Origin of the sequence: Candidatus Pelagibacter sp. (assembly GCF_052049975.1) — a bacterium.
GTDB lineage: Bacteria > Pseudomonadota > Alphaproteobacteria > Pelagibacterales > Pelagibacteraceae > Pelagibacter.
On record NZ_JBNGYZ010000002.1, the window covers coordinates 1 to 224,471 of the forward strand.

261 protein-coding genes, 10 tRNA genes and 1 riboswitch (1 of these 272 running past the window's edge) are annotated in these 224,471 nt (G+C 28.3%); of the genes, 162 read left to right on the forward strand and 109 right to left on the reverse strand.

What is annotated here, in order from left to right; genetic code table 11:
- Nucleotides 1-209 precede the first annotated feature (209 nt).
- Nucleotides 210-1,484 (reverse strand): isocitrate lyase, encoded by a 1,275-nt coding sequence (gene aceA / locus ACTT9U_RS03605; RefSeq protein WP_440931828.1) that lies wholly within the window; start codon nucleotides 1,482-1,484, stop codon nucleotides 210-212.
- Between the two features lie 68 nt (nucleotides 1,485-1,552).
- Nucleotides 1,553-1,714 (reverse strand): hypothetical protein, encoded by a 162-nt coding sequence (locus ACTT9U_RS03610; protein WP_440931829.1) that lies wholly within the window; start codon nucleotides 1,712-1,714, stop codon nucleotides 1,553-1,555.
- 113 nt (nucleotides 1,715-1,827) lie between these two features.
- On the opposite strand from ACTT9U_RS03610, the gene ACTT9U_RS03615 reads away from it, so the two are divergent.
- The 8 genes from ACTT9U_RS03615 to ACTT9U_RS03650 all read left to right on the forward strand — a co-directional run bounded on the left by ACTT9U_RS03615 (nucleotide 1,828) and on the right by ACTT9U_RS03650 (nucleotide 8,353).
- Nucleotides 1,828-3,258: a helix-turn-helix domain-containing protein gene (locus ACTT9U_RS03615; RefSeq protein WP_440931830.1), complete on the forward strand. Its 1,431-nt coding sequence runs from the start codon at nucleotides 1,828-1,830 to the stop codon at nucleotides 3,256-3,258.
- Nucleotides 3,259-3,420: 162 nt separating this feature from the next.
- On the forward strand, nucleotides 3,421-4,392 hold the full coding sequence (locus tag ACTT9U_RS03620) for a DUF3179 domain-containing protein (RefSeq protein ID WP_440931831.1): 972 nt from the start codon (nucleotides 3,421-3,423) through the stop codon (nucleotides 4,390-4,392).
- 47 nt (nucleotides 4,393-4,439) lie between these two features.
- Nucleotides 4,440-4,688 (forward strand): GNAT family N-acetyltransferase, encoded by a 249-nt coding sequence (locus ACTT9U_RS03625; protein ID WP_440931832.1) that lies wholly within the window; start codon nucleotides 4,440-4,442, stop codon nucleotides 4,686-4,688.
- Between the two features lie 54 nt (nucleotides 4,689-4,742).
- A complete protein-coding gene (locus ACTT9U_RS03630; protein WP_440931833.1) occupies nucleotides 4,743-5,090 on the forward strand; it encodes a heavy-metal-associated domain-containing protein in 348 nt (115 codons plus the stop codon).
- On the forward strand, nucleotides 5,091-5,321 hold the full coding sequence (locus tag ACTT9U_RS03635) for a DUF6552 family protein (RefSeq protein ID WP_440909338.1): 231 nt from the start codon (nucleotides 5,091-5,093) through the stop codon (nucleotides 5,319-5,321).
- Between the two features lie 4 nt (nucleotides 5,322-5,325).
- Complete coding sequence (locus tag ACTT9U_RS03640; protein WP_440931834.1) at nucleotides 5,326-6,783, forward strand: deoxyribodipyrimidine photo-lyase/cryptochrome family protein; 1,458 nt, start codon at nucleotides 5,326-5,328, stop codon at nucleotides 6,781-6,783.
- Entirely contained in the window at nucleotides 6,783-7,175 is a 393-nt protein-coding gene (locus ACTT9U_RS03645; RefSeq protein ID WP_440931835.1) for a DUF4149 domain-containing protein, read from the forward strand. The genes ACTT9U_RS03640 and ACTT9U_RS03645 overlap by 1 nt, the downstream gene beginning before the upstream one ends.
- 38 nt (nucleotides 7,176-7,213) lie before the next feature.
- Nucleotides 7,214-8,353 (forward strand): glycine cleavage T C-terminal barrel domain-containing protein, encoded by a 1,140-nt coding sequence (locus ACTT9U_RS03650; RefSeq protein ID WP_440931836.1) that lies wholly within the window; start codon nucleotides 7,214-7,216, stop codon nucleotides 8,351-8,353.
- 4 nt (nucleotides 8,354-8,357) lie between these two features.
- On the opposite strand, the gene ACTT9U_RS03655 is transcribed toward ACTT9U_RS03650, so the two are convergent.
- A complete protein-coding gene (locus tag ACTT9U_RS03655) occupies nucleotides 8,358-8,732 on the reverse strand; it encodes a phosphate-starvation-inducible protein PsiE (protein ID WP_440931837.1) in 375 nt (124 codons plus the stop codon).
- Complete coding sequence (locus ACTT9U_RS03660; protein WP_440931838.1) at nucleotides 8,729-9,190, reverse strand: UbiA family prenyltransferase; 462 nt, start codon at nucleotides 9,188-9,190, stop codon at nucleotides 8,729-8,731. The genes ACTT9U_RS03655 and ACTT9U_RS03660 overlap by 4 nt, the downstream gene beginning before the upstream one ends.
- Before the next feature lie 72 nt (nucleotides 9,191-9,262).
- Here ACTT9U_RS03660 and ACTT9U_RS03665 point away from each other — a divergent pair, with 72 nt between their 5' ends.
- The gene (locus ACTT9U_RS03665) at nucleotides 9,263-9,679 is read left to right on the forward strand and encodes a carbonic anhydrase (protein ID WP_440931839.1); all 417 of its coding nucleotides are present in this window, start codon (nucleotides 9,263-9,265) and stop codon (nucleotides 9,677-9,679) included.
- Here ACTT9U_RS03665 and ACTT9U_RS03670 read toward each other — a convergent pair whose 3' ends face one another.
- Together ACTT9U_RS03670 and ACTT9U_RS03675 are read right to left on the reverse strand one after the other, a co-directional pair.
- Complete coding sequence (locus tag ACTT9U_RS03670; protein ID WP_440931840.1) at nucleotides 9,680-12,217, reverse strand: ABC transporter permease; 2,538 nt, start codon at nucleotides 12,215-12,217, stop codon at nucleotides 9,680-9,682.
- Entirely contained in the window at nucleotides 12,201-12,866 is a 666-nt protein-coding gene (locus tag ACTT9U_RS03675) for an ABC transporter ATP-binding protein (protein WP_440931841.1), read from the reverse strand. The genes ACTT9U_RS03670 and ACTT9U_RS03675 overlap by 17 nt, the downstream gene beginning before the upstream one ends.
- Here ACTT9U_RS03675 and ACTT9U_RS03680 point away from each other — a divergent pair.
- Nucleotides 12,865-13,476: an arylesterase gene (locus ACTT9U_RS03680; RefSeq protein WP_440931842.1), complete on the forward strand. Its 612-nt coding sequence runs from the start codon at nucleotides 12,865-12,867 to the stop codon at nucleotides 13,474-13,476. The genes ACTT9U_RS03675 and ACTT9U_RS03680 overlap by 2 nt on opposite strands.
- Before the next feature lie 2 nt (nucleotides 13,477-13,478).
- A complete protein-coding gene (locus ACTT9U_RS03685) occupies nucleotides 13,479-14,168 on the forward strand; it encodes an ion transporter (protein WP_440931843.1) in 690 nt (229 codons plus the stop codon).
- Between the two features lie 44 nt (nucleotides 14,169-14,212).
- Here ACTT9U_RS03685 and ACTT9U_RS03690 read toward each other — a convergent pair whose 3' ends face one another.
- Nucleotides 14,213-15,271, reverse strand: coding sequence for a homocysteine S-methyltransferase family protein (locus ACTT9U_RS03690; RefSeq protein WP_440931844.1), 1,059 nt, complete (start codon nucleotides 15,269-15,271; stop codon nucleotides 14,213-14,215).
- A gap of 166 nt (nucleotides 15,272-15,437) precedes the next feature.
- Between ACTT9U_RS03690 and ACTT9U_RS03695 the strand changes: the two genes are divergently transcribed.
- The 8 genes from ACTT9U_RS03695 (at nucleotide 15,438) to ACTT9U_RS03730 (ending at nucleotide 19,731) form a co-directional block, all read left to right on the forward strand.
- The gene (locus ACTT9U_RS03695) at nucleotides 15,438-15,578 is read left to right on the forward strand and encodes a hypothetical protein (protein ID WP_440931845.1); all 141 of its coding nucleotides are present in this window, start codon (nucleotides 15,438-15,440) and stop codon (nucleotides 15,576-15,578) included.
- 16 nt (nucleotides 15,579-15,594) lie between these two features.
- On the forward strand, nucleotides 15,595-15,804 hold the full coding sequence (locus ACTT9U_RS03700) for a PfkB family carbohydrate kinase (RefSeq protein ID WP_440932459.1): 210 nt from the start codon (nucleotides 15,595-15,597) through the stop codon (nucleotides 15,802-15,804).
- A 15-nt stretch (nucleotides 15,805-15,819) separates the two neighbouring features.
- Nucleotides 15,820-16,278: a hypothetical protein gene (locus ACTT9U_RS03705; protein ID WP_440931846.1), complete on the forward strand. Its 459-nt coding sequence runs from the start codon at nucleotides 15,820-15,822 to the stop codon at nucleotides 16,276-16,278.
- A 2-nt stretch (nucleotides 16,279-16,280) separates the two neighbouring features.
- Nucleotides 16,281-17,018, forward strand: coding sequence for a type IV pilin protein (locus ACTT9U_RS03710; RefSeq protein ID WP_440931847.1), 738 nt, complete (start codon nucleotides 16,281-16,283; stop codon nucleotides 17,016-17,018).
- A gap of 2 nt (nucleotides 17,019-17,020) precedes the next feature.
- Nucleotides 17,021-17,335 carry a divalent-cation tolerance protein CutA gene (gene cutA, locus ACTT9U_RS03715; protein WP_440931848.1) on the forward strand — a complete coding sequence of 105 codons (315 nt, stop codon included), beginning with the start codon at nucleotides 17,021-17,023 and terminating at the stop codon, nucleotides 17,333-17,335.
- A gap of 39 nt (nucleotides 17,336-17,374) precedes the next feature.
- Nucleotides 17,375-17,995, forward strand: coding sequence for an SOS response-associated peptidase (locus ACTT9U_RS03720; protein ID WP_440931849.1), 621 nt, complete (start codon nucleotides 17,375-17,377; stop codon nucleotides 17,993-17,995).
- A gap of 61 nt (nucleotides 17,996-18,056) precedes the next feature.
- Nucleotides 18,057-18,281, forward strand: coding sequence for a hypothetical protein (locus tag ACTT9U_RS03725; RefSeq protein ID WP_440931850.1), 225 nt, complete (start codon nucleotides 18,057-18,059; stop codon nucleotides 18,279-18,281).
- Entirely contained in the window at nucleotides 18,259-19,731 is a 1,473-nt protein-coding gene (locus tag ACTT9U_RS03730) for a hypothetical protein (protein ID WP_440931851.1), read from the forward strand. The genes ACTT9U_RS03725 and ACTT9U_RS03730 overlap by 23 nt, the downstream gene beginning before the upstream one ends.
- 4 nt (nucleotides 19,732-19,735) lie before the next feature.
- On the opposite strand, the gene ACTT9U_RS03735 is transcribed toward ACTT9U_RS03730, so the two are convergent.
- On the reverse strand, nucleotides 19,736-20,734 hold the full coding sequence (locus tag ACTT9U_RS03735) for a hypothetical protein (protein ID WP_440931852.1): 999 nt from the start codon (nucleotides 20,732-20,734) through the stop codon (nucleotides 19,736-19,738).
- A gap of 191 nt (nucleotides 20,735-20,925) precedes the next feature.
- On the opposite strand from ACTT9U_RS03735, the gene ACTT9U_RS03740 reads away from it, so the two are divergent.
- Nucleotides 20,926-22,536, forward strand: coding sequence for a hypothetical protein (locus tag ACTT9U_RS03740; protein WP_440931853.1), 1,611 nt, complete (start codon nucleotides 20,926-20,928; stop codon nucleotides 22,534-22,536).
- Nucleotide 22,537: 1 nt separating this feature from the next.
- On the opposite strand, the gene ACTT9U_RS03745 is transcribed toward ACTT9U_RS03740, so the two are convergent.
- Entirely contained in the window at nucleotides 22,538-23,947 is a 1,410-nt protein-coding gene (locus tag ACTT9U_RS03745; RefSeq protein WP_440931854.1) for a DEAD/DEAH box helicase, read from the reverse strand.
- Nucleotides 23,948-24,083: 136 nt separating this feature from the next.
- On the opposite strand from ACTT9U_RS03745, the gene ACTT9U_RS03750 reads away from it, so the two are divergent.
- From ACTT9U_RS03750 to ACTT9U_RS03760, 3 genes are all read left to right on the forward strand, one after another.
- Nucleotides 24,084-24,533 (forward strand): YtoQ family protein, encoded by a 450-nt coding sequence (locus tag ACTT9U_RS03750; RefSeq protein ID WP_440931855.1) that lies wholly within the window; start codon nucleotides 24,084-24,086, stop codon nucleotides 24,531-24,533.
- Nucleotides 24,534-24,538: 5 nt separating this feature from the next.
- Entirely contained in the window at nucleotides 24,539-25,147 is a 609-nt protein-coding gene (locus tag ACTT9U_RS03755; RefSeq protein ID WP_440931856.1) for a hypothetical protein, read from the forward strand.
- A gap of 123 nt (nucleotides 25,148-25,270) precedes the next feature.
- Nucleotides 25,271-25,432, forward strand: coding sequence for a hypothetical protein (locus ACTT9U_RS03760; RefSeq protein WP_440931857.1), 162 nt, complete (start codon nucleotides 25,271-25,273; stop codon nucleotides 25,430-25,432).
- A 111-nt stretch (nucleotides 25,433-25,543) separates the two neighbouring features.
- On the opposite strand, the gene ACTT9U_RS03765 is transcribed toward ACTT9U_RS03760, so the two are convergent.
- Together ACTT9U_RS03765 and ACTT9U_RS03770 are read right to left on the reverse strand one after the other, a co-directional pair.
- Entirely contained in the window at nucleotides 25,544-25,861 is a 318-nt protein-coding gene (locus ACTT9U_RS03765; protein WP_440931858.1) for a hypothetical protein, read from the reverse strand.
- Between the two features lie 9 nt (nucleotides 25,862-25,870).
- The gene (locus tag ACTT9U_RS03770) at nucleotides 25,871-26,935 is read right to left on the reverse strand and encodes a putative zinc-binding metallopeptidase (RefSeq protein ID WP_440931859.1); all 1,065 of its coding nucleotides are present in this window, start codon (nucleotides 26,933-26,935) and stop codon (nucleotides 25,871-25,873) included.
- Between the two features lie 173 nt (nucleotides 26,936-27,108).
- Between ACTT9U_RS03770 and ACTT9U_RS03775 the strand changes: the two genes are divergently transcribed.
- The 4 genes from ACTT9U_RS03775 to ACTT9U_RS03790 all read left to right on the forward strand — a co-directional run bounded on the left by ACTT9U_RS03775 (nucleotide 27,109) and on the right by ACTT9U_RS03790 (nucleotide 31,629).
- The gene (locus ACTT9U_RS03775; protein WP_440931860.1) at nucleotides 27,109-27,267 is read left to right on the forward strand and encodes a hypothetical protein; all 159 of its coding nucleotides are present in this window, start codon (nucleotides 27,109-27,111) and stop codon (nucleotides 27,265-27,267) included.
- A gap of 77 nt (nucleotides 27,268-27,344) precedes the next feature.
- Nucleotides 27,345-29,651 (forward strand): efflux RND transporter permease subunit, encoded by a 2,307-nt coding sequence (locus ACTT9U_RS03780; protein ID WP_440931861.1) that lies wholly within the window; start codon nucleotides 27,345-27,347, stop codon nucleotides 29,649-29,651.
- Nucleotides 29,648-30,451, forward strand: a complete 804-nt coding sequence (locus tag ACTT9U_RS03785; RefSeq protein WP_440931862.1) for an outer membrane lipoprotein-sorting protein — start codon at nucleotides 29,648-29,650, stop codon at nucleotides 30,449-30,451. Before ACTT9U_RS03780 ends, ACTT9U_RS03785 begins: the two co-directional genes overlap by 4 nt.
- Nucleotides 30,448-31,629: a hypothetical protein gene (locus ACTT9U_RS03790; protein WP_440931863.1), complete on the forward strand. Its 1,182-nt coding sequence runs from the start codon at nucleotides 30,448-30,450 to the stop codon at nucleotides 31,627-31,629. Before ACTT9U_RS03785 ends, ACTT9U_RS03790 begins: the two co-directional genes overlap by 4 nt.
- Before the next feature lie 76 nt (nucleotides 31,630-31,705).
- Here ACTT9U_RS03790 and ACTT9U_RS03795 read toward each other — a convergent pair whose 3' ends face one another.
- Complete coding sequence (locus ACTT9U_RS03795) at nucleotides 31,706-32,113, reverse strand: hypothetical protein (RefSeq protein ID WP_440931864.1); 408 nt, start codon at nucleotides 32,111-32,113, stop codon at nucleotides 31,706-31,708.
- A gap of 64 nt (nucleotides 32,114-32,177) precedes the next feature.
- Here ACTT9U_RS03795 and ACTT9U_RS03800 point away from each other — a divergent pair, with 64 nt between their 5' ends.
- Nucleotides 32,178-32,558, forward strand: a complete 381-nt coding sequence (locus ACTT9U_RS03800) for a cupin domain-containing protein (protein ID WP_440931865.1) — start codon at nucleotides 32,178-32,180, stop codon at nucleotides 32,556-32,558.
- Here the strand turns inward: ACTT9U_RS03800 and ACTT9U_RS03805 are convergent, their stop codons facing one another.
- Nucleotides 32,559-33,044, reverse strand: coding sequence for a YajQ family cyclic di-GMP-binding protein (locus ACTT9U_RS03805; RefSeq protein WP_440931866.1), 486 nt, complete (start codon nucleotides 33,042-33,044; stop codon nucleotides 32,559-32,561).
- A 79-nt stretch (nucleotides 33,045-33,123) separates the two neighbouring features.
- Between ACTT9U_RS03805 and ACTT9U_RS03810 the strand changes: the two genes are divergently transcribed.
- The 5 genes from ACTT9U_RS03810 to ACTT9U_RS03830 all read left to right on the forward strand — a co-directional run bounded on the left by ACTT9U_RS03810 (nucleotide 33,124) and on the right by ACTT9U_RS03830 (nucleotide 36,942).
- Complete coding sequence (locus ACTT9U_RS03810) at nucleotides 33,124-33,270, forward strand: hypothetical protein (protein WP_440931867.1); 147 nt, start codon at nucleotides 33,124-33,126, stop codon at nucleotides 33,268-33,270.
- A gap of 38 nt (nucleotides 33,271-33,308) precedes the next feature.
- A complete protein-coding gene (locus ACTT9U_RS03815; protein ID WP_440931868.1) occupies nucleotides 33,309-33,950 on the forward strand; it encodes an alternative oxidase in 642 nt (213 codons plus the stop codon).
- 3 nt (nucleotides 33,951-33,953) lie between these two features.
- Nucleotides 33,954-35,069, forward strand: a complete 1,116-nt coding sequence (gene rseP / locus ACTT9U_RS03820) for an RIP metalloprotease RseP (RefSeq protein WP_440931869.1) — start codon at nucleotides 33,954-33,956, stop codon at nucleotides 35,067-35,069.
- 158 nt (nucleotides 35,070-35,227) lie between these two features.
- Nucleotides 35,228-35,503, forward strand: coding sequence for an HU family DNA-binding protein (locus tag ACTT9U_RS03825; protein ID WP_440931870.1), 276 nt, complete (start codon nucleotides 35,228-35,230; stop codon nucleotides 35,501-35,503).
- Between the two features lie 137 nt (nucleotides 35,504-35,640).
- On the forward strand, nucleotides 35,641-36,942 hold the full coding sequence (locus ACTT9U_RS03830) for an ammonium transporter (protein WP_440931871.1): 1,302 nt from the start codon (nucleotides 35,641-35,643) through the stop codon (nucleotides 36,940-36,942).
- 117 nt (nucleotides 36,943-37,059) lie between these two features.
- Here the strand turns inward: ACTT9U_RS03830 and bcp are convergent, their stop codons facing one another.
- Together bcp and ACTT9U_RS03840 are read right to left on the reverse strand one after the other, a co-directional pair.
- Nucleotides 37,060-37,524 carry a thioredoxin-dependent thiol peroxidase gene (gene bcp, locus ACTT9U_RS03835; protein WP_440931872.1) on the reverse strand — a complete coding sequence of 155 codons (465 nt, stop codon included), beginning with the start codon at nucleotides 37,522-37,524 and terminating at the stop codon, nucleotides 37,060-37,062.
- Nucleotides 37,521-38,492 (reverse strand): glycosyltransferase family 2 protein, encoded by a 972-nt coding sequence (locus tag ACTT9U_RS03840; protein ID WP_440931873.1) that lies wholly within the window; start codon nucleotides 38,490-38,492, stop codon nucleotides 37,521-37,523. The genes bcp and ACTT9U_RS03840 overlap by 4 nt, the downstream gene beginning before the upstream one ends.
- 40 nt (nucleotides 38,493-38,532) lie before the next feature.
- Between ACTT9U_RS03840 and ACTT9U_RS03845 the strand changes: the two genes are divergently transcribed.
- Nucleotides 38,533-38,916 carry a rhodanese-like domain-containing protein gene (locus ACTT9U_RS03845; protein ID WP_440931874.1) on the forward strand — a complete coding sequence of 128 codons (384 nt, stop codon included), beginning with the start codon at nucleotides 38,533-38,535 and terminating at the stop codon, nucleotides 38,914-38,916.
- Here ACTT9U_RS03845 and ACTT9U_RS03850 read toward each other — a convergent pair.
- A complete protein-coding gene (locus ACTT9U_RS03850) occupies nucleotides 38,913-39,491 on the reverse strand; it encodes a 2-hydroxychromene-2-carboxylate isomerase (protein WP_440931875.1) in 579 nt (192 codons plus the stop codon). The genes ACTT9U_RS03845 and ACTT9U_RS03850 overlap by 4 nt on opposite strands.
- Nucleotides 39,484-39,957: an ABA4-like family protein gene (locus ACTT9U_RS03855; RefSeq protein WP_440931876.1), complete on the reverse strand. Its 474-nt coding sequence runs from the start codon at nucleotides 39,955-39,957 to the stop codon at nucleotides 39,484-39,486. Before ACTT9U_RS03855 ends, ACTT9U_RS03850 begins: the two co-directional genes overlap by 8 nt.
- A gap of 28 nt (nucleotides 39,958-39,985) precedes the next feature.
- Between ACTT9U_RS03855 and ACTT9U_RS03860 the strand changes: the two genes are divergently transcribed.
- Nucleotides 39,986-40,549 (forward strand): regulatory protein RecX, encoded by a 564-nt coding sequence (locus ACTT9U_RS03860; protein WP_440931877.1) that lies wholly within the window; start codon nucleotides 39,986-39,988, stop codon nucleotides 40,547-40,549.
- Here the strand turns inward: ACTT9U_RS03860 and ACTT9U_RS03865 are convergent.
- The 3 genes from ACTT9U_RS03865 to ACTT9U_RS03875 are packed head-to-tail and all read right to left on the reverse strand — an operon-like array spanning nucleotide 40,541 to nucleotide 41,620.
- Nucleotides 40,541-40,684, reverse strand: coding sequence for a hypothetical protein (locus tag ACTT9U_RS03865; protein ID WP_440931878.1), 144 nt, complete (start codon nucleotides 40,682-40,684; stop codon nucleotides 40,541-40,543). The two genes, ACTT9U_RS03860 and ACTT9U_RS03865, sit on opposite strands and share 9 nt — an antisense overlap.
- Entirely contained in the window at nucleotides 40,677-41,453 is a 777-nt protein-coding gene (locus ACTT9U_RS03870; protein WP_440931879.1) for a 3'(2'),5'-bisphosphate nucleotidase CysQ family protein, read from the reverse strand. Before ACTT9U_RS03870 ends, ACTT9U_RS03865 begins: the two co-directional genes overlap by 8 nt.
- A complete protein-coding gene (locus ACTT9U_RS03875; RefSeq protein WP_440931880.1) occupies nucleotides 41,450-41,620 on the reverse strand; it encodes a DUF3553 domain-containing protein in 171 nt (56 codons plus the stop codon). Before ACTT9U_RS03875 ends, ACTT9U_RS03870 begins: the two co-directional genes overlap by 4 nt.
- 43 nt (nucleotides 41,621-41,663) lie before the next feature.
- Between ACTT9U_RS03875 and mnmA the strand changes: the two genes are divergently transcribed.
- Nucleotides 41,664-42,779 (forward strand): tRNA 2-thiouridine(34) synthase MnmA, encoded by a 1,116-nt coding sequence (mnmA, locus tag ACTT9U_RS03880; protein WP_440931881.1) that lies wholly within the window; start codon nucleotides 41,664-41,666, stop codon nucleotides 42,777-42,779.
- Here mnmA and ACTT9U_RS03885 read toward each other — a convergent pair.
- Nucleotides 42,769-43,482 (reverse strand): hypothetical protein, encoded by a 714-nt coding sequence (locus tag ACTT9U_RS03885; protein WP_440931882.1) that lies wholly within the window; start codon nucleotides 43,480-43,482, stop codon nucleotides 42,769-42,771. The two genes, mnmA and ACTT9U_RS03885, sit on opposite strands and share 11 nt — an antisense overlap.
- Nucleotides 43,483-43,650: 168 nt before the next feature.
- Here ACTT9U_RS03885 and ACTT9U_RS03890 point away from each other — a divergent pair, with 168 nt between their 5' ends.
- The 11 genes from ACTT9U_RS03890 (at nucleotide 43,651) to ACTT9U_RS03940 (ending at nucleotide 53,812) form a co-directional block, all read left to right on the forward strand.
- The gene (locus ACTT9U_RS03890; protein WP_440909376.1) at nucleotides 43,651-44,826 is read left to right on the forward strand and encodes a trans-sulfuration enzyme family protein; all 1,176 of its coding nucleotides are present in this window, start codon (nucleotides 43,651-43,653) and stop codon (nucleotides 44,824-44,826) included.
- Entirely contained in the window at nucleotides 44,826-46,043 is a 1,218-nt protein-coding gene (locus tag ACTT9U_RS03895) for an MFS transporter (protein ID WP_440931883.1), read from the forward strand. The genes ACTT9U_RS03890 and ACTT9U_RS03895 overlap by 1 nt, the downstream gene beginning before the upstream one ends.
- 1 nt (nucleotide 46,044) lies before the next feature.
- A complete protein-coding gene (locus ACTT9U_RS03900; RefSeq protein ID WP_440931884.1) occupies nucleotides 46,045-47,196 on the forward strand; it encodes a chorismate-binding protein in 1,152 nt (383 codons plus the stop codon).
- Nucleotides 47,193-47,750, forward strand: coding sequence for an aminodeoxychorismate/anthranilate synthase component II (locus tag ACTT9U_RS03905; protein ID WP_440931885.1), 558 nt, complete (start codon nucleotides 47,193-47,195; stop codon nucleotides 47,748-47,750). The genes ACTT9U_RS03900 and ACTT9U_RS03905 overlap by 4 nt, the downstream gene beginning before the upstream one ends.
- Nucleotides 47,713-48,480 carry an aminotransferase class IV gene (locus ACTT9U_RS03910; protein WP_440931886.1) on the forward strand — a complete coding sequence of 256 codons (768 nt, stop codon included), beginning with the start codon at nucleotides 47,713-47,715 and terminating at the stop codon, nucleotides 48,478-48,480. Before ACTT9U_RS03905 ends, ACTT9U_RS03910 begins: the two co-directional genes overlap by 38 nt.
- Nucleotides 48,480-48,881, forward strand: a complete 402-nt coding sequence (locus tag ACTT9U_RS03915) for an HIT family protein (RefSeq protein WP_440931887.1) — start codon at nucleotides 48,480-48,482, stop codon at nucleotides 48,879-48,881. Before ACTT9U_RS03910 ends, ACTT9U_RS03915 begins: the two co-directional genes overlap by 1 nt.
- Nucleotides 48,882-48,975: 94 nt before the next feature.
- On the forward strand, nucleotides 48,976-49,767 hold the full coding sequence (locus ACTT9U_RS03920; RefSeq protein WP_440931888.1) for an adenylyl-sulfate reductase: 792 nt from the start codon (nucleotides 48,976-48,978) through the stop codon (nucleotides 49,765-49,767).
- A 29-nt stretch (nucleotides 49,768-49,796) separates the two neighbouring features.
- Nucleotides 49,797-50,267, forward strand: a complete 471-nt coding sequence (aprB, locus tag ACTT9U_RS03925; protein WP_440931889.1) for an adenylyl-sulfate reductase subunit beta — start codon at nucleotides 49,797-49,799, stop codon at nucleotides 50,265-50,267.
- Complete coding sequence (gene aprA, locus ACTT9U_RS03930; protein WP_440931890.1) at nucleotides 50,267-52,126, forward strand: adenylyl-sulfate reductase subunit alpha; 1,860 nt, start codon at nucleotides 50,267-50,269, stop codon at nucleotides 52,124-52,126. Before aprB ends, aprA begins: the two co-directional genes overlap by 1 nt.
- A 23-nt stretch (nucleotides 52,127-52,149) precedes the next feature.
- Entirely contained in the window at nucleotides 52,150-52,503 is a 354-nt protein-coding gene (locus ACTT9U_RS03935) for a hypothetical protein (protein ID WP_440931891.1), read from the forward strand.
- Between the two features lie 223 nt (nucleotides 52,504-52,726).
- Nucleotides 52,727-53,812 carry a sulfite exporter TauE/SafE family protein gene (locus ACTT9U_RS03940; protein WP_440931892.1) on the forward strand — a complete coding sequence of 362 codons (1,086 nt, stop codon included), beginning with the start codon at nucleotides 52,727-52,729 and terminating at the stop codon, nucleotides 53,810-53,812.
- On the opposite strand, the gene ACTT9U_RS03945 is transcribed toward ACTT9U_RS03940, so the two are convergent.
- The 3 genes from ACTT9U_RS03945 to ACTT9U_RS03955 are packed head-to-tail and all read right to left on the reverse strand — an operon-like array spanning nucleotide 53,802 to nucleotide 56,350.
- Entirely contained in the window at nucleotides 53,802-54,878 is a 1,077-nt protein-coding gene (locus ACTT9U_RS03945; RefSeq protein WP_440931893.1) for a YeiH family protein, read from the reverse strand. The genes ACTT9U_RS03940 and ACTT9U_RS03945 overlap by 11 nt on opposite strands.
- A 16-nt stretch (nucleotides 54,879-54,894) precedes the next feature.
- Nucleotides 54,895-56,061 carry a UxaA family hydrolase gene (locus ACTT9U_RS03950; protein ID WP_440931894.1) on the reverse strand — a complete coding sequence of 389 codons (1,167 nt, stop codon included), beginning with the start codon at nucleotides 56,059-56,061 and terminating at the stop codon, nucleotides 54,895-54,897.
- Between the two features lie 4 nt (nucleotides 56,062-56,065).
- The gene (locus tag ACTT9U_RS03955) at nucleotides 56,066-56,350 is read right to left on the reverse strand and encodes a UxaA family hydrolase (protein WP_440931895.1); all 285 of its coding nucleotides are present in this window, start codon (nucleotides 56,348-56,350) and stop codon (nucleotides 56,066-56,068) included.
- Nucleotides 56,351-56,465: 115 nt separating this feature from the next.
- On the opposite strand from ACTT9U_RS03955, the gene xsc reads away from it, so the two are divergent.
- Both xsc and ACTT9U_RS03965 read left to right on the forward strand, forming a co-directional pair.
- Complete coding sequence (gene xsc / locus ACTT9U_RS03960) at nucleotides 56,466-58,250, forward strand: sulfoacetaldehyde acetyltransferase (RefSeq protein WP_440931896.1); 1,785 nt, start codon at nucleotides 56,466-56,468, stop codon at nucleotides 58,248-58,250.
- Between the two features lie 38 nt (nucleotides 58,251-58,288).
- A complete protein-coding gene (locus ACTT9U_RS03965) occupies nucleotides 58,289-59,593 on the forward strand; it encodes an NAD(P)/FAD-dependent oxidoreductase (RefSeq protein ID WP_440931897.1) in 1,305 nt (434 codons plus the stop codon).
- On the opposite strand, the gene ACTT9U_RS03970 is transcribed toward ACTT9U_RS03965, so the two are convergent.
- From ACTT9U_RS03970 to sfsA, 8 genes are read right to left on the reverse strand one after another with little or no spacing between them, the layout of a single operon-like run.
- Nucleotides 59,590-60,363 (reverse strand): fumarylacetoacetate hydrolase, encoded by a 774-nt coding sequence (locus ACTT9U_RS03970; RefSeq protein WP_440931898.1) that lies wholly within the window; start codon nucleotides 60,361-60,363, stop codon nucleotides 59,590-59,592. The genes ACTT9U_RS03965 and ACTT9U_RS03970 overlap by 4 nt on opposite strands.
- A 9-nt stretch (nucleotides 60,364-60,372) precedes the next feature.
- Nucleotides 60,373-61,161 (reverse strand): peptidoglycan DD-metalloendopeptidase family protein, encoded by a 789-nt coding sequence (locus ACTT9U_RS03975; protein ID WP_440931899.1) that lies wholly within the window; start codon nucleotides 61,159-61,161, stop codon nucleotides 60,373-60,375.
- The gene (purQ, locus tag ACTT9U_RS03980) at nucleotides 61,158-61,841 is read right to left on the reverse strand and encodes a phosphoribosylformylglycinamidine synthase subunit PurQ (protein WP_440931900.1); all 684 of its coding nucleotides are present in this window, start codon (nucleotides 61,839-61,841) and stop codon (nucleotides 61,158-61,160) included. Before purQ ends, ACTT9U_RS03975 begins: the two co-directional genes overlap by 4 nt.
- Before the next feature lie 8 nt (nucleotides 61,842-61,849).
- Entirely contained in the window at nucleotides 61,850-62,083 is a 234-nt protein-coding gene (purS, locus tag ACTT9U_RS03985) for a phosphoribosylformylglycinamidine synthase subunit PurS (RefSeq protein WP_440931901.1), read from the reverse strand.
- A complete protein-coding gene (gene purC, locus ACTT9U_RS03990) occupies nucleotides 62,080-62,865 on the reverse strand; it encodes a phosphoribosylaminoimidazolesuccinocarboxamide synthase (protein ID WP_440931902.1) in 786 nt (261 codons plus the stop codon). The genes purS and purC overlap by 4 nt, the downstream gene beginning before the upstream one ends.
- On the reverse strand, nucleotides 62,865-64,157 hold the full coding sequence (gene purB, locus ACTT9U_RS03995) for an adenylosuccinate lyase (RefSeq protein WP_440931903.1): 1,293 nt from the start codon (nucleotides 64,155-64,157) through the stop codon (nucleotides 62,865-62,867). The genes purC and purB overlap by 1 nt, the downstream gene beginning before the upstream one ends.
- Complete coding sequence (gene map, locus ACTT9U_RS04000) at nucleotides 64,157-64,927, reverse strand: type I methionyl aminopeptidase (RefSeq protein ID WP_440931904.1); 771 nt, start codon at nucleotides 64,925-64,927, stop codon at nucleotides 64,157-64,159. Before map ends, purB begins: the two co-directional genes overlap by 1 nt.
- Nucleotides 64,920-65,618 (reverse strand): DNA/RNA nuclease SfsA, encoded by a 699-nt coding sequence (gene sfsA / locus ACTT9U_RS04005; protein ID WP_440931905.1) that lies wholly within the window; start codon nucleotides 65,616-65,618, stop codon nucleotides 64,920-64,922. Before sfsA ends, map begins: the two co-directional genes overlap by 8 nt.
- Before the next feature lie 22 nt (nucleotides 65,619-65,640).
- Between sfsA and ACTT9U_RS04010 the strand changes: the two genes are divergently transcribed.
- Nucleotides 65,641-66,390, forward strand: coding sequence for a competence/damage-inducible protein A (locus ACTT9U_RS04010; protein ID WP_440931906.1), 750 nt, complete (start codon nucleotides 65,641-65,643; stop codon nucleotides 66,388-66,390).
- A gap of 11 nt (nucleotides 66,391-66,401) precedes the next feature.
- Here the strand turns inward: ACTT9U_RS04010 and ACTT9U_RS04015 are convergent, their stop codons facing one another.
- On the reverse strand, nucleotides 66,402-67,307 hold the full coding sequence (locus tag ACTT9U_RS04015) for an NAD-dependent epimerase/dehydratase family protein (RefSeq protein WP_440931907.1): 906 nt from the start codon (nucleotides 67,305-67,307) through the stop codon (nucleotides 66,402-66,404).
- Between the two features lie 75 nt (nucleotides 67,308-67,382).
- On the opposite strand from ACTT9U_RS04015, the gene ACTT9U_RS04020 reads away from it, so the two are divergent.
- A complete protein-coding gene (locus tag ACTT9U_RS04020; protein ID WP_440931908.1) occupies nucleotides 67,383-68,594 on the forward strand; it encodes a class I SAM-dependent methyltransferase in 1,212 nt (403 codons plus the stop codon).
- Here the strand turns inward: ACTT9U_RS04020 and ACTT9U_RS04025 are convergent.
- Both ACTT9U_RS04025 and ACTT9U_RS04030 read right to left on the reverse strand, forming a co-directional pair.
- Complete coding sequence (locus tag ACTT9U_RS04025; RefSeq protein ID WP_440931909.1) at nucleotides 68,587-69,300, reverse strand: glycosyltransferase; 714 nt, start codon at nucleotides 69,298-69,300, stop codon at nucleotides 68,587-68,589. The two genes, ACTT9U_RS04020 and ACTT9U_RS04025, sit on opposite strands and share 8 nt — an antisense overlap.
- Nucleotides 69,300-70,061, reverse strand: a complete 762-nt coding sequence (locus ACTT9U_RS04030; protein WP_440931910.1) for an FkbM family methyltransferase — start codon at nucleotides 70,059-70,061, stop codon at nucleotides 69,300-69,302. Before ACTT9U_RS04030 ends, ACTT9U_RS04025 begins: the two co-directional genes overlap by 1 nt.
- Nucleotides 70,062-70,092: 31 nt before the next feature.
- Here ACTT9U_RS04030 and ACTT9U_RS04035 point away from each other — a divergent pair, with 31 nt between their 5' ends.
- The 7 genes from ACTT9U_RS04035 to ACTT9U_RS04065 all read left to right on the forward strand — a co-directional run bounded on the left by ACTT9U_RS04035 (nucleotide 70,093) and on the right by ACTT9U_RS04065 (nucleotide 78,612).
- On the forward strand, nucleotides 70,093-71,325 hold the full coding sequence (locus ACTT9U_RS04035; protein WP_440931911.1) for a hypothetical protein: 1,233 nt from the start codon (nucleotides 70,093-70,095) through the stop codon (nucleotides 71,323-71,325).
- A gap of 41 nt (nucleotides 71,326-71,366) precedes the next feature.
- Entirely contained in the window at nucleotides 71,367-71,774 is a 408-nt protein-coding gene (locus tag ACTT9U_RS04040) for a gamma-glutamylcyclotransferase family protein (protein ID WP_440931912.1), read from the forward strand.
- Nucleotides 71,762-71,847 (forward strand) — tRNA-Leu (locus ACTT9U_RS04045). The genes ACTT9U_RS04040 and ACTT9U_RS04045 overlap by 13 nt, the downstream gene beginning before the upstream one ends.
- A gap of 6 nt (nucleotides 71,848-71,853) precedes the next feature.
- Nucleotides 71,854-72,624 carry an NAD kinase gene (locus ACTT9U_RS04050; RefSeq protein WP_440931913.1) on the forward strand — a complete coding sequence of 257 codons (771 nt, stop codon included), beginning with the start codon at nucleotides 71,854-71,856 and terminating at the stop codon, nucleotides 72,622-72,624.
- A gap of 166 nt (nucleotides 72,625-72,790) precedes the next feature.
- Nucleotides 72,791-75,796, forward strand: a complete 3,006-nt coding sequence (locus tag ACTT9U_RS04055) for a type I restriction endonuclease (protein ID WP_440931914.1) — start codon at nucleotides 72,791-72,793, stop codon at nucleotides 75,794-75,796.
- Between the two features lie 9 nt (nucleotides 75,797-75,805).
- Nucleotides 75,806-77,419: an HsdM family class I SAM-dependent methyltransferase gene (locus ACTT9U_RS04060; RefSeq protein ID WP_440931915.1), complete on the forward strand. Its 1,614-nt coding sequence runs from the start codon at nucleotides 75,806-75,808 to the stop codon at nucleotides 77,417-77,419.
- Nucleotides 77,416-78,612: a restriction endonuclease subunit S gene (locus tag ACTT9U_RS04065; RefSeq protein ID WP_440931916.1), complete on the forward strand. Its 1,197-nt coding sequence runs from the start codon at nucleotides 77,416-77,418 to the stop codon at nucleotides 78,610-78,612. Before ACTT9U_RS04060 ends, ACTT9U_RS04065 begins: the two co-directional genes overlap by 4 nt.
- A gap of 124 nt (nucleotides 78,613-78,736) precedes the next feature.
- Here the strand turns inward: ACTT9U_RS04065 and ACTT9U_RS04070 are convergent.
- Together ACTT9U_RS04070 and rlmB are read right to left on the reverse strand one after the other, a co-directional pair.
- Nucleotides 78,737-78,812: transfer RNA gene (locus tag ACTT9U_RS04070), tRNA-Thr, on the reverse strand.
- Nucleotides 78,813-78,840: 28 nt separating this feature from the next.
- On the reverse strand, nucleotides 78,841-79,587 hold the full coding sequence (gene rlmB / locus ACTT9U_RS04075) for a 23S rRNA (guanosine(2251)-2'-O)-methyltransferase RlmB (RefSeq protein WP_440931917.1): 747 nt from the start codon (nucleotides 79,585-79,587) through the stop codon (nucleotides 78,841-78,843).
- Nucleotides 79,588-79,722: 135 nt separating this feature from the next.
- Between rlmB and ACTT9U_RS04080 the strand changes: the two genes are divergently transcribed.
- The 42 genes from ACTT9U_RS04080 (at nucleotide 79,723) to ACTT9U_RS04285 (ending at nucleotide 109,369) form a co-directional block, all read left to right on the forward strand.
- Nucleotides 79,723-79,808: transfer RNA gene (locus ACTT9U_RS04080), tRNA-Tyr, on the forward strand.
- A gap of 43 nt (nucleotides 79,809-79,851) precedes the next feature.
- Nucleotides 79,852-79,925: transfer RNA gene (locus ACTT9U_RS04085), tRNA-Gly, on the forward strand.
- Between the two features lie 43 nt (nucleotides 79,926-79,968).
- A complete protein-coding gene (tuf, locus tag ACTT9U_RS04090) occupies nucleotides 79,969-81,159 on the forward strand; it encodes an elongation factor Tu (RefSeq protein ID WP_440931918.1) in 1,191 nt (396 codons plus the stop codon).
- Nucleotides 81,160-81,170: 11 nt separating this feature from the next.
- A tRNA-Trp gene (locus ACTT9U_RS04095) sits at nucleotides 81,171-81,246 on the forward strand.
- Between the two features lie 16 nt (nucleotides 81,247-81,262).
- Complete coding sequence (secE, locus tag ACTT9U_RS04100; RefSeq protein ID WP_041487654.1) at nucleotides 81,263-81,454, forward strand: preprotein translocase subunit SecE; 192 nt, start codon at nucleotides 81,263-81,265, stop codon at nucleotides 81,452-81,454.
- On the forward strand, nucleotides 81,454-81,984 hold the full coding sequence (gene nusG, locus ACTT9U_RS04105) for a transcription termination/antitermination protein NusG (protein ID WP_440929992.1): 531 nt from the start codon (nucleotides 81,454-81,456) through the stop codon (nucleotides 81,982-81,984). The genes secE and nusG overlap by 1 nt, the downstream gene beginning before the upstream one ends.
- Nucleotides 81,984-82,409 carry a 50S ribosomal protein L11 gene (rplK, locus tag ACTT9U_RS04110; RefSeq protein ID WP_440931919.1) on the forward strand — a complete coding sequence of 142 codons (426 nt, stop codon included), beginning with the start codon at nucleotides 81,984-81,986 and terminating at the stop codon, nucleotides 82,407-82,409. The genes nusG and rplK overlap by 1 nt, the downstream gene beginning before the upstream one ends.
- Nucleotides 82,409-83,098: a 50S ribosomal protein L1 gene (rplA, locus tag ACTT9U_RS04115; RefSeq protein ID WP_440931920.1), complete on the forward strand. Its 690-nt coding sequence runs from the start codon at nucleotides 82,409-82,411 to the stop codon at nucleotides 83,096-83,098. The genes rplK and rplA overlap by 1 nt, the downstream gene beginning before the upstream one ends.
- A gap of 7 nt (nucleotides 83,099-83,105) precedes the next feature.
- Entirely contained in the window at nucleotides 83,106-83,612 is a 507-nt protein-coding gene (gene rplJ / locus ACTT9U_RS04120; RefSeq protein WP_440932460.1) for a 50S ribosomal protein L10, read from the forward strand.
- A gap of 15 nt (nucleotides 83,613-83,627) precedes the next feature.
- Complete coding sequence (gene rplL, locus ACTT9U_RS04125; RefSeq protein ID WP_440931921.1) at nucleotides 83,628-83,993, forward strand: 50S ribosomal protein L7/L12; 366 nt, start codon at nucleotides 83,628-83,630, stop codon at nucleotides 83,991-83,993.
- 56 nt (nucleotides 83,994-84,049) lie between these two features.
- Entirely contained in the window at nucleotides 84,050-88,138 is a 4,089-nt protein-coding gene (gene rpoB, locus ACTT9U_RS04130) for a DNA-directed RNA polymerase subunit beta (protein WP_440931922.1), read from the forward strand.
- Nucleotides 88,139-92,311: a DNA-directed RNA polymerase subunit beta' gene (rpoC, locus tag ACTT9U_RS04135; RefSeq protein WP_440931923.1), complete on the forward strand. Its 4,173-nt coding sequence runs from the start codon at nucleotides 88,139-88,141 to the stop codon at nucleotides 92,309-92,311. It abuts the gene before it with no gap.
- A gap of 159 nt (nucleotides 92,312-92,470) precedes the next feature.
- Nucleotides 92,471-92,842 carry a 30S ribosomal protein S12 gene (rpsL, locus tag ACTT9U_RS04140; protein WP_440931924.1) on the forward strand — a complete coding sequence of 124 codons (372 nt, stop codon included), beginning with the start codon at nucleotides 92,471-92,473 and terminating at the stop codon, nucleotides 92,840-92,842.
- Between the two features lie 3 nt (nucleotides 92,843-92,845).
- Nucleotides 92,846-93,316 (forward strand): 30S ribosomal protein S7, encoded by a 471-nt coding sequence (rpsG, locus tag ACTT9U_RS04145; RefSeq protein WP_014953362.1) that lies wholly within the window; start codon nucleotides 92,846-92,848, stop codon nucleotides 93,314-93,316.
- A 4-nt stretch (nucleotides 93,317-93,320) separates the two neighbouring features.
- Nucleotides 93,321-95,399, forward strand: coding sequence for an elongation factor G (gene fusA, locus ACTT9U_RS04150; RefSeq protein ID WP_440931925.1), 2,079 nt, complete (start codon nucleotides 93,321-93,323; stop codon nucleotides 95,397-95,399).
- 1 nt (nucleotide 95,400) lies between these two features.
- Nucleotides 95,401-95,709: a 30S ribosomal protein S10 gene (rpsJ, locus tag ACTT9U_RS04155; RefSeq protein ID WP_440931926.1), complete on the forward strand. Its 309-nt coding sequence runs from the start codon at nucleotides 95,401-95,403 to the stop codon at nucleotides 95,707-95,709.
- The gene (gene rplC / locus ACTT9U_RS04160) at nucleotides 95,709-96,419 is read left to right on the forward strand and encodes a 50S ribosomal protein L3 (protein ID WP_440931927.1); all 711 of its coding nucleotides are present in this window, start codon (nucleotides 95,709-95,711) and stop codon (nucleotides 96,417-96,419) included. Before rpsJ ends, rplC begins: the two co-directional genes overlap by 1 nt.
- Entirely contained in the window at nucleotides 96,419-97,042 is a 624-nt protein-coding gene (gene rplD / locus ACTT9U_RS04165; protein ID WP_440930001.1) for a 50S ribosomal protein L4, read from the forward strand. Before rplC ends, rplD begins: the two co-directional genes overlap by 1 nt.
- Nucleotides 97,042-97,335: a 50S ribosomal protein L23 gene (rplW, locus tag ACTT9U_RS04170; protein WP_440931928.1), complete on the forward strand. Its 294-nt coding sequence runs from the start codon at nucleotides 97,042-97,044 to the stop codon at nucleotides 97,333-97,335. The genes rplD and rplW overlap by 1 nt, the downstream gene beginning before the upstream one ends.
- A 1-nt stretch (nucleotide 97,336) precedes the next feature.
- A complete protein-coding gene (gene rplB / locus ACTT9U_RS04175; protein ID WP_440931929.1) occupies nucleotides 97,337-98,170 on the forward strand; it encodes a 50S ribosomal protein L2 in 834 nt (277 codons plus the stop codon).
- A 6-nt stretch (nucleotides 98,171-98,176) separates the two neighbouring features.
- A complete protein-coding gene (rpsS, locus tag ACTT9U_RS04180; RefSeq protein ID WP_440909628.1) occupies nucleotides 98,177-98,470 on the forward strand; it encodes a 30S ribosomal protein S19 in 294 nt (97 codons plus the stop codon).
- 2 nt (nucleotides 98,471-98,472) lie between these two features.
- Entirely contained in the window at nucleotides 98,473-98,871 is a 399-nt protein-coding gene (gene rplV, locus ACTT9U_RS04185) for a 50S ribosomal protein L22 (protein ID WP_440931930.1), read from the forward strand.
- The gene (gene rpsC / locus ACTT9U_RS04190; RefSeq protein ID WP_440931931.1) at nucleotides 98,855-99,535 is read left to right on the forward strand and encodes a 30S ribosomal protein S3; all 681 of its coding nucleotides are present in this window, start codon (nucleotides 98,855-98,857) and stop codon (nucleotides 99,533-99,535) included. The genes rplV and rpsC overlap by 17 nt, the downstream gene beginning before the upstream one ends.
- Nucleotides 99,535-99,945: a 50S ribosomal protein L16 gene (gene rplP / locus ACTT9U_RS04195; RefSeq protein ID WP_440931932.1), complete on the forward strand. Its 411-nt coding sequence runs from the start codon at nucleotides 99,535-99,537 to the stop codon at nucleotides 99,943-99,945. Before rpsC ends, rplP begins: the two co-directional genes overlap by 1 nt.
- Nucleotides 99,946-100,137, forward strand: coding sequence for a 50S ribosomal protein L29 (rpmC, locus tag ACTT9U_RS04200; RefSeq protein ID WP_440931933.1), 192 nt, complete (start codon nucleotides 99,946-99,948; stop codon nucleotides 100,135-100,137). It abuts the gene before it with no gap.
- Entirely contained in the window at nucleotides 100,130-100,366 is a 237-nt protein-coding gene (gene rpsQ, locus ACTT9U_RS04205) for a 30S ribosomal protein S17 (protein ID WP_440931934.1), read from the forward strand. The genes rpmC and rpsQ overlap by 8 nt, the downstream gene beginning before the upstream one ends.
- The gene (gene rplN, locus ACTT9U_RS04210; protein ID WP_440931935.1) at nucleotides 100,366-100,734 is read left to right on the forward strand and encodes a 50S ribosomal protein L14; all 369 of its coding nucleotides are present in this window, start codon (nucleotides 100,366-100,368) and stop codon (nucleotides 100,732-100,734) included. The genes rpsQ and rplN overlap by 1 nt, the downstream gene beginning before the upstream one ends.
- Complete coding sequence (gene rplX / locus ACTT9U_RS04215) at nucleotides 100,735-100,983, forward strand: 50S ribosomal protein L24 (protein WP_440931936.1); 249 nt, start codon at nucleotides 100,735-100,737, stop codon at nucleotides 100,981-100,983.
- A gap of 2 nt (nucleotides 100,984-100,985) precedes the next feature.
- On the forward strand, nucleotides 100,986-101,540 hold the full coding sequence (gene rplE, locus ACTT9U_RS04220; RefSeq protein WP_440931937.1) for a 50S ribosomal protein L5: 555 nt from the start codon (nucleotides 100,986-100,988) through the stop codon (nucleotides 101,538-101,540).
- 1 nt (nucleotide 101,541) lies between these two features.
- Nucleotides 101,542-101,847 carry a 30S ribosomal protein S14 gene (gene rpsN, locus ACTT9U_RS04225; RefSeq protein WP_440909620.1) on the forward strand — a complete coding sequence of 102 codons (306 nt, stop codon included), beginning with the start codon at nucleotides 101,542-101,544 and terminating at the stop codon, nucleotides 101,845-101,847.
- Between the two features lie 10 nt (nucleotides 101,848-101,857).
- Entirely contained in the window at nucleotides 101,858-102,253 is a 396-nt protein-coding gene (rpsH, locus tag ACTT9U_RS04230; RefSeq protein ID WP_440931938.1) for a 30S ribosomal protein S8, read from the forward strand.
- Nucleotides 102,253-102,792, forward strand: coding sequence for a 50S ribosomal protein L6 (gene rplF, locus ACTT9U_RS04235; protein ID WP_440931939.1), 540 nt, complete (start codon nucleotides 102,253-102,255; stop codon nucleotides 102,790-102,792). Before rpsH ends, rplF begins: the two co-directional genes overlap by 1 nt.
- Nucleotides 102,792-103,148: a 50S ribosomal protein L18 gene (rplR, locus tag ACTT9U_RS04240; protein WP_440931940.1), complete on the forward strand. Its 357-nt coding sequence runs from the start codon at nucleotides 102,792-102,794 to the stop codon at nucleotides 103,146-103,148. Before rplF ends, rplR begins: the two co-directional genes overlap by 1 nt.
- Nucleotides 103,149-103,150: 2 nt before the next feature.
- Nucleotides 103,151-103,666, forward strand: a complete 516-nt coding sequence (rpsE, locus tag ACTT9U_RS04245; RefSeq protein ID WP_014953343.1) for a 30S ribosomal protein S5 — start codon at nucleotides 103,151-103,153, stop codon at nucleotides 103,664-103,666.
- Entirely contained in the window at nucleotides 103,666-104,118 is a 453-nt protein-coding gene (rplO, locus tag ACTT9U_RS04250) for a 50S ribosomal protein L15 (protein WP_440931941.1), read from the forward strand. The genes rpsE and rplO overlap by 1 nt, the downstream gene beginning before the upstream one ends.
- A gap of 10 nt (nucleotides 104,119-104,128) precedes the next feature.
- Nucleotides 104,129-105,412, forward strand: coding sequence for a preprotein translocase subunit SecY (secY, locus tag ACTT9U_RS04255; protein ID WP_440931942.1), 1,284 nt, complete (start codon nucleotides 104,129-104,131; stop codon nucleotides 105,410-105,412).
- Between the two features lie 9 nt (nucleotides 105,413-105,421).
- Nucleotides 105,422-106,063 carry an adenylate kinase gene (locus ACTT9U_RS04260; protein WP_440931943.1) on the forward strand — a complete coding sequence of 214 codons (642 nt, stop codon included), beginning with the start codon at nucleotides 105,422-105,424 and terminating at the stop codon, nucleotides 106,061-106,063.
- Between the two features lie 54 nt (nucleotides 106,064-106,117).
- On the forward strand, nucleotides 106,118-106,501 hold the full coding sequence (gene rpsM, locus ACTT9U_RS04265) for a 30S ribosomal protein S13 (RefSeq protein ID WP_440931944.1): 384 nt from the start codon (nucleotides 106,118-106,120) through the stop codon (nucleotides 106,499-106,501).
- A 2-nt stretch (nucleotides 106,502-106,503) separates the two neighbouring features.
- Nucleotides 106,504-106,953: a 30S ribosomal protein S11 gene (gene rpsK / locus ACTT9U_RS04270; RefSeq protein WP_440931945.1), complete on the forward strand. Its 450-nt coding sequence runs from the start codon at nucleotides 106,504-106,506 to the stop codon at nucleotides 106,951-106,953.
- 2 nt (nucleotides 106,954-106,955) lie between these two features.
- Complete coding sequence (locus ACTT9U_RS04275; protein WP_440931946.1) at nucleotides 106,956-107,984, forward strand: DNA-directed RNA polymerase subunit alpha; 1,029 nt, start codon at nucleotides 106,956-106,958, stop codon at nucleotides 107,982-107,984.
- A gap of 2 nt (nucleotides 107,985-107,986) precedes the next feature.
- A complete protein-coding gene (gene rplQ / locus ACTT9U_RS04280) occupies nucleotides 107,987-108,430 on the forward strand; it encodes a 50S ribosomal protein L17 (protein ID WP_440931947.1) in 444 nt (147 codons plus the stop codon).
- Nucleotides 108,431-108,451: 21 nt separating this feature from the next.
- Nucleotides 108,452-109,369 carry an RluA family pseudouridine synthase gene (locus tag ACTT9U_RS04285; protein WP_440931948.1) on the forward strand — a complete coding sequence of 306 codons (918 nt, stop codon included), beginning with the start codon at nucleotides 108,452-108,454 and terminating at the stop codon, nucleotides 109,367-109,369.
- Here the strand turns inward: ACTT9U_RS04285 and lipB are convergent.
- Entirely contained in the window at nucleotides 109,338-109,967 is a 630-nt protein-coding gene (lipB, locus tag ACTT9U_RS04290) for a lipoyl(octanoyl) transferase LipB (protein ID WP_440931949.1), read from the reverse strand. The genes ACTT9U_RS04285 and lipB overlap by 32 nt on opposite strands.
- A gap of 61 nt (nucleotides 109,968-110,028) precedes the next feature.
- Here lipB and mgtE point away from each other — a divergent pair, with 61 nt between their 5' ends.
- On the forward strand, nucleotides 110,029-111,402 hold the full coding sequence (gene mgtE, locus ACTT9U_RS04295) for a magnesium transporter (protein ID WP_440931950.1): 1,374 nt from the start codon (nucleotides 110,029-110,031) through the stop codon (nucleotides 111,400-111,402).
- A gap of 2 nt (nucleotides 111,403-111,404) precedes the next feature.
- Here mgtE and panC read toward each other — a convergent pair whose 3' ends face one another.
- Nucleotides 111,405-112,217: a pantoate--beta-alanine ligase gene (gene panC / locus ACTT9U_RS04300; protein ID WP_440931951.1), complete on the reverse strand. Its 813-nt coding sequence runs from the start codon at nucleotides 112,215-112,217 to the stop codon at nucleotides 111,405-111,407.
- Between the two features lie 34 nt (nucleotides 112,218-112,251).
- On the opposite strand from panC, the gene ACTT9U_RS04305 reads away from it, so the two are divergent.
- Together ACTT9U_RS04305 and ACTT9U_RS04310 are read left to right on the forward strand one after the other, a co-directional pair.
- Nucleotides 112,252-113,067 carry a sugar phosphate nucleotidyltransferase gene (locus ACTT9U_RS04305; RefSeq protein ID WP_440931952.1) on the forward strand — a complete coding sequence of 272 codons (816 nt, stop codon included), beginning with the start codon at nucleotides 112,252-112,254 and terminating at the stop codon, nucleotides 113,065-113,067.
- A complete protein-coding gene (locus ACTT9U_RS04310; protein WP_440931953.1) occupies nucleotides 113,064-114,362 on the forward strand; it encodes a UDP-glucose dehydrogenase family protein in 1,299 nt (432 codons plus the stop codon). The genes ACTT9U_RS04305 and ACTT9U_RS04310 overlap by 4 nt, the downstream gene beginning before the upstream one ends.
- Here ACTT9U_RS04310 and ACTT9U_RS04315 read toward each other — a convergent pair.
- From ACTT9U_RS04315 to ruvX, 6 genes are read right to left on the reverse strand one after another with little or no spacing between them, the layout of a single operon-like run.
- Nucleotides 114,359-114,820 carry a RidA family protein gene (locus ACTT9U_RS04315; RefSeq protein ID WP_440931954.1) on the reverse strand — a complete coding sequence of 154 codons (462 nt, stop codon included), beginning with the start codon at nucleotides 114,818-114,820 and terminating at the stop codon, nucleotides 114,359-114,361. The genes ACTT9U_RS04310 and ACTT9U_RS04315 overlap by 4 nt on opposite strands.
- Nucleotides 114,817-117,393 carry a type I DNA topoisomerase gene (gene topA, locus ACTT9U_RS04320; RefSeq protein ID WP_440931955.1) on the reverse strand — a complete coding sequence of 859 codons (2,577 nt, stop codon included), beginning with the start codon at nucleotides 117,391-117,393 and terminating at the stop codon, nucleotides 114,817-114,819. The genes ACTT9U_RS04315 and topA overlap by 4 nt, the downstream gene beginning before the upstream one ends.
- Nucleotides 117,394-117,430: 37 nt before the next feature.
- Nucleotides 117,431-118,009 (reverse strand): glycerol-3-phosphate 1-O-acyltransferase PlsY, encoded by a 579-nt coding sequence (gene plsY, locus ACTT9U_RS04325; RefSeq protein ID WP_440931956.1) that lies wholly within the window; start codon nucleotides 118,007-118,009, stop codon nucleotides 117,431-117,433.
- A 3-nt stretch (nucleotides 118,010-118,012) separates the two neighbouring features.
- On the reverse strand, nucleotides 118,013-119,299 hold the full coding sequence (gene pyrC / locus ACTT9U_RS04330; protein ID WP_440931957.1) for a dihydroorotase: 1,287 nt from the start codon (nucleotides 119,297-119,299) through the stop codon (nucleotides 118,013-118,015).
- Entirely contained in the window at nucleotides 119,300-120,241 is a 942-nt protein-coding gene (locus tag ACTT9U_RS04335; RefSeq protein WP_440931958.1) for an aspartate carbamoyltransferase catalytic subunit, read from the reverse strand.
- Nucleotides 120,242-120,283: 42 nt separating this feature from the next.
- On the reverse strand, nucleotides 120,284-120,739 hold the full coding sequence (gene ruvX / locus ACTT9U_RS04340; RefSeq protein WP_440931959.1) for a Holliday junction resolvase RuvX: 456 nt from the start codon (nucleotides 120,737-120,739) through the stop codon (nucleotides 120,284-120,286).
- 50 nt (nucleotides 120,740-120,789) lie between these two features.
- Between ruvX and gatC the strand changes: the two genes are divergently transcribed.
- The 7 genes from gatC to ACTT9U_RS04375 are packed head-to-tail and all read left to right on the forward strand — an operon-like array spanning nucleotide 120,790 to nucleotide 127,429.
- The gene (gene gatC / locus ACTT9U_RS04345) at nucleotides 120,790-121,077 is read left to right on the forward strand and encodes an Asp-tRNA(Asn)/Glu-tRNA(Gln) amidotransferase subunit GatC (RefSeq protein ID WP_440931960.1); all 288 of its coding nucleotides are present in this window, start codon (nucleotides 120,790-120,792) and stop codon (nucleotides 121,075-121,077) included.
- Nucleotides 121,077-122,534, forward strand: a complete 1,458-nt coding sequence (gene gatA, locus ACTT9U_RS04350; RefSeq protein WP_440931961.1) for an Asp-tRNA(Asn)/Glu-tRNA(Gln) amidotransferase subunit GatA — start codon at nucleotides 121,077-121,079, stop codon at nucleotides 122,532-122,534. Before gatC ends, gatA begins: the two co-directional genes overlap by 1 nt.
- Nucleotides 122,531-124,006 carry an Asp-tRNA(Asn)/Glu-tRNA(Gln) amidotransferase subunit GatB gene (gatB, locus tag ACTT9U_RS04355; RefSeq protein WP_440931962.1) on the forward strand — a complete coding sequence of 492 codons (1,476 nt, stop codon included), beginning with the start codon at nucleotides 122,531-122,533 and terminating at the stop codon, nucleotides 124,004-124,006. Before gatA ends, gatB begins: the two co-directional genes overlap by 4 nt.
- 4 nt (nucleotides 124,007-124,010) lie before the next feature.
- The gene (locus tag ACTT9U_RS04360) at nucleotides 124,011-124,661 is read left to right on the forward strand and encodes an O-methyltransferase (RefSeq protein ID WP_440931963.1); all 651 of its coding nucleotides are present in this window, start codon (nucleotides 124,011-124,013) and stop codon (nucleotides 124,659-124,661) included.
- Nucleotides 124,661-125,569 (forward strand): oxygen-dependent tRNA uridine(34) hydroxylase TrhO, encoded by a 909-nt coding sequence (gene trhO, locus ACTT9U_RS04365; RefSeq protein ID WP_440931964.1) that lies wholly within the window; start codon nucleotides 124,661-124,663, stop codon nucleotides 125,567-125,569. Before ACTT9U_RS04360 ends, trhO begins: the two co-directional genes overlap by 1 nt.
- An 8-nt stretch (nucleotides 125,570-125,577) precedes the next feature.
- On the forward strand, nucleotides 125,578-126,948 hold the full coding sequence (locus ACTT9U_RS04370; RefSeq protein ID WP_440931965.1) for an MATE family efflux transporter: 1,371 nt from the start codon (nucleotides 125,578-125,580) through the stop codon (nucleotides 126,946-126,948).
- Nucleotides 126,911-127,429, forward strand: coding sequence for a thermonuclease family protein (locus ACTT9U_RS04375; protein WP_440931966.1), 519 nt, complete (start codon nucleotides 126,911-126,913; stop codon nucleotides 127,427-127,429). Before ACTT9U_RS04370 ends, ACTT9U_RS04375 begins: the two co-directional genes overlap by 38 nt.
- On the opposite strand, the gene ACTT9U_RS04380 is transcribed toward ACTT9U_RS04375, so the two are convergent.
- From ACTT9U_RS04380 to ACTT9U_RS04405, 6 genes are read right to left on the reverse strand one after another with little or no spacing between them, the layout of a single operon-like run.
- Entirely contained in the window at nucleotides 127,426-128,157 is a 732-nt protein-coding gene (locus tag ACTT9U_RS04380) for an amino acid ABC transporter permease (protein ID WP_440931967.1), read from the reverse strand. The genes ACTT9U_RS04375 and ACTT9U_RS04380 overlap by 4 nt on opposite strands.
- A gap of 40 nt (nucleotides 128,158-128,197) precedes the next feature.
- Nucleotides 128,198-128,965, reverse strand: coding sequence for a transporter substrate-binding domain-containing protein (locus tag ACTT9U_RS04385; RefSeq protein ID WP_440931968.1), 768 nt, complete (start codon nucleotides 128,963-128,965; stop codon nucleotides 128,198-128,200).
- 58 nt (nucleotides 128,966-129,023) lie between these two features.
- The gene (locus ACTT9U_RS04390; RefSeq protein WP_440931969.1) at nucleotides 129,024-129,587 is read right to left on the reverse strand and encodes a sarcosine oxidase subunit gamma; all 564 of its coding nucleotides are present in this window, start codon (nucleotides 129,585-129,587) and stop codon (nucleotides 129,024-129,026) included.
- Nucleotides 129,580-132,585, reverse strand: a complete 3,006-nt coding sequence (locus ACTT9U_RS04395) for a sarcosine oxidase subunit alpha family protein (protein WP_440931970.1) — start codon at nucleotides 132,583-132,585, stop codon at nucleotides 129,580-129,582. The genes ACTT9U_RS04390 and ACTT9U_RS04395 overlap by 8 nt, the downstream gene beginning before the upstream one ends.
- 9 nt (nucleotides 132,586-132,594) lie before the next feature.
- The gene (locus ACTT9U_RS04400; protein WP_440931971.1) at nucleotides 132,595-132,870 is read right to left on the reverse strand and encodes a sarcosine oxidase subunit delta; all 276 of its coding nucleotides are present in this window, start codon (nucleotides 132,868-132,870) and stop codon (nucleotides 132,595-132,597) included.
- The gene (locus ACTT9U_RS04405) at nucleotides 132,870-134,123 is read right to left on the reverse strand and encodes a sarcosine oxidase subunit beta family protein (protein WP_440931972.1); all 1,254 of its coding nucleotides are present in this window, start codon (nucleotides 134,121-134,123) and stop codon (nucleotides 132,870-132,872) included. The genes ACTT9U_RS04400 and ACTT9U_RS04405 overlap by 1 nt, the downstream gene beginning before the upstream one ends.
- A gap of 68 nt (nucleotides 134,124-134,191) precedes the next feature.
- Between ACTT9U_RS04405 and ACTT9U_RS04410 the strand changes: the two genes are divergently transcribed.
- Nucleotides 134,192-134,283 (forward strand) — tRNA-Ser (locus ACTT9U_RS04410).
- Here the strand turns inward: ACTT9U_RS04410 and ACTT9U_RS04415 are convergent.
- Complete coding sequence (locus ACTT9U_RS04415) at nucleotides 134,284-136,536, reverse strand: lytic transglycosylase domain-containing protein (RefSeq protein ID WP_440931973.1); 2,253 nt, start codon at nucleotides 136,534-136,536, stop codon at nucleotides 134,284-134,286.
- A gap of 42 nt (nucleotides 136,537-136,578) precedes the next feature.
- On the opposite strand from ACTT9U_RS04415, the gene dapA reads away from it, so the two are divergent.
- From dapA to recO, 10 genes are read left to right on the forward strand one after another with little or no spacing between them, the layout of a single operon-like run.
- Nucleotides 136,579-137,463 carry a 4-hydroxy-tetrahydrodipicolinate synthase gene (gene dapA / locus ACTT9U_RS04420; protein WP_440931974.1) on the forward strand — a complete coding sequence of 295 codons (885 nt, stop codon included), beginning with the start codon at nucleotides 136,579-136,581 and terminating at the stop codon, nucleotides 137,461-137,463.
- The gene (gene smpB / locus ACTT9U_RS04425; RefSeq protein ID WP_440931975.1) at nucleotides 137,463-137,933 is read left to right on the forward strand and encodes an SsrA-binding protein SmpB; all 471 of its coding nucleotides are present in this window, start codon (nucleotides 137,463-137,465) and stop codon (nucleotides 137,931-137,933) included. The genes dapA and smpB overlap by 1 nt, the downstream gene beginning before the upstream one ends.
- The gene (folK, locus tag ACTT9U_RS04430; protein WP_440931976.1) at nucleotides 137,899-138,411 is read left to right on the forward strand and encodes a 2-amino-4-hydroxy-6-hydroxymethyldihydropteridine diphosphokinase; all 513 of its coding nucleotides are present in this window, start codon (nucleotides 137,899-137,901) and stop codon (nucleotides 138,409-138,411) included. Before smpB ends, folK begins: the two co-directional genes overlap by 35 nt.
- 20 nt (nucleotides 138,412-138,431) lie before the next feature.
- Nucleotides 138,432-140,177 carry a bifunctional (p)ppGpp synthetase/guanosine-3',5'-bis(diphosphate) 3'-pyrophosphohydrolase gene (locus ACTT9U_RS04435; RefSeq protein WP_440931977.1) on the forward strand — a complete coding sequence of 582 codons (1,746 nt, stop codon included), beginning with the start codon at nucleotides 138,432-138,434 and terminating at the stop codon, nucleotides 140,175-140,177.
- Entirely contained in the window at nucleotides 140,134-140,721 is a 588-nt protein-coding gene (gene pyrE, locus ACTT9U_RS04440) for an orotate phosphoribosyltransferase (protein ID WP_440931978.1), read from the forward strand. The genes ACTT9U_RS04435 and pyrE overlap by 44 nt, the downstream gene beginning before the upstream one ends.
- Nucleotides 140,718-141,437: a pyridoxine 5'-phosphate synthase gene (locus tag ACTT9U_RS04445; RefSeq protein WP_440931979.1), complete on the forward strand. Its 720-nt coding sequence runs from the start codon at nucleotides 140,718-140,720 to the stop codon at nucleotides 141,435-141,437. The genes pyrE and ACTT9U_RS04445 overlap by 4 nt, the downstream gene beginning before the upstream one ends.
- A gap of 3 nt (nucleotides 141,438-141,440) precedes the next feature.
- Entirely contained in the window at nucleotides 141,441-141,827 is a 387-nt protein-coding gene (gene acpS / locus ACTT9U_RS04450; RefSeq protein ID WP_440931980.1) for a holo-ACP synthase, read from the forward strand.
- On the forward strand, nucleotides 141,824-142,561 hold the full coding sequence (gene lepB, locus ACTT9U_RS04455; RefSeq protein ID WP_440931981.1) for a signal peptidase I: 738 nt from the start codon (nucleotides 141,824-141,826) through the stop codon (nucleotides 142,559-142,561). Before acpS ends, lepB begins: the two co-directional genes overlap by 4 nt.
- Entirely contained in the window at nucleotides 142,561-143,226 is a 666-nt protein-coding gene (rnc, locus tag ACTT9U_RS04460) for a ribonuclease III (protein ID WP_440931982.1), read from the forward strand. The genes lepB and rnc overlap by 1 nt, the downstream gene beginning before the upstream one ends.
- On the forward strand, nucleotides 143,223-143,900 hold the full coding sequence (gene recO / locus ACTT9U_RS04465) for a DNA repair protein RecO (RefSeq protein WP_440931983.1): 678 nt from the start codon (nucleotides 143,223-143,225) through the stop codon (nucleotides 143,898-143,900). The genes rnc and recO overlap by 4 nt, the downstream gene beginning before the upstream one ends.
- Here recO and hemB read toward each other — a convergent pair whose 3' ends face one another.
- A complete protein-coding gene (gene hemB / locus ACTT9U_RS04470; RefSeq protein WP_440931984.1) occupies nucleotides 143,901-144,890 on the reverse strand; it encodes a porphobilinogen synthase in 990 nt (329 codons plus the stop codon).
- A gap of 68 nt (nucleotides 144,891-144,958) precedes the next feature.
- On the opposite strand from hemB, the gene ACTT9U_RS04475 reads away from it, so the two are divergent.
- The 11 genes from ACTT9U_RS04475 (at nucleotide 144,959) to ACTT9U_RS04525 (ending at nucleotide 154,446) form a co-directional block, all read left to right on the forward strand.
- Entirely contained in the window at nucleotides 144,959-145,549 is a 591-nt protein-coding gene (locus ACTT9U_RS04475; protein ID WP_440931985.1) for an aspartyl/asparaginyl beta-hydroxylase domain-containing protein, read from the forward strand.
- 1 nt (nucleotide 145,550) lies between these two features.
- Nucleotides 145,551-145,976, forward strand: coding sequence for a ribose 5-phosphate isomerase B (gene rpiB / locus ACTT9U_RS04480; protein WP_440931986.1), 426 nt, complete (start codon nucleotides 145,551-145,553; stop codon nucleotides 145,974-145,976).
- Nucleotides 145,977-145,988: 12 nt separating this feature from the next.
- Nucleotides 145,989-147,302 carry a serine hydroxymethyltransferase gene (gene glyA / locus ACTT9U_RS04485; protein WP_440931987.1) on the forward strand — a complete coding sequence of 438 codons (1,314 nt, stop codon included), beginning with the start codon at nucleotides 145,989-145,991 and terminating at the stop codon, nucleotides 147,300-147,302.
- A complete protein-coding gene (gene nrdR, locus ACTT9U_RS04490; RefSeq protein ID WP_440931988.1) occupies nucleotides 147,299-147,757 on the forward strand; it encodes a transcriptional regulator NrdR in 459 nt (152 codons plus the stop codon). The genes glyA and nrdR overlap by 4 nt, the downstream gene beginning before the upstream one ends.
- Nucleotides 147,738-148,844, forward strand: a complete 1,107-nt coding sequence (gene ribD, locus ACTT9U_RS04495) for a bifunctional diaminohydroxyphosphoribosylaminopyrimidine deaminase/5-amino-6-(5-phosphoribosylamino)uracil reductase RibD (protein WP_440931989.1) — start codon at nucleotides 147,738-147,740, stop codon at nucleotides 148,842-148,844. Before nrdR ends, ribD begins: the two co-directional genes overlap by 20 nt.
- 2 nt (nucleotides 148,845-148,846) lie before the next feature.
- Nucleotides 148,847-149,440 carry a riboflavin synthase gene (locus ACTT9U_RS04500; protein ID WP_440931990.1) on the forward strand — a complete coding sequence of 198 codons (594 nt, stop codon included), beginning with the start codon at nucleotides 148,847-148,849 and terminating at the stop codon, nucleotides 149,438-149,440.
- Nucleotides 149,427-150,530: a 3,4-dihydroxy-2-butanone-4-phosphate synthase gene (gene ribB, locus ACTT9U_RS04505; protein WP_440931991.1), complete on the forward strand. Its 1,104-nt coding sequence runs from the start codon at nucleotides 149,427-149,429 to the stop codon at nucleotides 150,528-150,530. The genes ACTT9U_RS04500 and ribB overlap by 14 nt, the downstream gene beginning before the upstream one ends.
- The gene (gene ribH, locus ACTT9U_RS04510) at nucleotides 150,527-150,913 is read left to right on the forward strand and encodes a 6,7-dimethyl-8-ribityllumazine synthase (protein ID WP_440931992.1); all 387 of its coding nucleotides are present in this window, start codon (nucleotides 150,527-150,529) and stop codon (nucleotides 150,911-150,913) included. The genes ribB and ribH overlap by 4 nt, the downstream gene beginning before the upstream one ends.
- On the forward strand, nucleotides 150,910-151,320 hold the full coding sequence (locus ACTT9U_RS04515; RefSeq protein ID WP_440931993.1) for a transcription antitermination factor NusB: 411 nt from the start codon (nucleotides 150,910-150,912) through the stop codon (nucleotides 151,318-151,320). The genes ribH and ACTT9U_RS04515 overlap by 4 nt, the downstream gene beginning before the upstream one ends.
- On the forward strand, nucleotides 151,307-152,266 hold the full coding sequence (thiL, locus tag ACTT9U_RS04520; protein ID WP_440931994.1) for a thiamine-phosphate kinase: 960 nt from the start codon (nucleotides 151,307-151,309) through the stop codon (nucleotides 152,264-152,266). The genes ACTT9U_RS04515 and thiL overlap by 14 nt, the downstream gene beginning before the upstream one ends.
- A gap of 74 nt (nucleotides 152,267-152,340) precedes the next feature.
- A complete protein-coding gene (locus tag ACTT9U_RS04525) occupies nucleotides 152,341-154,446 on the forward strand; it encodes a sodium-translocating pyrophosphatase (protein WP_440931995.1) in 2,106 nt (701 codons plus the stop codon).
- 24 nt (nucleotides 154,447-154,470) lie between these two features.
- Here the strand turns inward: ACTT9U_RS04525 and bamE are convergent, their stop codons facing one another.
- Nucleotides 154,471-154,944 carry an outer membrane protein assembly factor BamE domain-containing protein gene (bamE, locus tag ACTT9U_RS04530; RefSeq protein WP_440931996.1) on the reverse strand — a complete coding sequence of 158 codons (474 nt, stop codon included), beginning with the start codon at nucleotides 154,942-154,944 and terminating at the stop codon, nucleotides 154,471-154,473.
- On the opposite strand from bamE, the gene ACTT9U_RS04535 reads away from it, so the two are divergent.
- Genes ACTT9U_RS04535 through ACTT9U_RS04560 form a run of 6 tightly spaced genes read left to right on the forward strand, consistent with a single transcriptional unit; the run spans nucleotide 154,943 to nucleotide 157,462 of the window.
- On the forward strand, nucleotides 154,943-155,398 hold the full coding sequence (locus ACTT9U_RS04535; RefSeq protein ID WP_440931997.1) for a ubiquinol-cytochrome C chaperone family protein: 456 nt from the start codon (nucleotides 154,943-154,945) through the stop codon (nucleotides 155,396-155,398). The genes bamE and ACTT9U_RS04535 overlap by 2 nt on opposite strands.
- A gap of 13 nt (nucleotides 155,399-155,411) precedes the next feature.
- Nucleotides 155,412-155,594, forward strand: coding sequence for a 50S ribosomal protein L32 (gene rpmF, locus ACTT9U_RS04540; RefSeq protein WP_440931998.1), 183 nt, complete (start codon nucleotides 155,412-155,414; stop codon nucleotides 155,592-155,594).
- 11 nt (nucleotides 155,595-155,605) lie between these two features.
- Complete coding sequence (gene plsX, locus ACTT9U_RS04545) at nucleotides 155,606-156,610, forward strand: phosphate acyltransferase PlsX (RefSeq protein ID WP_440931999.1); 1,005 nt, start codon at nucleotides 155,606-155,608, stop codon at nucleotides 156,608-156,610.
- A 1-nt stretch (nucleotide 156,611) separates the two neighbouring features.
- Nucleotides 156,612-156,911: an integration host factor subunit alpha gene (locus ACTT9U_RS04550; protein ID WP_440932000.1), complete on the forward strand. Its 300-nt coding sequence runs from the start codon at nucleotides 156,612-156,614 to the stop codon at nucleotides 156,909-156,911.
- Nucleotides 156,898-157,269 carry a MerR family transcriptional regulator gene (locus ACTT9U_RS04555; RefSeq protein ID WP_440932001.1) on the forward strand — a complete coding sequence of 124 codons (372 nt, stop codon included), beginning with the start codon at nucleotides 156,898-156,900 and terminating at the stop codon, nucleotides 157,267-157,269. Before ACTT9U_RS04550 ends, ACTT9U_RS04555 begins: the two co-directional genes overlap by 14 nt.
- A 1-nt stretch (nucleotide 157,270) precedes the next feature.
- Nucleotides 157,271-157,462: a 50S ribosomal protein L33 gene (locus tag ACTT9U_RS04560; RefSeq protein ID WP_440909554.1), complete on the forward strand. Its 192-nt coding sequence runs from the start codon at nucleotides 157,271-157,273 to the stop codon at nucleotides 157,460-157,462.
- On the opposite strand, the gene ACTT9U_RS04565 is transcribed toward ACTT9U_RS04560, so the two are convergent.
- Nucleotides 157,463-157,753, reverse strand: coding sequence for a chorismate mutase (locus ACTT9U_RS04565; RefSeq protein ID WP_440932002.1), 291 nt, complete (start codon nucleotides 157,751-157,753; stop codon nucleotides 157,463-157,465). It lies immediately after the preceding gene.
- Between the two features lie 42 nt (nucleotides 157,754-157,795).
- On the opposite strand from ACTT9U_RS04565, the gene ACTT9U_RS04570 reads away from it, so the two are divergent.
- A complete protein-coding gene (locus ACTT9U_RS04570) occupies nucleotides 157,796-158,806 on the forward strand; it encodes a COX15/CtaA family protein (RefSeq protein WP_440932003.1) in 1,011 nt (336 codons plus the stop codon).
- On the opposite strand, the gene ACTT9U_RS04575 is transcribed toward ACTT9U_RS04570, so the two are convergent.
- The gene (locus ACTT9U_RS04575; RefSeq protein WP_440932004.1) at nucleotides 158,799-160,127 is read right to left on the reverse strand and encodes an O-acetylhomoserine aminocarboxypropyltransferase/cysteine synthase family protein; all 1,329 of its coding nucleotides are present in this window, start codon (nucleotides 160,125-160,127) and stop codon (nucleotides 158,799-158,801) included. The two genes, ACTT9U_RS04570 and ACTT9U_RS04575, sit on opposite strands and share 8 nt — an antisense overlap.
- 2 nt (nucleotides 160,128-160,129) lie before the next feature.
- A riboswitch (SAM riboswitch) is annotated at nucleotides 160,130-160,196 on the reverse strand.
- Nucleotides 160,197-160,331: 135 nt separating this feature from the next.
- On the opposite strand from ACTT9U_RS04575, the gene rplM reads away from it, so the two are divergent.
- The 7 genes from rplM to ACTT9U_RS04610 are packed head-to-tail and all read left to right on the forward strand — an operon-like array spanning nucleotide 160,332 to nucleotide 165,519.
- Nucleotides 160,332-160,790, forward strand: coding sequence for a 50S ribosomal protein L13 (rplM, locus tag ACTT9U_RS04580; RefSeq protein ID WP_440932005.1), 459 nt, complete (start codon nucleotides 160,332-160,334; stop codon nucleotides 160,788-160,790).
- A 1-nt stretch (nucleotide 160,791) separates the two neighbouring features.
- The gene (rpsI, locus tag ACTT9U_RS04585; protein WP_440932006.1) at nucleotides 160,792-161,229 is read left to right on the forward strand and encodes a 30S ribosomal protein S9; all 438 of its coding nucleotides are present in this window, start codon (nucleotides 160,792-160,794) and stop codon (nucleotides 161,227-161,229) included.
- Nucleotides 161,230-161,254: 25 nt separating this feature from the next.
- Entirely contained in the window at nucleotides 161,255-162,280 is a 1,026-nt protein-coding gene (gene argC, locus ACTT9U_RS04590) for an N-acetyl-gamma-glutamyl-phosphate reductase (protein WP_440932007.1), read from the forward strand.
- Complete coding sequence (locus tag ACTT9U_RS04595; protein WP_440932008.1) at nucleotides 162,277-162,450, forward strand: hypothetical protein; 174 nt, start codon at nucleotides 162,277-162,279, stop codon at nucleotides 162,448-162,450. Before argC ends, ACTT9U_RS04595 begins: the two co-directional genes overlap by 4 nt.
- Before the next feature lie 2 nt (nucleotides 162,451-162,452).
- Entirely contained in the window at nucleotides 162,453-163,745 is a 1,293-nt protein-coding gene (locus tag ACTT9U_RS04600; RefSeq protein ID WP_440932009.1) for a homoserine dehydrogenase, read from the forward strand.
- Nucleotides 163,745-164,647: an AEC family transporter gene (locus ACTT9U_RS04605; protein WP_440932010.1), complete on the forward strand. Its 903-nt coding sequence runs from the start codon at nucleotides 163,745-163,747 to the stop codon at nucleotides 164,645-164,647. Before ACTT9U_RS04600 ends, ACTT9U_RS04605 begins: the two co-directional genes overlap by 1 nt.
- A gap of 17 nt (nucleotides 164,648-164,664) precedes the next feature.
- Entirely contained in the window at nucleotides 164,665-165,519 is an 855-nt protein-coding gene (locus ACTT9U_RS04610; RefSeq protein ID WP_440932011.1) for a DMT family transporter, read from the forward strand.
- A gap of 478 nt (nucleotides 165,520-165,997) precedes the next feature.
- On the opposite strand, the gene ACTT9U_RS04615 is transcribed toward ACTT9U_RS04610, so the two are convergent.
- From ACTT9U_RS04615 to ACTT9U_RS04625, 3 genes are read right to left on the reverse strand one after another with little or no spacing between them, the layout of a single operon-like run.
- Nucleotides 165,998-166,273, reverse strand: a complete 276-nt coding sequence (locus ACTT9U_RS04615) for a methylated-DNA--[protein]-cysteine S-methyltransferase (protein ID WP_440932012.1) — start codon at nucleotides 166,271-166,273, stop codon at nucleotides 165,998-166,000.
- Nucleotides 166,254-166,691: an N-acetyltransferase family protein gene (locus tag ACTT9U_RS04620; RefSeq protein ID WP_440932013.1), complete on the reverse strand. Its 438-nt coding sequence runs from the start codon at nucleotides 166,689-166,691 to the stop codon at nucleotides 166,254-166,256. The genes ACTT9U_RS04615 and ACTT9U_RS04620 overlap by 20 nt, the downstream gene beginning before the upstream one ends.
- A gap of 40 nt (nucleotides 166,692-166,731) precedes the next feature.
- Nucleotides 166,732-166,932, reverse strand: coding sequence for a DUF6356 family protein (locus ACTT9U_RS04625; RefSeq protein WP_440932014.1), 201 nt, complete (start codon nucleotides 166,930-166,932; stop codon nucleotides 166,732-166,734).
- Between the two features lie 79 nt (nucleotides 166,933-167,011).
- On the opposite strand from ACTT9U_RS04625, the gene ACTT9U_RS04630 reads away from it, so the two are divergent.
- On the forward strand, nucleotides 167,012-167,968 hold the full coding sequence (locus ACTT9U_RS04630) for a site-specific integrase (RefSeq protein WP_440932015.1): 957 nt from the start codon (nucleotides 167,012-167,014) through the stop codon (nucleotides 167,966-167,968).
- Here the strand turns inward: ACTT9U_RS04630 and ACTT9U_RS04635 are convergent.
- Both ACTT9U_RS04635 and ACTT9U_RS04640 read right to left on the reverse strand, forming a co-directional pair.
- Nucleotides 167,965-168,879: an alpha-1,2-fucosyltransferase gene (locus ACTT9U_RS04635; protein WP_440932016.1), complete on the reverse strand. Its 915-nt coding sequence runs from the start codon at nucleotides 168,877-168,879 to the stop codon at nucleotides 167,965-167,967. The two genes, ACTT9U_RS04630 and ACTT9U_RS04635, sit on opposite strands and share 4 nt — an antisense overlap.
- Nucleotides 168,864-169,739, reverse strand: a complete 876-nt coding sequence (locus tag ACTT9U_RS04640; RefSeq protein WP_440932017.1) for a glycosyltransferase family 2 protein — start codon at nucleotides 169,737-169,739, stop codon at nucleotides 168,864-168,866. The genes ACTT9U_RS04635 and ACTT9U_RS04640 overlap by 16 nt, the downstream gene beginning before the upstream one ends.
- Before the next feature lie 47 nt (nucleotides 169,740-169,786).
- Between ACTT9U_RS04640 and ACTT9U_RS04645 the strand changes: the two genes are divergently transcribed.
- Complete coding sequence (locus tag ACTT9U_RS04645) at nucleotides 169,787-170,770, forward strand: Gfo/Idh/MocA family protein (protein ID WP_440932018.1); 984 nt, start codon at nucleotides 169,787-169,789, stop codon at nucleotides 170,768-170,770.
- Here the strand turns inward: ACTT9U_RS04645 and ACTT9U_RS04650 are convergent.
- The 10 genes from ACTT9U_RS04650 to ACTT9U_RS04695 form a co-directional block, all read right to left on the reverse strand.
- Nucleotides 170,756-171,853, reverse strand: a complete 1,098-nt coding sequence (locus ACTT9U_RS04650; RefSeq protein WP_440932019.1) for a DegT/DnrJ/EryC1/StrS family aminotransferase — start codon at nucleotides 171,851-171,853, stop codon at nucleotides 170,756-170,758. The genes ACTT9U_RS04645 and ACTT9U_RS04650 overlap by 15 nt on opposite strands.
- Nucleotides 171,840-173,921 carry a glycosyltransferase gene (locus ACTT9U_RS04655; protein WP_440932020.1) on the reverse strand — a complete coding sequence of 694 codons (2,082 nt, stop codon included), beginning with the start codon at nucleotides 173,919-173,921 and terminating at the stop codon, nucleotides 171,840-171,842. The genes ACTT9U_RS04650 and ACTT9U_RS04655 overlap by 14 nt, the downstream gene beginning before the upstream one ends.
- Nucleotides 173,918-174,502: a hypothetical protein gene (locus ACTT9U_RS04660; RefSeq protein ID WP_440932021.1), complete on the reverse strand. Its 585-nt coding sequence runs from the start codon at nucleotides 174,500-174,502 to the stop codon at nucleotides 173,918-173,920. Before ACTT9U_RS04660 ends, ACTT9U_RS04655 begins: the two co-directional genes overlap by 4 nt.
- Complete coding sequence (locus tag ACTT9U_RS04665) at nucleotides 174,489-174,755, reverse strand: GIY-YIG nuclease family protein (RefSeq protein ID WP_440932022.1); 267 nt, start codon at nucleotides 174,753-174,755, stop codon at nucleotides 174,489-174,491. The genes ACTT9U_RS04660 and ACTT9U_RS04665 overlap by 14 nt, the downstream gene beginning before the upstream one ends.
- A 4-nt stretch (nucleotides 174,756-174,759) precedes the next feature.
- A tRNA-Glu gene (locus ACTT9U_RS04670) sits at nucleotides 174,760-174,834 on the reverse strand.
- 45 nt (nucleotides 174,835-174,879) lie between these two features.
- Nucleotides 174,880-176,562, reverse strand: coding sequence for a single-stranded-DNA-specific exonuclease RecJ (locus ACTT9U_RS04675; protein ID WP_440932023.1), 1,683 nt, complete (start codon nucleotides 176,560-176,562; stop codon nucleotides 174,880-174,882).
- Nucleotides 176,559-177,503, reverse strand: a complete 945-nt coding sequence (gene glpX / locus ACTT9U_RS04680; protein ID WP_440932024.1) for a class II fructose-bisphosphatase — start codon at nucleotides 177,501-177,503, stop codon at nucleotides 176,559-176,561. The genes ACTT9U_RS04675 and glpX overlap by 4 nt, the downstream gene beginning before the upstream one ends.
- Nucleotides 177,503-178,492, reverse strand: a complete 990-nt coding sequence (locus ACTT9U_RS04685; protein ID WP_440932025.1) for a putative transporter — start codon at nucleotides 178,490-178,492, stop codon at nucleotides 177,503-177,505. Before ACTT9U_RS04685 ends, glpX begins: the two co-directional genes overlap by 1 nt.
- Nucleotides 178,493-178,495: 3 nt before the next feature.
- A complete protein-coding gene (locus ACTT9U_RS04690) occupies nucleotides 178,496-178,777 on the reverse strand; it encodes an ETC complex I subunit (RefSeq protein ID WP_440932026.1) in 282 nt (93 codons plus the stop codon).
- 8 nt (nucleotides 178,778-178,785) lie between these two features.
- Nucleotides 178,786-178,862 (reverse strand) — tRNA-Pro (locus tag ACTT9U_RS04695).
- 92 nt (nucleotides 178,863-178,954) lie between these two features.
- Here ACTT9U_RS04695 and ACTT9U_RS04700 point away from each other — a divergent pair.
- The 3 genes from ACTT9U_RS04700 to ACTT9U_RS04710 are packed head-to-tail and all read left to right on the forward strand — an operon-like array spanning nucleotide 178,955 to nucleotide 181,104.
- The gene (locus ACTT9U_RS04700; RefSeq protein WP_440932027.1) at nucleotides 178,955-179,377 is read left to right on the forward strand and encodes a zinc-ribbon domain-containing protein; all 423 of its coding nucleotides are present in this window, start codon (nucleotides 178,955-178,957) and stop codon (nucleotides 179,375-179,377) included.
- Nucleotides 179,378-179,380: 3 nt separating this feature from the next.
- Nucleotides 179,381-180,556 carry a Na+/H+ antiporter NhaA gene (gene nhaA, locus ACTT9U_RS04705; protein WP_440932028.1) on the forward strand — a complete coding sequence of 392 codons (1,176 nt, stop codon included), beginning with the start codon at nucleotides 179,381-179,383 and terminating at the stop codon, nucleotides 180,554-180,556.
- Complete coding sequence (locus ACTT9U_RS04710; protein ID WP_440932029.1) at nucleotides 180,553-181,104, forward strand: glutathione peroxidase; 552 nt, start codon at nucleotides 180,553-180,555, stop codon at nucleotides 181,102-181,104. Before nhaA ends, ACTT9U_RS04710 begins: the two co-directional genes overlap by 4 nt.
- Here the strand turns inward: ACTT9U_RS04710 and ACTT9U_RS04715 are convergent.
- Genes ACTT9U_RS04715 through rarD form a run of 9 tightly spaced genes read right to left on the reverse strand, consistent with a single transcriptional unit; the run spans nucleotide 181,099 to nucleotide 189,446 of the window.
- Nucleotides 181,099-181,869, reverse strand: a complete 771-nt coding sequence (locus ACTT9U_RS04715; protein ID WP_440932030.1) for an MBL fold metallo-hydrolase — start codon at nucleotides 181,867-181,869, stop codon at nucleotides 181,099-181,101. The genes ACTT9U_RS04710 and ACTT9U_RS04715 overlap by 6 nt on opposite strands.
- Nucleotides 181,866-182,630 carry a TatD family hydrolase gene (locus ACTT9U_RS04720; RefSeq protein WP_440932031.1) on the reverse strand — a complete coding sequence of 255 codons (765 nt, stop codon included), beginning with the start codon at nucleotides 182,628-182,630 and terminating at the stop codon, nucleotides 181,866-181,868. The genes ACTT9U_RS04715 and ACTT9U_RS04720 overlap by 4 nt, the downstream gene beginning before the upstream one ends.
- Nucleotides 182,623-184,164 carry a methionine--tRNA ligase gene (gene metG / locus ACTT9U_RS04725; RefSeq protein ID WP_440932032.1) on the reverse strand — a complete coding sequence of 514 codons (1,542 nt, stop codon included), beginning with the start codon at nucleotides 184,162-184,164 and terminating at the stop codon, nucleotides 182,623-182,625. The genes ACTT9U_RS04720 and metG overlap by 8 nt, the downstream gene beginning before the upstream one ends.
- Nucleotides 184,164-185,081 (reverse strand): AAA family ATPase, encoded by a 918-nt coding sequence (locus ACTT9U_RS04730; RefSeq protein WP_440932033.1) that lies wholly within the window; start codon nucleotides 185,079-185,081, stop codon nucleotides 184,164-184,166. Before ACTT9U_RS04730 ends, metG begins: the two co-directional genes overlap by 1 nt.
- Complete coding sequence (tmk, locus tag ACTT9U_RS04735) at nucleotides 185,078-185,692, reverse strand: dTMP kinase (RefSeq protein WP_440932034.1); 615 nt, start codon at nucleotides 185,690-185,692, stop codon at nucleotides 185,078-185,080. The genes ACTT9U_RS04730 and tmk overlap by 4 nt, the downstream gene beginning before the upstream one ends.
- A complete protein-coding gene (locus ACTT9U_RS04740) occupies nucleotides 185,685-186,836 on the reverse strand; it encodes a D-alanyl-D-alanine carboxypeptidase family protein (protein WP_440932035.1) in 1,152 nt (383 codons plus the stop codon). The genes tmk and ACTT9U_RS04740 overlap by 8 nt, the downstream gene beginning before the upstream one ends.
- Nucleotides 186,829-187,590 (reverse strand): hypothetical protein, encoded by a 762-nt coding sequence (locus ACTT9U_RS04745; RefSeq protein ID WP_440932036.1) that lies wholly within the window; start codon nucleotides 187,588-187,590, stop codon nucleotides 186,829-186,831. Before ACTT9U_RS04745 ends, ACTT9U_RS04740 begins: the two co-directional genes overlap by 8 nt.
- Entirely contained in the window at nucleotides 187,580-188,581 is a 1,002-nt protein-coding gene (locus tag ACTT9U_RS04750; protein ID WP_440932037.1) for a lytic murein transglycosylase, read from the reverse strand. Before ACTT9U_RS04750 ends, ACTT9U_RS04745 begins: the two co-directional genes overlap by 11 nt.
- Nucleotides 188,568-189,446, reverse strand: coding sequence for an EamA family transporter RarD (rarD, locus tag ACTT9U_RS04755; RefSeq protein WP_440932038.1), 879 nt, complete (start codon nucleotides 189,444-189,446; stop codon nucleotides 188,568-188,570). The genes ACTT9U_RS04750 and rarD overlap by 14 nt, the downstream gene beginning before the upstream one ends.
- A gap of 84 nt (nucleotides 189,447-189,530) precedes the next feature.
- Between rarD and ACTT9U_RS04760 the strand changes: the two genes are divergently transcribed.
- Nucleotides 189,531-189,620: transfer RNA gene (locus tag ACTT9U_RS04760), tRNA-Ser, on the forward strand.
- A gap of 1 nt (nucleotide 189,621) precedes the next feature.
- Here the strand turns inward: ACTT9U_RS04760 and ACTT9U_RS04765 are convergent.
- The gene (locus tag ACTT9U_RS04765; RefSeq protein ID WP_440932039.1) at nucleotides 189,622-189,885 is read right to left on the reverse strand and encodes a succinate dehydrogenase assembly factor 2; all 264 of its coding nucleotides are present in this window, start codon (nucleotides 189,883-189,885) and stop codon (nucleotides 189,622-189,624) included.
- Between the two features lie 24 nt (nucleotides 189,886-189,909).
- Here ACTT9U_RS04765 and recG point away from each other — a divergent pair, with 24 nt between their 5' ends.
- Nucleotides 189,910-191,958, forward strand: coding sequence for an ATP-dependent DNA helicase RecG (gene recG / locus ACTT9U_RS04770; protein WP_440932040.1), 2,049 nt, complete (start codon nucleotides 189,910-189,912; stop codon nucleotides 191,956-191,958).
- On the opposite strand, the gene ACTT9U_RS04775 is transcribed toward recG, so the two are convergent.
- Nucleotides 191,955-192,566 (reverse strand): DUF502 domain-containing protein, encoded by a 612-nt coding sequence (locus tag ACTT9U_RS04775; protein ID WP_440932041.1) that lies wholly within the window; start codon nucleotides 192,564-192,566, stop codon nucleotides 191,955-191,957. The genes recG and ACTT9U_RS04775 overlap by 4 nt on opposite strands.
- A 112-nt stretch (nucleotides 192,567-192,678) precedes the next feature.
- Between ACTT9U_RS04775 and ACTT9U_RS04780 the strand changes: the two genes are divergently transcribed.
- The gene (locus ACTT9U_RS04780; protein ID WP_440932042.1) at nucleotides 192,679-193,503 is read left to right on the forward strand and encodes a M48 family metallopeptidase; all 825 of its coding nucleotides are present in this window, start codon (nucleotides 192,679-192,681) and stop codon (nucleotides 193,501-193,503) included.
- Nucleotides 193,504-193,507: 4 nt separating this feature from the next.
- Here the strand turns inward: ACTT9U_RS04780 and ACTT9U_RS04785 are convergent.
- The 6 genes from ACTT9U_RS04785 to ssb form a co-directional block, all read right to left on the reverse strand.
- Nucleotides 193,508-193,583, reverse strand: a tRNA-Lys gene (locus tag ACTT9U_RS04785).
- 80 nt (nucleotides 193,584-193,663) lie between these two features.
- Nucleotides 193,664-194,776: a tRNA guanosine(34) transglycosylase Tgt gene (tgt, locus tag ACTT9U_RS04790; protein ID WP_440932043.1), complete on the reverse strand. Its 1,113-nt coding sequence runs from the start codon at nucleotides 194,774-194,776 to the stop codon at nucleotides 193,664-193,666.
- Between the two features lie 14 nt (nucleotides 194,777-194,790).
- Nucleotides 194,791-195,351: a peptidylprolyl isomerase gene (locus ACTT9U_RS04795; RefSeq protein ID WP_440932044.1), complete on the reverse strand. Its 561-nt coding sequence runs from the start codon at nucleotides 195,349-195,351 to the stop codon at nucleotides 194,791-194,793.
- The gene (gene coaD, locus ACTT9U_RS04800; protein WP_440932045.1) at nucleotides 195,348-195,839 is read right to left on the reverse strand and encodes a pantetheine-phosphate adenylyltransferase; all 492 of its coding nucleotides are present in this window, start codon (nucleotides 195,837-195,839) and stop codon (nucleotides 195,348-195,350) included. Before coaD ends, ACTT9U_RS04795 begins: the two co-directional genes overlap by 4 nt.
- Nucleotides 195,839-198,418 carry a DNA gyrase subunit A gene (gyrA, locus tag ACTT9U_RS04805; protein WP_440932046.1) on the reverse strand — a complete coding sequence of 860 codons (2,580 nt, stop codon included), beginning with the start codon at nucleotides 198,416-198,418 and terminating at the stop codon, nucleotides 195,839-195,841. Before gyrA ends, coaD begins: the two co-directional genes overlap by 1 nt.
- A 7-nt stretch (nucleotides 198,419-198,425) precedes the next feature.
- Nucleotides 198,426-198,884, reverse strand: a complete 459-nt coding sequence (gene ssb / locus ACTT9U_RS04810; RefSeq protein ID WP_440932047.1) for a single-stranded DNA-binding protein — start codon at nucleotides 198,882-198,884, stop codon at nucleotides 198,426-198,428.
- A 90-nt stretch (nucleotides 198,885-198,974) separates the two neighbouring features.
- On the opposite strand from ssb, the gene uvrA reads away from it, so the two are divergent.
- Together uvrA and ACTT9U_RS04820 are read left to right on the forward strand one after the other, a co-directional pair.
- Nucleotides 198,975-201,830, forward strand: coding sequence for an excinuclease ABC subunit UvrA (uvrA, locus tag ACTT9U_RS04815; RefSeq protein WP_440932048.1), 2,856 nt, complete (start codon nucleotides 198,975-198,977; stop codon nucleotides 201,828-201,830).
- Nucleotides 201,831-201,875: 45 nt separating this feature from the next.
- Nucleotides 201,876-202,478 carry a urate hydroxylase PuuD gene (locus ACTT9U_RS04820; RefSeq protein WP_440932049.1) on the forward strand — a complete coding sequence of 201 codons (603 nt, stop codon included), beginning with the start codon at nucleotides 201,876-201,878 and terminating at the stop codon, nucleotides 202,476-202,478.
- Between the two features lies 1 nt (nucleotide 202,479).
- Here ACTT9U_RS04820 and secF read toward each other — a convergent pair whose 3' ends face one another.
- From secF to ACTT9U_RS04885, 13 genes are read right to left on the reverse strand one after another with little or no spacing between them, the layout of a single operon-like run.
- Nucleotides 202,480-203,364 (reverse strand): protein translocase subunit SecF, encoded by an 885-nt coding sequence (secF, locus tag ACTT9U_RS04825; RefSeq protein WP_440932050.1) that lies wholly within the window; start codon nucleotides 203,362-203,364, stop codon nucleotides 202,480-202,482.
- Complete coding sequence (gene secD / locus ACTT9U_RS04830) at nucleotides 203,361-204,917, reverse strand: protein translocase subunit SecD (protein WP_440932051.1); 1,557 nt, start codon at nucleotides 204,915-204,917, stop codon at nucleotides 203,361-203,363. Before secD ends, secF begins: the two co-directional genes overlap by 4 nt.
- Nucleotides 204,918-204,932: 15 nt before the next feature.
- Nucleotides 204,933-205,220, reverse strand: coding sequence for a preprotein translocase subunit YajC (gene yajC / locus ACTT9U_RS04835; RefSeq protein ID WP_014953230.1), 288 nt, complete (start codon nucleotides 205,218-205,220; stop codon nucleotides 204,933-204,935).
- Nucleotides 205,221-205,274: 54 nt separating this feature from the next.
- Nucleotides 205,275-206,534 carry a serine--tRNA ligase gene (gene serS / locus ACTT9U_RS04840; protein WP_440932052.1) on the reverse strand — a complete coding sequence of 420 codons (1,260 nt, stop codon included), beginning with the start codon at nucleotides 206,532-206,534 and terminating at the stop codon, nucleotides 205,275-205,277.
- On the reverse strand, nucleotides 206,527-207,303 hold the full coding sequence (gene tatC, locus ACTT9U_RS04845) for a twin-arginine translocase subunit TatC (protein WP_014953228.1): 777 nt from the start codon (nucleotides 207,301-207,303) through the stop codon (nucleotides 206,527-206,529). The genes serS and tatC overlap by 8 nt, the downstream gene beginning before the upstream one ends.
- Nucleotides 207,296-207,517, reverse strand: coding sequence for a Sec-independent protein translocase protein TatB (tatB, locus tag ACTT9U_RS04850; protein ID WP_440932053.1), 222 nt, complete (start codon nucleotides 207,515-207,517; stop codon nucleotides 207,296-207,298). The genes tatC and tatB overlap by 8 nt, the downstream gene beginning before the upstream one ends.
- 5 nt (nucleotides 207,518-207,522) lie before the next feature.
- A complete protein-coding gene (gene tatA, locus ACTT9U_RS04855; protein WP_440932054.1) occupies nucleotides 207,523-207,735 on the reverse strand; it encodes a twin-arginine translocase TatA/TatE family subunit in 213 nt (70 codons plus the stop codon).
- A 38-nt stretch (nucleotides 207,736-207,773) separates the two neighbouring features.
- Nucleotides 207,774-208,478, reverse strand: coding sequence for an SMC-Scp complex subunit ScpB (gene scpB / locus ACTT9U_RS04860; RefSeq protein WP_440932055.1), 705 nt, complete (start codon nucleotides 208,476-208,478; stop codon nucleotides 207,774-207,776).
- Nucleotides 208,475-209,215 (reverse strand): segregation and condensation protein A, encoded by a 741-nt coding sequence (locus ACTT9U_RS04865; protein ID WP_440932056.1) that lies wholly within the window; start codon nucleotides 209,213-209,215, stop codon nucleotides 208,475-208,477. Before ACTT9U_RS04865 ends, scpB begins: the two co-directional genes overlap by 4 nt.
- A gap of 9 nt (nucleotides 209,216-209,224) precedes the next feature.
- Nucleotides 209,225-210,178 (reverse strand): glycoside hydrolase family 3 N-terminal domain-containing protein, encoded by a 954-nt coding sequence (locus tag ACTT9U_RS04870; protein ID WP_440932057.1) that lies wholly within the window; start codon nucleotides 210,176-210,178, stop codon nucleotides 209,225-209,227.
- Nucleotides 210,162-210,425 (reverse strand): hypothetical protein, encoded by a 264-nt coding sequence (locus tag ACTT9U_RS04875; RefSeq protein WP_440932058.1) that lies wholly within the window; start codon nucleotides 210,423-210,425, stop codon nucleotides 210,162-210,164. Before ACTT9U_RS04875 ends, ACTT9U_RS04870 begins: the two co-directional genes overlap by 17 nt.
- Nucleotides 210,425-212,158 (reverse strand): arginine--tRNA ligase, encoded by a 1,734-nt coding sequence (gene argS / locus ACTT9U_RS04880; RefSeq protein WP_440932059.1) that lies wholly within the window; start codon nucleotides 212,156-212,158, stop codon nucleotides 210,425-210,427. The genes ACTT9U_RS04875 and argS overlap by 1 nt, the downstream gene beginning before the upstream one ends.
- Nucleotides 212,155-213,273, reverse strand: coding sequence for a deoxyguanosinetriphosphate triphosphohydrolase (locus ACTT9U_RS04885; RefSeq protein WP_440932060.1), 1,119 nt, complete (start codon nucleotides 213,271-213,273; stop codon nucleotides 212,155-212,157). The genes argS and ACTT9U_RS04885 overlap by 4 nt, the downstream gene beginning before the upstream one ends.
- Nucleotides 213,274-213,323: 50 nt before the next feature.
- On the opposite strand from ACTT9U_RS04885, the gene ACTT9U_RS04890 reads away from it, so the two are divergent.
- On the forward strand, nucleotides 213,324-213,641 hold the full coding sequence (locus ACTT9U_RS04890) for a HesB/IscA family protein (protein ID WP_440932061.1): 318 nt from the start codon (nucleotides 213,324-213,326) through the stop codon (nucleotides 213,639-213,641).
- Entirely contained in the window at nucleotides 213,641-214,417 is a 777-nt protein-coding gene (gene xth, locus ACTT9U_RS04895) for an exodeoxyribonuclease III (protein WP_440932062.1), read from the forward strand. The genes ACTT9U_RS04890 and xth overlap by 1 nt, the downstream gene beginning before the upstream one ends.
- On the opposite strand, the gene ACTT9U_RS04900 is transcribed toward xth, so the two are convergent.
- Both ACTT9U_RS04900 and znuA read right to left on the reverse strand, forming a co-directional pair.
- The gene (locus ACTT9U_RS04900) at nucleotides 214,409-215,407 is read right to left on the reverse strand and encodes an Ldh family oxidoreductase (RefSeq protein WP_440932063.1); all 999 of its coding nucleotides are present in this window, start codon (nucleotides 215,405-215,407) and stop codon (nucleotides 214,409-214,411) included. The two genes, xth and ACTT9U_RS04900, sit on opposite strands and share 9 nt — an antisense overlap.
- Nucleotides 215,408-215,449: 42 nt before the next feature.
- Nucleotides 215,450-216,451, reverse strand: a complete 1,002-nt coding sequence (znuA, locus tag ACTT9U_RS04905) for a zinc ABC transporter substrate-binding protein ZnuA (protein ID WP_440932064.1) — start codon at nucleotides 216,449-216,451, stop codon at nucleotides 215,450-215,452.
- A gap of 70 nt (nucleotides 216,452-216,521) precedes the next feature.
- Between znuA and ACTT9U_RS04910 the strand changes: the two genes are divergently transcribed.
- The 4 genes from ACTT9U_RS04910 to ACTT9U_RS04925 are packed head-to-tail and all read left to right on the forward strand — an operon-like array spanning nucleotide 216,522 to nucleotide 218,754.
- Nucleotides 216,522-217,265 (forward strand): ATP-binding cassette domain-containing protein, encoded by a 744-nt coding sequence (locus tag ACTT9U_RS04910; RefSeq protein WP_440932065.1) that lies wholly within the window; start codon nucleotides 216,522-216,524, stop codon nucleotides 217,263-217,265.
- A gap of 1 nt (nucleotide 217,266) precedes the next feature.
- The gene (locus ACTT9U_RS04915) at nucleotides 217,267-218,070 is read left to right on the forward strand and encodes a metal ABC transporter permease (protein ID WP_440932066.1); all 804 of its coding nucleotides are present in this window, start codon (nucleotides 217,267-217,269) and stop codon (nucleotides 218,068-218,070) included.
- Nucleotides 218,071-218,076: 6 nt separating this feature from the next.
- Nucleotides 218,077-218,484: a Fur family transcriptional regulator gene (locus tag ACTT9U_RS04920; RefSeq protein WP_440930680.1), complete on the forward strand. Its 408-nt coding sequence runs from the start codon at nucleotides 218,077-218,079 to the stop codon at nucleotides 218,482-218,484.
- A 48-nt stretch (nucleotides 218,485-218,532) separates the two neighbouring features.
- On the forward strand, nucleotides 218,533-218,754 hold the full coding sequence (locus tag ACTT9U_RS04925) for a DUF6552 family protein (protein ID WP_440932067.1): 222 nt from the start codon (nucleotides 218,533-218,535) through the stop codon (nucleotides 218,752-218,754).
- Nucleotides 218,755-218,760: 6 nt separating this feature from the next.
- Here the strand turns inward: ACTT9U_RS04925 and phoB are convergent, their stop codons facing one another.
- The 6 genes from phoB to ACTT9U_RS04955 form a co-directional block, all read right to left on the reverse strand.
- Complete coding sequence (gene phoB / locus ACTT9U_RS04930; protein WP_440932068.1) at nucleotides 218,761-219,441, reverse strand: phosphate regulon transcriptional regulator PhoB; 681 nt, start codon at nucleotides 219,439-219,441, stop codon at nucleotides 218,761-218,763.
- Nucleotide 219,442: 1 nt separating this feature from the next.
- Complete coding sequence (gene phoU / locus ACTT9U_RS04935) at nucleotides 219,443-220,135, reverse strand: phosphate signaling complex protein PhoU (RefSeq protein ID WP_014953210.1); 693 nt, start codon at nucleotides 220,133-220,135, stop codon at nucleotides 219,443-219,445.
- Nucleotides 220,136-220,138: 3 nt separating this feature from the next.
- Nucleotides 220,139-220,900 carry a phosphate ABC transporter ATP-binding protein PstB gene (pstB, locus tag ACTT9U_RS04940; RefSeq protein ID WP_440909487.1) on the reverse strand — a complete coding sequence of 254 codons (762 nt, stop codon included), beginning with the start codon at nucleotides 220,898-220,900 and terminating at the stop codon, nucleotides 220,139-220,141.
- The gene (gene pstA, locus ACTT9U_RS04945; protein WP_440932069.1) at nucleotides 220,901-222,163 is read right to left on the reverse strand and encodes a phosphate ABC transporter permease PstA; all 1,263 of its coding nucleotides are present in this window, start codon (nucleotides 222,161-222,163) and stop codon (nucleotides 220,901-220,903) included. It abuts the gene before it with no gap.
- The gene (gene pstC / locus ACTT9U_RS04950) at nucleotides 222,156-223,559 is read right to left on the reverse strand and encodes a phosphate ABC transporter permease subunit PstC (RefSeq protein WP_440932070.1); all 1,404 of its coding nucleotides are present in this window, start codon (nucleotides 223,557-223,559) and stop codon (nucleotides 222,156-222,158) included. The genes pstA and pstC overlap by 8 nt, the downstream gene beginning before the upstream one ends.
- Before the next feature lie 111 nt (nucleotides 223,560-223,670).
- Nucleotides 223,671-224,471, reverse strand: partial view of a substrate-binding domain-containing protein gene (locus tag ACTT9U_RS04955; RefSeq protein WP_440932071.1) — the 3' portion only. The gene runs 219 nt beyond the window's last position; the window shows 801 of its 1,020 coding nt (coding positions 220-1,020); its start codon lies beyond the right edge, outside the window; its stop codon occupies nucleotides 223,671-223,673.

Here is a 224,471-nt window from a genome sequence, read left to right on the forward strand (position 1 = left end):
ATAGGATATATACAGTAAGATTTAAAAAATCTAATATCTAATAGAATAATTTTTATTAAAATTATTAAATATAAATTTATTTCCTCTTTTTTTTCATAACATTTTAAAATCAATTTCAAATTAATAATTTTGATTATACTATAAAAAAAGGCCCACAATTAAAAATTGTGAGCCTTTAAAAACTAAGAAAGGGGAAAGAATTATAGTTTTTAAAACTGTTCTTCTTCAGTAGAGCCAGACATAGCTGTTGTAGAGCTTTGTCCACTACTGATTGTGTTTGATACAGCATCAAAATAAGATGTACCAACTTCTCTTTGATGTTTTACACTAGTATAACCATCTTTTTCTCTAGCAAATTCTTGTTGCTGTATTCTAGAATAAGCAGTCATACCTTCAGTCTTATATTTTTCTGCTAGTTCAAATATTGCAATATTTTGCGTATGAAATCCTGCAAGAGTAATAAATTGGAATTTGTATCCCATTTTACCAATTTCTTGTTGGAATGTAGCAATCTCTGCATCAGATAAATGTTTTTTCCAATTAAATGATGGAGAACAATTGTATGCTAATAATTTTCCAGGATATTTTGCATGAATTGCATCTGCAAACTTTTTAGCTTCCTCAAGATTAGGTGTTGCTGTTTCACACCAAATTAGATCTGCATAAGGCGCATAAGCTAGCCCTCTTGATATAGCTTGATCGATACCATGTTTTACATAATAAAAACCTTCTGGAGATCTTTCTCCTGTTAAGAAAGGTTTATCATTTTCATCATGATCATTTGTGATTAGTTTTGCAGCATTTGCATCTGTTCTTGCTAATATAATTAATGGTACATCAGCAATATCAGCAGCTAATCTTGCAGCTTTTAAGTTCTTAACCATTGTTCCTGTTGGAACCAACACTTTACCACCCATGTGACCACATTTCTTTTCACTAGCTAATTGATCCTCAAAGTGAACACCAGCAGCACCAGCTTTAATAAATTTTTTAGCAAGTTCGAACACATTTAATGGTCCACCAAATCCAGCTTCACCATCAGCAATTATTGGAAGCATGTAATCTACTTGGTTTTCTTTTTTCATGTCACCGTCTTGAATTTCCATGTGTTGAATTTGATCTGCTCTAATTAGAGCATTGTTCATAGACTCAACTAATTTTGGAGCACTATCATATGGATATAATGACTGGTCAGGATACATTTCTCCAGCACTGTTAGCATCTGCAGCTACCTGCCATCCACTTAAGTAAATAGCTTTTAACCCTGCTTTTGCATGTTGAACTGCATGATTTCCAGATAACGATCCTAGAGTATTAACATATGGCTCAGAATTTAATAAATTCCATAACTTTTGAGATTGGTGTTTACACATTGAGTATTCAATTTTGATTGAACCTCTTAATCTCTCAACCTCCTCAGGTGAATAATCTCTTTGTATACCGGCAAATCTTTTTAGATCATATGATACATTTTCTGCACTCATTAGGGCTATCCTATCTGTTAGTTGTTAAAAAAATTGTTTTTGAAAATTACTTTAAGGGGAGGTTACGATTACTTAGCTTCTTGGTCTTTGCTAGTAAGGTCGTTAATTCCACTTGAACCCCAATCGCAATGATCATCTCTCATGTAGATACCTTTGTTTTGGTGATGAGTATGCTCTTCAGCTTTAACGATTTGGTTCGAATTTTCGTTGTTATTTAATTTTGTGCTCATACTGAAGCTTTTAATTTACAAAATTTACAAATTAAAGATAAATCGACAAAAAGCCTTGTAAATAAACTAAATATTTTGTAAAATTAAATTTACAAAATTTACAAATAGTAAAAATGAGTCAATTTGATTTAAAAATAGGGCCAAAAATCAAGTCTTTTAGAAGACAAATGGGATTACAAGCTAACAAATTAGCTGAGGATTTAGATATTTCTCCTAGTTATTTAAATTTGATTGAAAGTGGAAAAAGAAAAATTGATGGGGATTTACTATTAAAAGTTTGTGAGATTCTAAATATCCAATTATCTGATCTTACATCTAAAGCAGATGTTAATTTACAAAACACAGTTTCAGAAATTTTAGATGATAGTTTGTTTGAAGATTTAGATATTTTAGGACCAGAAGTAAAAGATTTAGTAAGTACAAATCCAAAAATTGGAAAAGCAATAGTAAGACTTGGTGATATTTTAAAAAAGAAAGACCATGAACTAATAAATAAAATTGAAAAGATATCTGGAAAAATTGTAGATAATAGAAAAAACTCTTTTCCAGGTGAAGTTATTTCAGATTTTATTCAAGAAAATAAAAATTATTTTCCAAAACTAGAAGAATTTGCAAATAAAGTTTTTAATAAAGTACAAAAAAATAATAGAACTAGATATATTGCATTATGTGATTATTTAAAAAAAGAATATTCAATAACAGTTAAAGATATCATTCCAACAGAAGACAAGCCCTTTTCAAAAATTTATTTAAAAAATAAAAAAGAATTATTACTAAGTGATTATAGTTCATTAGAAACTAAAAAATTACATGCAGCAGCTCAAATAGCACAAGAGGGCGCTAGTAAAGAAATTGATGAATATTTATCTAAATTTAAATTTCCAAGTGAAGAATCTAAAAGATTAACAAAAGTAGCATTATTAAATTACTGCGGTGCCGCAATTTTAATGCCTTACAAATTGTTTCATGCAGAATGTAAAAAGTTAAAATATGATTTAGAGTTATTACAAAATACTTTTGCAACATCATTTGAACAAGTAGCGCATAGAGTAACTTGCCTGCAAGATCCAAAGTTACCAGGAATTCCATTTCATATGTTAAGAGTTGATATGGCAGGAAATATTTCTAAGAGATTTTCATTGTCAGGAATTGAAATTCCAAGATATGGTGGAGCTTGTCCAAGATGGAATGTTTATTCAGCTTTTACAAGACCAGGTGTTATTCAGGCAGCTGTAAGTAAAATGACTAATGGAGAAAAATATGTTTGTATTGCAAGAACAGTAGAAAAGGGTGTTGGAAGATTTGGTCAGGCAAGAAGTATTTTATCAATAGGATTAGGGTGTGATGCTAAATATGCAAAAGATTTTGTTTATACTGAAAATGCAAATGTAAATGATAAGTCAACAGAAATTCCAATAGGAGTATCTTGTAGAACTTGTGATAGATTAGATTGTTCGCAAAGAGCATTTCCACCTTTACATAAAAAATTTGATGTTGATATTAATACAAGAGGTGTATCAATATACGTAAACGATAATGATTAAATTTATAATTCCAGCTGTAATAGTTTTTCTTATTGTTTTGTTTTGGGAAAAGATAAATGAATTTATCTATAAAAAATTTAACATTAAAATTAATTATATTGTCATTACTATTTTCCTTATAATTATTGGCATTATTTCAACCTTGTTATATTACTAGGATAAATGCAAAAATTTATCCTGGTTATTTTAATATTATTTCATTCAAACTATCTTTTTGCATTTGATTTAAAAAGAGCAAAAGCTGAATTTCCAAAAAATGATTTTCAAAATAAAACTATTTTTTTAGACGAAATAATTTCAGGAGGACCACCAAGAGATGGAATACCTCCAATTGATAATCCTAAATTTAAAAAGATGGATATTAGTATGGGTTTAAATGAACCAGTAATTTATTTAGAGATAAATAATGAGGCAAAAATTTATCCAATTAGAGTTTTAACTTGGCATGAAATAGTAAATGATGAAGTTGGCAGGGTACCAGTTTCTGTCACATATTGTCCTTTATGTAACGCTTCAATAGTGTTTGATCGCAGGTTTGAAGATCAAATTTTAGATTTTGGTACATCTGGTAGATTAAGAAAATCAGACTTAATAATGTATGACAGACAAACTGAAACCTGGTGGCAACAATTCAACGGTGAAGGAATTGTAGGTGAATTAGCGGGTAAAAAATTAGAAAAAATACCAGCTTTAATTGTCTCTTTTGAGGAAGCTTTAAATATTATTAAAAATAAAGGATATGAGATTAAGATATTAAAAGGTAACGCAGCTAGAAGATATGGGGACAATCCATATGTAGGTTATGATAAATCGGGGTTTCCATTTCTTTATAGTGGTGGCTTACCTAAAGACATAAATCCAATGGATTATGTAATTGTTGTTGAAGATATTGCTTATTCATTATCACTAATTCAAAGAGAAAAGATTATTAAACAAAATGGGATTATTATTACTTGGTCAGAAGGTCTAAATTCAGCACTTGAAGAAGGTAAAATTAAAGAAGGCAGAGACTTAGGTTTTGTCAGAGTTCAAAAAGAGGTCGATGGAATATTACAAGATATTGTTTACGATTATACTTTCGCGTTTGTTTATCATGCTTTTCATGATGGAAAAAAAGTAATTCAAAATAGATAAGACCTTTTGTCTCTTTAAATAACAACATTTCTTACCATATATTTGCCATGCTAAACTTAAACTATGATATAATTGAAACAGATGGTGTTATTACCTTTAAGAATCAAAACACTACTTTAGGTTTTATTAGATATGACAATAGTGGTGAGGTTGAATATATATTTGTAAATCCTATTTTTAGAAAAAAAGGTTTAGCAAAAAAGTTACTTAAAATAACTAAGCAAAAACTGGGTAAAACTCTAATACCCCAAGAACCTATAAGTCCTCTTGGAAGAAAATTATTTCATTTAAATTAATTTATTTAAATTTTTTTTGAATGCCCTATAAGATCCAAGAATTAAGGAGTATTTATGAAATCATTATTAAAGATAGTATTATTATTTGTGACGTTTATTTCTATTCAAACCATTGCAAAAGCTGAACAAGCGTTAGTTGGTGTAGTTAATGGTATGGTTTGTATGGAATGTCAGAAAAAAGTTGAAGCTGCTTTAACTGAAAAAGCTGGAACCAAAGCAACTGTCGATGTTTCTTGGCCAGAAAATGTTGCTGTTGTAAGTTTTGAAGGTACAACTAACTTAACTGAAGTTGATTTTAAAAATGTTGTTGAGGGTGTCGGATTTTCAACAGGTAAAATTGTAAAAGTTGACGAACAAGTTAGAACAGCTGCAGACGGCGTTATTACACTTAAGAAGTTTTAATTGTTAAAGAATATTAAAACTGTAGATATCGTAAAATGGATTGCTACAGTTATTCAACTAATTGGATACGGTCTTACAGGTTTAGGTCTTTATCCAATTAATGTTGGGTTCTTTGTTGTAGGAATTTTTCTTTGGTTTGCTGTGGGAGTTATGTGGAAAGATAAAGCAATTATGGTTGTTCACATAGGCGCACTAGCATCAATTGTTAGCGGGTATTTATTTAGCAATTAATCCAATGAGAAAAATTTTCTGGTTCAGAAATGATTTAAGAGTAAATGATAATCAAGCTTTTCAAGAAGCTTGTTCTAATGGCGATGTTTTACCAATATTCATATTTGATAAAGATTATTATCTTTTAGATACTTCAAGCTCATTTCATTTAAAATTTATTAAAGATTCATTAGGAGAATTGAATAAAACTTTTAAAGAAAAGTTTAATAGTAAAATAAATATTTACTATGGAGAAACTTTAGAAATTTTAAAACACTTAACTGATAAATTTAAGATCAATGAAATTTATTCTAATATCATATTCAAAAATAAATACATAAATGATTTAGATAAAAAATGTTTAGAATTTTTTAATAGTAAAAATATTAACTGGAATTATATAAATCAATTTGGTGTTCAATTAAATCATCGGCAAAGATATCAATGGGCCAATAATTGGAATTCATTTATCAGTTCTAAAATTATTGAAAAAGAAATCAAATGTAATTTTTTATCAGATGATAATGGTATTGAATACTCATCAGTTAAAACGAATGAAATAAATACTGATTTTATTCAAAAAGGTGGAAGATCTAATGCTATAGATTTATTAACAACATTTCTTAATTCCAGATCAGAAAATTATCAAAAAGAAATGTCATCTCCAATTACAGGTGAAATTTCATGCTCAAGATTAAGCCCTCATATCACTTATGGAACATTATCATTAAGAGAAATTTATCAAAAAACATTTGAAAAATTAAAAGAGGATCTTTCTTACAAAGGCAAAAAATCTTTAGTAGCATTTAAAAGTAGACTTGCTTGGCACTGTCATTTTATACAAAAATTATATGATGAACCTGAATTAGAATATAAAAATCTTAATTCTGCTTATGACGGTTTAAGAGAAAATGATTTTAATGAAAATTTTTATAAAGCTTGGAAAGCTGGATATACAGGTTATCCATTTATTGATGCATGCATGAGATATCTTAATAAAACAGGCTGGATAAATTTTAGAATGAGAGCAATGCTAGTATCATTTGCTTCATATCAGTTATGGTTAGATTGGAAAAAAACGTCAAAACATATGGCAAAAGTATTTACCGATTATGAACCAGGCATTCATTATTCACAATTCCAAATGCAATCAGGAACAACTGGCATAAATTCAATAAGAATTTACAATCCCATTAAGCAATCAATTGATCAAGATCCAACAGGAGAATTTATTAAGAAATGGGTTCCAGAATTAAAAGAAGTACAAGGTAAACTAATTCATGAACCATGGAAGCTTACATATATAGATCAAAAAAGTATTAATCTAGAATTAGGAAAAGACTATCCAGTGCCAATTGTGGATAATAAAGTCAACACAAAAATTGCAAAAGATAAAATTTGGAATGTTAAAAAATCAAGAGATGCTAAAATTATTGCTGATCAAATATTAATTAAACATGCAAGTCTTTCAAGCAGGAGATAATGGAACAGATTAGTATTTACTTATCAGTTGGAATACTTGGGATAATGTTATTTTTTTCATTTGTTATTGCTCCTATAATTTTTAAATCTTTAGATGAGAAAAATGCCAGAGTTTTTATAAGAAATATCTTTCCATATTATTATTCAGTAAATTTAGGGTTATGTTTAATTGCTATCATTAATTATATTTATCTAGGATTAATTGATTTAGAATTTTATCTCATATCTATTATTGGAATACTTTTTGCCATTTCAAATTTTATCTTAATGCCTTTGATCAATAAATTTAGAGATACTAATCAAGATAATAAATTCAAGTATTCACATGCACTAAGCGTTATTATTAACTTAATCCAGATAGTGATTTTGATATTTCTATTAATTAGAAATTAATTTCTTTTAATTTTCTATTCAATCTTCTACAAGTTCTAATGATAAAAAAAGAATTTGGTTTTGGAACACAAATTAGAAAATCTCCATATTTTGATGCAACCGTTAGATGGGGAGCAAAAGATTTTTCAGTATATAATCACATGTATATCCCAAGGAATTTTGGCAGTCCTGAAGAAAACTTTTGGAACTTAATTAATGATGCAATTTTATGTGATGTGGCTGTTGAAAGACAAGTAGAAATAACAGGACCAGATGCGTATAAATTTATTCAATTACTCACGCCAAGAGATCTTACAAAATTATCTGTTGGGCAATGCAAATATGTTTTAATTACTAATCATGAAGGTGGAATTTTAAACGACCCTGTACTTTTAAGATTAGCAGAAAATCATTTTTGGTTATCTTTAGGAGATAGCGATATTTTATTATGGGCTCAAGGCGTTGCTATTAATTCAGGATTGGATGTTAAAATCTCTGAACCTGATGTTTCACCTTTACAACTTCAAGGACCAAACTCAGGCAAAATAATGCAAACGTTATTTGGTGATAGTATAAATGATTTAAAATATTATTGGTTAAGAGAATATGATTTAGATGGAATACCTTTGATTGTATCAAGAACTGGCTGGTCAAGTGAGCTAGGTTATGAAATTTATTTACGAGATGGCTCTAAAGGAGATGATTTATGGGAAAAAATTATGGGAGCTGGAAAAAATTATAATTTAAAACCAGGCCACACATCATCAATTAGAAGAATAGAAGGTGCAATGCTTTCTTATCATGCTGATGCAGATATTTATACTAACCCATTTGAGGTTGGATTAGATCGATTAGTAAGTTTTGATACGGACGTTAATTATATTGGAAAAGATGCTTTAAAAAAAATAAAACAAGACGGAATAAAAAGAAAACAAGCTGGGATTATAATTGAATGTGAACCTTTAAAAGGACCTAACACTACTTTTTGGAAAATATTAAAAGATAATAAACAGATTGGTAAAGTTACCTCAGCTGTTTATTCACCAAGATTAAAAAAGAACATTGCATTAGCTATGGTTAATATAGATTATTCAGAAATTGGTACAGAACTAGATGTAAAAATTGGAGATAAGAATTTTAAATCTACTATAGTTGAAAAACCTTTTTATGACCCCAAAAAGAAAATAGCTTTAAGCTAAGTAATTACTTTTTTTTATTTAATCCAAGTTTTGAACTGTGTCTAAATCTCATTACAACGATCGCAATAGCTATTAATAATATTGCTCCTGCTTCATACATTAATGATGAAGGATCCATTTCCTTTCCTTGAAGAATAATAAATCTAGATAGAGCTGTTATTGCAATTAATAAAGGTAAAGTAATACTTATTGATTGTTGTTCCCAGAAAACTCTCACCATTGCTAAAACTTCTAAATAAAGAAACATCAATAATAAATCTGCAAGAGTAATATCTCTTAATTGATACATACTTGAAATTTCAAGAAATACTGCAATTACAGTACTGATTAAAATAACAACTAATAATCCAAGTTGTAAATTTTTAATTAAATCTTTCATTTATCTTTTTTCTTTTGAGTAAACGGCAACCATTTTTCTGCTGCTGTTTTATCAGGACCATCATATTTAATCGTATATGAATTAGTGTTGTTTAAAACTTCAATTCCTTTTGAAAATACAAATATAAAGACAATTACAAAAACAATGATCATTATTTTAAATGGATCGTAATTTTTTGCCTTGAACACACTGGTTGATTGAGCTTCGGCACGATGAAACTGTTTGAACGTCATATAAACTGCAAAAATTAAACCTATGTGTGCAATAAATAATCCTGCCCATCCAAAAGCAAATGTTGTGTATGAAAAAATATAAAGGCTAAAAACTGTTGTCCAAATAAAACTTAAAACTAATAATATTTGTAATCTTACCGATCTTGGTAAAGATCTTAGATCATTTTTGCTATCATCAAATAAGATGTTAGCACTATCAACCATCCAGTTTTTTAATTTTTCCATAATATGATTCTAGTCATTAATTATTAAATTAATATTAAATAAATTAATTAAATATGTATAAATTACTTACATATGAGTAAAAAATTTAAAGCGATGGTGTTATCTTGTATGGATCCAAGATTCCAGCCATTAGTTTTTAATTATTTAAATAAAAAAGGTTTGAAAGGAAAATATAGTGCCTTCACTATTGCAGGTGCTGCAGTAGGGGTTACTCATAGCAAATTCAAAAAATGGCATGCAACTTTTATTGAAAATTTAGCAACATCTATTGAGCTTCATAAAATTGAAAAATTGATTGTGATTAATCATAGAGATTGTGGGGCTGCTAAAATTGCTAATGGCAAAAAAGAGTTTTCTTTAACAAATGAAAATCACATTCACAAAACTTCTTTTCAATCATTAAAAAAAATTTTAAAGAAAAAATTTCCAAAATTAAAAGTTGATTTTAATTTGATGGGCTTAGATAAAAAAGTTCAAAAGTTTAAATAACTATTGATTTCTTATCATTGGATAAACTTTAGGACTTAAATATTTTAGGTTTGTAAGAAGAATTAATAATAATGTTACTGATCCAATTGAAAAACCAAGATAAATCAAAACTTTAAAATCAAATTGCCAAACAAGTTCAAATATTTTTTCCATTATAAATTTTGAGCCTATGACTGCAAAGAATATAGCTATTAATATTACTGACTTAAATATAATTAAAAATTCAATTAATGATGAAAGTACAACTTCTTTTTTTGAAAAACCTAAAATCTTAAATACTAAGTTTTGATACTCTTTTACTTTTCCTTGTACCATGATTGCACTTGAGATCACTATAAGCCCAATTACAATTGTTACAGCAGAAATCAATGTTACAGCAATAAATACCTTATTTAATACTGCAGTTACTTTATTTAGGTAATCTGCAATTTTAATCATTGACAAGCTAGGCAAAACCTCAAGCATGTTTGTTTCATCAAATTTATTTACATCATTAAATTTGGCTGTTGCTAAATACTCATGCGGGATATTGTTTGCAAATTGAGGATTGAATAACATTGCAAAATTAATACTTAGATCTCTATAATCTACCGCTCTAAAATTAACTACTGTTCCATCAATTTCTCTTCCATAAATATTTAAAGTAAAGACATCTCCTAGTTTTACATTGAAATCTTTTGCAACTTTTGCATCTAAAGATATCTGAAGTTCATCTGGTTTTGATAAATCCCACCATTCACCAGCAGTTAAAGGATTATCTTCTGGAATATCATCTTTCCATGACGATCTTCTCTCACTTTCAATTACCCAATGGCTATCATTATCTGGAGTAATATAAGTACTTGGATTTATGCCATTTATTTTTGAAATTCCCGAGGAAACCATTGGTACAATTTCAATATTGGCAGTTGGATCCATATTTAAAATACCATTTTCAAATTTCTCTTTTTCGCCTTTTTGAATACCAACAAAGAAATAATCAGGTGCAATATCAGGAATAGATTTAGCTATTTCTCTTTTAAAGTTTGTTCCAACTAAAGCTAAAGTTAATAACAAAGTCACCCCTAATCCAAGAGACATGATTGTAATAGGTGTAATACTTTTTGAATGAGTAATATTTTTAATTGATACTTTTAATGAAATATTTGATTTTCCTTTAAGTTTTTTCAAAAAGAAAATGATTAATTTAGATAATAAAAAGAAAACTATTAGGCAGACAAAAAATGCTCCAAAATATCCTAGGCTATAAGAAGGTCTTTCTGAACCAATCGTAAAAATTAATACCAAGATAGATAATAATACAAAACTTAAAGCAACAGACTTTTTTGAATAATAAAATTGCAAATTTTGAAATACATTTCTAAACAGATTTGATGCTTTTACTTGATCAATTGAACTTATGGTTGGGATAGAAAATATAATTAGCACTAATAATCCAACTAAAAATATTTTTATAAAATTGATAATAGATAAAATAGGTTTTACATTTAATCCTAAACCTTCTGATAAATAATGATCAACAATGGGTACTATAAAAAAACTAAATCCATAAGCAAAAACAGTTATTACAAACAATAAAATAAGTAATTGAAGATAATATAAAGTTTTAATATTTGATGAGTAAAAACCAACTGCTTTTCTAACAGCAATGGACATGTTGTTTTGATTTATAAATGAAAGAAGAGTATTAGCTATTCCAATACCTGCAATTAGCATCGCACTTATTGAAACTAAAGATAAGAACTGAGAAAAATTATTAATAATTCTCTTTAATCCACTTGCAGAATTTTCTGGATAACGAAGTTTTACTTTTTCATCATCTTTAAAGATTGTCTCAATCCTTTTCTCAAGTTGATCGATATTATCTTCTTCATTAAATTTAACTTTATATTCATAGTTTAAAAAGCTTCCGATACCATTAAGTTTTAAAATTTCTAAAGTTTGCTTTCCTGCTAGTGCCCAATCACCAAATGCAACAAAGCCACTTACATCAGGAACTGATTTTACAATTCCAATAATTGTGAATAATTGATCTTGTACTTTTATTTTTTCATTAATTTTAAGATTTAAATTTTTTGATAAACTTTCATTAATTAAAATTGTATTTGGTTCATTTTGCATTCTTTCATAAGCACCAACAGGTTCATATAAAACTTCACCATATAAAGGATATTTTTCATCAACTGTTTTTATTCTCGTAAATAAAGATTTATTTTTTTCTCTATCAATTGTTGAGATCATTGTAGAAAACTCAATCATTTGAGAAATAGTTGCAAAATCTTTAACTTTATTAACTAATTCAAGATTTCCTTGATTACGATTATAATCAATTTCAATATCTCCACCTAATAAAGATTTAGCATTATCATTTAATTCTTTTTTTAAACTGTCTTCAATTGTAAAAATTGCACTTAGAATAAATAAACTAATAAAAAGTGTAACAATTATGCTAGAAATTTTTTTATAATTTCTGCTTAAATCTTTTAAAGCATATTTAAAAATTAGATTATATTCAGATGAATTATTTGATTTTTCCATCTTTAATTTTGATTTTTCTTTTTGCTTTATTAGCAAGTTTAGGGTCATGTGTTACCATGATTAAAGAAGAGCCTTCTTCCTTAACGTATTTGAATAAAATATCTGAAATCATTAATGAGTTTTCAGTATCTAAGTTACCCGTTGGTTCATCTGCTAAAATTAATTCTGGTTTCATTGCAATTGCTCTTGCAATCGCTACTCTTTGTTGTTCTCCACCAGATAATTGGCTAGGTAGATTGTTAAACCTATGACTTAAACCAAATCTATCTAATAATTTTTTTGCTTCTTTTTCAGGATTATTAAATTTATTTAACTCTAACGTTAAAGCTACATTTTCTACAGCTGTATAATTAGGGATTAAATAAAATGACTGAAAAATAATACCAATATGTTTTTTTCTAATTTCGGATACTTCATCTTCATCTAATTTAGTAATGTCTTGATCTTGAAAGAAAATTTTACCTGAGGTTGCTTTTTCAAGGCCACCAATAAGCATAATTAAACTTGTTTTTCCAGATCCACTTTCACCAACTATTGAAATTGTCTCTTTTTTCTTAGTTGTAAGATCAATATTTTTAAGCACATTAATGCTATCTTTACCTGTTTGGTATTTGAGATTTACTTTTTTTAATTTAAGAAGTGTGCTCATGAAAAAATTTTTTATTTATAATTTACTGATACTTTCTTTACTGACCTTTAAGGTATCTGCAATAGAAAAAGTTATTTTATTTGGCGATAGTTTAATGGCAGGATACGGTTTACCTAAAGAACACCATTTATCATTAGTTTTAGAAAATAATTTGAAACAACAAGGCTTTGAAGTTGAAATTATTAATGGCAGTGTATCTGGTAGCACATCTTCCGGAGGTTTGAATAGAGCAGAGTGGAGTTTATCAGAACCTGGAATTGATCTTATGATTTTAGGACTTGGTGCAAATGATATGCTTAGAGGTATTCAACCTAACGAAACTAAACAAAATCTTGATCAAATCATTAAAATCGCAAAAGATAAAAATATAAAAGTTATTTTAGTAGGAATGATTGCCCCAACAACTCACGGTGAAACTTACAAAAATAATTTTGATGCAATCTATCCAAATTTAGCAAAAAAATATAATTTACCTTTAATTCCATTTTTACTTGAGGGGATTGCTTTAAATCCAAAATTAAATCAACAAGATGGCATTCATCCTAATAAAGATGGTACAATGGTAATGAGTAAAACTTTGCAAAAAAGTATTATCAATAATATTAAATAATTATGAATGGGGCTTTATATAAAATAAAAGAAAGCAGAATTTTTCAATTTGTTGTAATTTCAATTATAATTTTAAATGCAATAACAATTGGAGTTAATACTTACGATTTAAGTGATTTAACAAAAAAATTAATAAACTATCTTGATTATTCAATTACTGTTTTCTTTGTTATAGAAATTGTTATTCGTTTTATTGGAGAGCCTAATAAAAAAGATTTTTTTAAAAGTGGATGGAATATATTTGATTCAACAATTGTAATTATATCTTTAATTCCAATTCCTAATAATTCTAGCTTTTTACTTTTAAGATTACTTAGAGTTTTTAGAGTTTTAAGGATTATTTCGGTTATACCAGAACTTAAAAAGATAATTGAGGCTTTACTTAACTCGGTAAAAAGAGTGTTTTATGTATCTCTTCTTCTATTCATCATTCTTTATATATATGCAACTATTGGATCAATTTTATTTAGCGAAGATATCCCAGAGCGTTGGAGTGATCTAGGGGTTTCAATGATTACTTTGTTTCAAGTTTTAACTCTATCAAGTTGGGAACAAGTAATGCTACCTTTACAAGATATATATTGGTGGGCTTGGATTTATTTCTTTAGCTTTATTATTATATGTGGAATTACAATGTTAAACTTGTTGATAGCTGTCTTAGTAGATGTTGTGATAAATCAAAAGAAACTATAGTTGCTAAGCGTAACTAATAAAAGCTACGCTTAACATCAAATATTTTAAGCTTTGTTCCCGTAATCAGTCATGTGTTTAGGAATTCTCTTGTTTTTTCCATACATGAAATGATTTTCCATATTCTCTCTATATTTACTTGCAGGAACTTTTAATCCAACTGCTTCAGCCGTTTCTCTAATCAACATTGGATTAGCACCACAACAAACACCAAGATAATTTATCTTCATATCATAAGCATCTTTTGCAAACTGACCCATTTCATATCTATTACAGAACATTGGATCTAGTGCAGTTGGAAATGTTCTCCCATGTGGAGAAGGACATTTACAGTTATCATAATCTGGAAGATTAAAGAAAGTAGGGTGGGCATCACTTGTTCTATAAGGAATTGGAAGTGCTCCTACATGACACTTAACTGCTGCTCTTATTTCTTTTAAGTACGGCATCATTGTTTCTGGTCCTCTAAAACAATTTAAACCAACTACATCTGCACCACGTTGCTCTAATTCTTTACAAGTATCAACAACTGACATGCCGTCTCTCATTTTATTTTCACCCATTGGAGAAATAGTAAGTACTGTTGGAAGACCTGACTTTTTCATTATCTCTAAAGCTTTGAAAGCTTCTTCTGCATAATAAAAAGTTTCACCAATTAACATATCAGCGCCTTCATCAACTGCCCAACCAATCATTTCAGAAAACATTTTCTCAACTTCTAGCTGAGCTTGTTTGTCATCCTCTTTCCAAATGTTTGAATTAGAAATGTTTCCAGCCATTAAATTTGGAGCCATTCCTTCAGGTGTATCCATTGCAACTTTTTTTGCAATTTTTAATGCTGATCTATTTAATGGCTCAAGTAACTCTTCTTTACCGATCACTCTCATTTTTTCTCTGTGACCATTGTAAGTAAATGCTTCCACCACATCAGAACCAGCGTGTTGAAATTCTCTATGAAGATTTTCAAGAACATGTGGATGATCCAAAGATACCATCGGTACAAATTCTCCAGAGGCCATATAACCTCTTCTTTCAATCTCAAATAAAAAACCTTCAGCACAAATAACAGGTCCTTTGTTTAAACGATCTACTAATTTATTAGACATATACATTTATCCTTTCTTATAACTTCAGCGGCAATTTTTGAGATGTCGCTTTAGCGTATTTTTTTAAGCGCCAGCAATTTGTTTTAAATCAGCGCTACAAGATTCTTATCAAATTCACCAATATTTTAAAAGTTTTTTTTAGTTACTCTTTAATTTAATATTAATTATGAGCTCAATTTCAGTCCTTGGTATTTTTGTTGCAGATCTGGTTTTTTTTGGAAAAGATATACCTTCTAAAGGTCAAAAAATATTAGGAAATGATTATAAAATTGGACTAGGAGGAAAAGGGTGCTTATTTTGCAAATAATGAGCAAAACTTTTTTATAAAGTCACATAATTTAAAAGAAAAAGTAATTGATACAACAGGTGCAGGTGATGTTTTTAACGGTGCTTTAGCTTATTCCTTAGCAAATGATACCAATATTAAAGATGCAATAATATTTGCAAATAAAGTTGCAGGTATATCAACAACAAGATTAGGTGCTGCTAATTCTGTTCCAACTTTAAATGAATTTGATAATTATCAAATATAAGTGATAATAAAATTAATGAAAAAATTTTTACTTATATTTTTTATAATATTTTCAACAAAATCATTAGCAAACAATACCGATATTGCTTTTGATGTTGATATTGTAATGGACTGTAAATTTGAAAAAGTAATAATTAATAATTCTGAATATAATTATAAAACACTGCTACCTGATCAAATTAAAAGAAAAGATTTAAAAAATTTAAGATTTACATCAAAAAAACCTGATACTTTAAAAGTAAGAAAATTATCAAAATTTTTAAATAAAGCTGATCTTGATTTAAAAATTGTGAACAAAGACATCATTTTAATTAGAGCATTTGATGCAAAAACTAATTATTCAGAGAGCGCAGTATTCACTAACAAAACAGGGGAATTTATTCATGAGATAACCAGAAATATTGATGCAGAAGAAAAAGAGAAAGAAAAAGATATTGCTTTTTACAAATGCACTATTAATAATGAAAATATCTAATCATGAAAAAATTTCAAAAAGGATTTTCACTTGTTGAGCTATTAGTTGTAGTAGCAATTATTGGTGTGCTCGCAGGTGTAGGTATTGTAGGTTACGAGTCTTATGTCGATAGTAGTAGAAAAAAAGTTGCAGAGCAAAATTGGACTACTGTTGTAAAAGCAATCGAGTTTGAACAAATTGTAGCTGAAAATGATTTAGGTTCAGCGATACCAGAAAAAGATAAAGATGGTAATTGGATTGATGAGGATGGAAATACCACCTCAAATAAGAGTGATGCGAGAGAAATTATAGCAGAAACACCATGCTTAACTTTTTTACATTCAATTAAAGAACACTTTAAAGATTTTAGAAATCCTTATTTAAAAGGTGATCTTGCCTTAACAAAAAAAGCAATTACTGTTGATACGCAAGGACAATCAAGTCACAAAGCAGGACAAATTCATTTAACTTGTTATAAAAATAATGGTGGTTTTGGTCAAGGAGCTGGTTGCCCAATTCCTAAAGCTAGATTTCATGCAATAGTATATTTTAAAGATAAAGGAAGATGGCATTATGGTGATGGTAGTTGCAATGGTGCTGCAAACAATGATGAGTGTGTAAAATTAAAAACTTTTGGTGGAGATTATTTTGCATCAGGAGATGGCGGAGCCTCTGCAGCACAAACTGATTGTGGTTGGGATAGCACAGACCACGGACCTTGGACAGTAACTAACAACATCAATGCTGACGCTAACTACTAGTCTTGAAAATTTATTTTATCTATTCAACTTTTAATAATTTAAAAAGTGCAAAGTCATTAGCATCTAAATTAGTTAAAAATAAACTCGCAGCTTGCACAAATATTATTCCAACAATTTATTCAACCTATGTTTGGAAAAATAAAACCTATACAGATAAAGAATGTTCAATGATTATAAAAACTACAAAATCAAAAGTAAAAAAAACTATAAACTTTATAAAAGCCAATCACTCTTATGAATGTCCAGCAATTAGCGCATTTCCAATCTCTGATACTCATAAAGAATTTCAAAAATGGGTTATAGATCAAACAAAATAAACAGTTTAAATTTTACATATAAATACTTACATTAAACTTATGTGTGGAAGATATGTTGTCACTAATCCAGTAGCTAAAACTGAAAAGTTAGTAAAATCTGCAATTCAGGTTGAAAATAATGAAAATTATAATGCTCATCCATATCAGAAACTTCCAGTAATTAAGAAATATAAAAATGGTAATACTTTAGAAAATTTAAAATGGGGAATTGTTCCAAGTTGGGCTAAACAAAAAGATTTTAAAGCTTTAACAAATGCAAGAGTAGAGACAATAGATGAAAAAGTTTCATTTAAAAAATTAATTCAACTTCATAGATGTGTTGCTGTTGCAGATGGGTTCTATGAATGGAAAAGGGAAGAGAAAGAAAAAACTCCTTATTATTTTATGCGAAATGATAAAAAAACCATTTTCTTAGCTGGGATTTATGAAAATGATGAGTTTTGTTTAATTACAGAAGAAGCAAAACCAAATGTCCAAGAAGTTCATCATAGACAGCCTGTTATTTTAAATGAGACAGATATAAATAGATATTTGAATTTAGAATTAACAGGATCTTCTTTTCTAAAAGAATGTAACAAGCCTGATTTAGAATTTTATCAAATTTCAAAAGATGTAAATAAGCCTACTAATAATAGCGTTTCATTAATTCAGAAAATTTAGAAATTGACTATAAAAGCTTGCTAAAAATAATAAATATTATAATTATCCAAAAATTAATCTGATGAAAAAATATTCATTATATTCTCTATTATTATTCTTCTTATCCATCAATCAAGCTCAGGCTTATATTGATCCAGTAACAGTTTCTTTTTTAGTAAAAGGAATTGTAAGTGCGATTGCAGCCTGCGTTGTATTTATTAAAGGTATAAGAGAAAAAATCTTATCTATATTTGGTTTTTCAAAAAAAAAGAATGATAAATTAAATGTTGATAAAAAAGATAAGTAAGAACTATCTCACTGCAAAGCTTTTACAAGGTTTGGCTTTAGCCTTATTTGCGAATTCAATAATTATACCTCACCTAACATCTGTTAATTATCATCCTTTATCATTTGAAGTATTATTTTTTTTTTCATCTATTTTTGTATTTTTTTTTATAATTGGATTTTTTTCTTATTGGAGTTTATTTATTATCTTTACATTTTTGCTTACTTATTGGTCTCTAGATAGTCTTTTTATTGAAAAGAAGTTTTTAAGAGAAATATTAATTTTGTGTTTATTAGTCTTTTTAAAATTTTGGACCTTAGATAGAAAACTTTTACCTAAGATTACAATTGTTTTTTCAATAGTTTTTATTTCTTTGTCTTCATTTAGTTTTGAAAACCGTATTTTGTTAGATGAAAAGATACAAAGTAAATATAATAATCCATTAATAAAACCAAAATTTTCATATCTTCATATCATTTTAGATGAACACGCATCTCTTCAGTTAACACCAGATCAGTACAATGATGAAATTTTCAATAAAACCTTTGAAAAAGATTATGTTTCAAATAATTTTAAAATCTATAACAAAACATTTACATATTACCCTAGAACTAAATCAACTTTAGGTTCACTTTTTACATTGTATCATAAAGAGGATAAGACAATTACAAAATATAATTTTTATTATCCTAATAATCGTTTCTCAGTAAGCATCATTCAAAATCTTTATTCACATAAATTAAAAAATAATGGATTTAAGATATCTTATATTCAATCTAATGGTGTTGAAATTTGTGATAAACATACAGCACATAAATGTGAAACATATTCCAGAGGTTCAAATATGAATTTATTTGAAAAATATGATTTAACTTACAAAGAAAGAATTGAAATAGCTTTGTTAAATCTTCACCAATACTACTATCATAAAGGAAAAGTAGTGATTTTATATAAAAAGATAATTGATATAATTAAACCAGACAAACCAGGTTATTATGGTTTTTATTCTAGACCATTAGCAAATTTGTATATTTTAGATGAGATTCATAATAGAATAAAAAACATTAAAGAGGGAGAGGCTTTGATTGCCCATATTTTATTACCTCATTATCCTTATGTTTTAGATAAAGACTGTAATTTAAAAAAGACTGATGATTGGACTTATCCTTTAAGGCACAAGATGAACAACAAATCATCTGCGTACCAAGGTCATTATGATCAATTACAATGCACTCACAAAAAAATGAAATCTATTTTGAAGGAGGCGGGTAAAAATGATAATTTAATTGTTGTTATTCACGGTGATCATGGGGCACGATTATTTAGAAACACAAAATATTCAAATAAAGATGATAATTTAGGCACAATAGTTGCAATAAAAGATAAATTTACAAATCCAATGTCTGTAAATGAGGATGTTGAATTACAAACAATATTTGTGAATTTCATAAAAAAAAACTTCATCAAATAATCAATCACTTCGATAATTCAATTAAATGCTCAGCAGCTTTTTGTGAGGAATCTCCCACATTAGAAATATAAGTATTTTCGAATTCTGTGACTTTATTTACATCAACGCTGTTTGTTGAGATTAAATTATTACATATAACTGGAAGGCTATCTAATTCTTTTATGTCTATAATTTTACCAAATTCTTTTTTAAAAACTTCGTTAATGCTTTCTATTTTAATTTCTTCGAAGTTTTTATTGTGAATTCTATCCATATAATTCAAATAAATTATCGGTCTTTTTAGTATTAAATGAAATTCTAATACAATTGCAGAATTATCTGTGATTACTATAGATGATTTTTCCATAGACTCCACATTGGAAATCTTCTGATCAAGTTCAAAATTTGGATTTTCAATAAATTTTGACCTAATTTCATCAATAATTTTTTTTTGTCTTTTAAAATGTTCTGGATGCGGCCTAAGTATTACACTGAAATTATTTGATAAAAGAAGATCAATAATCTTTATTGAATAGTCAGCAAATAAATTTTTTTCATTATGATTCCACGATGGTGCGAATAATATTTTTTTATTTTCTAGTTTTTCATGATGAATAGTTTTTTTTAAATAATCATAAAAAAAATTACCATTATTAATCATTAATTTTTTCTTTAAATCATATTTCTGTTCCATGTATTCCAATTCTTTTTTTTGATAATCACCATTTGTTAAAATAATATCAAAATTTTCAAATGAGGAATGCGTATAAACCTTATGAACGCTAGTAACAGAATGAAAAAAATAAACATACTTTTCACAATTTTCAGACAAGTCAAAGTTATTTCCAAGATCTGGCAGAGTTGTTATAAGAAACTTACATTCTAAAATTTTGAAAAAAACTCTTAAAATTAATTTATTCTCAATTAAATAACTTTTAAATTTTGATTTATAAAAGTCGAAATCTTTTTTATCAGATGTAACTAATATGACAGAATTTTTTTGGTATGTTTCCAAATTATTCATAAGCTCAATGTAATGAAATTTGTAAAAATTTGATTCTGAGAAAAATACAAACTTCTTATTTTCTTTTGAGAGATTATTAAAACTTATTAAATTTATTAATGAATTAAAGAAACTCATGAGGATTATTATATAATTTTTAAAAATTATTTTATAGTTTTAAGATTAATCATTATACTGAATAAGTAAAATATATGAATAAGTTATTAAAATTTTTTGATGCAACTTTAATTGATTTAGGTCGTCAATTTAAATGGACTTACTTGCCACCATTAATGGTTTACATGGCAGCTGGTATTTCAGGTTTGACAGGTATTGTTGGAACTTTTTTTGTAAAAGATTATTTAAATTTATCTGCAGCTTTTCTTGCTGGACTTGGTTTTTGGGCCGGTATTCCTTGGGCTCTTAAAATGCCACTAGGTCATTTAGTTGATCTTATCTGGAAGAAAAAAAACTATATGGTTTACTTTGGAGCATCATTGATCGCTCTTAGTTTACTGATTATGTATGGACTAATTATTCATACAGAATACATGTCCACATATCTAAAAGTTGAAACTTGGTTTGTAATCAGTGTGATACTTGCTCCAGTTGGCTATGTTGTTCAAGATGTTGTAGCAGATGCAATGACTGTTGAGGCAGTTCCATTATCTGATGAAGAAGGAAATGATTATTCAAAAGATCAAATAAAAGTAATGCATACAACGATGCAAACACTTGGAAGATTTGCGATAATTGGTGGAACAGTTTTGGTTGCTTTTATAAATGTAATTATATTTAGAAATGTAGAAAACTTAGAACTTGATCAAAAAATAGATTTATATGGATCTGTTTATATTTACGCTTTAATTATTCCAATTGTCTCTATTTTAGGAGTTGTTTTAGCAAACTACTTGAGAACTAAAAAAATTAAAGAGCTAAGCTCAAAAGGATTAGAATTTAAAGAGGAGAGAGGAGAAGAAAAAACAAAAGTTAACTGGTGGATCTTAGGTGGAAGTTTAATTTTTGTTATTTTTACTTTATCTATTGGATCTTTTAAAGTTCCTCTTGCTCAAGAAATTGTTTTCATTGGTTCTGTAATCATCATCTTGTTCTTGATGTTTAAACTTATCAAAGAGCTACCAGAGGAATTAAGACTAACAATTGTTGGAACAGCAGTTATCATTTTTGTATTTAGAGCAATGCCAGGACCAGGTCCTGGTCTTACCTGGTTTGAAATTGATGTTTTAAAATTTAATGAGCAATTTTTTTCAGTATTATCATTACTTGCATCAATATTAACATTAGCTGGGATTGTTTTATTAAGACCGTTTATGGCTAATAATTCAATTGCAAAAATTATAGTTGTTTTAAGTATTGCAGGTGCAATTTTATTTTTACCAAGTGTTGGAATGTATTATGGATTTCATAATTGGACAGCTTCATTAACGGGAGGTGTTGTTGATGCTAAATTTATCGCAATTATTAATACTGCTCTAGAGTCTCCTCTTGGTCAAATATCAATGATCCCATTACTAGCTTGGATTGCAAAAAATGCACCGGCTCATTTAAAAGCAACATTCTTTGCGGTATTTGCCTCTTTTACAAACCTTGCTTTATCAGCAAGTGCATTGGGAACTAAATATTTAAATGAAATCTTTACGGTAACAAGGGAAGTAAAAGATAAAGTAACAGGTGAAATTCAAACAACAGCCGATTATTCTGAGCTTGGAATTTTGTTAATTATTGTAACTTTATTAACTTTAATACTGCCCATCTTGTTCGTATTTATAATTAATAACAGTAAATACAAAACTACAGAGTAATTTATCTCTTTTTTTTATTTCTCTTACTTTTGAAAATAAAGTTTTTAGGTCTTTTTCTATTTTTAAATTTCTTTTTAAAATTAGATTTTTTATTATGTTCTTGATTATCTTTTGATTTAAACCCTTCACCTTTTTTATCTTGATTTTCTTTAGATCTAAATTTTCTACCTTTTTGACTGAAATCTTCTCTTGATTTAAATTTTTTATTTTTATAATCACGATTATCTTTAGAATTAAATTTCTTCTTACTTTTATTCTTTTTAAATTTTCCTTTAAATTTTTTATGCTTTTTATTTGATTGGTTTTTAACTTGTTCTTTTAGTTTAAAATCAGGGTCAATTAATTTTTGAATAGATCTCCACATGTTATAATCATGATTAGTCAAAAAAGTCATAGCAGATCCTTCTTTTCCAGCTCTTCCAGTTCTTCCAATTCTATGAATATAATCCTCAGGAACTTGAGGAAGATCATAATTTATTACATGCTGAATTAATGGAATATCCAAACCACGTGCTGCAACATCTGTTGCAACTAAAATTCTATTTTTACCAGACCTAAATCCTCTTATTACTCGATCTCTTTTACTCTGTCTTAAATTTCCATGAATGGCATCTGCAGAATGACCATCGTATTTTAATCTTTTAACAATTTTATCAGCTCCATGTTTTGTTTTAACAAAAACTAATATTGAACCTGATCTTTCAACTAATTGATTTATTAATTCATGATATTTTTTATCTGGAGTTATTTGAAAAGTTTCTTGCTTAATTTTCTCAATTGGAGTTGAAACTGAACCAATAGATATTCTCTCTGGATTTTTTAAATATTTTTCTGAAATTTTTAATATGTCATTTGGTAAAGTTGCAGAAAATAATAATGTTTGATGACTTTTTGGAATGTGTTTTAAAATTAATTCTATTTGAGGAGTAAAACCCATATCCAACATTCGATCTGTTTCATCTAAAACAAGGTATGTGACTTTATAAAGTTTTAATGATTTTCTCTCAATATGATCATTAATTCTTCCAGGTGTTCCAACAATTATTCTTGTTCTTTTTGTAAGTTGTCTTAGTTGCTTTTGCATACTCTCACCACCAATTAAGAGAGCTGAATTGATATTGATTTCCTTACTATTTAATTTTGTAACTGTTTGCATAACTTGAGATGCAAGTTCTCTTGTCGGACAAATAATTAGAGCCATTGCATTTTTATCTTTGATTAATTTATTAATCATAGGGACAGTAAATGCTAAAGTTTTACCAGTTCCAGTTTGAGCAGTTCCTAAAATATCTTTTCCAGTTAAACTTATTGGTATTGATTGGCTTTGAATGGGTGTAGGCGTTTTAAAATCTGCAAATTTAAGTGAGCTCTTTAACTGGTTTTCTAATGGGAGTTCGTTGAAATTGTTCATATATTATTAGTTGAAACAGGTGCTTATACTGTTTGAAAACAATAGCAATTAATCTTTTTAAAAGATCAAATTATCTTTAATTATATCAATATAACTAAGTTTTGTTATAACGCTCACTGAAATTTAAGGAGAAACAATGTTAAAAGTATATTTAGCCGGTGAAATTCATACAAACTGGAGAGAAGAAATAATTGATCATTGCAAGAAACAAAATTTAAAGATTGAGTTTACCTCACCTGTAACTGATCACCCTTCTTCAGATGATTGTGGTGTTGAAATACTAGGACCAGAAGAAAATAACTTTTGGAAAGATAGAAAAGGGGCCAACATTAATTCTATTAGAACCAAGAAATCTATTAATGATTGTGATGTGATCATTGTTAAATTTGGTGAAAAATATAAGCAATGGAATGCTGCATTTGATGCAGGTTACGCTGCTGCTTTAAATAAATCTATAATTGTAATTCAAAATGAAGACCATCAACACGCTTTAAAAGAAGTTGATGCTGCTGCAGCTGCAGTTTGCTCAAATCAAGAACAAGCAGTACGTATTCTTAAATATGTTTTAGAAGGCTCTTTAAAATAAAAATAATGAAATTGATAAGATTATTTTTTTTACTTACTTTTATAAGTACATCTAATTTATACGCAGAAATTTATAAACTAAATTGTAAGTACACAAAATTACTTGGAAGCAATAAAAGCGTTAAAACTTCTGTTTGGTATATAAATAATGAAAAAAAGATGATTGCTCTTGCTAAAATAAATAACACTAACGTCAAATACACTTCTAATAAATGGGATGATAAAAGTTTTGGTGTTAAAGATGACGAAGTATTTATCAATCGTTCTCAAATGAAAATCAAAAATAATATTTATGGAGTAGGTGTAGCCACCAATAAAGATACCAAAGAAATTATTTTAATGGCACTTAGTGAAGAAGGTTTAGATAAAGATCCAGTTTGGATTAAAGTACAAAAAGATACCGAAGAGTTAATTCAAAGAAGCAAAGAAAAAAAAGTGAGCGAAGCAGAATACAATAAGCAAATTAAAAAGATCTATGAATTAAATGATCAAGTAGTTGCAAAATGGTCAATAGAACAAACATGCTCAAAACCAATTAATGCAAAAACTAAAAAAAAAGATCCTCTTGATAAAGTTAAAGACAAGTTAAAAGAAACTTTAGATAAAATTAATTAACATAAAATGACTGAATTACTTGATCTAATTTTAAATGGATATTTAAGAATATTTGTTGGATTAGTAATAATTGGCTTAGTAGGATTTTCTTTATATTTTTCTTTAAAAAATAAATAATCTCTTATGGATAAAGTTATTCCAGTTTTATATATGATTGGAGTATTAATATTAGTGCTTCCAGCTTTTCTGCAATCTAATTCTAAATCAAAAATATTTTTTAAAAATTTATCAATTTGGACAATTATAGTTTTGATTATTCTATCAATAGCTTATTTTGTTAAGTGAGATTAAAATATAAATGAAATTAAGATAAACATTCCAATTAATTTCAAAGTCATACTTGTTACACCACCTTGAACTAACCAAACAGAAAATTTAATCCAAAAATTCTTCATATTAAAACATCGTTTTTTCTACTACATTACAGTTATAACTTCCATATGAACCTGAAATTCTATCTAGTGTATCAGGCTTGAAGTTACGTGGTTCACTAATTTCTTTTATTGTTTCACTTTTCCAAAATGTGATGAATTCTTTTTTCCATTCAACAACTTCTCTCTTAACACCATCAAGAATAAGTATTTCTTTTTCATCATTAATTATGAAGCTAGTTCTTAATTTAGTAGTGCTTTCACAAGATAAATAAATATCATCCGCATAAGTGTTAATGATACAAATAAAAAATATTATTAAAGATAGCTTGAAGATTTTCATATAATAAGCTTATCTTATATTGTTCCAAAAACTATTATTTATTGAATTGGAAATTCCATTAAGCCTAGATCTCATTAACTCATATTTTTTTTTAACAGTTTCATCTTTTTTTATTACAGCCTGAACATCTTTGTGTCTTCCAATCATAAATGCAAACATTTCAGCTTTATCCTCAGCTATAGAATTTCTCGCATATCTTGAGATGAAACCCTTAACAGAGTTATTGAGATAAAAACCTTTCCCTTCACCACTTAGACTTCTATCATATTGATTTGGTGAAAATTTTGACCATTTTGTATCTAGCATAAGTAACGAAAGTTCAGAATCTATTAAGTGATAAAATTCATGATGGAATGTTTTTTTAAGATGTTCTTTCTTAGAAGGGCTAGTGGCTAATTGCATTAGATTTAAATAAAAAACCCCTGTAGATTGATCAATATGACTTTGAGCGAAACCCAAAACATTAACATTTTTACCCCCAGAAATATTCTCACATATCATTACATATTTTAAACCTGACTCTTTAAGAAATCTTGTTGGATAAATTCTTATTTCATTAGAAATATAGTTTATAGCTTCATTATAATGAAATGAAGATATTGCTTTTTCACAAGTTAAACCATTGGCACTAGTTTTATAATTTTCATTTGCGACTAAAATATCTATACCACTAACTGATGATACTTTTTTTGATTTTATTTTTTTTCCAATTACATCTAAGTGTTGTTTAGAATTTATGAATTTTGCATAACGATTATATTTTTTGTTAATTGATAGATTTCTAAATCTCACTAAACAATCAACACCGCCACTTTTTTTGCAAATTGATAAAGCTTTTTGATCTATTTTTTTTTGTGAATCGTTTCCATATTGAATAAAAAACTTACCTTTTAAAGACTCAACGATAGATCCCTTGTAGTTCGAATTATTTTGTTTGCCTGACTTAATTTTCGATATGTATGATTTTATTTGTTGAATTCTATACTCAAAATATTTTTCATAATGATTACTACCCGCATAAGTATTGATTGTAGAGACAAAAAGTATTATCAGAGTTATCTTTATTACTTTCATTAATTTATTAAGTTTATAACAGATGAAGCCAATAGATTATATAGGACTATATCTCATAGTAATTGCAGCCTCTTGCATTGCAGTTAATTGGTTATTTAGGATATATTTCTGATTTGAAGTACTTAAATTGTGCAATCATATAAGATGTGATATAATTTAACTAAATCAAAACAATGCGTATAACAGAAACAATTGAACCATCATATTTTATAATAGCAGCAATTGGTTTTATAGTTTTAAGTTTTATTCAATACAAAAAATATGGGAAAACTTTAGAAACCAAATTTCTTTCTGGTATGGCTGCATTTTATGTAATTTGTTTTTTGTTTTGAATTTTTATTAATTTTTCAAATGAGATAAAACTTGAGTTGTTTCATATTTATGTAATATACGTGATATAGCTTAACATATGAACTTTTTCCCAGCCCTTGCAGATTTTGTTCTTAAGAGAAGAATAGTAATTGTTATTTTTGGTTTCTTAGTTGCATTAGGACTTATGGCGGGAGCACCTAATCTTAATTTCGATACTGACGCTAGAGTTTTTTTTGATAAAAATAATCCAGATCGGATTGCTTTAGACAAATTTGAAGCAGCCTATTCAAAAGATGATAACTTAATTTTTATAATATCTCCAAAAGATAAAAATATTTTTACTGCTGAAACATTAAAAGCAATTGGTCAATTAACAGAAGAAGCTTGGGTTCTTCCATATGTAAGAACTGTAAACTCTTTAACTAATTACCAAAATAGCTATGCTGAAGAAGACAGTCTTGTTGTAGAAGATTTAATCACTGACATAGATAATATTTCTCCTGAAGATGTTGCAAAAGCACAAGAGGTAGCAAACTCTCGGATTGAACTTAAAAATACTTTTATTAATAACGATAACTCTATTTCACAAGTAAATGTATTATTCCGACTTCCTGGAAAGAATGCGATTGTAGAAGTACCATTTGTTATGAGTGAGGCCGAAAAGTTAAAAGAAAAATTTGAGGCAAATAACCCCAACATCAAAGTTAGGTTAGCTGGTTTTGTGCCATTAAACAATCAATACAGCGAGTCAGGACAAGACGACTCAGTTACTCTTACACCTTTGATGGTTGTGGTCATATTAATCTCTGTTGCAATAATTTTGAGGAGTGTTTTTGGAGTTGGTTTAATATTTATTATCATCATTCTTTGTGCCGGATCCTCATTGGGTGCACTAGGTTGGTCTGGAACTAATATCAATAATGCTACTGTTGTTGCTCCACTTATGGTGATGATTTTAACTGTGGCTAGCACAGTTCATATCTTATCTTCAGTTCGTCAGACAATGACTATTACTCCAGATCGAAATGAATGGGTAAGGACAGCAATTATTGATCATGGTCCCGCAATTACTGTTGCTTGTCTTACAACAGCCGTAGGATTTCTTTCTCTCAATTTTTCTATCTCTCCTCCTTTTAGACAGCTTGGAAATATTGTCTTTGTTGGTGTGATTGCAGCTCTTTTTTATACATTAACAATGCTTCCCGCACTAATCAGTTTGTTACCTATGAAAAAAATAAGTTCACAAGCGTTTATGGATAAAGGAATGTCTGGATTGGCAGAGTTTGTAATAAAATGGAAAAATTTTCTTTTGATTTCAACTGCTTTAGTTGTGGTGGTTCTAGTTTATGGAATTACTAAAATTTCATTAGAAGATGATTTTTTAAGATATTTCGATAAGAAATATGAATTAAGACAATCAATTGATTATTATGAGGAAAATTTTGGAGGTCTTAATGCACTTGAATATTCTATTAATTCAGGAGTTGAAAACGGTATAAATGATCCTGAATACTTACAAAAGGTTGATGATCTTGTTAATTTTATTCGGAACCAACCTAAAGTTACAAGTGTAAGATCTTATACAGATGTCGTAAAACGATTGAACCAAAACTTTAATAACGACAATCAATCATTTTATAAAATTCCAACTACTGAACTTGAAGCAGCTCAATATCTTTTTCTTTATGAATTGTCACTTGGTTACGGGCTAGATTTAACTGATCAAATCAATGTTAATAAATCTGCTCTTCGTATAACAGCAAATGTTGCTAATACCACAACTAAAGAATTTTTAAATTTAGATAAACAAATTCAAGAATGGTTCAAAGATAATGCACCTGAATTAATGACAAAATCAACTGGACCTTCTCAAGTCTTTTCACAAATTTCTTCAAGAGATGTACCAGCAATGCTGAAAGGAACAGGTTTTGCTCTTATTGGTATTTCATTTATCATTTTAATTGTAATTCGAAATATTAAATATGGACTAATGAGTTTAATTCCTAACTTGTTACCTGCTGCAATGGCGTTTGGGTTGTGGGGATATTATACAGGGAGTGTAACTTTAGCTGTCTCTATAGTAGTTGCAATGACACTAGGTATAGTTGTTGATGACTCAGTTCATTTTATGTTGAAGTATGCTAAGGCTAGAAAAAAAGGTAAGTCACCTGAAGATAGTGTTCGAGAAGCATTCCAAAAAGTGGGGATGGCACTAACTACTACAACAATTGGTTTATTTTTAGGTTTTTGTGTTTTAGCTCAATCCGGATTTACAGTAAATAAAGATATGGCCCAGCTTACTGCAATCACAGTTGTTTTTGCTTTAGTTGTAGATTATTTACTTTTACCACCAATATTAATTTTGATTGATAATTTTAAACAAAAAAGGAAAGCATCAATATGAAATACTTAATATCAATTATTATAACCTTAACCATTTGGAGCACATCGTTATCAGCTCAAACCAATGAAGAAAAAGGTTTAGAGATTATTAAAAAAAGTATTGCCTTAGACAATGGTTTTATAGATAGCACTGTAGAGGGACAGATGGTTTTAAAAGATAAGTCTGGAAATGAAAGTGTAAGAAAATTTAAAAACCTAATTTTTGAAGAACTAGATGATGCACTTGGAGATAAAAGTATTATAGTTTTTACAGAGCCAAGAGATGTAAAAGGTACATCGCTTTTGACTCATGCCAAAATAGAGCCTCAAGATGATGATCAATGGTTATATCTTCCAGCTCTTAAAAGGGTAAAAAGAATTTCTTCTTCTAATCGTACTGGTAAATTTGTTTCTTCAGAGTTTTCTTATGAGGATTTATCAACTGATGAACCAGAAGATTATACTTTTAAATGGATTGAAGATGGACCATGCTTAACTGAAACTTCTCTCACATGTCATTTAATTGAAGCAACTCCTAAAAACAAAAAATCAGGTTATTCTAAAAGAGTAATTTATGTTGATACTGATGAATTTTTATATCAATCAGTTAAGTTTTATAATCGAAGAGGTGATTTAGAAAAAGAACTACATTTCAAAGGTTATCAAAAATATTTAGATAAATTTTGGAGAGCAGACTTATTAGAAATGACTAATCTTCAAACAGGAAAATCGACAGTGATTGCTTGGGAAAATTATCAATTTCAAACTAATTTATCTTTAAATGATTTTAAACCTGAGAAATTAGCCAAAATGGCTAGATGATTTTTAGATTTTTAATCATTTTATTTACATTTATTAATACTAGCTCCTTAGCAGAAACATATACTGAGCAGTACGGAGAAGTAGAAGTAAGTTCATCTGTGTTTTTTGATGATGTAGAAAGTGATGATCGAAAAAATACTCTGAATTCATCATCATTCAAGTACAACTTCTTATTTGAAAACAATAATTTATCTGGAAAATTAAAAATTAATTCAGCAATATCAGATCCTGAAGTAGCTCAAAAGATTGATTTAAATGAAGCTTATTTAGAATACGCTAACAATGATTTGAGTTATTTAGTTGGAAATAACATATTATTTTGGGGCAAGAATGAATTTTACAACCCCGTAGATATTATTAATTCAAAAGATTTTTCTAATGGTTTGGCTGAAGGTGAAAAAAAAGGTCAAACTATGATAAATGTTAAAAGATACTTCGAGACGAGTGAATTAAATTTTTTTATATTACCAGTAATAACTAATACATACCCAACTTCTAAAATAAGACCTCAATTAGCACTCGATATTGATACCACTAACACTTATGCTGATGGAGCAAGTAAAGATAACATTGGAAAGGCATTACGTTGGTCAGGATATATTGATGAATATGATTATGGACTTTCATTTTATGAGGGAAATACAAAAGACCCAGCGTTAGTTTTAAATTCAGGTAAATTTGTTCCAAAATATTCTGAAATCACACAATTGGGTTTAGATCTTCAGGCCACAAAAGAGAATACTTTGTATAAGAGTGAAGTGGTTTATCGAGAAAATCAATATGATAATAATGGTAATATAGAGGATTATACAAATTTGATCCTTGGTATTGAGCATAGCAATTATGGAATATTAGAAAAGAGTTGGGATTTATCTAATATAGTTGAATATTCTTACGATACTCGTAGCACAAAATCTCACCACGGCTATCAAAACGATCTATTCTTAGGTGCTAGACTTGTACTTAATGATATTGAAGACACTCAATATTTTGTCTCTATTCAAAATGATTTAGATAAAAATTCACGTGCTTTAACATTTAACTATGAAAGTAGATTTTTTTCATCTCTTAGAGCTGGGATTGATATTTACCACCCTTTAAATCTTGAAAATGATATTCATCAATCTTCTTTTAAGGATGAGGGTAATATTAGATTTTACACTAGTTATTCTTTTTAGATTTTTATTGATTTTTCAAATAAGTAATGAATTATAGGTAAACCGCGGACATATTGTTTACAAATCAACTGGTCTATTAATTGTTTGGTGTTAATAAGATTCTTATGTCTTTAATTATCTGCCTCATTCTTTGATCATAGTCCACAGAAGGGCCTGACATATGCTCTCCTCTTTGAGTGTAGAATAATATGGCTCTTAAATATCTAAGTGAATCTTTGAATTTACCTTCATTGAAATATTGATCATAAAAATTACTTTCATTTGAATTAAATTCTTTTTCTATTTTGTTGTCTTCATATGCATTAAAAGTTAAGGCAAAGTGATTTATTTTTTCAATTAAGCAGTCTTTCGGATCAGGGACATCATTAATTGTTACTTCATCATGCTTTAGTTTAAATGTTGGAAAATCAATTAACTTAAATTCAGTTATATGAGTATCTGTACTCACATATTCATGCCATTCTTTTCTTCTTTGTTTTTTCATAAATTATAAAATTATAGATAGTATTTATTGGTTTTCTTTAAAAATAAATATAATCTTTTGTCATATGATATTTGTTAAAAATATGAATTCTGTGTCTGATCAAGATTGGACTACAAACGAAAAATACCCAGGTGTTAGATGGAAGTTTTTAATTGATGAAGATTATAATGGTAGCAAAGGTTTATCGTGTGGTTTTGCTGAAATAGAACCAGGTGGAAATTTAACATTGCATCATCATGCACCTGATGAAATTTATGTTGTTACAAATGGAAGTGGCACATTAAATAAATCTGGAAATTTAGAAGAAATTAAAAAAGGTGATGTTGTATATATTGCTGGTAATGCAAAACATGCGTTACAAAATAATAGTAAAGAAGTTTTAGGTTTTTATTGGGTGTTTCCAACAAACAGGTTTAAAGATGTAGAATATATATCAGATGAGTGATCAATCCCTAAAGTTTATAAAATCTATTGGTAAACCAATATCAATTGATTTTATAGCTCCCATTGCTTCTTGAAGGTCATCTTTCTTTTTTCCATCTACTCTTAATTCATCACCTTGAATTTTGATTTGGATCTTTAGCTTAAGTTTTTTAACATCTGCAATAATTTTTTTTGCATTTTCTTGGCTGATACCTTCTTTTAATTCACTTACTTGTCTAATAGAGCCACCTGAGGCACCTTCAGAACTTTTAATTTCTATAACTCTTGGGTCGACTTTTCTTCTTACAAGATGCGTTTGTAATAATTCGTTAACTTGCTTTAATTTTAATTCATCGGGCGCAACTGTTGTAATGTTTTTATCTTTTCTCTCAATTGTAATTGTTAGACCTTTAAAATCATAACGGTTACCAATTTCTCTCAAACAATTTGCAAGAGCATTATCAAATTCTTGGTAATTAATTTTACTGATAACATCAAATGAAGGCATACTTTTATAATATATGAAATAAGTCCATATTAAACACAAATGTTAATGGATTTATTTTTTAATATGTTAAAGTTTTATTATGGAAAAAGCTAAAGAGATTTTTGACTCAATATATGCACAAGCTATTCCATTAGGTATTAAAATCAAGTATATTGCTATTGAGGTTTGGATAGGATTAAAGTTTTTTGCGATTGAATTTGTAAATACATTAAAAAGCATGTTTTAACACATTGTTAATCTTAGAAAAATAACTAAATCAAATATATGGTAAATTTAGAAATTCATCATAAACCAGAAAATATTAGTGATAGGGTGGCGTTAGCTTTTACAAAATTACTTAGATTTGTTGCAGATACTTTCTTTAAAAAAAAGTATGGTCATAGAGCAGTCGTATTAGAAACTGTCGCAGCAGTGCCCGGAATGGTTGGTGGAATGTTAATACATCTTAAATCTTTAAGAAGAATTAAAGAGGATAAAGGTTGGATCAAAACTCTTTTAGATGAAGCTGAAAATGAGAGAATGCATTTGATGACTTTCATTAATATTGCTCAACCAACATTATTTGAGAGATTTCTTATAATGTTTGCTCAATTTATCTTTATAATATTTTATTTGATGGTTTATATAATTTCCCCAAGAACAGCTCATAGAATAGTTGGGTATTTTGAGGAAGAAGCTGTGATTAGTTATACTCAGTATTTAGAGGAAGTGGAAAGTGGTAAAATTGAAAATGTTAAAGCTCCAAAAATAGCAATTGATTATTGGAACTTACCATTAAATTCTACTCTAAAGGATGTTATTAAAGTTGTAAGAGATGATGAAGCAGGTCATAGAGATTTAAATCATAGTTATGCTAATATATTAAACAAAAAAGAGGACCCTAACGAGGAACAGTTACAAAATTAACATATGCTTTTAAGTTATATAATACCTTTTTTAATTTTAATTTTAGTAGTGGTTTTTATTCATGAATATGGTCATTATTATTTTGCCAAAAAATATGGTGTAGGGGTCACAGACTTTTCAATTGGATTTGGTAAAGAATTATTTGGCTGGAATGACAAATCAGGAACTAGATGGAAAGTTTGCGCTATTCCTTTAGGAGGTTATGTAAAATTTTTTGGTGATAGAAATGTTTATTCTCAAGCAGATCATCAAGAAATTCTTGATAAATATAACGAAGAAGAAAGACAAAAATTATTTATACTAAAACCTTTATACCAAAGAGCTTTAATTGTTTTTGGCGGTCCACTTGCTAATTTTTTATTAGCAATAGTAATATTTTTTTCAATTTATACATTTGTTGGTAAAGACTTTACTCCAGCAGTTATTAATGAAGTTCAAAAAGATAGTCCTGCAATGGTTGGAGGGTTAAAAGAAAAAGATATTATTTTAGAGATTGATGGAAATGAAGTTAAAAGTTTAATGGATGTTTCTAAATATATCACAATGTCTACAAGTGACTTTATCGATTTTAAAGTAAAGAGAAATTACGAAGAATTAATCCTTAAGATTAAACCCAATATGGTTGAAGGTGAGGATAATCTTGGAAATAAAATTAATAAGAGAATGGTTGGAATAAAACTTGGTGCCTATAATGATAAAATTAACCATGTAAAATTAGGTCCAGCCCAAGCAATTTATCATGCAGCTCATGAAGTTTATTACGTAAGTATTTCTTCACTAAAATACTTAGGTGGAATGGTAATGGGTAAAGCTGATACATCTCAATTGGGTGGACCAATTAGAATTGCAAAAATCTCTGGCCAAGTAGCAACTTTTGGAGTGATAGCCTTCATTAGTATGATGGCTTATATTTCAATAAGTCTTGGTTTAATTAATTTATTTCCAATACCAATGTTAGATGGTGGTCATTTAATGTTTTATACTTTTGAAGCTTTATTAGGACGTCCACTAAGTCAAAAAACACAAGAAGGTTTTTTTCGAATCGGATTATTTTTGTTGTTATCTTTAATGTTTTTTACAACCTTCAATGATCTAAAAGACCTTGGTTTATTTGGTTAATTAAATTAAACAAAAAGTAAAAAAACCTAATAAAATCAATACTTATTTAAGATTTAACAAGATATGGTATGTAACTTGTTAACAGCTACTAAAAAAAGCCTTGATTTATCAACACTTTTAACAATGATAGTAAATAACCTAATAAAACCGGAGCTAAAATGAATAAAAAACAACTAGTAGCAAAGCTTTCAAGCTCGCTTAATTTAAGTAAAGCAGATGCTGAGAGAACTTTTGATACAATTACCGACACTATTTTGGACGCTTTAAAAAATGACGATAGCGTTAAAATTGCTGGATTTGGTACTTATAAAGTGGCTAAAAGAAAAGCTAGAGTTGGAAGAAATCCAAGAACTGGTGAGCAAATCCAAATTGCTGCATCACAAAAGGTTAAATTCTTACCTGCTAAATCTTTAAAAGAAGCTTTTAATAGATAATCTTTATTTAACAGCCTTAATGCTTAATTGTGTTAAGGCTGTTTCTATATGCAAAAACTGCATATCCCTTTTTCTGTATAAACGTTAGTTAAAAAAATTAATCAAAATATAAATCACCTCTAAACAAGGGAGGTCTTATGACTAAATTAATAAAAAAAATAAGCGCGCCGCTTATAAGTTTAATTTTGTTATTAAACATGAGTAGTGCAGGAATGGCAGAAACATCAGTATCTGCTGAAGTAGGGTTTATATTTAATACCTTACTATTTTTAATTTGTGGTTTCCTGGTCATGTTTATGGCAGCAGGTTTTGCAATGTTAGAATCTGGAATGGTAACTTCAAAAAGTGTTTCGGTGATTTGTGCAAAAAACATCGGACTATTTTCAATCGCTGGAATAATGTTCTGGTTATTTGGATATAACCTAGCTTATGGTATACCAGAAGGTGGTTACATTGGAAAATTTATACCATGGTCTGATTCTAGTGCTATCGGCACCGGTTATTCAGATGGATCAGATTGGTATTTCCAAATGGTTTTCTGTGCAACTACAGTTTCTATAGTATCAGGAGCAATGGCAGAAAGAATTAAACTATGGCCATTCTTTTTATTTGCAGCAATTTTATCTGGAATTTTATATCCAATCGTAATGGGTTGGCAGTGGGGTGGAGGCTGGTTAGCTGAACTTGGCTTCTCTGACTTTGCTGGTTCAACACTTGTACACTCAACTGGTGGTGCAGCTGCCTTAGCAGGTGCAATAATTATAGGACCAAGACTTGGTAGGTTTACTAAATCTGGTGAAGCAACACCTATTAAACCATTTGCAGCTTCGTCTATTCCTTTAGTAACACTAGGTGTATTTGTACTATGGTTAGGTTGGTTTGGTTTCAATGGTGGTTCACAATTAGCCATGGGAACAGCTGACGATGCAATCGCAGTATCAACTATCTTTATCAATACATTCTTAGCAGGAGCTGGCGGTGTACTTGCAGCAGCAGTTGTAACTAGATTGTTTATTGGTAAAACAGATGTAATCCAAATGTTAAATGGATGTATTGGTGGTTTGGTTGCAATTACAGCAGAGCCATTAGCACCATCACCATTTGCAGCAATTCTAATTGGTGCAGTAGGAGGTATAATTGTTGTTTACGGAACTAAGTTTTTACTACAATTAAAAATAGATGATGTAGTAGGTGCCGTACCAGCTCACTTGTTTGCAGGTATCTGGGGAACATTAATTGTTCCAGCTACAAACGCTGATGCATCATTCAGTGCACAATTAATTGGTGTTGCAGCTGTGAATGTATTCATATTCATCGTGGCATACATAATTTGGTCAATCATGAAAGCAACAGTTGGCTTAAGATTAAGTAAGGAAGGTGAATTAAAAGGTACAGACGTAACTGAAACAGGTGTAATCGCTTACGCAATACGTGACTAATTACATGTAATAAAGGAGCTCTTCGGCTCTCTAGATCTACTCATCGAAGAGCTCCTTTTAAAAAAATTAACTTCTCTCTCTTTTAGTTAATAATAAGGAGGCCCTTCGGGGCCTTTTTTAATTTAATGATTTTAAAGTTTCCAAAACTTCTTTTGCGTGATCCTTAACTTTAACGTTGTCCCAAACTTTAATAACTTTTCCTTTTTTATCTATTAAAATAGTTGAGCGAATAATTCCCATAAACTCTCTTCCCATAAATTTTTTCTTACCCCATACTTTATATTTTTTTAAAACTTTTATTTCTTCATCAGATAAAAGATCGAACTTAATTTTGAATTTTTCTCTGAATTTGTCATGACTTTTAATAGTATCTTTTGAGATACCAAAAATTTCACAATTTAGTTTCTTAAATTTGGGTAATAGTTTATTAAAATCATTTGTTTCAATTGTGCATCCAGGAGTGTCATCTTTAGGATAAAAGTAAATAACAACGTATTTTCCTAATAAATCTTTTAATTTTTGATTTTCACCATTAGTTGATGGCAATGTAAAATCAGGTGCTTTTGTCTTTTCTTTTATCATTCGACTTTGTTTTCATCCCATAATTTTTTGTAATCAATAAAAGGAGAAAGACCATAACTTGAATTAACATTTGTTAAATGCAGTGACAGACTTTTTAATGGTGAAATACAAATTTCTTGATTGTAAATTTCATTTAAATGTTTTTCAAAAGGATCATGTCTAGTTTCACATGTTTTTTTAAAGTTATCCCAATATTTATCAAATAATTTTTTTGACGTTAGAAAAGTACATAAAGTTTTATCTAATGTTCTCCAATGTCTTTTATTGCCTACTAGAATATTAGTTTTTTTATTATCCATATAAAGATAGGGATAATCTGAAGGACACATAAAAATATCCTTATTTAATTGAGAAGCTATTCTTTCATAAGATGCTATCATTTCTTCCAACATTGGTTCAAAATGAAGATAATCGTCCTCCACAAAATATATTAAATCTTCACCTTGTTCTTTTCCTAATTCAAAGCTTTGGTACAAACTTGCTAGATTTCCAATTGTCTCTTCATTAGTTTGAGGTCTTATTTTATTTTTATAATCTTCTCTATTAAGGTTTATAATTTCTGCACGATTATCTATTAATTTTTCAAGTTTATTTAAATTTTCTTTTTTTGAATTATCATCCACTACCAAAAGATTTATTTTAATATTTGGATATTTTGAATAACAATAATTTATTGACCTGATTAGAGAATTTAGAGACCTTAAAGAATATTCAATTTTAGGTTTTTCAAATAATCTTTTTTTATTTTGATCCCAAATTTCAATCTCAGTATTAGTTCTAAAAATAATTAATATTGATTTTATACTTCTTGTGATTTTTACCTCTCCTAAAGGAAGCACAATAGATTTTTCATTTATTGCGGATAAATCTTCATTTAATTCTTTATTAAGCGTAGGTGAGTAAAAATTATTTTGGTCAATTATTTCATAACCCATTAATTTACAGAGCTTTATGAATAATTTTTTCATAGCTTTTTTTTAATTATTATATAGATATGTCTACAATATTATGACCATTAAATCATCCACAACACTTGTTACAGAGGCTTTAGATCAAATAAAAACTATTTCAATTGATGAAGCATTTGAAAAAACATCAAATAATGAATGTAATCTAATTGATATTAGAGACATTAGAGAGTTAGATAAAGAAGGAAGAGTTGAAAACTCAAGTCATATTCCAAGAGGTATGTTGGAGTTTTGGTTAGATCCTGAGAGTGTGTACTTTAAAGATGGAAAACTTGATATGAATAAAGAAATGGTTTTATTTTGTGCAGGTGGATTAAGATCAGCTTTGGCAGCTAAAACTTTGCAAGATATGGGATTTGAAAAAGTTTCACATATTGATGGAGGATTTGCGGCCCTTAAACAGAGTAAATTTAAAATCGTCTAGTTATTTAATTCATCTAAAGCGTAATCCAATCTATCTTGTCCCCAGAAAAGTTTTTTATTGATAACAAAAGTTGGAGCTCCAAAAATATCTTTGTTAAAAGCATCACTAGTTAATTCTTTGAGCTCATCTTTAATTTTTTGATCATTTATACTTTTTTCAAATAAATCACTTTTAATTTCGCACAAATCTAAAATTATTTTTAAATTTTCTAGTTTTGATATGTCTACATTATTTTTCCAATAAGCATTAAAACATGCATCTATATAGTGATCTTTTTTTTTATCTTCAATTACAAGGAAACCTCTCATTAAATATAAAGAATTGATTGGAAATTTTTCATTCCATATAAATGGTATTTCATTTTTTTCCGCAATCATCATACAGTCATTCTTCATATTTTTCATTTTTCTCTCATTAAAAGCTGGTGCAGTTATTCCACCTAAATTATGAAGGCCACCAAGTAGTATTGGTTTATAAATAAAATTATTTCTTTGATTAAGTTTGATAATTTTTTTATGCGCTAAATAAGAATAGGGACTTATAAAATCAAAAAAAAATTCAATTTTTTTAGTCATATAGACTAATTCTCTTTGCGTAAAATAACCTTATGAACCAATAGATAAACAGTCCTAATGGTCCAATTAAATATGTAATAATAAGTGGAACACCTAGGAGAAATTTATTGACACCAAATTTTTGAGAATCTTTGAGTATCCATCCACCTACAAATAAATTAATTGCAACAAAATGTATCCAGAACATCATTAAAAAAGTTGTATCTGAAAATAATTCAGATAATTCAGCAATACCTAAGTACAACGTAAAATTTTTATCGAAATCATAAACATCAATATAAGATTGATAGAGCATAAATATATACGCTCCACCCAAAAGAATTATTGGAAAAATTGAAGTTACAAAATATTTACACAAAAGTGATTGTGGAAAAAATATTAACATTATCCAAAAAGGTAACACACCACAATTGATCCACAAATATAGCATTTCAATTGTAAAAAAATTATAAATTTGCTCGATCATTTAAAATTATATTATATTAAATCTATCAATGATTCCTATAAGAAATAGAAAAAAAACTCTTAAAGTAACTGTAGAGGAGATGCGTAATTTTGCATTTGCATATGTTGAAAAATATGCACCATCAAAACAACAACTAAAAACATATCTTTTAAAGAAATATCTAAAAGCTTCCTCTCAAGAAGTTAAAAAACAAGATGTTAGTAAATTAATTGAAATTGTTTTGTCAGATCTTGAAAAAAGTAAATTTATTAATGATAAATTTTATTCAGAAAGTAAGGCGAGAAGCATGATTAATAGAGGTAGTTCAATTAATAAAATTAGAAGTTATTTGATGGGCAAAGGTATTAATGAAGATTATATAAATAATACAGTCGAACAAATTAATGAAGAAAATTCAGACCAAGATTTTTTTTCTGCAATTAAAATTTGTAAAAAAAAAAGAATTGGACCAGCAAGGGTAGAAGATAATAGACCATTATTTTATAAAAAAGACATTTCTTTATTAGCAAGAAATGGTTTTGATTTTGAAACATCAAAAAAAGTTATGGATATGACAAAAGAAGAATATAAAAAAATTATTAATTTACTTTGATTTTTTCTTTTTTTCTTCTTCAACTAAGAAATCAATTTTTCTTTTGATATAGTTTCTTACAAAGACAAAAACTAGCAATCCAAATATAGATACAGAAACAATTATTCTTAAAATTATTTTTAATTGATCATCCATTGTTAATATTTTTACTTTTAACAATTATACTAGTATTTTTAAAATCTTTCTTACCATATGTAATTTCATTATTTGAAAAGTCAGTAATTGATCCACCGGAATGAATTATTAAAGCATGACCAGCTGCTATATCCCATTCACAAGCTCTAGGCTCAGCTACATATAAATCAAATTCACCAGCCGCTACTACACAAAATTTTAATGAACTTTTCATTTTCTGATGGGTAGATACATTGAATTTATTATGAATATCTAATATTTCAGGTTTTAGATCATTAGAATAACTAACAGCCCTGATCGTATCATCTGATTTTATTTTTGTAGTTAAAGAGATTTCTTTTTTATCAATTAATTCATAAGAGTGTGAATTTGCATAAGCATAAAACATTCGTTTTTTTGCTGGAGCATTTATTATTCCAATTAGTGGTTTATTATTAATTATTAAACTTGCATTTAAAGTGAATTCATCTTTATTATTTAGATAATCTCTTGTTCCATCAATTGGATCAATTAACCAAAAATCTTTTAAACTCTGGTTTTCCTTATTTTCAGAATTTTCTTCAGATACTACAGGAATATTTGGTGTAGTTTCTTTAATCCTTTTTGTTAAAACTTCATTTACCTCAATATCACCATTAGTAACAGGTGTGTTGTCAGATTTAATTTCTTTTTTAAGTCCTTTTTCTCTAATCAATAATGCAAGTTCACCTGCATAATGAAAAGTATCAATTAATGACATTGTAATTTTTTTTGATTCTTCAATATTCACTTTTTAAATTTTTCTATTTTAATTTCTTTTGCATTGATTACTTTTTTTCCTGCGTTTTCAAAATTAATTGTAACTTTAAAATCAATAATTGATTGAACTTGGCCTATACCCCAGTCTTTTTTATTGGGATTTATTACCCTATCTCCTGGCTCATAATCTAAAATCATTTGATTTACTTATAGTCAATATGTAAATAAATAACATTAAATTATGACTAAATTAAACTCATTAGGTTTTAATAAAAAACCAGAGGATACCCTTGTGGTTGTTGCAATGTCTGGAGGAGTAGATTCTTCAACAGTTGCAGCAATGATGAAAAATGAAGGGTATAAAGTAATAGGTATTACTTTAAAATTATATAATGACACACAACAAACTACCCAATCTAAACAATGCTGTGCCGGTCAAGATATAATGGATGCAAAGAGAGTTGCTGAAAAATTAAAAATAGAGCATAGAATTTTATACTATCAAAATAAATTTAAAGAGGGCGTAATAGATAATTTTGTAGAAAGTTATCTTAATGGAGAAACCCCAATACCATGTGTTCAGTGTAACCAAACAGTAAAATTTACAGACTTATTTGAAGAAGCTAAAAAACTTAACGCAGATGCGCTGATAACAGGTCATTATGTAAAAAGTATTACAGATAATGGGGTAAACCATATGTATAGAGGAAAAGATAGCAATAGAGATCAAAGTTATTTTTTGTTTAGCACCACAAGAGAACAACTTGACTACCTAAGATTTCCACTCGGTGGTTTGTTAAAAGATGAAACAAGAAAAATTGCTAAAGATCTAGATTTAAATGTAGCAGACAAACCAGATAGTCAGGATATTTGTTTTGTACCCAATGGAGATTATGCATCAGTAATTCAAAAGTTTAAACCTAATTCATTTAAAAAAGGAAATATTAAGAATCTCAAAGGAGAGGTGATTGGTGTTCATGATGGAATTATTAATTATACAATAGGTCAGCGTAAGGGAATAAAAATTGCTGATAAAGATCCATTATATGTAATAAAAATTGATGCTGATCAAAATGAAATTATAGTTGGCACAAAAGAAAACTTAATTAAAAAAGAAATCCATCTAAAAGAAATAAACTTATTAACCAATGACACCAAAGATTTTGAAAAAGAAATATTTGTAAAGGTTAGATCAACTGGAAAATTGCTTAAGGCAAAAGTTGATATCAATTATGATAAAGCTAAAGTAAATTTATTAGAAGATGAATATGGTATTGCCCCAGGTCAAGCCTGTGTATTTTATGCTAAAGATAATTTTGGAGATAAGATTTTAGGCGGAGGCTGGATTAAGAACTAGCTTTCTTCCACATTAAAAAAGTAAGCAAATAAAAACTAATTACGCCAATAAAATAATCCCATTCAAGTGCATGTTTGAAAAACTTTAAATTAAATCCCATAAAATCATTTCCTGGTAAACTAATGATAGGAACACTTATCACAGCAACAACAACTAAAATAGAAACAAGAACAATCTTTAATTTTAAAATCGTTGGATTTATATAATTTTTCAATTTATCTTTAAAAGAGTAAAGTATGATAACTAGATAAGCTTGAGCCACTATCTCAAAAATAATAAACATTAGCATGATCACTCTTCTAAATAGCTTGTACAAATCATGATCAAATTTCACACCTAAAAATATTGAATGTAAGGTTAATGCAATTGCAGAAGCTACTCCAAAATTGACTATTTTTTTTAAATGTTTGTGACCATTGTTAAGCTGAAGAATAATATCCTTATTGTAAAACCAATATTTAATTAGAAGAAAAGACGTTAAAAACATTGCTGGTTTAAATACGAGATATGTTGGAAAAACTCTCGCGGTTCTACTAATTGATGTCCCGCCATCAAAATAGGGGAATGTCCAATGAATTATATCTTCTTGATTTGGAAATAATCCATGAAATTGTGTAATTAATATCAAACAGGTATTAACGGCTACAAAAGGAACGATGAAGATCCAAATACTTAAGGATCTCACTTTATTTATCTCAAACATTTATAAGATTATTTTTTCTTATTTTTCTTTCTAGCTCTTCTTTTTTTTGAGCCCATTTTTCTACGGCCTCTATGTTTTTTTGGGTAACCCATTTTTTCCTTTTATTTATAATTTAATTGAAATTATTCGCGGGATATAGCATTGTCATCCAAACTTATCAATTTTTTTATGAGCAATACTTTTAAGACATTTTTAAAGCATACAGCTAAAGATTTTCATAATCAGTCAGTGAACCCACCGATTGTTAGAGCATCTACTATTATATTCAAATCAATGCAAGATATTAGAAAAACTCAATCTAAAGCTGCCAAAGATCCGACAGGTGGATATTTTGATTATGGAAGACAAGGAACATCCACAACGCATATTTTGCAAAAAATTCTATCTAAGTTAGAGGAAAGTTATCACGTATTCCTAACTCCAACAGGATTTGGAGCAGTTTTTTTATCAATTTTTAGTGTGACAAGACCAGGTGATGAAATTTTAGTTGCTGATCCAGTTTACAGTCCAACAAGATTATTAACTCAAGATTATCTTAAAGAATTTAATATCAAAGCAACATTTTATAATCCAAGTGATTTAAAAACTTTAGAAAAAAATATAACTAAAAAAACAAAACTAATTTTTGTTGAAAATCCTGGAAGTAATTCTTTTGATTTTCAAGATCTTGGTAAAATTGTTTCAATAGCAAAGAAAAATAAAATATTAACAGCAATAGATAACACATGGGGAACACCATATTTTTTAAAACCTATAAAGCTTGGTTTTGATATGGCAATTGTTTCTGCAACTAAATATTATTCTGGTCACTCAGATGTAATGGGTGGTTCCTTAGCTGTTAATAAAAAAGTGTTTAAACAAGTCCAACGAACAGACAAAATCACTGGTATGAGAATGAGTCCTGATGATGCTTATTTAATCACAAGAGGACTTAGAACTTTAGACGTAAGATTGGATAGACATAGAGAGAATGCAAAAAAAGTTTCAGAATTCCTCTCTAAATTTAAGAATATTAAATTGTTGTATCCGTATAAAAAAGACTCAGTAAACTTTAGAATGTGGAAAAAATATTATTCAGGCGCATCTGGTCTAATGGGACTAAAAGTTAAAGCCAAAAATAAATCCTCGGTAGTAAAATTTGTAAACTCACTAAAACTTTTTGGTTATGGGTATAGTTGGGGTGGCTTTGAGAGTTTAGCCTTACATCAAGATATAAGAGAACAAGGAAAACGAAATTATCTCAAACTAGACAGTAATGAGCACCTCGTTAGACTTCATATTGGCCTAGAAGACCCTAATGACTTGATTGCAGATTTAAAACAAGCTCTCAAGCATTTAAGATAATGCAGAGTAAATTTTTCCAATCAAAAACTGCTTTAATAACTTTAATAGCTGCTTGCGCTGTAGTTTTTATTTCACTTGGAGTTAGACAGACTTTTGGTTTATTTTTTATGGATTTCAAAAGAGATCTTGGAATATCCATTACAAATTCTGGTTTGGCTGTTGGAATTCAAATGTTAATGTGGGGTTTGACAGGGCCAATATTTGGTGCGATTGCTGATAAATATGGTGGTCATAAAGCAATTAGTTTAGCTTTTATATTTTATATTTTAGGAATTTATTTTTTATACAATGGCCCTAATACAGGTTTGTTCTTTCAATTAGATTTAGGATTGATGGTTGGAATAGGTTTAGGTGGAACAGCGATTAGTATTCCAATGGCAATAGTTGGAAAACATTTTCCTTTATCAAATAGAACTATTGCAATGAGTTTTGTAACAGCTGTTGGTTCTTTAGGTTATTTTGCTTCACCTTTATATACAAACTATTCCTTAAACGCTAATGGATGGGAATACACCTTGAGTGTTTTTATGTTTTTTTTAATTTTTGGATTGTTGGTATCTTATTTTGTAAGGTCACCATCTCTAAATGAGTCACCTGAGAAAAAAAATGATCAAACAGTTACTGAAGCTTTAAAAGAAGCGTTTGGTACTAAGAGTTATATTTTATTAGTTTCAGGATTTTTCGTTTGTGGTTTTCATATAACTTTAGTTGGAACTCATGTTCCAAAATATGTTATTGATAGAGGGTTGGAAGATTGGACAGCTGCAGCAATTTTATCTTTAATTGGTTTATTTAATATTTTTGGTTCATTACTAAGTGGATACTTATCCACAAAAATGAGTAAAAAAATTATTCTAAGTGCAATTTACTTCCTCAGAGGAATTTCAATAATTTTCTTTATATTTTTACCACCTAGCAACCTAAATGCGTTTATTTTTGGAGCTAGCTTTGGATTTTTATGGCTTTCAACTGTCCCAGCCACTAGTGGAATTGTTGCTCACATTTTTGGCACAAGATACTTAGGTTTACTATACGGATTAGTTTTCTTAAGCCATCAAATTGGATCATTCTTTGGTGCTTATTTAGGTGGATTATTTTATGATACTTATGGTTCATATGATTATGCGTGGTATTTAGCAATTGCACTCTCTGTTTTTGCTGCAATAATTCACTTACCAATTAAAGAACAAGCAGTTTTAAGATTAAGAACAGAATAAATTGAAAATACTTGAAAATCTCATAAAATCAGAAGAACCATTTATACTTTATAAGACCAATATAGGTTTTCAATTATATACTCAATTTTCAAAAAAAATTATTTTAAACGAAAAAAATATTAAAGGTTTTTTAAATAGTATAAAAAAAAAGAAATCAAATATTAAAGAAACAGACTTATTTGTAGGTTTTTTTGGTTATGAGATATTAAACAACTTAATTGGCATAAAACTTCCAAAACAAAAAAGCATCAATTTCCCTAAAGGAATTTTTTATAAACCTGAAAAAGTACAAAATTTAAAAGATATTAATTATACAAATGAAAAGAAACAAAAAACATATACAAAATTCAAAATAAATTTATCATTAAATAATTACACGAAAATATTTGAAAAATTTAAGAAGAAAATTAAAAGTGGTGATACATATCAAATTAAAATCTGCACAAAGTATAAAAATAAATCAATTATTGATCCAATAGATTTATTTTCTAAATTATGCAAAACTAATCTAGCACCTGAATCTTTTTTTATAAAAGATAAGGATTATTCTATAATAAGTTGTTCTCCTGAAAACTTAATAGACAGAAAAGGAGATTTTATTTCAACAAAACCTATAGCCGGAACACTTAAAAAGAACAAAAAATTGAATAAATCAAAAGCTCTCAAATATTTTAGAAAAAATATTAAGGAAACTAAAGAACATAACATGATTGTTGATATGGAAAGAAATGATTTATCAAGAGTTTGTGTGCCAGGAACAGTCAAAATCAAAAAAGAAAAAAAAATTGAAGAATATAAAGATCTATTTCACTACGTAACTTTAATTGCTGGTAGATTAAAAAAGAATATAAGAATTATTGATATAATTAAATCAATGATGCCAGGAGGATCTGTAATTGGTTGTCCAAAAATTAGCACCTTAAATTTATTAAACAATCAAGAGAGAGAGAATAGAAATATTTATACAGGCAGTTTTGGTTTTATAAAGTTTAATGGAGATATGAGATTTAATATAATAATTAGATCATTATTATATTATAAGAATACATCAGAAATTTCAGTTGCATCTGGTGTTGTTGTAGATAGCAAAGCTAAAAATGAATTTAATGAAAACTTTATTAAAGCTAAAGCTCTATTAGATTTATTCAAATGATTTATATAATTGATCATAAAGATTCTTTTACATTCAACGTTGTTCATCAATTTTCTTTATTTGATAAAGTAGAATGTGATGACTACTCAGAAATTAGAGAAGATAAGTTAAACAAAGCTTCAACTATTATATTTTCTCCAGGCCCAGGTTCTCCAAAAGATTATAAAACTACTTCAAAAATTTACAAAAGATTTAAAAATAAAAAGAAAATTATTGGAATTTGCTTGGGTTTTCAGCAGATACTTCATTGCGAAGGTGGAAAAATTATTGAACAAAATAAAATATATCACGGTTATCAATCAAAAATTAAAGTTGTATCTAGAAATTCTTTATTTATGAAAAATACTAATTTTGTAGTAGGCAGGTATCATTCATTAAAATTAAAAGAACCTTTTAATGCAAAAAATTTTGACATCACAATGAGATGTGTTAATTCAAATGTTGCGATGGCAATTGAAAATAACAAAGAAAAAATCTATGGTTTTCAATTTCATCCAGAATCTTTTTTAACAATAAATGGTAACTTACTTATTAAAAAAATCTTATCGGCTTAAAGATTATAAAGAAGTTGAATTTAATGATCTTTGGGGTGACCATGGTGTTTTCACAACAATGTGGTTATTCGACAAACCACAAAAAATTTTATTTTTTGATCAACATATTAATAATTTAATAAAATCTACAAAAGTCTTTAAAGTTTATAAAGCAGATCTAAAATTAAATATTTTAAAAATTTTAAAGAAAATAATAAATCCTAAAATCAAATATAATCATTTGTTAAGAGTAGCAATTAACAAAAAGATATTATCTATATCGATAAGAAAAAGAATAAAACCAAAATTAGATTTTACCTTAAATCTAGTAAATCTTAAAAGGGTTAAACCTGAATATAAAAATTTAAAATATAAACAAATTTTAAAACATCTTTCAAAATTAGATAATTCAAAAAATGATATAGGTCTATGTGTAAACAATAAGATTTTTGAAACTGGAACTTCAAATTTAGTTTTTATAAAGAATGAAAAAATATTTTTTCCAAAAAATAATTATTATAAAGGAATAACATTTAAATTTTTTAAAGATAAATTTAAAAAATTTCATTTCACAGATATTAAAATTAATACATTATCTGAATTCGATGAAATATTATTAATAGGCTCTGGAAAAGGCGTTGCATCAGTAAAAAAAATTAAGAATTATGCTTGGTCAAGAAAAAGTATGAATTATTACAAATTATTTTCATCTAAGTATTCAAAAGCAATTCAACAATGTAAAAAATATTAATGATTAGAGATCCAAATAATCCTTGCTTATTTTGTAATGCAAAAGAGAGTGGTATTGCTGCAGAAAATGAATTTGCATATGCAAGTTATGACTCTTTTCCAGTTTCAGATTTTCATTGCCTTATTATTCCAAAGAGACATGTGAAAGATTATTTTGAAATGAATGATGAGGAACTGTTGGCTTGTAACGATTTAATTATAAAAATTAAAAATGAAATTTTAACTAAAGATAAAACGGTTAAAGCATTTAATATTGGATCTAATGCTGGAAAAATTTCTGGTCAATCAATTATGCATTGCCATATCCATCTGATTCCAAGAAGAGAGGGAGATGTTGAAAATCCCCAAGGAGGAGTAAGATCGGTTATTCCCAAAAAACAGCACTATAAAAGAGAAAATTAGGCTATTGATAAAGACAAATTGACCAATTCTTACATATTGAAGTAATTATTAAACTATCCTAGAAAAGTGAAAATTAACTCAAAATTTATAAATTATGTTACAAAATAATCCTTTCTTAAATTTAGCTGAAGTTGTTTCACCTTATGCTATGCAATCATTCATTATTGCAATGGTAGTTTTGATAGCTGTTGGAACTATAATTCAAATGATACATCATAAAAACGTTACTTATTTTTTAAACAATGCAAAAAAAGCAAAATTATCTGCTACGAAAGAATTAAGTGCAGGAGAGAAAGCAGCAATTATTGCAAAAACTACAGTTGTAGATATCGGTACAACATCAGAATTAGGAATGGGCAAAAGACGACTAGCACATGTATTAGGTATGTACGGAACGATCTTGTTTTGGATTTCATCTGCTGTGCTAGTGTTTGGTTACTCTGGTGAAGGTTCTTCGACTACTATTTGGTCAACTTTATGGCATGTTGGAGCAATACTTACTTGCTTAGGTGGATTTTGGTTTTGGTTTTTTTTAAGAGTAGATGTATCTGCGGAAGCTTTTCCTTGGTATCGAATTATTAAAGCGGATCTATTTGTATTAGCTCTTTTAGCTTGTTCAACATTTGGTTTAGCATGGTCATATTTTCAATATTCAAGTCAAATGGGTTTGAGCTACTTATTTTTAGCATTATTTGTAGTTGCTAACATTGTGTTATTCGGTGGAGTTTATTGGTCTAAATTTGCCCACATGTTTTATAAACCTGGAGCAGCTATTCAAAAAAATCTAGCTGAAGCAGATGGATCTAGAGACAATCTACCTCCACCAGCTGATGCGCCTGAGCAATTTGGTTTAGGAATTAAAAGAGAAGAACCAAAACATTATTAACAATGAAATTAAAAAAGGAGAAAAAATAAATGTCAACTTTTGTATACATGACTAGATGTGATGGCTGTGGTCATTGCGTAGATATATGTCCATCAGATATCATGCATATCGATGAGAATATAAGAAGAGCAAAAAATATTGAACCAAACTTTTGTTGGGAATGTTATTCATGTGTTAAAGCATGTCCTAACCATGCAATTGATGTAAGAGGTTATGCTGATTTTGCTCCAATGGGTCATAGTGTTAGGGTAAGAAGAGAAGAAGAAAAAGGCACTATCTCTTGGAAAATAAAATTTAGAAATGGTACAGAAAAAAACTTTGTATCTCCAATTACAACAAAACCTTGGGGTAAGTTTATTCCAAAACTTGCTGATGGTGACAAACCAAATCAAGGAGAAATAAATTCACAAAGACTTTATAGAGAACCTGAAGGATTAAATACTGGTGGAGAGCTACCTGCAGTTCCAAAAGAGTCTTTTAAAAAAGGAGTTTATTACTAATGGCTAAACATAAAACTCATTACGAAGAATGTGATATTTTAGTTGTCGGTGGTGGTATGGCCGGAACAGGTGCAACTTTTGAAGCAAGACACTGGGGAAGAGATATGAAAATTGTTTGCGTTGAAAAAGCAAACATTGATAGAAGTGGAGCTGTTGCCCAAGGTCTTTACGCAATAAATTGCTATATGGGAATGCAATGGGGTGAAAACCAACCTGAAGATCATGTTAGATACGCAAGAAATGATTTAATGGGAATGGTTAGAGAAGATTTAGGTTATGACATGGCTCGTCACGTAGACTCAACAGTTCACATGTTTGACGAATGGGGTTTACCTATGATGAAGAATGAAAAGACAGGTAGATACTTAAGAGAAGGTAAATGGCAGATAATGATCCACGGTGAAAGTTACAAACCAATTGTAGCTGAAGCTGCAAAAAAGTCTGCAGATAAAATATATAACAGAATAATGATCACTCATCTATTAATGGACGAGTCACAGGAAAATAGAATTGGTGGAGCAGTTGGCTTTAACATGAGAACAGGTGATTTTCATGTATTCAGAGCTAAAGCTGTGATTGTTGCAGCAGGTGGTGCTTCACATATCTTTAAACCAAGAGCTGTTGGTGAAGGAATGGGTAGAACTTGGTATGCACCTTGGAGTAACGGTTCTGCGTATGCATTACCAATCGCAGCTGGTGCAAAAATGACTCAAATGGAAAATAGAATTGTTCTATGTAGATTTAAAGATGGTTATGGTCCAGTTGGTGCTTATTTCTTACATCTAAAAACATATACACAAAATGCAAATGGTGAAAATTATGAGAAGAAGTGGTATGATCAAACTAAAGAATTAGTTGGAGAGTATATTGATCATCACCCAACACCTACTTGTTTGAGAAATCATGCATTCATTCAAGAAGTTGCAGCTGGTGGTGGACCAATCCACATGGTAACAAAAGAAGCTTTCCAAGACCCACATTTAGAAACTGTTGGATGGGAAAACTTCTTAGGGATGACAGTTGGTCAAGCGGTTGTATGGGCTTCACAAAATATTGATCCAAAATATACTAATCCAGAATTAACAACATCTGAACCATATGTAATGGGATCACATGCAACATGTTCTGGAGCATGGGTAAGTGGACCTGAAGATTTATCGCCACCTGAATATTTCTGGGGATATAACAGAATGTTAACTATTGATGGTTTATTTGGAGCAGGTGATACTGTTGGAGGAAGTGCACATAAATTCTCATCAGGATCATTTACTGAAGGAAGATTAGCAGCAAAAGCAGCAGTAAAATACATTGAAGATAAGAAAGCTGATGGTATCAAGGTTTCTGACAAACAATGTGAAGATTTTAAAACAGCTGTTTATAAACCATTAGATAATTACACAATTGGTAGAAATGAAATTACAGGAGGAACTGTTTCTCCAAGTTATATTTCTCCAATTCAAGGTTTACAAAGACTACAGAAGATCATGGATGAATATGTTGGAGGAATTACTTCTAATTACATGACTAATGGAAATATGCTAAAAAGAGGCCTTGAATTACTAGATTGGCTTCAAGAAGATCTAGAAAATGTGGGTGCCGAAGATTATCACCAGTTAATGAGAGCATGGGAGCTTAAGCATAGAGCTTTAACTTCTCAGTGTGTAACAGAACACACTTTATTTAGAGAAGAAACTCGTTGGCCAGGTTACTATTACAGAGGTGATCACATGAAACTAGATGATGAAAACTGGCATTGCTTAACAGTTTCAAGAAGAGATCCAAAAACTGGGAAGTTTACAATGGAAAAAGTACCTGTTTATCACATTGTAGATGAAAAAGAGGAAAAGAAAGCTTCTTAAATAAATAAATTAAAGGAAATAAGTTGAAGGATTTACTCAATAAATCTGATGAAGAAGTCTTCATTATTGCAAAGCCTTTTTGGGAAAATCTAGTAAAATCTTCAAATCTCAAAGATTATGGTGGTTTTACAAGAGATTTTTCTACTCAAATGCTGTTTGGAGCAAATGAGGTAGAACTTGGAAAGCAATGGGCTAATAATAAGGTAATAACCAACCTTCATGAGACTTACGATCCTTTTGGAACTCTTAGAAGAGGGGATCATATTACAGTACTGATAAAACAAACTAATAAAGAGCTTCCGGGTGAGTTTTTAGGAAGATTAGTTTTAGGCGTTGAGGATGATGAAGTTAAAATCTTTGGCGCTACCATATATTAAGAAATATTTAGTCTATCAAAAAAATAAATTGACAAATTCCTTGCTAATGTTATTGAGCGAGAAATGAATTTCCTTTACTTAAAAATATCAAATAAAATTAAGCTTTTAAAACTGAGCATAGTAAAACTTGGAATAGTTATTAGTTTAACTGCTTATTGGAGTGTTATTTTAGTTGGAACTTTCCTTGCTTTTAATTAAGTAAAATATTAAATAATTAACATCTATGGAAGTTTATTTACCAATAGCGGAAGTTAATATTAATGCTTTTGAAATACTTCTTCTCAGTGCAATTGTAGGTGTTCTATCCGGTTTGTTCGGAGTTGGTGGCGGTTTTTTAATGACACCTTTTTTAATTTTTTTAGGTGTACCTCCAGCCTATGCAGTTGCAAATGAAGCAAATAATATTTTAGCCACTTCTGTGTCAGGCTCAACAACACATTATTTAAAAAATACATTAGATTATAAGATGGGTTTAATGATAGTTGCTGGCGGAGCTATTGGTACCTTGCTAGGAATTTATACTTTTTCATACTTTCAAGATATGGGAAAAATTGATGTAGTCATTGCTCTAGCTTATATGTACATTTTAGCAATAATTGGTTCTTTAATGCTAGTAGAGAGCTTAGGTGAAATTGATAAACAGAGAAGAAATGTTGTAGTTAAAAAAAAATTACATGTTCACTATTGGATACACGGTCTTCCATTTAGATTAAGGTTTCCAAAATCAAAATTATACGAAAGTGCTTTTACGCCAATCATAATTGGTTTGTTTGTAGGATTTATTGCAGCAATTATGGGCATTGGAGGTGCATTTATTTTAGTTCCAGCAATGATTTATATTATTGGTATGCCAACAAAATTAGTCCCTGGAACCTCTTTATTTGTAACAATTTTTGTAAGCGTAATTGTTACTTTCTTACATGCTTTCAACTATGGTTCAATCGATTTACTTTTAGTTCTTATGCTAGTTACAGGTTCAATTATTGGTGTTCAAGTAGGTCAAAAACTTGGAGAAAAAATTAATAGTAGTGGATTAAGAGCTTTATTGGCAATTTTATTATTATTAGTTGGTATAGCAATGGCTTATGATACTTTTTTTACTGAGAAGGTTGAAACAGAAATTGTAAAAGTTTTAGATAATGATTTAAATTTCTTTTCAGTTTTTATTCAAAAATTTTCACAAGAGATGCCATTGTTTTATAGTTTGTTCACAATTATGTTTGCTATATTTTTAGGTGTAGCAGCAGCATTTATTAGAAGATTTTTTTCCAACCTAAGAAAAAAATTAGCTGTTCCTGCTAATAAGTAAATATTTCTGTAAATATTTCTATACAAAAAATACTTACAATACCAACAGTTGTCATACCAATTAAACCTACTACAAAAGGTTTATAGCCCATTGATTTTATATCCCTAAAATTTGTAGATAATCCAATTGCGGCCATTGCCATTGTAAGAAATACTTTTGAGAAGGCTTTTATTAATGAAATAGTATCAGTCCAAACTTTATTATTGCTTTCTATAAAATAATAATCACCTAAATTTCTAACTATTATCATTCCTATAAATCCTAAAACAAAGTATGGGAAAATACTTACTAATGAATAATTTTTCTTAACAACATTTCCTCTGTTATATAGGAACGCAAATAGAGGTATCATAATTACTAAAAATGTATTTCTTATTAATTTGGTAACAGTTGCTATATTCAACGTCTCTGGACTGTTAAATTGTTGTTCGTAAATCAGCCCTGCTGCTGCTACTTGAGATGTTTCATGGATTGAAGTACCTAGAAACAGACCTACTAATAAAGGCTGAGCATCAAAGTAAAAGTTTGCAAAATAAGGATATACAAGCATTGAAAATATCCCAAACAAAGTCATGTTAGCAATAGCATATGAAACCTCACTTTTATTTGCCTTAATTACAGGAGCTGTTGCCATTATTGCAGTTGTACCACACACTGTAGAACCAATAGAAATTAAGTAAGCCATCCTAGTCGGTATCTTTAATTTTTTAATAACTAGTTTGATCACTGCTAAAACACTTATAATGCATATGATTATTAATGGTATCGCTATTGTTCCAAATTTTAAGAATTCAAAAGGTTTCAATTGTATTCCTAAACAGATAATTCCAAGTTTTAAAATATTTTTCTGAGTAAAGTCGAGACCTATCAAAAACATTTTTCTGATTTTGAAAATGTTTCCGAGTATCATTCCAATAATGATAGCAAACATAGCTGTAGATATTGGGCTTTTTTCATAACCTAATAACTCAATACCAATTACATTATTTATTCCCTGAGAAAGAGAGTACAAAATAAAAGCAAGTATAATACCTGGTATTACTACCAACTTTTTTTTTACAGACATTATATTTTATTGATAACTACGCACTTCTATAAAGCTTTGTCATAACAAATTCCCTATGACCTAAAGCTTCAGCACAAGTTAATCTTCCATTTGCAACTCTAAGAGTTGTTTCTATTAATTTATCTCCTGCTTCTGACATATTCATTTCCCTTGATAGGATTTTTGAAACGTCACAATCAATATGTTCACCCATACTTTTTACAGTCAATGGATTAGCTGTTAATTTTACAACAGGTTCGATTGGATTACCTACAATGTTACCTTGTCCAGTTGGAAATAAATGAATGTTAAATCCTGCTGCAGCTTGAAGTGTTACACATTCTGCTGCGGCTGAAGATGTATCCATAAAATATAAGCCTTTACCTTTTTTTGGTTCTTCTGCTGGTTCTAAAACATCAACAAATTTTCTTGAACCGATTTTTTGGAAATTCCCAAAAGCTTTTTCCTCAATTGTAGTTAAACCACCGGCGATGTTTCCAGCAGTAGGTTGACTTTCAGAAAGATCATCTGTTGCCTCTTTTAAAATGAAATCGTTGTATGCACTCCAAGTTTTCATAAACTTATCTGAAGCCTCTTTTGTTGCACCTCTAGTTGCACAAACTTTTTCTGCCCCAGTTAGCTCAGAAGTTTCACCAAAACATAAATGAACTCCTAAAGGCTCTAGCTTATCCATTAAATTACCAACCGTAGGATTTGCTGCTAACCCAGATGTAGTATCAGACTCACCACATTTAACCGAAATCCATAAATCGCTTATAGGACATTCTTCTCTTTGTTTTTCAGAAGCCCACATAACAAACTCTTGAGCTTTTTTTGAGGCTTTCATTACAGTTCCAATGTCACCAGTTCTTTCAATATGAAATCCCTCAACTGGTTTTCCAGTTTTTGCAATTCCATCAACAATTTTTTTTGTCCATTTAGGTTCAATACCAATTACAATAACTGCAGCAACATTTGGATTACTTCCTGTTCCTATCATTGTCCTAAAATGTAATTCTAAATCAGCGCCAAATTGTAATCTTCCGTAAGAGTGGGGTAATGCAATTGTTCCTTTAATATTGTTTGCTACAGCTTCTGCACATGCATTAGAAATATCATCTACAGGTAAAATTATAACGTGATTTCTTGTTCCGGCTCTACCGTTCTCTCTTTTATAACCTAAAAAACTCTTTGGAATTTCCATATTTCTACCACTTCTTTGTTTTTACATTGTGAACATGCACGTGCTCACCTTTTTTGATTGATTTAACGACTTTACCAATATCATGACCGTATTTAAGTATCGTGTCACCTTCATTTAGATCATTCATTGCAATTTTGTGCCCTAAGGGTATTTCGTCTACTGATTGTATATTTACTGTACTGTCATTTTCCATTATCCAGCAAGAACAATCTTGTTTTGGAGTTATTTTTTCAATAACAACTACTCCTACGTTGTCTTTTTCGTCGTGAATTATGATGTCTGTGGCCATATATGTTGTGTCGAATTGTTTGTTTGAATTTTAGAAAATCTTATATATTAATCGCTGAAATTAACAAACAGTTTTTAAAATAGAGACTAAATATATAGAGAGGTTACACTAAATTATGACTAAAATGACAACTGAAGAAGCTTTTGTAAAAGTTTTACAAATGCATGGCATTGAGCATGCTTTTGGTATTATTGGATCAGCGTTCATGCCAATTTCAGATATATTTCCTGATGCAGGCATAACATTTTGGGACGTTGCTCATGAAACTAATGGCGGATTAATTGCAGATGGTTACACAAGAGCTACAGGAAAAATGTCAATGGTCATTGCGCAAAATGGTCCGGGAATTACCGGCTTAGTAACCCCGATAAAAACTGCATACTGGAATCACACACCTCTTTTATTAGTTACACCTCAAGCTGCTAACAAAACTATGGGTCAAGGTGGTTTCCAAGAAGTTGAACAAATGAATTTATTCAAAGATATGGTTTGTTATCAAGAGGAAGTAAGAGACCCTTCTAGAATGGCAGAAGTTTTAAACAGAGTAATTGAAAAAGCTATTAGAGGATCTGCTCCTGCACAAATAAATGTTCCAAGAGATTATTGGACACAAGTTATTGATATTGATCTTCCACCAATTGTGAGATTAGAAAGACAAGGTGGTGGGTCTGAAGCCATAGATAAAGCTGCTAACTTATTATCAAATGCAAAGTTCCCAGTTATACTTTCTGGTGCTGGCGTTGTAATTGGAGGAGCAATCGAAGCTACTAAAAATTTAGCTGAAAAATTAGATGCGCCTGTTTGTTCTGGTTATCAACATAATGATAGTTTTCCAGGAAGCCATCCATTAGCAGTTGGTCCTTTAGGATATAATGGTTCTAAAGCTGCTATGGAATTAATTTCAAAAGCTGATGTTGTATTAGCTTTAGGTACAAGACTAAATCCTTTTTCAACTTTACCGGGTTATGGAATTGATTATTGGCCGAAGAATGCAAATATCATTCAAGTAGATATCAATCCAGATAGAATTGGTTTAACAAAAAAAGTAACTGTTGGTATTAGTGGTGATGCAAAATTAGTTGCAGAACAAATTTTAGCTAAACTTTCGTCAAGCGCTGGTGACACTGATAGACAAACAAGAAAAGATTTAATTCATCAAACAAAATCTGCATGGTTACAAAAACTATCAAGTTTAGATCATGAAGAAGATGATGAAGGTACAGTTTGGAACAAAGATGCAAGAGAAAGAGATGCTGATAGAATGTCACCAAGACAAGCTTGGAGAGCTATTCAAGCAGGTATGCCTGATGATGTTATTATTTCAAGTGATATTGGAAATAACTGTGCAATCGGTAATGCATATCCAACTTTTGAAAAGGGAAGAAAATATTTAGCACCAGGATTATTTGGTCCATGTGGTTATGGCTTTCCATCAATTTTAGGAGCAAAAATTGGATGTCCAGATACACCAGTAATAGGTTTTGCTGGAGATGGTGCATTTGGTATTAGTATGAATGAAATGAGTTCGTGCGCTAGAGAAGAATGGCCAGCTATTACTATGGTTATTTTTAGAAACTATCAATGGGGCGCTGAAAAAAGAAATACTACATTATGGTATGATAATAACTTTATTGGAACTGAACTTGATCCGGAATTAAGTTATGCAAAAGTAGCTGATGCTTGTGGTCTTAAAGGTGTAACTGTAAGAACAATGGAAGAGACTACTAACGCGATTAAACAATCATGCGAAGATCAGAAAAAGGGAATAACTACTTTTATTGAAGTAATCTTAAACCAAGAGTTAGGTGAACCATTTAGAAGAGATGCGATGAAGAAACCAGTCAAAGTTGCTGGTATCAACAAAGCTGATATGAAGAAACAACCTTCGTTAAATTCTTAAATCTTTCAAAAATTAATCAATTATCGTAAAGTCACTTCATGGAAGTGACTAACGATAATGGTTGTAGCTGGATTAACGATCTTAATCCTAGACAAAATATAAAATCTTTAAGTAATAATTTATCAAGCAATTGGCTTATCATAGGAGCTGGTTTCACAGGTTTATCGGCTGCAAGAAAATTAGGGGACTTATTTCCAAAGGAAAAAATTATTATTGTTGATGCCCAATTAGCAGGAGATGGAGCAAGTGGAAGAAACTCAGGTTATTTAGTTGATACAACTTTAAATGACGGATTTACATCAAATAAGGAGTTAGAAAGCTATAAAAAAAAAGCAGATATTTATGATTTAGGAATTAAAGCTGTTAAAAATTTCATTAAAGAATATCAAGTTGATTGTGATTGGAATGAGTGTGGAAAATTTTTTGCCTCTTCAAAAAAAGAAGACATTAAAATATTAAATAATTTTTCAAATACTCTAGAAAAACTAGGATATGAACATGGTATCTTCAACAACGATGAATTAACTAGTAGATTAGGGACAAAATTTTACAATGTAGGTTTGCATACCAAAGGTGGTATATTATTACATCCTGGAAAACTTGTAAGAGCAATGGTTGATACATTACCTAAAAATGTTGAGTTATACGAAAACTCTTCATTATTAGAATGGTCTAAAGAAAAAGATTTTATAAATTGTAGATTTCAAAATAGCTTAATGAAGACAAAAAAAATAATTTTTGCGACTAATGGTTTTCTTAGATCACTAGGTATTAAAAAAAACTATAATTTTCCAATTACTCTTACAGCAAGTATGACAAGACCATTAACTGATAATGAATATGAAAGTATAGGAAAACCAAAAGAGTGGGGCGTTCTTCCTGTTAGACCTATGGGAGCTACAATTAGAATGACAAAAGATAGAAGAATTTTAATCCGAAACACAGCAGAGCTACATAACCCAATGAGAATGTCTCAGTCAATTTTAAATCAAAGATCTTTAAAACAAAAGCTTGGGATTAAAAAAAGATTTCCCCAACTTCCCGATGATATTATTCAATCTTCTTGGTCTGGTATAGTTTCTAGAACAAGAAATAGTTCTCAAATATTTGAAAAAATAGATAACAATATATTTGTTGGTGGTTGTTATAATGGGTCTGGTATAGGAGTTGGAACATTGTTTGGAGAACAAATCGCACTCAAAGCAATTGGAGAAAATACAAAAGAAATTCAAACTATTGAATTGAGACATAAACCAACATGGTTGCCACCTGAACCCTTTTTAAGTCTAGGAGTAAGAGCTAGATTATTATATGAAAGATTGAGAGCAAATACTGAAGTCTAATTTATAATTGCTTTTACTGAACCTAGTTTTTCTATTTTACCTTGGTATAAACCCTTACCTAAAATTGGCACAACACCAACTGTTGATCCTGTAAATACATAAAAATCTTTTTCTAAATTTATTTTATCTTTTCTTAATTTGTTTAAAACAAATCTTAGAGAGTTTATTGGGTTTATGTAAACTGTATTTGTATTTCCATTAATAGATTGATTTATTTTTTTGTTTTGAATATTTGTTTTTAAGTTCCCTATATTTATTTTCTTATATTTCTGTTTTTTTCCAATTAAAAATTTTACATTAGCTCCAAAATCACTACACAAATCACCAAATCCACTCACGCCTTTTTTATTTTGTCTATATCCAATTACTTCAATACAGGGCGCCATATGAGAAATATATTTCGAAATGTTTTTTGTTGTAATTTTGTTTTTAGATTTAAAAAATTCTTTTTTTATTAAGTAGCAAACTTCTAGTTCAATACCTAAAGTAGATTTGTTAATTTTAATCTTTTTTCCTGATTTATCAAAATTTCTTTTAAAAATTGAAGCATAAAATGGCTCTTTCTCTTTAAACTTTTTCATTAATGGAAATCCAGTACCAGCAGCTTTAAACCCAACTATTGGATCTTTAATTTTACTCTCACAAAGTTTTCTAAATTTTTCAGCATCTTTTAATTTTTTTGTGAATTTTAAAGGTAATGGAGAAATAATTTTATTTTTCAAAAAAGCATTTACTAATTTATCTGAAGTTTTTTCTATTAATGTTTTCATGAGAAATTTTTAATTTATTATAGACATTGGATCAAGCCTTGTTTGAAACCAATTTATTCTAAAATCTAAATGAGGCCCTGTAGATCTACCAGTGGAACCTACTGTTCCAATTATCTCTCCTTGATTAATTTTATCACCAACATTTACATTAATCGTTTCTAGATGAGAATAAATTGAAGAAATACCATGTCCGTGATCCATAATAATTGTACCACCAGTATAATACAAATCAGGTTCAGCCATTGTTACAATTCCTGTAGCAGAAGATTTTATTTTTGTTCCTTTCTTCGCAGCTATATCTATCCCATAATGAGGCCATTTAGGTTTTCCATTAAGTATTCTTTGACTACCATATACTCCACTAATTATCCCTTCTACTGGCATAATAAATCTATCTTTAAAAAATGTTAGATTTGAATTTATTGCTCTTGCTTCTCCAATTTTATTATTTTCTTTTTTTATTCTTTTATAAACTGACTCGGGAGGTGTTACTTTATTTTCTGGAAGGCCATCAATTCGTTGAATATTATACTTCCTTTTAAATACTTTTTTTATAACTTTTTCCTTTTTACCATCTTTAATTTTTGTAATAATAATATCATTCTTTCTGTCTCTATCTAATCCAAAAACAAAAAAACCATTTTCTGAAACTTTGACTTCTTTTTTTCCAATAAGTATTCGAGCATTATTTTCAGTTTTTCCTACAATGAAATGTCCTTGAATAAATTTACCTGTAAACTCAATAGAAGACGCAGGAGAAATAAAAATAATGAATAAAAAAAATAATAATTTATTCATTTAATATTGTTTATTAGATTTTTAAAAAAAAGTGAACCATCTTCACCTGATAAACTTTTATTAATCATACGTTCTGGGTGAGGCATCATCCCTAGAACATTTTTTTCTTTATTAAATATTCCAGCAATATTTTTAATTGAGCCGTTGGGATTATTTTGTTCATCGACTATGCCATCTTTATTACAATAGTAGGCAGCAACTTGATTATTATCCTCAATTTCTTTTAATTGGTCTTTGCTACAAAAATAATTCCCTTCATTATGTGCAATATGTAGTTCAAGTACATCTTTATTTAGATATTTAAAATATGAACTATCTTTGTCGTTAACTTTAACAAATACATTTTTGCAAATGAATTCTAAGTATTTATTTCTAAGTAAAACACCCGGGAGCAAACCTGATTCAACTAAAATTTGAAATCCATTACAAATTCCCATAACTAAACCACCTGATTTTGCAAAATCTATTACAGATTTCATTATTTTTGATTTTGATGCCATACTTCCACATCTTAAGTAATCTCCGTAAGAAAATCCGCCAGGAAGTACTACTAAATCAGTTTTTGGTATTTCATTATCATTGTGCCATATCATTTTATTTTTAAAACCAAATTCATTTAGCGCAACATGCATATCTCTATCACAATTTGAACCTGGAAAAGTTATAACTACTGATTTCATTATTTATTTTAAAGAATTTTATAATTTTCTATGACAAGGTTTGCTAAAAGTTTTTTACACATTTCCTCCACCTTAGCTTTAGCTTTATTTTCATCTTGTTCATTGATATTAATCTCAAAATACTTTCCTTGTCTAACTTCATCAATATTATCAAATCCCATACCAGTTAAAGTTTGATTTATCACCTTACCTTGAGGATCTAATACATCTTGTTTTAGAGTGATAATTACTGAGATTTTCATTTACTTTTTTTCTTAACACTTGAAAGTTTTGTTACATTTACTGCCGAAACATTAGATTGTTCATGCAAGATACCTAATCTTCTTGCAACTTCTGTATAAGCAGGAATTAAATCACCTAGATCTTTTCTAAATCTATCTTTATCCATTTTTTTATCAGTAACACTGTCCCATAATCTACACGTATCTGGACTTATCTCGTCAGCAAGTATAACCTCATTTTTACCGTTTAATTTAATTCTCCCAAATTCTAATTTAAAATCTATCAATTTAATTCCAACACCTCTGAACATGCCAACCATAAAGTCATTAATACGAAAAACCATTTTTTTAATTTTTTCTATTTCTTTTTTAGTTGCCCATTCAAAAACTAAAATATGTTCCTCTGAAACTAGAGGATCACCTAATTTATCATCCTTTAAACAGTATTCTATTAAAGGCTCTTTAAGAACTGTTCCATCTTCAATATCTAATCTCTTTGTAATTGAACCTGTTGCAACATTTCTTAACACAAATTCAATTGGTATAATTTCAACATGTTTTATAATTTGTTCTCTCATATTTAATCTTTTTACTAAATGATTTTTAATTCCAATTTGTTTAAGATTTGCAAGTATATGTTCTGATATTCTATTGTTTAGAACTCCTTTACCTTCAATAAGAGATTTTTTTTGATTATTAAAAGCTGTTGCATCATCTTTAAAATATTGAATTACTAAATTTTTGTCAGATGTAGCGTAAATTATTTTCGCTTTTCCTTCGTAAAGTTTTTTACCTTTTTTCATTATTTAAATACTCTTCTAAATATTAAATTCACATTTTTGAAATGTTTTGCATAACTAAATATAGTCTTTAATTTCTTTTCAGAAATTTTAGACATTATGAGTTCATCTTGTTTAATTACATCAATTAAATTTAGATTTTCACTAAAACATTTTTTTGCATAATTTTGCACAATTCTATAAGATTTTTCTCTACTTAAGCCTGATTTAGTTAATTCTAACATTACCTCTTGAGAAAAAATTAACCCTTTAGTTAAATTTAAGTTTTCAAGCATTTTTTTTGGATAAACAATCATATTTTCTAAAAGATTAGCAAGTCTTATTAATGCAAAATCCAAAGTAACATTTGCATCAGGACCTATATTTCTTTCAACACTTGAATGCGAAATATCTCTTTCATGCCATAGCGCAATATTTTCAAGAGCAGGGATCACAGCGCTCCTCACCATTCTCGCAAGTCCAGTTAAGTTTTCACTTAAAATTGGATTTTTTTTATGAGGCATTGCAGATGATCCTTTTTGTTTTTTTGAGAAATATTCTTGCAATTCATAAACCTCTGTTCTTTGTAAATGTCTTATCTCGATTGCAACTCTCTCAATTGAACCTGCAATAATTCCTAATACTGAAAAATAATAAGCATGCCTATCTCTTGGTATTACTTGTGTAGAAATGGGCTCTACTTTCATATTTAATTTTTTAGCAACATGCTTTTCAACACTTGGATTTATATTTGCAAATGTTCCAACTGCACCTGAAATTGCACATGTTGACACTTCTTCAATTGCGTTTTTTAATCTAGCTTTGTTCCTTTTGAATTCTTCATAAAAAGACGCAAGTTTTAAACCAAACGTAACTGGTTCGGCATGAATTCCATGACTTCTTCCCATACAAGGTGTGAACTTATATTTCTTAGCTTGTTTTTTTAAAACACCTAGAATTTTATCAAGATCTTGAAGTAAAATTTTTCCTGATTGAACTAGTTGAATATTAAAACTTGTATCTAATACATCCGATGATGTCATGCCCTGGTGCAGGTATCTTGCTTTAATGCCAGCTTTTTCAGTAATTGAAGTTAAAAAAGCGATCACATCATGTTTAACATCAGCCTCTATTTGATGAATTCTTTTTACATTTATTTTTGCTTTCTTTTTTACAACAGAGGCAACTCCTCTTGGAATATGACCTAATTTTTCCATTGCTTCAGCTGCCGCAACTTCTACATCTAACCAAATTTTATATTTATTCTCTTCTGACCAAATATCAGTGAGTTCATTTCTAGAATATCTTTTTATCATTATTTATATGGAGGCTTCATATAACCTTTAGCAGATTCTGTGAAAATTTCATATCCATTTTCAGAAATACCCACAGTATGCTCAAATTGTGCTGATAAAGATTTATCTTTTGTTACTGCTGTCCATCCATCATTCAACATTTTAGTTTGAAATTTGCCTGCATTAATCATTGGTTCAATTGTGAAAGTCATACCTGGTCTAAGCTCCATTCCAGAATTTTTACTTCCATAATGTAAAACGTTTGGAGCCTCATGAAAAATAGTACTAATTCCATGACCACAAAAATCTCTGACAACAGAATAACCTTTTTCTTCCACATAAGATTGAATTGTATAACCAATGTCTCCTAATTTTAATCCTGGTTTTAATATCTTAATTGCGTTCATCATTGAATTATAAGTTGCATCAATTAGATTATTTACTTTAACTGAAGTTTCACCAACACAAAACATTCTACTAGTATCACCGTAATGATGATCAACAATAGCAGTCACATCTATATTTATTGCATCTCCATCTTTCAAAATTCTATCTCCAGGTATACCATGACAAACGACATGATTTAAAGAAGTGCATAATGATTTTTTAAAACCTCTATAAAATTGTGGAGCGGAATATCCACCATTGTCTCTTATAAATTCATATCCAAGTTTATCTATTTGATCAGTTGTAATTCCTTCTTTGATATTATCTGTTAACATATCAAGAGTTTGAGCCGCAAGTTTTCCAGCAACCCTCATTTTCTCAAATTTTTCTGAATAACTACTCATTAATAATTTTTAATTTTTTTTCTATAAAAATTTCTTTCGAACTTATCTTACATCTATAAGCTAAAAAAATAACTCCAGCTTTTTTTGCTTTTAAATAATTATTGTAATATTCACTATCAATATCTTTAGCTATTTTAAAGTTTTCCATATTTTGAATTTGAACTAAAAACAATAAGTAAGTTTTATAACCATTTTTTGTGGCATCAATAAGAGTTAACAGATGTTTTGAGCCTCTAGAAGTTACGGCATCAGGAAATTCAGATGTTTTTTTATCTCTAAATAAAGTGACATTTTTAACCTCTAAAAAAAACTTTGTTTTTTTCTTCTCTAAATAAAAATCAAATCTCGTTTCTTTATTAAAAAATACTTCGCTTTTGATTTGATCAAGATTTTGAAGTTCTTTAATTAGATTATTTTCTAAAGCATGCCTAGCAATTTTGTTTGCCATATGCGTATTAACACCAACAAGATTTTTATTTGCTCTAATTATTTCTAAGCCATACTTAAGTTTTCTTTTTGGATCATCATGCTTAAGTAAGTGAACTTCATTACCTTTATCAAGTAAACCCTTCATTGAACCAGTGTTAGGACAATGAGCTGTTACTTTGACACCTTCAATATTAACGTCTGTAAAAAAACGTTTGTATCTTTTGATTAATTTGCCTTTTATTAAAGGCTTGGTAAATTTCATATATAGACTATACATTCTTAAAATGACCAAAGAAACTAAAGTTAATGCCGCTATATTAATAATTGGTAATGAAATTCTTTCAGGAAGAACTCAAGATACAAATACAAGCACACTTGCTACTTGGTTAAATTCTATTGGTGTCAAAGTTGGAGAGGTGAGAGTAATTCCTGATGTAGAGGAAACAATAATTTCAACTCTTAATCATTTAAGAAATGTTTATAATTATGTTTTCACTACTGGTGGCATTGGACCTACTCATGATGATATTACGGCAGAGTCAGTCTCAAAAGCTTTTGGATTAAGATATGAAGTTCATCAAGAAGCTTATAAAATTTTAGAGGCATATTACAAACCAGGAGAATTTAACAAAGGTAGACAAAAGATGGTATGGATGCCTTCAAATGCAAATTTGATTTTAAACCCAACCAGTGGAGCACCAGGTTTTAATGTTGAGAATGTTTATTGTCTTCCAGGAGTTCCTTCAATTTTAAAATCAATGCTAGGTGGATTGAAAAATGATATTGTTGGAGGAGATCCTATAATTAGTAAAACTATAAGTTTACGAACAGTTGAAAGTGAAATAGCAGACTCATTGACTAAAGTTCAAAATGATAACAAAGATGTTGAGATAGGAAGCTATCCTTTTTTTCAAGCTGGAAAACTTGGTGTTTCAATTGTTTTAAGATCTGAAGACCAAAATAAAATTAATAAGTGTGAATTAAAAATCCTTAAATTTGTCAATGAAAAAAATATTGGCATTGTTGAGAGATAAAAAAAACTAATTTATAAAGTTTTATATAATTCTTCTGCTGCAATAAAAATATTTTTATTTGGTCTCCATCTTAAAACTTTTTTTGCAAATGAATTATTACCGATTAAACATTTTTGTTTTTCAATATTATTTATTTTAACTTTAGTTTTTAATCTATATTTTTTGATTAAAAAATTTATTATCTGATTTAATGATGTTGATTTATTAGAGCTCAAAATTATGTTATCAATATTTTTTTTAGATGATATTAATTTAATTATCGCACGACATATGTCCTCTGCATGAGAAAAATCAGCATAGATATTTTGTTTTATAATTTTTCTTAAAAAATTAAAATTATTTTCTTTTAATGCAATTATAATTCTTGGTATTATGAATTTTCTATTTCTAAATTTTGAATCGTGGTTAAATAAAATCAAGTTTGTATAATTTAACTTTTTTTCTACCTTTTTATTTAACATATAATTATGACTGTCAATTCTAAACTTAGTATAATCTGTATCTCCGATAAATTTTGAATATTCATTAACTTTTCTTTTTTTATCTCTAAAAATTTGAGATGAATTAAAAAATATAAATTTTGAGTTTAAGTTTACTTTAAATGTTTCATCAAATATATTTTTTGTTATTAAAAAATTTTCTTTATAAAATTTGTGATAACTTTTTTCATTAAATGCCGGATTATTAGAGGCCATATGCAAAACTATATCAGGTTTATTTTTTTTAAAAATAGTTCTTAAATTTTTTTTTACCTTTAGATTTTCTTTAATAATAATATATTTTTTGTTAGTATTTTTATGAATTTGTTTTGAAAATATAAAGATTTTGTATTTTTTTGAATCTAATAAATTTGTTAAAATTTTTCCATCTTGACCAAAACCCCCAGTAATAAAAATATTTTTTTTTTGCTTTTTCACATTTAAAGTATTTATAATTAATCCTATTATTATATAATTAAATTTAAAATTAACTTAATTTAAAATAATTTAAACTTGAAAATAAAATCCTGCAGATCTTGTGATAATAATAATTTAATTAAATTATATTCATTAGGTAGACAATCTCTAACTGGCATATTCCCACCAAGTAAAAAAACAAAAATTACAAAAGGTGATTTAAGCATGGTTATTTGTAGTAAATGTAAATTATTACAATTAGAAAATAATTTTAATCCATTTGAAATGTATGGTGATAATTACGGTTATATGTCGTCTTTAAATAAATCAATGATTTCACACTTAAATATCAAATCCATTAATTTAAAAAAAAGATATAAGTTTAAATCAAAAGATGCCATCTTAGACATAGGTAGCAATGATGGTACGTTTTTATCTTTTTTTAGTAAAAAATATAAATTGTATGGTTGTGACCCTACAATTAAAAAATTTAAAAATTATTATAGAAAAGATATTAATAAGATAGAAAATTTTTTTTCAGCTGATTTATTTAAAAATATTAAATTTTCTTTAATAACCTCAATTTCAATGTTTTATGATTTGCCAAGACCATTAGAATTTGCAAAACAAATTTACAGTATTCTAAAAAAAAATGGGGTTTGGCATATAGAGCTAAGTTATATGCCGATGATGATCAAAAACACATCTTACGACACGATTTGTCATGAACATCTTGAGTACTATTCCCTAAGATCATTAAAGTTTTTATTAGATAAAGCAAAATTAAAAATAATAAATTTATCATTTAACCAAATAAATGGTGGAAGCATTGAATTAGATATAGCAAAAAAAGACTCAACGTATAATGAGTGTAAAGATTTAATTAATTGGGTTTTAAAAAGTGAGAAATTAGGTCAATACAATGAAGTTAGCAGGCAAAAAAGATTTTTTAAAGAGTGTGAAAATCACAAGATATTATTAAAACAACTTTTAAAAACTTTTAAAAAACAAAAAAAAAAGGTAATTGGATATGGAGCATCAACTAAAGGCAATGTTTTGCTTCAATATTGTGGTATAAATGAAAAAATAATAAAAATAATAGCTGAAGTAAATAAATTTAAATTCGGAAAATACACACCTGGTTCAAAAATAAAAATTGTTTCTGAAAAAAAAGCTAAACTAAATAATCCAGATTATTTATTAGTGCTTCCTTGGCATTTCAAAGATCACATAATTAAAAGGGAAGATAAATTTTTAAAAGATGGTGGAAAATTAATTTTTCCTTTACCAGATATCGAGATTATTTAATCTTAAAAAATAAGTTTTTAAAAAAATAAATTGACAAATAGTATAGAGAGCTCACTATATCTCTTAGTTTCATTTTAGAAGACCCAATCTTTCTATATGGCAGATCAACGGGTATTTCATGTATCTTATATTTCTTTTTGTGAAGTATGAAAATACTTTCCCAAAAAAAAGAATATCCATTATCTTTAGCTGCCAATATATCTTTTTTTTTTACAATATTTAAATTATAGCATCTAAATGCACCAGAGGTATCATAACGAATATTTAATAGATAATTAATTAAATGATATCTAATTTTAGTTAAAAGTCTTCTTGAGATAGGCCAATCGATAATTGAATTTTTTGATAAAAATCTATTTGTTATTACAATTGAGTTGTATTTATTTAATTTTATTAATTGAGGAATATATTTGGGATTGTGAGTACCATCAGCGTCCATAGTAATTAATATTTTATATTTTTTTTTATAAGCAAAATTAATACCAACTTTATGAGCAGAACCAACTCCAAGTTTTTTTTTTCTAAAAATAAATTTTATATTTTGATTTTTTTTACTTAATTCAATGATTTTTTTTCTAGTTCCATCTTTAGAATTATCATCAATAAATAACAGATCAAACTTAATATCTAATTTTAATAAGTTTGAAAATAAAATATCTATATTTTTATTTTCATTTAGAGTTGGAATTACAACTATTTTTTTCATTAATTTTTCTCTGGAATAAAAAATAAATCCAATGCGTTTTGATTCTTATGAGGTATCAATTTTAAATTTTGATTATAGTACCTATTGTAATTGTATTTTTTTAAAATTTTATTTATTTCATTTAAGGAGGTGTTATTTTCAATAATAAGCATGGGTTTATCTTTCTTTATTTGACTCATCAAACTTTTTACAATTTGAAGTTCTAATCCATTAATATCAATTTTTATTAGATCAATTTTTTCCTTAATCAATCTGAATTTTTTTAAACTGATAGATGTTTTTTTTATTTTTATTTCTTTATAATTATTAAAATCCAATTTCATTTGATCAATTAACTCTTTTTTTCGATAAAATGCATAAGTTAAAAGTGGCATCTCTCTCCCAAAAATTTTTAAAAAAGGATAATAGATAGTTTCTTTAATTTCTTTATCACTAATTCCAAATTCTTTTATTATGATATTTCTATTTTTTTTTTTTAATTTTTTTAATTTTTTAATAAATATTTTTTGAGGCTCATAACAGAAAATTTTTTTAACTTTTAAATTTTTTAAAAAAAAATTCGTCGCTATGCCATCACTTGCACCAATATCAATTATGTTAATTGCTTTTTGATGGTAATATCTTTTTAAAATATTAAAGTCTTCTTCAAAAATATTAAAATAAATAACAATATTTCTTACAAAATAATAAAGAATTACATTCCTTCTTATAAATTTTTCAAAAATACTTAATAGTCCTTTTTGAGTTTTACTTTGTTGCATTTTTATCATAACAAATTATAGAATATTTTTAATGAATTTAACTAAAACTACAATCATGAATACAATACTTTTTGTGATATTGTACATTTCATTAATTGTTGGATTTATTTTAGACGAAGATTCGGCTGGAGGAGCAATTCAGGATTATAACTTCCATTTAGGTGTTAGAGATTTTTTCTTAGAAGATACAATTTATGGGCTTAAAAATTATTTACAAACAGAGGCCGTACATTCACCAATATTTATTATTTTTTTGAAATATTTGTTATTTCTTGGTGAGGATTTTGGAAGATTAATTTATTTACATCTGTGTTTATCTATAGTTCCTATCTTTTTTTTATGTTTAAAAAAAAAATACAAAACAAATACTTATTTTTTATTAACATTAAGTATTTTTTTTCTTTTATCACCATATTTTAGATCTTCCTCAATTTGGCCGGGTGATGAAAATTTAGCTTTAATTTTTTTTTTATGTTCAATTTATTTTTATAATTTATTTTTTCAGAAAAAAAATTTTGATGAAAAAATTTTATTTATTTTTTTAAACACTTTTTTTCTTGCCTTAGCTTCTTACTTTAGACCTGTTTATTCATTATTTTCATTATTTTATTTTTACCAACTTATTTTAAAAGAATTTAATTTAAGATTTTTTATTTTTTATATGTTAATAAATATACTTCTTTCTTTTCCAGCTTTTTATTATGTTTTTTTTATGAAAATCACTTTTTTTTTTGATTCAGTTGGAAGTTTTAATTTCATAAATTCATTCTCACTTACATATACAGTGCTTTTATTTTACTTGATACCTTTTCTAATTTTCTTAGAAAAAAATTTATTTTCTTGCAAATTTGATCTTAATTTTTTCATCATCTCAGTTATTTTAACATTCATAGTGATTTTTTTATTTGATTATAAAACTTCTACTGGAGGAGGTATACTTTATATGTTTCAAAAAATTTTTTTCTCTGGGAATATTTTTTACGGTATTATATTTTTTATTTCATTTAATTTAGTTAATAAATTTTTAGAAATCAAAAAAATTGATAATTTAATTTTAATTATAATCTTATTGTTCTTTGAATTAGATAATCATTTCTATATGGAAACATTTGACCCACTTTTTCTTATTTGTCTGTTCCTTTTATTTAATACAAAACTTATAAAAAATTACATAAAATTAATTGATCTTAAGAGAATAGTATCTTTATATACTTATCTAATAATGTTTTTTTGCACAAAAGTATTAGTTTTATATTTATTATAATTTTGATATTTATTTATAAAATTATATTCAATTAAGTATCTATGTTATATTTTGCTTATGGTAGCAATCTTCATCATTTTCAAATGAAAAGAAGGTGCAAAGACAGTGTATTTTTAAAAAAAATTAATTTAAAAGATTTTCGTTTAACTTTCAGAAGCAAATATAGAGCAGCAGATATTGAACCAAAAAAAAAATCAATAGTACCAGGTGGTTTATTTGAAATATCTAAAAGTGATGAAAAAAAACTAGATGTATATGAAGATTTTCCAATACTTTATAAAAAACATTATTTTTATTATTATGGAAAAAAAATAATGACTTATACAATGGTGAAAAAAACTCCATTTAGATATCCAACAGAAAGATATTTAAATATTGTTAAACGTGGATATAAAGATTGCAATCTTGATAAAAAATATTTAAAAAAAGCCTTAATGCCCTCGTGGTGAAATTGGTAGACACAAAGGACTTAAAATCCTTGCCGCTTGCGGAGTGCCAGTTCGAGTCTGGCCGAGGGCACCACTTAAAATGAGCAAACAATTAATAATTTCTGATAAAAATAAGAAATCATCAATTTTAAAAAAATCAGTCTTAAATTTAATTAATAGAAACAACTTTTATAAAAAAAATTTTGTAATTGTTATTGGTGGTGACGGTTTTATGTTACAGACTTTAAAAAAGAATAAAAACTCAAATAAACAATTTTATGGAGTTAATTCAGGAAATTACGGTTTCTTGATGAATAAATTTTCAGCAAAAAATTTTATAAGAAACATTACAAATCCTAAACTTATTGTAATTTCTCCATTAGAAATGACTGTAAAAAACAAATCAAATCAAATTAAAAAACATTTAGCTATTAATGAGGTTTCTATTTTAAGACAAAGTAGGCAGGCAGCATATATTTCAATAAAAAATGAATCAAAAATAATAATGCAAAAATTAGTTTCAGATGGAGTATTGGTATCAACACCAGCAGGAAGTACAGCTTATAATCTTTCAGTTCATGGCCCAATACTAAGTTTAAATTCAAGAAAACTTTCCATTTCTCCAATCAGCCCATTTATACCCAGAAGATGGAAGGGAAAAGTTGTTAGTGATAAAACAAAAATAATAATAAAAAATTTAAATCCATCTAAAAGACCAATAAGTTCTGTCGCTGATAATATTGAAGTCAGAAATGCAAAAATAATATCAATTAAAACAAGCTCAAATATTAAGTTTAATTTGCTTTATAATCAAAATAGAAGTTTAGAAAAAAAAATAAAAATTGAACAGCTGAAAAGAGAAATTTCTTAAGTGGTGCCCCCGCACGGATTCGAACCGCGGACCTATTGATTACAAATCATTTGAGCTATCACTTTTTCCTTTCATTAACGTTGATATTAGTAACTTCTGGAATCCCCGTCAAGCAAGTAAAATAAATTCACTACAAATTCACTACACTTGTTGATACATTTTATTAATGAAATTTAACGAAGATAGCAGAGTAAAAATACCTTCTTTAATACATTTAACTAGATTAGGTTATAAATATCTTTCACTTAAAGACAGTGTTTGGGATTTATCATCTAATATTTTTGAAGATATATTTGTAAAAGCTATTAGTAAAATTAATAAAGAAAAAGATGAATTAAAAATCAAAAATTTATTAGATGAATTAAAAATTTCCTTATCTAATGATGATTTAGGACAATCTTTTTTTGAAAGAATAATAAATAACCAAGGTTTAAAAGTTATTGATTTTGAAAACATTGAAAACAATTGTTTTAATGTTGTAACTGAGCTTACTTATCAAAAAGACGATGACGTATTTAGACCTGATATTACAATATTAATTAATGGTTTGCCTCTAGTTTTTATTGAAGTCAAAAAGCCAAACAATAAAGAAGGTATGTATTCCGAAAAAAACAGAATTAATAAAAGATTTACCAATAAAAATTTTAAGCAATTTGCCAATATTACTCAATTCATTATTTTTTCAAATAACATGAGTTATGATCAAGATGGACAAAATATTTTTCAAGGAGCATTTTATTCATCATCTTCATACGGAAATCTAAATTTTAATTATTTTAGAGAAGAAGAGGATTTTGATTTAAGCTCTTTGTTAAGATCTTTAGATGATAATGATGAAAATATTATCTTAAAAGACACTAATTTAGTAAGTATTAAAAATTCTAGAGAATTTATATCAAATAAAGATCCTCAAACACCTACTAACTCAATATTGACTTCACTACTTCAGAAGGAAAGAATTTTATTTATATTAAAATATGGAATAGCATATGTTAAAAATTTAAAAGGCATAGAAAAGCACATTATAAGATATCCACAATTGTTTGCCACCAAAGCAATACAAAAAAATATACAAGAAAAAAAAAATAAAGGAATTATCTGGCATACACAAGGAAGTGGCAAAACTGCACTTGCCTATTATTCTCTAAAATACTTAAAAGATTATTTTAATAAAGATAACAAAATCGTTAAGTTTTACTTCATAGTAGATAGAATTGATCTATTAGATCAGGCAAATAAAGAATTTAAGAAAAGAGGATTATCAGTTCATATAATTAATTCAAGGGATGAATTTGCTCAAAATATTAAATCAAATAAAGCAGTGCATAATGATCGAGGAGATGATGAGATTATACTTGTAAATATTCAAAAATTTGAAAATCAGGATGATGTTGTTAATATAAATGATTATAATTTATCCATTCAAAGAATATATTTTCTTGATGAAGTTCATCGAAGCTATAAACCTAAGGGAAGTTTTTTAACAAATCTTCATTTATCTGATCTAAATTCAATAAAGATCGGTTTAACAGGTACACCATTGTTAGGAAAAGACACAAATTCGCGAAATATATTTGGAAACTATATTCATAAATATTTTTATAATTCATCTATTAAAGATGGCTTTACATTAAGATTAATAAGAGAAGAGATAGAAAATCAATATCTTGAAAAGTTACAAACTACATTGGAGGAAATCAAAATTCTAAAAGGTAATTTACCTAGCGAAGATTTATTTTCAAAAAGGCAATTTGTTGAACCTATGTTAGATTACATAGTTCAGGATTATTTAAAATCAAAAGTGGTATTCGATGATAACTCAATAGGTGCTATGGTCGTTTGTGACTCATATAAGCAGGCTGAGATGATGAGTGATGTTTTTAAAAATAAATATATTGATTTATCAAATGACAAAATTGGAAAATCTTACTTAGTATTACATGACATTGGCACCAAAAAAGAGAGAGAAACTGCCATAGAAGATTTCAAAGATGGAAAAATAAATTTTTTATTTGTGTATAATATGCTTTTAACAGGCTTCGACTCCCCAAGGCTTAAAAAAATCTATTTTGGAAGAAAGATTAAATCTCACAATCTCTTGCAAGCATTAACTAGGGTTAACCGACCTTATAGGAATTTTAAATTTGGATATGTTGTAGATTTTGCAGGTATACATGAAGAATTTAAAAAAACAAATCAGGCATATTTTGAAGAATTACAATTAGAAGTGGGTGACGAACTTAAGGGTTATGAAAACCTTTTCAAAAGTGACACAGAAATAAATGAAGAAATTGAAAATATTAATCAAAATTTATTTAAATATGACTTGGAAAATCTTGAAAATTTTTCAACGCAAATATCCTCAATTTTGGATAAAAAGGAACTTAACATTATTTTGAAAACTTTAAATTCTGCAAGAGATCTTTACAATATTATAAAGCTATCAAGTAAATCTCACTTATTAGAAAAAATAAATTTTAAGAATATAAATTTAATGTTGAGAGAAACAGCTAATAGAATCTCTTTGATTAATGAAAAAGAAAAATTTGAAAATGAGGTTGATACTAGTGGTTTACTAAATCTTGCGCTAGAAGATATGATTTTTAGCTTTCAAAAAATTAAAGAGGAAGAACTTTTAATGTCAGATCAGTTAAAAGAAGCTAGAAAAAAAACCATAACCAATCTTAAAAATAATTTTGATACTAAAGATTTAAAATTTATCTCTCTTAGAGAAGAGCTTGAAAGACTTTTTCTTAAGAAAAATTTATCTGAAATTTCTCAAACAAATATGGAGGAAATAATTAGAAAATTTGATTTGATCTATGATCAATCAAAAGAGCTAAATAGAAAAAATGAACTTTTAAGAGCTAAATATGATCATGATCAAAAATATGCTCGAATTCACAAAAGGCTTATGGAAAAAAACCCACTCACTGACAATGAAAGTAAATTGTACAACGCTTTAAAGTCACTTAAAACAAGGACTGATGATGAACTATTAAATAATTCTGGAATCTTAAATAATGAAGTATATGTAAAAAAAATGATATCAAGGTTAGTGATTGATGAATTTAACAACAAAAATAATTTTGGTTTAGATTTATCAAAGACAGAAATAATAAAAAATTTAGTTTCTTCAGAGTATTTAAACGAATTTAGAGATAAATTGTAATATCATAATATGTCAATTAAATTTGAAAGTGAAACAAAAAAACTTATAGATGAATTAAAGAATGTCTGTAACAATGCTGGCCTAGGTAATGATGGAAATGAATATAAAGTAATAACACAAGCTTTCCTATATAAGTTTTTAAATGATAAATTTTTTCACGATGTAAGACAAATTAAAAAATATACATCAAGTGATGATATTCCAAAAATTTTAAAAACTTTTACTTCTGATGAATATGAAATGCTTTTATTAGAACTTAATGAAAATACAGCTAAATTATATCCTCATCAATTTTTAAACAACCTATTTCAAAAACAAAATGATAATAATTTTGCTCAAATTTTTGATGATGCATTGATTGAAATTTCTTCAAATAATAATGAAATTTTTTCAATTGTGACTTCTGGTGGTCAAAAAATTAAAATACTTGAAAGTATAAGTCAGCATGTTTCTGATAATAAGGATTCATTTTGTAGAGCTATTGTTAATAAACTAATAAATTTTAGTTTTGAGAATGTTTTTGATAAAGGTTTTGATTTTTTTTCGACAATTTTCGAGTATTTAATTCAAGACTATAATTCAAATAGTGGAAGCACTTATGCTGAATATTTCACACCTTTTTCAATTTCTAAAATTATTTCAAAGTGTTTGATTAAAAAAAAACAGTCAAATGTTGTTTGTTATGATCCTTCAGCTGGCTCAGGTACATTATTAATGTGTTTGGGTAATGAATTAGGAGAAAAAAATTGTACTATTTTTTCACAAGATATTTCTCAAAAATCCTCTCATTTACTCAGATTAAATCTAATTTTAAACAATTTAGTTCATTCTATACCAAACATAATTCAAGGTAACACTATTCTAGAACCATATCATAAAGAAAAAAATGCTTTAAAAAAATTTGATTATATAATTTCTAATCCACCATTTAATACAGATTTTAGTGATTACAGAAATGATTTGGATACTAAGGAAAATAAGGAAAGGTTTTTTGCAGGCATACCTAAGATACCAAAAAAAAAGAAACAACAGATGCCAATTTATACCATGTTCTTACAACATATTCTTTATAGTCTAAAAAAAAATGGAAGAGCGGCAGTTGTTGTTCCTGAAGGTTTTATTTCAGCTAAATCAGGTATTGAAAATATAATTCTAAAACATTTAGTTGAACAAAAAAAAATTAGTGGTGTAATTAGCTTACCAGGAAAAGTATTTGCTAATACACCTACAAATGTATCTATAATTTTTATAGAAAACGACAAAAAAAATGACAAAGTTGTGTTAATTGATGCTGCAGATGTTGGTTCAATAATTAAAGATCAGAATAAAGAAAGACTTATTCTAACAGAGGAAGATCAGTTAAGGATAACCAAAGCTTTTATTGAAGAAAAAACTGTTGGTGAATTCTGTACAACAACAAATTACGATGAAATAAAAACTAGAGGTTATTCACTTAACCCAGGTCAATATTTTGAAATTAAATATGACTATGATGATATAAATTCAGAAGATCTCAATAAAACAATAGAAAATTTTGTTCAAGAAACTTCAGCTCTTGAAAAAAAATCAAATCAAATTGAGAAAGATATTAATTCAAGTCTAAAAAAAATAAAAATCAAATGAAACTAGAAGAAATTCAACTAGACAAAGCTGTTATCTTTAACCCAAAAATAAATATTAAAAAAAATATTAAATACAAAAGAATTACTATGGAGATGTTAAAAGAGCATTATAAGTTTATCAATCAATTTGAATATGATTACTTTAATGGAGGAAGCAAGTTTGAACAAAACGATACTCTCTTAGCTAAAATAACACCCTGTTTAGAAAATGGAAAGACTGCATATGTAGATTTTTTGAGAGAGAATGAGGTAGCATTCGGGTCTACAGAGTTTATTACAATAAGAAATAACAATAAAACTGATAGGGATTATATTTATTATTTATTTACAAGTGATTTAATAAGAAAAAAAGCTATCAAATGCCTTGAGGGCACATCAGGAAGAAAAAGAATTAATGAGTATGCATTAAGAAAACAGATTATATTATTACCTGAGATAGATACACAAAAAAAAATATCACAATTTTTATCTCTGTTAGATAAAAAAATTTCAATCAATAATGAATTAAATAGAATTACAATAAAATTTTTAAAAAATTATTTTATAAAAACTTTTATAACTTTTCAGAATGAAAATTCTAATCTTACTTATAATGATAAATTAAATTTAGAAATTCCAAATGATTGGGAGGCAAAAACATTAGATAATATAGTAGAAATTAAAACAGAAATTATAGACCCACAGGAAGAAGAGGGCAGAATTTTTAAACTTTTAAGTATACCCTCTTATGATGAAGATGGTAGTTTCAGAAAAACATTAGGTAAAAATATAAATAGTAATAAGTTAGTTATTACTGAAAATAATCTTTTGCTATCTAAATTAAATCCAAAATTTAACAGAATATATTACCCGACAGATTGTAACGATTTACTTGCTTCAACAGAGTTTTTTAATTTTTCATGTAAAGATTTATTTATGAAAAATTTTCTTTATATTTTATTTCAAACTGATCATTTTATAAACTATTGTTCAAAGTCTGCTACAGGGACATCAAACAGTCATAAACGTATTAAAAAAGATGTGTTAATGAATTTCAAGACGCCATTCAATGAAGATGCAATAAAAAACTTTGGGAACTTAATTAATCCTTTTGTTCAAAAAATTAATTTAAGAAATGATGAAATAAGATCTTATAATTCGTTTAAAAAATTTATGCATCAACTGTTTTTAAAGAATCAAATCGTAATAAATTAAATTCACTACAAATTCACTACAGTCAGTTACTCTTTCTTCCATTCTATAGTCTTATTCAATGATTTTTATTTTTGAAAAAAATTTAGGAAAAACTTAAGTTTGTTGAAAATAAATGAGATTTTAGTGGTGCCCCCGCACGGATTCGAACCGCGGACCTATTGATTACAAATCAATTGCTCTACCAACTGAGCTACAAGGGCATAAGCGCAATATTAACTATTTTTTAAATTAATCAAGATTTTTTTTTAAATAACTTAAGTGATGAAAGACGATTGCTGCACTATTCGATATATTTAAGCTTTCTATTTGATTGTTCATCTCAATCTTCACATGAAAATCAGCGTATTTAGATGTGTGTTTATGCATACCTTCACCTTCAGATCCAAAAACCAAAATGTTATTTCCTTCCCATTTAATCTCTGAAAAATTTTTTTTTGCTTCACTATCAAACCCGTAAATCCAAAAATTTTTATCTTTTAAATTTTTTAAAGTTGAATTTATATTGGATACTTCAAAAATTTTTAGATACTCAATGCAACCGCTTGCCGCCTTAAACATTAATTTACTTTCGCTTGGAAAATGTCTTTCTTTAACTATCACTCCATCAATTTTAAACGCAGCCGCGCTTCTAATTATTGAGCCAATATTTCTTGGATCAGTAACACCATCTAAACAAGCCAAAGTTATATTTTGTTTATTTTTTATGTAATCTTTTAAAATAGGCTGGTCTAATTTCTCAATTTCAGCAACATAACCTTGATGTTGAATATTTTCTTTAGTTGAATATTTGTCTAATTCTTTCTTTGTTTTAAAATAAACTTTAACATCCTCTAATAAGTTCTTTCTTGGACTTTTTCTGTGAATATTCTTCTTACTTTCCTCAGTTAGAAACAATTTAAGCACCTTTCTTTTTGGATTTTTTAAAGCTTCTAATACTGCGTGCTGTCCAACAATAAAAAAGGTTGATTTATTCATGTTTTATAAGGTTTTTTTGCTTTAATTGAATATACTAAATATCAAATCTCGTGTTGCAATTATACAAATAAAATATATAAAACGCCTGTTATTTGAAGCTTATTGAACAAGGGGACACTTCCCCAAATTAGAAAAGGAGGGGTTCCAGAGCGGTCAAATGGGGCGGGCTGTAAACCCGTTGACTTCGGTCTTCGAAAGTTCGAATCTTTCCCCCTCCACCATTCAATTAATTTAAATAACATGGAGTGTTACTCTTGGGGTTGTGCGGGTGTAGTTCAATGGTAGAACGCTAGCCTTCCAAGCTGGATGTAAGGGTTCGATTCCCTTTACCCGCTCCAAGAAATTAATATTATAAAAAAAATAAATTGAGGTAATAAAGTAATGTCGAAGGAAAAATTTGTAAGAAATAAACCCCACTGTAACATTGGTACTATTGGACATGTCGACCATGGTAAAACAACTTTAACAGCTGCTATCACAAAAGTTTTGGCTGAACAGGGTGGAGCAAAATCAGTTGCTTATGACGAAATTGATAAAGCACCTGAAGAAAAAGAAAGAGGAATTACTATTTCTACTGCTCACGTTGAATATGAAACTGAAAAAAGACACTATGCACACGTAGACTGTCCAGGTCACGCTGATTATGTAAAAAACATGATTACTGGTGCTGCACAAATGGATGGAGCAATATTAGTAGTTAACGCTGCAGATGGTCCAATGCCTCAAACTAGAGAACACATTCTATTAGCAAGACAAGTTGGTGTACCTGCAATTTGTGTTTACCTAAACAAAGTAGATCAAGTTGATGATAAAGAAATGATTGAACTTGTTGAAGAAGAAATAAAAGAATTATTAACCTCATATAAATTTCCAGGTGACAAAACTCCAATTGCTAAAGGTTCAGCACTTGCAGCAGTTGAAGGAAGAGACGATGAAATTGGAAAAAATTCAATTTTAGAATTAATGAAAAATGTTGATGAATTTATTCCACAACCTGACAGACCAAAAGATAAAGACTTTTTGATGCCAGTTGAAGACGTATTCTCAATTTCTGGAAGAGGAACAGTTGTTACTGGTAGAGTTGAATCTGGTGTTATTAAAACTGGTGAAGAGATTGAAATAGTTGGAATAAGAGAAACTAAAAAATCAGTATGTACTGGAGTAGAAATGTTTAGAAAACTTTTAGACTCAGGTGAAGCTGGTGATAATATTGGAGTGCTATTAAGAGGTGTAGAAAGAACAGACGTAGAGAGAGGTCAAGTTCTTTGTAAACCAGGATCAATTACTCCACATACTAAATTTGAAGCTCAGGCTTATGTACTTAAAAAAGAAGAGGGTGGAAGACACACTCCTTTCTTTACTAAGTACAGACCACAGTTCTATTTTAGAACTACTGACGTAACTGGTGAAGTAGAATTACCAGCTGGTACAGAAATGGTAATGCCTGGTGATGACGCTAAATTCACAGTTAAATTAATTACACCTATTGCAATGGCTGAAAAATTAAACTTTGCAATTAGAGAAGGTGGAAGAACTGTTGGAGCTGGTGTAGTAACAAAAATTATAGAGTAAACTCTATAAATAGGAGTGTAGCTCAATTGGTAGAGCGCCGGTCTCCAAAACCGGAGGCTGAGGGTTCGAGTCCCTCCGCTCCTGCCAAGTTGAGCTAAAAAATATGAAGAACCCAATAAAGTTTTTACAAGAAGTAAAACAAGAGGCTTTTAAAGTTTCTTGGCCTACTGGTAAAGAGACAGTTCAAGGAGCATTGATGGTGTTTGCGATGGCTGTTGTGATGTCTCTATTTTTTTTACTTATTGATCAGGTTCTGAAGTTTTTCTTAGAATTGTTATTGAAAGTGAGTATTTAATGAAAAATTGGTATATCGTTCAATCACATTCTAGTTTTGAAAACAAAGTTGCTGGTTTAATTAAAGAAGAAGCTGAAAAGGCTAAAATATCTGACAAATTTGATGAGATTGTTGTTCCAACCCATGATGTAACTGAAGTTAAAAGAGGAAAAAGAATTCAAAGAAAAAAGAAGTATTTTCCTGGTTATGTATTAATTAAGAGTGAAATGGATAATAGCATTTATCATATGATAAAGAATATAAAGAGAGTAAGTGGTTTTTTGGGTTCAAAAGGTATGCCTGTACCAGTTTCTGATAAAGAAATTGAGAAGATTTTAGGGCAAATAAAAGATGGTGTAGCTCAGCCAAAATCTGGTATAGAGTACAGCGTTGGTGAAAAAGTTCAGGTAGTAGACGGCCCATTTGCTTCGTTTAGTGGAATGGTTGAAGAAATTGATGAAGAAAAGTCTAGACTTAAGGTTTCAGTTTCTATATTTGGTCGTCCAACGCCGGTAGATTTAGAATATAACCAAGTAGAAAAGGTAAGTTAATGGCAAAAGAAATTAGTGGTTTTATAAAATTACAAATTAAAGGTGGTCAAGCAAATCCAGCTCCACCAGTAGGACCAGCACTTGGTCAGCGTGGTGTAAATATAATGGAATTTTGTAAGGCATTTAATGACAAAACAAAATCGATGGCTGGAAAGCCTATTCCTGTAGAGATAACTGTCTATAAAGATAAAAAATTTGATTTTAAAATTAAATCACCACCAGCATCTTTTTTCATAAGAGAAGCAGCAAAACTTAAAAGTGGTTCAAAAGAGCCGGGACGAAATATTGTTGCATCAATTACTAAAAAACAAGTTGAAGAAATTGCAAATCAAAAAATGAAAGATTTAAATGCTCTAGATTTAGAACAAGCTGTGAAAATTATTTCTGGATCAGCAAGATCAATGGGTATTGAGGTAAAAGAATAATGTCATCTAAAAGATATAAAAAACTTCCAAATAACACTTCTGAATTAAATTCAGATTTAATAGAAAAACTATTAGCAGAAGTGAAAAAGAATTGTACGACTAAATTTGATGAGTCAGTTGACTTAAGTTTTCAAATAAATAACAAACAAAAAAAGAGTGAAGTAAATATTAGAACTGTAGTAAATTTACCAGGAGGAACTGGAAAGACAGTTAAAGTTGCAGTTGTTTGTGAAGATGCCAAATCTGGAGATGCCAAATCTGCGGGTGCAGATATTGTTGGTGGAGATGAATTTATTGATAAAATTAAAGCTGGTGAAATTAATTTTGAAAAACTTATATGTACTCCAGCAATGATGATAAAACTTTCTAAATTAGGAAAAGTTTTAGGACCAAAAGGTTTGATGCCTAATCCAAAGTTAGGTTCTGTAACAGAAGATTTAAAAAAAGCAGTTACAGATGCTAAATCTGGTCAGGTAGAAATTAGAAATGATAAAGATGGCAACATAGGTGTTAGTATCGGAAAAAAATCATTTGATGATGACAAACTTATAAAGAATTACAATGCTATACTAGAGGCATTAGATAAAGAAAAATCGAACAATACTCTTAAAGGAGATTTAATAAAATCAGCATTTATAACCTCTTCTATGGGTGTTTCTTACAAACTTAAATTAAGTAAGGTGATATAATATTATGATGACTAAAGACCAAAAAAAAGTTTACATCGAGGAAATGACCAAGCAGTTTGAAAGCAGTAAAGCAGTTATGGTTACTCACTATCAGGGGTTAACTATGCCTCAAATAGATGAGTTGAGATCTAAAATGAGAGAACATGGAATAATTTTTAAAATTACAAAAAACAGAATTACAAAGCTAGCATTAGAAAAAACTAGATGTAAAGAATTAACGAATCTGTTTACAGGCCCAACAGCAGTTGCCTTTGGAGAAGACGCTATAATGTCTGCAAGAATATTATCTAAATTTGCAAAAGATAATGACAACTTAAAATTAATTGGCGGAATCATGGAAAATGAGGTTTTGGATCAATCTGGGGTTCAAAATGTAGCTAATTTGCCAACTTTAGATGAAGCGAGAGCCAATATAGTAGGAATATTAAACGCACCAGCCTCAAAATTAGTAAGTATTTTGCTTGCAAGATCAGAAAAAATGAGTAGTTTGTCGGCAGAAAATTCTGAAAAATAACCTTAAGAGTAAACTATGCCAGACCTAAATAAAATTATCGAAGACTTATCAAATCTATCAGTCGCAGAAGCAGCTGAGTTATCAAAACAATTAGAGGAAAAATGGGGAGTAACACCAATGGCAGCAGCCGCACCAGCAGCAGCAGGTGGAGCAGCTCCAGCAGAGGATAAAGATGATTTTACAATCATGCTTGTATCTGCAGGTGACAAAAAAATTAATGTTATTAAAGAAGTTAGAGCAGCTACTTCTTTAGGATTAAAAGAAGCTAAAGACTTAGTTGAGGGTGCACCAAAAGAAGTTAAATCAGGTGTTCCGAAAAAAGAAGCTGAAGAAATTAAAGCTAAGTTAGAAGCAGCAGGCGCAAAAGTAGAACTTAAGTAAATTAACAAGGAATTATTTAGGTGCTGTTTTTTTATAATCAGCATCACAGGATATAAATGCAATTATCTTTTACTGAAAAGAAAAATATTAGAAAAAGTTTTGGAAAATTAAAAGAAGGATTATCAATCCCTAATCTAATCGAAGTACAAAAAAATTCTTATGATGAACTAACTGGATTTAACTTTGAAAATGAAGAAGTTGCAAAAGGTTTTGATAGAGTCTTTAAAAGTATTTTTCCAATTGAAGATTTAAACGATAAAGCTACACTTGAATACGTTTCATACCGATTAGATAAACCAAAATTTGATGTTGAAGAATGTATAGATAGAGGTCTAACTTACTCATCATCACTTAAATGTACTCTGAGATTAGTTGTATACGAGATAGATCAAGAAAATAATACTAAAGAAATTTTATCAGCTAAGGAACAAGAAGTTTATATGGGTGAAGTTCCTATGATGACAAATAGTGGAACATTTATAACTAATGGTGTTCAAAGAGTTGTTGTGAACCAAATGCACCGAAGCCCAGGTGTATTTTTTGATCATGATAAAGGTAAAACACACGCTAGTGGTAAGCTTTTGTTTAATTGCAGAGTAATTCCAAATAGAGGATCATGGTTAGATTTTGAATTTGATGTTAAAGATTTCTTATATTTTAAAATAGATAGAAAAAAGAAAATTTTAGCATCAACATTATTGTTAGCATTAGGATATTCAAAGTCTGAAATAGCAAATGAATTCTATGAATTTGAAAACTATTCATTTGATCCAAAAACATCTAAATGGAAAACAAAATTCAATCCTGAAAATTATAAAGCAAAAAATTTTTCAGAAGAAGTTATAGATGCAAAAACTGGAAAAGTTGTAATTAAACCAGGTGATAACATAAACTTTCTTAATGCAAAAAAACTTTCTAATGAAGGTTTGAAAGACATTTTAGTGTCAAAAGAATCATTATACGGAAAAATATTACATTCAGATATAAAAGTAAGCGATGAAGATGAGGGAGTGTTTAAGATAGGTACAGAACTTAATGACACGATAATTGAAAAGATTTTAGAGGCAAAAATTTATTCACTGAAAATCTCAACAACGAATGCAATTAATAAAGGCCCTTATTTATTAACGACAATTTTAAATGATAAAAATAATAATAAAGATGAGGCTATAACTGAAATTTATAAAATGTTAAGACCTGGTGAACCACCAACAATCGAAATTGCTACTCAAATATTTAATAATCTTTTTTTTAGTTCTGATAGATATGATCTTTCAAATGTAGGAAGAGTAAAGATGAACTCTAGGCTAAATTTAGACTGTTCTGACAAAATTACAATTCTAAGAAATGATGATGTATTAGCTATCATCAAAAAAATGCTAGACTTAAGAGATGGTAAGGATGAAGTCGATGATATTGATCATTTAGGAAATAGAAGAGTGCGTTCAGTTGGAGAATTAGTGGAAAATCAGGCTAGAATTGGTGTCTATAGAATGGAAAGAGCTATTAAAGAAAAGATGACTACTTTAGATGTAGAGTCAGCTATGCCACAAGATTTAATAAACGCAAAGCCTTTAACAATCGCATTAAAAGATTTTTTTGCTAGCTCTCAGCTTTCACAATTCATGGATCAAACTAACCCGCTATCTGAAATCACACACAAAAGAAGAGTTTCGGCTTTAGGTCCTGGTGGTTTAACAAGAGAAAGAGCAGGATTTGAAGTTAGAGACGTTCACCCAACTCACTACGGAAGAATTTGCCCAATTGAAACACCAGAGGGACCAAATATTGGACTTATCAATAGTTTATCTACTTATGCAAAAATAAATAAATATGGTTTCATTGAGAGTCCGTACAAAAGAGTTAAAGATGGCGTAGTCCAAGATAAAGTAGAATATTTATCAGCAATGGAAGAAACCAAATTTACAATCGCACAAGCAAACACTAAGATTGATAAAAATAACAAGATTGTAGAAGAACTTGTATCTTGCAGACAAAATTTAAACTTCTTGTTAGCAAAACCAGATACAATTGATTACATCGACGTATCTCCAAAACAATTAGTATCTGTCGCTGCATCTTTAATTCCATTTTTAGAAAATGACGACGCCAATAGAGCTTTAATGGGTTCAAATATGATGAGGCAAGCTGTGCCTCTTTTAAAACCAGAGTCACCATTGGTGGGAACAGGTATAGAGAGCGATGTTGCTCTAGATTCAGGTGTAACTATTGTTGCTAAAAGAGATGGAGTAGTTGATAAAATTGATGGTAAAAGAATTGTAATAAAAGCAACAGAAGAGACTGATTTTAGTAAATCAGGTGTAGATATTTACAATCTTCAAAAATTTAAGAGATCAAACCAAAATACATGTATAAACCAAAGACCTTTAGTTAGAGTTGGTGATAAGGTAAAATCGGGTGATATTATTGCAGATGGCCCTTCTACAAGAATTGGTGAACTAGCACTAGGGAAAAATGTAACAGTCGCATTCATGCCTTGGCAAGGATACAATTTTGAAGACTCAATTTTAGTTTCAGAGAGATGCGTTACAGACGATGTATTTACTTCAGTACACATTGTAGAATATGAGGTGATGGCAAGAGATACAAAACTTGGTGAAGAAGAAATAACAAGAGATATACCAAACGTAAATGAAGATGCTTTAAAAAATTTAGACGAGTCGGGAATAGTTTATATTGGAGCAGAAGTTAATGCTGGCGATATACTGGTTGGTAAAGTAACCCCAAAAGGTGACTCTGCATCAGGTCCAGAAGAAAAATTATTAAGATCTATTTTTGGCGAAAAAGCAATTGATGTAACCGATACGTCTCTAAGAATGTCTAGAGGAAGTAGTGGTACAGTTGTTGATGTAAGAGTATTTAACAGACATGGTATTGAAAAAGATGAAAGATCTATAACTATAGAAAGAGCTGAAATTGAACAAGTTCAATTAGATAAAAATGTTGAGGAAGAGATATTAGAGAACAGTATCAAACAAAGAGCAGCTCAAATTTTATCTGGATTAAAATTAGGCAAAAAAATTAAAGATATAAACGAAGGAAGCGAATTAAATTTAGAAATAATAAATGAATTAAACATAAATGATATTTTTAAAATTAGTGTTGGAAATGTGCAAGCAGAAGCGACTCTAGCTCAATTAAAAGATCAATATACATCTGCCAAACAAGACATCACTGAAAGATTTGAGGATAAAGTTTTAAAAATTAGAAGTGGCGATGATTTATTACCAAGTGTAATGAAAATGGTAAAAGTTTTTGTTGCAATTAAAAGAAGGTTAAGACCTGGAGATAAAATGTCTGGAAGACATGGAAACAAAGGAGTTGTAAGTAAAATTGTACCAGTAGAAGATATGCCTTACAGAGAGGATGGCAGACCTGTAGATATTGTTTTGAATCCTCTTGGTGTTCCAAGTAGGATGAATGTTGGACAGATTTTAGAAACCCATTTAGGTTGGGCATGTAAAGAATTTGGTGAACAAATAAAAAATTTGATTAATGAAAATCAAAAGAAAATAGAAAAAACTGAAAAAATCTCTAAATTCTTAAAATCAGTTTATGGAGAAGAAACATATTCTGAAAAAGTAGAAAAATTAAATAAATCTGAGTTCAAAGATCTCTGCGAAAATTTACAAAACGGTATAGCCATCTCTACTCCAGTTTTCGATGGTGCAAAAGAACAGAACGTTACTGAAATGTTGGAATTAGCAAATTTACCTGGTTCGGGTCAAACCTACTTGTGGGATGGCAGAACAGGTGAAAAATTTGATAGACCAGTAACAGTAGGAATTATTTACATGCTCAAACTACACCATTTAGTGGAGGATAAAATTCATGCTAGGTCAACTGGACCTTACAGTTTGGTTACTCAACAACCACTTGGAGGAAAAGCACAATTAGGTGGTCAAAGATTTGGTGAAATGGAGGTTTGGGCGCTAGAAGCTTATGGAGCGTCTTACACATTACAAGAAATTCTTACAGTTAAATCTGATGATGTTGCTGGTAGAGTTAAGGTGTATGAAACTATTGTCAAAGGTGAAGAAAATTTTGAGTCTGGTATACCAGAGTCTTTCAACGTCTTAGTTAAAGAAATAAAATCTTTAGCATTAAATGTGGAGTTAAATTAGATGAAAAAAGAATTAACAGATTTATTTAAAAATTCAGAAATATCTGAAGCTCAAAACTTTAATAGCATTAAAATTTCTTTAGCTAGTCCTGAAAAAATTAAATCATGGACTTATGGTGAAATAAAAAAACCTGAAACAATAAATTACAGAACTTTTAGACCTGAAAAAGACGGTCTATTTTGTGCTCGAATATTTGGACCTATTAAAGATTATGAGTGTCTGTGTGGAAAATACAAGAGGATGAAATTCAGAGGAATTATATGTGAAAAATGTGGTGTTGAAGTAACAAAATCTAATGTGAGAAGAGAAAGAATGGGTCACATTAATCTAGCTACCCCAGTAGCGCACATTTGGTTTTTAAAATCACTACCAAGTAGAATTGCATTAGCTGTTGATATGAAGCTTAAAGAAATTGAGAGAGTTTTATATTTTGAAAATTTTATAGTTATTGAACCTGGTCTAACTGGCCTTCAGAAAAATCAATTATTAAATGAAGAAGAGCTAGCTAAATATCAAGATGAGTTTGGTGAAGAAGCTTTTACTGCTGGTATTGGTGCTGAGGCAGTTTTAGAAATGTTAAAAAATTTAGATCTTGAATTGGAGAGAAAAAACTTAGTAAGTTATATCAAGGAAACAAAATCTAAAGTTAATGAAGAAAGAGCTATCAAAAGATTAAAACTAATTGAATCATTTATTGAAACAGGTCAAAAACCTGAATGGATGATCATGACTGTTGTGCCAGTTATCCCACCAGAATTAAGACCTTTAGTGCCTTTAGATGGCGGTAGGTTTGCAACGTCTGATCTTAATGACTTATACAGAAGAGTAATTAACAGAAATAATCGTTTAAAAAGATTAATGGATCTTAAAGCTCCAGATATCATAGTGAGAAATGAAAAAAGAATGCTTCAAGAGTCTGTTGATGCATTGTTTGATAACGGAAGAAGAGGAAGAGTTATCACAGGAACTGGTAAGAGACCATTAAAATCTCTTGCTGAGATGTTAAAAGGTAAACAGGGAAGATTTAGACAAAATTTATTAGGGAAACGTGTTGATTATTCTGGAAGATCAGTAATTGTTGTTGGACCAGATTTAAAATTACATGAGTGTGGTCTTCCCAAAAAGATGGCTTTAGAATTATTTAAACCATTTTTATACGCAAGGTTAAATAAATTAGGTTTAGCCTCAACGATTAAACAAGCAAAAAAATTAGTAGAAAAAGAAACAAATGCCGTTTGGGATGCATTAGAATTAATTGTTAGAGAACATCCCGTGTTATTAAATAGAGCTCCTACACTTCATAGATTAGGAGTACAAGCATTTGAACCAAAATTAATAGAAGGTGATGCTATTGAGCTTCACCCATTAACATGTGCGGCTTTTAATGCTGATTTTGATGGTGACCAAATGGCTGTTCATGTTCCATTAAGTTTGGAAGCTCAGTTAGAAGCGAGAATTTTAATGCTATCTACAAATAATATTTTATCACCATCTAATGGTAAACCAATTATCGTGCCAAGTCAGGATATGATTTTGGGTATTTATTATTTATCTCAAGAACCAATAACAGAAAAACCTTTAGGATATTTCACAGACTGTGATCAAATTGAATTTGCTTTATCTTCAGATCAAATCAAAGTTCATAGCACAATTGTTTCTAGATTTGAGACTGTAGATGAAAATGGTAATAAAAAATTTGAAAAATATACTTCTACAGCCGGAAGATTTTTGTTAGCAAATTTATTACCAAAAAATCATAATATTAAATTTTCTCTTATAGACAGACTATTACCTAAAAAAGTTGTTTCAGAGATAATCGATGTAGTTTTCAGATTTTGTGGTCAAAAAACTACAGTAATTTTTTGTGATAAATTAAAAGATTTAGGTTTCAAACACGCATTTAAAGCTGGAATTTCATTTGGTAAAGATGATCTAGTTATTCCAGAGAGCAAAACAAAATTAATTGATGATACAAAAAAACTAATTGCTGAATATGAAACTCAATATTCAGAGGGTTTAATTACCAGAGGTGAAAAATATAATAAAGTTGTAGATGCTTGGTCTAAGTGCACTGATAATGTTGCTGCTGAGATGATGAAAGGTATTTCTGCTACTGAAAAAACGGAGGAAGGTTTAAAAATTAATTCAGTTTTCATGATGGCTGACAGCGGCGCAAGAGGATCTGCAGCCCAAATGAAACAATTAGCTGGAATGAGAGGACTTATTGCCAAACCTTCTGGTGAAATTATTGAAAGTCCTATAACTTCAAATTTTAAAGAAGGCTTGACTGCTTTGGAATATTTCAACTCAACTCACGGTGCCAGAAAAGGATTAGCAGACACAGCATTAAAAACAGCAAGTTCAGGATATTTAACAAGAAGATTGTGTGACGTTGCCCAAGACTTGACTATCACAAAAATGAATTGCGATAATCCAGGTTTTATTGAAATATCTGAAATTTTAGAAGGTGGTAACGTAGTAGTAAGTCTTTCTGAAAGAGCACTTGGAAGAATTACCGCTCAAGAAATTAAACATCCATTAACTGGAGATATTTTAATTAAAAAATCTTCAATGATCGATGAAGCTGCTTGCGATTTAATTGATGCGGCAGGAATAAAAGCTATTAAGGTTTATTCAGTTATGACATGTAGTTCTAAAGAAGGTGTTTGCGCAACATGTTATGGAAGAGATTTATCTCGAGGAAAAATTGTACACGTTGGAGAAGCCATAGGTATGATTTCAGCTCAGTCTATAGGAGAACCTGGAACACAGTTAACAATGAGAACTTTCCACGTTGGAGGTACTGCATCTGTTAAACAAGATTCACAAATTATCTCTAAAAATGAAGGAAATTTAAAAATTATAAATTCAAATATACTTGAGGACTCAAAAAAGAATTTAATTGTTATGGGAAGAAACACTCAGCTTTCAATTGAAGATGACAATGGTGTACAAATTGCAGTTTATAAAGTTGCGTATGGTTCAAAACTATTTTTTAAAAATGGTGATAAAATTAAAGCAAACACAAAAATTTGTGAGTGGGATCCTTATACTACTCCAGTAATTGCAGAAAAAAGTGGTATTGCAACTTACGTTGATTTAATTGATGGTGTGTCAATTCAAGAAACTACAGATGATGCAACTGGTATTTCTTCTAAATCAGTTATTGATTGGAGATCTCAATCTAAGAGTACTGATCTTAAACCAAGAATTACATTAAGAGACGAAAAAGGAAATATAATAAAAAAAGCTGACGACAATGAAGCTAGATATTATCTTGTACCAGACTCAATTCTTTCAGTTAAAGATGGACAAAAAGTTTCTGCTGGTGATGTAATTGCAAGATTACCAAAAGAAACAACAAAAACAAAAGATATCACTGGAGGTCTTCCGCGTGTTGCTGAATTGTTTGAAGCAAGGAAAGCTAAAGATAGTGCAATAATTGCAGAAAATGATGGACAAGTAGTCTTTGGCAAAGAAGTAAGAGGAAAACAAAGGGTATCTATTGTTCCAGAAGATGGATCAGAAGCATCTAATTATTTAATACCTAAAGGCAAACATATTAATTTTAATCAAGGTGAAAAAATTCAGAAAGGTGAACACTTATTAGATGGTGTTCCATTACCACATGATATTTTAAGAATTAAAGGGATTAAAGATTTAACAGAATATTTCGTTAACCAAGTACAAGAAGTATATAGGTTACAAGGAGTTGTGATTAACGACAAACATATTGAAACAATTTTAAGACAAATGTTAAAAAAAGTAGAAGTAAAATCCTCTGGTGATTCATCTTATCTACCAGGTGAGGTTATTGATAGAATTAAATTTGACAATACAAATGAAAAATTAGCTGCTGAAGGGAAAACACCAGCTGTTGGTGAAAGAGTTCTGATGGGAATCACTAAAGCTTCATTACAAACTGAGTCGTTTATATCAGCTGCCTCTTTCCAAGAAACAACTAGAGTTTTAACTGATGCAGCAATTAAAGGTAAAATTGATCCTCTAAATGGATTAAAAGAAAACGTGATTGTTGGAAGATTAGTGCCTGCTGGAACTGGAAATATCAAAAACAGATGGAATAATAAGGCTTTAAATGACGATAATAAGTTTTTATCTGAGCAAGAAAAATTAGAGCCATCTGAAGCTTCTGAAACACAAGCAAATCAATAAAAAAACTTATAATTTTGCTGGTTTTTAATTTGACAAAGTTCAATTAATAAGTATTTTGGCGATGTTTTTGGTTGGAATGTAGCATTAACTTAGATGCTAAACGCTGCCACAAATAACCTGTCAGTTATTTCATCAAAAATAAATTTATATATAAATATTATGCCAACAATTAACCAATTGTTAAGAAAAAAAAGAATTAAACAAGTAAACAGGAACAAAGTTCCTGCGTTACAAAAGCAACCTTTGAAGAGAGGTGTTTGCGTGAAAGTTTACACAACTACTCCAAAGAAACCTAATTCTGCTTTAAGAAAAGTTGCAAGGGTAAGACTTTCAAATGGTTTTGAAGTAACTGCTTATATACCTGGAGAAGGACATAATTTACAAGAACACTCTGTAGTACTAATAAGAGGTGGAAGAGTTAAAGATTTACCTGGAGTTAGATATCATATTTTAAGAGGAAACCTTGATACTCAAGGTGTAGCTAATAGAAAAAAAAGAAGATCATTATACGGAACAAAAAAAGGTAAATAAAAAATGTCTAGAAAAAAAACACAACCCAAAAAAAATATTGTTCCGGACCCAAAATTTAATTCAACTGTTATACCAAAATTAATAAATAATATTATGTATGATGGTAAAAGAGGTGTGGCAGCTAAAATTGTTTATGATGCAATTGATAAAATTAAAACTAAATCAAAAGATGAGCCAATTAATGTTTTTAATGAGGCTATTAATAATATCAAACCAACTGTTGAAGTGAGATCTAGAAGAGTTGGTGGTGCAACTTATCAAGTGCCTGTTGAAGTTAAAAGCAAGAGAGCACAAGCTTTAGCAATTAGATGGCTAGTGGATTCTGCAAGAAAAAGAAAAGACAAACATATGTCTGATAAAATTTTTAATGAATTATTTGATGCATACGAAAAAAAAGGTGCAGCGGTTAAAAAAAGAGAGGATGTGCATAAAATGGCTGAGTCAAATAAAGCTTTTGCTCATTTTAGATGGTAATTAAATGGCTAGAACACATACATTAGAAAAATATAGAAACATTGGTATCATGGCTCACATTGATGCTGGTAAAACAACCACTACAGAGAGAGTTTTATATTATACGGGAAAAAGTCACAAAATCGGTGAAGTACATGATGGTGCTGCAACAATGGACTGGATGGAACAAGAACAAGAAAGAGGAATTACAATTACTTCAGCTGCAACAACTTGTTTTTGGCAAGATCACAGAATTAATATTATAGACACACCAGGACACGTTGATTTTACAATTGAAGTTGAGAGATCATTAAAAGTTTTAGATGGTGCAGTAGCTGTTTTTGATGGAGTTGCTGGTGTTGAGCCACAATCAGAGACTGTTTGGAGACAAGCAGATAAATACAAGGTACCTAGAATATGTTTTGTAAACAAATTAGATCGAACAGGCGCTGATTTCTTTAGATGTGTTGAAATGATAAAAGATAGATTAGGTGCGAAACCATTAGCTTTACAAGTACCAATAGGTATTGAATCTTCTTTAACTGGAGTTGTTGATTTAGTTAAGATGAAAGCTCAAGTTTGGAAAAATGAAGCATTAGGAGCAGAATGGGAATACAAAGATATTCCAGATGATTTAAAAGAAATTTCAAATAAATATAGAACTGAATTAGTTGAAATGGCTGTAGAGCAAGATGAAAAGTTAATGGAAAGCTATTTAAATGGTGATGAAATTAAAGAAGAGGATTTGGTTAAATGTATTAGAAAAGGAACTTTAAACTTTAGTTTTGTACCTGTTTTAACTGGATCAGCTTTTAAGAATAAAGGTGTTCAGCCATTGCTAGATGCTGTAGTTAATTATTTACCTAGTCCTTTGGACATTGGTTCGATAAAAGGGACTAAATTAGCTTCTGAGGAAGAAGTAGAAATGAAATTTGAAGACAATGTTCCATTTTCGGCGTTAGCTTTTAAAGTTGCTAATGATCCGTTTGTTGGTTCATTAACTTTTATTAGAATTTATTCAGGAACAATCAAAACTGGAACAGCTGTTTATAATTCTTCCAAAGAAAAAGAGGAAAGAGTTGGTAGGATGCTTTTAATGCATGCAAATTCAAGGGAAGATATTAAAGAAGCTAACGCTGGAGATATAGTTGCTTTGGCAGGTTTAAAACACACTATTACAGGACATACATTATGTGACAAAGAAAACCCAGTTCTTCTTGAACCAATGGAATTTCCTGATCCCGTTATTGAAATTGCTGTAGAGCCAAAAACAAAAGCTGACCAAGAAAAAATGGGTGAAGCATTAGGAAGATTAGCTAAAGAAGATCCTTCATTTAGAGTAACTTCAGATGAAGAGTCAGGACAAACAATTATAAAAGGTATGGGTGAATTACACTTGGATATAATTGTTGACCGTATGAAAAGAGAATTTAAAGTTGAGGCAAATGTTGGTGCTCCTCAGGTAGCTTATAGAGAAACAATACAAAATTCAGCTGAATTTGAATATATCCACAAAAAACAAAGTGGTGGAGCTGGTCAGTTTGCGAAAGTTAAATTACTTGTTGAGCCTCAAGAACCAGGCAAAGGTAGAGAGGTTGAGAGTAAAATTAAGGGCGGGGCAATTCCCAAAGAATTTATTCCAGGTGTTGAAAAAGGTATTGAGACAGTCTCTGATACAGGAATTTTAGCAGGCTTTCCTATGATTGATTATAAGGTTACAATTTTAGATGGCTTACATCATGATGTTGACTCTAGCGTTTTAGCTTTTGAATTAGCAAGCAGATCTTGTTTCAAGGAAGCTTGTACTCAAGGTGGATTAAAATTATTGGAACCGATAATGAGAGTAGAGGTTGTTACACCTGAAGATTACATGGGTGATGTCATAGGTGATTTAAATAGTAGAAGAGGTCAAATAAGTACTCAAGAACAAAGAGGAAATGCAACAGTTATTACTGCCATGGTGCCTTTAGCTAACATGTTTGGTTATATCAATAATTTAAGATCTATGTCTCAAGGAAGAGCTCAATACTCTATGTTCTTTGATCATTATTCAAAAGTACCTCAAAACGTTCAAGATGAGGTAACAAAAAAGGTAGCTGGCTAATATGGAAAAACAAAACATTAGAATTAAACTTAGAGCATATGACAATAAGATTTTGGATGCTTCTACAGAAGAAATAGTCAACACAGTTAAAAGAACTGGTGCTACAATAAAAGGACCAATTCCATTACCAACAAGAATAGAAAGATACACAGTTTTAAGATCACCTCATATAGACAAGAAAAGTAGAGAACAATTTGAGTCAAGAACTCATAAAAGATTAATAGATATAGTTGAACCAACACCACAAACTGTTGAGGCTTTAATGAAATTAGATTTAGCTTCAGGTGTTGATGTGGAGATAAAAATTTAATGTCAGAAATAGCTTTAATTGGAAAAAAAATAGGAATGACTCGTGAGTTTTACAAAACGGGTCAACTAGTTCCTGTAACAGTTTTAAAAATGGAAAAGGCTAGAGTAATACAAGTAATTGAAGAAGAAAAAAGAGGCTACAAAGCTATTCAACTTGGTTACGGAAAAATTAAAAGCTCAAAATTAACAAAAGCAATGAAAGGTTTTTTTGCAAAGAAAAATACAGAAGCTAAGAAAAAATTAAAAGAATATAGAGTTTTAAACACAGAAGATTATAAAGAAGGAAATGAGTTTGGTTTAGAGATTTTCAAAGATACTAAGTTTGTGGACACAAAATCAAAAACTATTGGTAAAGGTTTTGCTGGTGCAATGAAGAGACATAATTTTGGTGGATTGAGAGCCACTCACGGTGTTTCAATTTCACATAGATCACATGGTTCGACAGGACAAAGGCAAGATCCAGGTAAAGTATTTAAAGGGAAAAAAATGGCTGGTCACATGGGTGATAAGCTAAGAACTATGCAAAACATTGAAATAATAAAGACTGATTTAGAAAATGAGCTGCTCTATTTAAAAGGCTCAATCCCTGGATCAAAAAATACTGAAGTTCTTGTTAAAAAGTCAGTTAAAAATATTAATAAATTAACAGTTACAGAAAAAATAGCTGCAGCAGAAGAAGCAAAAAAAACACCAGATAAAAAGAAAAAATAATGAAAATAGATAAACACAGTTTAGACGGCAAAAAAGACTCAATTGAAGTTTTAGATAAAGTTTTCTCTGCAAAAATAAACAAAAGATTAGTGAGCGCTGTATTATATAAAACAAATGCAAACTACAAGGGACGACACGCTAAAACAAAACAACAAAACGAAGTTTCTGGACCTACATCAAAAATTTATGCTCAAAAAGGCACAGGTAATGCAAGACACGCATCTAGAAAAGCACCAATATTTGTTGGTGGTGGTGTTGCTCATGGTCCAAAAGGTGAATTAGCTTATAAAAAAAGAAAACTCAATAAAAGTGAGAAGAAACTAAGTATTGCCTCTTTGTTGAGTGAAAAAAATAAAGATAAAAATTTAATGATTTTTAATGATTTTAGTTCTGAAATAAAAAAAACTAAAGAAATGAGTCAAATTGTCAAAAAGTTTGACATCACAAATTCTTTGATAATTTTAGATAAATCATCAAAAGATAAAATTGAAAGATCAGTTAGAAATATTCCGAATATTAAAGTAACAGATGTAAACCACTTTAGTGCATTTGATGTTGTTAAATTTAAAAAAATTGTTTTTACAGAGAGTTCTGTAAAAGAATTAGAAAAGAGATATAGCTAGTGAGTAAATTACATTTATACGATAAAATTTTGTCTCCAGTTGTTACGGAAAAATCTACAAATTTATCTGAACATAATAAAATTGTATTCAAAGTACCTTCAAGTGCTAACAAGATTAATTTAAAAAAAAATATTGAAAAAATATTTAAGGTTAATGTAACAAAAATTAATATTATAAATAAACAAAATAGAACAAAACTTACTAGAGGAAGAAAAGTAAAAGTCTCTGGTTTTAAAAAAGCAATAATAACTCTTAAAAAAGGTCAAAGTATTGATCTAACAACAGGTATATAAAATGGCATTAAAGACATTTAAACCATATACAAAGTCTACAAGAGGAACAATCTTAGTTGATAGATCAGACCTATGGAAAGGAAAACCTTTTAAATCATTAGTTTCACCTAAAAATGCTATGAAGGGTAGAAATAATAATGGAAGAATTACTTCTATAAATAGAGCTGGTGGACATAAAAAAATGTACAGACATATAGATTTTTACAGAAAGAAATTTGATATGCCTGCAACAGTTGAGAGAATTGAATACGATCCAAATAGATCTTGTCACATAATGCTAGTAAAATTTGAAGACAATACTCATGCTTATTATTTAGCTCCTCAAAAAATTAAAGCTGGTGATGTCATTGAAAACGGTTCTAAAAAAGAAATTAAGATAGGAAATTGTATGCCGCTTCAAGATATACCAGTTGGGATAAATATTCATAATGTTGAGATCCAACCAGGAGCAGGAGGTAAATTAGCAAGATCAGCAGGAACATCGGTTACTATTAGTGGTATAGATGGTAATTATAGTTTGATTAAACTCGCATCTGGTGAAGTTAGAAAGATCGACTCAAGAGCGCTAGCTACGATTGGAATTTTAAGCAATCCTGACCAGAAAAATATTAAAATTGGAAAAGCTGGAAGATCAAGATGGTTGGGTAGAAGACCACATACAAGAGGTGTTGTTAAAAACCCAGTTGATCACCCACACGGAGGTGGTGAAGGTAAGACAGCTGGAGGAAGACATCCAGTTTCACCAACAGGTCAATCAGCTAAAGGATTAAAAACAAGAGACAATAAAAGAACAGACAAATTTATTGTTAGAAGAAGAAAGAAAAGAAAGGATTAACATAATATGGCAAGAGCAGTTTGGAAAGGTCCATTTGTTGAAGAAAGCCTCATGAAGAAGGTTGACAAGTATAAGGCTGATCCAAAAAAAATCCCTATCAAAACTTGGTCAAGAAAATCAACTATTATTCCTGATTTTGTTGGAGTTAGTTTTCTAATTTATAATGGTAAAAAATTTATCCCAATTACTGTTTCTGAAGATATGGTTGGACATAAACTTGGTGAGTTTGCACCAACAAGAACCTTCTTTGGTCATACACCTGCAGATAAAAAAGCAAAACCGGCAGAGGCTAAAAAATAACAATGAGTAAAAAAAAGAAAACACAAAATAAAGCTGACAAACTTGTTAAATCTATTAATAACAATGTTAGATCAAGTGTAAGAAAGCTAAATCCGATACTTAAAGGTATTGTTGGAAAAAAAGTTGACATGGCTATCAGAGATTTAGAATTTTCTGAAAAGAGAATTACCAGAGATATTAGAAAAACAATTAGTTCTGCCGTGGCAAATGCTGAAAATAATTTTCAATACGATATTGATAATTTAATTGTCAAAGAGGCTTATTGTGGAAAAAAAATTACTATGAAAAGATTTAGACCTAGAGCGAAAGGAAGAGCAGCACCAATTTTAAAACCTTATTCTAGTGTTACTATTATATTAACAGAAGCTAAACAAATGGAGAGTCATGGGTCAAAAGGTTAATCCTGTAGGTTTTAGACTTGGAGTAAATAGAGGCTGGGACTCAGTCTGGTACGCTAAGAAAAAAGATTTTGGAAATTATTTAATTGAAGACTTTAAAATTAGAGAATATATCAAAAAAAATGTAATCAACTCTGGTGTTTCCAAGGTGATGATTGAGAGAACTTCTAATAAATGTTATGTAACAATTTACACATCAAGACCTGGATTTGTAATTGGAAAAAAAGGGAGTGATATTGATAAAATAAAAAATAACTTATCAAAAATAACATCGAATGAAGTTGCATTAAATATTAAAGAAGTAAAAAAACCAGAAACTAACGCATATTTAGTTGCAGAAAATATTGCTCAACAATTAGTTAAAAGAATTTCATACAGAAGAGCTATGAAAAGAGCAATGCAATCTTGTTTAAGGTTGGGTGCTAAAGGTATAAAAGTTTCAGTGAGTGGTAGATTAGGTGGAAATGAAATAGCTAGAACAGAATGGTTGAGAGATGGTAGTATTCCATCTCATACATTAAGAGCAGATATAGATTATGCTGAAGCTGAAGCTTTAACAACATATGGAATTATAGGAATAAAAGTTTGGATTTATAAAGGTGAAGTTTTTGCAAAAGAATTTAGCCAAGAAACAAATAAGGAAACCCCGAAAGAGGCAACTAAGTAATGTTACAACCAGTTAGAACAAAATGGAGAAAAGCTCATAAAGGCAGAATTCATGGGAACGCAACAAGAGCAAACTTTATTAACTATGGATCATTTGCTCTAAAGGCATTGTCACCTGAAAGGATTACTGGAAAACAAATTGAAGCTGCAAGAGTAGCATTGACTAGACACATGAAAAGACAAGGAAGAGTTTGGACAAGAGTATTTCCAAATATACCAGTTTCAAAAAAGCCTATTGAAGTCAGAATGGGTAAAGGAAAAGGTTCACCAGAGTACTATGCATGTCGTGTTAAACCTGGAAGAATTTTATTTGAAGTAGATGGTGTTTCTGAGCAAATTGCAAAAGAGGCTTTGTATAAAGCGTCTGCAAAATTACCAATTAAAACCAAAACAATAAAAAGGTTTGCCTAGATGAAAAGAACAGAAATTAAAAAAATGTCTAAAGATGAAATAATTAAGAATATTGATAAATATAAAAAAGATTTGTTCAATTTTAGGTTTCAAAAAATGAATTCTCAAGTAACTAATCCATCAAAAATTGGAGAAACTAAAAAAACAATTGCTAGATTAAAAACAATTTTAAAAGGAAAATCAAATGCCTAAAAAAATATTAACTGGAATAGTTGTCAGCGATAAACCAAATAAAACAGTAACTGTTATGGTTGAAAGAAAATATTCTCACCCTGTTCTAAAAAAAGTTGTTAAAGTTAGAAAAAAATACAATGCTCATGATGAAAACAATAAATTCAAAAATGGAGATAAAGTTTCAATCATTGAAAGCAAACCTTTTTCAAAAAATAAAAAGTTTCAAGTTATGGAGAATAGTAAATAATGATACAGGTTCAAACAGAATTACAAGTTGCTGATAATACTGGTGCAAAGAAAATAGAGTGTATCAAGGTATTAGGTGGATCAAAGAGAAGATACGCAAGTATTGGTGACACTATTGTTATTGCTGTTAAAGAAGCAATTCCTAAAGGAAAAGTTAAGAAAGGTTCAGTCCACAAAGCAGTGGTTGTTAGAGTTAAAAAGGGCATTCATAGAGATGATGGTTCTAAAGTGAGATTTGACAATAACGCTGCAGTATTAGTAGATGACAAAGGTGAACCAGTTGGAACAAGAATATTTGGTCCAGTGACAAGAGAATTAAGAGCAAGAGGTCAGATGAAAATTATTTCATTGGCTCCAGAGGTTTTATAAATGATTAAAAAAGGTTTAAAAGTAGTTGTTCTTACTGGTAAAGATAAAAAAAAAGAGGGTGAAGTCATAGAAATTGACAGATCACTTAACAGAGCCAAGGTTAAAGACATTAATATGGTTAAAAAACACGTTAAAACGACAAAGGAAAAAAAAGGTGGCATTGTATCAAAAGAGAGTTTTATACATATTTCTAATTTAAAACTTGCAGATGATAAAACAAAAGCCACAAAAAAAGAGGCTAAGAAATAGTTATGATTCCAAGATTAAAAGAAGTTTATTTAAAAGAAATCCAACCTGCTCTTAAAGATCAATTTGGTCTTAAAAATATATACATGGGACCGAAAATAGAAAAAGTTGTTTTGAACATGGGCTTAGGCCTTGATGGAAGTGATAGTAAAATTTTAAAATCTTGTGAAGAAGATATGGCAAAGATAACTGGCCAAAAACCTGTAATTACAAAATTTAAGAAATCTGTTGCAAATTTTAAAACAAGAAAAGGTTCAAATGCAGGTTTGAAAGTAACTTTAAGAAAAAATAAAATGTATGAGTTTATAGACAGATTAGTAAATATTGCGCTTCCAAGAATTAAAGATTTTAGAGGCTTGTCAGCAAAAGGCTTTGATAAATTTGGAAATTACACATTTGGTATAAAAGAACATATAATTTTTCCAGAGGTAAGTTTTGATAGAGCTGACAAAGTAAGAGGTTTAGATATTACAATAGCTATATCTTCACAGAGTTCAGAGCATAGCTTTGCTCTTTTAGAAAAAATGAATTTTCCATTTATTAAAAAAGGAGACAATTAATATGGCGAAATTGAGCTCAATAAATAAAAACAACAAGAGAATTAAGCTCTCTGATAAGTTTTATAAAAAAAGAGAAAAATTAAAAAAAATAGTAATGGATAAAAAATTACCTTTTGAAGAAAGATTTAAAGCACAACAGAAACTGTCAAAATTACCGCGTAACTCTGCCAAAATTAGAGTGATGAACAGATGTCAAATTACAGGTAGACCACATGGTGTATATAGAAAATTAAAAATATCCAGGATTGCTTTGAGACAGTTAGGACTACAAGGTAAAATACCAGGATTAGTAAAGTCGAGTTGGTAGAAAGGAATATATGAGTTTAAGTGACCCAATTGGAGATATGATAGCTAGAGTAAAAAATGCTCAAGCTAGAAATCATAAAAAAGTAGAATTACCTTCTTCTAATTTTAAAACAAAAATTGCTGATATTTTAAAAAATGAGGGTTTTATTAAAGATTTCAGAGTAAACAATGAAAATAATAAAGCTGTATTATCTTTAGAATTAAAATATCACTCAGGCAATCCAGTTATAAGTACTTTTGAAAGAGTTTCAAAACCTGGTAGAAGAATTTTTTCTAGCGCTGAAGGTTTACCAAAAATTAACAATGGATTAGGAATTGCAATTGTCTCTACACCAAAGGGCGTAATGACTGATCTAGATGCAAGAAAACAAAGAGTTGGTGGAGAAATAATTTGTAAGGTATTTTAATGTCTAAAATTGGTAAAATAAATATAGCTATTCCAGAAAAAGTAAAAGTAGCATTAGCTGGAAATAATTTGAATATTGAAGGTCCTCTTGGAAAAAAATCAATTGGAATTGATTTAGATATATTTAATTTAGATATTAAAGAAGGAAAAGAAATTTCTATAAAACCAAAAAAAATTGACCAGAATACAAAAAGGTTATGGGGCATGAACAGAAGCTTGATTAATAATGCTGTAATTGGTTCAAGCACTGGTTATGAGAAAACTTTAGAATTAGTAGGGGTTGGATATCGTGCAGCCTTAAAAGGCAACCAATTAAATCTACAATTAGGTTATAGTCATGATATCAATTTTGATATACCAGAGGGAATTAAAATTGCAGTAGAAAAACAGACTACTTTAAAAATTACTGGATCAGATAAACAACAAGTAGGTTTAGTTGCTTCAAAAATTAAAACTTTAAGAAAAATTGAGCCCTATAAAGGAAAAGGTATTAGAGAAAAAGGTCAATATGTGTTGAAAAAAGAAGGAAAGAAAAAGTAATGAAAATAAATACAAACACTAGAAAAAAATTTAGAGTTAGTAATAAAGTTAAAAAAGTTGCTTCAAAAGATAGATATAGATTAAGTATTTTTAGATCTGCAAAAAATATATCAGCACAAATAATTGATGATTCAAAAAATATTACTTTGCTATCTGCTTCATCTGGTGAAAAAGATATTAAATCTTCAGAGAAAGTGAATAAGTCTAAATTATCAGAAATTGTTGCTGAAAAATTAGCAAAAAAAGCTCAGGAGAAAAAAATTACAAAAATTTTCTTCGACAGAGGTATTTATAAATATCATGGAAGAGTGAAAGTATTTGCTGAAACTTTACGTAAAAATGGGATGGAATTTTAATCATGGAAAATAATAAAGACAAAAAGACTGACGATATTTTAGAAAAACTCGTACACATTAACAGGATCACAAAAGTTGTAAAAGGTGGTCGTAGATTTGGTTTTTCAGCTTTAGTTGTTGTAGGTAATCAAGCAGGAAGAATTGGTATTGCTCACGCTAAAGCAAAACAAGTTCCTGATGCAATAAAAAAAGCAAATGAGATGGCAAGAAGAAAACTTATTCAGATACCTTTAAGAGAAGGAAGAACAATTCATCATGATGTAAAAGCAAAAGACGGCTCAGGGAGAATTGTTTTAAGAGCTGCTTCAAAAGGTACAGGAATAATAGCTGGAGGTCCAGTCAGAGCTGTTTGTGAAGTTTTAGGAGTTAAAGATATTGTTGCGAAATCTATGGGTACTTCTAATGCGCATAATGTAATTAGAGCAACCATGAAAGCTTTAATGAAGCAAAATTCACCAAAACAAATTTCTGCAATCAGAAATAAAAAAATTTCAGAAATAATTGAAAAAAGAGGATAATGACTACATTAAATACTAAGGTTAAAATAAACAAATCTAAAATTAGAGTTGGAAGAGGCATAGGATCTGGTAAAGGCAAAACATCTGGTAGAGGTGTCAAAGGTCAAAAATCAAGATCAGGTGTTGCAATCAAAAGTTTCGAAGGTGGTCAAATGCCTTTATATAGAAGGCTTCCCAAAAGAGGATTTAACTCAATTTCAAAAGAAGAAATTGCAATTTTAAATTTAGAAAAAATACAATCTTATATTGATAAAAAGAGCATTAAAACTTCTGATATTTTAAATTCTGATTTATTAAAAAAATTAAAATTAATTAATAAAAACTCAACCAAGTTAAAAATTTTAGGCACAGGTGAAATAAAAGACAAAATAAATATTGAAGCCGATCTAGCTTCAAAATCAGCTTTGTCTAAATTAGAAAAAATTGGTGGTTCAATTCAATTAAAGAAATAAATAGTAATTGATGAGCTCAACATCTTCAACAACTGATTTAAAAAATAGAATCCTATTTACTATATTTATTTTAACAGTCTATCGTTTTGGAACTTTTGTACCATTACCGGGTATTGACCCTGAACAGCTTAAGATAATGATGGATGGTAATCAAAAAGGTTTACTTGGTATGTTTAATGTGTTTGCAGGGGGAGCTGTAAGTAGAATGGCAATATTTGCATTAGGTATTATGCCTTACATTTCATCATCAATTATTGTTCAACTTTTGACAGGTGTTTCTGATTATTTTAAAAACTTAAAAGCTCAAGGAGAAATAGGAAGAGCTAAAATAACACAAATTACTCGTTATGGAACAGTTTTACTAGCTACTGTTCAAGGCTATGGCTTAGCTGTTGGTTTAGAATCGTCTGCTAATTTAGTAATAAACCCTGGTTTATTTTTTAAGATTTCAACTGTTACAACAATAGTTGCTGGAACAATTTTTTTAATGTGGTTAGGAGAACAAATTACTCAAAGAGGTATTGGAAATGGAATATCTCTAATAATATTTGCCGGGATAGTTGCAGAAATACCTAGAGCTTTAGTCACAACTTTTGAATTGGGTAGAACAGGTGCAGTCTCAACATTTATGATTTTAGCAATTTTTGTTTTGTTAATTGTAACTATCCTTTTTATAGTTTTTATGGAACGAGCATTAAGAAAAATATTAATTAATTATCCAAAAAGACAAATGGGAAATAAATTGTATGGAGGTGAGTCTTCTCATTTACCTCTAAAAATTAATCAAGCTGGAGTTATACCTGCGATCTTTGCGTCTGCTTTATTACTACTCCCAGTCACTTTTTCAAATTTTAACTTTTCAGAAAATGAAACTTTTCTAAACATAAGTTCATACTTTACTCAAGGTCAACCTCTTTACATGTTATTGTATGCATCAGGAATAATCTTTTTTACTTTTTTTTACACGTCTATTACATTCAATCCAGTTGAGACTGCTGAAAATTTGAGAAAATATGGTGGATTTGTTCCTGGTATTAGACCTGGTGAAAGCACAGCTATTTATATTGAAAATATTTTGACAAAATTAACTACAATAGGTGCATTATACCTAACTCTAGTTTGTTTAATGCCTGAATTTTTAATTGCGAACTATCCAATTCCATTTTATTTAGGTGGTACTTCTGTTTTAATTGTTGTTGTTGTTGCCATTGATACTGTCACTCAAATACAGACTAGATTGATGAGCTCTCAATATGAACAATTAATTAAAAAAACAAAATTTGGTAATAGATAAAGGCTAAAAGTGAATATAATTTTATTTGGTCCTCCTGGAGCAGGTAAAGGAACACAAGCTCAAAGACTAGTTGATCACCATGATTACGTTCAAATTTCAACAGGTGATCTTTTACGAAATGAAGCTAAAAAAAAGACTGATCTTGGAATTGAGATAGAAACTTTGATATCTAAAGGTGATTTTGTCTCTGATGAAATTGTTAATAGGTTATTAAAATCGTCAATTTCAGATCTCAAAGAAAACCAATCAATAATTTTTGATGGTTATCCAAGAACAATATCCCAAGCAAAAAATCTTAAAAATATTTTAAGCGAATTTGATCGTCAAATTGACTATATTATTTCATTGCAAGTTTCTCGAGAAATAATAGAGAAAAGAATTATTGGAAGACTTACATGTGAAAAATGCAATACTACTTTAAACGAATATTTTGATAAAGATAAAATCAAAGATCTTCAATGTAATGGCAAGTATTTAGTAAAAAGAAAGGACGATAATTTAGAAACTCTATTAAACAGGTACGACAAATACATGGAAACCACAAAACCAGTTTTAGATTTTATGTCTAAAGAATCTCACATTGATGAAGTTGATGGATCGTTAAAAATAGAGGAAATTACAGGTAAAATTGAGGGTATTATAAAAAGATAAGAAGTTGACTTTACAAGATCTTCTTATATAAAGGCTTCAATTTATCACAGATTTATGGCACGTATTGCAGGTATTAACATCCCCCAAAATAAACTTGTCCACATTGGGCTAACTTACATTTATGGGATCGGTGACAAATTCTCAAAACAAATATGTTCATCATTAGAAATCCCAAGAGAAAAACGTGTAAATGAGTTAACAGATGATGAAATTTTAAAAATTAGAGAATATATAGATCAAAATTTTAAAGTAGAAGGTGATTTAAGAAGAGACTATTCATTAAGCATAAAAAGACTGATTGATCTGGCTTGCTATAGAGGCTCAAGACATAGAAAGAAACTTCCAGTGAGAGGTCAAAGAACTCGATGTAATGCCAGAACAAGAAAAGGAAAAGCAATAGCGATTGCTGGAAAAAAATTAACACCAACTAAAAAATAATAATGGCAAAAACAGAAAAAACTGAAAATAAAGATCAAAAAGTTGAAAAGTCTTCTAAGAAATCAAGCAAAAGCTCTTACTCAAAAAAGAAAAAATCTAAAAAAAATATCCAGAGTGGTATTGCGTATGTTCAATCAACATTTAACAATACGATAGTTTCAATAGCTGATACCAATGGAAATGTTATCTCGTGGTCATCAGCAGGCTCAAAAGGGTTTAAGGGTTCAAGAAAATCAACACCATATGCTGCTCAAATTGCTGCTGATACTGCTGCATCAAAAGCATTGGAGTATGGAATGAAAACTTTATCTGTTGAAGTAAAAGGACCAGGTTCAGGTAGAGAAACAGCATTAAGAGCTTTACAGGCTAGAGGATTTAAAATTTTATCAATAAAAGATACAACACCAATGCCACACAATGGAACAAGACCACCGAAGAAAAGGAGAGTTTAATAATGGAAACAGAAAATGTTAATGTAAAAAATTGGAAATCTTTAATTAAACCTACCAAATTAGACGTTAAGATGAGTGATGATCTTACTCAAGCAACTATCGTAGCTGAGCCATTAGAAAAAGGTTATGGTTTAACTTTAGGAAACTCTTTAAGAAGAATTCTTTTATCTTCTATTAGAGGTGCAGCAGTTACTTCAATTCAAATTGATGGGGTTCTACATGAGTTTACATCAATTAAAGGTGTAAGAGAAGATGTTACTGATATTGTATTAAACGTTAAATCACTTGCATTAAAATCTGCATCTGAGGGTACAAAGAAATTAGTTTTAGATGCTAAAGGACCAGGAGAAATTAAAGCTTCAGATATTACACCTGTAGCAGACGTAGAAATACTAAACCCAGATTTAGTAATCTGTAACTTAGATGAAAATACAAATTTTCATATGGAAATGAATGTGAATACTGGAAAAGGTTATGTTCCAGCAGACTTAAATAAACCAGAGGAACCACCTTTAGGATTAATTGCAATTGATTCATTATATAGTCCTGTTAAAAAAGTTTCTTATTCAGTTAGCACAGCAAGAGAAGGTAAAGCTCTTGATTATGATAAGCTGACAATGCAAGTAGAGACAAATGGATCAATTTCAGCTGAAGATGCTGTAGCTTATTCAGCAAGAATATTTCAAGATCAATTAAAAATGTTTATTAATTTTGATGAACCTGTAGAAGCTCCTGTAAAAGAAGTTTCAACTGAACCAGAATTCAATAAGAATTTATTAAGAAAAGTTGATGAATTAGAGCTTTCAGTTAGATCTATGAATTGTCTTAAAAATGATAATATTATTTATATAGGTGATCTAGTTCAAAAATCTGAAGGTGAAATGTTGAGAACACCAAATTTTGGAAGAAAATCTTTAAATGAGATTAAAGAAGTACTTACTGGCATGTCTCTATATTTAGGTATGGAAATACCAAACTGGCCACCAGACAATATTGCAGAGATGTCAAAGAAACTTGAAGAAGCCATTTAATAATGAGACACGGATTAGCAAATAAAAAATTAAATAGAACATCAGAGCATAGAAAAGCTTTGCTAAAGAATATGTTAAATTCTTTAATAAAGTACGAACAGATTAAAACTACATTACCAAAAGCAAAATTTTTGAAGCCACAAGCTGATAAAATAATCACACTTGGAAAAAAAGATACTCTTCATAATACAAAAATGTTGGTCTCTCAACTTCAGGATATTAAATCTGCAAACAAAGTTAAGAAAACTTTGTCAAAAAGATATGAGAAAAGAAGCGGTGGATATACTAGAATTATAAAAGCAGGTTTTAGATATGGAGATAATGCACCTATGGCAATAATTGAATTTGTCGATAGAGATGTTGAGGCTAAAAGAGTTGATAAAAAAAAGAAAGACACATCAAAAGATCAAGCAAAAACTGAAGAAAAAAAATTAGCAACCAGCTAGTTTGTAGTTATATTCTAATTAATGATCAAATCTATAAACGTTGATAAGGCGTGCTCAGGTATGCGTATAGATAGATACTTGAGATTTAAAATTGGCAAAATCCCTCAATCACTTATTGAAAAATCTTTAAGAAGTGGAAAGATCAAAGTAAATAATAAAAAGGTCAAAAGTTCTCTAAAAGTGAATTTAAATGATAGAGTTGATCTATATAATTTTGAATTTAAAGAGCAAATTTTAGAAAAAAAAATCAAATTTAGTCCATCAAATAAAATAATAAAAGAAAATGAAAATTTAATAATCGATAACAATGAAAATTTTGTAGTATTAAATAAAAGTGCAGGCATATCAGTTCAGGGAGGAACAAAGTCCAAAAAAAACTTAATAGATATTTTTTATAAAAGTGAAATTTTTCAAGATACAAAACCATTTTCAGTTCATAGATTAGATAAAGAAACCTCTGGTGTTTTTATAATAGCTAAAAATAGAGAAACAGCTCAATTATTTACATCTTTATTTAGATTGAGAAAAGTGCACAAAACCTATCTTGCAATATGTCATGGAGAAATAGAAACAAACTCAGGTCAATGGAATGATAAACTAGTTAGATTTGATAATGGAAAAAAAATTATAGAAGAAGCAAAAACATCATTTAAAGTTCTTGATAAAAATTCAATTTGTTCTCTTGTTGAACTTAAACCTATTACAGGTCGAAAACATCAATTAAGAAAACAATTATATGCAATTGGAAATTCAATTTATGGAGACAGCAAATACTCAAATAAATTATTTAAACAATCTAAAAATAAAAATTTAATGTTACATGCATATCAAATTAAATTTATGATTAATGATCAAAAATATACTTATAGAGCATCTTTGCCAAATTACTTTAGTGAGTTACTTAAGGTTAAGCGTTTAAATTTTCCAAATTTAAAATAAAATTGTTTATTAGTTTTTCTTCTATATCATCATAAGATATATCTTTTATTTCAATCAAATTAGTCACACCTTTATCATAGATACCACATGGAATAATATTTTTATATTTTTCTAAATTACAATTTATATTCAAAGAAAAACCATGGTAAGCAACCCATTTGCTTACCCTAACGCCAATTGCTGCGATCTTTTTAATTTCATTATTATGCTTATACCAAATTCCTATATTTTCTTTGTCAGCAAAAACATTAATTTCATATTCTTTTAAGGTTGTAATAATTGTATTTTCAATTGCAGTAATAAGTTTTCTTATATCTTTTTTTCTTTTTTTTAGATCTATAACAAAATAAAACATTAATTGACCTGGACCATGGTAAGTGATTTTTCCACCTCTATTGGTATATGTTACATCAATATCTTTATTTATTATTTCAGAATTATTTGCACTTGTTCCAGCAGTATAGACAGAATGATGCTGAAGTATCCAAATCAATTCTTTTGATTGATTATCTTTTACTTTATTTAGCCTGTCTTCTAATTCTGATATTGCAATACTATATTCTATTGGTTTTACTGACTTTTTGATCTCTATATTCATTAATAAATTGTAATATCTTTAAATTATATTACAAGTGCTCAGCAATAAAGTGTTTTAGGATATGACTTTGAATAAAAAAATTAAAGATAAAAAAGTCAATTTTGAGTTCAACAAAGAATATATAAAAGTTGTTACAGATAAAATTGTCAATAACGATGCGTTGTTTATCACAAATTCATTTAAAGAAATGCATCCAGCAGATGCTGCTGATATTATTGAACATCTAAGTCTTAATGACCGTGAAAGTCTTATTAAACTAAATAATTTTAAAATCGACCCAGAAGTTTTCATTGAATTAAATGAGTCAGTTCAATCTGAAATTATCAAATATTTATCTTCCGACTCTATTGTGAGTATCTTAAAAAATCTTGATTCTGATGACGCGATAATGGTTTTAGAAAATGTTGATGAAAAAGATAAAAATACAATTTTATCAGCTTTACCACCAAAAGATCGATTTGCTCTGTTAGAAGGCTTAAGTTATCCAGAAGATAGTGCCGCAAGAATTATGCAAAGAGAATTTACAGCAATACCTAGTAATTGGTCTGTTGGACAAACTATTGATTATTTAAGAGAAAATAAAGATTTACCAGAAGAGTTTTTAGAAATATTTATTGTTGACGAAAATTTTAAACCAATTGGTACAGTTCCGTCTTCAAAAGTTCTTAGAACACCAAGAGATACTAAAATGGCATCTATAATGATAGACTCTCCTTTTTTAATTCCTGTTGATATGGATAGAGAAGAAGTTGGTAATTTATTTGAAAATTACAGTTTAAATTCTGCTTGTGTAGTTGATAAAACAGACAAACTTGTTGGAATGATAACTTCAGATGACGTACTTACAGTTTTAAAGGAAGAAGCTGAGGAAGACGCACTAAGATTAGCTGGTGTTGGTGATGAGGAAATAACAGATGGAGTAATAACTAAAACCAAAAGAAGGTTTAATTGGCTGTTGTTAAATTTATTTACTGCTTTTTTGGCTACATGGTGCATCAGTCTATTTGGAGCAACAATTGAGCAAATGGTAGTTTTAGCTTTTTTAATGCCCATAGTTGCTTCTATGGGTGGTAATGCAGGTATGCAAACACTTGCTGTCACTGTCAGATCATTAGCAACAAATGACCTCACAAAAAATAATTTTACTCAAAATATTTTAAAAGAATTTAATATTGGGGTTTTGAATGGAATAATTTTTGCAATAATCAGTTCGTTAATTGTTCAATTTTGGTTTCAGGACAATCAATTATCTCTTATAATTTCCATATCTATGGTCTTGACTATGATTATAGCTGGATTATTTGGTATATTGATACCAGTCACTTTAAAACGTATGAATATAGATCCTGCTATAGCGTCTAGTGTTTTTGTTACTACAATAACTGACGTAATTGGTTTTGTTTCATTCTTGGGTGTAGGTGCTTATTTTTTGTAAGATTAAAAGTTATCAATAAGCCTGACATGATTTAAATAGTATGCAACAAATAACTTAGAATTTTGTTTTTTTATAGATAAATTTAAACTATTCTTATTTCTTAATTCTAAATATTGAATTTTAATACTAAATTTTTCTTCTAATTCTTTTTTTCTATTTTCAAGTTCATTTTTAACATTTAAATTTTTTTTTATATTTGATTTAATTTTTATTAAATTTTTAGTAATTTTTTGTGCCTTTATAATTTCAGATTTTTTAAGTAATTTATTTCTACTTGATAATGCAAAACCTCTTTTATCTCTTATCGTTTTACATAAGATAACATTTGTTTTGTATTTTTTTTCCAAATATTTTTTTACAATATAAAATTGCTGATAATCTTTTTCTCCCATATAAATATTCGTTGGATTAATTAGATATGTTAATCTATCCATAACATTTAAAACTCCTTCAAAATGACCTTTTCGAAATTTTGCGCATAAAATTTTATCTTTTTTATTAATCTTTTTTATAAATTTGCTTGATTTAGGAAAGATTTCTTTTGCAGAAGGTAAATACAGAAAATCTACTTTAAGATTTCTTAATATAGATTTATCTTGATTAATATTCCTAGGGTAATTTATGAAGTCTTTTTTATCATTAAATTGTTTTGGATTTACAAAAATACTCACCAAGGTTTTTTTTGATTTTTTTTTACTTTCTTTAATCAGCGATTTATGACCTTTATGGAGACTTCCCATTGTAGGAACAAACCCAATATTTTGATTTAGTTTAATGATTTTCTTTAATTGGATATTATTTAATATAACTTTCATTTTTAATAAAATATTTTATAAGTAAAACATTTAAATGATTAAACAAGCAATTATTCCACTAGCAGGATTAGGAACCAGACTTCTTCCATTAACAAGTGTTTTTGCCAAAGAACTTTTGCCAATTAATGGAAAACCTGGCCTTGAATATATATTAGATGAATGTTTTGAAGCAGGTATCAAAGAGATAATTTTTATTATCTCTGACAAAAAAAAAATGATTAAAGATTATTTTTACAATGACTCTTTTTATAAAAAAATTTTGAAAAAAAAAAAAGATACAAGGGTTTTAAAAGAATATAAGAAAATCTTAAAATATAAAAAAATGATAAAATTTGTTTGTCAAAATAAACCCCTTGGAACAGGTGATGCTGTTATGAAAACAAAAAAATATATCAAATCAAACCATTTTTTGATGTTACTACCTGATGATTTAATTATTAAAAATAATTGTTCAAAAGAAATGGTAAATGTCCACAAAAAACATAAATCTTCAGTAATGGCAAGTATGACTGTTAATAAAAAAACTGTATCAAGATGGGGTATTTATAAATTATCAAAAAAACTTTCTAAAAATAATTATAAAATTGAAGATGTAATAGAAAAACCCAAAATTAAGGACGCACCCTCTAATAAAGCCGTAATAGGCAGATATATTCTCCCAAAAAAAATTTTTAGTGAAATTAAAAATTTAAAACCTGGCAAAGGAGGAGAAATTCATATTACAGATGCTATTCAAAACTTAATAAAAAAAAATAATTTATTTGTAGCTCATAATTTTAAAGGAAAGTATCTTGATTGTGGGACGTTACAAGGTTATATCAATTCAACTTTAGAAATATCTAAAATATGAAACTTTGTATGATAGGAACTGGCTACGTTGGGTTAGTAAGTGGCGTGTGTTTTTCTGATTTAGGAAATGATGTTATCTGTGTAGATAAAGACTTAAAAAAAATAGAAGATTTAAAAAAAGGGATAATTCCTATTTATGAACCAGGATTGGAAGAACTTGTAATTAAAAATTATAAAAATAAAAGACTTACATTTTCAAATAATTTAAAAGAATCAATTAAAAAATCTGATGTAATATTTATTTGCGTTGGTACACCAACAAAAAAAGGTGGTAGTAGTGCAGACTTAACTCAAATATATAATGCTGCCAAAGAAATTGCTTCCTCGATAAATAAATTTAAAATAATCATTACTAAATCAACTGTGCCAGTTACTACAGGTGATGAAATAGAAAAAATAATATCTAAGAAAGTTTCAAAAAATAAATTTTCAGTTGTTTCAAATCCAGAATTTTTAAGAGAAGGAGAGGCTATCAGAGATTTTACATACCCCGATAGAATTGTAGTCGGAACCCATGAAAAAAAATCTAATCAAATTATGAAAAATCTATATTCACCTCTAATTTCAAAAGGTGCAAGTTATGTTCACACATCTCGTAGAGCAGCAGAATTAATTAAGTATGCAGCTAATGCTTTTTTGGCTACAAAAATTACCTTTATAAACGAAATTGCTAATCTTTGTGAACAAACTGGTATAAATGTAGAAGATGTGTCGATAGGAATAGGCTTAGATAAAAGAATTGGTGGGCGATTTTTAAGAGCAGGTCCAGCATACGGAGGCTCGTGTTTTCCTAAAGATACTAAAGCAATAACATCAACTGCTGATAAATTTAAAACAAATTTATCTGTAATTAAATCTGTTATCAAATCTAATGAAAAAAGGTCAATTTTATTACTTAATCGTGTAAATAAAATTTTACAAAAAAAAATTAAAAATAAAAAAATTTTATTTTTAGGTGTCACTTTTAAAGCTAATACAGACGATATGAGAGATTCTTCTAGTCTTTCTATGATACCAGCCTTGTCAAAAAAAGGTGCATTGATAAGTTATTATGATCCAACAGGAGAAAAAAAAGAATTTAAAAAAGTTAAGAATGTTAAATTTGAAAAAGACTTTAAGTCCGCAATCAGAGAATCAGACTTAACAATTGTTCATACAGAATGGAACGATTTCAAATCAATTAACTTTAAATTGTTATTAAATAGAAAAAAATTAACAGTCTATGATATGAGAAATATCTACTCACCTAATAAAATGAGGAAACAAGGTGTTAGATATTTTGGTATTGGACGTTAATTTATCTCAAATATTGCATCAACCTCAACAGCGACACCTAAAGGTAAGCTATTTGTGCTAACGGCTGCTCTTGTATGCATTCCTGCTTCACCAAAAACTTTAGCAATTAAATCAGAAGCCCCGTTAATAACCTTAGGTTGATCAGTAAAGTCATTTGTTGAATTAACAAATCCGGTGAGTTTTACACAAGATTTGATTTTAGATAAATCATCATTACAAGCTTTTTTAGCTTGTGCGATAATGCTTAAAGCACATCTTTCAGCAGCCTTATAACCATCATCCACATTCAAATCAGACCCTAGTTTGCCTTTAATTAACTCACCATTATTTGATATTGATATTTGTCCTGATATGTAAAGTAATTTGTTTACTATTTTTGCAGCTATATATGAGCCAACTGGATCTGCTGCATTTGGTAATTTTAAATTTAATTTTTTTATGTTTTCTTCGTAACTCATTTTGATTTCCTTTTTTTTGATTTCTTATTTTTATCGTATTCTTTTCGTTTCTCAATTAATATTAATGCCTCTTCCATTGTTAATTCAGCAGGATCTTTTTCCTCAGGAATAGTTGCATTTAATGATTTATATTTTATGTAAGGGCCATACTGACCTTTCATTATTCTTACAGGTTTTTTATCCTCTGGATGCTCACCTAAATCTTTAATTGTAGATGAAGACATTCTTCCAGGTTTAGCTTCAGCAATTAATGTTATTGCTCTATTTAATCCAATTGAAAAAATTTCATCTATATTTTCAATCCTTGCAGATTTATTATCACATTTTAAATAAGGACCGTAACGACCTGTATTTAATAAAATGTCCTTTTGATTTTCTGGATTTACTCCTAAATTTTTTGGTAATGAACATAAAAATTTTGCTTTATCTAAATCTACATCTTTTAAATCAATACCTTTGGGTATTGAAACATTTTTTAAATTTTCGTTTTCATCTTTCTTTTTTTTTGTTTTTCTTTTTTTTGAAGTTTTTTCTTCTATATCTTCAGGATTGATTACATACTGTAAGTAGGGACCAAATCTTCCATTCTTAAGATATATATCATTACCGTTATCATGCTTTCCTATAAACTTAGGTTCAGCAAGTTGAGCTTGAGCAGCAGCTTTTGCTTTTGATAATGGTCGTGTATATTTACAATCTGGATAATTTGAACAACCGATAAAAGCACCACCTCTAAAGCTATTTTTTAAACTAAGAGTTCCTTCATTACACAATTTACAATTTCTATCGATTTTTCCTTCATTATTTTTTTCGAAAATTAATTCACCTAAACTATCATTAAGTAAATCTAAAACTTCTCTTGTTCTTTTTTCTTTAACTTCAGACACATTATTATTAAAGTCTTTCCAAAACATTTCTAAAACTTTAATCCAGCTTTCTTTGCCTGAGGTTATTTCATCCAATTGATCTTCTAATCCTGCAGTAAAATTATAATCAACATATTTAGAAAACAATTTTTCTAAAAAAGCAGAGATTAATTTTCCTCTATCTGTTGGAAAAAATCTTTTATTTGTTATTTCTGCATAACCTCTATTTGCAATAGTTGAAATTATACTTGCATACGTTGATGGCCTACCTATGCCTAACTCTTCTAATTTTTTAACCAAACTAGCCTCTGAATATCTAGGTGGTGGTTGTGTGTAATGCTGTTCATCGATTAACGCCTCGATATTAATCAGTCCCTTTGACATTTGAGGCAATATATCTTCATCATCATCTTTTGATTGAGAAGAATATATTTTTAAAAAGCCATCAAATTTGAGCACCGATCCACTCGATTTACAGATTGTTTTACCGTCGTCAGAATTTATTGTTATTGTATTTCTATCAAATTTAGCCGACTCCATTTGAGACGATAAAGCTCTACTCCAAATCAAATCATACAATTTTGCTTGGTCAGTGCTTAAATACTTTTTAATTGAAGAAGGTGTTCTATTAATTTCAGTTGGTCTTATAGCTTCATGTGCTTCTTGGGCATTTTTTGCTTTTTTACCTGAGTAGTTTAATGGATTATCTGGCAAATATTCTTTACCTAGATCACTTTTTATATAATCTCTAAATGATTTAACTGCATCAACAGATAAATTTGTTCCATCTGTTCTCATATAAGTAATCAAGCCTACTGTATCACCTTCGATCTCAATTCCTTGATATAACTTTTGAGCAATTTGCATTGTTCTTGAAGCTCCAAAACCAAGTCTGCTTGAGGCTGTTTGTTGTAATGTTGATGTTGTAAAAGGTCCAGAAGGATTTCTACTTACTACCTTGCTCGAAATGTCAGTAATTGAAAATTTTTTATTTTTTAAATTTTCTATAGCTTTATTGATTTCATCTTTGTTTCTAAAAGAAAATTTTTCAATTTTTTCTCCATCTAATTGAGAAATACTAGATGTAATTGTATTGTTGTTATTATCATTAAATTTAATACTTAGTGTCCAAAATTCTTCAGGATTGAATGACTCAATTTCATGTTCTCTTTCAGTTATTAGTTTAAGTGCAACAGATTGTACACGTCCAGCAGATTTAGAGCCTGGTAATTTTGTCCATAGAATAGGTGATATATTGAATCCAACTAAATAATCTAAAGCTCTTCTAGCCATATATGCATCAACAAGTAATGGTTCTATTTGCCTTGGATTCTCAATTCCATGTATCACAGCTTTTTTTGTAATTTCATTGAATACAACTCTCTCGATTTCTTTATCTTTTAATAATTTCTTATCATTTAAATATTCTTTTACATGCCAAGCTATAGCTTCTCCTTCACGGTCAGGGTCAGTTGCAAGAATTATTTTTGAGGACTCTTTTGCAACATCTGTAATTTCTTTTAAGTATTTTTTTGAAAAGCTATCAACTTCCCATTCCATTTTAAAATTTTGTTCTGGGTCTACAGATCCATTTTTTGATGGAAGATCTCTTATATGACCATAACTAGCTAAAACAGTGTAATTATCACCTAAATATTTATTTATAGTCTTAGCTTTTGCTGGGCTTTCTACAATAACTAGATTCATAATCTAACAAACTACATAAAAGGTTTTTTTAGTCAATTTAATAAATTTTTGTCTCTTTTTCTTCTTTGTTTTTAAGGCGTTTTATATTTTCCCTGTGAGTAAAAAAAATTAAAACAAACATAATTACAAAAAAAGATACTTCAGAAAAATTCTTACTAATTAGTAAAAATATTGGAATAGATAAAGTTGCTAAAATAGATGATAATGAAGAATATTTTGATAAAAAATAAATAAACAACCATATTGTTATAAATATAATTCCATAAGATATATCTATTACAAATAAAATACCTAAATAAGTTGCCACACCTTTTCCACCTGTAAACTTAAGCCACAAAGGAAAAACATGACCTAAAAAAGCACATAATGATGAAAGAAAAATTAAATCTGGATAATTTATTTTTACAAATAAAACTGGAATTACAGCCTTTCCTATATCAAATACCAAAGTTAGGTATCCAATTAATTTATTACCAGATCTCAAAGCATTGGTTGCTCCAATATTTCCTGAGCCAACATCTCTAATATCCTTTTTTAAAAAAAATTTAGTAAATATATATCCAAAAGGTATTGATCCTAAAAGATAAGATAAAACTCCAATTATAAGATAATCCATCTCTTATAATTTAAATAATTCTATTCCATTTACAAATGTATTAGTGACTTTACCCTGAAGTTTTTTACCTTCAATTGCAGTATTTTTTGATTTAGATATTAAATTTTCTTTTTTTACAATCCATGGTTTATCAATATCAACTATACAAAAATCCGCGTCATTACCGATTGATAAATTTCCTTTATTAATTTTTAAAATTTTAGCTGGATTTAATGTTAATGTCTTTACAATGGTTTCTAATTTTACTGATCCATTATGATAAAGTTCTAAGCATAGTGATAATAAAGTTTCGATGCCTGATGCACCCGTTGCTGCTTGACTAAATGTAAGTCTTTTTGACTCTTCATCTTCTGGTTTATGATCTGAAACTATAACATCAATGATTTCGTCTTTAATTGCTTGAACTAGAGATAATCTATCTTCTTCGGTTCTAAGGGGAGGTGATAATTTTAAAAAAGTTCTAAAATCTCCAATGTCATTTTCGTTTAATGATAAATTGTTAATTGATACTCCTGAAGTAAATTTAATTTTATCTTTCTTTTCTCTAATTGTTTGAACTGATCTTGAAGATGATAATTGTGAGATATGATATCTACATTTTATAGTCTCCAACAATGTAAGATCTCTTTCAATAATGATCTTTTCGGCAACAGCGGGTATTCCTGATAAGCCTAATTTAGTAGCAATTATACCTGAATTCATCATTCCATTTTTTGATAACTCATAATCTTCTGCATGTTGCATAATCAAACTATCAAGATCAAAAGCAGAATTCATAATTCTTGTCATCAATCTTGTGTTCTGAATGGTTTTTAATCCATCTGTAAATGCAATTATTCCTTTACTTTGTAATAAACCAAATTCAGTCATATTTTTCCCTTCAAGATTTTCAGTTAAAGATGCGCACGGGTAAATATTAATTTTTGATTTATCTCTTCCTCTTCTTTTCAAAAAATCAACAATTGAAACATCATCTATTACAGGGTTAGTATTTGGCATGGTTACCACTGATGTAACACCACCCGCTAATGCAGCCTCACTTAAAGTTCTGAAATTCTCTTTATATTCATATCCAGGTTCTCCAACAAAAACTCGCATGTCAACTAAACCAGGAAGAATATACTTTCCTTTTAAATCAATAGGTTTTTCTCTCGAGGGTAAATTGTTTGTATTTACTTTTTTTCCAATTGCTTCAATTTTACCTTCTTCATTGATAATCAAACCTCCATTCTCATTAATTGAATTTTTAGGGTCAATTATATTTGCATTTATAAAATATTTTTTCTTCATCTATTCACAAAATAATTTTAAGCAAGCCATCCTTACAGCCACTCCTAATTCTACTTGTTCTTTGATAACACTTTTATTTATGTCATCTGCTAACTTAGTGTCGATCTCAATTCCTCTGTTCATAGGACCAGGGTGCATAATTAGAGCATCATCTTTTGCATAATCCAATTTGTCTGGTGTTAATCCATAATATTCATAGTATTCTCTATTTGATGCCAGAAAAGAACTCGTCATTCTTTCATTCTGCAATCTAAGCATCATTACTATATCGCAATCTTTCACACCTTTTTTCATATCTGTAAATGTATTAACCCCAAATTTATCTATTGCTTTTGGCATTAAATTTGTTGGTGCAATAATGTTTACTTCTGCTCCTAACATATTTAGTAAATAAATATTTGATCTTGCTACTCTAGAATGAAGTATGTCTCCACAAATAGCTATTTTCAAACCTTCTATTTTTTTCTTTCGATCAATTATGGTTAAAGCATCTAATAAAGCCTGAGTAGGATGCTCTCTTCTACCATCACCAGCATTCAGTACAGAACAATTAACTTTTTGAGAAAGCAGATTACAAGCACCAGAGTCTTGATGTCTTATAACAATTATGTCAGGATGCATTGCATTTAATGTCATAGCGGTATCTATTAGTGTCTCACCTTTTTTGATTGCAGAGTTTCCAATATTCATTGACATGACATCAGCTCCCAATCTTTTTCCCGCAAGTTCAAATGAACTTTGTGTTCTTGTGGAAGGTTCAAAAAACAAGTTAATTTGAGTTTTTCCTCTTAAGATATCAATTTTCTTATTTTTACTTCTATTTAATTTAATAAATGCTTGAGCTTCATCTAAAATAAGCAAGACATCGTTAATAGATAAATCTTGGATTCCTAGCAAATGTTTTTGGGAAATTTTAATAGCTTTGTTTAATTTAACTGCCATTAAAACCAACTCTATAACTATTAATAATTAATAAAGCAAGTCTTAATTGTTTAAATAATCAATTGCTCCCTGTAAAATAAAAGCAGCTGCATTTTGATCTATATTTTTCTCTCTTTTAGATACATTAATATCTAATTGACTAGATAGATTAAAAGCCCCCACAGTAGATAATCTTTCATCCCATAAGCAGACAGGGATCTTTATTAATTCACTGATATTTGTAGATACATCTTTGACAGATTGAGCAGATCTACCTAATGATCCATCCATATTTATAGGATTTCCTACTATGATACCCTCAATATTATTTTCTAAAATTATATCTTTTAAGTCTTTAATAAGACTTTCGTTCGTCGTTTTTTTTATTGTTTTAAATGGAGTTGCAATAGACCAATTTTCATCACAAATTGCGACCCCAATTCTTTTAGACCCTAAATCTAATCCAATTAATCTACATTTTTTTGGGTTATTTTTTTTAAACTCATCTAGTGTGATCATGTTGTAAATTTTAATGTTAGATGATAGTTTGCGACGTATTTAATTTTCATATGACAATAGACCTTAAAACAATAAAGCATATATCCAAATTATCAAGAATATCTGTGGATGAAGCAAAAGCAGAAAAATTAGCTGGTGACCTAAATTCTATCTTTAAGTTTATAGAAAAATTGAATGAATTAAAGACTGACAATGTTGAACCTTTGACGTCTGTTGCTGAGACAACTCTTCGATTAAGAGGTGATGAAGTTAAAAGTGAAAATATTAAAGAAGAAATAATTAAAAATTCACCTAAAGAGAACAAAGATTTTTTTGTAGTACCTAAGGTAGTTGAATAATGTCAGAATTAACAAGTCAATCATTAGTGGAATTATGTAAAAGTATTAAAGAAAAAAAAGTTTCTTCAACAGAAGTAACCAAAGCTTTTATAGAAAGATCTGAAAAATCAAAAATTCTTAATGCTTATATTAATACAGATTTTGAAAATGCTTTAACAAAAGCAAAACAATTTGATGAAAAACCAAATCTAGATTTAAAACTACCTGGTATCCCAATCGCTGTTAAAGATTTATTTTGCACCAAAAATGTTAAAACAACGGCTGGAAGTAAAATGTTACAAAGTTTTATTCCAACATATGAATCTACCGTTACAGAAAATTTATGGAATGCTGGAGGAATATTATTAGGCAAATTAAATTGTGATGAATTTGCGATGGGATCATCAAATGAAACAAGTTATTATGGTAATGTACAGAATCCAATTGATGAAAATTTAGTGCCAGGAGGTTCTTCTGGTGGTTCAGCATCTGCTGTAGCTGCACAATTAACTCCCATCACTATTGGCACAGACACAGGTGGATCTATTAGACAACCAGCATCATTTACAGGAACAGTTGGTCTTAAACCAACTTACGGTAGCTGTTCAAGATATGGAATTGTTGCATTCGCATCATCTCTAGATCAAGCTGGTCCAATGTCTCAAAATGTTGAGGACTGCGCTTTGTTACATGAAGTTATTAGCACTTTTGATAATAAAGACTCAACCTCTATTGATTTTAAAAGAAATAATTATCTCCAAGAACTCACTAGAAATATCAAAGGAAAAAAAATTGGTATACCTAAAGAATACAGAGTTGAAGGAATGCCGAAAGAAATAGAAGATTTATGGCAAAAGGGAATTGATCACATTAAAGATTGTGGGGCAGAGGTCGTTGACATCTCTTTACCACATACAAGTTATGCTTTACCAACTTACTACATCGTTGCACCTGCAGAAGCTTCATCAAATTTAGCTAGATATGATGGAGTTAAATATGGTTTTAGATCTGAAGGTAAAAATTTAATTGATATGTATGAAAAAACTAGATCTGAAGGTTTTGGAGCAGAGGTTCAAAGACGTATTATGATTGGAACATATGTTTTATCTTCAGGATATTATGATGCTTATTATCTTAAAGCTCAAAAGATAAGAAAATTAATTAAAAATGATTTTGATGAAGCCTATAAACAGGTAGACGCAATATTAACTCCATCTACACCGAATTCAGCTTTTAAAATTGGTGAAAAAAAAGATGATCCAGTTTCCATGTATCTTAATGACATATTTACTGTGCCAGTTAATTTAGCTGGGTTACCTGGAATATCTATTCCAGCAGGGCATGATGCAAAAGGTTATCCATTAGGATTACAAATTATTGGTAAAGCATTTGATGAACAAAATATATTAAACATAGCATATGCAATGGAAGAAAAAATTGGTTTTAAAAATAATATAACTGATTGGTGGATTAAATGAATAAAAGCAAAGATGAATATTTAATCAACAGAAAGGATAATCAGTATGAAGTAGTAATAGGTTTAGAAGTCCACGCACAAGTAACTTCAGAATCTAAACTTTTTTCTTCTTCTGCCACCAAATTTGGAGCTGAACCTAATACTCAAGTAAGTTTAGTTGATGCAGCGTTTCCTGGAATGTTACCGGTGATAAATGAATTCTGTGTAAAGCAAGCAATTAAAACTGGAATTGGATTAAACGCAAAAATTAATAAACGTTCAGTGTTTGATAGAAAAAATTATTTCTATGCTGATTTACCTCAAGGATATCAAATCTCTCAATTTAAAGACCCTATTGTGGGTGAAGGAAAAGTAATTTTAGATTTGCCTGAGGGACAAAAAGAAATTGGTATTGAAAGATTACATTTAGAGCAAGATGCTGGTAAAAGTATACACGATCTTGATCCTCAAAATACGTTCGTAGATTTAAATAGATCTGGAGTAGCTTTAATGGAAATTGTTAGCAAACCTGATTTAAGATCACCTGATGAAGTCAATGCATATATTAAAAAATTAAGATCAATTATGAGATATCTAGGCACTTGTGATGGTAATATGCAAGAAGGGTCTTTGAGAGCTGATGTAAACGTTTCAGTTAGACCAAAAGGTACAAAAGAATTTGGTACTAGGTGTGAAATTAAAAATGTAAATTCAATTAAATTTATGCAGATGGCTATTGAATATGAAGCAAATAGACAAGTTGATTTGATTGAAGATGGTCAAACAATTGACCAAGAAACTAGATTATTTGATACAAAAAAAAATGAAACAAGATCTATGAGATCGAAAGAAGATGCTCATGATTATAGATATTTTCCTGATCCTGATTTGCTACCATTGGAGGTTTCTGAGGAATTTATCGAAGAAATTAAAAAAGATATTCCAGAGTTACCGGATGATAAAAAGAAAAGATTTATTGATGAATTTAAACTATCTCCGTACGAAGCAACTATTCTTGTTTCTGATATAGAAACTTCAAAATATTTTGAAGAAGTTGTAGCTAAGATGGGTAAAAATAAAGATATTAAATTAGCAGTTAATTGGATTACTGGAGAATTATTTGCAGTCTTAAACGATAAAAATTTAGACATTTCACAAAGTCCTGTTAGTGCAAAAAATTTAGCTATCCTTGTAAATTTAATTAAGAATGGAACAATTTCAGGTAAAATTGCTAAGACTGTATTTGAATTTATGATTGATGGAGATCAAGATCCACAAAAAATTGTTGAAGAAAAAGGTTTAAAACAACAAAGCGATCCAAAAGCTCTAGAAGCCTTAATTGATAAGATAATTAATGAAAACAGAGAAAAAGCTATTGAATACAAAAATGGTAAAGAGAAATTATTTGGTTTTTTTGTTGGTCAGGCAATGAAGGCTTCAAGTGGTAAAGCTAATCCTCAATTAATAAATGAGATATTAAAGAAAAAACTTTAATAAAATGGGTGCAAACCTACAAATCACAGAAAAATTAGAAAATTATATTAAAGATTTTAGTTTTAAACTAAATCCAATTCAGCAAGAAATAATTGATTATAATAAAACTTTAGGAGAAATAAAAAGGATGCAGATTGATCCTGCACAATGTTATTTTCTTCATTTAATAATTAAAGTTGCAAATATTAAAAATGTTTTAGAAATTGGAACATTTACAGGACTAAGTGCACTTTCTATTTCTCTTGCATTACCCAATAATGGTAAATTAATTGCTCTTGATAAAAATGAAGAAACAAACAAAGTTGCTGTTGATTTTTTTAAAAAAGCGAAACAAGACCATAAAATTCAAACAATTATAAAACCTGCAATTGATAGTCTTGAAGAATTAAAAGATGAAAAATTTGATATGATATTTATTGATGCAGATAAAATGAATTATAAAATATATTATGAAAATTCATTACAACTAATTAAAAAAGGTGGATTAATAATTATTGATAATGTTTTGTGGCATGGAGAAGTAGTAGATGAAAAAAATAATGACAAATTCACTGTAAATATAAGAGAATTTAATAAGTTTGTTTCAGAAGATGATAGAGTAGAGCAAATAATTTTTCCATTAGGTGATGGAATGACTGTTTGTAGAGTTTTATAATGTTTAAAGTTTTCGGATTTTATAAATTTATTAAAGTTAAATCTTTAAAAAAGAATAAAGAGATTTTAGCTACATTTTTCAATGATAATAATATTAGAGGAACTATTATTATAGCCAAAGAAGGTCTTAATGGCACTATATCTGGCAGAGTATCAAATATTGAAAAAACTAAAAAAATAATCAAATCTTTATTCTCTTTCAAAAAATTTGACAATTTCAATGAGTCTAATTCAAATTTTCAACCGTTTCATAAACCAAAAGTTAAAATAAAAGATGAAATTGTTCCTATGAATTTAAAATTAAATTCGAAAGAAAGAAATTTAAAAACACATTTAGAGCCAAAGGATTGGAACAAACTGATTAAAGATAAAGACACTCATATAATTGATACTAGAAAACCTTTTGAGTATAAAGTTGGAACTTTTAAAAAAGCAGTAAATCCCAACGTAACTAATTTTAGAGATTTTCCAAAGTACCTTAATAAACTTAAAAAAGATAAACCAGTCGCAATGTTTTGTACAGGTGGTATTCGATGTGAAAAAACCTCTGTTTATTTACAAAAAAAAGGATTTAAGAATATTTTTCAATTAAATGGTGGAATTTTGAATTACCTCAAAAAAATTAAAAAAGATCAAAGTTTATGGAAAGGTGAATGTTTTGTTTTTGATAACAGAATAAGTTTAAAACATGGTTTAAATATTGGAACACACTCAATGTGTAGTGGATGTAGAATGCCAATATCTAATAAAGATAAAAAATCAAAGAAATATGAAGAAGGAGTATCTTGCCCGAGTTGTTTTGATAAATTAACAACTTCTCAAAAATCACGTTTTAGAATGAGACAAAGTCAGATATATAGAGCAAAAAAGTCAGGAAAAAATTATTTATTTCAGAAAGAATTTAAGTAGGGGATTATTTGTCTAAATCAATCAAACTAACTAAGGACCCAATATGGGAATTACTTAGAAAAGTTACTATACCAGCAAGTACAGGATCTTTATTTCAAACTTTTTATAATCTTGTTGATACTTGGTTTGCAGGAAAAATATCAGCTGAAGCAATTGGTGCTATAGCAAAATCATTTCCTATCTATTTTGTAATTATTGCAGTTGGAGTTGGTATAGGTGCTGCAACAAATGCTTGTATTGGAAATCTTTTAGGTGAAAAAAAAATTAGGAAAGCTTCTTTATTAGTTGCCCAATCAGTAATTTTCGCTGTTATAGTATCAGTAATAGTAACTTTGTTTGGTCTAAATTCCTCAAATTTTTTGTTATCTGTAATGGGCTCAGATCAACAAAGTATAATTCTTACTAGAGAATATTTGGATATAATTTTTTATGGGACATTTATTGTTTTGATACAAATATCTCTTAATGGAACTCTTAATGCTCAAGGTGATACGAAGAGTTATAGAAATGTTTTAATATTTAGTTTCTTTCTTAATATATTTTTAAATCCTCTATTTATTTGGGGATATGCTTTTATTCCAGGTTTTGGAATTGCTGGTTTAGCAATCGCAACAGTAATTTCTCAAACAATTGGAACTATATATTTAGCTTATAAAGTTAATTCTTGTAAACTAAGAGAATTTCTTAAAATTGAATGTTTAATTCCTAAGCCAGATCTCCTTAAAGAATTGTTAGAACAATCACTGCCAATTATGTTTAGCATGTTGTTTATTGGTGTTGGCATTTTTAACGTATTATATTTTATTGGACAATTCGGCGAACTTGCGGCTGCTGGTTATGGAGCAGCTTTAAGAATTGAACAAGTTTTTTTGTTACCAGTTATTGGACTGAATACAGCGGTCCTATCAATAGGTGGACAAAATTTTGGTGCAAAAAAATTTGATCGTATAAGAGAATTATATAAGAAAGCCTTATTTTTTGGATCATCCTTTATGATTTGCGCAGGTTTAGTTATTTTTTTTGGTGCAGAATATTTAGTTTCTTTATTTACTGACAATGAAGAAGCAATTAAACATGGTATTGTTTATTTACAAGTGGCTGCATTAATTGGTCCAATTTATCCGGTATTTTTTATAACTACAGCAGTCTTTCAAGCAGTCAAAAAACCGATTTATAGTTTATATTTGAGTATTTTACGATTAACAGCATTTCCTTTTTTATGTTTGTGGTATGTTATTAATATTAGAGGCGGAAACTATGAAGATATCTTTTATACCATTATGGCTACTAATTGGATAATGGGTTTTGCTGTATTAATCTTTATTGGATATTTTTTGAACAATGTTTTTAAACAAAATAAAAAACTTTTTAGTTTTTAGTTTCTTTATTTTTTTGCTTTCAACAAAAGCAAGCTCAATAGAAAAAATTGAAGGAGTACCATTAGTTACCGATGGAGATACTATCAAGATAAATGGAAATAAAATTAGATTATTTGGAATTGATGCGCCAGAAGTAAAGCAAAGTTGTAAAAAACCATTTATTTCTTTTTCCTTTTACAGTTTATATAAAAAATATAATTGTGGTGTTATTTCAACAAAGAAACTAAGAGATAAAATTTCTAACAAAAAAATTTTGTGCTTAATTTCAAATAAAGATAGATATGGAAGATTTATAGGCGAATGTTTTTATAAAAATTTAAATATAAATTCATGGATGGTAAAAAATGGATATGCAGTAGCTTATTTAAAATATTCAAAAAAATTTGTAGCTCAAGAAAAACAAGCTAAAAAAAATAAATTAGGTGTTTGGCAAGGATCTTTTATAAATCCATGGGAGTGGAGAAAAAAAAATAAAAACTAATCAGTTTTTAATTTTTTCTCTAATTTTCTGACAAAATAAGAAACAATTAGTATTAAAATTAGATATTCAAAAATTAAGAAAGTGTAAATTTCTAGTGGTCTATAGGTAGTAACCACCAGTTCATTTGCTTTTCTTGTTAAATCTCCAATTCCAATAATTGAAACTAATGATGACATTTTCAACACATAGACAAATTGATTTCCAATTGCAGGTAAAATATTCTTAATAGCTTGTGGCAAAATTACTAATCTTAATTTTCTAAAAAAATTTAATCCAAGAGAGCTACCAGCTTCCCACTGTGCTTTTTTAATTGAATTTATACCAGCTCTAAATATCTCAGCCTGAAAAGCACTTTCACTTATAGATAAAGCAATAATTCCAGAGACAAATGGACTAAAACTTATCCCAGTCATTATTGGCAATCCATAATATATCCATAAAATTAATACCAAAAGTGGAATAGCTCTTACTATTTCAACATAACCAATATTAATATAAGTAAGAAACTTATTTTTTGCTAATGAAGGTATTGCAACAATTAATCCTAGAATAATTGAAATGATTATTGAAACTACAGAAATAAAAATAGTTGTATTTAAACCACTTAATAAAAATTTTAAATTTGTTAATCCTTCTAAATTATTAGGTGATAGAACCAACCAATTCAGTTCACTTTTACTACATGAAGTTAAGGATAAAGCTAAGAGTAAAAAAAATAAATTTTTCACTCTTAGAGTTATAAAGTATTAATAATTAATTACTAATTGATTATAAACTTTTTAAATTATATTTAGCTAACAACTTTGTAAAAAAACCAGATGATTTTTTTTTATTAATCCAGTTGTTTACATAGTTTCTCCATTCATCGTCACCTTTAGCAACCATCATTGCTAAAAATGCTGGATTTTTTTCTCCATCAGGAACGATTGCTAATTGAGGATACTTGATAACAAGCTTGTTTGCTTCTGTTGAACTCGTTATGTTACCATCAGCTCTGCCTGCCAAAACTTCTTGAAAATCTCTTGCAGGAGCTTCTACAGAATTCAGTTTAGATTTTGGAAAAAACTCTTTCGCTTTTTCTTCTTGGGATGTTCCTAGAGTTGTAGCTATTGTAACACTTTTATTATTCAGTGAATCCCAAGTTGAAAATTTGTTTAGATTTTTTTTAAGAACTAGAGGTACAGTTCCATACTTATAATAAGTTTCTGTAAAACCTGCAACTTCAGCTCTTTTAGGTGTTTTTGTTACACTTGTTGAAATATCATATCTGTTTGATGTTATTCCAGAAACTATAGTTTTCCACTCAGCTGGAACAAATTTAACTTTGACACCCATATCTTTTGCTAATTCGTTCATTACATCAATATCAAAACCTTTGTACTTATTAGTTGCTGGATCTTTAACAGTCATTGGATCCCAGTCTCCTGTAGTTCCAACTCTTAATTCTCCTGAAGAAAGAATTTTATTTAAATTTGATTCCGCATTTGCAGATAAAGAGATTAGTACAAAAAGTACGATAGATAATATTTTTTTCATAATAGTTATAACATAACCATTTATATTAGAATTATTATTGTCAACTTGCCGCTAAAGCTTACAATCTTGACGCACTATCATTAATCCAGGAGAAAAGATGTTCAGAGAAAGATCTTCGCACAAATAGATTTACATTTTTTTTATCTATATTGTGAATAATAACATCTATTTTAGCTAACAATGTTTGTGTTACAGCACCGTTTTTTTTTTGAAACTCATTAAAATTAAATGGCGAACCTGTTGAAAATAATTCATAAATTTTGTCTCCACTTAATTTAAGAAGCACAAAATGATCTGTTACATCAGTTATAGCTCCTAAATTAACTTTACTTACATTACTGATAAGTTCATTTTCTACTTCATAACTATTATCGCTTTCATTCATTTCATTATTTGAATATAGCATCCACTCATCTGGACTTAGCCAAAGCGCTGTATAGTTTTCACTTGAGGTTGATGTGTTACTCTCTGTAGGCAAAAGCATATTGAGAGATTTTCCAACCGCAGACAAAAATTCTCTTTTTTTACCCCTTAAATTAAGTTTCATTATTGGTTTTAATTCTTGAATTTTTAAACCAGAATATTCTTTTGTTTCTTTTATGGTATTATTATAACTAAGCATTTAACCTTTTATTTTCTTTATCTAAAAAAACTGGATCAGCAACAGTCACATTGATTATTTTATTTTCCATTGGCACAAATAATTTTTGACCCAACATGTTTTTTCCACCTCTAACAACTCCAAGTGCTATTGATTTATTAAGGTTAGGACTGAAATAACTTGAAGTAACATGTCCTAACATTTCTACAGGTTCTTTGTTGGTTTCAGCAACAATTTGAGCACCTTCTTCTAGAATTTCGTTAGGATTTTCTGTTAAAAGACCAACTAATTGTTTTCTATCTTCTCTTATTGTATCTGATCTGTATAACGATCTTTTTCCAATAAAATCATATTTTTTCTTACTGACTATCCAATCCATTTGTAAATCAATAGGTGTCATCGTTGCATCTGTATCTTGGCCAACAATTATAAATCCTTTTTCTGCTCTTAATAAATGCATTGTTTCTGTTCCATAGGGAGTAATATTAAATTCTTTCCCAGCTTCCATGCATTTTTCCCAAACAGACTTTCCATAATTTGCCTGAACATTGATTTCATAACTATGTTCACCAGTAAAACTAATTCTCATAACTCTACATTTTATCTTTCCAATAGTTGCATCTTTAAATGACATGTGTGGGAAATTTTCATCTGACAAATCTAAATCTGGAATTAATTTTGAAAGAATTTTTTTACTGTTTGGTCCACAAACACTTGCTGTTGCATAATGATCAGTAACTGAAGTAAGATAAACATCAAGTTCTGGCCATTCAGTTTGTAGATAATCTTCTAACTTACCAAGAACAGTTGCAGCGCCACCCGTTGTTGTAGTCATGATATAATGATTTTCTCCTAGACGAGTTGTAACTCCATCGTCGTATACCATACCATCTTCATTTAGCATTAAGCCATATCTACATTTTCCAATTCCAAGTTTAGACCATGCATTTGTATAGACACGATTTAAAAACTCTGAAGCATCTGTTCCTTGAATATCAATTTTACCTAATGTGGATGCATCTAAAATACCAGCACTTTCTCTTGCAGCTTTACTTTCTCTTTGGACAGCTTGATGCATATCTTCATTGTTCTTAGGATAATACCAAGCTCTTTTCCATTGTCCTACATTTTCAAATTCAGCTTTATGTTCAACATGCCAATCATGCATTGGTGTTTTTCTAAAGATATCAAAATATTCACCAACATTTCTTCCAACAATTGTTCCAAATGTTAATGGAGTGTAGGGTGGTCTAAAAGTTGTTGTTCCTAATTCTCCCATTTGAACTTTTGCTGTTTCTGCAATTATTCCAAGTGCATGCATATTTCCAAGTTTACCCTGATCAGTACCCATGCCAGTTGTTGTGTATCTTTTTACATGTTCAATAGATCTAAATCCTTCTCTTAAAGCTAATTTTATATCTTTTGCTGTAGCATCATTTTGATAGTCCACAAAAGGTTTTGTTTTTCCTAAAATTTTATCAGATGGTAACAACCATATATTTCTATAACTATTATCCTTCGGAGATGTAACTTGAACATTTTTAAAACTTTCCTCATTAATACTAAGAAACTTATTTATTTGATCAGGTAATACAGAAAGTATATCGCTTAATTCAAAATCACCATTACAAGCTCCCACACTAATTTGGTCAGAGCTATATAGGTTAGGGACAAATATATTATCGCTATCTCTAAATTTTAATTTTCCACCAGATTGTGTAAACAAATGTACCGCAGGCGTCCATCCACCAGCCATTCCAAGACAATCACAATTTATATCTATTTTATTTCCAATAACTGAAGTCCCATCCTTAGACAATTCCATTATAGAAACTTTATTAATTCTTTTATGACCTTTTGTATCTACGACAGTATGGTTATTATAAATTTTAATGTTTAAATCTTTTATTGATTTTATTAATCTATTTTCATTAGCATCCCTTATATCTACAATTGCTTTAACCTTGACTCCCTTATCACTTAATGAAAGAGCAGTTTCATAAGCAGTATCATTATTAGTGAATAAAACAATTTCCTCACCACTTTTAACTCCATAAAAATCAGCATATTTTTTAATTGCTGATGAAAGCAATATTCCTGGTCTATCATTATTATTAAATATAAGTGGTCTTTCAATAGAACCGGTTGCTGTAATAACTTTTTTTGCTCTAATTTTTAGTAATCTTTGTCTTACTCTATTTTCTCTTTTTGAGATTTCAATATGATCAGTTAAATTTTCTCTTGCTAAAACAAAATTGTAGCCATGATATGCTGCAACACTAGTTCTTGTTTTTACTTCTAAATTTTCAAAGTTTTTTAAACTATCAATTTCGTTCTGTAACCACTTTGAAGAATTTTCATCATTTATTTTAAAATGATCATTATTTTGATAAATTGTTGTTCCACCTAAATTTGGCTTTTCATCAACAATTAAAGTTTTTAAACCATTTTTTGCAGCACACTTTGCAGCGATTATTCCTGATATACCTCCACCAATTACAAGAACATCACAGTGAATATATTTATGATCATAAATGTCAGGATCTGTTTCAGTTGGAGACTTACCAAGGCCAGCTGATTTACGAATAAAGTATTCATATTTTTCCCAAAAGCTAGCAGGCCACATAAAAGTTTTGTAATAAAAACCAGCTGGAAGAAGAGGGGATAAAAAATTATTAATACCACCTATATCAAAATTAACACTGGGCCAACAATTTTGACTAGAGGCTTCTAAACCTTCGTAAAGTTCAATTTCAGTTGCTCTTACATTAGGTTCAGTTCTTGAAGAATTATCATGTAATTGGACAATTGCATTAGGCTCTTCTGAACCTGATGTCATAATTCCTCTTGGCCTATGATATTTAAAACTTCTTGCAACTAAATGAATATTATTTGCAAGTAACGCTGAGGCTAGTGTATCACCTTTGAAACCAAATAATTTTTTACCATTAAACTTAAATGAAATTCTTGTTGTTTCATCAATATGCGAACTAGATTTAACTCTTAGATTTTTTGACATAAATATTTTCTATTCAATAGGGGGTTTTTCACCCATTTTATAAACAGCTTTTATCTGATCATTTGATGTATCTCTAACCATATTGAACCATTTTCTACATCCATGAGCGTGGTTCCATCTTTCAAACTGTATACCTTTAATATTTTTTCTCATGAACAAATATTCTGCCCATTCATCATCACTGAGTTCTGTTGGTTGTTTAGGTCTAACTATATGAGCTTCACCACCAGCTTTAAATTCGCTTTGCTCTCTTTCACCACAAAAAGGACAATGTATTACAAACATTAGTGTGCTACTGCAGCTGCTCCATGTTCATCAACTAAATCACCACTAACAAATCTATTGATATTAAATGCAGCGTTTAATTTATGTGGTTCATCATTTGCAATTGTGTGAGCAAACAAATCTCCAGAACCAGGAGTTGCTTTAAATCCACCAGTTCCCCAACCACAATTAAAGTACAATCCTTTGATTGAGGTTTTGCTAATTATAGGACTTGCATCAGGACAAATATCTACTATCCCTCCCCATTGTCTTAACATTCTCATTCTACTAAATATTGGGTAGAGTTCTAAAATTGCATTTAATGTCCCTTCAACAATATCGTGACTCCCTTTTTGTGAATATGAAACATAATCATCGGTTCCGGCACCAATAACTAATTCTCCTTTATCTGATTGACTTACATAAGCATGTACAGCGTTTGACATAACGACTGTATCGATAATTGGTTTAACAGGCTCAGAAACTAAAGCTTGTAACGGTTTACTCTCTAAAGGCAATTTCAGTCCAGCCATATTTGCAATTACACTTGAATGACCAGCTGCTACAACTCCGATTTTTTTGGTTTTTATAAATCCTTTCGTTGTCTCAATTCCTTCAACAGCATCACCATTTCTTTTAATACCCTTTACTTCACAATTTTGAATGATATCCACTCCCATTTCATCCGCACCTCTTGCATAACCCCAAGCAACTGCATCGTGTCTAGCTGTTCCAGCACGTCTTTGCAAAGTACCACCAAGAACAGGGTAACGTATATCTGGTGAAGTATTTATAATAGGACAAAATTTTTTTACTTCTTCAGTACTTAAATAAACTGCATCAATACCATTAAGTCTATTAGCGTGAGTTCTTCTTTTTAAATCTCTTACGTCTTGAAGATTATGAGCTAAGTTCATTACTCCTCTTTGACTAAACATTACATTGTAATTTAGTTCTTGTGATAAACCTTCCCAAATTTTTAAAGCATGATCATATAAGCCAGCACTTGCATCCCATAGATAGTTTGATCTTATTATCGTAGTATTTCTTCCTGTATTACCACCACCAATCCAGCCTTTTTCTACAACAGCAATGTTTTTCATATTGTGTTTTTTTGATAAATAATAAGCTGTAGCAAGTCCGTGGCCACCACCACCAACTATAACGGCATCATATTCTTTTTTTGGCTCAGGATCTTTCCAAGCTTTCTCCCAATTTTCATGGTAAGAAAATGCATTTTTTATTAGAGAAAAAATTGAGTACTTGTTTTTCATAAATTTTAGAATAATTACTTTATAAATATTGAATATTCAATACAATCAAAAGTATTGATTTTTCTTGTGGAGAGATGGGTGAGAGGCTGAAACCAGTCGTTTGCTAAATGACCGTGCGAGGAAACTTGTACCGAGGGTTCGAATCCCTCTCTCTCCGCCATCAATAAAGTGGATCATCCTTAAAGAAATTTTTAACAGTTATAGGTTTTCGTTCAAGTATATATCGATAAACATTGTAATTTTCTAAAACACGTTGAACATAATTTCTTGTTTCCCTAAATTTAATGAGTTCAATCCAATCAACATAATCTATTTGTTTTTTCTGTGGATCTTTATTTAGCTTCTTCCAATATTTTACTCTTTTTGGTCCTGCGTTATATGCTGCAATTGCAAACGGATAAGCACCGTCATATTCTAAAATTAGACCAGCTATATAATGTGATCCTAAGTTAATATTATATTCAGGATCAGTAGTTAATCGGGATTTTGAATAGGGAAGTTTTGCTTGTTTCGCTACAAGTTTAGCTGTGTAAGGCATAAGTTGCATTAAACCTTTTGCACCAGCGTGACTGTTAGCACTTAAGTCAAATTCACTTTCTTGTCTAATCAATGACAATATAAAAGCATTCTCTGGTATTTTTCTTCCATTAACGTAAATGGGAGTGCTTATAACGGGATAATTAAATTTATTGTGAAATCTTTTTTCATAAGAAGCAATTTTAGAAACTTGAATTGCAAAATCATATCTTTCAATTTTAGTAGCAAGCTCAGCTGCAAGAGGTTCGCTTCCATTTTGAATATTATCTTGTGCTAAAAATCTTAAAATATGTTTAGTATATTTATCTTTATTTAATTCATCTAATAAATAAACCACTCTTACAAGATCTTTATCATAAAAATTTTTTTTATATTTTTCATCAATTTGACTTTCTAATGAAAGTTCAAATTTTCTATTGGGATCAATTTTTCTTGATGCAAGTTGACCATAATATGTTGTCATATATTTTGTGGCTTCTTCATACCAATTTAAAGCAGAATCTTTATCTCCAATATTTTCATAAGATTTTCCAAGCCAATACGCACCTCTAGATAAGCTTATAGGATAGCTAACATTGTTATAAAAATTTCTAAAATGATCTATTGCTAAAATTGGATCATCTAAAAAACTTAACGCTATCCAACCACTCATCCATTCTGCTGCTGCAAAATCAGCTCCTTGTGTCATAGCATGATTGCTAGTTAAGCGATAAGCAGTTTCATATTTTTTTTTATATATTAATGATCTTGCAATTATTTCTCTTTCTTTCCACCACTTCTCAGGATATTTCATATAATCTTTAGTGTTTTTAATTTTAAGTAAAATTTCTAAAGAACTATCAACTCTTCCTCTTTTTCTTCTCCATTTTAATCGATCATAATTAAGACCTGGATCATTTTTTAATTTATCTGGTACATTAGTAATTGCTTGGTCAACACCATAAGATTTTGATATTAAAATTTGTCTGGCATTATAAAGAAGTTCATAATCTTTAGGCAAATATCTTAACAATCTTTTTAAATCCCAATGTTTACCTTTCCAGGCTAAAGAATCTGCTCTTTTAATATAATCATTTGCATTAAGATATTTTTTATATTTCTTTCTAAAAAATCTTAATTCTGATTTTGATAATTCAGCTTCTATCCATCCGCTCTTGATTAATTTTGTACCTTCTTCAATTTTTCCAGTTTCAATTAGGCTTTCACCTAAAATGAGTTTACCATAACCACTGAGCGGCTCTTCATCTCCAAACCAATTAATTATTTTTTTAGAAGATATTTTCTCAACTGAAAGTTTATGTTCAGCTAGGTACTTTATTCTACCAATTCTTGGATATCTTTCATTTTTATCTATAAAAAATTTATAATCAAAAAATGAAGCTTGATTTCCTTTTGTTAACAAGTGTCTCCATTGAATAAAATTATATATTGATTGATCCTTAGCTTTTTTTGCATTTGAAACAGCTGACTTCCATTTACCTTTTTCCATTTCAGAAATTGCCTTTTTAGCTAAAGCAAAATCTTTCTTGGAGTAATATTTTGATTTATATACAGTCTCTGTTTTTTTTGTATTGATTGTTATAGGTTTTTTCCTAGGAAGAATTAATTCAGCTTTTAAATTTTTTTCTGACTTTTTTTGATCAATTTTTAATTTTTTATCGATTTTTGGTTCTTTTGTTATTAATTTTTCTTTGTGTTTTACAGTGCCTGGCTTTGGCATGGGTCTTAATTCTTCTTTGGCTAATCTTTTTTCTATTTCAGTTTGATTAAGTATTGGTTTTTTTACTGGGATGATCTTTAAATTAATGAATTCAGAGAAAGATTTTGAAGATAAAAATAACGTTATAATAATTATAAAAAATGTTAAATTTTTCATGTTTTTTAGTAAATGAATCTTTAAACTATGTTATAAGTATTTATGTTCAAAGGATCAAATGTTGCTTTAATTACACCTTTTAAAGAAAATAAACTTGATGAGGAAGCTTTCATAAAACTAATTCATTTTCACATGGAAAATGGAACAAATGGATTAGTGCCAGCTGGAACTACTGGAGAATCTCCAACTTTAAGTCATGAAGAACATCAAAAAGTTATTGATTTGTGTGTCAAAGAAAGTGGTGGCAAAATACCTGTAATTGCAGGAACGGGATCAAATTCAACAGAGGAGGCAATATCACTTACAAAGCACGCTGAGAAAGCAGGAGCTAACGGAGCACTTATTGTTACTCCATATTATAATAAACCAACTCAAGAAGGACTTTATCAACATTATAAAGCTATTAATGATAATTCTGGGCTACCAATTATAATTTATAATATACCTGGCAGATCCGTTATTGACATGTCAGTAGACACAATGGCAAAACTTTTTGAATTAAAAAATATTGTAGGTGTAAAAGATGCTACAGGAAATTTGGATAGAGTAGATCAACAATTAAAAAAAATGGGAAAAGATTTTATTCAATTAACTGGTAATGATGATAATGCTTTAGAATTCAATAAAAGAGGGGGAGTTGGAGCTATAAGTGTAACAGCAAACATTGCTCCAAAAATTTGTTCACAATTTCAAAAGTTTTCAAATGAGAAAGATAACAAAGAGTCTCAAAATGAAGCTATAAAATTAGATAAAATTTTACAACCAATACATCATTCCATGTTTGTTGAGAGTAATCCTAGTCCTGTTAAATATGCAGCAAAACTTTTGGGTCTTTGTGACGATAGTGTAAGATTACCTTTGGTTAAAGTAACATCAAATACTCAAGACATTGTTAAGAAAGCTTTAGTTTCAGCTAAATTGTTGTAATGAATACAAAAACCAATTCTGGTTTAAAAATTATATGCTTAAATAGAAAAGCAAGCTTTAATTATTTTTTTGAAGATTTATTTGAAGCTGGAATTATTCTCAAAGGTTCAGAAATTAAATCAGTAAGAGACGGCAAAGTGAATATAGCAGACTCCTATGCTGTAGAGAAAAATGGAGAAATAGTTTTAATTAACTCTCATATAGCTACTTATAAACAAGCAAGTTTTTCAAATCATAAGCCTTTAGATGAGAGAAAATTGTTACTAAATAAGAAAGAGATAAATAAATTGATTGGTAAGATGCAAAGAGATGGTTTTACATTAGTCCCAACAAAAATGTATTTTAAAAAAGGAAAAGCCAAAATAGAAATTGCAGTTGCAAAAGGCAAGAAACAATTCGACAAAAGAGCTACAAAAAAAACTAGAGACTGGAATCGTGATAAAGCAAGATATATTAGGAAAACAAGCTAAGATAGTTTATTTAGGCATTGGTTCAAATTTAGGTAATAGAAAACAAAATATTGAAGTTTCAAAATACAAACTTCACTCAGATCATTTAAAAATAATTTGTGTATCAAATTATTATGAGAGTTTATCATGGCCTGATCCAAATAAACCAAAATTTTTAAACATTGTTTTAAAAGTTAAGACAATCTTAACTCCACAAAACTTATTGTCATTTTGTAAACTTATTGAAAAAGATTTAGGTAGAAAGAAATCATCAAGAAACTCTCCAAGAGAATGTGATATCGATATAATTGATTATAATGGCATTATATCAAAAAATAGGATTATATTGCCTCACAGACTTATGCATAAAAGAAATTTTGTGTTAATTCCAATGTATGAAATAACAAAAACATGGAAACATCCAAAAACAAAAGAAAATATTAAAAAATTGATAGGTCTTCTTTCAAATAAAGATATTAGATCTATTAAACAAGTCTAAATTAATGATATAGTGTTTTTATGATTAATTCTGAAGAATTGATTAACAAAATCAAAGTTTATAATAAATTTTTAAATCCTGAAAAATTAGATAAAGCATATAATTTTGCAGTTAAAGCTCATAAAGATCAAAAAAGAGCGTCAGGCGATCCATATTCTGTTCATCCAATTGCAGTTGCAAACATTTTGACTGAATTAAAATTAGATAGTGCAACAATTGCTACAGGTCTTCTGCATGACACTATAGAGGATACATATGCAACTTATGAAACTATTAAAAATGAATTTGGTGAAGAAGTAGCTGATTTAGTAGATGGCGTGACTAAAATATCTGTCTTTGAAAACACAGCAGTTTCTAACTCTAAAGCAGAAAATTTTAGAAAATTAATTTTAGCAACCTCAAAAGATATAAGAGTATTGTTGGTTAAAATCGCAGATAGATTACACAATATGAGAACCATTGATGCAATTAGCAAAGAAGAAAAAAAAAAACGAATTGCTCAAGAGACAATGGAAATTTATGCACCTCTTGCTAACAGAATGGGCATGCATAGAATTAGAGATGAACTAGAAGATATATGCTTTCGTATACTCAATAATGATGCAAGAAAATTAATAAAAAAACAATTAGACGAGATTAAAGATGATAAAAAAAATAATTTTGAAAATATTTCATTAGAATTATCTCAGCTTTTAAATGATCATGGAATATTTGCAGAAATTTATGGGCGAGAGAAAACACCTTTTTCAATTTGGCGTAAGGTTCAAAAGAAAAGAATATCACTTGAACAAATTACAGACATAATAGGTTTTAGAATAATTTTAAATTCTATCGATGATTGTTATAAAACTTTAGGAATATTTCATAAAAAGTGGAATTGTGTTCCTGGAAAATTTAAAGATTATATCTCATCGCCTAAAATAAACGGATATAAGTCTCTACATACTTCTGTAATTGGACCTAACCAAAAACCTATTGAAATACAAATAAGAACGGCATCAATGCATGAATTTGCTGAGCGGGGTATTGCTTCACATTGGCAATATAAGTCATCAGAAAAATTTAACTCATTAAGTTGGAAAGAATATGATTGGTTAAAAGATTTAGTAGAAATTATTGAAAAAAATGAAAATCCTGAGCATTCTTACGAGTATACTAAATTACAAATGTTCCAAGAAAATGTATTTTGTTTTACACCAAAGGGCTCAGTAATTAAATTACCAAAAAATGCAACACCTATTGATTTTGCTTATGCAGTTCATACAACAGTAGGAAATAGTGCAATTGGTTGTGAAATTAATGGTAATAAAAGTGAACTACAATCTATTTTAAGAAATGGTGATAGAGTTAATATTTTAACTTCAAAAAACCATTCACCTTCTTTACATTGGATCCCAATAACCAAAACAGGTAAAGCACGTGCTGCCATTAGGAGATACTGGCATGATAAAGGTGAAAAAAAAGAAGAAAGAACTAAAAAATACAATACCACCTTATGGATATCTTTGCCAGACGAACCTGGTCAATTAGGAAATATTTCTACGTTAATTGGAGATCATAAACTAAATATATCAAAAGTTGAAATGGTTGGTAAAAATCCAAAATATATAAATTTTAAATTTCAATTGATAATTAGAGACTTAAAAAACTTCACTAATTTTATTGCAGAACTAAAACAAAAGAATATAAAATTTAAAATAATTAGACACGAAGAAAAACGAAATGCTTTCACACAAAAAATCCTTAAATATTTTAAAAAAAACTGATGCATTATTAGAGGGACATTTTGTTTTATCTTCAGGCTTACATTCTTCAAAATATATACAGTGTGCAAAGCTATTAAGTTTTCCTTACTTAGCTAAAGAAATATGCAATTCTCTAGCAAAAGAAATTAAAAAAAACTTTAAAAAAATTGATTTGATCTTAGCGCCTGCGATGGGTGGAATTATTATAGGCTATGAAATTGGCAGATTGTTAAAAAAAGAAACTATTTTTTGCGAAAGAGTAGAGGGAAAATTTCAATTAAGAAGAGGCTTTAATATAAAAAAAGGTGCTAAAGTATTAATAATAGAAGATGTAATCACGACTGGAAAATCTAGTTTAGAGTGTGTAAAGTTGATTAATAAATCTAAAGCAAAACTTGTTGGATTTGCATCTATAATAAATAGGTCATCAAAAAATTCTTTAAAGATTAAGTCTAAAATTGTTTCACATCTACGAATAGATGTGCCAACTTACAAAAAAAATGAAATTCCAGCTGAGCTTAAAAATGTTAAAATCACAAAACCTGGGAGCAGATTTCTTAAATGAAAAGACTAGGAGTTAATATAGACCATATAGCAACAATTCGTAACGCGAGAGGTGAAAAACATCCTGATCCTTTTTTAGCATCTAAATTCGTAACTAAACATGGCGCAGACTCAGTAACAATTCATTTAAGAGAAGACAGAAGACATATTAATGACAAAGATGCTAAAAATATATGTAATCAAAAAAATATTTTGGTTAATTTAGAAATCTCCATGAACTCTGAAATTGTAAAAAAAGCTTTAAAAATAATGCCAAATTTTATTTGCATAGTACCTGAAAATAGAAAAGAGGTTACTACAGAAGGAGGTTTGAATATAAAAAAAAATAGAAATAAATTACGTAACATAATAAAAAAATTTAAGAGCAAAAATATCCGAACAAGTTTGTTTATAGATGCAAACATAGAGGACATTTATTTATCAAAAGATTTGGATGTTGACTGCATTGAAATTCATACAGGCAAGTTGGCGAATTTAATAAAAGCTAACAAAAAATATTATCAAGAATTCTTAAGGATAAAAAAATGCTCTAATTTGGCTAATCAACTTGGTATTGAAGTACACGCTGGTCATGGATTAGATTATAAAATTACTAAATTACTTTGTAAAATAAAAGAAATTCAAGAATTTAATATAGGTCATTTTATAATTGGCGAGTCCGTTTTTGATGGTCTGTCAAAAGTCATTAAAAAATTCAAAAATATAATTAAAAAATAACAAATGAAAATAATAGGTATAGGTGTTGATATTGTAGAGAATGATAGAATGAGAAAAGCTACTAAAAACAAAGATTTTATAAAAAGAATTTTTACAAAAAATGAAATAAATTTATCTAAATTAGAAAAAAACAATATTGGTTTTTATGCAAAAAGATTTGCAGCAAAGGAAGCGTTTGCAAAATCTTTGGGTACTGGCTTTCGTAAAGGTTTAAATTTTAAAGACATAGAAATACTAAATGACAATCTGGGAAAGCCTTATTTTAATATAAATAATAAATTAAAGAAAATTTTAAAACGATTAACAAAAATTAACTCTTTTAATTTTTTTCTTTCATTATCAGATGAGAAATCATACTCAGTTGCTTTCGTAACAATACAAACAAAATGAAAATAGATAAAAATTTTTTTAATGAGAACGTAAAAACATTATTCTATGCATTAATAATTGCTGTATTTATAAGATCAATTTTCCTACAACCTTTTTATATACCATCCTCATCAATGGAACCAACTTTATTAGTTGGTGATAGACTATTTGTAACAAAATATACATATGGTTATAGCAAGCACTCATTTCCATTTAGTCCGCCGATTTATAAAGGAAGATTATTCTTTAGTGAACCAAGTAGAGGAGACGTCATAGTATTCAAAACACCAGCTGACAATAGAACTGATTACATAAAACGTTTAATCGGTCTTCCAGGTGATACAATTCAATTTGTAAATTCAAATTTATATTTGAATAACAATGAAATATTCAAATCAAGAGTTTCCAAAAAAGATATAATCTATTGTGGAAATAATCAGATTGAGGTTTTTACTTTTGAAGAAAATTTACCTAATGGTAAATCTTACAATACTGTTTATTTAAAAAACTATAGTTTTCAAAATTCAGATCTTTTCACCGTACCAGAAGATCATTATTTTTTTTTAGGAGATAATAGAGATTGCTCTAAAGATAGTAGATTTTTATCTAGCGTTGGATATGTTCATAAAGATAACCTTGTTGGTAAAGCACAATTTATTTTTTTTTCTTCTGATAAAAATATTGGTAGTTTTTTTGAATTTTGGAAATGGCCAAAATCAATTAGATTTGACAGGTTTTTAAAAAGAATAATTTAATGAATATCAAATACAATCTTCTTGAAAAAAAAATAGGCATTGTTTTTAAAGATAAAGATAAATTGAAAAAATCCTTAACGCATAAAAGTTTTGACTCAATAAATAATAACGAAAAACTTGAATTTTTAGGTGATAGAGTTCTTGGTTTAGTAATTTCAAAAAAATTGTTAGAAATTTATCCTGATGAAAAAGAAGGAAGCCTTGATAAAAAATTTGCATCCTTAGTTAATAAAAAAACATGTCTTTCGATAGCTAAAAAAATAAATTTAGAAAAATTTATATTAACTCTTAATTCTGAACGTTCTAAAATACCACCTCAAGATAAAGTAATATCGGATAGTTGTGAGGCTCTAATTGGAGCAATTTATTTAGACAAAGGGTTTAACGTTGTTGAAAAATTCATTCTTAATTTTTGGAGTGAAGAAATTTCTCAAAGTAAAATTACACGTGTAGATGCAAAAACAAAACTTCAAGAATTCTCTTTAAAAAATTTTAAAAAATTACCAGAATATAAATTAATTTCCAACACTGGACCAAGACACCAACCAATTATTGAAGTAAGTGTAAAAATACATAACTCAAAAAAATTTACAGCTAAAGGTAGCTCTAAGAAGATTGCAGAGCAAAATGCTGCTATCAAGTGCCTAGAAAGTTTAAATTTATGATTTGGGATGACTCAGGATATCTAATTTCAAAAAATAAATATAATGAAAATTCATTAATTGTTGAACTGTATACTAAAGATCATGGAAAAGTTTCGGGTATTGTTTTTGGTGGTACATCAAAAAAAATTAAAAATTATTTACAAATTGGAAATAAATTGTTTGCTAATTATAATTCAAAAAATGAAAACAGAATTGGATACTTTAAATTTGAGATAATTAATGCATCTTCACCATATTTTTTTGATAATAAAGAAAAATTAAATTGTCTTATCTCAGCGATGCAATTGGTTAAGATTCTTACAGCAGAGGCTCAAAAAAATTTAGATGTTTTTAATCTTGTAGAAAACTTTTTTGAATTACTTCAATCAGATAATTGGATACAAAAATATATATATTGGGAGTTAGAACTATTTAGTAAGCTAGGTTATAATTTAGAATTAGACAAATTGGTAAAAAAAGAAATTAATAACAATAAAATAGAATATTTAACAACATCATCTATTGAAAAAAGAAAAATTCCTAATTTTTTAATTGAAAAAAATATAATCGCAGAAAACAAAGATCTTTTAGCTGGCTTAAAACTTGTAGGTGATTTTTTAGAAAAATCTATACTTAAACCTAATAACTTATCTTTTCCAAAAAATAGAGTTTCCTTTATAAATTCTATTCAATAATTATTTTAAAATTTTATCAAGTCTGTCTGCGTAATAACTTACAATTGCGTTTGCACCAGCTCTTTTAAAAGACATTAATGTCTCAAAAATTACATGCTCTTTAAGTATTTTGGAATTAATTGCATTAGACAATAAACTATATTCTCCAGATACTTGATAAGCGAAAACAGGAATTTTAAACTTATCTTTAATCCCTTTTATAATATCTAGATAGGGTATTCCAGGTTTCACCATTACCATATCTGCACCTTCTTTTATATCTAACGCAATTTCTCTCAATGACTCATCTGTATTTCTAAAATCCATTTGATAAGTTTTTTTATCTCCTTTTAAGAATTTATTTGAACCTACCGCATCTCTAAAAGGACCATAAAAACCTGAAGCATATTTAGCTGCATATGATAATAACTGAACATCTTTAAAATTTTCTTTATCTAATGCTTTTCTTATTTTCCCTATACGACCATCCATCATATCGGATGGAGCTAACACATCGCATCCCATTTCTGCTTGAAGTAAAGATTGATTAATCAAAACTTCTATTGTTTCATCATTAATTATTTTATTTGATTTGATTAAACCGTCATGTCCATGTGAGGTGTATGGGTCCAATGCAACATCGCACATAATTCCAATTTGATTTTTGTATTTTTTTTTAATTTCTATTATTGCTTTACAAACTAAATTATTTTCATTCAAAGCTTCAGTTCCAAGATCATTTTTTAATTTTTCATTTGTCTTTGGAAATAAAGCAACCATAGGTATACCTAGTTTAAGGGCTTTATCTGTAATCTGACTTAATCTATCAATTGAATATCTATAAACATCTGGCATTGATTTTACTTCATCTTTTTTATTTTTTCCTTCAGTAAGAAAGATTGGCAGAATAAAGTCATCAGGCGTTAAAGTATTTTCTTGAGTTAGACGTCTAATCCACTGTTGTTTTCTATTACGTCTAAGTCTTAAGTTTGGATATTTTCCCGTAATCATATTAAGTAATTGTATAATGCGACAAATGTATTATACAATTAAATTTTAGAAATTGTATTACAAATCTGATGAATTTAAATTTTAACGATTTTCTTAAACTAAATATAAAATTTGACTTAGACAAATTACAATCAGCATATAAAGAAGTTGTCAAAATCAAGAATTTTGAAACTCCAGAGGAAATAACAAATTTTGGAGCAATATCATTAACACAAATACCTGGTGATCCAGACTCAATAAAAGGTCATAAAGCTAGAGGTGTCTTTTGGACAAAACCCGATTCAACAGGTAAAGAAGTTGTAAGAGATGTAAATGTTGATGAGGAAAAATATTCTGAATTTATTGACGATTATAAGGACACGTACTTTAAAGAAGTCTATGATACTTTATCTAAACATTACAAGTTAGGAAGAGTTAGAATTTTATTAAAACAACCAAGATCAACTTTAAGTTGGCATAGAGATCCTGAACCAAGGTTACATATTCCAATTATTACAAATCCTGGCTGTATTATGGTTATAGACAACGTAGCTAAACATATGCCAGCAGATGGTCATGCTTGGATAACAAATAATACCAAGTATCATAATTTTTTTAATGGTGGGGAAGAGGATAGAATTCATATTGTTGCCTGTGTTTTAAATCATAAATTTAATTAATTTGAATAAAATATATATAGCCTCAGACCACGCTGGTTTCTCTTTAAAAGAATTCATAAAGAAAAAATTAAATAAAGAAATTAGCATTGATGATCTAGGTCCAATTACTGATAAAAATTCAGTCGATTATCCTGATTATGCACATCAATTATGTAAAAAGGTTTCCAAAAAAAACACTAATATAGGAATTCTTGTCTGCGGATCGGGCATGGGAATGTCTATGGCTGCAAATAGACATAAAAATATAAGAGCAGCATTGTGTTATTCAGTAAAAAATACAAAATTATCTAGATTGCATAATAATGCAAATATTATTACATTAGGTTCAAGATTAATTAATAAAAATACAGCTCTAAAATGTATAGAAGCTTTTATGAAAACTAAGTTTGAAGGTGGAAGACATATAAAAAGAGTAAAAAAAATTTAATGAGGAAAATATATGTCTAGCGAAACAAATTATTTAAATAACGATTACCAAAATTTTTTTGAAAAAAGATTATCTGATAGTGATCCAGAACTTTTCAAAGCAATTAATGATGAATTAATAAGACAACAAAATCATATTGAATTAATAGCTTCAGAAAATATTGTATCTCAAGCTGTCTTAGATGCCCAAGGTTCAGTATTAACAAATAAATATGCTGAAGGATATTCTGGCAAAAGATATTACAATGGGTGTGAACATGTTGATGTTGCTGAAGATTTAGCAATAGAAAGACTTAAAAAATTATTCAATTGTAAATTTGCTAATGTTCAACCTCACTCAGGAGCGCAAGCAAATGGCGCAGTATTTTTAGCATTGCTTAAACCTAATGATACTTTTATGGGTATGAGTTTAAACTCTGGTGGGCACATCACTCATGGATTAAAAATTTCAATGTCTGGGAAATGGTTTAATCCAATTGGTTACGATGTCGATAAAGAAACAGGTTTAATTGATTATGATGAAGTTGAAAGATTGGCAATTGAAAATAAACCTAAAGTAATTATTGCTGGAGGAAGTGCATATTCTAGAGTAATTGATTTCAAAAAATTTAGAGAAATTGCAGACAAGGTTGGTGCTTATTTAATGGTTGATATGGCACATTTCTCTGGTTTGGTTGCAGGGAAAGGATATCCAAATCCTTGTGACTATGCACATGTTGTTACATCTACAACACACAAAGTTTTCAGAAGTGCAAGAGGTGGAATTATTTTAACTAACCACGAAGATTTAGCCAAAAAATTTAACACAGCAGTATTTCCTGGTTATCAGGGTGGACCTTTGATGCATGTGATAGCTGGTAAGGCAGCAGGTTTTTTTGAAGCACTTAAACCTGAATTCCAAACATATATTTCTAACGTTTTAGCTAATGCAAAGATGCTAGCTGAGACTTTAAAGAATAATGGTTTTAAAATTTATTCTGGTGGAACTGATACCCATTTAATGTTAGTTGATTTAAGGCCTTATAACGTCAAAGGAAATATGGCAGCTGACAGTTTGTCCAGAGCAAATATTACATGTAATAAAAACGGCATACCATTTGATACTGAAAGCCCTATGGTTACATCAGGTATCCGTTTAGGATCTCAAGCAGCTACAACAAGAGGATTTGGCCTGAATGAATTTAAAAAAGTTGGTGAATTGATTACAAAAGTAATTGAAGGTCTATCTAAAAATCCTGAAGACAATTCTAAAATTGAAGCTGAAGTTAGAAATGAAGTTGTAAACTTATGTTCATCATTTCCAATATATAAACATTTGAGAAAATGATATGTCCTTGTAAAAAAAAAGGAGACACTTCAGTGGTCGACTCTAGGCCAACAGAAGATGGTACAGCAATAAGAAGAAGGAGATTGTGTGTTTGCGGTGAAAGATTTACCACTTTTGAACGTATTCAATACAGAGAATTAATGGTCGTTAAAAAAAATGGAAGAAAATCAGCATTTGACCGTGATAAACTTGCCAAGTCTATTTATATCGCATTAAAAAAGAGACCACTAGATACAGAAACGGTAGAAAAATTCATAAGTAAAGTTTCAAGATCTTTAGAGGAACTTGGTCAAAATGAAATCTCAACTAATACAATAGGAACTTTAGTTATGGAGGGTCTTAAAGAATTAGACCCGGTTGCTTATGTGAGATTTGCTTCTGTTTACAGAAATTTTAGAGAAGAAAAAGATTTTGTTCAATTTGTTGACAAGATAGATGTCTACAAAAACAGATAGATTTACCAAACTAGACAAAAAATTCATGAATATTGCTATTAAATTAGCAAGTGCAAAACATGGTTTAACAGGAAATAATCCAGCAGTAGGATGTATAATTGTTAAAGATAATCAAATAATTTCAATAGGATCAACAAACGAGAATGGTAGACCACACGCAGAAAGAAATGCGATTAATTCTTCAATTGAAGATTTAGAAAATGCCAAGATGTACATTACCTTAGAACCTTGTTCTCATTATGGAAAATCACCCCCATGCACAAACATTATTATCAAAAACAAAATTAAAGAAGTTATATATGGCATTGATGATATAGATAAAAAAGTTAATGGTAAGTCGAGAAAAATTCTAAATAAACATAACATAATTGTAAAAAAAAATTTATTATCAAAAAAAATTAGAGAACTTTACAAACCATATTATAAAAATAGATTAAAAAAATTACCCTATGTTACTGGAAAAATTGCAAAAACTAAAAATGATTTAATTTATAGTGATTATTTTAAAAAAATCACAAATAAAGAAACTGATAAGTTTACACATTACTTACGATACAAAAATGACTCAATTTTGATATCATCTAAAACTTTAAATATAGATAATCCAAAATTAAATTGTAGACTAAAAGGATACGAACGATATTCACCTATAAGAGTAATTTTAGATAAAGATTTGGATATCGATATGAAATCTTATATTTTTAAAAATGCAAAACATTTCAAAACATTAATTTATTTTAATTCTAGTGATAAACAAAAAATTAAATTTCTAAAAAAAAATCATTTGAAATTGATTAAAGCAAAAATTGATAAATACAATCGATTAGACTTAAAATTTATATTAAAGAATTTATATAAAAAAGGCTGCAGAAACTTGTTAGTTGAAGGAGGGAATATACTTACAAATAGTTTTTTAAAGGAAAAACTAATTGATAGATTTTACCTAATTGAGAATAAAAAAAATATAAAATTTAAAAAGAACAGTGTTTTTTTTAAAGATTATTTTGAAAAATTAAGTAAATTCAAATTTAAAACAAAATTAACTAATCTTAGTGATAAAGACAAAATAATATTATATAAAAATTAATAATGTTTAATGGTATTATTTTTAATCAAGGGACTTTAAAAAAGATAATAAAAAGGCCTAAAGGGCTAAATATTTTCCTTAAAACTGATCTAAAACTTAAAAAGAAAGATTTAGGAATATCTGTTGCGTGTGACGGTGTTTGTTTAACATTGATCTCAGTAAAAAAAGGTATATTAGAATTTTATCTATCCAACGAAACTATAAACCGATCTAATTTTCGAAATATTAAAGTAGGAAGTACTTTAAATCTTGAATTACCATTAAAATACAAACAGTCTATATCAGGACATATCTGCCAAGGTCATGTAGACACTGTTGGTAAAATATTATTAATTTCAAAAATAGATAAATCTTATTTGTTCAAATTTCAAATTGATAAAAAATTTAGAAAAGAATTAATTGAAAAAGCGTCAATAAGTATAAATGGAATTTCGTTAACAATCTCAAAATTAACTCAAAATGGTTTTGAAATATGGGTTATTCCTCATACTTTTAAATTAACTAATCTTTCTAAATTATCAAAAGGCAGTATTGTCAATATTGAAATTGATATCTTGTCAAAATATGTAAGAAATTATTTAAATGTTAGAAAATAATTTTTCATCAATTGAATCAATCATTAAAGATGCTAAGAAAAATAAGATGTTCATCTTAGTTGATGATGAAAAAAGAGAAAATGAAGGTGACTTAATAATACCTTCTTCTTGTGCCAATACAAAAAATATAAATTTTATGGCTAAATATGGGAGAGGTCTAATTTGTTTAGCGATGGATAGTAATCAAGCAAAAAAATTAAATTTAAGTTTAATGTCACCTAAAAATGAGTCCAGAAACAAAACAGCTTTTACAGTTTCAATAGAAGCAAGAAAAGGTATTTCCACAGGTATATCAGCAAGAGACAGAGCAAAAACAATTAAAGTTGCTAGTAAAAAAAATGCTAATAAAAAAGACATTGTTTCACCAGGACATATATTTCCAATAATTGCTCGTGATGGAGGTGTTTTAGTTAGGGCAGGACACACCGAAGCTTCAGTTGATATTTCTAAATTAGCAAAAAAAAATAACTCAGCTGTAATTTGTGAAATTATGAACGATGATGGCACAATGTCTAAAGGTAAAGAGTTGCATGATTTTGCTAAGAAACATAATTTAAAAATAGGAAAAATAGAGGATTTAATTTCTTATAGACTTAAAAAGGAAAAATTAATCAAACTAAAAGAAAAATCATCAATTAAATTTAAAAATAATACTTACAACATTAGAATATATGAAAATGTTTTGGATGGTTCAGAGCATTTTGCTTTAATTAAGGGAAAATTGAATAAAAAAACTACACCGCGTGTAAGAGTGATTTCTTCTAACGTTGTTCAGAACTATTTGATAAATCAACAATTACCAAATTCTTTTAATAAAACTTTAAATTATTTTAAGAAGTTCAGTAATTGTGTTTTGGTTTTTATCAAGGATAGTAATCTAAAATCTGTATCTCAAACACTTAAAGACTATGAAAATAAAACTTTTTATAAAAAAGGTAATGATAAATTAATTAGAAATTATGGAATAGGTGCTCAAATAATAAAAGATTTAAACATAAGAAATATGATATTAATAACAAAATCGCCAAAAAAAGTTATTGGTCTTGATGGTTATGATATAAAAATTGTGAAACAAGAAATTATAAAATGAAAAAAATTCTAATTGTTGGATCTGATTATTACAAAGAAATTTATAATGGACTTTTAAAAAGTGCAAAATCAAGATTATCTACTAATTATAAAATTGATGAGTTATTAGTACCAGGCGTATTTGAAATTCCAGTTACAATCACAAAGAAGATAAAGGACTATGATGGTTTTTTAGCTCTTGGTTGTGTTATTAAAGGAAAAACTCCTCATTTCGATTTTATATCTCAGGCAACTACAAATGCAATTATGAGCTTATCAGTCGAAAACAAAAAACCAATAGGTAATGGAATAATTACATGTCTTAATATGAAACAAGCAATAGAAAGAAAGAAAAAGGGTTTAGAGGCAGCTAATGCTGTTATTTCAATATTATCTATTAAATGAAAATTCAATATAGTCCTAAAAATAACCCAAGAGTAATTATTATTCAAAAACTTTACAGTTATTTTATAAATAAAGAAGAAATACTTGAATTTCCCAAACATAGATTCAAAAAATTTATTAAAGATGTTGTAAGTGGCTCTATTGAAAGAAATGAATATTTGGAAGAAGAATTAAATAAAAATTTAGAAATTAATCTTAAAGAAAAATCTTTTGATAAATTATTTTTTATTATTTTAAAAGCAGCTACTTTTGAATTACTATACAAGCCAAATTTGTCGATAAATATAATAATCAAAGAATATTTAAATGCTTCAAATTATTTTATCGAAAAAAATCAGACCAAATATTTAAATGCTTTACTAGATGTAGTTGGAAAAAATTTAAGAAATTCAAATGAAAGAATTTGAAATAATAAAAAAATATTTTTCCAGTTTAACAAAAAAAAATCCCGGAGCTTTAAATTTAAATGATGATATTTTTTTCGATAGGACTAAGAAATTAGCTATTTCTGTTGATACTTACGTTGAAGGCAACCATTTTTTGAACTTTAAAAATCCAGAATTAGTTTTAAAAAAAATTTTACGTTCATCCATTTCTGATCTAGTTTGCAAGGGTGTGAGGCCACAATATTATTTTATTTCTGGATCTGGTAATAAAAAAACCTTTTCAAAGAAAAATCTAAACAAAATACATTTAGCTTTAAAATCTGAACAAAAAAAATTTAATATTAAACTTTGTGGTGGTGACACTACTAATTCCTCTAAATTAAGCTTTACTATAATTTCAATTGGCTATTCTTCTAATATAATAAAAAGGAATAATGCCAAAATTAATGATGATATTTATGTAACTGGCGAATTAGGAGACAGTTACATCGGACTAAATGTATTAAAAAAAAAAATTAATCTAACAAATTCTGAAAAAAAATATTTTATTGGAAAATATTATTTACCATCAATTCAACTTAAATTAGTTCATATGATCAAAAAACATGCAAATACATCTATGGATATTTCCGATGGATTATTTGCAGATATTGAAAAAATGATAAATAAACAAAAACTTTCATACGAAATTAATATTAATAAAATTCCTATTTCAAAAAAATTAAAAAAAATAATTTCTGGTGAAAAAATTTTATTACAAAACGTAATCTCAAGAGGAGATGACTATCAGATCTTATTTACTGCCAATAATAAGAGATCAAGAATCATTGAAAGTGCTTCAAAAAAGTTTAATATCAAGGTAACTAAAATTGGGAAGATAGTTTCTAAACGCAAAAGTCCAATAATTATTGATGAAAAACACAATAAAATAAGGCTAAATTACTCTGGTTTTGAGCACCAATTTTGAAGTTTTTATTGCCTTTTATAACTTTTTTTGTATTGTCCGGGCATTATTAAACAAACAACATAATCAAGGTTAAAATGAGCAACACTGAAGAAAATATTCTAATTTATACAATTATCGCAGGGCTTTTATCTATCGTTTATGGTTTTTTTACTGGAAAAAACATTTTAAACTCTAGCTCTGGTAACAATAAGATGCAAGAAATAGCATCTGCAATCCAAATCGGAGCTAAAGCTTACTTAGCAAGACAGTACAAAACAATTGCTATAGTAGGAGTGGTAGTTCTTGTAATTGTTAGTTACGCTTTTAGTCCATTAGTAGGTGTTGGGTATTTAATTGGTGCTGCTTTTTCAGGTATAGCTGGTTACGTAGGAATGCTTGTTTCTGTTGAAGCAAACGTTAGAACAGCTGAGGCCTCAAGAAAAGGTTTAGCAAGTGGTTTGTCTGTTGCCTTTAAATCTGGTGCAGTAACAGGAATGTTAGTAGCTGGATTAGCTCTTTTAGCTATTGCTGTTTATTACTACTGTTTATTAAAAGCAGGAGTAGATGATAGAGAAATTGTTAACGCTTTAGTTGCTCTAGGTTTTGGCGCTTCTTTAATATCTATTTTTGCAAGATTAGGTGGTGGAATTTTTACTAAAGGTGCAGACGTTGGTGCAGATTTAGTAGGTAAAGTAGAAGCAGGAATACCAGAGGATGACCCAAGAAATCCAGCGGTAATTGCAGATAATGTTGGAGACAATGTTGGTGATTGCGCAGGGATGGCAGCTGACCTATTTGAAACTTATGCTGTGACAATTGTTGCTACAATGGTTTTAGCATCTATTTTCTTTGTAGGTGATTTAAACATGATGCTTTATCCACTAACAATTGGTGGGGCATGTATACTAACATCAATTATTGGAACTTTCTTTGTCAAGTTGGGTAATAGTAAAAATGTAATGAATGCTTTATATAAAGGATTTGTTGTTTCGGCTGTTACTTCATTAGCAATTTTATATCCTGTAACTGATTATGTTTTAGGTTTAGAAAATATTTATAAATTTAATGATGTAACTTTTTCTGGTAAAGATTTATATTACTGTGGAATTATAGGTTTGGTTATTACCGGATTATTAATTTGGGTAACAGAATATTATACTGGAACAAATTACAGACCAGTCAAAAGTGTTGCTAAGTCATCGACAACTGGGCATGGAACAAATGTTATTCAAGGATTAGCAATATCTCTTGAGGCAACAGCTGTTCCAGCTTTAATCATAGTTGCTGGTATTTTATTAACTAACCATATTGCTGGCTTATATGGCATAGCTATTGCTGTTACTACAATGTTGGCTTTAGCTGGAATGGTTGTAGCTTTAGATGCTTATGGTCCAGTAACTGACAATGCTGGTGGTATTGCTGAAATGTCTAAACTTCCAAATAATGTAAGAAAAACTACAGATGCTTTAGATGCTGTTGGTAATACTACAAAAGCTGTAACTAAAGGTTATGCTATTGGCTCAGCAGGCTTAGGTGCACTAGTTTTATTTGCTGCTTATACAGAGGATATCAAACATTTCTCTAAAGAGGTTGGATCAAATTTAGAAGGTATTATCGTAACTTTTGATTTATCAAATCCATATGTAGTTGTTGGGTTGTTGATTGGTGGTATGTTGCCATATTTATTTGGCTCTATGGGAATGCAAGCTGTTGGAAGAGCTGGCGGTGCTGTTGTTATAGAAGTGAGAAGACAGTTTAAAAAATTTCCAGGTATAATGAAAAGAAAACAAAAACCTGATTATGCTAAACTAGTTGATTTGTTAACTGTTGCTGCAATTAAAGAAATGATTATTCCATCACTACTTCCAGTTTTATCACCAATTGTTTTGTATTTTGTTATACTTGCAATTGGGGGACAAGTAGCTGCTCTCGCATCTGTTGGAGCAATGTTATTAGGTGTGATTATCACAGGTCTTTTTGTTGCTGTATCAATGACAGCTGGCGGTGGAGCATGGGATAATGCAAAAAAATATATAGAAGACGGTAATCATGGTGGTAAGGGTTCTGAAGCTCACAAAGCAGCGGTAACAGGTGATACTGTTGGTGACCCATATAAAGATACTGCAGGTCCAGCAGTAAATCCAATGATCAAAATAACGAACATTGTAGCATTATTGTTATTAGCTGTTATTGCTGGTTAGTAAAAAATATTTTAAAGGGCTTAACTATTTTTTGTTAAGCCCTTTTCTTTTTAGTCCTAAAGGATCATCTATTTTTTGTTTAATACCGTATAGAAACTGACCAATAACTGATCTTTTGTTAATATCAGTAGTGGTTGTGTTTTTTTCAAATTCAATTTCTCTTAGATCATTTTTGTCAAAAAAATCTTTTTCAACTAGAATGCCTCTATTATCAAATTTTAAAACTAAAATATTATTTTTGTTTAATTCTGTTTTTCCTAGTTTGGTAACTTTAGTTCCAGAAATTTCTTTTTCTAAATAAAACCAAGTATTTTCGTCAAATGTACTTACTGTTGAAGGGGGACCTAAAATTGATCTAATTTCATTTTTATTTTGATTTAAAAAAACTTCATTTTGTTTTTTTTCAAGATATTGTATACCATGAGACTTTGTTATTTTGTTTAAATTGCAGTTATTTACTAGTAAATAAAGTATTAAAAAAAATGTTACTTTAATCATGTCTCAAAAATATCTAAATTTTTATAATAATTTGATTAAATTAGCCACTAATAAAAAACTATATATAGATTTTAAATCACAAGATGTTTTTTCTGACAGGTTAATCTTTTTATTATTACATTTCACATTTTTTATCAAAAACTTTACAAGCAAAGAAAATGAAAAAATCCTTCAAGAAATTTATGATTATTTTTTCAAATATCTTGAATTAAATATTCGTGAAATAGGTTATGGCGATCAATCTATTAATAAAAAAATGAAAGATTACATAAATTTATTCCATTCAATGTTAGATAATTTTTATAAATGGGATGATCACTCAAAATTAGAAAAAAATGAAAAGATGAGCAATTTTATTGAGATTTCAAAAAAAAATGAGCATTTAGTAGATTATTTTGAAGATTATTATTCAAATTTAAAAAAAAGTTCTTTAAATTCTCATATAAAAGTGTAATTAGAACACCATTATGGCAGTACCTAAACGAAAACAAACACCTTCAAGAACTGGAATGAGAAGGGCTCAAAACATGAAATTTTCATCTAAAAATATTGTTGAAGATAAAAAATCTGGTGAATATAGATTATCTCATCACTTAGATTTAAAAACAGGTATGTATAAAGGTCGTCAAGTATTAGACCCAAAAGAGTAAATTTAGATTAAATGACAGATTTTGTGAAAATTGCAGTTGATGCAATGGGTGGTGATGGTTCTCCAAAAAAAGTAATTGATGGTATAATGCATCATCATAAAAATAATAAAGATGTTTTTTATAAAATCTTTGGTAATAAATTTGAGATAGAGCAATTAATTGATAATAAGATTTTAAAAGATAATTTTAAAATATTTCATACTGAAAACAAAGTAAAAAGTACCGACACTCCTTTAGAAGCTGCTAAAAGAGGAAAAGATACTAGTATGTGGATGTCAATTGAAAGTGTTAAATCAAAAGAGTCAGATATTGTAATTTCTGCAGGAAATACGGGTGCACTATTAGTTATCTCTAAATTAAATATTAAAATGATAGAAAATATAGATAAACCTGCCTTATCAGCTTTATGGCCAAATAAAAAAGGCATGAATGTAGTTTTAGATTTAGGTGCCAATATAGAGTGCAGCTCAAAAAATTTGTTTGATTTTTCAGTCATGGGTTCTTCTTTGTATAAAGCTTTATTTCCCAATGACACTTCAAAAGTAGCATTATTAAACATAGGTTCAGAAGAAATTAAAGGTAATGAAGTTATTAAAGAAACCTTTCAATTATTAAATGATAAAACAAATTTAGATTTTGTTTTTAAAGGATATATTGAAGGTAATCATCTTATGGATGGAGATGTTAATGTTATTGTGACAGACGGATTTACTGGCAATGTAGCACTCAAAACAGCTGAAGGTACAGCAAATTTTATTACTCAAGAATTAAAAAAAGCCTTAACTAGTAGTTTGATTGGTAAAATCTCTTCATTTTTAAATATTAAAAATTTAAAAAATTTTAAAAAAAGACTTGATCCAAGGTTGTATAATGGTGCAATTTTTATTGGTCTAGATTCTCCTGTAGTTAAAAGTCATGGAGGCACAGATTATTTAGGTTTTGCAAACTCTTTAGATGTTTGTAAAAGAATTGTAAAAGGTGATTTGATAAATAAGATTAAAAATAATATAAATTAGTATGCGTATTAATTTAACTAAAAAAGATTTAGTTAATTCAATTTATATGCAATTAGGTTTTTCAAAAAAAATTTCTGAAAATTTAATTGAAGATTTTTTTACAATAATTTTTGATAATATAAAGAATAATGATAAACTTAAATTATCTAAGTTTGGAACATTTTCGCTAAGATTAAAAAACGAGAGAACTGGCAGAAATCCTAAGACAAAAGAAGAAAAAAAAATTTCAGCAAGAAAAGTTATTTTATTTAAACCATCAAAAGAGTTTAAAGATTACATTAATAAAAATGAACAAATCTGACAATGCATACAAAACTATAGGTGAAGTTGCTAAAATATTAGGATTAAAAGATGATAAAAAAGGAACATTCGCAACACATACTATTCGTTTTTGGGAAAAAGAATTTAAACAAATAAAACCAAAAATTTTGAATGGTAATAGAAGATATTTTGATAATAAGAATATAGATTTATTAAAAAAGATTAAATTTTTATTAAAAGATCAAGGAATGACAATTAATGGAGTTAAAAAGATATTAGAATCTAAGGAGTCTTTACCACTTGACGAATTAGCTAATAAATCTATAAAGGCAGAAAAATTAAAATTGAAATTACTTAAAATTTCTCAGTTAATTAAAAAACTAAAAGACAATAAATAATATGGCTAAAAAAACGCATGTAAAAGTAAGAATGGTTCCTGAAGATAAACCTGATAGCCCATTTTTTTATTATGTCAAAAAACCTGCTGGTGGTGAAAAAGCTAAAGTAAAATTAAGTGCAAAAAAATACAATCCAGCTACTAGAAAACACGAAGTATTTGTAGAAAAGAAATTACCACCTCACAGTAAGTAATTATTTTTTATTAAAATTTTTTCTTTCGTAGTTGATATAAGACCAAATCATATTCTTCCATATCCTGCTTGTAATGCTCGGGTCAATTTTTTGCTGTAGTGATTTTTTTCTAATTTTAGCAAGTATTATCTTAATTCTTTTTTGATCTACTATTTCTTTTTTGTATTGTTTAAGTTTAATTACTTCATTAACTAATTTAGTTCTTTTTTTGATAATTGAAATTAAACTATTATCTAATTTATCTAATTTTTTCCTAATAACTTCTAATTTTTTTTTTCTTATTGGCGACATTAATTCAATTGGTATATGTCCATACTATTATATGTATAAAATATGTTTGTAAACACTGATCAATACACAAAATATATTCGATTATGGTTAATTACAATGATTATACTTATTGTGTCGATCGTAGGAGTAGGTGGATTAACAAGACTTACTGACTCTGGTTTATCCATAACGGCTTGGGAATTATTTTCAGGTATTTTTCCACCATTTAATGCAGAAAAATGGAATTTTTATTTTGATGAATATAAGAAAATACCAGAATATAAAATTTTAAATTTCAATATGACTTTAGAAGAATTTAAAGTTATTTTTTATTGGGAGTGGGGACACAGAATTTTAGCAAGAGTAATTGGATTAATGTCAATAATACCTCTTATTATTATTTTCCTAAAATTTAAGAAAAATTTATTTTTTGAGAATAAGTATTACCTAATTTTTTTATTAGTTTGTTTTCAAGGATTTATAGGTTGGTTTATGGTATCAAGCGGTTTGGTTGATAATACAGATGTAAGTCATTATCGGTTAGCATCTCATTTATCAATAGCATTTTTGATATTGTCATTGGTGTTTTGGTTTTTATTACAAAACTTAGAAATTCAAAAAAATACAAAAAAAATTAACTTCCTTTTTTTATCAGTCTTTTTATTCTTTTTAGTTATTCAAATAGTATTAGGAGCTTTTTTAGCAGGTTTAGATGGAGGATTAATTTATAATACCTGGCCAGATATGAATGGTAAATTTATTCCGACCGATATTGATAAATCTGATTTGATAAAAATATCATCATCAAATAATCCAACAGTTATTCAATTTTATCATAGATTAATTGCCTATGTTATTATTTTATTTTTGATAATTCTTAACTATTTTTATTATACTAAAGGCATAACCTTTAATAATATTGCTATTTTGAATATTGCTGTAATAATCCAAATTGTACTTGGTGTAATTACTTTGATGACTGGTGTAGAGATTAAATATGCATCTATACACCAGTTGGGATCTATTTTAGTGTTGTTGAGTTTCCTTTTTATTTATTACAAAAACACTAACTAACTGCCTTAAGATTTCCTTTAGAAGACTTATTTAACGCTTGATCGAGATCTTCTATAATATCGTCTATATGCTCAATACCAATACAAAGTCTTACATAACCTTGAGTAACACCAGAGGCTGCCAATTCTTTTTCGTTCAATTGACTATGTGTTGTGCTTGCAGGATGGATTGCAAGGCTTCTTACATCACCAATATTAGCAACGTGATAGAACATTTTTAAAGATTCAATAAATCTTTTACCTGCCTCTATACCACCTTTTAGCTCAATACCTACAATTGGACCATTTCCACCAGAAAGATATTTTTTTGCTCTTTCTGAAATATGTGAGTCATGTTTAGTTGAATAAATAACCTTTGATACTTCTTTATGTTTAGATAAAAATTCAACAACTTTTTCTGCATTTTCACAATGTTGTTTCATTCTTAATGCTACAGTTTCTAAACCTTGAATTATTGCAAAAGCATTATCAGGTGCAAGTGCTGAACCTAGATCTCTTAACAAACAAACTCTTGCTCTAACAGCGAATGGAACGTTTGCTCCAGTTAATTCTGGAACTGCCTTACCCCAAATAACTCCACCATAACTTGCATCAGGTTCATTGAAAAGTGGTTGTCTTTTTGGATCAGCTGTCCAATCAAAATTTCCACCATCAACAATTGCTCCTGCAACAGCTGTACCATGTCCACCTATATATTTAGTTAATGAATAAACAACAACAGCAGCTCCGTGTTCTATAGGCTTACATATTACTGGCGATGCAGTATTATCCATTATTAGCGGTATATTATATTTTCTACCAATATCAGAAACTTCTTTAATTGGGAAAACTCTTAAATACGGATTTGGTAATGTTTCTCCATAAAACGCTCTTGTTTTGTCATCAATTGCTTTTTCGAAGTTTTCTGGATCAGATGGATCTGCATATCTCACTTCTATACCTAGTTTACTTAGAGTATGCGTAAATAAAGATACTGTTCCACCATATAAATCCGTTGAACTGACAATATTATCTCCTGCTTGAGCAACGTTTAATATAGCAAAAGTTGATGCCGTTTGACCGGAAGACACTGTTAAACAGGCTAAGCCTGACTCTAGGCCAGCAACTCTTTTCTCTAAAACATCATTAGTTGGATTCATTATACGTGTGTATATGTTCCCAAATTCTTTAAGGGCGAACAGATTCGCTGCATGTTCTGTACTATTAAATCGATAAGAGGTTGTTCTATATATTGGAACTGCTACAGCATTAGTAGCTGGATCACTTTTATAGTCTCCACCATGAATAGCTAAAGTTTCGGGATTATTTTTTTTTGTTGTCATTTTTTTTCCTTTTTTAGTGCTTTTGCTTCATGCAAGGTGCACAATATAGTTCAAATACCTGCCAATTTAGTGAAATTTCCATTTTAGCTGTATAAAGCCCGCAATTGGATTAAATCGGCAATGAATTTCTACCATTTATAGTAAATAAATCAATGTAAATATAAATTTGACATTGAATTATTTAATAGTATTAATCCTGGCACAATGACTAAATTTCTTAAAAAAGATCAATTATCTTCATCATGGTATGAAATTGATGCCAAAAATGCTGTTATAGGTAGATTAGCAACAGTAATCTCAAAAATTATCAGAGGAAAAAACAAAACAACTTTTACACCTCATATGGATGATGGGGATTTTGTTGTTGTAAAAAATATTGATTTAGCAAGATTTACAGGAAAAAAATTTCAAAATAAAAAATATTACAGACACACAGGTCATCCTGGCGGAATAAAAGAAACCACTCCAGAGAAATTACATGAAAAGAAACCAGGTGAAACACTTAAATTAGCTGTTAAAAGAATGCTACCCGGTGGTGTTTTAGGCAGAAAGCAATTAACAAAATTAAAAATTTATGCTGGTGAAACTCATCCTCACACAGCTCAAAACCCACAAGTTGTTGAAATTTCTAAATTAAATAACAAAAATATTGTAAGAAACTAAAATGGAAAATACACAAGCCTCAGCAAAAACTACTAAATTAAAATTAGATTTTAAAGATAGCAAATATGCTACAGGAAGAAGAAAAACTTCGATAGCTAAAGTTTGGGTTAAAAAAGGAACTGGAAAAATTTATGTCAATGGTAAGTCGATGGAAGATTATTTTACAAGCGATAATCATAAGATGCAAATTACAAGACCTTTCGAAGTTATAAAACAATCAACCGAATATGATGTAAGATGTAGCGTTAAGGGTGGTGGCCCCACTGGACAAGCTGGTGCAATGGTTCATGGTATTTCAAAAGCATTAGTAATGTTTGATGAAGGTTTAAAATCAGCACTTAAGACTGAAAAGTTAACTACCAGAGATCCAAGAGCTGTTGAAAGAAAAAAACCTGGTAGAAGAAAAGCCAGAAGAAGCTTCCAGTTCTCAAAAAGATAATCTAAAGTCCAATTATTATAAATTTATGCCCAAACTAAATGTTTTAGTTGCTGGTTCAACAGGTTATATTGGCGTTCAATTAATAAAACTTTTATCCAATCATAAAAAGATTAATATAAAATATCTTTGTGGAAGTTCTTCTGTTGGAAAAAGCATTTCTTTTTACGATAAAACTCTAAGTAAAAAAAAACTTCCTAAAATTATTAAATTTCACAAAAAACTATTAAGTGATGTTGATTTAATTTTTACTGCACTTCCAAATGGAGAGGCTCAAAAAATTTCAAAATATTTAAATTATAATAACACTCTAATTGATTTAGCAGCAGATTTTAGGTTGGATAAAAAATCTGATTATTTAAAATGGTATAAACAAAAAAACTTTGCTCCAGAGAATTTAAAAAATAGCATTTATTCGTTACCAGAAATAACTGGAAATAAAATCAAAAATAAACAGATCATTGGAAATCCAGGCTGTTACCCAACATCAATACTTTTACCTTTAATTCCTTTAATAAAAAAAGATTTGATTGACATTAGAAATATTATCATTGACTCAAAATCAGGTTATTCAGGTGCGGGCAGAGGAGTACATTCGAAATATAAAGATAAAAACTTATACGAGTCATTAAGTGCTTATGGCGTTGGCTTTCATAGACATAACTCTGAAATTCATCAGGAGTTAATTAAACATACAAATAAGAAAAAAATAAATTTTACATTTACACCACACTTAACACCAATGTTTAGAGGTATTTTAAGTACGATTTATATTACTATAAAAAATAAGTCTAATATTTCAAAGATTATAAATGAGTTAAAAAATAAATACAAAAATTCACCATTTATAAAAGTTCACAAACAAAACACTTTGTTAAGTACTAATGATGTTATAAACACAAATAACTGCTTCATTTCTGTTTGTAAAACTAAATATAAAGATAAGCTGATAATCTTATCAACCATTGACAACTTAATAAAAGGTGGTTCTGGGCAGGCTATTCAAAATATGAATTTAAAATATGATTTTAATGAAACAGAGGGTTTGAAATGAAGTATATTATAATTTTATTACTTTTATTAAATTCATGCGTTATAAAAAAGGATGAAGTTTCAAATAAACAATTAGATTTTAACTTTAATGAAGAAATGAGTTTTGAAGAATTTAAGATAAAACTGGAAGAGTATTCAAATAACAGTCCTTACCCAAATATTGATAATTAATTATGAAAAAAAATATTAACATTGCTGTTATTGGATTGGGACAAATTGGTATTTATCTTTACAACGAGTTACAAAAAAAGAAAAAATTAATAGAACTTAAAACTGGAAAAAAAATTAATATTGTTGGAATTTCAGCAAGAAATAAGAATAAAAAGAGAAGATTTACAATTGATAAAAAAATTTTTTTCTCGAATCCATTAGATATTATTAAAAAAACTAATGTAGATATATTGTTTGAGTCTATTGGATTGTCTGATGGTATTTCAAAAAAAATTGTAGAAACAGCTTTAAAAAATAAAATACATGTTATTACTCCAAATAAAGCTCTAATAGCGAAACATGGTGATTACCTGTCTTCTTTAGCTGAAAAACATCATGTAAATCTAGAATTTGAAGCAGCTGTAGCAGGAGGCATACCAATTTTAAGAAGCATTAAAGAAGGTGTTGCTACTAATAAAATTTCTAAAGTTTTTGGTATTTTGAATGGAACTTGTAATTATATTTTATCTGAAATGGAAAATTTAAATCAGAATTTTGAAAATGTTTTAAAAAAAGCTCAAGAACTTGGTTATGCAGAACCTGGAAATCCTAAACTTGATTTAAATGGATATGATGCTTTTGCAAAAGTTAGAATTCTCTCAGCTTTGTGTTTTAATTCCAAAGTGGCCAGAAACAATTGTTTAATGGAAGGTATAGAAAAAATTGAATTAAAAGATATTTCAATTGCTAATCAATTAAATATGAGAATTAAACTTCTTGGTATATCTGAAATAATAAATAATCAATTATTTGAGAGAGTCCATCCATGTTTGGTAAGTAAAAGTAGCTACATCGGCAATGTTAATGGTGTAATGAATGCTGTAATCATTAATGGTAAACCAGTTGGAGAAAGTATTATGCAAGGAGAGGGAGCAGGACCTGGACCTACTTCATCATCATTGTTATCAGATTTACTATCAATTCTCAGAGGTAATATTAAATATCCATTTGGATCGCCAACGAATAAGAGAAAACAATTAAAATCTTACAATATTAATAACTATTCAAATTCTCTATATCTAAGATTTGAGGTTAAAGATATACCCGGAGTTTTATCAAAAATTACAAACAAAATGGCTAAGTACAAAATTTCGGTTAAAAGGCTTATTCAAACACCAGACAATGATTCAAATAAAGCAACTATTGTAATTATAACTCACAAAACAACTGAAATAAGTATTAAAAATTGTCTAAAAAGTTTAAGTAATGAAAAAATCCTTCTTAAACAACCTACATTAATTAGATTATATAATTAATGGAAATATATATAAAGTTATTTGAGGTATTGTTTCCAGTTTTTTTTGTTGTTGGCATCGGATACTACCTGGGAAAAAAAAATCCAAAAATAGACACGGCATTTATCACTACTTTTGCAGCTAATATAGGATCTCCCGCTATGATCATATATTCATTAAATGCAGAATTTATAACATTTGAAATATTTAAAAATTATTTTTGGTATTATTTAGTTGCCATATCTTGCTTTTTTATTGTTGGGGTTTCTTTATTATATCTTTTAAAAGTAAAAGATATAATTAGGGAATTACCACCTTTATTAATGCCAAATACTGGAAATTTAGGACTTCCACTTAGTTTATTTGCATATGGACAATCAGGCTTAGGGGTAGCTGGTGCAATATCAGCATTAATTATTCTTTTTCATTTTACTGTTGGAGTTTTTTTAGCAGATAGAAAATTTAATTTTGATGTGATTATTAAAAGCCCTCCTTTTTATGCAATCATAATTTCTGTTATACTTTTATATTACAATATTAAACTCCCAACTTTTGTTGAAAATACAAGCTCTTTACTAACATATGCTACTATCTTTTTAATTTTGATGTCTTTAGGTATAGCCTTAACTAGACTTAAAGTTTTTTCTTTTAATAAAGCTTTGATTTGTTCTGTTGGTAGAGTTATTTTAGGACCTATTATTGGTTTTGGAGTAATAAAAATTTTTAATCTTAATGGTTTTGCTGCTGGTGTTTTATTAATTCAATGTTCAATGCCAAGTGCAGTATTAAATTATTTGATTGCAACAATGTATTCTTCTAAAAAGATTGTTGATAGTGTTGCTAGTACTATAGTTGTATCAACCTTTATGTCATTTATAACAATACCAATTGTTATATTCTTTGCTTTAAAATACTTTAATTAAAGTATAACGTTATTTTAATGAAGGCGATTACTCTTAATCTATGCGCATGGTCTATTCTTCCAATTATGGATGCTTTTGCAAAATACTTGAGTCAAGATATGCATTTTCTTCAAGTAGTTTGGGCAAGATATTTTTTTACAGTAGTAATTGTTTTGCCAATAATACTAATCTTTTTTAAAAAACAATTTAAATGGACCGATAAACCACAACTTCAACTCATAAGAGGCTTGTTATTACTTTTTGCTACTCTTTTCTTTTTTTATTCTCTTTCAAAAATATCAATGGCAAAAGCACTTACTTTAGCATTTGTATGTCCTTTAGTTATTACAGCGTTTTCACCATTTTTATTAAATGAGAGAGTAGGTTTAAGAAGATGGTCAGCTGTTATAATTGGTTTTCTAGGGTCACTAATTGTAATTAGACCCGGTTTTATTGACTTTAATCTTGCCAGTATTGCTGCACTTGGTACTGGAATAATGTATGCTTTTTATTTAATTGCAACTCGTAAATTAAGTACAAGTGATAGTCCTTTATTAACATTATTGTTAACTGGAATAATAGGAGCATTACTTACTACCATCTTAATTCCTTTTGTATGGGTTTTTCCAAGTAAAGAGCAATGGTTAATGATGTTTAGTATTGGGTTATTTGCAACATTAGGTCATTTATTTTTGATACTTTCATTGAGATTAGCTGATGCTTCTAAATTAGCCCCATTAGCTTACTTTGAGATAGTAAATAACGTTATAATTGGTTTTTATGTTTTTAATGAATTCCCTGATAATTGGACTTTACTAGGTTTATTTATAATAATTTTGAGTGGTGTCTATATATCTAGAAGAGAGCTTATTTTAAAATCATTGAAAAAATAAGTAATATTTATTTACTAATATATAAAGTATTACTTTAATTTATACACTTAAATTATTGTAATTATTATTATTTATAATAATGATAAAAATATCAAAATAATTTAAAAAATAATAAAAAATATAGATATACTTATAAAACTTGAAATATTAAATCAAAAAAAAATCACCAAAACTTAAAATACTATTAAAACTTAAAATTATTCAAAAAAACCAATAAATTTAATGTTTTTTGACTATATGAGTAACGCAAAACCCTAAATATGACCCATTCAAAAAAGTGTTGATATTGTTTGTTCATTGAGCTTTGCACTATGTGAATATAGCGTTTAATAGGCCATAGAACGCTCTAATTTGATGTCTAGCTGTTAAGTAGTACAACTGAAGGGTGAATTAACTTATTTTAGCTAAACATAGGCTTTTTTGTTTAAAAAACCTTATTTTATAGTCTTTTTAAGACCAAAAATTCCTTAAAAAATAATTAAATTTTAACTTTTTCAGATCTTAATAATTTTAGTTTTGTCTTGATTCCGCCCTTACCAGAGTATCCACCTAGACTTCCATCTGAGCGAATTACTCTATGACAAGGTATTTCGGGAGGATAGGGGTTTTTACCCACTGCATTTGCGACAGCGCGATGAGCTTTTGGCTTTCCTATTGCTTTTGCTACTTGTAAATAGGTTCTAGTTTCACCTTTGGGTATTTTTTTTAAATAATTCCAAACTTTTATCTGAAATTTAGTCCCCTTTAAGTTCATACAACTCAAATCCTGTATTTATTGCTATTTTATCGTATAATTTTTTTGCATTTTCATTAGTGGAGTGTGTAATCCATCTAATTCCTTGCCAATTCTTATCTTTTGATAGTCCTTTTAAATGATTTATTAGTTTTTGGGCTATTTTTTGCCTTCTATAATCTGGATTAACAAATAAATCGTCTAAAAATCCAATATAATGGCCTTTAATAGGTCTTGGCATTGTTCTAAAATGAGCTATCCCAACAACTTTTCCCTCTAACTCAAAACAAATAGCCTCAATTATATGGTTTTTATCATGTATCCAGTTCCATAAAGTATCTAAAATATCCTGTGTCATCGGAACTTTGTAAAACTTTGCATACCCACAATACAATTTTATCCAACTTTCTTTATCTTTTCTTTCTAAATATCTAATCATTTACTTTAATTATTTTAATTAAATAACTGTTATTATTATTTTATCTTTTTTTATTAATGAATTCATAAAGTTCTTTGATTTTATTACTAGTATCAGTTTGAAATATGCCAGGAACTATGCCGTGTATAAGCGCCATTAAACCACCTGAAAGCATTTTCACACCAACATTAGTTGCAATATTCATATGCTCGAAATAACTTTCATTTACCGAATTCAAATGTTCTTTAGATTTTTTAATCATAATTAATTAATTATTAGTATTGACTTCCAATTTCTATTAATATATTACTAACGATAATTAATGGTTATCAATAGTAATTATGAATAATTTAACAACAGACATAAAATCCATAGAAAATGAAACAATCTTAAATTTAAAAGCGTCAAAATCTAGAAATACTATAAGAGCTTATAAATCTGATTTTCATGATTTCGGGTTATTTTGTGCAAAAAATGGATTTAAATCCTTACCAACAAATCCAAAAACTGTATCACTTTACCTTAGTTATCTATCTACAAATGATATTAAAATAAGCACAATAAAACGTAGATTGGTTTCAGTAGGTGTGGTTCACAAACTTAAAGGTCATTATCTTGATACCAAACATCCTTCAATTGTTGAAAATTTGATGGGTATAAAGAGAAGAAAAGGAATAAAACAGAAAGGTAAAAAACCATTATTAATCAATGATTTAAAAAATATAATTAAAGTAATAGATCAGGAAAATAAACATGAAATTAAGATTGCAAGAGATAGAACAATTATATTATTGGGCTTTGGTGGAGGTTTTAGAAGACATGAATTGATATCTTTAGATCGGGAAGATCTCGACTTTGTAAATGAAGGTTTAAAAATAAATATTAAAAAATCAAAAACAGATCAATTTGGTGAAGGTTCGATAAAAGCACTACCCTACTTTGATGATCATACATATTGTCCTGTTAGATCAATTCAACAATGGCTAAAAATTTCAAATATCAAAACTGGCCCATTATTTAGGAAATTTCATAAAGGAATGAAATTATCAAAAATAAGATTGAGCGATCAGTCTGTTGCTTTGTTAATTAAAGAATACCTAAATAAAATTGGAGTTGATAATTCTAATTATTCTGGACATAGTTTAAGATCAGGATTTGCAACATCCGCAGCAGAAGCGGGTGCTGAGGAAAGAAGTATAATGGCTATGACTGGTCATAAATCAACTGAGATGGTAAGAAGATATATTAAAGAGGCAAATCTATTTAAAAACAATGCCTTAAATAAACTAAAATTTTAAATTTCTATCCAATTTGAAGGCCAAAAATCTTTATTTTTAGAAGGATTTATATTTGATGGTCTAATACAAATTTTATTATTTTCATTATTTAACCAAGCACCCCACCAATGAAAAGATGTAGGTCCTACAATAAAATTCCTACATTCATTTAGCAAAGAAAAGTCGGTAATTATTTTTTCCACTTTATTGTCCACAAAGATAAAATTTTCATTAGGAAAATATTCTTTCAAATTAGAAAAATCATTACTCCAAATTAAGTATATTGGATTTTGAATTTTATTTTTTAAAAAATCAATAGCACGATAAATATAATCAATTGTGTCCTTAACAAATTGATCAGATCTATTTTTTGAATATATGTTGTATTGATTACCTGGTCGTTCAGAGAATCTATTTGTTCTAATACAAATAGAAATTATATTGTTTTTATTTTTTTTGATAATATCAAAATAATAGTTTTCCGATAAATCTAAATTATTCTTAAATTTAAATTCATCTATAAGCTCACTCTTAAATTTTAGAAAATACTTTTCACTCTCATAATGACCCTCTACATAAACAATATTATTTAAAGCTTTAGGTTCAATTCTTTCATATTTTGTTGTTTTGTTCATGTATTTTTTTTCGAGTATAAATTTTTTTCTAGATCGAAAAAATTCAGTTTTTTTTAAAATTTTTCGTTTCAAATTCTTATTAAAATTATTAAATTTTAAATCATCATTAATAATTTCAGCTGATACTTTGAAATTATTAAGATAATAATTTCGAAATTCTTTTGTTTTTATAAAACCACTTTCGTCATCAATATAAAGTTTATAATTAATTAACTTGGAGAGAGAGTACGCATGTGCATACATGAAAAGTTGATTACCAAGACCTTCAGCTATACGTACAATTAATTTTTTTTCCATTGATAATAAAAATATTTTATTTTACTTATGAAGAGTATCTTAAAATAATTAATAGAATATTTAGGACTTTTTAATGGGGAAGTATACCTTTCCCCTCTTCGTAAATAAAAATTTATAAATAAATCCATAGAAATTTTCCATTTAAGTAAAAATGTTTTTCTTGCATTATTTTGTACTATATCTTTATTCTTTCTTGTTGTTAGAGAACCAAAATGATAGATACGAGATTTATTAACGCCCTTAAAAATTCGAACACCAATATTCCACAATTTCATATTTAAGTCAGGATCAGAACCAAAACCAGGATCAAATTCTTCACTAAATCCACCTATTTTTTCCCAAACATTTTTATGAATTATGTGTGGTGCCCAATGACTTCCTTGTAAGTCATGAAAAGTCAAAGATTCAAAATGATCTAATAATTTTTTTTCATTAAAATTCTCAATACTATCACCAGCATCAAAATAAACATGATTTGCAACATCTTTACCACCTTTGTCTGGAATATGGCTTATCTGAGTTGAGGAAAAATAAAAAAGATTTGTATTTAATGATTTTATTTCTTCAAATAAATGAAAGTCCCACTTCGGTAAAAAATACATATCATCATGTGCATAAACAATATATTCAGTGGTACTTTTTTTAGAAGCTAAATTCACCCCTGAACATAAACCAATATTTCTGGATGATTTAGTAAATTTAATATTCGTTTGATCAAGATATCTTTCTGTTGCTTTGTCTATTCCATTTATATGAACAATTATTTCATTGTTAAATGATGAATTCTTTTTTACTGAATCTATTGCTAATTTAAGATAATTAAAATTATTATATGTGGGAATAATTATGGAAAATTTCATTATTTAATTTAAGTATTTATTATTTTTATAATAAATTATTACAATAAATGAAATATACATTTCTAGATAAAAATCAAAAATTAGCAATTATAGGATGTGGTTATTGGGGAACTATTGTTACAAAAACATTAATAAAATTGAATTTTAAAAACATCAATATTCATGATGAGAATAAAAAAAATATTTTAAACTTAAAAAAAAAATATCCTCAATTAAAAATAATTTATAACATAAAAGAAATTTTAGAAGATGAAGAAATCATAAATTGTTTTTTAATAACTCCACCTAGTAAAAATTTTGATCTCATCAAAAAATTTATCAAATATAAAAAAAATATTTTTGTTGAAAAACCAGCTGTCACAAATGAAAGACAGTTATTAAATATAAAAAAATTACTTAAATATACTAAAATTAAATTAATGATCGGATATGTTTATTGCTTTAATAATCAAATAGAAAAAATTAAAGATATTATTTCGTCTAAAACTTTAGGAAAAATCCTTTATATAAATTTTCAAAGACAGAATTTAGGTCCTATTAGAAATGATGTAGATGTAGATTATGATTTAACCTCCCACGATTTGAGTATTTTATTAAATTTATTTAATAAATTACCAAAATTAAAATCAAAAAGAAAATATGATTTTCTTAAAAAAAAAATTTCTGACATATCAAATCTTCATTTAAAAATTGACAATACAATAATAGATATAAACAATAGTTGGATTAACCCTACCAAAATCAGAAAAATTACAATCATTGGATCAAAAAAAATGATGTTATTTAATGAACTTGATCAAGAAAATCCTATAATTATATATAATCAATATGCTAAATATCCTGATACAAAATTTTTTGATAAAAAGTTTTTAAATAAGAAAGCATATATTTATCAAGGTAAGAAAAAAAAGATTAGGATTAAACAAACCTATCCGTTAGAAAACGAAATAAAACATTTTTTTAAGTCAAAAAAACCTAAAACTAATATTGATTTTGGTTTAAAAATTTTAAATTTTTTAAAAAGAATTTAATTTATCAACTACTTTAATTAAGTCCTTTTTAGATAAATTTGGATCTATGGGAAGACTTATTCCATGTTTTGCAATAAATTCGGCATTCTTATATTTTTTATTTTTAAAAATACTTTTTAAAGAATCAATTTGGTTAATTGATTTGGGGTAGTGATAACCGTATTGAATATTATTTTTATCAAATATTTTTGCTAGTTTTTTTCGATCTTTAACACAAATTACATATTGATGATAAACTGCATGTTTTGAATAGTTTATTTTTGTAATTTTTTTATTCGAAATGTTGTCATCATAAAATTTTGCTATTTTTATTCTATTAAAGTTGTTTCTATCTAAAAGATCGAGTTTTCTATTAAGTATTGCTGCTTGTAACGTATCAAGTCTGCTATTGATGCCTATTTGTGTATGTATAAATTTTTTTTCAGATCCTAGGTTTCTATAATTTTTCATTTTAGCAAATAACTTTTTATTATTTGTAGTAATTATTCCAGCATCTCCATATGCTCCTAAATTTTTACCTGGATATAAGCTAAAACATGAAATGTCTGATAAAGAACCTACTCTTTTATTATCTAATTTAGCACCATGTGCTTGCGCACAATCATCTATTATATAAATTTTTCTTTTACCTATTAGTGATCTTATTTTTTTTATATCGACAACTGAGCCATATAAATGAACAGGCAAAATTACTTTTGTATTTTTTGAAATTTTTTTTTTAATTTCATTGATATTTATAGTTGGTGCATGTTTATCTATATCAACAAGAATTGGTTTGAGACCTGCATTAATTATAGCAAAGGCCGTTGAACAATAAGTCATAGCAGGTAATATCACTTCACTGTTTTTGGGAAGATTTAATGATTTAAGAGCTATAAATAAAGCATCAGTACCATTAGCACAGCCAATGCTATGTTTTGAATTACAGTATTTTGCAAAATTTTTTTCAAAATTTGTTACTTCTTCACCCAAAATAAAGTTATTTTTTTTGATAATTTTTTTAATATCAGAATAAATAAGATTAATAATTTTTTTATCTTGATTAAAAATATCTAAAAACTTAACCATGTCAGACTGTTTCATTAATTATATTTTTAGTGATTAATGAATTGTTGAAGAGTTTAAAATATTTTTTTGCACCATTTTTAGCGTATTTATTAATTCTATTAGGGTATCTTAATAAATATTCTATTTTATAACCAAGATCATCAATTGAAGAATAAAAACCCATTTCATCATCATTAAAAAAATCAGAATATTTAGTTTTTTTATCTATAAATGTATATATACCATTACCCATTAATGAAGCAATCCTGTTACTTGAAGTATATTTAATTGGCTCTCCTCTACTTAAATTTAGAGCAATTTTACATTTAGACAATTCATTAAAAAATTCATAATTCCATTTCGGATTTTCGTTAGCCATTCCTAAAATATTATAATTAATATTTGGATATAATGTAGTAAGCTGTGAAATAAACTTTTCTCTTTCATCTCTTTTACCTTTTTTTAACTTTCCAAAATTAACACCATGGCTTAAGGCAAAAAATAAGTCTTTAAACTTATTTTTATACTCATATAAATTCAAATTCTCAATATTCTCGTCAACTGGAATTGGCAAAAAAAACATCTTTTTTTTATTAATTGAAGTTTTGATTTCGTCTGGATGTGTTGTTGTAAAATAACTATCTATCAAATCATGATTTTTTTCAATCAAATCTAAATTTTCTCTCCAATTAGGACCTTTCCCCCTATGACCTAAAGCATCCTCATACCATAAAGATATTTTCAAATTATATTTTTTTTTTAAGTTTGTAAGATTATTTCTTGATAAAATATTGTTGTGACCCAATACTAATAATGTTGGCCTATAATTTTCAATAATTTTATTAATCTTTTTATTAATTAAATCAAAACGATTTTTAAATATATTTTTAGAAATATAATTCCTATAACTAAGATTAATTACATCATGGCCGTTTCTAACAAAACCTTTAGTTAATTTGCTAGCAATTGAAATGTTGAATAGTCTAAAATCATTTCTCTCATCAAATTGAGATATATGTAAAATCTTTTGTTTCTTTTTTTTTATAAAAGTTAGTTTGGGTTTTAATAAATAGAATTTTAACTCATCTAATTTTTTTACTTGTTTTGTTAATAAATGTACTACGTTACTAAAATTTCTTTTTTGAATCTTTTTTAAATAAACCTGATTTTTTATAAGTTTTGAAACTAATAAAAAAAGACTTTGAGAATCTAATTTTTTTAAAATTAAATCATTATTAAATGTTTCAATTAAACCTCCTCTATTACTTGTAATTGTTGCACAACCATGTGCAGCTGACTCCATTGCTGTTCTTCCAAATGGTTCTTGCCACCTAGATGGAACCACAGATATTGAAGATTTTGAGTAATATTTAAGTATTTTTTTATGTTCTAACCAATCTAAAACTTTAAAATTTTTGTGTTTAAAATTAAATTTTTCTCTAGGTTCATTACCTATAGCTATCGCTTTCCAGTTTTTAAATTTATCTAAAATTTTTATAATTGTAGTGGAAAATAAATCGTAACCTTTTGATGAATTAAGTTTTCCACTAAAAATTATTAACTTTTCTTTTTTTGGAAATTTATTTAATTTATTTATTGATGGATATAAAATTTCACAATTATTTCTGTTCGAGTATGGCAAGCCCTCAAAAAACTTATTTTTAACCCACATGCTTACAAAATATAAATAATCAGCGTTTTCTGCTAAATATATTCTCTCTTTTACTGAACTAGATCCTCTCATTTCTTGAGGATTATTATGAAATACAAAAATAAGTTTGGAACTGACCTTTTTTTTTAACATGTACAGAAGAGACTCTGGCCTGTTATGTATTTCAATAATATCAAATTTTTTTTTTAAATGGTGTTTATAAAGTTCGTTTGTATAGGCAATGTTTTTACTTAAAATTGTTTTTTCAAGTGAAATATTTATGAAATTTTTAGTTAAAGGTTTTAGATTATTTTCAAGATTACCAAATACAGTCGTAGAATCATGTAGTTTGCTTTTACTTAAATAATCTTTGACCCATATTGAAGCAGCGCCTGCTTTATTAATATTATAGTTTTCTTTATAAGGTAATAAAATAGCTATTTTATTTTTCATTTATTTTTTAATAATAGAAACCTTTTATATTCATTTTTGAGTATATCTGAAGATATTTTATTCCTTTTTAAACCAATCAAATTTTTTTTGACCTTTTTTGCTGGTTTTCCAAAATATATATAACCCGGTTCTACAATTAATTTTTTTGTAATAACTGAATTCATACCTGTCATAGCAAATGAACCTATAATTTGATTTTGATGAACTGATGTTCGCATGCCTAATTGTGCATTTTTCATTATAGTTACATTTCCACCAAGAATAGTATTACTGCTAAGAACAACATTATTTTCAATACTGCAATCATGATCAATAGTACAAGAATTCATGAAATAATTTTTATTACCTATTATTGTTTTATTTCTAATATTTGTTGGTAAATGAATATTAACATATTCATTAAAAACATTTTTATCACCTATGATTATTTTACCAGAACTTTTTTTATTTGGATATTGAGCATCATTACCAATAACAACATAAGGTCCAATTTTATTTCCTTTTCCTATAATTAATTTTTTCCAATTAATTACTGCTGTAATGTGAACAAGGTTATCTTTAATCTTTTTATATCTTAACATTATCTAAATATATATTTTTTAGTTTCTTTCTTAATTTATAATCTTTTTTGAGTTTATATTCCTCTTTTAATGCTATTGATTTACTAGAGTAATATTTTGAGTAAATAATTTTCCATTTTTTGCCTTTAGTATATTTTGCTCCCTTAGAGCTATTATGTAACATTAATCTTTTATCTAAGTTTGAAGTATAACCTACGTACGAAAAAAACCTGTCACCTTTCTTTGAAAGGATCATATAAACACAAAATTTCATTTAATGGCGGTCCCTAGGGGAATCGAACCCCTCTTTCGAGGATGAAAACCACGTGTCCTAACCGATAGACGAAGGGACCAAAATAAGGTCTTTTATTGTAAAAGAGTAAAATTATCAAGTTTAATTAGATGATAATATCAACAATATGAGTACTAATTTTATTATTATTTGTTCCATATAATTTAAATTCACATAAGACTTTTATTTCTTTCTTATAATTTAATATGAAATTTCCTAATTTTGTCTTATTTGCATTAAAAATAATTGAATTAAAAAATTTATTTTTTTTATCCTTTAACAAACAATGAATATGCAAATCATTAATTATTTTAGGTTTTTTAATAATAAGATTCTCAATCAAAAAAATAGGTTTCTTATTATCATTTCCAAATGGAGCAAGATTCTCTAAATCTTTTACAAAATTAATATTTATTGCTGATGATGAGATTTTTGAGATATATTTTTTCGAATTTATCTGATTATTAATAGGATATCCTTTAAGAAACTTTATAAATAGATTAAAATTCTTTTTATTCATTAAAAACCCTGCTGCCATTTTGTGACCACCGCCATTGATCATAATATTTTTAAGAACAGCATTATTTATTATTGAACCTATATTAATATTAGTTGTTGATCTTGCTGAACCTTTGAATAAATTTTTAGATTGAGTAAATACAATTGTTGTTTTGTTGTATTTTTCTTTATACCGAGCAGCTATGATGCCTATAAGCCCTTCATTCATACTTATGTCTTTGATTATAATGAATGTATCATTTATTTTAATTAGATCTTTATCATTATCAATTTTGTTAATTATTTTTTTTTCTATTTCTTTCCTTTTATTATTTTGATCTATTAAAGTATTAGAAATTTTTTCAATTTCTTCTCTGTTAGTAGATACAATTAACTTAGTTGCCAAATCGGACTTATTTAATCTTCCACCTGAATTCAAAATCGGACCAATTAAATAGCCAAAATCGTCATATTCTAATTTATTATTTTTTTTTAACTGTTTTAAAAAATAATCTACAAAATATAGATTTCTATAATTGTATTCATTAAAAGCATTTAAAATAATACTTCGGTTTAAACCCCTTAAAGGCATTACATCACAAACAGTAGCTAGAGCAGTAAGAAATAAATCTGATTTATTGTGATTTTTAATTTTAAAATGTTTATTTAAAATATCAGTTAAAAAATAAACTAAAGCACTAGCGCATAAATTAGAATGATTAGTATTTCCGTTTTTTTTTGGGTTAATAAATACATTGCTTTTTGGATAAGGTTTTATCACTTCATGGTGATCAATAATTACCGATTTGATATTAATTTTATTTAAATAATCTATTGCTTTTTTAGATTTTGAACCTGAATCTACGATTACGACCAACTCAGTTAGTCTATTTCTTAATTTCTTAAATAATTTTTCAGATACACCATAACCATCCTTGGTTCTATCAGGAATATAAAAATCATAGGGATGTTGTATCTTTTTAAAAAAATTAATCAGAAGACCTGTTGCAACTGAACCATCAACATCATAATCACCAATAATAAATATTTTTTTTTTATATTTTATAAAATCAATAAGTAAATTTTTTGATTTTATAAAATCAACATCTTTTAAAAAGGGATTAATTAGATCTATCTTGTTGTGTAATGAGAAAATTTCTTCTTTATTAAATTTTTTAATGGCAATTATTACTGATAGAAGATTATTTAAGTTATAATCTTGTGATATTTTTTGTGATTGTCTTAAATTAAATTTGATTTCTTCCCAAATATTCCCAGAAATAGAAATCATTCTATATCAAATACTTTTGAAATTATTTCTTTCGTATTTGAGCTTTTATGTGTGATTAAAGTTTGTGACTTAAATTTTTTATCTTTAATAGAAATACCTTTAACTAAATCACCTGAAGTTATACCAGTTGCACAAAAAATAGAATCGCCAGACACTATTTCATTTAACGAATACTTTTTATCGTGGTCTTTAATTCCCATATCCGTAGCTCTTTTTTTATCATTATCGTTCTCAAAAATTAATCTTCCTTGAAAATAACAACCATAAGCATCTAAAGCAGAAGCAGCTAATACACCTTCTGGACCTCCACCTATGCCTAAAAATAAATCAACTTTAAATTTAATGTCTGTTACTAGTAAAGCTCCAGCAACATCACCATCTGTGATTAATTTTGTTTTAGCTCCAAGATTGTGTATCTCATCGATAATTTTTTTATGTCTTGGTCTATCTAAAATACACACTATTAAATCTTCTAAATTTTTATTTTTATACTGAGAAAGATTATTAAGATTTGTCTTTATATCAAAATCTAAATCTACAATATTTTTATCATTAACTTTAGCAGCTATCTTATTCATATAGGTTTCCGGCGCATGAAATAGATTGCCTTTTTCAGCAATTGAAATAACAGATAAAGCACCTGGTAAATTGTTTGCAGCAAAGTTTGTCCCTTCTACAGGATCGACAGCTATATCAATATTTGGTCCATTCTTAGTTCCTAAAGCCTCACCAATATAAAGCATAGGTGCCTCATCAAGTTCTCCCTCACCTATTACTACTTTACCATTAATGTCTAGAGAGTTTAATTCTGTTCTCATAGCATCTACTGCTGCTTTATCAGCCGCAATTTTATCATTTTTTCCAACCAAAAGAGATGAGGCATAAGCAGCTTTTGAGGAAACTTTAATAATTTGATTGATTAATTTTTTATCAATGGTCATTAACTTTGTTTAATAAATTCTGTATTATTAATTTTATTTTCAAATTCTCTTAAACGTTTATATACACTTGCAAGCTCTATAATTGTAGGCCAAGCTTTTAATATATATTGCATTGAACCCTCTACTCTACCGAAAGCTCTAATTATTTGTTGCATCACACCTAATGTTACAGCACCAGCTACAATTGCAGGAGCTAAAAAAACATAAGCTGACAATACATTTGCCTGTAGATATGCAATTCTGCCAATATTAAAATACAAATATCTGACATAACTTAAAAAATGAATACTTCTTACATCGTCAAAAAGTTCTTCGATTGTTTTTGGTCTTATTGACCCATCATCTTCAGCTATTACTAAAATTTTTCTATATGCAGCTTCTTTTTTTTGCAAATCATATTCAACACCAACTAACCTTAAAATTAATCCTAATAAGATTAAGAAAATAGTTCCACCTACAGACCAAATCAAAGCACCAACAATTAATCCATAATCCCAATCACCAAAGAAAAAAATTGGTATGCCAACACTTAAACCAAATAAGATTGGCATAAATTCAATTAATATCATCAATGCTTCTATTAAACTTGTACCAAGAGACTCCATAATTCTAGAAAATTTTATCGTATCTTCTTGAACACGCTGTGATGCACCTTCAATTTTCCGAGCTTTATCATAAACACTATGATACCATTCAACCATAGCGGTTCTCCATCTGAATAAATAATGTGATGTAAAAAAACTTACAAGCACTGCAACACCAACATACATAGCTGCTAATGTAATAAAGGATAGTAAACTTGCCCAATATTCATCTATGGTTATTGCATTTGGAGATCCAAGTGCTTTTTGAATCATGTCATAAAATTGACCAAACCATTCATTAATTTTTACATCAATTTTAACTTGGATCCATAGTGATGAAAGAATAATTAATGAACCTAACCATGACCAAAAAAACCAATGTCTTTGTGTAAAAAATCTAAACATTAGTTATTTTAAAAAATTATCTGCGTATGATTTTTTAACAGTTTTTCTTTTTTTCGGTTCAAGAATTTCAGCATCTATTTTATTTTTTTTTGCGTATTCAATAGCTAAATCCTTAGAAGAAAATTCTAATTTTAATTCAGTTAAAGTATCGTCAGAACTTTCCCAGCCCATAAGTGGATTTTCAGTTGGGTTATTAGTTTCAAATTCTAAAATCCATTTATTTGTTTTTCCTAATCCAGATTGCATAGGATTTTTGTTGGGAATATATATTTTTGCTTTTCTCATATCACAAATGGTCGGAGTGGCAGGATTCGAACCTGCGACCCTCTGGTCCCAAACCAGATGCGCTACCAGGCTGCGCTACACTCCGAGCAAATAACTAATACAGTACTTATTATATTTTTCAATGAATAAAGATAATCAAAATAAGGAAATTTTAATCATTTCTGCTATATAATTCTTATGATTATAAACTGTGAAAATTGCAATAAAAATTTTGAGGTAGACTCTAGTCTAATACCTGAAAAAGGAAGATTGTTGCAATGTAGTGCTTGTGATCATAAGTGGTTTTACAAAATTCCTAAATTTGTAGATTTAGAATTATCAGATAAAAAAATAATTGAAAAAAAAGATGAGAGTTTACAAATAGAAAGTAAAAAAGAAGAGATCAATACAAAGAGCAAACAAAATAATTTTGGTAATATTATCTTTAAGAGTTTTGCATATTTTGTTGTTTTTTTTATAACAATCATAGCTGTAATTATTATATTAGACACATTTAAATCAGCTCTAAGTAGTATATTTCCCAATTTAGAGCTATTTTTATTTAATTTAATTGAAACATTGAAAGATATTAGTTTTTTCATTAAAGATCTCATTTCATAAATTATGATTAATTATATTTCAAAGCCCTTTAAATGGTTTTTTAAATTAGAAGCAGCAAGTGGTTTAATTTTGCTAATAGCTGCTATTTTAGCTCTTATTATAAGTAATAGTAATTTTAGTGATCTATACTTTCATTCATTAGAAAAATATTTGTTTATCGGAATAAATGAATTTGGACTTAAACTTTCTGTTCATCATTGGATAAATGATGCCTTAATGGCAATATTCTTCTTTTTTGTAACATTAGAAATAAAAAGAGAATTTTTACAAGGTGAGCTATCGAATTTAAAACAAGCTTTACTCCCAATTATTGCTGCAATCGGCGGCATGGTAATACCTGCTTTATTCTATGTAGTTATCAACTATGGTAATGCCGAAACAATTAATGGTTGGGCAATTCCATCAGCTACAGATATAGCTTTTTCTTTGGGTATATTATCGCTTCTTGGTTCAAGAGTGCCTATATCTTTAAAAGTTTTTTTAACAGCTCTTGCAATAATAGATGATCTAGGTGCAATATTAATCATTGCTTTCTTTTATTCTGGTGATTTGAGTATAATGAATTTGGGTTTAATCTTATTATCATTTATCATTTTATTGATATTAAATAAGTTTTCAGTCAAAATATTTACACCATATTTGATTATTGGTTTATTTATGTGGTACTTCACTTATAAATCAGGAGTACACGCAACAATAGCAGGTGTTTTATTGGCATCTACAATTCCACATAGAGTTAAAGATAAAGATTTTTCTTTGCTAGTAAAATTAGAACATGCCATTTCACCTTATGTTGCTTTTTTAATTATGCCTATATTTGCTTTTGCAAATGCAGGTGTAAGTTTGAGTGGATTAACATTTAATACTTTATTAAACCCTGTTCCATTAGGAATATTACTTGGTCTATTTTTTGGAAAGCAAATAGGTGTTTTATTTTTTTCTTATATATCGATAAAATTAAAATTTGCGGACATGCCTAATAATTCAAATTGGTTAAGTATTTACGGAGTCTCAATATTAACAGGTATTGGTTTTACCATGAGTTTATTTGTCGGTAATTTAGCTTTTGCTAATGATCTTCAGTACATAGACGGTGTTAAGATTGGTGTTTTAACTGGCTCCTTACTATCAACAGTATTTGGTTATTTATTATTGTTAATATCATCAAAAAAAAGATGAAATTATCTAAATTAGTTATATTTATAACATTAATAATGTTTACATTCTTATCAAAATCAAATGCCAAATATGAAAAACTTTTTTATGATTTTGAAATTAAATCTATTACAGGCAAAAATATCAAATTATCAGATTACAAAGGTAAAACTATATTACTTGTAAATGTTGCAAGTAATTGTGGTTTTACAAAACAATATACAGATCTACAGAACTTATATGAAAAATATAAAGATCAGAACTTTTTAGTTCTAGGTGTCCCATCTAATCAATTTGGCGGTCAAGAACCTGGATCAAATCAGGAAATAAAAGAATTCTGTGAAACAAATTTTAATATAACATTTCCTATGACTGATAAGGTAAATGTGAAAGGAGATGATGCACATCCTATTTATAAATGGGCAAAAGATAATTACGGCAATTCTTCTGTTCCAAAATGGAATTTCCATAAAATTATGATTAATAAAGAAGGTAAAATTGAGGGATCTTATGGTTCATTTACAAAACCATTATCTTCAAAAATTATAAATACTTTAGAAAAGATTTTATAAATTTAAGGTCAATCCATCATAAGCAGGGATCACTTTTTTAGGCAATTGATTAAATAATACTTTGTAATCAAGGTCAGAATGTAAATTTGTTAAAATTGTTTTTTTTGGTTTAAAAATTTTTACTAATTCAAGAACTTTTTCTAAATTTAAATGTGATGGATGATGTCTATACCAAAGGCAGTCTATAACTAAAAATTTCAATTTTTTAAAATATCTAAAATATTTTTTTTCAATATTACTTACGTCACTTATATAGGCTAATTTTTGGTCAAAGATATAACAAATGCTTTTTACCTTTCCATGTGAAACGGGAAATGAATTTATCTTTATAGTTTTTTGATTATCTTTAATTTTCATAATGTTTTTTGTTTTATTGAGCTGAATAATTGCAGGATATTCTTTACTAAATGATTTAAAGCAATAATTGAAAGCTTTTTTTAAATATTTTGATGTAGCAGCATCAGCAAAAGCTGGGATAGTCCTTTTATTTCTAATATAGAAAATTCTTAGATCATTTATACCATGTGTTTGATCAGCATGCATGTGTGAATATAAGACATAATCTATATTATTAATTTTATTATTGATTAATTGTTGTCTTAAATCAGGCGAAGTATCAATTAGGATATTCTTATTAGCTGATTTTAATAAAGCAGAACATCTTGTTCTATAATTTTTTTTATTTTTTGGATCACAATTACCAAAATCACCATCAGCTCTAGGTACACCCATAGAACTACCACAACCTAATATTATAAATTTCATGAAAAATTAAATAATTTATTAAAATTTTTTGTAGTTTCAAAAACTAATTTTTCGAAGCTAATATTTTTGATTTCACTAAGTTTAATAGCAGTATGTTTAATGAATGAAGGTTCATTTTTTTTTCCTCTATTTGGAATTGGAGCCAGGAAAGGGCTGTCTGTTTCAATAAGTGTTTTTTCAATAGGTATATACTTAAATGTATCCTGTAAATCTTTTGCATTTTTAAATGTTATGATACCACTTGCTGAAAAAAAAGACCCAAGATCCAGTAATTTTTTTGCAAAATCTAAACTTCCAGTAAAGCAATGCATTAAAAGTTTTGGATTTTGATTTATATAATCTTTTAAAATCTCAAAAGTTTTAGTTTCAGCATCTCTTGAGTGTATTATTATAGGTAAATCTAAATCTATCGCAGCTTCAATATGATTTACAAAGCTAGTTTCTTGATTTTTTTCATTTGAATTTTTATAAAAAAAATCTAAGCCAGTTTCCCCTATTCCAATAATTTTTTCAAAAGGTTTTGAATTTTGAATAATTGATTCTTTTGTTAATTGATCATTATTTGTTTCATGTGGGTGTATACCAAAGCTACCATAAATCATTTCATCTTTTTGAATTAGTTCTTTAACATTTTGAAAACTGTTTAAAGAGGTACTTATGGTGAGTAATTTTGTAATACCCACATCTTTTGATCTTTGAATAACTGCTTCAAGATTATCAAATAATGGTTCATGATCTAAGTGACAGTGAGAATCAATCATTTTCTTTTTCAATTTTTTTAAATAGAATATCTATTTTTTTCAATTTGTTACCATGTTTTAAATAAGTATGATTAATGATTGAAGATAAATCAATATCATCCTCTTTCAAATTAAAAATTTCTAATGCTTTTAATGATGAAGATGGAATTATTGGATATAGTAAATAGGTTATTTTTCTTACAATTTCTAGAGTTGTATAAACTATAGTATTTAATCTTTTTAGATTATCCTTTTTTTTCCATGGTTCTTGATCATTAAAGTATTTATTTGCTTCAAATAAAGAGTTAACAATAAAATTAATATAAAAATTTACATCTTGATCATCAATTTTATTTCTTAATATTTCAATATTATTTTTGTAATTATTTAGGATTTTTTTATCATCATCATTAAATTCTATATCACTTGGTATCTTCTCTTCACAATTTTTTAAAGCAAATGCTGTTACACGTTGGCATAAGTTACCAAAATTATTTGCTAAATCACTATTAATACAATCCTCTAATCTGTCTTGAGATATGTTACCATCATTGCCAAAAGATACCTCTTTAATCAAATAATATCTTAATGGATCTAAGCCATAATTTTCAATTATTTCTAATGGATCTAAAATATTACCTTTTGATTTAGACATTTTTTCATTATCTGAAAGTATCCAACCATGACCATAAACTCTTTTTGGTAATGGTAATTTTGCGGCTAATAAAAATGCAGGCCAATAAACTGCATGAAATCTAAGAATGTCCTTTCCTATTAAATGAATTGAGGCTGGCCAAAATTTTTTAAAAAGATCATCATTTATATTTGGATAATTTAGTGCACTAAGATAATTCGTGAGAGCATCAAGCCATACATAGATGACATGATCATCATTATTTGGAACTTTAATGCCCCAGGAAAAACTTTTTCTACTAACTGATAAGTCTTTTAAACCACTTTTTACAAAACTGATAACTTCATTTTTTCTTGAACTTGGAGATATGAAGTTTGGGTTTTTCTCATAATATTCTAATAATTTATTTTCCCATTTTGATAATCGAAAAAAAAAAGATTCTTCCTCTATCCACTCAACTTTAGATTTGGACGATATAGCAATTTTTCCATTACCGTCATCCTCAATTTCATCCTCATTGTAGTAAGCTTCATCAGAAACAGAGTACCAACCTGAATATTTAGATAGATAAATATCACCTGATTTTTGAAGTTCATCCCACAAATATTGGACTGACTTTTTATGTCTTTCCTCTGTTGTTCTTATAAAATCTGTGTTTGTAAGATTTAATTTAGACGAAAGATCTCTAAATGTTTGACTGATCTCATTGCAAAATAATAACGGATCAATGTTTTTCTTTTCTGCAGCTCTTTGAATTTTTAACCCATGTTCATCAGTACCGGTCAAAAAATGAACGTTATAACCATCAATTCTTTTGAAACGGGCAAAAAAATCAGCAATTATACTAGAATAAGCATGCCCCATATGTGGTCTAGCAGAGGGATAATATATAGGAGTTGTTATATAGTAATTTTTATTCATCAATTTAATTGTTGATGCAATTTAAGAAAAATAGTTTCAGTATCAAGATTAAATTTGAACATATTATTTACAGAATTTATATGTAATTCAAATTTATGAAAATTGTAAGATAATTTATTAGATCGTACATAATAGAGTTCAATTAAATCGTAAATCAATTTTCCTAGAAGATTATCTTTTTTATAAATTTTTTCCTCAATAATCATCTTCAAAAAGTTTTTTAATTCTATTTTTGATAAATCAATGTCGTTAATTTTTAAAAATTGATAGATAGCTAGATAATCACCAACTGAAAAATATGGGCATATAAGATCTCTACTTAATAAATCATCCAAATCTTGATTGGTTAATTCTAAAAAAATTTTTTTTGTGTTTTCAAAACTTAAATTAATGTTAAATGATATGCATCTTGACTTAATTGTTGGAAGTATTTTGTTAGAATTATTTATTAATATGAAATGTATACCTTTATTTGGTTCTTCGAGAATCTTTAATAAAGCATTACTTGAATTCAAATTTAATCTTTCAACATTGTCAATAATCACAAATCTAGGCTTATCATTAAATGATGATTTATTACAAAAATTAATTAATTCTCTTATTTGGTCTATTTCAATATTTTTTTTCCCATCTTTAATTGTGATAAGAAAATAATTTGGAGAAGATTGGTTAATGATTAATTTGTATGACTTATTATTTACGTTTATTTTTAATTTTTCAATATCGTATTTGTGATCTTCATTTAACGATAGAACATAATTAACTAAATGATTAGTTAATGTAAATTTCCCTATACCCTTTTTTCCATTGAAAAGAATTTTCGTAGGTAATTGATCATTATCAACATAATTTTTTAATTCATCGAAAATTTTATTATGTCCAAATAGTTGTATTTGTTGCAACGGCTCTAAATTCATTTTATTATTTTTTGAATTTTTTTTATAATTAGTTCTTTATTAAAATTAATATCTAAATTTGAATTAACTATAGAATATTTAGAAGGTTTCTTTTTCGCAATTTTAACAAACCCCTTTTGAACTTTGTCATAAAAATTAAAATTGAATTTATCATATCTATTTAATTTTTTTCTATCTTTAAGTCTTTTTATCAAATTACTTTTAGAAACAAGATGTAAAAAAGTTAAATCTATTCTAATACTTTTTAACAAATCATTGTTAATCATATTAATCAATTTTAAACTTAAACCCATGCCAAAATGTTGATATGCAATGGTAGAGTCTACAAATCTATCTAATAGTATAATCTTTTTTTTATAATTTTTTTTTAATATTGAAACATTTTCACTTCTGGCAGCCAAATATAGTAATAAGTCAGTCTTTTGACTAAAAGTTGATTTGTTATCTAAGATAAGTTTTCTAATTCTTTCTGAGTTTTTTGAGCCGCCAGGTTCTCTAATTTTGATATATTCTTTTTTGTTTTTTTTTAAATATTGTTCTACATGTTTAATATGTGATGTTTTACCTGAGCCTTCTATGCCCTCGAAAACAATTATGGGTTTTTTAGACATCACCCCAAATTAAATAATTCAAAGATCTCATTAATCTTGAGAACATATTCAATTTCTTGACATCTTCTGTCGCAAATAAATCATATTCTCCAATTATTTCGTCTTGATAGACAACTTTTAATTTTCCTAAAACCTCATTCTTCATTATTGGAGCTTCAATAGGTCCTTCATAATTTACACTGACTTTTAAATTTCTTTTTCTTGCTTTTTTAATTGTTTTATAAATATCTTTATTTGTAGCAACTTTAACGGTTTCTTTTTTTCCAAGCCAAACTTCTATTTCGGAAATAGGTTCTTTTGCATCCGTGATTTTTACTAAATCAAAGTTAGTTAAGCCATAAGTTAAAATTTTAGTGCTTTCTCTGGATCTTGCATTTTTTGAATTAAAACCACTCCCCACAGCAATTAATCTTCTGCCATTTCTTATTATTGAAGATGCAAGGGAATATTTTTCTACAGCTAAATAGCCAGTTTTAATACCATCAGCACCAATATTTTTGTATAGTAATGGATTTCTATTGCCTTGAGTAATCGGATCCCCACCCGTTCTATTCCAAGTAAATTCTTTTGTAGAAAACCATTTATAAAATTCTGGATGTTCTTTAATCAAGTAACGAGACATTTTTAAAATATCTCTAACTGTAGAGTAATTATCTGGATGATTTATTCCTGATGAATTTGAAAAATTGGTGTTATCCATTCCTATTTTTTTAGCTTTTGAAGTCATCAAAATAGCAAACTCCTCCTCAGTTCCAGCAATACCTTCTGCTAAAGCTATACATGCATCATTTCCAGAAGCAGTAATAATACCATGCAGAAGATCTTCCACACTAACTTCATCACCAACCATTATAAACATTGAGGAATAACCTGCTGTAGATAATCGCCAAGCTTTTTCTGAAACTATAAATTTATCATCTAAACTTAAATCACCAGATTTTATTAAATCAAAAGCAATTATTGATGTCATAATTTTTGTCATTGATGCTGGATAAATTGATGCATCTGGATTTTTTTCGTACAGAATTTCACCTGATAGGAAATCTTGAAGAATAGCAGTACGAGCATTTATCTCTAAATTAGCAAAGCTATTTGAGGTTAAAAAATTTAATATACCAAGTAAAAATAAAATTTTTTTAATCATTTCTTAAAATTTCTAAATTATCAAAATTTAATATTGTCGCTTTAGTGTATGAATCTTCTAGTGATTTTATATCACTAAATGGACCCAATATAACTCTAAAATTTGTATCTGATAGTTTAATTACTTTATATTTATTGATTTTTGTTTCATTCTTTATCCTGTTAATCATCTGTTGCGCAGATTTCTCATAATAAAAATCCGCAACTTTAATTGAATAGATAATTTTTTTAATCTTAGTAGTTTTTTCTTTAGGTTTATCTTTGTTAAGGTCATTTATAATAATTCCATCTATAGGAGCTTTTTCTGCAACATTTCTTTCTTCATCAAAAGTTTTAGATTTTTTTGCTACAAATGATGAATTATTATTAATTAACTGAATTTCTATGTAGGGCTCATCTAAAGATATTTCTAAATCTTGAGATATTCGTTCTGTAATAACAGAATTATAAAAAGATGGGAAATCAACCTTATTTGATTTTACTTTTGCTATTAAACTTTTGCCGTTTAAAAGATTTGTTATTTTTATATTTGAGTTTCTTTTTAAATTCCTATTAAAAATTAAATAAGATCTGTTGTCTATTTTTTTTGAAACAACTTTAGAATTAAATAAATCATCATTATATACCAATGTAAAACCTTTGTTGGAATATTGGTCCTTAATAACAATTATTTCTTTTTTATTATTTTGAACATTGTTGACACAATTTGATATGAATAAAAAAATTATTAAAAAAAAAATCTTATTATATTTCATTCTTAAATTTATCTTTTAAAGTACAGACAGCCAAACTAAATCTTAATGACCTATTCCATTTTAGAATTACTTCATAATTATCAAACACTAAATACGCTGGTTTTAAAATATCTGGGTTTTCAACTATATCCTTATCGGGTGTTATAATACCAACCATTAAATTTTGATCTATATTTGAAGGATACGTATTTTCTTTTATATATTTTTTAAATGATTTGAGTTTTTTTTTATTCTTTATTTTTTTTGCTGATGTGTTTAAAAATTTAGAAGGTATATTTTCTTTTAATTCTATTTTTTTAAAACAAGGTTCATTCTTTTTCCAACCAATTTTTTTTAAATAATTAGCAGCTGATGCAAAAGCATCTACGTTATTCTTCAAATTCACTTTGTTGTCGTTATTATAATCAATCGCATAATTATTAATAGTGCTGGGCATAAATTGAAAAAAACCAAAAGCTCCAGCCCAAGAGCCAAAAAGAGTTTTGTAGTTAACTTTTTCAGACTCTATTAATTTTAGTAAAGTAATTAATTCATCAGTAAAAAATTTTGATCTTCTTTTATCAAAACTTAATGTTGCAAGCGAAGATAAAATATCCATTTTACCAACATAAGTTCCAAAATTTGTTTCAATACCCATGAGGGCAAGCATTAATTCTTTTTCTATATTAAATTCATTCTCAACTTTATCAATTAGGTCTAAATTTTTGCTATATATAAATATTCCTGACGTAACTTTTTTATTAGATGTCCTTTTTTGAATATAAGTTTTTGTGTCTTCATAAAATTCAGGCTGGTAACGATCATATTTAATTACATTTGGTAAATATTTTGTATTTTTAATAGTTAAATTAAAAGTTTCTTCAGAAATATTATTTTCTATAGCTTTCTTTTTGAAATCTAATTTCCATTTTTCAAATTCTAAATTTATATCTGCATAAGAATTTAAAAACAAAAAAAAGTAAGATATAAAAATTAAACTAATTTTTTTCATATAAATCTTTCAAATAAATAAATACAGCAATCCAGATAATAATAAAACTCACAAATTTTGTAGTTGAAAATTCTTCATTATAGTAAAAAAAGCCTAATAAAAACTGAAGTGTAGGTGTAATATAAAAAACCATTCCTGTTGGACCTAATCCACATAATTCAACACCCCTCACATATAAGAATAAAGGAATAACTGTCATTGGACCAGCTAAAGTAAGAAAAAGCATTAAAGATGGATTGGAAATATCAAAATCATTCGTCCCATTTTGAACTATTAAATAGAAAACAATTAAAGCAATAGGTAATATAAATAAACTTTCAATTAATAGACCAATATCTGTTTTAACATTAATTTTTTTTCTAAATAAATTATATAGAGCCCAACTAATAGCCACTAATAAACCCACCCATGGTATAGATTTAATGCTAAAAAAAATTAAAAAAAGAATAGAAATTATAACCAAAGAAATTGCTAAAATTCTTTTGAAATTTAATTTTTCTTTAAAAAAAATATATCCAAACAAAACACTAATGATTGGCATTATAAAATAACCAAAACTAGCATCAATAATTCTGTTTGTAGCTACAGCATATATCCAAACTGACCAATTTGTAAAAATTAAAAAACCAGAAATAAATAAATAAATTAAGTTTTTTCTAATTTTGATTGTTGCAATAAATTCATTCCATTTAAATAAAAAAGTAGTAGTTAGTATTAACGATACTGCTGTCCATAAACATCTGTGAACAATAACTTCTATATATCCAATAAATGAAATTGCTTCAAAATATATAACTCCTATGAACCCCCACCAGAAAGAGCCTAAACCAGTTAAAAATAGTCCTTTATTGAAATGTTTATCCATTAAAAAAATACATAATTTATTAGACTAATCTTTAAATGATTTTCTTGTTGAATTAAATAATTATGATTATAAAAGACTTCTCACGGAGAGATGGCTGAGCGGTTGAAAGCACCGGTCTTGAAAACCGGCAAAGGGGCAACTCTTTCCTGGGTTCGAATCCCAGTCTCTCCGCCATCTATTTTTTCATTTTAAACTTTCTAAAACTTTTTGTGACAAAATTTTCGTCTATTTTTAATTTATTAATTTCGTTATTATAAAACCTTAATAAAATATCATCATCTATATTCAATAAATTTTCTAAATTATATAATTCAGCGATATCTAAATCATCAATTATACTTTTTACAAATGTACCAATTAAGTTATCCATTTCTTTAGTGCCTCTATAATTAGATCTATAGAGAATTTTTTTTTTTAAATTATCAATACTGTTATTCATTGATAAATTATATTAATGATTCTTATGAATAAAAATAGTCATAAATTTTTATTATCTGATTTGTCTAATTTAAAGGGTGTAGGAAAAAGAATTGAAAACTTACTCAAAAAAAAAGGTGTAAATAATATATTTGATTTATTATGGAAATTACCAAAAACTTACACAGATCGTAGTTTTACATCTAAGATTAAAGATTTAAAAATTTCAAATATAGAAACAGTTTCAGTAATTCCATATAAATATTCATTTCCAAGAATTAGAAATTTACCTAATAGAGTTTTGTGCAAAGATGAAACTGGTCAGTTGGACTGCGTATTTTTTAACAGTTATGAAGGTTACATTAAAAAAATATTACCATTAGGAAAAACAGTTACTATTAGTGGAAAAATATCACATTTTAAAAACAAATATCAAATCACAAACCCAAAACATATTTCAGAAAATGAAGAATTAGTAAAAGGGAAGCATAATGAATATTCATTAACAGAAGGTATAAGTCAAAATGTTTATAATAAAATAATAAAACAAATTTTAGAAAATCTTCCTGATCTCAAAGAGTGGCATAGTAAAGATATTTGTAAAATTTTTAATAATATTTCCTGGAATAAATCTATTATAGAATTACATAGGCCAGAAAATATAGGCAAACACTCTGAAAATTTCTATCAACGGTTAGCCTATGATGAAATTTTTTCTTTTTTTTTAGTAAATTCAGAAATAAGAAAAAAAATAAAAAAGATTAAAAAACAAAAAAAAATTTTTGATATTAAAGACCAAAACCGTATCATATCAAAGCTTAATTTTAATCTTACTAACGATCAAAAAAAATCACTAGAACAAATTAATAAAGATTTAAACTCATCAACAAAAATGTTTAGATTATTACAAGGAGATGTGGGTAGTGGAAAAACAATTGTTTCTTTGCTAGCTGCGCTTAATTCTATTAAATCTGGTTTTCAAGTTGCTTTTATGGCTCCGACAGAAATATTAGCAAGACAACATTATAAACTTGCTAAAGATTTATTCGAAAATGATATTTCTATAAATTTATTGTCTAGTAAATCAGAAACTAAAATTAAAAAAGAAATTATCAAAAAATTAGAAGAAAAAAAAATTGATTTAATTTTTGGAACACATGCAATTTTTCAAAAAAAAATTATTTTTAAAAAATTAGGATTAGTAATTATTGATGAACAACATAAATTTGGTGTTAATCAAAGAAAAAGATTGTCGGATAAAGGTGGTGATAACTGTGATGTTTTATTAATGTCAGCAACACCAATTCCAAGAACATTAACTATGACTATTTATGGTGATATGGATCTTTCAATCATTAGAGAGAAACCTAAATCAAGAAAAGAAGTTATTACATATAGTAAGTTGGAAAGTAAAATTGACGATGTTTTAAAATTTATCCAAAAAGAAATAAAAAATGAAAATCAAATATTCTGGGTTTGTCCTTTAATAGAAGAATCAAAAAAAATTGATCATGCCTCTGCTATTTCTAAATTTAAATTTTTATCTAAAATATTTCCAAATCAAGTTGCCTTGCTTCATGGAAAAACTGATATGGAAGAAAAAGAAATAATACTTAATAAATTTCTTAAAAGAGAATACAAGATATTAGTTTCAACGACAGTAATAGAAGTTGGTATTGATTTCCCAAATGCAACTGTAATTGTAATTGAAAATGCTAACAAATTTGGAATTTCACAATTACATCAATTGAGAGGAAGGGTTGGTAGAGGATCTAAACAATCCAATTGTATTTTAATGTTTAAATCCAACTTAAGTGAGAATGCAAAAAAAAGAATTAAAATTTTAAAAAAGTCTAACGATGGCTTTGAAATTTCAGAAGAAGATATGAAATTAAGAGGTTATGGAGATATATTAGGTTTTAAGCAAAGTGGCATAAAAAATTTTAGACTTGCCGACCCTATTCACAATGGTGACTTATTCGAAATTGCTGAAAATGAAATAAAAAGAATTGAAAATGAAAATGAAGATATAAGTGGATTCAAACAATTATTAAAACTATATGATAGAGCAGATATTATTAATGATATAGCTTAATTTTTATTATTTGATGTTCCTGCAGAAACAATAAATTTCGAGGCTTCTTCAAAAGTCATGTTTAAATAAATAACTTCATCAATTGGAAACATAAGTAAAAAGCCACTAGTTGGATTTGGTGTTGTGGGAACAAAAACGTTAATAAGTTTTTTATTTACTTTTTTAGCCATTTCACCATCGTTTTCTTTTGTTGCAAAGCCAACAGCCCAAACACCTTTTCTTGGGTATTCAATTAAAACAACACTTTTTTTATTATCATCTTTTTTTGAAAATGTTTCAGTCATTTGAACTATAGCGGAATAAACTGTTCTTAAAAAAGGTATTCTTTTAAATAAGTCGTCTATTAGTTTTAATATTCTTTTACCTAAAAAAGATAACGAAAGACCACCAACAAAGGTAATAAAAACAATTGATATTAATATTTCTATACCTGGAATTTCAAAAGGTAGATAATTATTTGGATTAATATTTTTAGGTAAAATCTTTGAAGATATGCCTATTAAAATTTTACTTAAATATAAAGTAAAACCTATAGGTATTAAAACAACAACACCAGCAATAAAATAGTTTCTAAGTATTAGGGAGATAGATCTTCTTTTTTTACTCATTTAATAGTTAATTATAGCTTGAATAAACAACAAAACTAATTGCAATTATAAAAAGTACAGCTAGAATTTTATTATTAAGATTCATAATAACATATTAACAATTATATTATAAATGGATAGAAGAAAATTTTTAACTTATGCTGGTTGTGGTTGTTGTAGTTTCATTTTGAATTCTTGTACTACTGCTCCAATTACTGAAAGAAAACAACTAAAATTAATACCTGAATCAAAACTAAATGCGCAAGCAGCTCAAGTATACGAGCAAGTAAAAGAAAAAGAAAAGTTGAGCGATGATACAGCTAAACTTAATGAGATTAAAGAAATTGGAAGAAAAATGGAAAATTCGATTAGTGAATATTTTTACATTTCAAAATTAGATGATCCAACTGTGAATTTTGACTGGGAATATATATTGATTGATAACAAAAAAATTAGAAATGCATGGTGCATGCCAGGTGGAAAGATAGCTGTTTACACTGGAATGCTAGAAGTTACCAAGAACAATGACGGCCTTGCAGCTGTAATGGGTCACGAGATAGCTCATGCTGTTGCAAAACACTCTGTAGAAAGAGCTAGCAGAGGAATGCTTTTAAATACTGGAACCAGAGTAATTGATATATTTAGTGGTGGTATTCTTTCAGATATTAATAGAACAACAGGAATGGATACAGTTGGGCTATTATCTCAATTAGGAATTATGAATCCTTTTAACAGAAAACAAGAAAGTGAAGCTGATTACTTAGGAATGATTTTTTCATCCTTATCTGGTTATGACATTAGAGAAACTAGAAAAATTTGGGAGAGAATGAAAGAATATAATAAAGGTAAAGAAACCCCAGAATTTATGAGCACGCATCCATCATCTGATACTAGAATAAAAAATATTGATGAATGGGTTAATGAAATAATTATTGATTACCCACCTATTGCATTATAATAAGTGGTGAGCCGTGCTGGGCTCGAACCAGCGACCCATTCCTTAAAAGGGAATTGCTCTACCAACTGAGCTAACGGCCCACAAATCAAAAACGATTGAAGTTTATATACAGATTTATTTCTATATATCAAATGTCAATTTAGACAAATTTTTTAAATAATTACAACTTATCAATGTATTTATCATGAAATTCATCAAAAGTACCATTTTCGATATTTTCTCTTATTGCTTTCATTAATTCTTGATAAAAATTAATATTATGAAGTGTTAGAAGCATTGAAGCTAAGATTTCATTAGTATTAAATAAATGATTTAGGTAATTTTTACTGTACTTATTTAAATCAAAATTTTTACAATTTTCATCTAACGGCGAGTTGTCTGATTGATACTTATTGTTCTTAATATTTACTCTACCATTCCAAGTAAATGCCAAACCAGTTCTACCTGATCTTGATGGTAACACACAATCAAACATATCAATACCTCTTTTTACTGCACCTAAAATATCTGAAGGAGTTCCTACACCCATCAAATAATGGGGTTTATTTTCGGGAAGATAATCTTTGACACCATCTAATACATCAAACATTTCTTTTTGAGTTTCCCCCACAGCTAATCCACCCATCGCATAACCATCAAAATCTATCTTTTCTAATTCTTTCAAAGATTTTAATCTTAGATCATTGAACAAACCTCCTTGCACAATACCAAATAAAGCTTTATGTGGATTTTTACCAAATGCATTTTTTGATCTCTCTGCCCAATGCAATGATAACTCCATAGATTTTTTAATAATGTTGTAATCTGTTGTTTTTTTTGGACATTCATCCATAATCATTACAATATCTGAGTTAAGACCTAGTTGTATTCTGATACTTTCTTCAGGACTCAAATAATATTTTTTTCCATCTACATGAGAATTAAAAATTGCTCCTTTTTCTCTATCTATTTTATTTAGTTTAGACAAAGACATAACTTGAAAACCTCCAGAGTCAGTCAATATAGGTAAATCACAATTCATGAATTCATGTAACCCTCCTGCTGATTGAATACGTTCAACTCCAGGTCTGATCATTAAATGATAAGTGTTTGATAAAATTATATCTGAACCAGTTTTTTTTATATCGTCTATAAAGCAAGCTTTAACTGTCGCTTGTGTTCCAACAGGCATAAATGCAGGTGTTCTAATATTGCCTCTGTGAGTTTCGATTACACCTTGTCTTGCGTATTTATCTTTATTTAATAATTTGAAGGCAAAGTTCTTTAATGCCATCTAAGAAATTTTTCTTATAAAGATTTAAAACTTATAATTTTATCTGGATTGTCAACAGCACCATTGTTGTTACTATCACCTCTTTTGATACTATCTACATGTTCCATACCTTCTATAACTTTCCCAAAAACAGTATACTGATTATCTAAAAAAGGTGCTGGTTTAAAACAAATAAAAAATTGACTATTTGCACTATTTGGATCTTGCGATCTTGCCATTGATAAAGTTCCTCGATCGTGAGGTAAATTATTGAACTCTTGATTTAAATCAGGCAAATCAGAACCACCCATACCTGCTCTTCTTAAATCATAATTATCATTTGAAGAATTGCCAAATTGAACATCGCCAGTTTGTGCCATAAAGCCATCTATGACCCTATGAAATACTACGCCATCATATTTACCACTATCTGCTAATTCTTTAATTCTTTTTACATGATTGGGGGCAACATCTGGAAATAGTTCAATTTTTACATCTCCATCTTTTAATTTTAAAATCATTATATTCTCCTCAGCTATTGATTGGTTGATTGTTAAAAAAAATAAAATAAATAAATTAATTAAAAATTTTTTCATAATTTTTCTTTTAAAGATTTTATTGTACTTTTGGTAGTAAATTTTCCAATATTACCATTTAATTTTACAATTTCTTTTACAAATCTAGATGAAATAATTTGGTTTTCTACGTCAGACATTAAAAACAAGGTTTCAATGTTTGAATCTAGTTTTCTATTCATACCTGCTAATTGGAATTCATATTCAAAATCTGAAACGGCTCTTAATCCTCTTAGTATTATGTTCGACTTATATCTTTTGCATAAATCGGTAGTTAATGATGTAAATGAAACAACAATAATTTTATTTTTATTTAGTTTAAGGTCTTTGAATAATGCGTTTTTTACAATATTAATTCTTTCTTCGGAATTGAATAAGTAAGATTTGTTTTGTACATCTGATACACCGACTACAATCTTGTCAAAAAGCTTTAAACCTTTTTTTATAACATCAATATGACCAAAGGTAATTGGATCAAAAGTTCCAGGATAAATAGCGGTTTTTGACATTAAACTAGGTTATCATCTATTTTAGTTGCTGAAACAACTTTTTCATCACCAGATAATTTAATAATCCTAACACCTTGTGTATTTCTTCCAGCTGTTCTTATTTCTTTTACTGCAACTCTAATAACTCTACCTTTGTTAGTAGAAATAATAATATCATCACCTTCAAAAACTGGAAATGATGATGATACATTTCCATTTCTAGCTGAATTTATAATACCTATAATTCCTTTTCCACCTCTATTAGTCACTCGGTAATCATTGTGAGAGGTTTTCTTACCATATCCATTTTCAGTTATTGATAATATAAATTTTTCTTTTGCTATAATTTCAGATTTTTCTGTAGATGATTTTTTTCCATTTTTACTTAATTTATCGTTTTGAATTATTGATAATGAAACAATTTGATCATCTTTTCCAAGTTCAATACCTTTTATTCCTTTAGATGATCTACCTTTAAATACTCTTAGTTTTTTTGTCTCAAATCTGATGCATTTACCAAGTTTAGTACTTAAAATAGCATCTTGATCATCTCGACATATTTTAACACCTACAATTTTATCATTAGGGTCAAGTTTCATAGCAATCTTACCTGCTGCATTAATTGAAGAAAAGTCTTCAAGACTATTTTTTCTTACTTTACCTTGGGATGTAGCAAAAATTATCATTAAATCTTTGGAGTCTGCATCATCCTCAGGGTAAGGCATGATTGAACTTATAGATTGATGGTTTTTTAACGGTAAAATATTAAATAATGATTTGCCTTTTGATACAGATGAGCCTTCAGGAATTTTCCAAGCTTTCACTTTATAAACCAAGCCTTCAGTAGAAAAAAATAAAACAGATGTGTGAGTATTTACGGATAAAGTTTGAACTACGGAATCTTCTTGTCTAGTTGTTATTCCAGTCTTTCCTTTCCCCCCTCTTTTCTGTTGTTTCACATTGTTTAAAGAACCTCTTTTAATATAGCCTTGCAATGTTACAGTTATGATTACTGCTTCTTTTTGAATTGTTTCTTCTATATCGTAATTTAATACAGCATCAATAATATTTGTTCTTCTTTTAACTGAGAACTTTTCTTTTATATTTTTTAGTTCTTCACTTATAACTCTTAATAATTCTTTTTTTGATGAGATAATTTTTTTATATTTAGCAATTAGCTCTGCAAGCTTTTTAATTTCAACTTCAATTTCATTAATACCTAAAGCGGTAAGTTTTTGTAATCTTAATTCCAATATAGCAACAACTTGTGGCTCAGATAAACTGTATAATCCTTTAGATTTTTTACTTTCAACTAAAGAAATAAGTTTTTGAGATTTGTTAATTTTCCATTTTGTATTTAATATAGCTTTTTTGGCATCATCCGGTGTTTTTGAAGATCTAATAATTTTTATAATTTTATCTAAGTTTTCAACTGATACAGAGAGACCGATAAGTATATGCGCTCTCTCTTCCGCTTTTTGAAGATCAAATTTTGTTTTCTTTATTACAACATCTTCTCTAAATGATAAAAAATTAGTTAGGAAATCTTTGAGGTTACAGGTTTGCGGTTTACCTTCCACAATAGCCAATGTATTAAAACCGAATGAGCTTTCTATTTGAGTATTTTTATATAATTGTCTTTTTACAGTTTCAGGTTCAACACCATTTCTTAAATCTATAGCAACTCTTATACCTTCTCTACTAGACTCATCTCTTATATCTTTGATACCTTCAATTTTTTTTTCTCTTACCAATTGAGCTATTCTCTCATTTAAAACTGATTTATTTACTTGATATGGAATAGATGTAATTACAAGTCTTTCTCTTCCATTTTTCATTTGTTCAATTGAGATTTGACCTCTTACTTTAAAGGATCCTCTTCCCTTGCTGTAACCTTGCTTGATTATGTCTTTGCCTATAATCACTCCACCTGTAGGAAAATCTGGTCCAGGGATATGTTTCATTAATTGTTTTACTGTAATATCTTTATTTTCAATTAAAGCTAAAGTTCCATCTATTATTTCACCAAGATTATGTGGTGGAATACTTGTGGCCATACCAACTGCAATACCACCTGCACCATTAACTAATAAGTTTGGATATTGAGAAGGTAAAACTGTTGGTTCTTTTTCAGTTTCATCATAATTACTTTTAAATGAGATTGTATTTTTTTCTATGTCATCAAGCAAAAATTGAGCAACTTTTGAGAGTCTTGTTTCTGTATATCTCATAGCAGCTGCTGGATCTCCATCAATTGATCCAAAATTACCCTGACCTTCAACTAAAGGTAAACTCATAGAAAAATCTTGAACCATTCTTACTAAAGCATCATAAACAGATTGATCACCATGAGGGTGGTATTTACCTATAACATCCCCGACTATTCTTGCAGATTTTCTAAATTGCTTAGACCAATCATACCCACCTTTATACATTGCATACAGAATTCTTCTATGAACCGGCTTTAATCCATCTCTAATATCGGGAAGAGCTCTAGAAACAATTACACTCATTGCATAAGATAAATATGATGAGCTCATCTCATCATGCATAGAGATCAGTTTTATATTATTGTCTTTTGGTAATTCTGTTTTTTGCATTACTTAATTAAAATGGAATATCATCATCCATTTCATTTGATACTTGTGAATTGTCAGACATATCATTTGAAACTTGAGACATTGAGTCATTTTGAATACCGCCAGACCCACTTCCACCACCTAACATTGTGAGTGAAGAATTATAACCTTGAATTACAATTTCAGTAGAATATTTATCTTGTCCAGACTGTTCATCTTTCCATTTTCGAGTTGTTAGTTGTCCTTCTACATAAATTTGAGCACCCTTTTTCAAATATTGTTGAACTACATTTACTAAACCTTCATTAAATACAACTACACGGTGCCATTCTGTTTTTTCTTTTTTTTCACCTGTATTTTTGTCTTTCCAACTTTGACTTGTTGCCAAACTTAATCTAGCAACACTTTTACCATTAACCATTTGTTTGATTTCTGGGTCTGCGCCTAAACGACCAATTAATAATACTTTATTTAAACTTCCTGCCATAATATTTTAATATTTGTTAATTAAATTAAATAGATTTATATCACACTTTACTCTGAATAATAATTTTATTAGACAAAGCAACAAAAATTTATGATCAAAAAGATACTTATTAAGGGGGCAAAAGAACATAATTTAAAAAATGTTTCCCTTGAAATTCCAAAAGATAAATTTGTGGTAATAACAGGGTTATCTGGATCAGGAAAATCTTCATTAGCATTCGATACAATTTATGCCGAAGGGCAAAGAAGATATGTTGAAAGTCTTTCTGCATACGCAAGACAATTTTTAGATAAAATGAAAAAACCTAATGTAGATCTTATTGAGGGTTTAAGTCCTGCAATATCAATTGAACAAAAAAATACTTCTAAAAATCCAAGATCAACTGTTGCTACTGTAACTGAAATTTATGATTATATGCGTGTCTTATATGCAAGAGCTGGTATTCCCTACTCCCCTTTTACAGGTAAGCCAATTACATCTCAAACTATTTCCCAAATAGTAGACAAAATTAAAGAGCTACCAAAAAAATCTACAATATATTTATATGCTCCTGTCGTTAGAGGTAGAAAAGGAGAATATAAAAAAGAAATTCAAAGTTATAAAAGAAGAGGATTTAGAAAGATTAAAATTGATAATGTCTTATACGATATTGATCAATCTCCTGAATTAAATAAAAAAGTTAAACATGATATTTCAATTTTAGTTGATAGAATTGTATTAAATTCTTCATTAGGAAATAGATTAGCAGAAAGTATTGAAACAGCAGTAAATCTTGCAAATGGTTTATTATTTGTTGAATATGAAGATGAAACACTTCCTAAAAAATTTAGAAAAATAGAAAGCTTAATCTTTTCAACAAAATTTGCTTGTCCTGAAAGTGGTTTTACAATTGAAGAAATAGAACCAAGATTATTTTCATTCAATAGTCCATTTGGAGCATGTGAAGAATGTGAAGGTATAGGTGTAAAATTAAACGTAGATCCAAATCTTGTAATTCCAAATGATAAAAAAAGTATAGCTGATGGCGCTATTGAACCTTGGGCTAAAACAACAACAATGTATTACGCTCAAACTCTAGCTTCTTTGGCTAAACATTATGGTTTTTCATTAGAAGATAAGTGGAACAAAATACCCAAAAAAATCAGAGATGTTATTTTATATGGATCTGATGATGAGGAAATAAAGTTTAATTATGATGATGGGTATGAAAAATACTCACATAAAAAAACATTTGAAGGAGTAATTAACAACCTTGAACGACGTTATCTAGAAACAGATAGCGATTGGAAAAGAGAGGAAATCGCTCAATATCAATCAGATACAAAATGTGAAAGATGTAATGGACACAGGTTAAAGGATGAAGCTTTGTGTGTAAAAATTGATAATCTACATATAAGTGAAGTAACTGAAAAATCTATAAGTGATGCTGCTAAATGGTTTAATGACTTAGAGAAAACATTAGACAAAAGACAATTAAAAATTGCTGAACATATTCTTAAAGAAATTAATGAAAGACTAAAATTTTTATTAAATGTTGGTTTAGATTATTTAACACTATCAAGAGAGTCCAGCACTCTTTCTGGTGGTGAAGCTCAAAGAATCAGATTGGCATCACAAATTGGTTCCGGTTTAACTGGAGTACTTTATGTTTTAGATGAACCATCTATAGGTCTTCATCAAAAAGATAATGTTAAATTGATTAGTGCTTTAAAAAGATTAAGAGATCTAGGTAATACAGTTATTGTTGTTGAGCATGATACTGAGACAATGGAAAATGCTGATCACATTATTGATTTAGGTCCTGAAGCTGGAAGTAAAGGTGGTGAAGTTATTGCCCAAGGTACAATAAAAGAAATTACTGCTAACAAAGAAAGTATAACTGGAAAATATTTATCAAACAAATTTAGAATAGATGTTCCTAAAAAAAGAAGGCTTGCAAAAAACGGAAGGTTTTTAGAAATTACTGGTGCATCAGGTAACAACCTCAACAATGTAAATCTAAAAATACCACTAGGTAGTCTTACTTGCGTAACTGGAGTTTCAGGTAGTGGTAAATCAACACTAGTTTTACAAACATTATACAATGCTCTCAACCTTGCTTTAAATAATAACAAATCAAGAAAGATTCCAAAACCTTTCAAAGGATTTAAAGGTACTGAACTAGTTGATAAAATAATTGATATTGATCAATCACCTATTGGTAGAACTCCAAGATCAAATCCCGCTACCTATACTGGAGCATTTGGTCCAATAAGAGATTGGTTTACAGCTTTACCTGAGTCTAAATCAAGAGGATACAAGCCTGGAAGATTTTCATTTAATGTTAAAGGTGGAAGATGTGAGGCTTGTGAAGGTGATGGTGTTATTACTTATGAAATGCACTTCTTACCAGATGTATATATTCAATGTGATGAATGTAAAGGAACACGATACAATAGAGAAACTCTTGAAATAAAATTTAAAGATAAAAGTATTGCAGAGGTGTTGAATATGACTGTTGATGAAGGATGTGAGTATTTTGAAAATATTTCAAATATAAAATCAAAACTTTTAACTCTAAAAAAAGTAGGTTTAGGCTATATAAAAATAGGACAACAGGCCACTACTCTATCTGGAGGAGAGGCTCAAAGAATAAAACTTGCTAAAGAACTTTCAAAAAGATCTACTGGGAGAACAATGTATATTCTTGACGAACCGACAACAGGGTTACATCAACATGATATTAAAAAATTATTGGAAATTCTTCACACATTTGTTGCTTTAGGTAATTCGGTCGTAGTAATTGAGCACAATTTAGATGTTATCAAAACTGCTGATTATATAGTGGATATGGGTCCTGAAGGTGGTGTAAAAGGCGGTCAAATTATAGCTGAAGGTAAACCTGAAGAAATCGTTAAAGTTAAAGAGAGTTATACAGGCAAATTTTTAAAGCCCCTTTTAAACTAATTAATCTTAATTTTTTATGATTTTTAGTGTATAAATTTAAGAATCATGACTAATTTATTATCCTCATTATCAAAAACAATTCATGCCTCTCTTGCTATAGCTATCATATTATTCATTGGTTTATTTATGCAAAATGATGGTTTTGCTTTTGATAGAGCGTTTTGGAGCTGGATAGCTAGATATGTACATGTGGTTGTTGGAATAATGTGGATCGGTTTATTATGGTATTTCAATTTTGTTCAAATACCAAATATGGCCAAAATTCCAGATGAACAAAAACCAGCTATTGGAAAAGTAATAGCACCTGCTGCCCTTTTTTATTTTAGATGGGCTGCAGCATTTACAGTTATTTCAGGTTTAATTTTAGCTGGATTAAATGGTTATCTTCATGATGCAATGACTTTAAGTATTGGATCTGGTATTCCAAAACATACTGCTATTGGAATTGGAATGTGGTTAGGTCTTGTTATGGCATTCAATGTTTGGTTTGTTATTTGGCCAAATCAAAAAAGAGCTTTAGGAATAGTTGAGTGTGATCCTGAATTAAAAGCAAAATCAGCTAAAACTGCAATGTTGTTCTCAAGAACAAACACATTACTATCTTTACCAATGTTGTTAACAATGGTAGCAGCGCAAAATTTATATTAAATTAATCTTTATCTTCTCTAAGAACTGTCTTTTGAGTTACATTCAATCTAACTAAAACAGTATTTGCTATATATATTGACGAATAAGTTCCAAAGACAACACCTAAAATCATAGCTAATGAAAAGCCTTTTAATATTTCTCCACCAAAAAAATATATAGCTAACAAAGCTAATAAGGTAGTTACTGATGTGATTACTGTTCTTGAAAGCGTTTCGTTTATTGAGATATTTGTTAATTCAAATATTTTTATATCTGAATATTTTCGTAAATTTTCTCTTACTCTGTCGTAAATTACTACAGTGTCGTTCATGGAGTAACCAACTATAGTCAAAACAGCTGCGATTATTGAGAGATTTATTTCTAAACTGAATAATGAAAAAAAACCAAGTGTTACAAAAACATCATGAAACAAAGCAAATATGGCTCCTAAACTAAATTGCCATTCAAATCTAATCCATATGTAAAATAACATTACAGCTAAAGCAACTGATATAGCTATAATTCCTGATCTTAATAATTCACTACTGACTTTAGGACCAACATTTTCTACTCTTCTAAAATTAAATGTATTACCAAATGAATTTTCTAAATTATTTTTTATCTCTTCAATAATATTTTTCTTTGTATTATTCTCAAATTTTATTAAAAAATCAGTTTCATTACCAAAATTTTTAACCGATACATCACCAAGATCCATATTATTCAAAGAGTCTCTAAGTGAAGAAATATTTATTTTTTTATCTGCAGCTCTTAATTCAATTAATGTTCCACCTTTAAAATCAATACCAAAATTTAATCCTTTAAATACTAACAATAAGATAGACGAAACAACTAAAATTACTGAAACTATATTGAACAGATTATAATACTTATTAAATGATATCATTTTATTAATGTCTCTTTATCTTTATTTTTTGATACATATAAACTAGTTAGCAATCTGGCGATGAAATACACAGAAAATAAAGTCGTAAATATTCCAACACCTAAAGTTATTGAAAAACCTTTAATAGGACCTGAGCCCATAAAAAATAATATTACAGCCGCAAGTAAGGTTGTTATATTAGCATCAATAATTGCAGTTCTCGATTTTGTATAACCACTATCAAATGCAATTATATTATTTTTTTCATTTTTTAATTCTTCTTTTATCCTTTCAAAAATAAGCACGTTCGCATCTACAGCCATACCCACGGTTAATATAATACCAGCAATACCAGGTAAAGTTAATGTTGCTTCAAATAAAGTTAAAACACCCATTAAAATTACTAGATTAAGTATCAATGTAATATTAGTAATTAAACCAAACACTCGATATTTTACGAACATAAAAACTAGAACTAATATTGACCCTATAATTAATGCAAACATACCAGCATCTATAGAATCTTGACCTAAATCAGGACCTACAGTTCGTTCTTCAATAATATTCATTGGAGCAGGTAAAGCACCAGATCTTAATAATAATGCTAAATCTGTAGCTGATTGAAATGTGAAGCCCCCACTTATTTGACCATTTCCGCTGACAATTGCATCTTGAATCACAGGAGCACTTATAATTTTACCATCTAATATAATTGCTAACTGCTTACCAATACCTTTAGAAGTTGCTTTACCAAATCTTTTTGCACCAACTCTATCTAATGTAAATGAAACGACTGTTTCGTTAGTTTGAGTATCCATTCTTGGTTGTGCATCTAATAAATTTTCACCACTTAAAATAATTCTTTTACTAACGAGAACTTCTTCAGAACTATTTTCATAAACAAGTTTTTCCACACCAAATGTTTCTGAGTCATTTTGTGTAACAAATCTGAAAGTTAAGTTAGCTGTTTTACCTAATAAAGATTTTATTCTCATTGGATCATCAAGACCAGGTAACTCAACTAAAATTCTATTGTTGCCTCTTTTTAAAATGTTTGGTTCATTTGTGCCTATTTCATCTATACGTCTTCTAACAATTTCGATTGCTTGATCTTGTGATGAGGTTTTTAATTCAATTAAACCTTGCTTAGAGAATGATAATTTTAATCTACTGATTTCATCAATTATATCTAATTGATGTGATTTAAATCTTGGATAGTAAGGATTAATTTCACTTTCCTCATTTTTAAAAGAAGCTATAATTTTTTCTTTATCTAAATCATCAACTTTAAAATAAATGCTTTCTTCTTCTATTGAGATATCAAATAAATTTATATTATTATCTTTGAAATAACTTCTTATTGTTGTCGTTAAATTTTGAAGTTTCTGTTGAACTACAGGTTTATTATCAATTTCTAACAATAAATAAGACCCACCTTGCAAGTCTAAACCTAAGTTTATTTTTTTATTAATAGTTTGATTAGAAAAACTTATAAAATTTGAAGATAATATAAAAATAAATACTAATATAAAAATTAATATAGATACAATTCTAGATTTAGAAAAATATAACACTTAATATGAATTAAATTATTTTTTAACTTCTGGTGTACCCACTAAAGACTGAATTCCAGTAGCCTTAATAATTTCAACTTTAACATTTTCAGCTATCTCAACTTCAACTCTTTCATTATCAATAACTCTTTCAATAGTTCCTGTTATTCCTCCAGAAGTAATAACTTTGTCACCCTTTTTTAAGTTTTCAACCATAGCCTTATGTTCTTTAACTTTTTTTTGCTGTGGTCTGATAAGAAAAAAGTAAAAAATTACAAATATTAAAATTAATGGTATAAATTGACCTATTCCTGAACCTTCCATAATTCTCCTTTAAATGATGATGATTTTTATACTATCTAATTAATGAAAACAACTTTAATTGGAAGATATTTTGTCCATATTGTTCATATAGGGTCTAAGTACTTTAGGAATTACAATTGAACCATCTTTTTGTTGGTAATTTTCCATTATAGCTATCATAGTTCTACCAACAGCTAAACCACTACCATTTAAAGTGCCTACATATAAAGTTTCTTTTTTATCATTTTTGTATCTAGATTTCATTCGATTAGCCTGAAATGTTGAGCATGATGAACAAGAAGAAATTTCTCTATATTTATTTTCAGAGGGCAACCATACTTCGATGTCGTATGTTTTTTCTGCACTAAAACCCATATCGCCGGTACATAAAATAACTTTTCTATATGGAAGTTCTAACTGATCTAAAATATCAGTTGCACAATTAGTCATACGCTCTAATTCCTCTAAACAATTTTGATTTTCAACTATGCTTACCATTTCAACTTTATAAAATTGATGTTGTCTAATCATTCCTTTTGTATCTTTGCCGTAGCTACCAGCTTCTTTACGAAAACATGGTGTTGCAGCTACTAATCTCATTGGTAAATTTGATTTATTTATAATTTGGTTTTTAACTATATTAGTTAAAATAACTTCAGCTGTTGGTATTAAAAATTTTCTATCTGACCCCTCTTCCATTTTTAATTCAAATTGATCATTTTCAAACTTAGGTAATTGACCGGTGCCATACATTGTGTTTGCTGATGCCATTAAAGGAGGTGATATTTCTTGATAAGAATTTTTATGTATATGAGTATCTAGCATGAAATTAGTAATGGCTCTTTCCATTAATGCTAACTTATCTTTAACAAATACAAATCTAGCACCAGTTGTTTTAGTAGCTAAATCAAAATCTAACATGCCTAGTTTTTCACCTAATTCATAATGAGAAATGGGTTTAAAATCGAATTCAGGAATTTTACCTGATTTTGAAACCTCTACATTTTCATTCTCATCTTTTCCTAAAGGTACATCTGCGTGTGGAATATTTGGGATAGAAGATAAAATTGTCTCTAATTTATTTTTAATTTCAGATTGCTTTTCTGAGTATTTGTCAATTTCTGATGAAATTTCTTTTGATCTTTTGAACAAATTTTGATCTTTTGATTTTGAAATTTCTTTTTTTTCTTGCTCAAGTGTTTCTTTTTTTTGAATTAATTCTCTATTTTCCTCATCAAGTTTTTTTATTTCATTTATATCAATATCAAAAAATCTTTTTTTTAAACTTTCTTCAAAAAATTGTAAGTCTTTTCTAATATCTTTAATATTATGCATCAGCTTCTTCTTGTTCTAATTTTTTTTTCTCAATTAAATTTACAGAAAATATTGATAACTCATACAATATTAATAATGGTATTGCTAATCCGATTTGAGTTATAGGGTCAGGAGGTGTTAATATTGCTGCTGCTGCAAAAATTATAACAACAACATATTTTCTTCTAGTTCTTAAAAAATCAGAATCTACAATGCCAATTCTTGCTAATAAACTTAAAACAACAGGTAACTGAAAACTAATTCCAAATGCAAAAATTAATTTCATTACTAAAGATAAATATTCGTTAACTTTAGCTTCAAGTTGAATTGGCAAATTAGTAGAGGCACCTGTACTTTCAAAAGATAAAAAGAACTTAATAGCTAAAGGCATAATTAAATAATAAACAAGCATGCCACCTAAAAAAAATAATATTGGTGTTAGTATTAAATATGGCATAATTGCTTTTTTTTCATGTTTATAAAGACCTGGCGCAACAAATTTCCAAATCTGCATTAATATGTATGGACATGTAACAAAAAAAGCTGTGAAAAAAGAAACTTTTAAATAAGTAAGAAAAGTTTCTTGTAGAGCGGTAAAAATCAATCTTCTATTTGAATTATCATCTTTAACAGCTTGTGCAAATGGATCAACGAGAAAACCATAAATATACTCTGAAAAGAAATAACAAATTACAAAAAATATAATTAAAAAAATAAAACTATGGATTAGCCTTTGTCTTAATTCGGCTAAATGACTTACAAAACCACCTTCAAATTTATCTTCACTCATCTTTTTTTATTTTTTCATCTTTATCTTTTTTGTCAGTCTCATCTGGCTCAATATTTATATTTGAAACTTCATCTTGAATATTATTAATATATCTTTTTGTTGAGCCGATCCATGATCCAACTTTTTTCAACATTATAGGAAAGTCTTTGGGTCCAAGAACAATTATAGCTAGGGCAACTACTATTAAAATCTCAAACCAACCGATAGTAGGCATGCGATTTAATCTTTATTGTTGGAGTCTTGGTTATTACTGTTTTGATTATTATCAGAAATGTTTTTAGGCTCATTATCATCTACATCTGATGCCATACCTTTTTTGAAACTTTTAATTCCTTTAGCTACATCGCCCATTAAGCTTGAAATTTTACCTCTTCCAAAAAGAAGAACTACTAAGATAACTATAATAACTATTTGCCAAATTCCGATACTCATAAAATGTTTATAGCCTTTTTATAGTTAAAATAAAAGTATCAATTTTCATCTTCCTCTTTCTTAAGAGTACTGTTGAGCATTTCGTCAATATTTGAGTAGATATCTTCTTTTTTTTCATCTTGTTTTTCTTTGTAGAATTTTCCTGTACCGAAAATTGCATTATCTACACTTGATGTATCTATTAATCCCGCAGCACCTAATTCATCAACAGTAGGTAAATCAGATAATTTTTGAAGGTTGAAATGACTCAAAAAATCATCAGTTGTAACGTATTGAATTGGTTTTCCTGGAACATCTTTTCTGCCACCAGGTTTAACCCAATTTAACTCCATAAGTATTTCAAGTGTATTAGTACCAAAAGCAACACCCCTGATTTCTTCTATTTCTGCTCTTGTAACAGGTTGATGATAAACAATTATTGCCAATGTTTCTATCGCAGCTTTTGATAATTTTTTTTCTACAGTTTTTTCTTTGGACATTAAACTCGATAAATTTTGTGCAGTTCTAAATGACCATTTTTTAGAAATACAAACTAGATTTATTCCTTTCGAAGAGTACTCATCTTGTAATTTTTCCAAGGTTTTTTTTACATTACCTTTACTAGAAACTTTATTTTCAATTGTTTCTAAATCTAATGGTTCTGCTGCTGCAAAAATAATAGCTTCAATTTCTCTTTCCAAGTTAGATCTTTTAGATGGAAATTTAACTACATTATCTTTTTTTTCTAATTTTTCTTTTTTCATCTGTTTTCTTTAATATAAATTTTCTCAAATAAATCTTCTTGTTTGATTGATAAATTTCCTTCTTTAACTAGTTCCAATGATCCTGCAAATATTCCAGCTTTACCAGTTCTTTTAAAATTTTTACCATCTTTAAAATTCTTTGGAATTAATTCTTCTAAATCTTTCCAATCTAAAAGTTTTCCAAAAAATTCTTTAATTCTTTTTATACCATCTTCAGTAGTATAAACAGGCAATTTAGGAATATTCATTCTTTGAAAATCTTTTGTCATAATTATGTTTGCATAAGTTTTCAAAATTTCAAACAAATTAAGTTTATATTCAGAATTATAAATTGATCTTATATTTGCTTTCATTCCTCTTGTTCTAATTTCTCTTCCTAATCTTTTTCTTTTTAACATTTGATCAGACAAAAGTCTGATTAATTCTAATTTTTTTAATTGTAATTTTAATTTTTCAGCCACCTCTTGAACTTTAAATTCCTCTTCAGGTGTGCCTGGTAATAGTAATTTAGATTTAAGATATGCAAGCCAAGTAGCCATTAATAAATATTCAGAGGCAATTTCTAAATTTAAATTAGAATTTTCTTTAATGTAAACATTAAATTGATCAGCTAATTTTGTTATAGAGATTTGTTCTAAATCAACTTTCTGTGCTTTTGCAAGATCAAGTAAAACTTCAAGAGAACCTTGATAGTTACTGATATCAACATTGAAAAGATCTGAATCAACTTCGCTCATTAAAATATCTTATCTTAAAATCTTATAAAATTCTGAAGTTTTTTGAATTATAAAACTATTTACTAATGGCGAGTTTGACGCAACTGTTATCATTTCATTTATTTTACCATTGCAATGAAGAGCAATATTACAACCTGAGCTGAATGTTTTGATAGTATTAAATTTTAAATCTTTTTTTAAACTTTTCATTGATAAATCATCAGAAATCAAAATTTTTTTAAAGCCAATTTTATTTCTGATAAGTTTAATAACTTTTTCTGAGTGTGTTGCTGTATTAAATTTATCAATATCATCATAAATCACATGTGCTGTCATAGCAAAAAAACTTTTCTTATTTCTAAATGGCGAAAAATCACTAGTTATTAGTTTAGATAATTTTTTCTTAACTGTTGGTGTAAAAAGGTGGCTATCAACTTTGGCTTCACCATGACCTGGTATATGTTTTATTACAGTTCCTATTGAATTATTATGAAAATATTTAATACAAAGATCACCTATTTCTGAAACAATTTTAGGTTCTTTTGAAAAAGATCTATCTCCTATTATATTACTAGAACCTTTAATTCTAATATCTAAAACTGGTAATGTGTTAATATTTGCTCCAATTAGTTTTAATAGATGAGATATTTGATCAACAAACATTTTATATATTATATTAAATCTAAACTTATCTTTTTTATACAAATCTCCAAAATATTCAGATGTAAATGTATTAAATGACATAATATTATTTAATCTATTCACTCTGCCACCTTCTTGATCAATTAAAATTGGATAATTGTTATCTCTAAAAATCTTTTTTATATGGTCAGTTAGTTTTTTTGTTTGTGGTATATCTTTTATATTCCTTGAAAAAAGAATAATACCCCATGGTTTATATTTTTTTAAGAATTTTATTTCAGATGAATTAAGTTTAAATGATTTAATACCTGTTATAAAAGCTCTTCTAGTCTTTATCATCATCTAATAATTTCCAAAAATTAAATTTCTTTTTTTTTTTTGTATTTTGCTTAACATATTCGACGACATTGTTTGTATCACTCTCTAATACAGGAAGTTTAGACGAATAATTTTCTATTTTATTATTAATGTTATTTAAAGATCTGTAAGATTTTTTTTTAAATTCATCTGAAAAATAATATTTACCTGTAAAAAAAAGAAATAAAAAAGTTATAATTGTAAAAATTAAATATTTTATTTCTTTCAGCATTACATTTTCTCAGGTGTTGAAACTCCCACAACTCCCATTCCAGATTTTATCAAATTTGAAATAACCTTTAAAAAAACTAATTTTTCATCAGATATTTCTTTATTTTCATTAATGAATCTTTTTTCTGGATTATCTTTACCTAAATTCCAGTATGAATGAAATTCAGATGAAAGTTCATATAAATAACTAGGCACCCTATGAGGTTCAAGCTTCTTACATGAAGTATCAATACATTTTGGCCATTCAGAAATTTTCTTTAATATTTTTATTTCTTCTTTTGAATATTTAAAATCAAAATTTTTTATATTTAAATCTTGATTGATATCTTTACCTATGTGCCGAAATACAGATGAAATTCTAGCATATGCATATTGCACATAGTATAGGGGATTATCTTTTGATTTTTCAATTACGTTATCGAAATCAAAATCTAACTCAACATCACTACTTCTGTTTAACATAATAAATCTAGTAGCATCTTTACCAACTTCATTAATTAAATCATCTACAGTAATATAATCCCCTTTTCGTTTTGACATCTTAAAAGGTTTGTTATCTTTAATTAATTTAACTAACTGGCTAACTTTACAAATTAATTTATTCTTAGAGTTTGAGAGCGCATCAACAGAAGAGGTAATTCTCTTAATATAACCAGCATGATCAGCACCAAGTATGTTGATTAAATAATCAAATTTTCTATCTAACTTATTTTTATGATAAGCAACATCACTAGCAAAATATGTCCATGATCCATCAGATTTTTGTAAAGCTCTATCCTTATCGTCTCCAAAATCTGTTGATTTAAAAAGTAACTGATCACGTTCCACCCAATTTTTATTATCTTCTCCTTCGGGGGCTTTGATTTTTCCTGTATAAACAAAGTTATTCTTAGTTAGATATTTAATGACATCTTGAACTTCATTATTTGCAACCAATTTTTTTTCACTTACAAAATTATCATGAATAATGCCAAGACTTTCTAAATTTTTCTTGATCAGTTTTAAAGCTTGTTCGATTGATAATTCAGTAAGCTTACTAGAAATTTTCTCATAATTTTTAAAATCTATATCTTTATTCTCAGATGAAATATTTTTTGCAAAATCAATTAAATAATCACCGGGATATAAATCCTCGTTATCAATTGGAAATTTTTCACTGAATAAAATTTCTCTAATTCTAAAATAAACAGACTTAGTAAAATTTATTATCTGATTTCCATAATCATTTACGTAATATTCTTTTGTTACTTTATGATTATTGAATAATAAAACATTAGAAATAACATCACCTAATATGGCACCTCTACAATGGCCTACATGTAATGGTCCTGTTGGGTTAGCAGATACAAATTCAACTAGATAATTATTTTTTTTTTCTTTTTCATTTTTCCCAAAAGATTTTGAATTTTCTAATATCTCTTTTGAAAAATTGGTCCAAAATTCACGTTTTAAATTGATATTAATAAATCCTGGCTTAACTACTTCAGCCTTTTCAATCATCTCGTCATTTTCAACTAAAGATTTGGATATTACGTTTCCAAGATCTATTGGAGATTTTTTGTTTGCTTTAGACAGTACCATTGCAACATTAGTAGAAATATCACAATCAAATTTTGCAGGTGGTATTTCTGCATTTATACCGTCTAAATTTTCGGGTAAAATAATTTCATTATTTTTTGACAAAGAACTCAGTACATCTTTAATTTTATCTAAATATAAATCAAAAATATTCATTTAAGACCTTTGTTTAAATTAATTGCATATCTGTCTGTCATACCAGAAATATAATCTGCTATTGCTCTGTATTTATTCTCAGAAAGTTGTTTTTTAGGAATATATTTAAGAGGTTTTTTTTTAATTTTATCAAATAAAATCTTAATAATTTTTTTTCCATTATTATTTTTTAGCAAAACATTTTTATTATCATACATATTTATTCTTAAAAAAAATCTGATTTCATCTAATGAGGATTGCATTGCATTTGAAAAATTAACAAGCATTTTGTCAGCCTTTTTGACATCATTTATTGTTTTAATTCTATCATTTTTAAGATTTTTTTGAGTATTCATTATTAAATCTTTGATCATTAAATCTATTGAGTCTCTTATAATTTGATAAATAGCAATTTTATAATTGGTCTTATTTATTTTATTTTTGTATTTTTTATAAATATCTTTAAAAAATTTAATTTCAATTAACTCTTCTAATTTGAATAAATTTGCTTTTATACCATCCTGGATATCATGATTATTATAAGCAATATCATCTGATATAGCTGAAATTTGAGCTTCTAAAGAAGGCTGATTTTTATAAGTAATCATATTTTTAAACGATCGAAGTCCAATTAATTGATTTACTAAATTAATATCTTTTGGAGGACCATTATGTTTTAATAAACCATCTAAAGTTTCAATTGTAAGATTTAAACCGTCAAACTTAAGATATTTATTTTCAAGAAACATAATAATTCTCAATGTTTGCAAGTTATGATCAAAACCACCATAATTTTCCATGCATTCACTTAATGCATCTTCACCAGCATGCCCAAAAGGTGTATGTCCTAGGTCATGAGCAAGACTTAAAGTTTCTGCTAAATCTTCATTCAATTTTAGATATTTTGAAATGGATCTTGCTATCTGAGCAACTTCAATTGAATGCGTAATTCTAGTTCTAAAATGATCGCCTTCCGTATTAACAAAAACCTGAGTTTTATGTTTTAATCTTCTAAATGAAGCACTATGAATAATTCTATCTCTATCCCTTTGAAATGGAGATCTGTATTTAGAAAGTGATTCTTTAAATAATCTCCCTTTACTTTTGAATTCCCCGATGTTTGAGTAATTTTTCATTCTTTAAATTTACAAATTTAGTATTATATTAGTAATAACAGTGTTCATTTATGATTAAAGAAATTAAATTTACTGATAAAGCGTTAAAACAAATAACTAATTTGTTATCAAAAAAAGATAAGGGAAGTTTTTTTAGAATCGCTATTAAAGGTGGTGGTTGCTCTGGTTTTCAATATGAATTCACTTTTGATCAGAGTAAAAATGAAGATGATTTTAATTATGAAAATATCTTAATTGATAAGACTTCTGCAGATTTGTTAAAAGGCTCAGAAGTAGATTATGTATCTGAATTAATTGGTGAACAGTTTAAAATTACTAACCCACAAACAAAATCTTCTTGTGGTTGTGGTGTTTCTTTTTCTCTTTAATGAAAATTTCATCTTGGAATGTCAATTCTGTCAGAGCTCGAATAGAAAATATAAAGAGTTATTTACTTAAATATAAGCCTGAAATTTTAATGATGCAGGAGATTAAAACTGAAGATGTTAATTTTCCTTATGATGATTTCGCTTCTATGGATTACGAGTGTCATGTTTTTGGACAGAAGAGTTATAATGGTGTTGCAATAATTTCAAAAAATAAGCTTTCGAATATTAGAACAGATTTAATTAAAGATAAATTAAAGCAATCAAGAATTATTTCTGCTGAACTTGAGTATAAAAAAAAGAAAATTCAGTTAATAAATATTTACACTCCAAATGGTAATCCAGTTGATACAGAAAAATATGAATATAAAAAAGATTGGATAAATCAACTAATCAAACAACTTAAGTCTTTAAGCAAAAAAAATTCAAATATTATTCTAGCTGGTGATTTTAATATAATTCCTTCTGCTGAAGATGTTTATAATCCAAAAAGCTTCGAAGATGATGCATTATTTAGATTGGAAATAAGAAAAAAATATAGAGAGATGTTAAATCTTGGTCTTAATGATGTGTATAGACATTTTTATGAAGACAAAGAAGGATATACTTTTTGGGATTATATGAGAGGTGCTTGGCAAAAGAATAATGGCATGAGAATTGACCATTTCTTAGTATCAAATTCTTTAATAGATAGTGTTAAAGAGATTAATATAAATAAAGACCCAAGGGGCAGAGAAAAACCATCTGACCACACACCGGTTGAGATTATTTTAGCTTAGAGATTTAATCTTATTAACTAATTCTTCGTTAATATTTCTTGGACTAGTATCCAATCTATTTTTATGTCTTCTTTCACCAGGAAGCCTTACTTCACCCATGGATTTCATTTTTTCAAAAAATTCTTCTGAATGTTTTTGCCAATCAGTACCTGAAGTGTTGTTTGGGCAAATTGCTAGAATAAATTCTCCCCCACTTGGTGGTCCTCCATCATTATTATCTTTTGCAGCTGTTTCGTAACTAAAATTATCACCAACTAAAGCACCTGCCATTAATTCAACCATCATTGCAATTGCTGAGCCTTTGTAACCACCAAAAGGTAATAATACGCCGCCATCTGCAATTTCTCCTGGATCTGTTGTTTCTTTACCATCTTTAGTTAATCCTGTGCCTAAAGGAACTTTATGACCTTCTCTTTTAGCAACTTGAACTTCACCCATAGCCATTGAAGCTGTAGCCATATCATAAACTACAGGAGTTTTTCCTGGTCTAGGCCATGCAAATGAAATTGGATTTGTTCCAAACAAAGGTTTGATTGCACCAGCTGGAGCAACAGCCGGCTTATAAGATGTACATGCAAATGCTACTAAACCTTCTTCAGCTAATTTTTCTGTCTCTGGCCACATAGCAGCCATGTGATGAGAATTGTTTATTGCTAAAACGGCTACACCATTTTCTTTAGCTGCTTTAACAAGTTCTGGTAATCCTTTATTTAAAACTACTGGGGCTAAACTATTATTTCCTTCAACTTTTATAACTGAAGGTGAAATCTTTTTTACTTCAGGTTTTCCTTTTCCATTTATCTTACCGCTTTTTAATCCAGAAACATAAGCTGGCAATCTAAAGAGACCATGAGATAAAGAACCATCTCTTTCAGCATTTCTAATTAAATCTGCAAGAATAGATGCTGTATCTTCATCACATCCATTAGCTAATAAAGTTTTTTTAGCTAAATCAAATATTTCATCTAGTGTTAGGGAAACTGTACTCATCCCATTATTAGATATTATTTATGGCTAAAGATCAATTTTTATTTAACAACCTTTAAAAGATTTTGACATGTTGTTAATTAAATCAAAATATAAATCTTTGCCTGGGTTAAGCGTAGCTCCTAAAGGATCTATAACGCCAGTTTGAATATTCATATCTTTAGCAACTGCTTTGATTATATCAGGGTTAAATTGAGGCTCAGAAAATACACAACTTACTTTGTCATGTTCAATTATTTCTCTAATTTCTGCTAATTGCTCTGCTCCAGGCATAACATCAGTATTTACAGTGAAAGCACCTAATACATTTATATCAAATCTTTTTTCAAAGTATTGATAAGCATCATGAAAAACGATTGATTTGAAATTTTTGTTTAATTCAGATTTAACTTTCTTAGTTAGTTTATCTAAATCTTTATGTGCTTTTTTTAAGTTTGCTTTATATTTAGCCTCATTTTTTTGATCATTTTCGATCAAGTGCTCTGCCATTTCACTTAAAATCACTTTCGCATTCATTGGATCCAACCAAATATGTGGATCATATTCACCATGTGCATGTCCTTCATGGCCGTGATCATCATGATCGTGATCATCATGGTCATCTTCTTTATGACCCTCTTTATCATGATCGTGATCATCATGGTCATCTTCTTTTTTTGCATGATCATCATGTTCATCAAAAATATTTCTTTCTCTGAATTCTAATTTTGTTAATCCTTTAATTTCTAATAATTCTATCTTTTCAGCTTTTTTCGCTATTGAATTTAATGGTTTTTCTAAAAAATTTTCCAAATCTTCTCCAACCCAGAATATCAAATCAGCATTTTGTAACATTTTTGCATGTGACGGCTTCAATGCAAATCCATGAGGAGATGCGTATCCATCTACAATTAAATCAGGTTTACCTACACCATCCATCAAATAACTTACCAATGAATGAATTGGTTTGATTGAAGCTACTACTTTAATTTCAGCTTTTGCAGGTACAATAATTGTTAAGAGTGATAAAATAGTTAAGATAAATGTGAATTTTTTAATGTTTTTCATATGTTGTATTATTAAATTGTTATAATATAACATTATGTAATAATATAACAATTATAAGTCAATATATAAAATGAGTTCTAAAAATATTCTAGTAAAATTAGAAAATGCTGGATTTAAAATTAAAGATAAAATTCTTGTTGAGGGAATTTCTTTAAGTGTTGAAAAAGGAAAAATTGTAACTCTTATTGGTCCCAATGGATCAGGAAAAAGTACAACTGCAAAAATAGCACTTGGTATTTATAAAAATATTGAGGGTAAAGTTGAAAAATTTACTAATAAAATTGGATACGTACCTCAAAAAATATCTATTGACTGGACTTTACCTTTAAGAGTTAAAGATTTTATGAATCTGACTGAAAGTATAAATGATGAACAAATTAATGAGGCTTTAGGTTTGACAGGAGTTCTTCATTTAAAAAATAATAATCTAGGTAATCTTTCTGGAGGAGAATTTCAAAGAGTATTACTTGCAAGAGCAATATCTAAAAAACCAGAACTTTTAGTTTTAGATGAACCAGTTCAAGGTGTCGATTATACTGGTGAAATTGCTCTATATGAATTAATCAAAAAAATTTCAGATGAATTAAAGTGTGGAATTCTATTAATTTCACATGATCTTCATACCGTTATGAGTGCTACAGATCATGTAGTTTGTTTAAATGGTCATGTTTGTTGTTCTGGTTCACCAATAGATGTTGCATCAAATCATGAATATAAAGCCTTATTTGGTGAGCAAGCTTCAAAAACTCTTGCTTTATATGAACATAATCATGATCATGTTCATTCAAATGATGGTGAAATAAAAAAAAATTAAAATGTTAGATGATTTTTTTATAAGAGCTTTGATTGCTGGACTTGGGGTTGCCTTAGTCACAGGACCTCTTGGTTGTTTTGTTATTTGGAGAAGATTATCATACTTTGGAGATACATTATCTCATTCAGCTTTATTGGGTGTTACGCTTGCTTATTCATTTGAATTAAATATTGCTCTCTCTGTTTTTCTAATTTCTTCAATTGTTGCAATAATCTTAATTAAACTTCAAAGTAGAACTAATTTACCAGGAGATGCTTTACTTGGTCTTTTGGCTCATTCTTCATTGGCAGTTGGATTAGTTGTTATTGGTTTTTTAACATTTATTAGATTTGACGTAATGGGGTTACTATTTGGAGATATTTTAGCTGTTACTGTTAAAGATATTACTGTTATCTGGATTGGTGGAGCAATTATTCTTTGTATACTTAAATTAATATGGAGACCTTTATTTGCATCAACAGTTAATTATGAACTTGCTGAAGCGGAGGGTCTAAATCCAGAAAGATCTAAAATTATTTTCACAATTTTAATGGCTGCAATAATTGCAATATCAATTAAGATGGTTGGTTTATTATTAATTACAGGAATGTTAATTATACCTGCGGCAATGGCTAGAAATATTTCTAGTAGTCCTAAAATGATGGTTATATTTTCTGTGATTGGAGGTTTGTTGTCTGTAGTTTTAGGTCTTTTTTCATCATTAGAATTTAATACAGCATCAGGTCCATCTATTATTGCTGCATCTTTATTCTTATTTATATTATCTTTATTTAAAATAAAACAGTCACCACAATTAAAAAACTAATCTATAATGAATAAAGTTATAAACATGAAACAAGAATTTCTTTCAAAAAATCAACAAATAGTTCTTGAAACAATCAAAAATTCTAATGAACCACTTAAAGCTTATTCAATTTTATTTGATGTTAAAAAAAAGGGTATCAAAGCGCCTCCTCAAGTATACAGAGCTCTAGATAAATTAATTGAGATTGGTAAAATACATAAAATAGAAAGTAAAAATGCTTTCGTAGCATGTAAAAACACAAATTGTGATGTCACAAAGACTACAGCATTTTCTATTTGTGAAAAATGTGAAAATATTGAGGAAATTAAAGACACAAAAATTTCAAAATATTTAAAAAGTTTTAAAGATAATTCTGGAATGAATTATACAAGATACAACCTAGAGTTATTTGGTTTGTGTAAAAAGTGTAAGTAAATTATTTTTTTTAATAAATCTTTAACAAAACTGAAATAAACATTTCTGATGTTTATTAAAAAATACTTAAAATGGATTAGTACATTCTTAGTTTTAACAGGAATATTGCTAACAAATCTAAATTACTACCCTAACAATATATATTTCCATGGATTAGGTGTGGTTGGTTGGACGGTAGCAGGATATCTTTCAAAAGATAAGGCAATACTTACTAACTTTGGATTACAAATACCTTTATTCTTAATAGGTTTTTATAAAATTCTAATATAGAAAAATTTAAATTAAAGAATACCCAGAGGCTCTAACTGTTCTAATTAGTTCTTTTGTATTATCAATATTTATAGATTGTCTTAATCTTCTAATGTGGACATCAATTGTTCTGCTTTCTACATTTACATTATTTGGCCAAACATTTTCTAAAATTTGATCTCTTGAATAAACTCTTTTTGGATTCATTAGGAAGAATTCTAACAACCTAAATTCAGTTGGTCCTAGCTTTATTTCTTTTTTATTTCTAAACACTCTTTTTTCTATTCTGTCTAAAAATAAATCTTGATATTCTAAATTGTCAGAAACTATCTCTGGATTAGATCTTCTAAGAATAGCTTTAATTCTTGCTAATAATTCATTAAAACTAAATGGTTTAGTCAGATAATCATCTACACCGCTGTCCAAACCTTTGATTTTATCTTCTTCTTCACCTTTTGCTGTAAGCATAATTATTGGTAAAGATTTAAACTTATTATCTTTTCTTATATTTTTACAAATTTCTATTCCTGATAAATCAGGTAACATCCAATCTAACAAAAGTAAATTTGGTTCAAATTTTTTTAATTGTTTTAATCCTTCATTGCCATTTTCTGATGAAGATACTATGAAACCTTCTTTTTCAAGATTATGTTGGACTAATTGAATTATTGAAGGTTCATCTTCAATAATAAAAATTTTACCATTCATTTTATTCTTGGATAACTTTTCCTTTTGGTCTGTTACCTTTTAAATATTCACCCTTAATCAAATAACAAACATTTTCAGCTATATTGGTAATATGATCTCCTGCTCTTTCTAAATTTTTAGTTGCAAATATTAAGTGAGTAGAAAAATCTAAATTCTTTTTATCTTTAGATAAGAAATCAATAACACTTTCCATAGCAATATATGTAAGATCATCAACTTGTTCATCTTTTTCCCATACCTCTTTAGCTTTATCAAAATCTTTATTAACAAAGCTATCTAATACATCATTTAATTGTTTAAGAACTAAATCACCAAGTCTTTTTAAATTTCCTAATAATTCTTCTGGTAAATCTAAAGGTAAGGGCTTAACTTTTTTTGCATTACTTTTTGATAAATCACCAATTCTCTCAAGATCCTGTGAAATTTTTAAAGAACTTATTGTTTCTCTAAGGTCAATTGCCATTGGTGCTCTTTTAACTAAAAGGGTCATTATTTGAGTATCAATTTTAGATCTAAATTTATTTATCTCTTCATCACTTTTAATAATTTTATCAATAGAATCTTTATCAACTTTTATAATAGCATCCATAGAGTCGACCATTTGTGACTCGGTTAAACTCCCCATCTTGATTACTGAATCAATTAGATGTCTTAACTCTTCCTCGTATGATTTTACTGTATGTTCGTTACTCATAATTTATCCAAACCTACCTGTAATATAATCTTGTGTCATTTTGTTGTCAGGATTTTTAAAAATTTTCTCTGTTTTTCCTACTTCAATCAATTTTCCTAGATGAAAAAAGCCAGTTTTTTGAGAAACTCTTACTGCTTGTGCCATTGAGTGAGTAACAATTACAATTGTATAGGTTTTTTTTAACTCATCTATTAATTCCTCAATTTTTGCAGTTGCTATTGGGTCTAGAGCTGAACAAGGCTCATCCATAAGGATAACCTCTGGATTAACAGAAATTGCTCTTGCAATACATAATCTTTGTTGTTGTCCACCTGATAAACCTGTTCCTGGTTCGTCTAATCTATCTTTTACTTCTTCCCACAGAGCAGCTTTTTTTAAACTACTCTCTACAATTTCATCAAGTTCACTTTTACTTTCGCCTTTTCCATGAATTTTGGGGCCATAAGAAATATTATCATAAATACTTTTTGGAAATGGATTTGGTTTTTGAAAGACCATACCCACTCTTTCTCTTAGAGATACCACATCTAAATTTTTATCATTGATTTCAATTCCATCTATTTCAATATTTCCAGTAACTTTACAAATATCTATGACATCATTCATTCTATTTAGACATCTTATAAAAGTAGACTTACCACAGCCAGATGGTCCAATTAATGCAGTGACTTCTTTTTCATTTAAATCTAAATTAACATCAAATAGAGCTTGTTTTTCTCCATAAAAAACATTTAAATTTTTTGATTTAATTTTTATATCACTCATTTAATTCCATCTCTTTTCAAATTTTTGTCTTAAATATACTGCTAAAAAATTCATTACAATTAAAAAACTTAATAACATCATTATAGTGGCAGATGTTTTTTCAACAAACCCTCTTTCTGCTGATTCAGACCATAAATACACTTGTACAGGTAAAGAAGATGATGGATCAATTGGAGTTGAAGGAATATCAACAACAAATGCAACCATTCCAATTAATATTAATGGTGCAGTTTCTCCCAATGCTTGTGCTAATCCAATAATAGTTCCTGATAACGTTCCAGGTAAAGCTAAAGGAACAACATGATGAAAAACTGACTGAAATTTAGATGCACCAACAGCTAAAGCACCTTCTCTTATAGATGGTGGAACAGCTTTTAAAGATGCTCTACATGGAATAATAATTCTTGGTAAAGTCATTAAAGCTAAAGTAATTCCAGCAACTAATGGAGTGGACCTTGGTAGTTGAATAGTTGCTAAAAGTATTTGAAGCGCTAGCAGTCCATAAACAATTGATGGTACAGCGGCTAAGTTATTAATATTTATTTCAATAAAGTCAGTAATCTTATTTTTAGGAGCAAATTCTTCTAAATATATTGATGCTAAAACTGCTACAGGAAATGCTAATAATAAACATATTATGATACTGTAAAATGAACCAACTAAAGCTCCTCCTATACCAGCTAATTCTGGGTCTCTTGAATCTCCATTTTTAAAAAAATAATTGTTAAAGTTTTTAACGATCTTTTTATTTTCAACTAAAGTATCATAAATTTGTAGTTGAAAATTTGATATCCGTCTTCTGTCCTCTGGTAAATCTCTTGGATAATTTCCTTTATGTAATTGATCGATATCATCTGATGCTGTTATTTCTAAATTAATTCTTTTTCCAATCAAATTATTATTATCTATCAAAGCTCTTTTGATTTCTAATTCTGCATCAGTGGTAAATAGATCAATTAATTCATTTTCTTGGTCAAAATCATTTACAGGGTATGTTTTTAATAGTGTTTCAATCGTAATATCAAAAAAGTCTGACTGCATAATTTCATCTATGGATGCTCCATTTTGGATATCAATGAGTTCAGGATCAAAAAATACTTCAACATTTATTGCTGTTTTCATAAAAGCTGAACTTCCTTTTGAAAAAATATTATGAACTAAAATTAGAACAAACAGTAATGCGACAAAAATTGAAGCGATACCATAGAACCTGAATCTTTTTTCTGCACTATGTCTTTTTTTTAATCTTTCTTCTTTAGTCATATTTTTCTCTGTATTTTTTAACAGCTCTTTGGGCTATGTAATTTAAAATCAATGTTGCAATAAAAAGTGTTAATCCAAGAGCAAACGCTGATTGCGTTTTTGGACTATCAAATTCTTGGTCGCCAACTAAAATCATTACAATTTGAGTTGTAATTGTTGTTGTGGATTCCAATGGATTAATAGTTAAGTTAGCAGCTAAACCTGCTGCCATTACAACAATCATAGTTTCACCAATTGCCCTAGATACAGCTAAAAGAATTGATCCAATAATTCCTGGCAGTGCCGCAGGTATCACAACTTTTTTAATTGTTTCTGATTTTGTTGCACCAATAGCATAAGAACCATCACGTAAAGATTGAGGTACTGAATTAATTACATCATCAGATAAAGATGATACGTAAGGAATGATCATAATTCCCATAATAAGTCCAGCTGCAAGAGCACTTTCAGATGAAACAGATAATCCAAAACTTTCTCCAACTTGTCTAAAAAAAGGTCCAACCGTTAAAGCTGCAAAAAAACCGTAAACAACAGTTGGTATGCCTGCTAAAATTTCAATAATTGGTTTTGAAACTCTTCTAATTTTAATTGAAGCATATTCAGCCATATATATACCTGAGAACAATCCAATAGGTACAGCAACAAGCATTGCAATGAAAGCTATGAAAGATGTGCCTGCAATTAAAGGTATAAAACCAAATGCATCTTTTAATTCAGCATACTCTGTTTCTGTTATTGCTGATGCATCTCTTACAAAAGCCCTTTGTGGACTCCAATTAGTTCCAAACAAATAATCAAATACATTTATTACAGAAAAAAACTTAATGCTTTCAAATAAAAGCGAAAATATAATTCCTAATGTAGTTAATATAGCAATTAAAGAAGAGGCAAATAGAAGACCTTTTAATATAAGTTCTACATCGTCTCTGGCTTTATTATTGTTCTTAATTTTATTTAATGAATAAATTATAGAGGCAATGATAATTCCAAAAATTAGAACTATCTTAGAATTTGTAAATAAATTAATAAATTTTGCATAAGACAATGCGCTTTCTTTGAGAATGCTATCTATGTCACCTAAATATGTACCTAAATGAATAGCTTTAATTTTTTCATAAATCAAATTTGCTTCGTTTTTGTCGTTAAAAATTGCTCCTTGATTAGCAGCAGTATCAATAATTATTGATTTAATTATTACTGGTTCAAATAATGACCAAACTAATAAAAAAACTAATGCTGGAATGGAGCACCATAATACAAGGTAATAACCATAAAATTTTGGAAGTGCATTTAATTTAATATTATTATTTATTGAAATAGTCTTACTTTTAGATTTTCCATAAAAAAATAATGATAATGAAAATATTATGATTAAGAAAATTAGAACAGAATTCATTATGCTTCTGATAACTGTGTAATGTTACAGTTTTGTTACAATTTAACTTAATAATTGAATAAAAAAAAAGGCCAGTAAAATACTGGCCTTTTTTGTGGATAAATTTAATTTTTACTTAATGTTAATTATATTTAAATCAATCGCGGCAGTTCTAGTTACTTCGTATTTATCAGAAGCCAATGGAACTAAACCAATTTTAGCTAGATAACCTCTGTTACTCATAGCTTTTTTTGATGTAAATTCTTTAAGGTATTCTTGGATACCTGGTACTACACCAATATGAGCTTTTTTTACGTAAAAGAACAATGGTCTAGCAATCGGGTATGAATAATCTTGGATACCTTCTAGAGATGGTTGAACACCTTCAATTGAAGCAGCTTTAACTTTGTCTTTGTTTGCAACTAGATAACTATAACCAAAGAAACCATAAGCATCAGGATTTGAAGTCAATTTTTGAACTATTAAAGTATCATTTTCACCAGCTTCTACTGCATAACCGTCTTCTCTGATTTTAGCACATTCTTTTTTTGCTTTATCACCAAATAAAGATTTAGCCTCTTTTGAACAACCTTTAACCATAACCAGGGAGTTCCAAGCATCTCTTGTGCCTGAAGTAGGTGGTGCAACTAAAACCTCAATTTTCTTATTTGGAAGACTGGCATCGATATCACTCCATTTTTTATATGGATTTTCAACTAATTTTCCATCTACATCAACTTTTGCAGCTAAAGCTCTCCAAAGTTGTTCTTTTGTAAAGTTAGCATCAGGTGAATTCACAGCATGAGCAAAAGAAATGCCATCGTTTCCTACAACTATTTCGATAATTTCTGAAACACCATTCTTCTCACATAAAGCTTTTTCTTTTGGTTTAATTGCTCTAGATGCATTTGTAACATCAGGGTGATTAACACC

Excerpts from the sequence above, each read along its gene's own strand:
- nhaA (WP_440932028.1), top strand. The coding sequence starts at position 179,381 with ATGATTAATTATATTTCAAAGCCCTTTAAATGGTTTTTTAAATTAGAA.
- ACTT9U_RS04620 (WP_440932013.1), bottom strand. The coding sequence starts at position 166,691 with ATGATTAGATATTTAGAAAGAAAAGATAAAGAAAGTTGGATAAAATTG.
- dapA (WP_440931974.1), top strand. The coding sequence starts at position 136,579 with ATGTTCAAAGGATCAAATGTTGCTTTAATTACACCTTTTAAAGAAAAT.
- znuA (WP_440932064.1), bottom strand. The coding sequence starts at position 216,451 with ATGAAAAACATTAAAAAATTCACATTTATCTTAACTATTTTATCACTC.
- argS (WP_440932059.1), bottom strand. The coding sequence starts at position 212,158 with ATGAATATTTTTGATTTATATTTAGATAAAATTAAAGATGTACTGAGT.
- thiL (WP_440931994.1), top strand. The coding sequence starts at position 151,307 with ATGAAAGAATTTGAAATAATAAAAAAATATTTTTCCAGTTTAACAAAA.
- ACTT9U_RS03915 (WP_440931887.1), top strand. The coding sequence starts at position 48,480 with ATGATTAGAGATCCAAATAATCCTTGCTTATTTTGTAATGCAAAAGAG.
- rplA (WP_440931920.1), top strand. The coding sequence starts at position 82,409 with ATGTCATCTAAAAGATATAAAAAACTTCCAAATAACACTTCTGAATTA.
- ACTT9U_RS04390 (WP_440931969.1), bottom strand. The coding sequence starts at position 129,587 with ATGCTTAGTTATAATAATACCATAAAAGAAACAAAAGAATATTCTGGT.
- rpsE (WP_014953343.1), top strand. The coding sequence starts at position 103,151 with ATGGAAAATAATAAAGACAAAAAGACTGACGATATTTTAGAAAAACTC.
- ACTT9U_RS03785 (WP_440931862.1), top strand. The coding sequence starts at position 29,648 with ATGAAATACTTAATATCAATTATTATAACCTTAACCATTTGGAGCACA.
- ACTT9U_RS03630 (WP_440931833.1), top strand. The coding sequence starts at position 4,743 with ATGAAATCATTATTAAAGATAGTATTATTATTTGTGACGTTTATTTCT.
- ACTT9U_RS04775 (WP_440932041.1), bottom strand. The coding sequence starts at position 192,566 with ATGAGTAAAAAAAGAAGATCTATCTCCCTAATACTTAGAAACTATTTT.
- ssb (WP_440932047.1), bottom strand. The coding sequence starts at position 198,884 with ATGGCAGGAAGTTTAAATAAAGTATTATTAATTGGTCGTTTAGGCGCA.
- ACTT9U_RS04435 (WP_440931977.1), top strand. The coding sequence starts at position 138,432 with ATGATTAATTCTGAAGAATTGATTAACAAAATCAAAGTTTATAATAAA.
- rarD (WP_440932038.1), bottom strand. The coding sequence starts at position 189,446 with ATGGATAAACATTTCAATAAAGGACTATTTTTAACTGGTTTAGGCTCT.
- rplC (WP_440931927.1), top strand. The coding sequence starts at position 95,709 with ATGTCAGAAATAGCTTTAATTGGAAAAAAAATAGGAATGACTCGTGAG.
- pstA (WP_440932069.1), bottom strand. The coding sequence starts at position 222,163 with ATGACTAAAGAAGAAAGATTAAAAAAAAGACATAGTGCAGAAAAAAGA.
- ACTT9U_RS03850 (WP_440931875.1), bottom strand. The coding sequence starts at position 39,491 with ATGACTAAAAAAATTGAATTTTTTTTTGATTTTATAAGTCCCTATTCT.
- acpS (WP_440931980.1), top strand. The coding sequence starts at position 141,441 with ATGAAAATAATAGGTATAGGTGTTGATATTGTAGAGAATGATAGAATG.
- lipB (WP_440931949.1), bottom strand. The coding sequence starts at position 109,967 with ATGAATATAGAGATCAAAAAGTCAGTAAAACCAATAGAATATAGTATT.
- rplL (WP_440931921.1), top strand. The coding sequence starts at position 83,628 with ATGCCAGACCTAAATAAAATTATCGAAGACTTATCAAATCTATCAGTC.
- ACTT9U_RS04910 (WP_440932065.1), top strand. The coding sequence starts at position 216,522 with ATGAGTTCTAAAAATATTCTAGTAAAATTAGAAAATGCTGGATTTAAA.
- ACTT9U_RS04385 (WP_440931968.1), bottom strand. The coding sequence starts at position 128,965 with ATGAAAAAAATATTATCTATCGTACTTTTTGTACTAATCTCTTTATCT.
- rplN (WP_440931935.1), top strand. The coding sequence starts at position 100,366 with ATGATACAGGTTCAAACAGAATTACAAGTTGCTGATAATACTGGTGCA.
- fusA (WP_440931925.1), top strand. The coding sequence starts at position 93,321 with ATGGCTAGAACACATACATTAGAAAAATATAGAAACATTGGTATCATG.
- ACTT9U_RS03825 (WP_440931870.1), top strand. The coding sequence starts at position 35,228 with ATGAATAAAAAACAACTAGTAGCAAAGCTTTCAAGCTCGCTTAATTTA.
- ACTT9U_RS03885 (WP_440931882.1), bottom strand. The coding sequence starts at position 43,482 with ATGTTTGAGATAAATAAAGTGAGATCCTTAAGTATTTGGATCTTCATC.
- ACTT9U_RS04885 (WP_440932060.1), bottom strand. The coding sequence starts at position 213,273 with ATGAAAAATTACTCAAACATCGGGGAATTCAAAAGTAAAGGGAGATTA.
- ACTT9U_RS03910 (WP_440931886.1), top strand. The coding sequence starts at position 47,713 with ATGGTAACTTACTTATTAAAAAAATCTTATCGGCTTAAAGATTATAAA.
- ACTT9U_RS03625 (WP_440931832.1), top strand. The coding sequence starts at position 4,440 with ATGCTAAACTTAAACTATGATATAATTGAAACAGATGGTGTTATTACC.
- ACTT9U_RS03810 (WP_440931867.1), top strand. The coding sequence starts at position 33,124 with ATGGAAAAAGCTAAAGAGATTTTTGACTCAATATATGCACAAGCTATT.
- ACTT9U_RS03690 (WP_440931844.1), bottom strand. The coding sequence starts at position 15,271 with ATGTCTAATAAATTAGTAGATCGTTTAAACAAAGGACCTGTTATTTGT.
- ACTT9U_RS03875 (WP_440931880.1), bottom strand. The coding sequence starts at position 41,620 with ATGATTTTAGATTATGAGCCAGGAGATAGGGTAATAAATCCCAATAAA.
- ACTT9U_RS04635 (WP_440932016.1), bottom strand. The coding sequence starts at position 168,879 with ATGGAAAAAAAATTAATTGTACGTATAGCTGAAGGTCTTGGTAATCAA.
- ACTT9U_RS04065 (WP_440931916.1), top strand. The coding sequence starts at position 77,416 with ATGAAACTAGAAGAAATTCAACTAGACAAAGCTGTTATCTTTAACCCA.
- rplF (WP_440931939.1), top strand. The coding sequence starts at position 102,253 with ATGTCTAAAATTGGTAAAATAAATATAGCTATTCCAGAAAAAGTAAAA.
- ACTT9U_RS03660 (WP_440931838.1), bottom strand. The coding sequence starts at position 9,190 with ATGGAAAAATTAAAAAACTGGATGGTTGATAGTGCTAACATCTTATTT.
- ACTT9U_RS03645 (WP_440931835.1), top strand. The coding sequence starts at position 6,783 with ATGGAACAGATTAGTATTTACTTATCAGTTGGAATACTTGGGATAATG.
- ACTT9U_RS03655 (WP_440931837.1), bottom strand. The coding sequence starts at position 8,732 with ATGAAAGATTTAATTAAAAATTTACAACTTGGATTATTAGTTGTTATT.
- mgtE (WP_440931950.1), top strand. The coding sequence starts at position 110,029 with ATGACTTTGAATAAAAAAATTAAAGATAAAAAAGTCAATTTTGAGTTC.
- ACTT9U_RS03950 (WP_440931894.1), bottom strand. The coding sequence starts at position 56,061 with ATGGAAATTCCAAAGAGTTTTTTAGGTTATAAAAGAGAGAACGGTAGA.
- ACTT9U_RS04715 (WP_440932030.1), bottom strand. The coding sequence starts at position 181,869 with ATGAAATTTATAATATTAGGTTGTGGTAGTTCTATGGGTGTACCTAGA.
- rplQ (WP_440931947.1), top strand. The coding sequence starts at position 107,987 with ATGAGACACGGATTAGCAAATAAAAAATTAAATAGAACATCAGAGCAT.
- ACTT9U_RS03840 (WP_440931873.1), bottom strand. The coding sequence starts at position 38,492 with ATGAAAAAATTATTCATAAAGCTCTGTAAATTAATGGGTTATGAAATA.
- lepB (WP_440931981.1), top strand. The coding sequence starts at position 141,824 with ATGAAAATAGATAAAAATTTTTTTAATGAGAACGTAAAAACATTATTC.
- ACTT9U_RS04640 (WP_440932017.1), bottom strand. The coding sequence starts at position 169,739 with ATGAAATTTTCCATAATTATTCCCACATATAATAATTTTAATTATCTT.
- ACTT9U_RS04795 (WP_440932044.1), bottom strand. The coding sequence starts at position 195,351 with ATGAAAAAATTTTTAATTAATTTATTTATTTTATTTTTTTTAACAATC.
- ACTT9U_RS04400 (WP_440931971.1), bottom strand. The coding sequence starts at position 132,870 with ATGTTTGTAATACATTGTCCTTTTTGTGGTGAAAGAGAGCAAAGCGAA.
- purB (WP_440931903.1), bottom strand. The coding sequence starts at position 64,157 with ATGATAAAAAGATATTCTAGAAATGAACTCACTGATATTTGGTCAGAA.
- aprB (WP_440931889.1), top strand. The coding sequence starts at position 49,797 with ATGTCAACTTTTGTATACATGACTAGATGTGATGGCTGTGGTCATTGC.
- ACTT9U_RS04050 (WP_440931913.1), top strand. The coding sequence starts at position 71,854 with ATGAGCAAACAATTAATAATTTCTGATAAAAATAAGAAATCATCAATT.
- ACTT9U_RS03745 (WP_440931854.1), bottom strand. The coding sequence starts at position 23,947 with ATGAACAATTTCAACGAACTCCCATTAGAAAACCAGTTAAAGAGCTCA.
- ACTT9U_RS04650 (WP_440932019.1), bottom strand. The coding sequence starts at position 171,853 with ATGAAACAGTCTGACATGGTTAAGTTTTTAGATATTTTTAATCAAGAT.
- ACTT9U_RS04690 (WP_440932026.1), bottom strand. The coding sequence starts at position 178,777 with ATGAGAAAAGCAAAAATATATATTCCCAACAAAAATCCTATGCAATCT.
- ACTT9U_RS04630 (WP_440932015.1), top strand. The coding sequence starts at position 167,012 with ATGAATAATTTAACAACAGACATAAAATCCATAGAAAATGAAACAATC.
- phoU (WP_014953210.1), bottom strand. The coding sequence starts at position 220,135 with ATGAGTAACGAACATACAGTAAAATCATACGAGGAAGAGTTAAGACAT.
- ACTT9U_RS03685 (WP_440931843.1), top strand. The coding sequence starts at position 13,479 with ATGAATGGGGCTTTATATAAAATAAAAGAAAGCAGAATTTTTCAATTT.
- ACTT9U_RS03770 (WP_440931859.1), bottom strand. The coding sequence starts at position 26,935 with ATGAAAGTAATAAAGATAACTCTGATAATACTTTTTGTCTCTACAATC.
- glpX (WP_440932024.1), bottom strand. The coding sequence starts at position 177,503 with ATGACCATTGATAAAAAATTAATCAATCAAATTATTAAAGTTTCCTCA.
- ACTT9U_RS04625 (WP_440932014.1), bottom strand. The coding sequence starts at position 166,932 with ATGATTAAAAAATCTAAAGAACATTTGAATTCGGTAAATGAAAGTTAT.
- ACTT9U_RS03750 (WP_440931855.1), top strand. The coding sequence starts at position 24,084 with ATGTTAAAAGTATATTTAGCCGGTGAAATTCATACAAACTGGAGAGAA.
- rpsN (WP_440909620.1), top strand. The coding sequence starts at position 101,542 with ATGGCGAAATTGAGCTCAATAAATAAAAACAACAAGAGAATTAAGCTC.
- gatC (WP_440931960.1), top strand. The coding sequence starts at position 120,790 with ATGACAATAGACCTTAAAACAATAAAGCATATATCCAAATTATCAAGA.
- ACTT9U_RS04890 (WP_440932061.1), top strand. The coding sequence starts at position 213,324 with ATGATTAAAGAAATTAAATTTACTGATAAAGCGTTAAAACAAATAACT.
- xth (WP_440932062.1), top strand. The coding sequence starts at position 213,641 with ATGAAAATTTCATCTTGGAATGTCAATTCTGTCAGAGCTCGAATAGAA.
- ACTT9U_RS04925 (WP_440932067.1), top strand. The coding sequence starts at position 218,533 with ATGTTTATTAAAAAATACTTAAAATGGATTAGTACATTCTTAGTTTTA.
- secY (WP_440931942.1), top strand. The coding sequence starts at position 104,129 with ATGAGCTCAACATCTTCAACAACTGATTTAAAAAATAGAATCCTATTT.
- ACTT9U_RS04610 (WP_440932011.1), top strand. The coding sequence starts at position 164,665 with ATGAAGGCGATTACTCTTAATCTATGCGCATGGTCTATTCTTCCAATT.
- ACTT9U_RS03705 (WP_440931846.1), top strand. The coding sequence starts at position 15,820 with ATGAAAAAATTTTTACTTATATTTTTTATAATATTTTCAACAAAATCA.
- ACTT9U_RS04600 (WP_440932009.1), top strand. The coding sequence starts at position 162,453 with ATGAAAAAAAATATTAACATTGCTGTTATTGGATTGGGACAAATTGGT.
- ACTT9U_RS04745 (WP_440932036.1), bottom strand. The coding sequence starts at position 187,590 with ATGAAATATAATAAGATTTTTTTTTTAATAATTTTTTTATTCATATCA.
- rpsI (WP_440932006.1), top strand. The coding sequence starts at position 160,792 with ATGGAAAATACACAAGCCTCAGCAAAAACTACTAAATTAAAATTAGAT.
- ACTT9U_RS03680 (WP_440931842.1), top strand. The coding sequence starts at position 12,865 with ATGAAAAAATTTTTTATTTATAATTTACTGATACTTTCTTTACTGACC.
- ACTT9U_RS03955 (WP_440931895.1), bottom strand. The coding sequence starts at position 56,350 with ATGGCCACAGACATCATAATTCACGACGAAAAAGACAACGTAGGAGTA.
- ACTT9U_RS04500 (WP_440931990.1), top strand. The coding sequence starts at position 148,847 with ATGTTTAATGGTATTATTTTTAATCAAGGGACTTTAAAAAAGATAATA.
- ACTT9U_RS04055 (WP_440931914.1), top strand. The coding sequence starts at position 72,791 with ATGAAATTTAACGAAGATAGCAGAGTAAAAATACCTTCTTTAATACAT.
- ACTT9U_RS04870 (WP_440932057.1), bottom strand. The coding sequence starts at position 210,178 with ATGATGATAAAGACTAGAAGAGCTTTTATAACAGGTATTAAATCATTT.
- tmk (WP_440932034.1), bottom strand. The coding sequence starts at position 185,692 with ATGTCTAAAAAACCCATAATTGTTTTCGAGGGCATAGAAGGCTCAGGT.
- ACTT9U_RS04660 (WP_440932021.1), bottom strand. The coding sequence starts at position 174,502 with ATGTTAAGATATAAAAAGATTAAAGATAACCTTGTTCACATTACAGCA.
- tatA (WP_440932054.1), bottom strand. The coding sequence starts at position 207,735 with ATGAGTATCGGAATTTGGCAAATAGTTATTATAGTTATCTTAGTAGTT.
- ACTT9U_RS04415 (WP_440931973.1), bottom strand. The coding sequence starts at position 136,536 with ATGAAAAATTTAACATTTTTTATAATTATTATAACGTTATTTTTATCT.
- ACTT9U_RS04405 (WP_440931972.1), bottom strand. The coding sequence starts at position 134,123 with ATGAAAAACAAGTACTCAATTTTTTCTCTAATAAAAAATGCATTTTCT.
- ACTT9U_RS03760 (WP_440931857.1), top strand. The coding sequence starts at position 25,271 with ATGGATAAAGTTATTCCAGTTTTATATATGATTGGAGTATTAATATTA.
- ACTT9U_RS03720 (WP_440931849.1), top strand. The coding sequence starts at position 17,375 with ATGTGTGGAAGATATGTTGTCACTAATCCAGTAGCTAAAACTGAAAAG.
- pstC (WP_440932070.1), bottom strand. The coding sequence starts at position 223,559 with ATGAATTCTGTTCTAATTTTCTTAATCATAATATTTTCATTATCATTA.
- glyA (WP_440931987.1), top strand. The coding sequence starts at position 145,989 with ATGTCTAGCGAAACAAATTATTTAAATAACGATTACCAAAATTTTTTT.
- ACTT9U_RS04615 (WP_440932012.1), bottom strand. The coding sequence starts at position 166,273 with ATGAACTTAAAGGGGACTAAATTTCAGATAAAAGTTTGGAATTATTTA.
- ACTT9U_RS03675 (WP_440931841.1), bottom strand. The coding sequence starts at position 12,866 with ATGAGCACACTTCTTAAATTAAAAAAAGTAAATCTCAAATACCAAACA.
- ACTT9U_RS04685 (WP_440932025.1), bottom strand. The coding sequence starts at position 178,492 with ATGTTTAGATTTTTTACACAAAGACATTGGTTTTTTTGGTCATGGTTA.
- ACTT9U_RS03620 (WP_440931831.1), top strand. The coding sequence starts at position 3,421 with ATGCAAAAATTTATCCTGGTTATTTTAATATTATTTCATTCAAACTAT.
- ACTT9U_RS03790 (WP_440931863.1), top strand. The coding sequence starts at position 30,448 with ATGATTTTTAGATTTTTAATCATTTTATTTACATTTATTAATACTAGC.
- ACTT9U_RS04765 (WP_440932039.1), bottom strand. The coding sequence starts at position 189,885 with ATGAATAACAGTATTGATAATTTAAAAAAAAAAATTCTCTATAGATCT.
- ACTT9U_RS04335 (WP_440931958.1), bottom strand. The coding sequence starts at position 120,241 with ATGGCAGTTAAATTAAACAAAGCTATTAAAATTTCCCAAAAACATTTG.
- ACTT9U_RS04750 (WP_440932037.1), bottom strand. The coding sequence starts at position 188,581 with ATGAAAAAAATTAGTTTAATTTTTATATCTTACTTTTTTTTGTTTTTA.
- ACTT9U_RS03725 (WP_440931850.1), top strand. The coding sequence starts at position 18,057 with ATGAAAAAATATTCATTATATTCTCTATTATTATTCTTCTTATCCATC.
- sfsA (WP_440931905.1), bottom strand. The coding sequence starts at position 65,618 with ATGAAATTTACCAAGCCTTTAATAAAAGGCAAATTAATCAAAAGATAC.
- ACTT9U_RS04475 (WP_440931985.1), top strand. The coding sequence starts at position 144,959 with ATGAATTTAAATTTTAACGATTTTCTTAAACTAAATATAAAATTTGAC.
- ACTT9U_RS03775 (WP_440931860.1), top strand. The coding sequence starts at position 27,109 with ATGCGTATAACAGAAACAATTGAACCATCATATTTTATAATAGCAGCA.
- rseP (WP_440931869.1), top strand. The coding sequence starts at position 33,954 with ATGCTTTTAAGTTATATAATACCTTTTTTAATTTTAATTTTAGTAGTG.
- rpsM (WP_440931944.1), top strand. The coding sequence starts at position 106,118 with ATGGCACGTATTGCAGGTATTAACATCCCCCAAAATAAACTTGTCCAC.
- ACTT9U_RS03975 (WP_440931899.1), bottom strand. The coding sequence starts at position 61,161 with ATGAATAAATTATTATTTTTTTTATTCATTATTTTTATTTCTCCTGCG.
- ACTT9U_RS04030 (WP_440931910.1), bottom strand. The coding sequence starts at position 70,061 with ATGCAACAAAGTAAAACTCAAAAAGGACTATTAAGTATTTTTGAAAAA.
- ACTT9U_RS04310 (WP_440931953.1), top strand. The coding sequence starts at position 113,064 with ATGAAACTTTGTATGATAGGAACTGGCTACGTTGGGTTAGTAAGTGGC.
- ACTT9U_RS03795 (WP_440931864.1), bottom strand. The coding sequence starts at position 32,113 with ATGAAAAAACAAAGAAGAAAAGAATGGCATGAATATGTGAGTACAGAT.
- ACTT9U_RS04675 (WP_440932023.1), bottom strand. The coding sequence starts at position 176,562 with ATGATTTCTATTTCTGGGAATATTTGGGAAGAAATCAAATTTAATTTA.
- ACTT9U_RS03895 (WP_440931883.1), top strand. The coding sequence starts at position 44,826 with ATGCAGAGTAAATTTTTCCAATCAAAAACTGCTTTAATAACTTTAATA.
- purS (WP_440931901.1), bottom strand. The coding sequence starts at position 62,083 with ATGAAAATCTCAGTAATTATCACTCTAAAACAAGATGTATTAGATCCT.
- ACTT9U_RS04605 (WP_440932010.1), top strand. The coding sequence starts at position 163,745 with ATGGAAATATATATAAAGTTATTTGAGGTATTGTTTCCAGTTTTTTTT.
- rplP (WP_440931932.1), top strand. The coding sequence starts at position 99,535 with ATGTTACAACCAGTTAGAACAAAATGGAGAAAAGCTCATAAAGGCAGA.
- ACTT9U_RS03670 (WP_440931840.1), bottom strand. The coding sequence starts at position 12,217 with ATGGAAAAATCAAATAATTCATCTGAATATAATCTAATTTTTAAATAT.
- rplR (WP_440931940.1), top strand. The coding sequence starts at position 102,792 with ATGAAAATAAATACAAACACTAGAAAAAAATTTAGAGTTAGTAATAAA.
- mnmA (WP_440931881.1), top strand. The coding sequence starts at position 41,664 with ATGACTAAATTAAACTCATTAGGTTTTAATAAAAAACCAGAGGATACC.
- ACTT9U_RS03800 (WP_440931865.1), top strand. The coding sequence starts at position 32,178 with ATGATATTTGTTAAAAATATGAATTCTGTGTCTGATCAAGATTGGACT.
- yajC (WP_014953230.1), bottom strand. The coding sequence starts at position 205,220 with ATGGAAGGTTCAGGAATAGGTCAATTTATACCATTAATTTTAATATTT.
- ACTT9U_RS03905 (WP_440931885.1), top strand. The coding sequence starts at position 47,193 with ATGATTTATATAATTGATCATAAAGATTCTTTTACATTCAACGTTGTT.
- ACTT9U_RS04375 (WP_440931966.1), top strand. The coding sequence starts at position 126,911 with ATGTTTTTAAACAAAATAAAAAACTTTTTAGTTTTTAGTTTCTTTATT.
- ACTT9U_RS04010 (WP_440931906.1), top strand. The coding sequence starts at position 65,641 with ATGACCAAAGAAACTAAAGTTAATGCCGCTATATTAATAATTGGTAAT.
- rplV (WP_440931930.1), top strand. The coding sequence starts at position 98,473 with ATGAGTAAAAAAAAGAAAACACAAAATAAAGCTGACAAACTTGTTAAA.
- rnc (WP_440931982.1), top strand. The coding sequence starts at position 142,561 with ATGAATATCAAATACAATCTTCTTGAAAAAAAAATAGGCATTGTTTTT.
- ACTT9U_RS03965 (WP_440931897.1), top strand. The coding sequence starts at position 58,289 with ATGGAAGTGACTAACGATAATGGTTGTAGCTGGATTAACGATCTTAAT.
- ACTT9U_RS04025 (WP_440931909.1), bottom strand. The coding sequence starts at position 69,300 with ATGAAAAAAATAGTTGTAATTCCAACTCTAAATGAAAATAAAAATATA.
- ACTT9U_RS03920 (WP_440931888.1), top strand. The coding sequence starts at position 48,976 with ATGTTACAAAATAATCCTTTCTTAAATTTAGCTGAAGTTGTTTCACCT.
- ruvX (WP_440931959.1), bottom strand. The coding sequence starts at position 120,739 with ATGATCACACTAGATGAGTTTAAAAAAAATAACCCAAAAAAATGTAGA.
- rpoB (WP_440931922.1), top strand. The coding sequence starts at position 84,050 with ATGCAATTATCTTTTACTGAAAAGAAAAATATTAGAAAAAGTTTTGGA.
- ACTT9U_RS04535 (WP_440931997.1), top strand. The coding sequence starts at position 154,943 with ATGTCTCAAAAATATCTAAATTTTTATAATAATTTGATTAAATTAGCC.
- ACTT9U_RS04720 (WP_440932031.1), bottom strand. The coding sequence starts at position 182,630 with ATGATTGATTCTCACTGTCACTTAGATCATGAACCATTATTTGATAAT.
- purC (WP_440931902.1), bottom strand. The coding sequence starts at position 62,865 with ATGAAAAAAGGTAAAAAACTTTACGAAGGAAAAGCGAAAATAATTTAC.
- phoB (WP_440932068.1), bottom strand. The coding sequence starts at position 219,441 with ATGAATGGTAAAATTTTTATTATTGAAGATGAACCTTCAATAATTCAA.
- ACTT9U_RS04730 (WP_440932033.1), bottom strand. The coding sequence starts at position 185,081 with ATGAATTTAGAGCCGTTGCAACAAATACAACTATTTGGACATAATAAA.
- ACTT9U_RS04665 (WP_440932022.1), bottom strand. The coding sequence starts at position 174,755 with ATGAAATTTTGTGTTTATATGATCCTTTCAAAGAAAGGTGACAGGTTT.
- rplK (WP_440931919.1), top strand. The coding sequence starts at position 81,984 with ATGGCAAAAGAAATTAGTGGTTTTATAAAATTACAAATTAAAGGTGGT.
- rpsK (WP_440931945.1), top strand. The coding sequence starts at position 106,504 with ATGGCAAAAACAGAAAAAACTGAAAATAAAGATCAAAAAGTTGAAAAG.
- tatB (WP_440932053.1), bottom strand. The coding sequence starts at position 207,517 with ATGCCTACTATCGGTTGGTTTGAGATTTTAATAGTAGTTGCCCTAGCT.
- ACTT9U_RS04780 (WP_440932042.1), top strand. The coding sequence starts at position 192,679 with ATGGATAGAAGAAAATTTTTAACTTATGCTGGTTGTGGTTGTTGTAGT.
- rplE (WP_440931937.1), top strand. The coding sequence starts at position 100,986 with ATGATTCCAAGATTAAAAGAAGTTTATTTAAAAGAAATCCAACCTGCT.
- pyrC (WP_440931957.1), bottom strand. The coding sequence starts at position 119,299 with ATGAAGAAAAAATATTTTATAAATGCAAATATAATTGACCCTAAAAAT.
- xsc (WP_440931896.1), top strand. The coding sequence starts at position 56,466 with ATGACTAAAATGACAACTGAAGAAGCTTTTGTAAAAGTTTTACAAATG.
- ACTT9U_RS04285 (WP_440931948.1), top strand. The coding sequence starts at position 108,452 with ATGATCAAATCTATAAACGTTGATAAGGCGTGCTCAGGTATGCGTATA.
- argC (WP_440932007.1), top strand. The coding sequence starts at position 161,255 with ATGCCCAAACTAAATGTTTTAGTTGCTGGTTCAACAGGTTATATTGGC.
- ACTT9U_RS04875 (WP_440932058.1), bottom strand. The coding sequence starts at position 210,425 with ATGCTGAAAGAAATAAAATATTTAATTTTTACAATTATAACTTTTTTA.
- ACTT9U_RS03765 (WP_440931858.1), bottom strand. The coding sequence starts at position 25,861 with ATGAAAATCTTCAAGCTATCTTTAATAATATTTTTTATTTGTATCATT.
- rplM (WP_440932005.1), top strand. The coding sequence starts at position 160,332 with ATGACTAAATTTCTTAAAAAAGATCAATTATCTTCATCATGGTATGAA.
- rpsG (WP_014953362.1), top strand. The coding sequence starts at position 92,846 with ATGTCTAGAAAAAAAACACAACCCAAAAAAAATATTGTTCCGGACCCA.
- metG (WP_440932032.1), bottom strand. The coding sequence starts at position 184,164 with ATGAATAAAAATTACTATATAACAACTCCTATATATTATCCCTCTGCT.
- ACTT9U_RS04655 (WP_440932020.1), bottom strand. The coding sequence starts at position 173,921 with ATGAAAAATAAAATAGCTATTTTATTACCTTATAAAGAAAACTATAAT.
- ACTT9U_RS04445 (WP_440931979.1), top strand. The coding sequence starts at position 140,718 with ATGAAAAGACTAGGAGTTAATATAGACCATATAGCAACAATTCGTAAC.
- gyrA (WP_440932046.1), bottom strand. The coding sequence starts at position 198,418 with ATGCAAAAAACAGAATTACCAAAAGACAATAATATAAAACTGATCTCT.
- ACTT9U_RS04565 (WP_440932002.1), bottom strand. The coding sequence starts at position 157,753 with ATGTCGCCAATAAGAAAAAAAAAATTAGAAGTTATTAGGAAAAAATTA.
- rpsC (WP_440931931.1), top strand. The coding sequence starts at position 98,855 with ATGGGTCAAAAGGTTAATCCTGTAGGTTTTAGACTTGGAGTAAATAGA.
- rplO (WP_440931941.1), top strand. The coding sequence starts at position 103,666 with ATGACTACATTAAATACTAAGGTTAAAATAAACAAATCTAAAATTAGA.
- map (WP_440931904.1), bottom strand. The coding sequence starts at position 64,927 with ATGAGTAGTTATTCAGAAAAATTTGAGAAAATGAGGGTTGCTGGAAAA.
- topA (WP_440931955.1), bottom strand. The coding sequence starts at position 117,393 with ATGAATCTAGTTATTGTAGAAAGCCCAGCAAAAGCTAAGACTATAAAT.
- ACTT9U_RS03695 (WP_440931845.1), top strand. The coding sequence starts at position 15,438 with ATGAGCTCAATTTCAGTCCTTGGTATTTTTGTTGCAGATCTGGTTTTT.
- uvrA (WP_440932048.1), top strand. The coding sequence starts at position 198,975 with ATGATCAAAAAGATACTTATTAAGGGGGCAAAAGAACATAATTTAAAA.
- ACTT9U_RS04275 (WP_440931946.1), top strand. The coding sequence starts at position 106,956 with ATGGAAACAGAAAATGTTAATGTAAAAAATTGGAAATCTTTAATTAAA.
- ACTT9U_RS04560 (WP_440909554.1), top strand. The coding sequence starts at position 157,271 with ATGGCTAAAAAAACGCATGTAAAAGTAAGAATGGTTCCTGAAGATAAA.
- secE (WP_041487654.1), top strand. The coding sequence starts at position 81,263 with ATGAAGAACCCAATAAAGTTTTTACAAGAAGTAAAACAAGAGGCTTTT.
- rpoC (WP_440931923.1), top strand. The coding sequence starts at position 88,139 with ATGAAAAAAGAATTAACAGATTTATTTAAAAATTCAGAAATATCTGAA.
- rpsL (WP_440931924.1), top strand. The coding sequence starts at position 92,471 with ATGCCAACAATTAACCAATTGTTAAGAAAAAAAAGAATTAAACAAGTA.
- ACTT9U_RS04570 (WP_440932003.1), top strand. The coding sequence starts at position 157,796 with ATGTTTGTAAACACTGATCAATACACAAAATATATTCGATTATGGTTA.
- ACTT9U_RS03865 (WP_440931878.1), bottom strand. The coding sequence starts at position 40,684 with ATGGATGATCAATTAAAAATAATTTTAAGAATAATTGTTTCTGTATCT.
- ACTT9U_RS04360 (WP_440931963.1), top strand. The coding sequence starts at position 124,011 with ATGGGTGCAAACCTACAAATCACAGAAAAATTAGAAAATTATATTAAA.
- nrdR (WP_440931988.1), top strand. The coding sequence starts at position 147,299 with ATGATATGTCCTTGTAAAAAAAAAGGAGACACTTCAGTGGTCGACTCT.
- ACTT9U_RS03780 (WP_440931861.1), top strand. The coding sequence starts at position 27,345 with ATGAACTTTTTCCCAGCCCTTGCAGATTTTGTTCTTAAGAGAAGAATA.
- trhO (WP_440931964.1), top strand. The coding sequence starts at position 124,661 with ATGTTTAAAGTTTTCGGATTTTATAAATTTATTAAAGTTAAATCTTTA.
- recO (WP_440931983.1), top strand. The coding sequence starts at position 143,223 with ATGATTTGGGATGACTCAGGATATCTAATTTCAAAAAATAAATATAAT.
- ACTT9U_RS03855 (WP_440931876.1), bottom strand. The coding sequence starts at position 39,957 with ATGATCGAGCAAATTTATAATTTTTTTACAATTGAAATGCTATATTTG.
- ACTT9U_RS04915 (WP_440932066.1), top strand. The coding sequence starts at position 217,267 with ATGTTAGATGATTTTTTTATAAGAGCTTTGATTGCTGGACTTGGGGTT.
- gatB (WP_440931962.1), top strand. The coding sequence starts at position 122,531 with ATGAATAAAAGCAAAGATGAATATTTAATCAACAGAAAGGATAATCAG.
- ACTT9U_RS03610 (WP_440931829.1), bottom strand. The coding sequence starts at position 1,714 with ATGAGCACAAAATTAAATAACAACGAAAATTCGAACCAAATCGTTAAA.
- ACTT9U_RS03615 (WP_440931830.1), top strand. The coding sequence starts at position 1,828 with ATGAGTCAATTTGATTTAAAAATAGGGCCAAAAATCAAGTCTTTTAGA.
- ACTT9U_RS04710 (WP_440932029.1), top strand. The coding sequence starts at position 180,553 with ATGAAATTATCTAAATTAGTTATATTTATAACATTAATAATGTTTACA.
- secF (WP_440932050.1), bottom strand. The coding sequence starts at position 203,364 with ATGATATCATTTAATAAGTATTATAATCTGTTCAATATAGTTTCAGTA.
- rpmC (WP_440931933.1), top strand. The coding sequence starts at position 99,946 with ATGAAAAGAACAGAAATTAAAAAAATGTCTAAAGATGAAATAATTAAG.
- ACTT9U_RS03945 (WP_440931893.1), bottom strand. The coding sequence starts at position 54,878 with ATGTCTGTAAAAAAAAAGTTGGTAGTAATACCAGGTATTATACTTGCT.
- ACTT9U_RS03755 (WP_440931856.1), top strand. The coding sequence starts at position 24,539 with ATGAAATTGATAAGATTATTTTTTTTACTTACTTTTATAAGTACATCT.
- tuf (WP_440931918.1), top strand. The coding sequence starts at position 79,969 with ATGTCGAAGGAAAAATTTGTAAGAAATAAACCCCACTGTAACATTGGT.
- ACTT9U_RS04035 (WP_440931911.1), top strand. The coding sequence starts at position 70,093 with ATGAATTTAACTAAAACTACAATCATGAATACAATACTTTTTGTGATA.
- ACTT9U_RS04645 (WP_440932018.1), top strand. The coding sequence starts at position 169,787 with ATGAAATATACATTTCTAGATAAAAATCAAAAATTAGCAATTATAGGA.
- recG (WP_440932040.1), top strand. The coding sequence starts at position 189,910 with ATGAATAAAAATAGTCATAAATTTTTATTATCTGATTTGTCTAATTTA.
- ACTT9U_RS03830 (WP_440931871.1), top strand. The coding sequence starts at position 35,641 with ATGACTAAATTAATAAAAAAAATAAGCGCGCCGCTTATAAGTTTAATT.
- ACTT9U_RS04575 (WP_440932004.1), bottom strand. The coding sequence starts at position 160,127 with ATGACAACAAAAAAAAATAATCCCGAAACTTTAGCTATTCATGGTGGA.
- ACTT9U_RS03735 (WP_440931852.1), bottom strand. The coding sequence starts at position 20,734 with ATGAATAATTTGGAAACATACCAAAAAAATTCTGTCATATTAGTTACA.
- ACTT9U_RS04595 (WP_440932008.1), top strand. The coding sequence starts at position 162,277 with ATGAAGTATATTATAATTTTATTACTTTTATTAAATTCATGCGTTATA.
- plsY (WP_440931956.1), bottom strand. The coding sequence starts at position 118,009 with ATGGATTATCTTATAATTGGAGTTTTATCTTATCTTTTAGGATCAATA.
- panC (WP_440931951.1), bottom strand. The coding sequence starts at position 112,217 with ATGAAAGTTATATTAAATAATATCCAATTAAAGAAAATCATTAAACTA.
- ribB (WP_440931991.1), top strand. The coding sequence starts at position 149,427 with ATGTTAGAAAATAATTTTTCATCAATTGAATCAATCATTAAAGATGCT.
- rplJ (WP_440932460.1), top strand. The coding sequence starts at position 83,106 with ATGACTAAAGACCAAAAAAAAGTTTACATCGAGGAAATGACCAAGCAG.
- ACTT9U_RS03710 (WP_440931847.1), top strand. The coding sequence starts at position 16,281 with ATGAAAAAATTTCAAAAAGGATTTTCACTTGTTGAGCTATTAGTTGTA.
- ACTT9U_RS03640 (WP_440931834.1), top strand. The coding sequence starts at position 5,326 with ATGAGAAAAATTTTCTGGTTCAGAAATGATTTAAGAGTAAATGATAAT.
- aceA (WP_440931828.1), bottom strand. The coding sequence starts at position 1,484 with ATGAGTGCAGAAAATGTATCATATGATCTAAAAAGATTTGCCGGTATA.
- ACTT9U_RS03860 (WP_440931877.1), top strand. The coding sequence starts at position 39,986 with ATGATTCCTATAAGAAATAGAAAAAAAACTCTTAAAGTAACTGTAGAG.
- rplX (WP_440931936.1), top strand. The coding sequence starts at position 100,735 with ATGATTAAAAAAGGTTTAAAAGTAGTTGTTCTTACTGGTAAAGATAAA.
- ACTT9U_RS03730 (WP_440931851.1), top strand. The coding sequence starts at position 18,259 with ATGTTGATAAAAAAGATAAGTAAGAACTATCTCACTGCAAAGCTTTTA.
- rlmB (WP_440931917.1), bottom strand. The coding sequence starts at position 79,587 with ATGAATAAATCAACCTTTTTTATTGTTGGACAGCACGCAGTATTAGAA.
- pyrE (WP_440931978.1), top strand. The coding sequence starts at position 140,134 with ATGCTTTCACACAAAAAATCCTTAAATATTTTAAAAAAAACTGATGCA.
- ACTT9U_RS03740 (WP_440931853.1), top strand. The coding sequence starts at position 20,926 with ATGAATAAGTTATTAAAATTTTTTGATGCAACTTTAATTGATTTAGGT.
- rplD (WP_440930001.1), top strand. The coding sequence starts at position 96,419 with ATGAAAATAGATAAACACAGTTTAGACGGCAAAAAAGACTCAATTGAA.
- pstB (WP_440909487.1), bottom strand. The coding sequence starts at position 220,900 with ATGAGTGATATAAAAATTAAATCAAAAAATTTAAATGTTTTTTATGGA.
- ACTT9U_RS04060 (WP_440931915.1), top strand. The coding sequence starts at position 75,806 with ATGTCAATTAAATTTGAAAGTGAAACAAAAAAACTTATAGATGAATTA.
- rplB (WP_440931929.1), top strand. The coding sequence starts at position 97,337 with ATGGCATTAAAGACATTTAAACCATATACAAAGTCTACAAGAGGAACA.
- ACTT9U_RS04865 (WP_440932056.1), bottom strand. The coding sequence starts at position 209,215 with ATGAGCGAAGTTGATTCAGATCTTTTCAATGTTGATATCAGTAACTAT.
- rpsJ (WP_440931926.1), top strand. The coding sequence starts at position 95,401 with ATGGAAAAACAAAACATTAGAATTAAACTTAGAGCATATGACAATAAG.
- ACTT9U_RS03805 (WP_440931866.1), bottom strand. The coding sequence starts at position 33,044 with ATGCCTTCATTTGATGTTATCAGTAAAATTAATTACCAAGAATTTGAT.
- ACTT9U_RS04820 (WP_440932049.1), top strand. The coding sequence starts at position 201,876 with ATGACTAATTTATTATCCTCATTATCAAAAACAATTCATGCCTCTCTT.
- tatC (WP_014953228.1), bottom strand. The coding sequence starts at position 207,303 with ATGAGTGAAGATAAATTTGAAGGTGGTTTTGTAAGTCATTTAGCCGAA.
- ACTT9U_RS04040 (WP_440931912.1), top strand. The coding sequence starts at position 71,367 with ATGTTATATTTTGCTTATGGTAGCAATCTTCATCATTTTCAAATGAAA.
- ACTT9U_RS04395 (WP_440931970.1), bottom strand. The coding sequence starts at position 132,585 with ATGTCAAAAAATCTAAGAGTTAAATCTAGTTCGCATATTGATGAAACA.
- aprA (WP_440931890.1), top strand. The coding sequence starts at position 50,267 with ATGGCTAAACATAAAACTCATTACGAAGAATGTGATATTTTAGTTGTC.
- hemB (WP_440931984.1), bottom strand. The coding sequence starts at position 144,890 with ATGATTACGGGAAAATATCCAAACTTAAGACTTAGACGTAATAGAAAA.
- rpsH (WP_440931938.1), top strand. The coding sequence starts at position 101,858 with ATGAGTTTAAGTGACCCAATTGGAGATATGATAGCTAGAGTAAAAAAT.
- ACTT9U_RS04515 (WP_440931993.1), top strand. The coding sequence starts at position 150,910 with ATGAAAATTCAATATAGTCCTAAAAATAACCCAAGAGTAATTATTATT.
- tgt (WP_440932043.1), bottom strand. The coding sequence starts at position 194,776 with ATGGCATTAAAGAACTTTGCCTTCAAATTATTAAATAAAGATAAATAC.
- ACTT9U_RS03890 (WP_440909376.1), top strand. The coding sequence starts at position 43,651 with ATGAGCAATACTTTTAAGACATTTTTAAAGCATACAGCTAAAGATTTT.
- ACTT9U_RS03845 (WP_440931874.1), top strand. The coding sequence starts at position 38,533 with ATGACCATTAAATCATCCACAACACTTGTTACAGAGGCTTTAGATCAA.
- ACTT9U_RS04550 (WP_440932000.1), top strand. The coding sequence starts at position 156,612 with ATGCGTATTAATTTAACTAAAAAAGATTTAGTTAATTCAATTTATATG.
- ACTT9U_RS04900 (WP_440932063.1), bottom strand. The coding sequence starts at position 215,407 with ATGAGTACAGTTTCCCTAACACTAGATGAAATATTTGATTTAGCTAAA.
- rpsS (WP_440909628.1), top strand. The coding sequence starts at position 98,177 with ATGGCAAGAGCAGTTTGGAAAGGTCCATTTGTTGAAGAAAGCCTCATG.
- ACTT9U_RS04525 (WP_440931995.1), top strand. The coding sequence starts at position 152,341 with ATGAGCAACACTGAAGAAAATATTCTAATTTATACAATTATCGCAGGG.
- ACTT9U_RS04555 (WP_440932001.1), top strand. The coding sequence starts at position 156,898 with ATGAACAAATCTGACAATGCATACAAAACTATAGGTGAAGTTGCTAAA.
- purQ (WP_440931900.1), bottom strand. The coding sequence starts at position 61,841 with ATGAAATCAGTAGTTATAACTTTTCCAGGTTCAAATTGTGATAGAGAT.
- smpB (WP_440931975.1), top strand. The coding sequence starts at position 137,463 with ATGAATACAAAAACCAATTCTGGTTTAAAAATTATATGCTTAAATAGA.
- ACTT9U_RS04700 (WP_440932027.1), top strand. The coding sequence starts at position 178,955 with ATGATTATAAACTGTGAAAATTGCAATAAAAATTTTGAGGTAGACTCT.
- ACTT9U_RS04920 (WP_440930680.1), top strand. The coding sequence starts at position 218,077 with ATGAATAAAGTTATAAACATGAAACAAGAATTTCTTTCAAAAAATCAA.
- ACTT9U_RS03970 (WP_440931898.1), bottom strand. The coding sequence starts at position 60,363 with ATGAAAACATTAATAGAAAAAACTTCAGATAAATTAGTAAATGCTTTT.
- ACTT9U_RS04740 (WP_440932035.1), bottom strand. The coding sequence starts at position 186,836 with ATGATTAAAAAAATTTTATTTTTACTTGGTATATTAAATTTTTTAACC.
- serS (WP_440932052.1), bottom strand. The coding sequence starts at position 206,534 with ATGCATAATATTAAAGATATTAGAAAAGACTTACAATTTTTTGAAGAA.
- coaD (WP_440932045.1), bottom strand. The coding sequence starts at position 195,839 with ATGTCAAAAACCGCTATTTATCCTGGAACTTTTGATCCAATTACCTTT.
- scpB (WP_440932055.1), bottom strand. The coding sequence starts at position 208,478 with ATGAAAAAAGAAAAATTAGAAAAAAAAGATAATGTAGTTAAATTTCCA.
- ACTT9U_RS03665 (WP_440931839.1), top strand. The coding sequence starts at position 9,263 with ATGAGTAAAAAATTTAAAGCGATGGTGTTATCTTGTATGGATCCAAGA.
- rpmF (WP_440931998.1), top strand. The coding sequence starts at position 155,412 with ATGGCAGTACCTAAACGAAAACAAACACCTTCAAGAACTGGAATGAGA.
- ribD (WP_440931989.1), top strand. The coding sequence starts at position 147,738 with ATGTCTACAAAAACAGATAGATTTACCAAACTAGACAAAAAATTCATG.
- plsX (WP_440931999.1), top strand. The coding sequence starts at position 155,606 with ATGACAGATTTTGTGAAAATTGCAGTTGATGCAATGGGTGGTGATGGT.
- bcp (WP_440931872.1), bottom strand. The coding sequence starts at position 37,524 with ATGATAAAAGAAAAGACAAAAGCACCTGATTTTACATTGCCATCAACT.
- ACTT9U_RS03940 (WP_440931892.1), top strand. The coding sequence starts at position 52,727 with ATGGAAGTTTATTTACCAATAGCGGAAGTTAATATTAATGCTTTTGAA.
- ribH (WP_440931992.1), top strand. The coding sequence starts at position 150,527 with ATGAAAAAAATTCTAATTGTTGGATCTGATTATTACAAAGAAATTTAT.
- ACTT9U_RS04315 (WP_440931954.1), bottom strand. The coding sequence starts at position 114,820 with ATGAGTTACGAAGAAAACATAAAAAAATTAAATTTAAAATTACCAAAT.
- ACTT9U_RS04305 (WP_440931952.1), top strand. The coding sequence starts at position 112,252 with ATGATTAAACAAGCAATTATTCCACTAGCAGGATTAGGAACCAGACTT.
- bamE (WP_440931996.1), bottom strand. The coding sequence starts at position 154,944 with ATGATTAAAGTAACATTTTTTTTAATACTTTATTTACTAGTAAATAAC.
- gatA (WP_440931961.1), top strand. The coding sequence starts at position 121,077 with ATGTCAGAATTAACAAGTCAATCATTAGTGGAATTATGTAAAAGTATT.
- nusG (WP_440929992.1), top strand. The coding sequence starts at position 81,454 with ATGAAAAATTGGTATATCGTTCAATCACATTCTAGTTTTGAAAACAAA.
- ACTT9U_RS03815 (WP_440931868.1), top strand. The coding sequence starts at position 33,309 with ATGGTAAATTTAGAAATTCATCATAAACCAGAAAATATTAGTGATAGG.
- ACTT9U_RS03650 (WP_440931836.1), top strand. The coding sequence starts at position 7,214 with ATGATAAAAAAAGAATTTGGTTTTGGAACACAAATTAGAAAATCTCCA.
- rpsQ (WP_440931934.1), top strand. The coding sequence starts at position 100,130 with ATGCCTAAAAAAATATTAACTGGAATAGTTGTCAGCGATAAACCAAAT.